This is a genomic window from Pedobacter sp. UYP1 (assembly GCF_040547305.1).
Lineage (GTDB): Bacteria > Bacteroidota > Bacteroidia > Sphingobacteriales > Sphingobacteriaceae > Pedobacter.
In genome coordinates this window covers 57,672-288,357 of record NZ_JBEPPL010000003.1, presented here as the reverse complement: position 1 = coordinate 288,357, position 230,686 = coordinate 57,672, and the positions used below count along the sequence as shown (strand labels likewise).

Annotated in this window: 203 protein-coding genes, 1 tRNA gene, 1 pseudogene and 1 riboswitch (2 of these 206 only partly in view); of the genes and pseudogenes, 137 read left to right on the top strand and 68 right to left on the bottom strand. The window is 39.1% G+C overall.

The features are described from left to right. On the bottom strand, nucleotides 1-448 hold the 5' end (the start) of the coding sequence (gene queA / locus ABIB30_RS09085) for a tRNA preQ1(34) S-adenosylmethionine ribosyltransferase-isomerase QueA (RefSeq protein WP_354301257.1). It extends 602 nt beyond the left edge of the window; only the first 448 of its 1,050 coding nucleotides appear in the window; its start codon is at nucleotides 446-448; its stop codon lies beyond the left edge, outside the window. Between the two features lie 229 nt (nucleotides 449-677). Here queA and ABIB30_RS09080 point away from each other — a divergent pair, with 229 nt between their 5' ends. Beyond that, on the top strand, nucleotides 678-1,922 hold the full coding sequence (locus ABIB30_RS09080; RefSeq protein ID WP_354301254.1) for an ABC transporter permease: 1,245 nt from the start codon (nucleotides 678-680) through the stop codon (nucleotides 1,920-1,922). A gap of 185 nt (nucleotides 1,923-2,107) precedes the next feature. On the opposite strand, the gene ABIB30_RS09075 is transcribed toward ABIB30_RS09080, so the two are convergent. Next, nucleotides 2,108-3,310, bottom strand: a complete 1,203-nt coding sequence (locus ABIB30_RS09075; protein ID WP_354301252.1) for an MFS transporter — start codon at nucleotides 3,308-3,310, stop codon at nucleotides 2,108-2,110. A 400-nt stretch (nucleotides 3,311-3,710) separates the two neighbouring features. On the opposite strand from ABIB30_RS09075, the gene ABIB30_RS09070 reads away from it, so the two are divergent. The 3 genes from ABIB30_RS09070 to ABIB30_RS09060 are packed head-to-tail and all read left to right on the top strand — an operon-like array spanning nucleotide 3,711 to nucleotide 4,994. Continuing rightward, nucleotides 3,711-4,142 carry a hypothetical protein gene (locus ABIB30_RS09070; protein WP_354301250.1) on the top strand — a complete coding sequence of 144 codons (432 nt, stop codon included), beginning with the start codon at nucleotides 3,711-3,713 and terminating at the stop codon, nucleotides 4,140-4,142. After that, nucleotides 4,139-4,642 carry a nucleotidyltransferase gene (locus tag ABIB30_RS09065; RefSeq protein WP_354301248.1) on the top strand — a complete coding sequence of 168 codons (504 nt, stop codon included), beginning with the start codon at nucleotides 4,139-4,141 and terminating at the stop codon, nucleotides 4,640-4,642. The genes ABIB30_RS09070 and ABIB30_RS09065 overlap by 4 nt, the downstream gene beginning before the upstream one ends. Further along, nucleotides 4,632-4,994 (top strand): hypothetical protein, encoded by a 363-nt coding sequence (locus tag ABIB30_RS09060; RefSeq protein ID WP_354301246.1) that lies wholly within the window; start codon nucleotides 4,632-4,634, stop codon nucleotides 4,992-4,994. The genes ABIB30_RS09065 and ABIB30_RS09060 overlap by 11 nt, the downstream gene beginning before the upstream one ends. A gap of 348 nt (nucleotides 4,995-5,342) precedes the next feature. Here the strand turns inward: ABIB30_RS09060 and ABIB30_RS09055 are convergent, their stop codons facing one another. Further along, nucleotides 5,343-6,536 (bottom strand): pyridoxal phosphate-dependent aminotransferase, encoded by a 1,194-nt coding sequence (locus ABIB30_RS09055; protein ID WP_354301244.1) that lies wholly within the window; start codon nucleotides 6,534-6,536, stop codon nucleotides 5,343-5,345. A 177-nt stretch (nucleotides 6,537-6,713) separates the two neighbouring features. Between ABIB30_RS09055 and ABIB30_RS09050 the strand changes: the two genes are divergently transcribed. Together ABIB30_RS09050 and ABIB30_RS09045 are read left to right on the top strand one after the other, a co-directional pair. Then, on the top strand, nucleotides 6,714-7,691 hold the full coding sequence (locus ABIB30_RS09050) for a cation diffusion facilitator family transporter (protein WP_354301242.1): 978 nt from the start codon (nucleotides 6,714-6,716) through the stop codon (nucleotides 7,689-7,691). 153 nt (nucleotides 7,692-7,844) lie between these two features. Beyond that, nucleotides 7,845-8,294: an NUDIX domain-containing protein gene (locus ABIB30_RS09045; RefSeq protein WP_354301240.1), complete on the top strand. Its 450-nt coding sequence runs from the start codon at nucleotides 7,845-7,847 to the stop codon at nucleotides 8,292-8,294. Between the two features lie 170 nt (nucleotides 8,295-8,464). Here ABIB30_RS09045 and pdeM read toward each other — a convergent pair whose 3' ends face one another. Genes pdeM through ABIB30_RS09025 form a run of 4 tightly spaced genes read right to left on the bottom strand, consistent with a single transcriptional unit; the run spans nucleotide 8,465 to nucleotide 14,314 of the window. Then, nucleotides 8,465-9,112: a ligase-associated DNA damage response endonuclease PdeM gene (gene pdeM, locus ABIB30_RS09040; protein WP_354301238.1), complete on the bottom strand. Its 648-nt coding sequence runs from the start codon at nucleotides 9,110-9,112 to the stop codon at nucleotides 8,465-8,467. Further along, the gene (locus ABIB30_RS09035) at nucleotides 9,109-11,652 is read right to left on the bottom strand and encodes a ligase-associated DNA damage response DEXH box helicase (protein ID WP_354301236.1); all 2,544 of its coding nucleotides are present in this window, start codon (nucleotides 11,650-11,652) and stop codon (nucleotides 9,109-9,111) included. Before ABIB30_RS09035 ends, pdeM begins: the two co-directional genes overlap by 4 nt. Before the next feature lie 57 nt (nucleotides 11,653-11,709). Continuing rightward, nucleotides 11,710-13,302: an ATP-dependent DNA ligase gene (locus ABIB30_RS09030; protein ID WP_354301234.1), complete on the bottom strand. Its 1,593-nt coding sequence runs from the start codon at nucleotides 13,300-13,302 to the stop codon at nucleotides 11,710-11,712. Nucleotide 13,303: 1 nt separating this feature from the next. Continuing rightward, complete coding sequence (locus ABIB30_RS09025; RefSeq protein ID WP_354301232.1) at nucleotides 13,304-14,314, bottom strand: ligase-associated DNA damage response exonuclease; 1,011 nt, start codon at nucleotides 14,312-14,314, stop codon at nucleotides 13,304-13,306. A 184-nt stretch (nucleotides 14,315-14,498) separates the two neighbouring features. Between ABIB30_RS09025 and ABIB30_RS09020 the strand changes: the two genes are divergently transcribed. After that, nucleotides 14,499-15,275, top strand: a complete 777-nt coding sequence (locus tag ABIB30_RS09020) for an SDR family NAD(P)-dependent oxidoreductase (protein WP_354301230.1) — start codon at nucleotides 14,499-14,501, stop codon at nucleotides 15,273-15,275. 102 nt (nucleotides 15,276-15,377) lie between these two features. Here the strand turns inward: ABIB30_RS09020 and ABIB30_RS09015 are convergent, their stop codons facing one another. The 3 genes from ABIB30_RS09015 to ABIB30_RS09005 all read right to left on the bottom strand — a co-directional run bounded on the left by ABIB30_RS09015 (nucleotide 15,378) and on the right by ABIB30_RS09005 (nucleotide 19,279). Continuing rightward, nucleotides 15,378-17,561, bottom strand: coding sequence for a S9 family peptidase (locus ABIB30_RS09015; RefSeq protein WP_354301228.1), 2,184 nt, complete (start codon nucleotides 17,559-17,561; stop codon nucleotides 15,378-15,380). A gap of 247 nt (nucleotides 17,562-17,808) precedes the next feature. Further along, nucleotides 17,809-18,480 (bottom strand): DUF4412 domain-containing protein, encoded by a 672-nt coding sequence (locus tag ABIB30_RS09010; protein WP_354301226.1) that lies wholly within the window; start codon nucleotides 18,478-18,480, stop codon nucleotides 17,809-17,811. A 19-nt stretch (nucleotides 18,481-18,499) separates the two neighbouring features. Continuing rightward, nucleotides 18,500-19,279 (bottom strand): enoyl-CoA hydratase/isomerase family protein, encoded by a 780-nt coding sequence (locus tag ABIB30_RS09005; protein ID WP_354301224.1) that lies wholly within the window; start codon nucleotides 19,277-19,279, stop codon nucleotides 18,500-18,502. Between the two features lie 170 nt (nucleotides 19,280-19,449). Here ABIB30_RS09005 and ABIB30_RS09000 point away from each other — a divergent pair, with 170 nt between their 5' ends. Together ABIB30_RS09000 and ABIB30_RS08995 are read left to right on the top strand one after the other, a co-directional pair. Continuing rightward, complete coding sequence (locus tag ABIB30_RS09000) at nucleotides 19,450-19,788, top strand: hypothetical protein (protein WP_068396401.1); 339 nt, start codon at nucleotides 19,450-19,452, stop codon at nucleotides 19,786-19,788. Between the two features lie 8 nt (nucleotides 19,789-19,796). Further along, nucleotides 19,797-20,006: a hypothetical protein gene (locus ABIB30_RS08995; RefSeq protein ID WP_354301222.1), complete on the top strand. Its 210-nt coding sequence runs from the start codon at nucleotides 19,797-19,799 to the stop codon at nucleotides 20,004-20,006. Here ABIB30_RS08995 and ABIB30_RS08990 read toward each other — a convergent pair. From ABIB30_RS08990 to ABIB30_RS08980, 3 genes are read right to left on the bottom strand one after another with little or no spacing between them, the layout of a single operon-like run. Beyond that, the gene (locus tag ABIB30_RS08990; protein WP_354301220.1) at nucleotides 20,003-22,075 is read right to left on the bottom strand and encodes a ComEC/Rec2 family competence protein; all 2,073 of its coding nucleotides are present in this window, start codon (nucleotides 22,073-22,075) and stop codon (nucleotides 20,003-20,005) included. The genes ABIB30_RS08995 and ABIB30_RS08990 overlap by 4 nt on opposite strands. Next, nucleotides 22,076-24,160, bottom strand: a complete 2,085-nt coding sequence (locus ABIB30_RS08985) for a helix-hairpin-helix domain-containing protein (RefSeq protein WP_354301218.1) — start codon at nucleotides 24,158-24,160, stop codon at nucleotides 22,076-22,078. Nucleotides 24,161-24,208: 48 nt separating this feature from the next. Next, a complete protein-coding gene (locus ABIB30_RS08980; RefSeq protein WP_068396413.1) occupies nucleotides 24,209-24,544 on the bottom strand; it encodes a MerR family transcriptional regulator in 336 nt (111 codons plus the stop codon). Nucleotides 24,545-24,660: 116 nt separating this feature from the next. Here ABIB30_RS08980 and alaS point away from each other — a divergent pair, with 116 nt between their 5' ends. After that, nucleotides 24,661-27,360 carry an alanine--tRNA ligase gene (gene alaS / locus ABIB30_RS08975; protein WP_354301215.1) on the top strand — a complete coding sequence of 900 codons (2,700 nt, stop codon included), beginning with the start codon at nucleotides 24,661-24,663 and terminating at the stop codon, nucleotides 27,358-27,360. 67 nt (nucleotides 27,361-27,427) lie between these two features. Here alaS and ABIB30_RS08970 read toward each other — a convergent pair whose 3' ends face one another. From ABIB30_RS08970 to ABIB30_RS08950, 5 genes are all read right to left on the bottom strand, one after another. Then, nucleotides 27,428-28,021, bottom strand: coding sequence for a putative glycolipid-binding domain-containing protein (locus tag ABIB30_RS08970; protein ID WP_354301213.1), 594 nt, complete (start codon nucleotides 28,019-28,021; stop codon nucleotides 27,428-27,430). Between the two features lie 41 nt (nucleotides 28,022-28,062). Continuing rightward, the gene (locus tag ABIB30_RS08965; protein ID WP_354301211.1) at nucleotides 28,063-28,944 is read right to left on the bottom strand and encodes a hypothetical protein; all 882 of its coding nucleotides are present in this window, start codon (nucleotides 28,942-28,944) and stop codon (nucleotides 28,063-28,065) included. 22 nt (nucleotides 28,945-28,966) lie between these two features. After that, nucleotides 28,967-31,006 carry a heavy metal translocating P-type ATPase gene (locus ABIB30_RS08960; RefSeq protein ID WP_354301210.1) on the bottom strand — a complete coding sequence of 680 codons (2,040 nt, stop codon included), beginning with the start codon at nucleotides 31,004-31,006 and terminating at the stop codon, nucleotides 28,967-28,969. 97 nt (nucleotides 31,007-31,103) lie between these two features. Then, a complete protein-coding gene (locus ABIB30_RS08955; RefSeq protein ID WP_354301208.1) occupies nucleotides 31,104-31,523 on the bottom strand; it encodes a Fur family transcriptional regulator in 420 nt (139 codons plus the stop codon). A 116-nt stretch (nucleotides 31,524-31,639) separates the two neighbouring features. Further along, nucleotides 31,640-32,230, bottom strand: a complete 591-nt coding sequence (locus tag ABIB30_RS08950; RefSeq protein ID WP_354301206.1) for a hypothetical protein — start codon at nucleotides 32,228-32,230, stop codon at nucleotides 31,640-31,642. Nucleotides 32,231-32,373: 143 nt separating this feature from the next. Between ABIB30_RS08950 and gatB the strand changes: the two genes are divergently transcribed. The 11 genes from gatB to ABIB30_RS08895 all read left to right on the top strand — a co-directional run bounded on the left by gatB (nucleotide 32,374) and on the right by ABIB30_RS08895 (nucleotide 47,404). Beyond that, nucleotides 32,374-33,837, top strand: coding sequence for an Asp-tRNA(Asn)/Glu-tRNA(Gln) amidotransferase subunit GatB (gene gatB / locus ABIB30_RS08945; protein ID WP_354301204.1), 1,464 nt, complete (start codon nucleotides 32,374-32,376; stop codon nucleotides 33,835-33,837). 25 nt (nucleotides 33,838-33,862) lie between these two features. Further along, nucleotides 33,863-34,969: a redoxin domain-containing protein gene (locus ABIB30_RS08940; protein ID WP_354301202.1), complete on the top strand. Its 1,107-nt coding sequence runs from the start codon at nucleotides 33,863-33,865 to the stop codon at nucleotides 34,967-34,969. Between the two features lie 105 nt (nucleotides 34,970-35,074). Then, nucleotides 35,075-35,764: a response regulator transcription factor gene (locus ABIB30_RS08935; RefSeq protein ID WP_068396433.1), complete on the top strand. Its 690-nt coding sequence runs from the start codon at nucleotides 35,075-35,077 to the stop codon at nucleotides 35,762-35,764. 71 nt (nucleotides 35,765-35,835) lie between these two features. Continuing rightward, on the top strand, nucleotides 35,836-36,558 hold the full coding sequence (locus ABIB30_RS08930) for an RluA family pseudouridine synthase (protein WP_068396435.1): 723 nt from the start codon (nucleotides 35,836-35,838) through the stop codon (nucleotides 36,556-36,558). Nucleotides 36,559-36,569: 11 nt separating this feature from the next. Beyond that, on the top strand, nucleotides 36,570-38,360 hold the full coding sequence (locus ABIB30_RS08925) for a chloride channel protein (RefSeq protein WP_354301198.1): 1,791 nt from the start codon (nucleotides 36,570-36,572) through the stop codon (nucleotides 38,358-38,360). A gap of 225 nt (nucleotides 38,361-38,585) precedes the next feature. After that, nucleotides 38,586-39,257 (top strand): response regulator, encoded by a 672-nt coding sequence (locus ABIB30_RS08920; RefSeq protein WP_068396441.1) that lies wholly within the window; start codon nucleotides 38,586-38,588, stop codon nucleotides 39,255-39,257. 23 nt (nucleotides 39,258-39,280) lie between these two features. Then, nucleotides 39,281-40,636 carry a sensor histidine kinase gene (locus ABIB30_RS08915; protein WP_354301196.1) on the top strand — a complete coding sequence of 452 codons (1,356 nt, stop codon included), beginning with the start codon at nucleotides 39,281-39,283 and terminating at the stop codon, nucleotides 40,634-40,636. A 102-nt stretch (nucleotides 40,637-40,738) separates the two neighbouring features. Next, nucleotides 40,739-42,049, top strand: a complete 1,311-nt coding sequence (locus ABIB30_RS08910; RefSeq protein ID WP_354301194.1) for a TolC family protein — start codon at nucleotides 40,739-40,741, stop codon at nucleotides 42,047-42,049. Nucleotides 42,050-42,058: 9 nt separating this feature from the next. Continuing rightward, nucleotides 42,059-43,153: an efflux RND transporter periplasmic adaptor subunit gene (locus ABIB30_RS08905; RefSeq protein ID WP_354301192.1), complete on the top strand. Its 1,095-nt coding sequence runs from the start codon at nucleotides 42,059-42,061 to the stop codon at nucleotides 43,151-43,153. Nucleotides 43,154-43,185: 32 nt separating this feature from the next. Then, complete coding sequence (locus ABIB30_RS08900) at nucleotides 43,186-46,329, top strand: efflux RND transporter permease subunit (RefSeq protein WP_354301190.1); 3,144 nt, start codon at nucleotides 43,186-43,188, stop codon at nucleotides 46,327-46,329. A gap of 205 nt (nucleotides 46,330-46,534) precedes the next feature. After that, nucleotides 46,535-47,404, top strand: coding sequence for an EamA family transporter (locus ABIB30_RS08895; RefSeq protein WP_354301188.1), 870 nt, complete (start codon nucleotides 46,535-46,537; stop codon nucleotides 47,402-47,404). A gap of 105 nt (nucleotides 47,405-47,509) precedes the next feature. Here the strand turns inward: ABIB30_RS08895 and ABIB30_RS08890 are convergent, their stop codons facing one another. The 5 genes from ABIB30_RS08890 to ABIB30_RS08870 form a co-directional block, all read right to left on the bottom strand. After that, nucleotides 47,510-48,301, bottom strand: coding sequence for a M48 family metallopeptidase (locus tag ABIB30_RS08890; RefSeq protein ID WP_354301186.1), 792 nt, complete (start codon nucleotides 48,299-48,301; stop codon nucleotides 47,510-47,512). A gap of 98 nt (nucleotides 48,302-48,399) precedes the next feature. Beyond that, the gene (locus ABIB30_RS08885; RefSeq protein ID WP_354301184.1) at nucleotides 48,400-48,984 is read right to left on the bottom strand and encodes a hypothetical protein; all 585 of its coding nucleotides are present in this window, start codon (nucleotides 48,982-48,984) and stop codon (nucleotides 48,400-48,402) included. 90 nt (nucleotides 48,985-49,074) lie between these two features. Further along, nucleotides 49,075-50,226 (bottom strand): MFS transporter, encoded by a 1,152-nt coding sequence (locus ABIB30_RS08880; RefSeq protein WP_354301182.1) that lies wholly within the window; start codon nucleotides 50,224-50,226, stop codon nucleotides 49,075-49,077. A 70-nt stretch (nucleotides 50,227-50,296) separates the two neighbouring features. Continuing rightward, nucleotides 50,297-51,136: a hypothetical protein gene (locus ABIB30_RS08875; RefSeq protein WP_354301181.1), complete on the bottom strand. Its 840-nt coding sequence runs from the start codon at nucleotides 51,134-51,136 to the stop codon at nucleotides 50,297-50,299. 41 nt (nucleotides 51,137-51,177) lie between these two features. Then, complete coding sequence (locus ABIB30_RS08870) at nucleotides 51,178-51,816, bottom strand: TetR/AcrR family transcriptional regulator (protein ID WP_354301179.1); 639 nt, start codon at nucleotides 51,814-51,816, stop codon at nucleotides 51,178-51,180. Nucleotides 51,817-52,143: 327 nt separating this feature from the next. On the opposite strand from ABIB30_RS08870, the gene bla reads away from it, so the two are divergent. Beyond that, nucleotides 52,144-53,055, top strand: coding sequence for a class A beta-lactamase, subclass A2 (gene bla / locus ABIB30_RS08865; RefSeq protein WP_354301177.1), 912 nt, complete (start codon nucleotides 52,144-52,146; stop codon nucleotides 53,053-53,055). Between the two features lie 115 nt (nucleotides 53,056-53,170). Continuing rightward, the gene (locus ABIB30_RS08860) at nucleotides 53,171-54,868 is read left to right on the top strand and encodes an acetate--CoA ligase (RefSeq protein ID WP_354301175.1); all 1,698 of its coding nucleotides are present in this window, start codon (nucleotides 53,171-53,173) and stop codon (nucleotides 54,866-54,868) included. A 14-nt stretch (nucleotides 54,869-54,882) separates the two neighbouring features. On the opposite strand, the gene ABIB30_RS08855 is transcribed toward ABIB30_RS08860, so the two are convergent. Then, entirely contained in the window at nucleotides 54,883-55,911 is a 1,029-nt protein-coding gene (locus ABIB30_RS08855; protein WP_354301173.1) for a hypothetical protein, read from the bottom strand. 89 nt (nucleotides 55,912-56,000) lie between these two features. On the opposite strand from ABIB30_RS08855, the gene ABIB30_RS08850 reads away from it, so the two are divergent. Then, the gene (locus tag ABIB30_RS08850) at nucleotides 56,001-56,576 is read left to right on the top strand and encodes a TetR/AcrR family transcriptional regulator (RefSeq protein WP_354301171.1); all 576 of its coding nucleotides are present in this window, start codon (nucleotides 56,001-56,003) and stop codon (nucleotides 56,574-56,576) included. 62 nt (nucleotides 56,577-56,638) lie between these two features. Continuing rightward, nucleotides 56,639-57,784, top strand: a complete 1,146-nt coding sequence (locus tag ABIB30_RS08845) for an MFS transporter (RefSeq protein WP_354301169.1) — start codon at nucleotides 56,639-56,641, stop codon at nucleotides 57,782-57,784. A 68-nt stretch (nucleotides 57,785-57,852) separates the two neighbouring features. On the opposite strand, the gene ABIB30_RS08840 is transcribed toward ABIB30_RS08845, so the two are convergent. Then, nucleotides 57,853-58,779 (bottom strand): aminoglycoside phosphotransferase family protein, encoded by a 927-nt coding sequence (locus tag ABIB30_RS08840; RefSeq protein ID WP_354301168.1) that lies wholly within the window; start codon nucleotides 58,777-58,779, stop codon nucleotides 57,853-57,855. A gap of 3 nt (nucleotides 58,780-58,782) precedes the next feature. Further along, nucleotides 58,783-59,646, bottom strand: coding sequence for a LysR family transcriptional regulator (locus tag ABIB30_RS08835; protein ID WP_354301166.1), 864 nt, complete (start codon nucleotides 59,644-59,646; stop codon nucleotides 58,783-58,785). Nucleotides 59,647-59,855: 209 nt separating this feature from the next. Between ABIB30_RS08835 and ABIB30_RS08830 the strand changes: the two genes are divergently transcribed. Both ABIB30_RS08830 and ABIB30_RS08825 read left to right on the top strand, forming a co-directional pair. Further along, on the top strand, nucleotides 59,856-60,725 hold the full coding sequence (locus tag ABIB30_RS08830; protein ID WP_354301164.1) for an alpha/beta fold hydrolase: 870 nt from the start codon (nucleotides 59,856-59,858) through the stop codon (nucleotides 60,723-60,725). Between the two features lie 115 nt (nucleotides 60,726-60,840). After that, nucleotides 60,841-61,947, top strand: a complete 1,107-nt coding sequence (locus ABIB30_RS08825) for an acyltransferase (RefSeq protein ID WP_354301163.1) — start codon at nucleotides 60,841-60,843, stop codon at nucleotides 61,945-61,947. Between the two features lie 94 nt (nucleotides 61,948-62,041). Here ABIB30_RS08825 and ABIB30_RS08820 read toward each other — a convergent pair whose 3' ends face one another. Next, entirely contained in the window at nucleotides 62,042-62,884 is an 843-nt protein-coding gene (locus tag ABIB30_RS08820; RefSeq protein WP_354301161.1) for an SDR family NAD(P)-dependent oxidoreductase, read from the bottom strand. 132 nt (nucleotides 62,885-63,016) lie between these two features. On the opposite strand from ABIB30_RS08820, the gene ABIB30_RS08815 reads away from it, so the two are divergent. The 8 genes from ABIB30_RS08815 to ABIB30_RS08780 all read left to right on the top strand — a co-directional run bounded on the left by ABIB30_RS08815 (nucleotide 63,017) and on the right by ABIB30_RS08780 (nucleotide 75,213). Continuing rightward, nucleotides 63,017-63,568, top strand: a complete 552-nt coding sequence (locus tag ABIB30_RS08815; RefSeq protein WP_354301159.1) for an RNA polymerase sigma factor — start codon at nucleotides 63,017-63,019, stop codon at nucleotides 63,566-63,568. Between the two features lie 85 nt (nucleotides 63,569-63,653). Further along, the gene (locus ABIB30_RS08810; RefSeq protein WP_354301158.1) at nucleotides 63,654-64,784 is read left to right on the top strand and encodes a FecR family protein; all 1,131 of its coding nucleotides are present in this window, start codon (nucleotides 63,654-63,656) and stop codon (nucleotides 64,782-64,784) included. A 123-nt stretch (nucleotides 64,785-64,907) separates the two neighbouring features. Continuing rightward, entirely contained in the window at nucleotides 64,908-68,273 is a 3,366-nt protein-coding gene (locus tag ABIB30_RS08805) for a TonB-dependent receptor (RefSeq protein WP_354301156.1), read from the top strand. Nucleotides 68,274-68,283: 10 nt separating this feature from the next. Then, on the top strand, nucleotides 68,284-69,657 hold the full coding sequence (locus ABIB30_RS08800; RefSeq protein WP_354301154.1) for a RagB/SusD family nutrient uptake outer membrane protein: 1,374 nt from the start codon (nucleotides 68,284-68,286) through the stop codon (nucleotides 69,655-69,657). A gap of 90 nt (nucleotides 69,658-69,747) precedes the next feature. After that, nucleotides 69,748-70,776: an isoaspartyl peptidase/L-asparaginase family protein gene (locus ABIB30_RS08795; protein WP_354301152.1), complete on the top strand. Its 1,029-nt coding sequence runs from the start codon at nucleotides 69,748-69,750 to the stop codon at nucleotides 70,774-70,776. An 8-nt stretch (nucleotides 70,777-70,784) separates the two neighbouring features. After that, nucleotides 70,785-71,666 carry a cyanophycinase gene (locus tag ABIB30_RS08790; RefSeq protein WP_354301150.1) on the top strand — a complete coding sequence of 294 codons (882 nt, stop codon included), beginning with the start codon at nucleotides 70,785-70,787 and terminating at the stop codon, nucleotides 71,664-71,666. Between the two features lie 104 nt (nucleotides 71,667-71,770). Then, complete coding sequence (locus ABIB30_RS08785; protein ID WP_354301148.1) at nucleotides 71,771-72,313, top strand: GNAT family N-acetyltransferase; 543 nt, start codon at nucleotides 71,771-71,773, stop codon at nucleotides 72,311-72,313. A 338-nt stretch (nucleotides 72,314-72,651) separates the two neighbouring features. Further along, complete coding sequence (locus tag ABIB30_RS08780; RefSeq protein ID WP_354301146.1) at nucleotides 72,652-75,213, top strand: DUF5686 family protein; 2,562 nt, start codon at nucleotides 72,652-72,654, stop codon at nucleotides 75,211-75,213. Here the strand turns inward: ABIB30_RS08780 and ABIB30_RS08775 are convergent. Continuing rightward, a complete protein-coding gene (locus ABIB30_RS08775) occupies nucleotides 75,196-75,552 on the bottom strand; it encodes a winged helix-turn-helix transcriptional regulator (protein ID WP_354301145.1) in 357 nt (118 codons plus the stop codon). The two genes, ABIB30_RS08780 and ABIB30_RS08775, sit on opposite strands and share 18 nt — an antisense overlap. A gap of 91 nt (nucleotides 75,553-75,643) precedes the next feature. Here ABIB30_RS08775 and ABIB30_RS08770 point away from each other — a divergent pair, with 91 nt between their 5' ends. After that, on the top strand, nucleotides 75,644-76,102 hold the full coding sequence (locus tag ABIB30_RS08770; protein ID WP_354301143.1) for a VOC family protein: 459 nt from the start codon (nucleotides 75,644-75,646) through the stop codon (nucleotides 76,100-76,102). 19 nt (nucleotides 76,103-76,121) lie between these two features. On the opposite strand, the gene ABIB30_RS08765 is transcribed toward ABIB30_RS08770, so the two are convergent. Then, nucleotides 76,122-76,679: a peroxiredoxin gene (locus ABIB30_RS08765; protein ID WP_354301140.1), complete on the bottom strand. Its 558-nt coding sequence runs from the start codon at nucleotides 76,677-76,679 to the stop codon at nucleotides 76,122-76,124. A gap of 5 nt (nucleotides 76,680-76,684) precedes the next feature. Continuing rightward, a complete protein-coding gene (locus ABIB30_RS08760; RefSeq protein ID WP_354301138.1) occupies nucleotides 76,685-77,194 on the bottom strand; it encodes a GNAT family N-acetyltransferase in 510 nt (169 codons plus the stop codon). A gap of 111 nt (nucleotides 77,195-77,305) precedes the next feature. On the opposite strand from ABIB30_RS08760, the gene ABIB30_RS08755 reads away from it, so the two are divergent. Both ABIB30_RS08755 and ABIB30_RS08750 read left to right on the top strand, forming a co-directional pair. Then, on the top strand, nucleotides 77,306-78,739 hold the full coding sequence (locus tag ABIB30_RS08755; protein ID WP_354301136.1) for an aminotransferase-like domain-containing protein: 1,434 nt from the start codon (nucleotides 77,306-77,308) through the stop codon (nucleotides 78,737-78,739). 91 nt (nucleotides 78,740-78,830) lie between these two features. After that, nucleotides 78,831-79,076: a hypothetical protein gene (locus tag ABIB30_RS08750; RefSeq protein WP_354301134.1), complete on the top strand. Its 246-nt coding sequence runs from the start codon at nucleotides 78,831-78,833 to the stop codon at nucleotides 79,074-79,076. A gap of 51 nt (nucleotides 79,077-79,127) precedes the next feature. Here ABIB30_RS08750 and ABIB30_RS08745 read toward each other — a convergent pair whose 3' ends face one another. Further along, on the bottom strand, nucleotides 79,128-79,463 hold the full coding sequence (locus tag ABIB30_RS08745) for a winged helix-turn-helix transcriptional regulator (RefSeq protein ID WP_354301132.1): 336 nt from the start codon (nucleotides 79,461-79,463) through the stop codon (nucleotides 79,128-79,130). 103 nt (nucleotides 79,464-79,566) lie between these two features. Here ABIB30_RS08745 and ABIB30_RS08740 point away from each other — a divergent pair, with 103 nt between their 5' ends. From ABIB30_RS08740 to ABIB30_RS08730, 3 genes are all read left to right on the top strand, one after another. Next, nucleotides 79,567-80,550: a quinone oxidoreductase family protein gene (locus ABIB30_RS08740; protein ID WP_354301130.1), complete on the top strand. Its 984-nt coding sequence runs from the start codon at nucleotides 79,567-79,569 to the stop codon at nucleotides 80,548-80,550. Between the two features lie 70 nt (nucleotides 80,551-80,620). After that, a complete protein-coding gene (locus ABIB30_RS08735) occupies nucleotides 80,621-80,833 on the top strand; it encodes a helix-turn-helix domain-containing protein (RefSeq protein ID WP_354301128.1) in 213 nt (70 codons plus the stop codon). Continuing rightward, nucleotides 80,823-80,984 (top strand): HipA N-terminal domain-containing protein, encoded by a 162-nt coding sequence (locus ABIB30_RS08730; protein WP_354301126.1) that lies wholly within the window; start codon nucleotides 80,823-80,825, stop codon nucleotides 80,982-80,984. Before ABIB30_RS08735 ends, ABIB30_RS08730 begins: the two co-directional genes overlap by 11 nt. A gap of 302 nt (nucleotides 80,985-81,286) precedes the next feature. Here ABIB30_RS08730 and wrbA read toward each other — a convergent pair whose 3' ends face one another. Continuing rightward, a complete protein-coding gene (wrbA, locus tag ABIB30_RS08725) occupies nucleotides 81,287-82,495 on the bottom strand; it encodes an NAD(P)H:quinone oxidoreductase (protein WP_354301124.1) in 1,209 nt (402 codons plus the stop codon). Between the two features lie 88 nt (nucleotides 82,496-82,583). On the opposite strand from wrbA, the gene ABIB30_RS08720 reads away from it, so the two are divergent. Beyond that, on the top strand, nucleotides 82,584-83,366 hold the full coding sequence (locus ABIB30_RS08720) for an AraC family transcriptional regulator (protein WP_354301122.1): 783 nt from the start codon (nucleotides 82,584-82,586) through the stop codon (nucleotides 83,364-83,366). Here the strand turns inward: ABIB30_RS08720 and ABIB30_RS08715 are convergent. From ABIB30_RS08715 to ABIB30_RS08700, 4 genes are all read right to left on the bottom strand, one after another. Further along, the gene (locus ABIB30_RS08715) at nucleotides 83,323-83,706 is read right to left on the bottom strand and encodes a ribosomal maturation YjgA family protein (RefSeq protein ID WP_354301120.1); all 384 of its coding nucleotides are present in this window, start codon (nucleotides 83,704-83,706) and stop codon (nucleotides 83,323-83,325) included. The two genes, ABIB30_RS08720 and ABIB30_RS08715, sit on opposite strands and share 44 nt — an antisense overlap. A 116-nt stretch (nucleotides 83,707-83,822) precedes the next feature. Next, a complete protein-coding gene (gene creD, locus ABIB30_RS08710) occupies nucleotides 83,823-85,331 on the bottom strand; it encodes a cell envelope integrity protein CreD (protein ID WP_354301118.1) in 1,509 nt (502 codons plus the stop codon). A gap of 52 nt (nucleotides 85,332-85,383) precedes the next feature. Beyond that, on the bottom strand, nucleotides 85,384-85,686 hold the full coding sequence (locus ABIB30_RS08705; protein WP_354301116.1) for a winged helix-turn-helix domain-containing protein: 303 nt from the start codon (nucleotides 85,684-85,686) through the stop codon (nucleotides 85,384-85,386). Then, the gene (locus ABIB30_RS08700; protein WP_354301114.1) at nucleotides 85,683-86,303 is read right to left on the bottom strand and encodes a hypothetical protein; all 621 of its coding nucleotides are present in this window, start codon (nucleotides 86,301-86,303) and stop codon (nucleotides 85,683-85,685) included. Before ABIB30_RS08700 ends, ABIB30_RS08705 begins: the two co-directional genes overlap by 4 nt. A 394-nt stretch (nucleotides 86,304-86,697) precedes the next feature. Here ABIB30_RS08700 and ABIB30_RS08695 point away from each other — a divergent pair, with 394 nt between their 5' ends. Both ABIB30_RS08695 and ABIB30_RS08690 read left to right on the top strand, forming a co-directional pair. Then, nucleotides 86,698-89,655, top strand: a complete 2,958-nt coding sequence (locus ABIB30_RS08695; RefSeq protein ID WP_354301112.1) for a SusC/RagA family TonB-linked outer membrane protein — start codon at nucleotides 86,698-86,700, stop codon at nucleotides 89,653-89,655. An 18-nt stretch (nucleotides 89,656-89,673) separates the two neighbouring features. Next, nucleotides 89,674-91,026 carry a RagB/SusD family nutrient uptake outer membrane protein gene (locus ABIB30_RS08690; RefSeq protein WP_354301110.1) on the top strand — a complete coding sequence of 451 codons (1,353 nt, stop codon included), beginning with the start codon at nucleotides 89,674-89,676 and terminating at the stop codon, nucleotides 91,024-91,026. 70 nt (nucleotides 91,027-91,096) lie between these two features. On the opposite strand, the gene ABIB30_RS08685 is transcribed toward ABIB30_RS08690, so the two are convergent. Both ABIB30_RS08685 and ABIB30_RS08680 read right to left on the bottom strand, forming a co-directional pair. Then, the gene (locus tag ABIB30_RS08685; protein ID WP_354301108.1) at nucleotides 91,097-92,086 is read right to left on the bottom strand and encodes a Kelch repeat-containing protein; all 990 of its coding nucleotides are present in this window, start codon (nucleotides 92,084-92,086) and stop codon (nucleotides 91,097-91,099) included. A gap of 11 nt (nucleotides 92,087-92,097) precedes the next feature. Continuing rightward, nucleotides 92,098-93,450 (bottom strand): DUF4270 family protein, encoded by a 1,353-nt coding sequence (locus tag ABIB30_RS08680; RefSeq protein WP_354301106.1) that lies wholly within the window; start codon nucleotides 93,448-93,450, stop codon nucleotides 92,098-92,100. A gap of 138 nt (nucleotides 93,451-93,588) precedes the next feature. Between ABIB30_RS08680 and ABIB30_RS08675 the strand changes: the two genes are divergently transcribed. Together ABIB30_RS08675 and ABIB30_RS08670 are read left to right on the top strand one after the other, a co-directional pair. Then, complete coding sequence (locus ABIB30_RS08675) at nucleotides 93,589-95,022, top strand: sensor histidine kinase (protein WP_354301104.1); 1,434 nt, start codon at nucleotides 93,589-93,591, stop codon at nucleotides 95,020-95,022. Next, nucleotides 95,019-95,690, top strand: coding sequence for a response regulator transcription factor (locus tag ABIB30_RS08670; RefSeq protein ID WP_354301102.1), 672 nt, complete (start codon nucleotides 95,019-95,021; stop codon nucleotides 95,688-95,690). The genes ABIB30_RS08675 and ABIB30_RS08670 overlap by 4 nt, the downstream gene beginning before the upstream one ends. On the opposite strand, the gene ABIB30_RS08665 is transcribed toward ABIB30_RS08670, so the two are convergent. The 4 genes from ABIB30_RS08665 to ABIB30_RS08650 form a co-directional block, all read right to left on the bottom strand. Further along, a complete protein-coding gene (locus ABIB30_RS08665) occupies nucleotides 95,680-96,627 on the bottom strand; it encodes a nitrilase family protein (RefSeq protein WP_354301101.1) in 948 nt (315 codons plus the stop codon). The two genes, ABIB30_RS08670 and ABIB30_RS08665, sit on opposite strands and share 11 nt — an antisense overlap. Nucleotides 96,628-96,744: 117 nt before the next feature. After that, the gene (locus ABIB30_RS08660) at nucleotides 96,745-97,554 is read right to left on the bottom strand and encodes an AraC family transcriptional regulator (protein WP_354301099.1); all 810 of its coding nucleotides are present in this window, start codon (nucleotides 97,552-97,554) and stop codon (nucleotides 96,745-96,747) included. Between the two features lie 159 nt (nucleotides 97,555-97,713). Beyond that, the gene (locus ABIB30_RS08655; protein ID WP_354301097.1) at nucleotides 97,714-98,553 is read right to left on the bottom strand and encodes an alpha/beta hydrolase; all 840 of its coding nucleotides are present in this window, start codon (nucleotides 98,551-98,553) and stop codon (nucleotides 97,714-97,716) included. 138 nt (nucleotides 98,554-98,691) lie between these two features. Then, complete coding sequence (locus ABIB30_RS08650; RefSeq protein WP_354301094.1) at nucleotides 98,692-99,528, bottom strand: mechanosensitive ion channel family protein; 837 nt, start codon at nucleotides 99,526-99,528, stop codon at nucleotides 98,692-98,694. 174 nt (nucleotides 99,529-99,702) lie between these two features. On the opposite strand from ABIB30_RS08650, the gene ABIB30_RS08645 reads away from it, so the two are divergent. From ABIB30_RS08645 to ABIB30_RS08615, 7 genes are all read left to right on the top strand, one after another. Next, complete coding sequence (locus ABIB30_RS08645; protein ID WP_354301093.1) at nucleotides 99,703-100,647, top strand: NADP-dependent oxidoreductase; 945 nt, start codon at nucleotides 99,703-99,705, stop codon at nucleotides 100,645-100,647. A 189-nt stretch (nucleotides 100,648-100,836) separates the two neighbouring features. After that, nucleotides 100,837-101,112 (top strand): LytR/AlgR family response regulator transcription factor, encoded by a 276-nt coding sequence (locus tag ABIB30_RS08640; RefSeq protein WP_354301091.1) that lies wholly within the window; start codon nucleotides 100,837-100,839, stop codon nucleotides 101,110-101,112. Between the two features lie 88 nt (nucleotides 101,113-101,200). Then, a complete protein-coding gene (locus tag ABIB30_RS08635; protein WP_354301089.1) occupies nucleotides 101,201-102,247 on the top strand; it encodes an NAD(P)-dependent alcohol dehydrogenase in 1,047 nt (348 codons plus the stop codon). 101 nt (nucleotides 102,248-102,348) lie between these two features. Next, a complete protein-coding gene (gene metN / locus ABIB30_RS08630; RefSeq protein ID WP_354301088.1) occupies nucleotides 102,349-103,407 on the top strand; it encodes a methionine ABC transporter ATP-binding protein MetN in 1,059 nt (352 codons plus the stop codon). Then, nucleotides 103,400-104,056, top strand: coding sequence for a methionine ABC transporter permease MetI (locus ABIB30_RS08625; RefSeq protein WP_183866507.1), 657 nt, complete (start codon nucleotides 103,400-103,402; stop codon nucleotides 104,054-104,056). The genes metN and ABIB30_RS08625 overlap by 8 nt, the downstream gene beginning before the upstream one ends. Nucleotides 104,057-104,150: 94 nt before the next feature. Next, a complete protein-coding gene (gene metQ / locus ABIB30_RS08620) occupies nucleotides 104,151-104,969 on the top strand; it encodes a methionine ABC transporter substrate-binding lipoprotein MetQ (protein WP_354301086.1) in 819 nt (272 codons plus the stop codon). 78 nt (nucleotides 104,970-105,047) lie between these two features. Further along, on the top strand, nucleotides 105,048-105,173 hold the full coding sequence (locus ABIB30_RS08615) for a hypothetical protein (protein WP_354301084.1): 126 nt from the start codon (nucleotides 105,048-105,050) through the stop codon (nucleotides 105,171-105,173). A 1-nt stretch (nucleotide 105,174) separates the two neighbouring features. On the opposite strand, the gene ABIB30_RS08610 is transcribed toward ABIB30_RS08615, so the two are convergent. The 4 genes and pseudogenes from ABIB30_RS08610 to ABIB30_RS08595 all read right to left on the bottom strand — a co-directional run. After that, nucleotides 105,175-105,915 (bottom strand): siderophore-interacting protein, encoded by a 741-nt coding sequence (locus ABIB30_RS08610; RefSeq protein ID WP_354301082.1) that lies wholly within the window; start codon nucleotides 105,913-105,915, stop codon nucleotides 105,175-105,177. After that, nucleotides 105,912-106,499: a Crp/Fnr family transcriptional regulator gene (locus ABIB30_RS08605; protein WP_354301080.1), complete on the bottom strand. Its 588-nt coding sequence runs from the start codon at nucleotides 106,497-106,499 to the stop codon at nucleotides 105,912-105,914. The genes ABIB30_RS08610 and ABIB30_RS08605 overlap by 4 nt, the downstream gene beginning before the upstream one ends. A gap of 78 nt (nucleotides 106,500-106,577) precedes the next feature. Further along, entirely contained in the window at nucleotides 106,578-107,249 is a 672-nt protein-coding gene (gene ribB, locus ABIB30_RS08600; RefSeq protein WP_354301078.1) for a 3,4-dihydroxy-2-butanone-4-phosphate synthase, read from the bottom strand. A 113-nt stretch (nucleotides 107,250-107,362) separates the two neighbouring features. Beyond that, nucleotides 107,363-107,464 (bottom strand): annotated as a pseudogene (locus ABIB30_RS08595) (AraC family transcriptional regulator); the annotation flags it as partial. Between the two features lie 92 nt (nucleotides 107,465-107,556). Between ABIB30_RS08595 and ABIB30_RS08590 the strand changes: the two are divergent. The 15 genes from ABIB30_RS08590 to ABIB30_RS08520 all read left to right on the top strand — a co-directional run bounded on the left by ABIB30_RS08590 (nucleotide 107,557) and on the right by ABIB30_RS08520 (nucleotide 130,209). After that, complete coding sequence (locus ABIB30_RS08590) at nucleotides 107,557-108,543, top strand: amidohydrolase family protein (RefSeq protein ID WP_354301076.1); 987 nt, start codon at nucleotides 107,557-107,559, stop codon at nucleotides 108,541-108,543. A gap of 9 nt (nucleotides 108,544-108,552) precedes the next feature. Further along, nucleotides 108,553-109,407: an AraC family transcriptional regulator gene (locus ABIB30_RS08585; RefSeq protein WP_354301074.1), complete on the top strand. Its 855-nt coding sequence runs from the start codon at nucleotides 108,553-108,555 to the stop codon at nucleotides 109,405-109,407. A gap of 57 nt (nucleotides 109,408-109,464) precedes the next feature. Then, nucleotides 109,465-110,052, top strand: coding sequence for an imm11 family protein (locus tag ABIB30_RS08580; protein WP_354301072.1), 588 nt, complete (start codon nucleotides 109,465-109,467; stop codon nucleotides 110,050-110,052). Between the two features lie 273 nt (nucleotides 110,053-110,325). Further along, nucleotides 110,326-110,931 (top strand): RNA polymerase sigma factor, encoded by a 606-nt coding sequence (locus tag ABIB30_RS08575; RefSeq protein ID WP_354301070.1) that lies wholly within the window; start codon nucleotides 110,326-110,328, stop codon nucleotides 110,929-110,931. Nucleotides 110,932-110,975: 44 nt separating this feature from the next. Continuing rightward, entirely contained in the window at nucleotides 110,976-112,139 is a 1,164-nt protein-coding gene (locus tag ABIB30_RS08570) for a FecR family protein (RefSeq protein WP_354301068.1), read from the top strand. 218 nt (nucleotides 112,140-112,357) lie between these two features. Next, complete coding sequence (locus ABIB30_RS08565) at nucleotides 112,358-115,711, top strand: SusC/RagA family TonB-linked outer membrane protein (RefSeq protein WP_354301066.1); 3,354 nt, start codon at nucleotides 112,358-112,360, stop codon at nucleotides 115,709-115,711. Between the two features lie 25 nt (nucleotides 115,712-115,736). Then, a complete protein-coding gene (locus ABIB30_RS08560) occupies nucleotides 115,737-117,293 on the top strand; it encodes a SusD/RagB family nutrient-binding outer membrane lipoprotein (RefSeq protein ID WP_354301064.1) in 1,557 nt (518 codons plus the stop codon). Between the two features lie 302 nt (nucleotides 117,294-117,595). Further along, nucleotides 117,596-118,942 (top strand): serine/threonine protein kinase, encoded by a 1,347-nt coding sequence (locus ABIB30_RS08555; RefSeq protein ID WP_354301063.1) that lies wholly within the window; start codon nucleotides 117,596-117,598, stop codon nucleotides 118,940-118,942. A 39-nt stretch (nucleotides 118,943-118,981) separates the two neighbouring features. Next, nucleotides 118,982-119,929 (top strand): hypothetical protein, encoded by a 948-nt coding sequence (locus ABIB30_RS08550; protein WP_354301061.1) that lies wholly within the window; start codon nucleotides 118,982-118,984, stop codon nucleotides 119,927-119,929. Between the two features lie 95 nt (nucleotides 119,930-120,024). Next, on the top strand, nucleotides 120,025-121,476 hold the full coding sequence (locus ABIB30_RS08545; RefSeq protein WP_354301059.1) for a PP2C family protein-serine/threonine phosphatase: 1,452 nt from the start codon (nucleotides 120,025-120,027) through the stop codon (nucleotides 121,474-121,476). Nucleotides 121,477-121,478: 2 nt separating this feature from the next. Beyond that, a complete protein-coding gene (locus tag ABIB30_RS08540; RefSeq protein ID WP_354301057.1) occupies nucleotides 121,479-125,432 on the top strand; it encodes an FtsW/RodA/SpoVE family cell cycle protein in 3,954 nt (1,317 codons plus the stop codon). Nucleotides 125,433-125,442: 10 nt separating this feature from the next. Next, nucleotides 125,443-126,225, top strand: a complete 783-nt coding sequence (locus ABIB30_RS08535; RefSeq protein WP_354301055.1) for an FHA domain-containing protein — start codon at nucleotides 125,443-125,445, stop codon at nucleotides 126,223-126,225. A 97-nt stretch (nucleotides 126,226-126,322) separates the two neighbouring features. Beyond that, nucleotides 126,323-128,647, top strand: coding sequence for a TonB-dependent receptor (locus tag ABIB30_RS08530; protein ID WP_354301053.1), 2,325 nt, complete (start codon nucleotides 126,323-126,325; stop codon nucleotides 128,645-128,647). A 2-nt stretch (nucleotides 128,648-128,649) separates the two neighbouring features. Then, nucleotides 128,650-129,462 (top strand): DUF4249 domain-containing protein, encoded by an 813-nt coding sequence (locus ABIB30_RS08525; protein WP_354301051.1) that lies wholly within the window; start codon nucleotides 128,650-128,652, stop codon nucleotides 129,460-129,462. Between the two features lie 66 nt (nucleotides 129,463-129,528). Next, nucleotides 129,529-130,209 (top strand): hypothetical protein, encoded by a 681-nt coding sequence (locus ABIB30_RS08520; protein ID WP_354301049.1) that lies wholly within the window; start codon nucleotides 129,529-129,531, stop codon nucleotides 130,207-130,209. 309 nt (nucleotides 130,210-130,518) lie between these two features. Here the strand turns inward: ABIB30_RS08520 and ABIB30_RS08515 are convergent, their stop codons facing one another. Then, a complete protein-coding gene (locus tag ABIB30_RS08515) occupies nucleotides 130,519-133,902 on the bottom strand; it encodes a DEAD/DEAH box helicase (protein WP_354301047.1) in 3,384 nt (1,127 codons plus the stop codon). A 181-nt stretch (nucleotides 133,903-134,083) separates the two neighbouring features. On the opposite strand from ABIB30_RS08515, the gene ABIB30_RS08510 reads away from it, so the two are divergent. After that, nucleotides 134,084-134,154, top strand: a tRNA-Cys gene (locus tag ABIB30_RS08510). A 554-nt stretch (nucleotides 134,155-134,708) separates the two neighbouring features. Here ABIB30_RS08510 and ABIB30_RS08505 read toward each other — a convergent pair. Then, nucleotides 134,709-134,954 carry a hypothetical protein gene (locus ABIB30_RS08505; RefSeq protein ID WP_354301045.1) on the bottom strand — a complete coding sequence of 82 codons (246 nt, stop codon included), beginning with the start codon at nucleotides 134,952-134,954 and terminating at the stop codon, nucleotides 134,709-134,711. 884 nt (nucleotides 134,955-135,838) lie between these two features. Between ABIB30_RS08505 and ABIB30_RS08500 the strand changes: the two genes are divergently transcribed. The 5 genes from ABIB30_RS08500 (at nucleotide 135,839) to ABIB30_RS08480 (ending at nucleotide 142,481) form a co-directional block, all read left to right on the top strand. Continuing rightward, on the top strand, nucleotides 135,839-136,366 hold the full coding sequence (locus ABIB30_RS08500; protein ID WP_354301043.1) for an RNA polymerase sigma factor: 528 nt from the start codon (nucleotides 135,839-135,841) through the stop codon (nucleotides 136,364-136,366). Between the two features lie 125 nt (nucleotides 136,367-136,491). Next, nucleotides 136,492-137,220: a DUF1345 domain-containing protein gene (locus tag ABIB30_RS08495; protein ID WP_354301041.1), complete on the top strand. Its 729-nt coding sequence runs from the start codon at nucleotides 136,492-136,494 to the stop codon at nucleotides 137,218-137,220. A 76-nt stretch (nucleotides 137,221-137,296) separates the two neighbouring features. Then, a complete protein-coding gene (locus ABIB30_RS08490) occupies nucleotides 137,297-137,950 on the top strand; it encodes a DUF4142 domain-containing protein (protein ID WP_354301039.1) in 654 nt (217 codons plus the stop codon). Between the two features lie 381 nt (nucleotides 137,951-138,331). After that, complete coding sequence (locus ABIB30_RS08485) at nucleotides 138,332-141,664, top strand: TonB-dependent receptor (protein WP_354301038.1); 3,333 nt, start codon at nucleotides 138,332-138,334, stop codon at nucleotides 141,662-141,664. Nucleotides 141,665-141,851: 187 nt separating this feature from the next. Continuing rightward, a complete protein-coding gene (locus ABIB30_RS08480) occupies nucleotides 141,852-142,481 on the top strand; it encodes an HAD family hydrolase (RefSeq protein WP_354301036.1) in 630 nt (209 codons plus the stop codon). Here ABIB30_RS08480 and ABIB30_RS08475 read toward each other — a convergent pair whose 3' ends face one another. Beyond that, on the bottom strand, nucleotides 142,482-143,090 hold the full coding sequence (locus ABIB30_RS08475; protein ID WP_354301034.1) for a hypothetical protein: 609 nt from the start codon (nucleotides 143,088-143,090) through the stop codon (nucleotides 142,482-142,484). Nucleotides 143,091-143,425: 335 nt separating this feature from the next. Between ABIB30_RS08475 and ABIB30_RS08470 the strand changes: the two genes are divergently transcribed. Beyond that, the gene (locus ABIB30_RS08470; protein ID WP_354301032.1) at nucleotides 143,426-143,611 is read left to right on the top strand and encodes a hypothetical protein; all 186 of its coding nucleotides are present in this window, start codon (nucleotides 143,426-143,428) and stop codon (nucleotides 143,609-143,611) included. A gap of 160 nt (nucleotides 143,612-143,771) precedes the next feature. Then, the gene (locus ABIB30_RS08465) at nucleotides 143,772-143,996 is read left to right on the top strand and encodes a CDGSH iron-sulfur domain-containing protein (protein WP_068396593.1); all 225 of its coding nucleotides are present in this window, start codon (nucleotides 143,772-143,774) and stop codon (nucleotides 143,994-143,996) included. Nucleotides 143,997-144,054: 58 nt separating this feature from the next. On the opposite strand, the gene ABIB30_RS08460 is transcribed toward ABIB30_RS08465, so the two are convergent. Both ABIB30_RS08460 and ABIB30_RS08455 read right to left on the bottom strand, forming a co-directional pair. Beyond that, entirely contained in the window at nucleotides 144,055-144,831 is a 777-nt protein-coding gene (locus ABIB30_RS08460; RefSeq protein ID WP_354301030.1) for a 3-keto-disaccharide hydrolase, read from the bottom strand. Nucleotides 144,832-144,964: 133 nt separating this feature from the next. Next, nucleotides 144,965-146,860 (bottom strand): hybrid sensor histidine kinase/response regulator transcription factor, encoded by a 1,896-nt coding sequence (locus ABIB30_RS08455; protein WP_354301028.1) that lies wholly within the window; start codon nucleotides 146,858-146,860, stop codon nucleotides 144,965-144,967. 418 nt (nucleotides 146,861-147,278) lie between these two features. Between ABIB30_RS08455 and ABIB30_RS08450 the strand changes: the two genes are divergently transcribed. The 4 genes from ABIB30_RS08450 to ABIB30_RS08435 all read left to right on the top strand — a co-directional run bounded on the left by ABIB30_RS08450 (nucleotide 147,279) and on the right by ABIB30_RS08435 (nucleotide 153,746). Further along, a complete protein-coding gene (locus tag ABIB30_RS08450; protein ID WP_354301026.1) occupies nucleotides 147,279-150,344 on the top strand; it encodes a SusC/RagA family TonB-linked outer membrane protein in 3,066 nt (1,021 codons plus the stop codon). Between the two features lie 15 nt (nucleotides 150,345-150,359). Next, entirely contained in the window at nucleotides 150,360-151,871 is a 1,512-nt protein-coding gene (locus tag ABIB30_RS08445; protein WP_354301024.1) for a RagB/SusD family nutrient uptake outer membrane protein, read from the top strand. A gap of 170 nt (nucleotides 151,872-152,041) precedes the next feature. After that, nucleotides 152,042-152,233: a hypothetical protein gene (locus ABIB30_RS08440; protein ID WP_354301022.1), complete on the top strand. Its 192-nt coding sequence runs from the start codon at nucleotides 152,042-152,044 to the stop codon at nucleotides 152,231-152,233. A gap of 40 nt (nucleotides 152,234-152,273) precedes the next feature. Further along, nucleotides 152,274-153,746: a TPM domain-containing protein gene (locus tag ABIB30_RS08435; RefSeq protein ID WP_354301020.1), complete on the top strand. Its 1,473-nt coding sequence runs from the start codon at nucleotides 152,274-152,276 to the stop codon at nucleotides 153,744-153,746. A gap of 8 nt (nucleotides 153,747-153,754) precedes the next feature. Here the strand turns inward: ABIB30_RS08435 and ABIB30_RS08430 are convergent, their stop codons facing one another. The 3 genes from ABIB30_RS08430 to ABIB30_RS08420 all read right to left on the bottom strand — a co-directional run bounded on the left by ABIB30_RS08430 (nucleotide 153,755) and on the right by ABIB30_RS08420 (nucleotide 156,656). Next, a complete protein-coding gene (locus ABIB30_RS08430; RefSeq protein ID WP_354301017.1) occupies nucleotides 153,755-154,411 on the bottom strand; it encodes a response regulator in 657 nt (218 codons plus the stop codon). A gap of 178 nt (nucleotides 154,412-154,589) precedes the next feature. Further along, nucleotides 154,590-155,375 carry a sensor histidine kinase gene (locus ABIB30_RS08425; protein ID WP_354301015.1) on the bottom strand — a complete coding sequence of 262 codons (786 nt, stop codon included), beginning with the start codon at nucleotides 155,373-155,375 and terminating at the stop codon, nucleotides 154,590-154,592. Between the two features lie 624 nt (nucleotides 155,376-155,999). After that, entirely contained in the window at nucleotides 156,000-156,656 is a 657-nt protein-coding gene (locus tag ABIB30_RS08420; RefSeq protein WP_354301013.1) for a hypothetical protein, read from the bottom strand. A 172-nt stretch (nucleotides 156,657-156,828) separates the two neighbouring features. On the opposite strand from ABIB30_RS08420, the gene ABIB30_RS08415 reads away from it, so the two are divergent. The 3 genes from ABIB30_RS08415 (at nucleotide 156,829) to ABIB30_RS08405 (ending at nucleotide 158,918) form a co-directional block, all read left to right on the top strand. Beyond that, on the top strand, nucleotides 156,829-157,575 hold the full coding sequence (locus ABIB30_RS08415) for a hypothetical protein (RefSeq protein ID WP_354301011.1): 747 nt from the start codon (nucleotides 156,829-156,831) through the stop codon (nucleotides 157,573-157,575). A 184-nt stretch (nucleotides 157,576-157,759) separates the two neighbouring features. Continuing rightward, a complete protein-coding gene (locus ABIB30_RS08410) occupies nucleotides 157,760-158,557 on the top strand; it encodes a HipA family kinase (RefSeq protein ID WP_354301621.1) in 798 nt (265 codons plus the stop codon). Further along, entirely contained in the window at nucleotides 158,535-158,918 is a 384-nt protein-coding gene (locus ABIB30_RS08405) for a DUF3037 domain-containing protein (protein WP_354301010.1), read from the top strand. Before ABIB30_RS08410 ends, ABIB30_RS08405 begins: the two co-directional genes overlap by 23 nt. Before the next feature lie 60 nt (nucleotides 158,919-158,978). Here ABIB30_RS08405 and ABIB30_RS08400 read toward each other — a convergent pair whose 3' ends face one another. After that, nucleotides 158,979-161,483, bottom strand: coding sequence for a M1 family aminopeptidase (locus tag ABIB30_RS08400; RefSeq protein ID WP_354301008.1), 2,505 nt, complete (start codon nucleotides 161,481-161,483; stop codon nucleotides 158,979-158,981). A gap of 183 nt (nucleotides 161,484-161,666) precedes the next feature. Here ABIB30_RS08400 and sufB point away from each other — a divergent pair, with 183 nt between their 5' ends. The 8 genes from sufB (at nucleotide 161,667) to ABIB30_RS08360 (ending at nucleotide 171,083) form a co-directional block, all read left to right on the top strand. After that, nucleotides 161,667-163,112, top strand: coding sequence for a Fe-S cluster assembly protein SufB (sufB, locus tag ABIB30_RS08395; RefSeq protein WP_111632646.1), 1,446 nt, complete (start codon nucleotides 161,667-161,669; stop codon nucleotides 163,110-163,112). Between the two features lie 23 nt (nucleotides 163,113-163,135). Then, nucleotides 163,136-163,909 (top strand): Fe-S cluster assembly ATPase SufC, encoded by a 774-nt coding sequence (gene sufC, locus ABIB30_RS08390; RefSeq protein ID WP_354301006.1) that lies wholly within the window; start codon nucleotides 163,136-163,138, stop codon nucleotides 163,907-163,909. Between the two features lies 1 nt (nucleotide 163,910). After that, nucleotides 163,911-165,242 (top strand): Fe-S cluster assembly protein SufD, encoded by a 1,332-nt coding sequence (gene sufD, locus ABIB30_RS08385; RefSeq protein WP_354301004.1) that lies wholly within the window; start codon nucleotides 163,911-163,913, stop codon nucleotides 165,240-165,242. Between the two features lie 12 nt (nucleotides 165,243-165,254). Continuing rightward, a complete protein-coding gene (locus ABIB30_RS08380) occupies nucleotides 165,255-166,478 on the top strand; it encodes an aminotransferase class V-fold PLP-dependent enzyme (RefSeq protein WP_354301002.1) in 1,224 nt (407 codons plus the stop codon). Between the two features lie 9 nt (nucleotides 166,479-166,487). Then, complete coding sequence (locus ABIB30_RS08375; RefSeq protein ID WP_354301000.1) at nucleotides 166,488-166,907, top strand: SufE family protein; 420 nt, start codon at nucleotides 166,488-166,490, stop codon at nucleotides 166,905-166,907. A 9-nt stretch (nucleotides 166,908-166,916) separates the two neighbouring features. After that, nucleotides 166,917-167,231 carry an SUF system Fe-S cluster assembly protein gene (locus ABIB30_RS08370; RefSeq protein WP_232324691.1) on the top strand — a complete coding sequence of 105 codons (315 nt, stop codon included), beginning with the start codon at nucleotides 166,917-166,919 and terminating at the stop codon, nucleotides 167,229-167,231. Continuing rightward, nucleotides 167,231-167,869 carry a helix-turn-helix transcriptional regulator gene (locus ABIB30_RS08365; protein WP_354300998.1) on the top strand — a complete coding sequence of 213 codons (639 nt, stop codon included), beginning with the start codon at nucleotides 167,231-167,233 and terminating at the stop codon, nucleotides 167,867-167,869. Before ABIB30_RS08370 ends, ABIB30_RS08365 begins: the two co-directional genes overlap by 1 nt. Before the next feature lie 223 nt (nucleotides 167,870-168,092). Further along, a complete protein-coding gene (locus tag ABIB30_RS08360) occupies nucleotides 168,093-171,083 on the top strand; it encodes a lantibiotic dehydratase (protein WP_354300996.1) in 2,991 nt (996 codons plus the stop codon). Here the strand turns inward: ABIB30_RS08360 and ABIB30_RS08355 are convergent. Both ABIB30_RS08355 and ABIB30_RS08350 read right to left on the bottom strand, forming a co-directional pair. Beyond that, the gene (locus ABIB30_RS08355; RefSeq protein WP_068396649.1) at nucleotides 171,067-171,789 is read right to left on the bottom strand and encodes a LytR/AlgR family response regulator transcription factor; all 723 of its coding nucleotides are present in this window, start codon (nucleotides 171,787-171,789) and stop codon (nucleotides 171,067-171,069) included. The genes ABIB30_RS08360 and ABIB30_RS08355 overlap by 17 nt on opposite strands. 5 nt (nucleotides 171,790-171,794) lie before the next feature. Then, nucleotides 171,795-172,751: a sensor histidine kinase gene (locus ABIB30_RS08350; RefSeq protein ID WP_354300994.1), complete on the bottom strand. Its 957-nt coding sequence runs from the start codon at nucleotides 172,749-172,751 to the stop codon at nucleotides 171,795-171,797. 228 nt (nucleotides 172,752-172,979) lie between these two features. On the opposite strand from ABIB30_RS08350, the gene ABIB30_RS08345 reads away from it, so the two are divergent. From ABIB30_RS08345 to ABIB30_RS08335, 3 genes are all read left to right on the top strand, one after another. After that, entirely contained in the window at nucleotides 172,980-173,126 is a 147-nt protein-coding gene (locus tag ABIB30_RS08345) for a hypothetical protein (protein ID WP_354300991.1), read from the top strand. A 171-nt stretch (nucleotides 173,127-173,297) separates the two neighbouring features. After that, nucleotides 173,298-173,984 (top strand): lipid-binding SYLF domain-containing protein, encoded by a 687-nt coding sequence (locus tag ABIB30_RS08340; RefSeq protein WP_354300989.1) that lies wholly within the window; start codon nucleotides 173,298-173,300, stop codon nucleotides 173,982-173,984. 117 nt (nucleotides 173,985-174,101) lie between these two features. Further along, nucleotides 174,102-174,275: a DUF6496 domain-containing protein gene (locus ABIB30_RS08335; protein WP_354300987.1), complete on the top strand. Its 174-nt coding sequence runs from the start codon at nucleotides 174,102-174,104 to the stop codon at nucleotides 174,273-174,275. On the opposite strand, the gene ABIB30_RS08330 is transcribed toward ABIB30_RS08335, so the two are convergent. Then, nucleotides 174,276-175,154: an AraC family transcriptional regulator gene (locus ABIB30_RS08330; RefSeq protein ID WP_354300985.1), complete on the bottom strand. Its 879-nt coding sequence runs from the start codon at nucleotides 175,152-175,154 to the stop codon at nucleotides 174,276-174,278. A 145-nt stretch (nucleotides 175,155-175,299) separates the two neighbouring features. Here ABIB30_RS08330 and ABIB30_RS08325 point away from each other — a divergent pair, with 145 nt between their 5' ends. From ABIB30_RS08325 to ABIB30_RS08295, 7 genes are all read left to right on the top strand, one after another. After that, nucleotides 175,300-175,632 (top strand): L-rhamnose mutarotase, encoded by a 333-nt coding sequence (locus ABIB30_RS08325; protein ID WP_354300983.1) that lies wholly within the window; start codon nucleotides 175,300-175,302, stop codon nucleotides 175,630-175,632. A gap of 1 nt (nucleotide 175,633) precedes the next feature. Next, entirely contained in the window at nucleotides 175,634-177,298 is a 1,665-nt protein-coding gene (locus tag ABIB30_RS08320) for a UxaA family hydrolase (protein WP_354300981.1), read from the top strand. An 8-nt stretch (nucleotides 177,299-177,306) separates the two neighbouring features. After that, the gene (locus ABIB30_RS08315) at nucleotides 177,307-178,068 is read left to right on the top strand and encodes an SDR family NAD(P)-dependent oxidoreductase (protein ID WP_354300980.1); all 762 of its coding nucleotides are present in this window, start codon (nucleotides 177,307-177,309) and stop codon (nucleotides 178,066-178,068) included. An 8-nt stretch (nucleotides 178,069-178,076) separates the two neighbouring features. Further along, nucleotides 178,077-178,934 (top strand): fumarylacetoacetate hydrolase family protein, encoded by an 858-nt coding sequence (locus ABIB30_RS08310; RefSeq protein ID WP_354300978.1) that lies wholly within the window; start codon nucleotides 178,077-178,079, stop codon nucleotides 178,932-178,934. 19 nt (nucleotides 178,935-178,953) lie between these two features. Continuing rightward, nucleotides 178,954-179,739, top strand: coding sequence for an SDR family oxidoreductase (locus ABIB30_RS08305; RefSeq protein ID WP_354300976.1), 786 nt, complete (start codon nucleotides 178,954-178,956; stop codon nucleotides 179,737-179,739). Nucleotides 179,740-179,792: 53 nt separating this feature from the next. Next, the gene (locus tag ABIB30_RS08300) at nucleotides 179,793-180,161 is read left to right on the top strand and encodes a hypothetical protein (protein WP_354300974.1); all 369 of its coding nucleotides are present in this window, start codon (nucleotides 179,793-179,795) and stop codon (nucleotides 180,159-180,161) included. A gap of 169 nt (nucleotides 180,162-180,330) precedes the next feature. Beyond that, nucleotides 180,331-182,637, top strand: a complete 2,307-nt coding sequence (locus tag ABIB30_RS08295) for a TonB-dependent receptor domain-containing protein (RefSeq protein ID WP_354300972.1) — start codon at nucleotides 180,331-180,333, stop codon at nucleotides 182,635-182,637. Nucleotides 182,638-182,848: 211 nt separating this feature from the next. On the opposite strand, the gene ABIB30_RS08290 is transcribed toward ABIB30_RS08295, so the two are convergent. Continuing rightward, nucleotides 182,849-183,535 (bottom strand): DUF4397 domain-containing protein, encoded by a 687-nt coding sequence (locus tag ABIB30_RS08290; RefSeq protein ID WP_354300970.1) that lies wholly within the window; start codon nucleotides 183,533-183,535, stop codon nucleotides 182,849-182,851. Between the two features lie 374 nt (nucleotides 183,536-183,909). On the opposite strand from ABIB30_RS08290, the gene ABIB30_RS08285 reads away from it, so the two are divergent. After that, nucleotides 183,910-184,497, top strand: a complete 588-nt coding sequence (locus tag ABIB30_RS08285; RefSeq protein ID WP_354300968.1) for a DUF4136 domain-containing protein — start codon at nucleotides 183,910-183,912, stop codon at nucleotides 184,495-184,497. Nucleotides 184,498-184,508: 11 nt separating this feature from the next. On the opposite strand, the gene ABIB30_RS08280 is transcribed toward ABIB30_RS08285, so the two are convergent. After that, the gene (locus ABIB30_RS08280) at nucleotides 184,509-184,883 is read right to left on the bottom strand and encodes a VOC family protein (protein ID WP_354300966.1); all 375 of its coding nucleotides are present in this window, start codon (nucleotides 184,881-184,883) and stop codon (nucleotides 184,509-184,511) included. Nucleotides 184,884-185,273: 390 nt separating this feature from the next. On the opposite strand from ABIB30_RS08280, the gene ABIB30_RS08275 reads away from it, so the two are divergent. Beyond that, complete coding sequence (locus ABIB30_RS08275) at nucleotides 185,274-186,467, top strand: inositol-3-phosphate synthase (protein ID WP_354300964.1); 1,194 nt, start codon at nucleotides 185,274-185,276, stop codon at nucleotides 186,465-186,467. 74 nt (nucleotides 186,468-186,541) lie between these two features. Here ABIB30_RS08275 and ABIB30_RS08270 read toward each other — a convergent pair whose 3' ends face one another. The 5 genes from ABIB30_RS08270 to ABIB30_RS08250 form a co-directional block, all read right to left on the bottom strand. Further along, nucleotides 186,542-187,552 carry a PorP/SprF family type IX secretion system membrane protein gene (locus tag ABIB30_RS08270; protein ID WP_354300962.1) on the bottom strand — a complete coding sequence of 337 codons (1,011 nt, stop codon included), beginning with the start codon at nucleotides 187,550-187,552 and terminating at the stop codon, nucleotides 186,542-186,544. Between the two features lie 3 nt (nucleotides 187,553-187,555). Then, a complete protein-coding gene (locus ABIB30_RS08265; RefSeq protein ID WP_354300960.1) occupies nucleotides 187,556-189,451 on the bottom strand; it encodes a T9SS type B sorting domain-containing protein in 1,896 nt (631 codons plus the stop codon). 316 nt (nucleotides 189,452-189,767) lie between these two features. Continuing rightward, on the bottom strand, nucleotides 189,768-191,033 hold the full coding sequence (locus tag ABIB30_RS08260) for a peroxiredoxin family protein (protein WP_354300958.1): 1,266 nt from the start codon (nucleotides 191,031-191,033) through the stop codon (nucleotides 189,768-189,770). 68 nt (nucleotides 191,034-191,101) lie between these two features. Further along, entirely contained in the window at nucleotides 191,102-191,626 is a 525-nt protein-coding gene (locus ABIB30_RS08255) for a GNAT family N-acetyltransferase (protein WP_354300956.1), read from the bottom strand. Between the two features lie 115 nt (nucleotides 191,627-191,741). Next, on the bottom strand, nucleotides 191,742-193,232 hold the full coding sequence (locus ABIB30_RS08250; protein WP_354300954.1) for a glycoside hydrolase: 1,491 nt from the start codon (nucleotides 193,230-193,232) through the stop codon (nucleotides 191,742-191,744). A gap of 159 nt (nucleotides 193,233-193,391) precedes the next feature. Between ABIB30_RS08250 and ABIB30_RS08245 the strand changes: the two genes are divergently transcribed. The 8 genes from ABIB30_RS08245 (at nucleotide 193,392) to ABIB30_RS08210 (ending at nucleotide 203,066) form a co-directional block, all read left to right on the top strand. Continuing rightward, entirely contained in the window at nucleotides 193,392-194,870 is a 1,479-nt protein-coding gene (locus ABIB30_RS08245; protein ID WP_354300951.1) for a cobyric acid synthase, read from the top strand. Between the two features lie 4 nt (nucleotides 194,871-194,874). Further along, nucleotides 194,875-195,888, top strand: coding sequence for a pyridoxal phosphate-dependent aminotransferase (locus ABIB30_RS08240; protein ID WP_354300949.1), 1,014 nt, complete (start codon nucleotides 194,875-194,877; stop codon nucleotides 195,886-195,888). Next, the gene (cbiB, locus tag ABIB30_RS08235) at nucleotides 195,873-196,808 is read left to right on the top strand and encodes an adenosylcobinamide-phosphate synthase CbiB (RefSeq protein ID WP_354300947.1); all 936 of its coding nucleotides are present in this window, start codon (nucleotides 195,873-195,875) and stop codon (nucleotides 196,806-196,808) included. Before ABIB30_RS08240 ends, cbiB begins: the two co-directional genes overlap by 16 nt. Nucleotides 196,809-196,815: 7 nt before the next feature. Further along, nucleotides 196,816-197,352, top strand: coding sequence for an AAA family ATPase (locus tag ABIB30_RS08230; RefSeq protein WP_354300945.1), 537 nt, complete (start codon nucleotides 196,816-196,818; stop codon nucleotides 197,350-197,352). Nucleotides 197,353-197,397: 45 nt separating this feature from the next. After that, nucleotides 197,398-197,574, top strand: a riboswitch (cobalamin riboswitch). A 27-nt stretch (nucleotides 197,575-197,601) separates the two neighbouring features. Next, nucleotides 197,602-198,771: an ABC transporter substrate-binding protein gene (locus tag ABIB30_RS08225; protein WP_354300943.1), complete on the top strand. Its 1,170-nt coding sequence runs from the start codon at nucleotides 197,602-197,604 to the stop codon at nucleotides 198,769-198,771. Between the two features lie 12 nt (nucleotides 198,772-198,783). Beyond that, entirely contained in the window at nucleotides 198,784-199,812 is a 1,029-nt protein-coding gene (locus ABIB30_RS08220; protein WP_354300941.1) for an iron chelate uptake ABC transporter family permease subunit, read from the top strand. After that, nucleotides 199,812-200,819: an ABC transporter ATP-binding protein gene (locus tag ABIB30_RS08215; RefSeq protein ID WP_354300939.1), complete on the top strand. Its 1,008-nt coding sequence runs from the start codon at nucleotides 199,812-199,814 to the stop codon at nucleotides 200,817-200,819. The genes ABIB30_RS08220 and ABIB30_RS08215 overlap by 1 nt, the downstream gene beginning before the upstream one ends. 60 nt (nucleotides 200,820-200,879) lie before the next feature. After that, nucleotides 200,880-203,066, top strand: coding sequence for a TonB-dependent receptor (locus tag ABIB30_RS08210; protein ID WP_354300937.1), 2,187 nt, complete (start codon nucleotides 200,880-200,882; stop codon nucleotides 203,064-203,066). A gap of 180 nt (nucleotides 203,067-203,246) precedes the next feature. Here the strand turns inward: ABIB30_RS08210 and ABIB30_RS08205 are convergent, their stop codons facing one another. Then, the gene (locus tag ABIB30_RS08205) at nucleotides 203,247-203,390 is read right to left on the bottom strand and encodes a hypothetical protein (RefSeq protein WP_354300935.1); all 144 of its coding nucleotides are present in this window, start codon (nucleotides 203,388-203,390) and stop codon (nucleotides 203,247-203,249) included. A gap of 305 nt (nucleotides 203,391-203,695) precedes the next feature. On the opposite strand from ABIB30_RS08205, the gene ABIB30_RS08200 reads away from it, so the two are divergent. From ABIB30_RS08200 to ABIB30_RS08170, 7 genes are all read left to right on the top strand, one after another. Continuing rightward, nucleotides 203,696-204,289, top strand: coding sequence for a cob(I)yrinic acid a,c-diamide adenosyltransferase (locus tag ABIB30_RS08200; protein WP_354300933.1), 594 nt, complete (start codon nucleotides 203,696-203,698; stop codon nucleotides 204,287-204,289). A gap of 2 nt (nucleotides 204,290-204,291) precedes the next feature. Further along, a complete protein-coding gene (locus ABIB30_RS08195; RefSeq protein WP_354300931.1) occupies nucleotides 204,292-204,798 on the top strand; it encodes a bifunctional adenosylcobinamide kinase/adenosylcobinamide-phosphate guanylyltransferase in 507 nt (168 codons plus the stop codon). A 70-nt stretch (nucleotides 204,799-204,868) separates the two neighbouring features. Continuing rightward, nucleotides 204,869-205,873, top strand: coding sequence for a nicotinate-nucleotide--dimethylbenzimidazole phosphoribosyltransferase (gene cobT, locus ABIB30_RS08190; protein WP_354300929.1), 1,005 nt, complete (start codon nucleotides 204,869-204,871; stop codon nucleotides 205,871-205,873). Continuing rightward, nucleotides 205,873-206,670, top strand: a complete 798-nt coding sequence (locus tag ABIB30_RS08185) for an adenosylcobinamide-GDP ribazoletransferase (RefSeq protein WP_354300928.1) — start codon at nucleotides 205,873-205,875, stop codon at nucleotides 206,668-206,670. The genes cobT and ABIB30_RS08185 overlap by 1 nt, the downstream gene beginning before the upstream one ends. After that, nucleotides 206,655-207,176, top strand: a complete 522-nt coding sequence (gene cobC, locus ABIB30_RS08180) for an alpha-ribazole phosphatase family protein (protein WP_354300926.1) — start codon at nucleotides 206,655-206,657, stop codon at nucleotides 207,174-207,176. Before ABIB30_RS08185 ends, cobC begins: the two co-directional genes overlap by 16 nt. A gap of 111 nt (nucleotides 207,177-207,287) precedes the next feature. Beyond that, nucleotides 207,288-207,575 (top strand): hypothetical protein, encoded by a 288-nt coding sequence (locus ABIB30_RS08175; RefSeq protein WP_354300924.1) that lies wholly within the window; start codon nucleotides 207,288-207,290, stop codon nucleotides 207,573-207,575. A gap of 522 nt (nucleotides 207,576-208,097) precedes the next feature. Continuing rightward, a complete protein-coding gene (locus ABIB30_RS08170; protein WP_354300922.1) occupies nucleotides 208,098-208,910 on the top strand; it encodes a hypothetical protein in 813 nt (270 codons plus the stop codon). On the opposite strand, the gene ABIB30_RS08165 is transcribed toward ABIB30_RS08170, so the two are convergent. Then, nucleotides 208,897-210,117: a dicarboxylate/amino acid:cation symporter gene (locus ABIB30_RS08165; protein WP_354300920.1), complete on the bottom strand. Its 1,221-nt coding sequence runs from the start codon at nucleotides 210,115-210,117 to the stop codon at nucleotides 208,897-208,899. The genes ABIB30_RS08170 and ABIB30_RS08165 overlap by 14 nt on opposite strands. A 193-nt stretch (nucleotides 210,118-210,310) precedes the next feature. Here ABIB30_RS08165 and ABIB30_RS08160 point away from each other — a divergent pair, with 193 nt between their 5' ends. Then, nucleotides 210,311-211,729: a glycoside hydrolase family 125 protein gene (locus ABIB30_RS08160; RefSeq protein WP_354300919.1), complete on the top strand. Its 1,419-nt coding sequence runs from the start codon at nucleotides 210,311-210,313 to the stop codon at nucleotides 211,727-211,729. Nucleotides 211,730-211,873: 144 nt separating this feature from the next. Continuing rightward, the gene (locus ABIB30_RS08155) at nucleotides 211,874-212,023 is read left to right on the top strand and encodes a hypothetical protein (RefSeq protein WP_157287685.1); all 150 of its coding nucleotides are present in this window, start codon (nucleotides 211,874-211,876) and stop codon (nucleotides 212,021-212,023) included. A gap of 69 nt (nucleotides 212,024-212,092) precedes the next feature. Here the strand turns inward: ABIB30_RS08155 and ABIB30_RS08150 are convergent, their stop codons facing one another. Next, nucleotides 212,093-212,818: a DUF4397 domain-containing protein gene (locus tag ABIB30_RS08150; protein ID WP_354300916.1), complete on the bottom strand. Its 726-nt coding sequence runs from the start codon at nucleotides 212,816-212,818 to the stop codon at nucleotides 212,093-212,095. 281 nt (nucleotides 212,819-213,099) lie between these two features. Here ABIB30_RS08150 and ABIB30_RS08145 point away from each other — a divergent pair, with 281 nt between their 5' ends. The 17 genes from ABIB30_RS08145 to ABIB30_RS08065 form a co-directional block, all read left to right on the top strand. After that, nucleotides 213,100-213,660 carry an RNA polymerase sigma factor gene (locus tag ABIB30_RS08145; RefSeq protein WP_068396757.1) on the top strand — a complete coding sequence of 187 codons (561 nt, stop codon included), beginning with the start codon at nucleotides 213,100-213,102 and terminating at the stop codon, nucleotides 213,658-213,660. Beyond that, nucleotides 213,647-214,975 (top strand): hypothetical protein, encoded by a 1,329-nt coding sequence (locus ABIB30_RS08140; protein WP_354300914.1) that lies wholly within the window; start codon nucleotides 213,647-213,649, stop codon nucleotides 214,973-214,975. Before ABIB30_RS08145 ends, ABIB30_RS08140 begins: the two co-directional genes overlap by 14 nt. A 287-nt stretch (nucleotides 214,976-215,262) precedes the next feature. Beyond that, nucleotides 215,263-215,610, top strand: a complete 348-nt coding sequence (locus ABIB30_RS08135) for a helix-turn-helix domain-containing protein (protein ID WP_068396761.1) — start codon at nucleotides 215,263-215,265, stop codon at nucleotides 215,608-215,610. A 145-nt stretch (nucleotides 215,611-215,755) separates the two neighbouring features. Next, nucleotides 215,756-216,373, top strand: a complete 618-nt coding sequence (locus tag ABIB30_RS08130) for a TetR/AcrR family transcriptional regulator (RefSeq protein ID WP_354300911.1) — start codon at nucleotides 215,756-215,758, stop codon at nucleotides 216,371-216,373. A 267-nt stretch (nucleotides 216,374-216,640) separates the two neighbouring features. Further along, nucleotides 216,641-217,846 (top strand): serine palmitoyltransferase, encoded by a 1,206-nt coding sequence (spt, locus tag ABIB30_RS08125; RefSeq protein ID WP_354300909.1) that lies wholly within the window; start codon nucleotides 216,641-216,643, stop codon nucleotides 217,844-217,846. 3 nt (nucleotides 217,847-217,849) lie between these two features. After that, nucleotides 217,850-218,014, top strand: a complete 165-nt coding sequence (locus ABIB30_RS08120) for a hypothetical protein (protein WP_354300907.1) — start codon at nucleotides 217,850-217,852, stop codon at nucleotides 218,012-218,014. Further along, the gene (locus ABIB30_RS08115) at nucleotides 218,011-219,000 is read left to right on the top strand and encodes an NAD-dependent epimerase/dehydratase family protein (RefSeq protein WP_354300905.1); all 990 of its coding nucleotides are present in this window, start codon (nucleotides 218,011-218,013) and stop codon (nucleotides 218,998-219,000) included. Before ABIB30_RS08120 ends, ABIB30_RS08115 begins: the two co-directional genes overlap by 4 nt. A gap of 174 nt (nucleotides 219,001-219,174) precedes the next feature. Next, nucleotides 219,175-221,757 carry a DUF5686 and carboxypeptidase-like regulatory domain-containing protein gene (locus ABIB30_RS08110; RefSeq protein WP_354300903.1) on the top strand — a complete coding sequence of 861 codons (2,583 nt, stop codon included), beginning with the start codon at nucleotides 219,175-219,177 and terminating at the stop codon, nucleotides 221,755-221,757. 30 nt (nucleotides 221,758-221,787) lie between these two features. Then, entirely contained in the window at nucleotides 221,788-222,360 is a 573-nt protein-coding gene (locus ABIB30_RS08105; protein ID WP_354300900.1) for a DUF4833 domain-containing protein, read from the top strand. A 29-nt stretch (nucleotides 222,361-222,389) separates the two neighbouring features. Continuing rightward, on the top strand, nucleotides 222,390-223,019 hold the full coding sequence (locus ABIB30_RS08100; RefSeq protein ID WP_354300897.1) for a sterol desaturase family protein: 630 nt from the start codon (nucleotides 222,390-222,392) through the stop codon (nucleotides 223,017-223,019). A 236-nt stretch (nucleotides 223,020-223,255) separates the two neighbouring features. Continuing rightward, a complete protein-coding gene (locus ABIB30_RS08095; RefSeq protein ID WP_354300895.1) occupies nucleotides 223,256-225,631 on the top strand; it encodes an outer membrane beta-barrel protein in 2,376 nt (791 codons plus the stop codon). 160 nt (nucleotides 225,632-225,791) lie between these two features. Further along, a complete protein-coding gene (locus tag ABIB30_RS08090; RefSeq protein WP_354300893.1) occupies nucleotides 225,792-226,289 on the top strand; it encodes a hypothetical protein in 498 nt (165 codons plus the stop codon). Nucleotides 226,290-226,772: 483 nt separating this feature from the next. Continuing rightward, nucleotides 226,773-227,270, top strand: coding sequence for a hypothetical protein (locus tag ABIB30_RS08085; protein ID WP_354300891.1), 498 nt, complete (start codon nucleotides 226,773-226,775; stop codon nucleotides 227,268-227,270). Nucleotides 227,271-227,429: 159 nt separating this feature from the next. Then, nucleotides 227,430-228,335 carry a Vps62-related protein gene (locus ABIB30_RS08080; protein WP_354300889.1) on the top strand — a complete coding sequence of 302 codons (906 nt, stop codon included), beginning with the start codon at nucleotides 227,430-227,432 and terminating at the stop codon, nucleotides 228,333-228,335. A 222-nt stretch (nucleotides 228,336-228,557) separates the two neighbouring features. Continuing rightward, nucleotides 228,558-229,268: a nucleotidyltransferase family protein gene (locus ABIB30_RS08075; RefSeq protein ID WP_354300887.1), complete on the top strand. Its 711-nt coding sequence runs from the start codon at nucleotides 228,558-228,560 to the stop codon at nucleotides 229,266-229,268. Nucleotides 229,269-229,289: 21 nt separating this feature from the next. Continuing rightward, nucleotides 229,290-230,162, top strand: a complete 873-nt coding sequence (locus ABIB30_RS08070) for a hypothetical protein (protein ID WP_354300886.1) — start codon at nucleotides 229,290-229,292, stop codon at nucleotides 230,160-230,162. After that, nucleotides 230,149-230,686, top strand: partial view of a CDP-alcohol phosphatidyltransferase family protein gene (locus ABIB30_RS08065; protein ID WP_354300884.1) — the 5' portion only. 398 nt of this gene lie beyond the right edge of the window; the window shows 538 of its 936 coding nt (coding positions 1-538); it begins with the start codon at nucleotides 230,149-230,151; its stop codon lies beyond the right edge, outside the window. Before ABIB30_RS08070 ends, ABIB30_RS08065 begins: the two co-directional genes overlap by 14 nt.

Below are 230,686 nucleotides of genomic sequence, written 5' to 3'. Positions count from 1 at the left end.
TCTCAATGTTTTTTCTGAATTCTTCGTCAGTACCGTCGAATAAGAAACGGATAGTACGGCCACGTGAGGTTGTATTATCCACAACTTCTGCTACCAGTAAATCGTCATCACCAAAATAAAGTTTGTTTCCTACGCGGATTTTACGTGCCGGGTCTACTAAAACATCCCATAAACGTAATTCTTTATTCAGTTCACGTAGTAAAAATACTTCAATTGTCGCACCTGTTTTCTCTTTATTACCGTATAAACGTGCAGGAAAAACTTTGGTGTTATTCAAAATCATGACATCCTGATCATCAAAATACTCTAAAACATCTTTAAATATTTTATGTTCAATTTTACCGGTTTCTTTATGCAAAACCATTAAACGGGCTTCGTCCCTATGTTCTGAAGGATTATTGGCAACTAATGATTCAGGTAGATTAAACTTAAATTGAGATAACTTCATGTTTTTTATAAAATAATTAAGGCCGCAAATTTAAGAAATTTAATGCTCATTTGTGTATAAATATTTATTCTGATAAATTTATGTTTAAATTCATCGGAATAGTTATTGTTTTTTAACGTCGATGGCTTGGAAAGATTGTGTCTGGGCCTCAAACATCTTGTAAAGATTTTCTGATAATAAATTGAATTTCCTGTAACCTTTTACCCCTTTTTTAATCTAAAGTGTAATTATGATGATATTCAGACTTATAGGTGAAAGTTTCAGGTTTGCTGCCGATGCACTCCGTCAGAATAAACTTCGGACTATGCTCTCTTTGTTAGGGATCACAATCGGTATATTCACGATTATTGCCGTTTTTTCGGGGGTAGATACGCTGCGGAATAAGTTGCAGGAAAGTGTCGATAAATTAGGCTCAAACACGCTTTTTGTGCAGAAATGGCCATGGGGTTTTGGTGGTGATTATCCATGGTGGAAATATATAAACAGACCTGATCCGAGTATCAGGGATTATGAAGCTTTAAAAGAGCGGATGGGAAATGTGGATGGGATTTCTTTTGAAGCTTCCGCGAGTAACAGAACGATCAAGTATAGAAGCAGTTCTGTAAATGGGGTAACGTTGAACGCAGGAACACAGGATTATGATAAAACCTGGACGCTTGATTTTCAGGAAGGAAGATATTTTACCGAGAGTGAGGGTAAGTCTGGTGCTCCGGTTACTATTGTTGGTGCTGATGTGGCTTCAGGATTATTTAATGGTGAAGCTGCTGTTGGTAAACAGATTAAGGTAATGGGACGCAGATTGACGATTGTTGGGGTGTTCAAGAAGGAGGGAGAGGATATGATCGGAATGTCGCAGGATAAAAATGTATTGATTCCTTTGAATTTAGCACGGGGATTATTTGATGTACAGAATGGTAATTACGGCCCTCAGATTACAGTAAGAGGAAAAGCGGGTATCCCTTTAGAGGAAGTTGAAAGTGAGCTTGAGGGGGCTATGAGGTCTATTCACAGGACTAAACCTGGTGCTGAAGAAGATTTTGCACTAAACAAGACGACTATGATTTCTAATCAGCTGGATATGATGTTTAAAATGGTCAGGATAGCGGGTTGGGTGATTGGTGGATTTTCTATTTTAGTCGGTGGTTTCGGTATTGCAAATATCATGTTCGTTTCTGTAAAGGAAAGGACAAATATCATCGGGATACAGAAGTCGCTGGGCGCAAAGAATTACTTTATTTTATTGCAGTTTATGTTTGAAGCGGTTGCGCTTTGTGTTTTAGGAGGATTACTGGGGCTGTTTCTTGTGTATAGTTTAACGCTGGTGTTTACTTATGCGGTAAAGGTTGAAGTGGTTTTATATATGAAAAATGTGATTATGGGGATTGGTATTTCCGTGGTCATAGGCATGATATCTGGTTTTTGGCCGGCTTTCTCGGCTTCGAGGTTGGATCCGGTAGAGGCTATACGGTCTTAATTTTTTTCGGGAAGAATAAAAAATTGACGGATATCCTGTTTTGAATCCACCAGTTTAAGGAGGAAAGCAGGCGTAAAAACTGGATAAAGATCCTATTCAGGAAATACTGCATAGTTGGGCAGGGAGGTGAGTATGGTATAACTGCTTAAAAGGTCTTAAATTTTCTTTAATGTGCTGATCATTAGTTATATAATTATTCTTTTCTTTTGCTGGTAATGAATGAGTACTGCCATTACGAAACCAATAAATACAACTGTCATGCTAAAGGGGAAGATGTACAGCATTCCAAAATGACTGGCTACTGCGCCGACTAATGGGCCTGTAATTCCAAGAGACAAATCTATAAACAGGCCATAACCTCCCAATGCGGCACCTTTGTTAGAGGCTGGGACTAATTTAACGGCTTCTACGCCTAAAGCTGGAAAGATCAGGGAAAAGCCAAGTCCTGCAATTCCTGCGCCAACGAGTGCGAGGTGAGGAGTAGTTGCTAAAGATAGGATAAACAGACCTGCTGATTCCAAAGCCAGGCAGGCTATCGCCGTTTTCATTCCTCCATATTTTTCGATAGAATGGCCAAAGATAAGACGGCCAACTATAAATAGCAGACTGAAAACGGAAAGACATAAGACTGCGCCAGCCCAGTTCAGGGAAGCATAGTAAAGTGTGATGAAGGTAGAGATTGTACCGAATCCCAGGCCACCTAAGGCCAGGCAGATTCCATAGGGTGATACTGTTTTTAGTACTTTAAGAAAGGGCTGTCTGGGTTCTTTCTGGTCGCCTTTCATAGCTTGCTGGCTTCTGGCATAAAAAAATCCGGCTATTCCGACTATAATAATCAGTATACCGATACTACCAATGCCATAGGCGTTATGTAAGATTACACCCAATGGAGCTCCTACAGCAAGCGCTCCATAACTAGCGATGCCGTTAAAGGATATGGCTTTGCCAGTATGCTGATCGCCGACTGCAATTATTGCCCAGTTTACAGGACTAGCTCCAATCAGTCCTTCTCCAAAGCCGGTTACGAAACGGGTTAAGACCAGAATTCCTAAGCTTAGTGCCGGGATATCTTTGAAATGATAAGCTGCAAAGAGTAATATTCCACTGATGGCAAATCCACCCATACCAATTAAAACTGCTGGTTTTGGCCCTTTTTTATCCACGATATTTCCAGCATATCCGCGGAACAGGAAAGTAGTGACGTATTGCAGACTGATTACTATTCCTGCAATCATTGGACTGTAGCCTAATTGCTGGTGAATGAAAACTGGTAGTACTGCCAGAGACAGACCTATGGTGAAATATCCGAGAAATGTGAATGTAACGAATTTTGTGATTGTTAAGCGGACTTTTGATGAAGATGTGTCCGTGATTGTACCTGCTTGCATAACGTAAAATAATCCCTCTTAAATGTAATATACCCCTCAATGCTAAGACGAAGCGACAAAGCTAAAGAGATTTCATAGGAACATGGTATAAATTGGAAAGTTAAGACTGTATAATTACTTTAAGATGAAATTGAAGAGGACTTGAATTGTCAGCTTGAATAGCTACTTTTTTGTGCATTATTGCCTGCTTCAATTGTGTAAATGTCTTTTTAATCAGAATTTGCTCAAAATGATTCGATCTTAAAATGGCGGAGTGTACAAATCACATTAAATAATATAGAGTGAATCTGTTGGTTTTTAATGGTTTTTTGAGTGAATGGGTTAAGAATTGTAAGGAGTAATCAGGACAATTTTAGCTTCTTATGACTAATATTGTTATGATATTTGTTATATTTGATACATGGAAAGGCTAAGTGTTAAAGAAAAAAGAGTGGTTGTAGTTTTTTGGAAAAATAACACGGAGAATCCTTTTGAAGTGTTTTCTAATCTAAAAAACTTTTGTTTAAGCTATTCGCAGTTTAATTACAACACTATAAGTAATTATTTGAGTAAAGCTAAAGTTGCTTATGAAAATCAGGAAATACGGATAGAACGTAAAAATATTATTTTAAAACCTAAGCCTGCTCCTGAACCCCGAATTAGAAAAATAGTACCTGTATTAAGGAGGGTTATGATGAAAGATGCCAATGATGAACAAAATGACCTGAAATATTGGCTAAGCCGGCCGGTAAAAGAGCGTGCTGCCGCTGTTACCTACATCATTTCTCAATCGTTAACAAAGGGACAAAGAATGGATAAAACTAAGCTGTTAAAGAAAAGAATGTACGTATGACGTTAGCCGAAGATTTTGAAGATTTTGTTAAATTGTTAAACCAATACAATGTTGAATACATGGTTGTAGGAGGCTATGCATTGGCATTTCATGGTAAGCCTCGTCATACAGGTGACCTCGATATTTGGATTAATGTATCTGAAGAAAATGCAATTCGAATGCTCAAAGTTGTGAATGATTTTGGGTTACAATCTCTTGGCTTTCAGAAGGAAGATTTTTTAACTGAAGGGTTAATTAGTCAGATTGGATATCCACCATTACGCATTGATGTGCTGAATCTCATTGATGGAGTTAAGTTTAGTGAGGCGATATTAAATATGGAAAAGATAGAACTCGATAATGATCTTGTCATTAATTATATCGGCCTTAATGATCTCGTAAAAAATAAACAAGTTTCAGGTCGAAGACAAGACATCACCGATGTTAAGACATTACAAAAGTTAATGAAATCTAAGAAAAGTAGTTTTCCGGATACTGCCGATGAAGATTATGAAATTTGAAGATTATTATTGGCATGATTCAGAGATCAGGAATATTACTATCGATAGAACTAATCCAGGAAATAAGGACACTATAGTACTTGAGGTAGATTGGACCAATAAAGGGCTTGGGCAACTTGTTTTTGAAAATGTTTATTGGGCAAGTCTTAATATGAACTTTGGAATAGTTGCAGTTGAATGTATCGATTTCGCTTACGTAGCGGATCAGAATGATATTGCCTTAAATAATATTTACTCAAAATGGAATGGTTTGATTAATGATGTTAAGTTGTATTGTTATGTCATAAAGACTCTCTCTACTGAAAGTGAGATAAAAATCATTGCCAGCGACTTTAAAGTAATCTATTTATAGCTATCTGCTATACTGGTAAATTCAAAAATAACTCAAGGTAGATCTTTCCTGTAATAGAGGTAACGTTTAGCCAGGTACCACTAATTGCCATATACCTCTGCACTGGTGAAATTCCGGGCAGTATCTCCGTACAAAGGGACAATATATCTGCCTCGCTTTACTTTGCCATAATTGAGCTGGTTCACTATTAGAAACTGCTGAAGAAAATGCCATGTTGTTTTAAATGCAGGAAGATATTGATGGGATTGAAATATCAGGATACTGGAAGGTTGTTAAAATACGGAAAGCCAGTGATATTGATCACTGGCTTTCCGTATTTTAAATAAACTTATAATTCTAATTGATAAACTAACTCAATTTAGCTAACGCTTCTTTAATTCTTGATACCGCTTTTACCAATTGTTCTTCCGCTGCTGCGTAAGAAATACGGATACAGTCTTCGTTACCGAAAGCCTCACCTGTAACAGTTGATACATGTGCTTCGTTTAATAAATACAGACATAAGTCTTCAGCATTGGTAATCACTTTACCATCAAAGCTTTTTCCGAAGTATTCTTTCACTTCCGGGAAGAAATAGAAAGCGCCGTCCGGAAGGTTTACCTTAACACCCGGAACTTCTTTCAATAAGCCATAAACTAAGTCTCTGCGTTTTCTGAACTCATTTTTCATCTCAACTACACTGTCCAGGCTGCTTTGGTAAGCTGCAAGGGCTGCACGTTGTGAAATCGATGAAGTTCCTGAAGTAATCTGACCCTGTAATTTATCACAAGCATTAGCGATTTCAGTGTTGGAAGCCATATAACCTACTCTCCAGCCTGTCATTGCATAGGCTTTTGAGAAACCATTGATAATGATAACGCGGTCTTTGATCGCGTCAAAAGATGCAATCGAAGCATGTTTGTCTACAAAGTTGATATGTTCGTAAATCTCATCAGAGATGATATAGATATTCGGGTGTTTTTCAAATACAGCGGCAAGGCTGGCTAATTCTTCATGGCTGTAAACCGATCCTGTTGGATTACATGGTGAAGAAAACATGAAAAGTTTTGTATTAGGAGTAATAGCAGCTTCAAGCTGATCGGCAGTGATTTTGAAATCATTCTCTACTGTTGCATTGATGAAAACAGTTTCACCTTCTGCTAATTTGATCATTTCAGAGTACGAAACCCAGTAAGGAGTAGGTACAATTACTTCTTCTCCGGGGTTAACCAAACACATTACTGCATTAGCTAATGATTGTTTTGCGCCAGTTGATACTACAATCTGATCAAAAGTATAAGTTAATCCATTTTCATTCTTCAGCTTTTCAACAATTGCCTTCCGCAGTTCAGGGTAACCGGATACAGGAGTATAATAAGAATAGTTCTCATCGATTGCCTTTTTAGCGGCCTCCTTAACATGTTCTGGTGTAAAAAAGTCAGGCTCTCCGAAGCTTAAATTAATTACATCAATTCCTTTAGCGGTGAGTTCTCTCCCCAGCTTTGCCATTTTAATGGTCTGTGATTCTGATAGGTTATTGATTCTTTTCGATAAAAATGTCATGATTCGCTTATAAGAAAGCAAATATAAAAACCTGGAGCAATTTGGCACTAAAAAAAGTAACTTATAATATATAAATTATTGATTTTTTATTTAAAGGGGGGTCTTATTATCGATTTAATAATGAACCTATCCCTTATATGCTTATAGAATCGTATTTTTGAGGCTAAAATCAATCCTTTGCAGCCTAAAAAGAAAGCAATACTCGTTTCACTCTGTATTAGCGTTGTCCTGATGCTGGCCAAATTCTGTGCATACTTCATTACACATTCCAATGCGATTTTAACAGATGCTGCCGAAAGTATTGTCAATGTATTAGCCAGTAGTTTTGCTTTTTACAGTATTTATCTGGCTACCTTGCCTAAAGATGAAAATCATCCTTATGGTCACGGTAAGGTAGAGTTCTTTTCTGCTTTTGTAGAGGGGGTATTGATTGCAATCGCGGGATTAATTATCATTTTCAAATCCAGTTATGATCTTATAGTTCCAAGGGAAATTCATCAACTGCTGGATGGAGCAATCATTATCGGGATTACCGGGGTGATTAATCTGCTGGTTGGTTATTATTTGATCAATACGGGTAAAAAACACCGTTCGCTGACTTTGGAGGCTGATGGTAAACACCTGCTGACGGATGCAGTAACCAGTGGTGGCTTGGTCATAGGTATACTTTTAATCAAAGTCACGGAGATTTACTGGTTAGATAGCGTGATTTCTATTTTGCTTGGTTTCTATATTGTATATAGTGGGTACAAGCTAACCAGAAAATCTGTAGGTGGATTAATGGACGAAAGTAATGTGGAACTTGTTGAAACCATCGTAGGTATCTTGCAGAATAACAGGCATAATTCCTGGATTGATGTTCACAATTTAAGAGCGCAACAATATGGTTCAGACCTTCACATTGATTGTCATTTGACACTTCCTTATTATTATGATTTGAACCAGGTACATACTGAAATTTCATCAATTGATTATTTAATCAACGGAAATGCTGACAGGAGTACCGAACTTTTTATACATGCCGATCCTTGTTTACCAGAATGTTGTAATTATTGCAAGTTAAAAGATTGCCCGGTCAGACAAGAGGCATTTGCCGGAGAAATTGGCTGGAACGTAGAGAATGCGACAAAAAATAAAAAACATTTTAGCCAATAGGAAATGCTTTTATCATAGCATGGGTGAGATGTTTGTTTATATTTGTCCCCTTATTAGTTGCCTTTATGAAATATTTGCACCGTGAAAACTCCGTATTTTATTTGAGTTCAGGCAGCTGATTATATAAATATCAGCAAAACAAACATTTCAACCATGAGTTATTTTAATGTAAGAGTTTACGGTCTGTTAATCAATGCAGATAATCAATTATTGGTTAGCGACGAACAATCAGGGGGACGAAGCTTCAGCAAGTTTCCTGGTGGTGGATTAGAATATGGTGAAGGCCTTATTGATGCACTAAAACGTGAATTTATGGAAGAGTGTAATGCTGAAATAGAAGTCTTAAGCCATTTCTATACAACAGATTTTTACGAAAAGTCTTCTTTCAATGATAGCCAGATCATCAGTATCTATTACCTGGTTAGAGAGGTAGATGCCTTAACGATGAAGTTCAAAACAGAAGCTCTTGATTTTGATCCCGAAACTTTGCAATCCTTCCGATGGATTGATTTGAATGAGCTGAAAGAAAGTGATGTGACTTTTAAAACTGATAAAACGGTTGTTAAGATGTTACTTTCATTAATCGCTGAGTCTGCAGATTAAACTATAATATTTATACTGGTTTAATCAGGGGGTGACTTTCTGATTAAACCAGCATTAATTGGCGTGGTCAAACCAGCATTAATTGACGTAATTAAACCAAACATTTATTGGCGTAATTAAACCAATACTGCTTCTTGATCAAGCAGGTACGACTTTAGCAGGTAACAACGTTACTTTTCCTGATCGATCAGGATGACCCTTTCTGGTGTAATTGCATAAAATAAATCGCCCTTTTCTGCCTTAACTTTACTTAAACCCGTAAAGACACTGAAAGCAGGTAAGATTGCACAATTCTTCCCGAAATAGAAACAAGGCAACCTCATCAACTGGCGTGCTTTTCCATAGATCGTTACTCCCGGATGGATATGTCCTGTGATATTATAATAGTCATCACTGACCTCAGGCTGATCATGTATAAACCTGAAAGGTGCAGCTAATAATTCTTTTTGATAAGTTTCAATACCTAAACCTAAATAATCCTCAGGTTTTAACCGGTCATGGTTCCCTTTGATCAGGATGATTTTCAACAGCGGATATTGCAATCTCCACTGGCGGAAAAGCTCTGCTTCACTATTCATTTGATGATGAAACATATCACCAGTAATCAATAAACTATCAGGTGAAAATTCGGTAATCAGGGCTGTTAGTTTATTCAGGTCTGCTGTATTTAACGTGACTGGAATCTGGATACCTGCTTTTCTGAAATGAGCTCCTTTGCCCAGGTGCAGGTCGCTAATAATCAGCATCTTTTTGCTTGCCCAGTAAATTGCTCTTTGCTGGCTCAATACCAGCTCTTCTCCTTTAATATTAATGATCATTTTTTACTCCGTATGGTCTGCTTTTTATCTGCTTCAGCAGTCATTCTTGCTATCCGTTCCCCCAATTCCTCGGTACTCATATTCTCTCTCAAACTATCTACTTTTATTGGAAAACACAAAGGTGTATAACTTTCAGCTTTGACAATTATTACCTTACTGGCTTGTATCCTACGCAAAGCTGCGGCTAGCCTTGGCTCTTCAATCTGCTGATAAAATGCTTCATCATAGGCCTGTCGCAATAATAAGTTATGTTTGTCATAATCACTAAAGACATTGAAAAATAAAGAAGAAGAAGACTGCAAATGTTTGTTCGCAACATATTTACCAGGGTAACCCTGGAACACTAAACCCGAAATACAAGCGATGTCCCTGAATTTCCGCCTTGCCATTTCTGTCGCATTGATACTTGCAACAATATCTTCCCCCAAATTAGCCGGGCTGAAGAGCAGCTTGATGTTTTCCTCATCTAAAGGAATAGGCTGTTCACTAAGCAGCTCAAAGCCGTAGTCGTTCATTGCAATAGAAAAACTTATAGGCTTTACTTTACCCAGCCGGTAAGCTATCAATGCTGCCATGATCTCATGCACTTGTCTACCTTCGAAAGGATAAGCGAAAAAATGATAGCCATCCCTGGTTTTAATCAGTTCAATCAGAAACTCATCATCCTTGGGGACATGTGAAACCTTTGCCTGTCGTTCAAATAGGGGAAGAATAATATCAAGCTCTTCGTCCTGGTGTGTTTTATCGAGTGTCTCGTTATACTTTTTTCTTAAAATTGCACCAAGGTTAGCAGTTAAAGACATCCTTCCACCCATCCAGCTTGGCGTAATTGCACTTTTGAGTTTACTTTTACGCACCAGGACAGTCATTTCTTTAACCATAACAAATTCGAGCACCCTGCCTGCCAGGGTGAAGCTATTACCAGGTTTCATTTTAGCCATAAATGATTCTTCAAGCATACCCACATACCCGCCTGTCAGATATTTGACTTTGATCATCGCATCGCTGACAATGGTTCCGATATGTAAACGATGCCGCATTGCTACCTGTCTGCTTTTAACTTTCCATAAACCATCTTCTTTTTCTACTTTACTGAATTCAGTATAAGCGGTTAAGCTATCGCCCCCAGTAGTGATAAACTGCATCATCCAGTTCCACTCTGAAAGTTCCAGCTCTCTGAAAGCGAAGGTGTTTTTTACCTCTTTATATAATTTCTGATCATCAAATCCATCGCCAACAGCCAGCGTCACCATATATTGAATCAACGTATCAAAAGCCATAACTACAGGTTGCCGGCTTTCAATGTTCTGCGTTCTCGCTGCCTCTTTAATTGCTGCGGCTTCGACCAGTTCCAGTGCATGGGTAGGTAAAAAGTAAATTTTAGAAGTCTCAAAAGGAGAGTGGCCACTGCGTCCGGCACGTTGAAGGAACCGGGCAACCCCCTTGGGAGAACCAATTTGAACTACCGTATCTACAGGTTTAAAATCTACACCCAGATCGAGTGAAGAAGTGCTGATTACTGCTTTCAGTACTCCGGTATGAATAGCTTCTTCAATCCAGTTGCGCAATTCGTAATCTATTGATCCATGATGAATGGCGATTTGCCCTGCCAGGTTTTCATCAAGTTTCAGCAGGTTCTGATACCAGAGCTCAGCTTGTCCACGGGTATTGCAGAAAATTAAAGTGGTTTTGCTCTTTTCAATAATGGGCAATAATTTATGTGCCAGTTTATGGCCGAGATGCCCTGCCCAGGGCAACATGTCAATATGATCAGGCAGGATCGACTTAATTTGTATCTTTTTCTCTATATCAGCAACGACAGTTGTTTTTAAAATATCCTGGTCAGGAACCAGTACATCCAGCGCCTCTTCCATATTTCCTATCGTTGCGGAGATCCCCCAAACTCTCAACAGCCTTTCCGGATGTTTCTCTTTGACGAGGCCTTTAATTCTTGAGATGGCAAGTTCTGCCATTACCCCGCGCTTGCTGCCCAATAACTCATGCCACTCATCTGCGACTATGCATTGTAAATCTTCGAAATAACTCAAACTGTTTTTCTGCGCAAGTAACAGGTGCATACTTTCAGGCGTGATAATTAAAACTTCTGGCATTTGTTTTTTCTGCTTCAGCTTTTCATTTTGAGAAGTGTCGCCATTACGCACACCTACTTGCCAGTCAATTTCCAGTTCCAGACAAACTTCGCGCATGGCTCTTGCCAGATCTTTAGCTAAAGAACGCAATGGAGTAATCCAGATAAGTTTTAGTCCAGTGCTCTTCTTTCTTTTTTTTACCGCGCTTACTTTTATCGCACTCGCTTTTACTGCACTGGCTTTAACAGGTAACTGTGTATTCAATTCATCAATCACGACAGCCAGAAACAACGAGAATGTCTTTCCAAAACCGGTAGGTGCATTCACAAGACCACTGTAACCTTCTGCATAATATTGCCAGGCATCAGTTTGGAATTTAAAGGGCTTTTTTTTCTTGCCTTTTAACCATTTGATTACTTTTTTATAACCTGTACTCTTTTCCAGTATCATAATCTTGATTTTCGTACCTATATGCTATTGAGTTGTTCAAAGCATTACATAAGGTTCTTATAACGTTGAAGCTAACAATTGTCTTAAATCGTCCAGCGTATTAATTTCTGAAGCGTTTTTATCTTTCCGCCAGCGGGCGATACGCGGGAAACGTAAAGCCAGGCCTGCCTTATGTCTTTTGCTTTCAGCGATGCCTTCAAATGCAATTTCAAATACCAGTTCGGGTTTCACTGTTCTTACAGGGCCAAACTTCTCTATCGCATTTTTTCTGACAAAGCTATCTACTTGTTTAATTTCTATATCGGTTAAACCAGAGTAGGCTTTGGCAATCGTAATTAACTGCTCCCCATCTCTCACTGCAAAAGTATAATCGGTAAAGTGGTTTGCCCGGCGGCCACTTCCTTTTTGCGCGTAGATCATGACGGTATCAACAGTATATGGATTGATTTTCCATTTCCACCAATCACCACGCTTACGGCCGCTATGGTAAAGAGAATCCAGCTTTTTCAGCATAATACCTTCACTGTTATTCGCTCTTGATTCTTTTCTGATCTCTGCTAACTGCTCCCAATTGTCAAAATCAATAACAGGGGAGAGAATTGCAATATCCTTAATCTGGAGTGCAGCAATAACATCCACCAGAATCTTTCTTCTTGCCGATAAAGGGGATGTTCTGATATCCTGACCTTGAAATTCCAGAACGTCGTAACAGTAAAAGCCTATGGGCGCATCCTTTAATTGTGATTTGTGAATAGTTTTCCTGTTTAAACGTTGTTGCAAAATACTGAAAGCCTGTACATTTCCATCTTTAACAGAAAGGATTTCTCCGTCTATTACAGTTCCATCCGGCAGTTCATCTTTCAGAAAATGTAATTCCGGAAATTGATCAGTCACCAGTTCTTCTCCTCTGGACCAGATAAACAACTCACCATTGCGTTTAACAAGCTGACCACGGATCCCATCCCATTTCCACTCTGCCTGCCAGGCAATAGTTTCACCCAGGTTTTCTGGTGCGTTATCCAGCGCATAAGCCAGACAAAACGGGTATGGCCATGAATTGTCAGTGTTCACATGTGCACCATTGATCAGTTCCTGATAAGTGATTTCTGCAGGAGTCCATTTGCCCATGATACTGTGCATGATTTTATTGCTGTCAGTTTCACTCTGCTTGGCCAATGCATTCACGAGCATTTTATTAGATACCCCAATTCTGAAATTTCCGGAGATTAACTTATTAAAGATGAAACGCTCCCGGGTACCCAGACTATTCCATGCGTTCAGGATAAATTCTTTTTTTGCAGCATCATCCTTGTTACTGATCAAAGCAAGATCTGTAATCCATTCATGCAGTTTACGGTCTGTAATATGTTTAGCCGGAGGGAGTACCAGGGCAATTGTTTCACTCAAATCACCCACACTGTGATAGCTTTCTGCAAACAGCCAGGCTGGAATGTCGCTCAATTCTATAGCCCATTCTCTGATTAATGCTGTTGTAACAGGTCTGCGTGGCTTTTTGCCGGTAAACATAGCGATCACATAAGGCTTGTCCCTTTCATCGGCTGTGCTGAAATAGCTCACCAGTGCCGCGATCTTATCGTTGGTCTTATTGCTGGTTTCCAGCTGTTGTATCAATTCCGCGAACCTTTTCAAATTAAGCTTCTTTTAAGATTTCTTCTTCTTCCCCTTCATTTCCGTAACGCGTTGTTACTTCTTCTGCTTCTATCCCTATTTCATTGAGGTATCTGGAAAATGTAGATACAAATCCGTGCGTTACAAATACCTTTTCTGCTTCAGTAGCTTTAATAGCAGACAATAAACCTGGCCAGTCTGCATGATCACTTAATGCAAAGCCTGCATCAGCAGATTGCCATCTGCGGCCTGCTCTGACCTGCATCCATCCAGAACAAATTCCTGTCGAAGCACTCATTAAATTCTTCATCCATTTGCCGTCTGCAAGGGCAGGAGGGACGATTACGATTCCCTTTTGCAGTTCTTCTTTTTTGATATCCGGCGTAATTCTGATGGTTTGAGGAAGGTCAACACCAGCATTAATAAATCCTTCATTGAGGTTGGCGATGGACTGATGCACATAGATATTATGATCGCCTGCCAGGTTTTTAATTAAGCGTTGTGCTTTTCCTAAACTATAAGCAATCAGTACGCTTGTCTTTAATTGGTCATGGTTATCTGAAACCCAGTTTCTTATTTTTCCAAAGACTTCCTCTTGTGGCTGCCACTTATAAATAGGCAGGCCAAAAGTGCTTTCTGATACAAAGGTGTGGCATTTTACAGGCTCAAAAGCTGTGCTGATTCCATCATATTCTACTTTGTAATCTCCAGAAATTACGCAGATTTCACCTTTATACTCCAGTCTTATCTGGGAAGATCCAATCACATGTCCAGCAGGAAAAAGACTTAGCTTAACACCATTGATTGTGATTTCTTTATAATACGGTAAGGTCTGAACAGGTAAATCTGCACCCAGACGTTGTAACAAAACCGGTTTCGTGAGTTCATGGCATAAATATGCCTTATTGCCGAACTTTACGTGGTCTGCGTGTCCATGAGTCGTTACTGCCAGATCTACTGGTTGCCAGGGATCGATGTAAAAACCGCCCTGTTTACAGAATATGCCCTTATTAGTGAATGAAATCAGTGCCATTGGAGGTTACAACAAAAAGGTATCTGTAAAGTTTTATGCGAAGTGTTTAAGTTGCTTTAAAATAGCTTAACTGTCAGATACACTAAAACATATCCCGGTTTTTCTGGTTAGTTAAGTAGAGCTGATTCAAAATAAGTGATGGCTTATAATCAACAAAACAGATCGGAAATTATAAATATACAACATGAAGAAACTGGAAAACAAAACCGCATTGGTAACCGGATCGGATTCAGGAATCGGACGTGCAATTGCAATTGAATTCGCTAAAAACGGGGCAAATGTAGTGGTGTGTTATCATAGTAAGGAAGAAAGAGGACAGGAGGCATTGAAAGCCGTACAAGAACACGGCGGAAAGGCTTCGTTAATTGAGCTTGATGTAAGTAACGAGCAAGATGTGGAGACAAAGATGGAGGCTATGATTAAAGAATTTGGCGGAATTGATATTCTGGTCAACAATTCAGGTGTAAATGGTTCTGGAATTCCTATTGATGAGATGGATACAAAGACATTTGACCGGACGATCAAAACGAATTTATATGGAACATTTTTCTGTAGCAGGAAGTTCATTCAGCACCGCAAAGGGATTAGCAAGCCCGGTAAGATCATTAATATTTCTTCTGTTCATGAAGAAATCAACGCCCCTGGAAATGGTGATTATAATGCCTCTAAAGCTGGGATAAAAAACCTGATGCGGACCATTGCACTGGAAGTCGGTAAATTTGGCATCAACGTCAATAATATAGCGCCAGGAATGATTTTGACTGCGATGAATCAGAAAGCAGTGGATGACCCGAAGATCAGAGAAAAAGCCGAAGCGAATATTCCGCTGGGCAGAGCAGGAAGACCAGAAGAAATTGCTTATCTCGCTTTATTTTTAGCTTCTGAAGAAGCAAATTACGTGACAGGAAGTACTTATGTGATGGATGGGGGATTGATGATTAACATCGGACAGGGGGCCTGATAAATCTCCATAAAGCTAAAAGCCCCTTATTTGCATTGGCCCAATAAGTAACTAACTTTTTTGGAGCAATGCAATTAAGGGGCTTTCGTATTTAATACCCGGTTATTTACCTCCCGCAGGGCAGTAAGTTTGCAGGAACTTAGTATAAGTTTTAGAAAGATGTTCTCTTGTGCCATCACCTTCTGAAATCCCGTGTGTACGATTCGGATAGGACATCATTTGAAACATTTTCTGACTTTTAACAAGCTCATTGATCAGCATTTCTGCATTTTGATAATGTACGTTATCATCACCTGTACCATGTATATACAGTAAGTTTCCTTTTAAGTTGTGTGCATTGGTAACCGGCGACCCTTTAATATAGGCTTCTTTAGTTTTCAACGGCGAACCCATGTAACGTTCCTGGTAAATATTATCATAGGTAAGCTGATTGCCAACTGCTGCAATAGCAATACCTGTTTTGTAAATTTCAGGATATTGGAACATCAGGTTAAGAGTTGATGAACCGCCTCCGCTCCATCCCCATACCGCAACTCTGTCTTTGTCTACAAAAGGCCATTCTATAATCTTTTTTGCAGCCATAGCCTGGTCGCGGATATTTAAAACACCAATGTTTTTGTAGATAGACTTGCGGAATTCACGTCCTTTTGGTGCTGGTGCTCCTCTGTTTTCAATAGAAATGTAGATATAACCGTCCTGAGGCATGTTGCCAGCATATAAAAAGTTATAACTAACACCATAAGTATCCAATACAGTTTGTGCACCTGGTTCACCATAAACATAAAATACAACAGGATATTTCTTGGTTTGGTCAAAGTTATCTGGTTTTTTCATCCATCCGTCTAATTCCACACCATCTTCGGTTTTAATTTTGAAGAATTCTGTTTTGTTTTTCGGTGGGCGTACTCTTGCCATTTGATTGGTCAGACTTCCTTCCATGGTGAAAGGATTGCCTGTATCCATTTTCATCCATTCACTGATAGGTGCTATATTTGCACTCTGATAAGTATGTTTGGCAAAAACTCCATTAGGGGAAATATCATATTCATGTGTTCCAGGGAAAACAGAAGGAGTAACCTGGTCTAACTGACCTTTACCATCAAGCTTTGTTTTGTACAGGTATTTTTGCGTCGCATTGGTTGGCGAAGCAAGAAAGTAAAAGGTATTGTTTTTTTCGTCTACCAGGCTGCTTTCAATAACATCATAATTACCTTTAGTGATCAGCGTCTGTTTTTTGCCGTCTTTACTGATTCGGTAAAGATGACGCCAGCCGTCTTTTTCACTCGGCCAGATAAATTCTTTTCCATTGTTGATCCATTGCCACTCTGGAGCAGCATCAATCCAGGCTTTATCGGTTTCTGTATAAATGTTACTCACTGATCCGGATTGTGTGTTCGCTACAAATACACGACTCGTGTTTTGCTCTCTGTTGAGCTGTTGTAAAATCAGGTCGTTCGTATTCGGAACCCAATCCATTCTCGGGATATAATTCTGTACCGCATCTCCTGGTACTTTTACCCAGGTAGTTTGTGCAGTGCTGACATTGACCACACCAATTTTGCAAGAAGAAGGATCTTCTCCAACAATAGGATACTCTACTGGTACAGTATACGGGTAAATTGAATCCGTATTGTTGATCATAAGGAAGTTTTTGATCTTTTTTGCATCGATCTGCCAATAAGCGATAGAAGCTCCGTCGGGGCTCCATTTGAAGCCATCTCTGCAATCGAATTCTTCTTCATATACCCAGTCAAAAGTTCCATTGATCAGCCTGGCTGTACCATCTGTAGTTAATGCTTTACTTGTTCCGCTACCAATGTCTTCAACATAGATATTATGTCCGCTTACATAAGCAACTTTACGCGCGTCCGGAGATAGTTTGGCGAACATCAGAGAAGATGCCGGTTTGTCTTTTCCGATCTGCACCAGTTTATTGGTCGTTAAGTCGGCCAGCCAGTAATCTCCTCTGGTTTCATAACGCCATACTCTTTTACTGTTTGTATAAATCAGGGCTTTGGTTCCATCAGCAGAAAGTACGAAATCTTTAATTGGTAGTGGCTGATTCTGGCCTGATGGGGTAAGCAGCGCACTGCTGATTAAAGTTTTGGTTTCGCTTTTAGGCAAGGTAACTATTTCAATTCCTCCATATGAATTCTGGTAATAACCATTCCCATCTTTCGTCCAGTTAATCCCTTCTTTTTTATATTGGGCATTGGCTGCCGGAATAGCAAAGGATGTGATAAACAAGGCAATAGATAATTTTAAAATAATGAGTTTCCGCTCCATTTGATTTCGTGGTTTTAATTTATTTCAGCAATCAGGCTCTTGCAGAATTTTATAATGTATCCTGCTTTTTTTGCTGTTTTTTTGATCTTTCCTGCGCTTCAAATGTAATACATTGTTTGTTTCCTTTAAAGCACATTTGAAAACAATTGTGATTGCAACAGCACAGCAATTGTTTTCAAATAAAAAGGCCCTCTGGTCTGCATTTTTGAAATGCTTCTCAGAGGGCCTTTTAGATAGAGTTAAGCGCTTATTGGCCGCCCATTGCTCTTAAAGCATCCATCGTAGTTACTTCATAAGCCGAAGGAACGTCTAATGTGATCGGACCAACTTTGTCTTCAGTCAATGCTGTAATTGTTAAAACTGCTTTCACACCGTTTTGTACACGTGTAAATTTGATAGGTGTACCTTTTAATGCTTTGAATTCTTCACCAATAATTCCTTCAGGTAATTGAATATCATTTGTTGCCCAAAGTTCATAAGCAGTACCTTTATCGTCTTTGTAAGTGTATTTCTCTGTGCTATAGTTTCCTATTTTTAATTTTTCACCAGTCCCTTTGAAATCACTTAAAACAGGAGGTTTACCCATAGTCTGCTCAGTTTCTTCTTTGGTAGTTTTTACTGCGTATTGTTTCTGGATAGGAGGTATGTCAACCAATACCAATCCGTTTTTCTGAACACCATCGGAGATGATAGTAATTTTTGCAGGTCCTTGCTGCATTTCTATTTTTAACAGGTTTCCACTGAATTTTAATTTAGTCTCTGCAGGTAATTGTGAAGCCATAGACTGCTGTTCCGCAGTCAGCTCATAAGTAATACCATAGGTAAGTGTACCTTCATTTACTTTTTTCTGTGCATGTGCAATCACAGCTGTGCTGATTAATATTACAGCTAGTACACTTGTTTTAATCGACTTTAACATATTTTTTAGTTTTAATAGTTTACCATTTAATTTTTTCCTTGCTGAGAAATGAAGCAATCCCTTTTTTAAAGTCTTCACTTTCTCTAACTCTTGCATTAATTTGCACCGCTAAATTCAGGCTCTTTTCCAGTTCAGGATTCGTAGTCTGACCAATGAGTTGTTTAGTCACCATTAAAGCGTTTCCGGAGGCTTCATTGCAAAGCTTTTGCGCAAAATCCTGTACCTTCTGACTAATTTCATCTTTATTTGTTACATAAGTAATCAAATTATAGGCCAGTGCTTGCGCTGCAGAGAATAAATCGCCTGTCAGCAATATTTTTTTAGCAATTGTTTCGCTGGTTTTACGCATCAGAAAGCAGGAAACGATTGCAGGAACAAAGCCCAGTTTTACCTCTGTATAGCCGAAATTAGCCTCAGGAACAGCGAAAGTAACATCGCATACCGTTGCCAGGCCACATCCGCCAGCAATAGCATGCCCTTCAACCTGCGCAATAACCACCTTTGGTAAATAATAGATCGTTGTGAATAGTGTCTTTAGATTTTGACTGTCCTGAACATTCTCTTCATGAGTGTTGTTTTGTAATTGCTGTAGGTAAGCAAGGTCAGCACCAGCGCTGAAAACAGGGCCAATGGCCTTTAAAATGATCACTTTCACTTCTTCGTCATCAGATGCCTGCAATAAAGTCTCTGTCAAAGAACTAACCAGTTCCGGGCTAAAGGCATTGCGTTTATCTGGACGGTTCAGCGAAATCGTAGCAATACGGTCGGCTACTGTATATAATACCAGGGGTGATGTCATGTATAGTGTTATAGGATATGAGGCTTATTTTAGTCAAAAGTAAATAAAAAATAATGCAAAGAAATGGCATATTTCACATCCTGATAAATTGACCTGCTTCTTGTTATTTACTGCAAAAACTTTCAATTCTATTTGTTTTACTAAAAATATTAGCATAATTTTGTTGTGCTATGGAAAAAGAATTTAATAAACAATTGAACAACCACCTGAATCAATGGGTGCAAAACAGTCAGTCTTCAAGCTGGTCAATTACAGCCGGAGATTTCTTTAATGTCGATGAAGATAGTTCTGTAAAAGTTAACCTGAACAAGCTGAGTGAAGGATACAGGACGAAACAAATTGTCAATCAACCGGGTGATTATTGTAATGTTTTCTTACAAGCAATAGAGCCTTATCTGGTTCAGTTTTTAATTCAATTTGGTGTTAAATCTTATAAATTCAGATTTGTTTTTATTCTATTTGGCACTATAGCAAAGGATTACTTTGTGAGTACCACCAAAATGATATGAAAAAAACTATGATAGATTCATTCACTAATGAACAACAGCAAGCACATTTTATTGACGTCATTGTACTCATTAAAGAGGCGCTGCGTCAAAATTGCTGGATTTATGAACCACATACTGCAATGTGGTATACGCCAGAAGAATTTGGAGCTAAATATCAGGATAGTAATTTTGAACAGGGCTGGATTGAGCAGTTTAAAATTATGAATCCTGTAGGTTAGCGTAGACCTGGTTTTAAAACCAGTATTGATTTGCTAAAATTTATAGTATCTTTCTGGTAACGCTGCATACTATAATTCCTATTTGTTGCGTCTACCCATATTTCTTTGAAAGTGATGGCTGATCTCAGCTTATCCATTTTTAATTGTGGCTCCCCATGTACCCAGATCGCATCAAAAACAGGTTTCCCCTTGATGTCCCAATGGTTAAAAGCAGTATCCAGTAACAATACCCTGAAATTTCTGAAAAAAAGTTGATGTTCTCTGATCTGAAGAGTTTTTGAAGTCCAGGTTTCTTTCCATTTCAGACAGGTGATTTCACTGATTTTCAATTGATCCAGAGCAGGCTGTATGTGGAATTTAAATGCTGGATCGCCCGGCAGTAAATCAGTAATTAGTATAGCCTGATTGGAACTGATAAAAGCAACAGCATAATTTCTGTTTAAAGTAAAGGGAATGATTTTTTGTTGCCGCGCTGCGCTGAGCTCATCTTTGACAAGCATCACCTGAAAGCAGCCTGCAGTCAAAAGCGAAAGTGCTAAATAGTATTTGTTTTTTTGTTGCAAAGCCATGCAGCTAAGGAGCAGGAACAGGCAAAGTAAAAGGAGTTCAGGTTTCGTAAACCAGATCATATTGATGCTGGAGTAGGGGAGGGCTGCAATTTTTTCTAATCCACGGTTCATGAAAATAATCAACCATTCAAAAAGTGGCGCTATCCAATATAAGCGAAACAGTAAGAGCAGCATACCTATATACATCAAAAGTGTAACTGGAAGTACGATAAATAGATTACTGAGAATGAAGTAGACAGGAAACTGATGGAAATAATAACTGCTCAGCGGGAAGGTGAAAAGCTGTGCTGCAATGGAAAGGCTGATCAGGCTCCAGAGCTTTCTTAACCAAAGTGATTTGAAATGAATGAGCTGTTCGAGTTTTGGCTGCAGGTAAATTAAGCCGAGTACAGCCAGATAGGAGAGTTGGAAGCCTACATCCCAAAGTAAAAAAGGGTTGTAGAGCAATAGGCAGAAAGCTGAAAAATATAATACCTGATAGCTGTTTACCTGGTTCTGAACAGACTTAGCCAGGATGAAGATACTGAGCATAATTGCTGAGCGTAAAACTGAAGCAGAGCATCCTGTCAATACAGCATAGCCCCAGATCAGGATTAAAAGTAGCAGGACTTTGCTCCATTTTAGCCAGACTTTCCTATCCATCCAGCCAAGGGCCCGGTTAAGCACCAGATAAATAATCCCTACATGCATTCCTGAAACAGAGAGCGCGTGAATAGTTCCTGTTTTTGAATAGGCTGACAGGGTCTCTGCACTTAAATCTGCCCGGTAACCAAGAATTAACGTAGAAGCCACTGCAAAAGCATTGTCGTCTTTAATTAAACGCCTGTAAAGCGCTACCTGATTTTTCCGGAGTGCCTGTACAAAGCTGATCAAAGCGGGCCCTGTTTTAATTCTGGAAGCAATCAGTTCCTCTGGTTGAAGGAAAATTTGATGGTGGATATTTTGCATGGCCAGCCAGGAGCTGAAGTCAAATTCTGCTGGATTATATGGAGCGGCTATCACTTTATACCGGGCAGGGATATAATAGTTTTCTCCATACTGAAGTTGGACAGGGAAGGCTGAGTCGTAATGCAGGGCGACCAGTAAATAGCCTGATGTCTGCTGTTTTTGATGACCAGTATAGTTTGCCAGAACCCTTGCTTTAAATCTTAAAATTGAACCATGTTGCTGCGGCTCATCAGCTACCGATATCCTCAGGAAATCTGCCTGGTGATTAGAAAAGTTAGCCGGATTCTGAATCAGATTTGCATTGGAATACCAAAATAAGCCCAAGCTTAAAAAGAGTAAATTAATCAGGATTGCCAAAAATCCTTTATGATGATAAACTTTAAGTAATTTGTATAAAAATCTGATTATTAATGATAAAATAATTGTAAAAATTGCAAATATTAACACTGGCAAATTTAATTTGGTATTATCTGCTGCATGCAAAGCCCATATTCCTATGCAAAATGGAAGCAGGATTTTGCCGAAAATACTTATGTTTTGCCGAATTCGCATTTAGAACTGATAACGCAGTTGAAGCTTGATCTCAGACTTTTGATTGCCACTGATTTCTTCCAGTCCTGAACCTGTTTTCTCCATTCCCGGATACAGGTATGCTGCATATCTTCCCCATACCCTGAGTTGTCTGGATAAGTTATAACTCAGGTTAAAATAACACCTGATCCCTTCACCGCTATAAATACCAGAACCCGTGCCATGCAACACGTCATCTTCGTAAGCATAGATCCTGCTATTGTAAGATGGAGTATGAAAAAAAGCCAGTCTGAGATTCGCAGAAATTCTGGAAGACATAGGATGGTAAGCTACATCCTGATAAAATAAATATCCATACTCAGCATGAACATCCCCTTTTTGATACCGGGTCAGTTCAAAGCGATTTTGTAGTGTTATTTTCCTGTTGAGTGTAAGATTACCCTCCACTCTGCAGTTATCCTTCCTGAGGTCAGTTATCGGGTTCACAGGCTTGCCTGAACTCGCGTTCTGTTCGCTGTGTTTGGCTTGATAACTTAACAAGGCTTTAAACTTTTTATCTGGCTTAAAGGTAATTCGCCCGGTCAATTCATATCCTGAAGACGCTTCGTCAATTCTATATTTTGCCCATGGGAACCAAAAAATATCACCATAGGCAGATAAAGTCCATTTTTTAGTCAGATTAATGTGTAAACCAGTATAAATTCCTTTCTCGTTTGCAGCTGTACTTCCTTCTCCGGCGGCCTTGTTGTAAAAACTAACGTGTTCTTTCTCATAATTACGGAAAAGAACTATCGCAGAAATACGTGGCGACAAGCTGGCCATAGCGCCGGTGAGTACTGCGGTACCACCAGGTATGCTATGCGCCACTTCACTAAAAAAATAAATATTCCGGAATGTATAGTTGTAATGAATTCCGAGATTACTAAGTTCCCGGCCAGTGAAGTTATACTGCTTATAGCGTTGAGGGCCCGTTATAAAATCATGCTGATAACTGGAATGGTATGCCGTAATCCCCAGGTCCAAACTATTTTTGTTATAGGTTAAAGCCATCCCGTAAAGTAACAATCCCAGCTTTCCTTTATGCTTGTTTTCGGCTGTCGTACGGTGTAAACCACTAGTACTGATTGCTGATAACTGGTCATTCCCGTCAGTAGATTTTGTTAAGCTGGCATCTAGATTTCTAAGTGATATGAAACCTGTTAAGTCAATGCTTTTCAATAAACTATAAGTTACACCTGCACCTCTGAAAAATGAATACTCATTAGCAGAGGTATAAGGTTTAAGGCCGGTATCTTTTTTTGCGATACCTGCTACATCATCCCCTTTTCCAAAAGATGAACCAGACCAGAGGCTCAGGCCCTGGCCAAATTGCAGGCTGTAATCTCCAGCAACGATCTTTTTAAACCTTCCGGATTTATACAGGGCCAGGCTTCCTGAAATAAAGTCAAAACCACTTTTGCTGCTGCCGCTGAAAAAGCTTTCCCCAGCATCCTTTTTGGCTACGACGGAAATTGCAGCCTGATCATTCAGATGATAGCTATACTTCAGCAATAGTTTTTCAGGAGTACCCAGATATCTGCTGCCCGGAAGGTCAGTATAACCTTTTTGTTTTTCCAGCAGCCGCCCATATCTCAGGGTAAGCTCACTAAGCCCTTTGCCTGCTTTACTGAAATCAAGCGGTAATTCTTCCTTCACCGTCACAAATGGGAGTAGCCTGGTAATTGTGGTGACATCAAAACCAGCTATGGCCTGAAGTTCCAGAACATCCTTTAGTTTTCCGCTGAGCCGGATATGCGTGAAAAAGTTACTGAGCTGCAGTGAGGAAAGAAAGAATAGCTCTTTTAGCTGCTCCGGGCTGGTCCTGTTAAGGTCTAAAGGGTGTTTCAGGTAAAAGGAAAGCTGTTCAGTCAGCTCAGCAAGATCTTCTGCTGAAAAATTCTCTGAAAGCGTTGCGGTTATTTCTTTGATTTGCACCTCTTCCTGCGCATATGCAATGCTGAAGGGACAAAAAAGAACTATGGATAATAGTATTCCGTATCCCGGCAAAGAGGTTCTGATACTTTGCGACCCGGGACACTGGATGGATGAGCTAGCTGTCTTTGACATAATAACGCCAAAGTACTGCTGATTTAGTTAACTAAGTTAATTTAATAATTAAATTTCGTCGTTTAACTTTAATAAGAAGTCTTTTAATTTTTCCAGTGATGCAATGATCTTCTGGTTCTCCTTAACGTCTGCACTATTATTCTTTAAATGATCTTTTGCACCTTTCAGTGTAAAACCTTTATCATCTACCAGGTGGAAAATGATCTTCAGATTTTCAATATCCTCCGGAGTGAAAAGACGGTTTCCTTTCTTGTTTTTCTTAGGCTGGAGAACGTCAAATTCCTTCTCATAAAAGCGGATCTGTGAGGCGTTTACATTGAACATTTCCGTCACCTCACCCATCGTATAATACATTTTATTAATTTCCCGTTCCTTGTAAGGCATACTTCTATGTTGATATTTAGTGGTTTATAGCTTTTATGTAAAGCATTCAAATGTAAAGGGATTTTAGTAGAATACCGCAATAAAATTTTAATTTTGTTGGATAATTTCTACTACGAATGACAGCAAAAGAAATCAGACACGCATATTTAGCATTTTTTGAATCGAAACAACACAATATCGTTTCATCCGCACCTATCGTTGTAAAAAATGATCCTACACTGATGTTTACCAATGCAGGTATGAACCAGTTTAAAGACATCTTTTTGGGAGAGGCACCCGCCAGGTATCCAAGGGTAACCGATACACAACGTTGTTTACGGGTTTCCGGTAAACACAACGATCTGGAAGAAGTGGGTATAGATACCTATCACCACACCATGTTCGAGATGTTGGGCAACTGGAGTTTTGGTGACTACTTCAAGAAAGAGGCTATTGCCTGGAGCTGGGAATTATTGACAGAAGTTTATGGTATCCCTAAAGATAAATTATACGTTTCCATTTTTGAAGGAGATGAAAAAGAAGGTCTTCCAAGAGATACGGAAGCTTTCGAATTGTGGAAGCAATATGTTCCTGAAGACCGCATTGTTTTAGGAAATAAAAAAGACAATTTCTGGGAAATGGGAGACATGGGGCCTTGTGGTCCATGTTCGGAAATTCACGTGGATTGCCGTCCTGATCATGAACGTGCAGCAACCAGCGGGAAAGAATTGGTGAATGCTGATCACCCGCAAGTGATAGAGATCTGGAACAATGTATTTATGCAGTTCAACAGATTAAAAGATGGTTCATTACAGCCATTACCTGCACAACATGTAGATACAGGAATGGGTTTTGAGCGTCTGGTTCGCGTATTGCAGAATAAAGCTTCAAACTATGATACTGATGTTTTCCAGCCACTCATACAGTTCATCGCAAAAAAAGCTGGTATAGCTTATGGCACTGATGAAAAAACGGATATTGCGATGCGCGTTATGGCCGATCATATCCGTGCAATCTCATTTGTAATTGCAGACGGACAATTGCCGGCAAATAACAAAGCAGGGTATGTGATCCGCAGGATTTTAAGAAGAGCTGTACGTTACGCTTATACTTTCCTTGATTTAAAAGAGCCTTTTTTAAACCAATTGGTACCAGTTCTTGCCGAACAGTTTAAAGGTGTTTTTGAGGAGTTGGTCTTACAGCAGGACTTCGTTCAGAAAGTAGTTTTGGAAGAGGAGGTTTCTTTCTTAAGAACACTGGCTACAGGTATTCAGCGCTTTGAAAATTATACCGCTAAACAAGCAGATTTTCTGATGTCTGAAAATGCAATTGACCTGGAGAAATCTTTTGAAGATCCATGGGTTTACAGCATACTGAAAGACCAGATGGTGATTTCGGGTGATTTTGCTTTTGAATTGCAGGATACTTACGGATTTCCGATTGACCTGACTGAACTGATGGCCAGGGAGAAAAGATGGAGTGTGGATATGGAGGAATATCAGAAAAGCCTTCAGAAACAAAAAGCCAGATCAAGAGCGGCAACAGCAATTGATACAGGTGACTGGATTACTGTTCATGATGACCCTGAAACGGAATTTGTAGGATATGACTTCCTGGAGATTGAAACCAAAATATTAAAATACAGACAAGTAACTGCCAAAGGAAAAGAGCAGTACCAGATCGTATTGCAGAAAACTCCTTTTTATGGCGAAAGCGGGGGCCAGGTAGGTGATACCGGCCGTCTGGAAGACCATAGCCGGATGTTTTCTATTGAAATTACAGATACCAAAAAGGAAAATGGCGTAATCGTGCATTTCGCAGACTCTTTACCTGAAGATATAGATGGTCAGTTCTGGGCTGTCGTAGATGAAGATAAGCGCGTACAGACGAATAACAATCACTCTGCGACACATTTACTGCATGCCGCATTAAAGAGTGTCCTGGGCGATCATGTGAATCAAAAAGGATCTTTGGTGAATGCAGATTACCTGCGTTTCGATTTTTCTCATTTCACAAAGATTACTGAGGATGAATTAGCAGCTATTGAGCATATCGTCAACAAAAGGGTAAGAGATAATATAGCTTTGAAAGAGCAAAGACTTGTTCCTTACGAAGAAGCATTATCAAGTGGGGTAACTGCTTTATTTGGAGAGAAATACGGTGATTTTGTTCGTATCATTACTTTCGATGATAATTATTCGAAGGAATTATGCGGTGGTACACACGTTCAGGCAACTGGTCAGATTGGTTACTTTAAGATTATTTCTGAGAGTGCTGTAGCTGCAGGTGTAAGACGTATTGAAGCAATTACAGCCGATCGTGCAGAAGAGTATGTGATTAACCAGGATAAAGAAATAAACCAGTTAAAAACATTGCTTAAAGGAAATAAAGACCTGACTGCTGCGGTTACTGCTTTGATTGAAGAAAATAACAAACTTAAAAAAGAGGCTGAGAAAGCAGTTGTAGAGCGTTCAGGGAATCTTAAACATGAAATCGTTCACCATATGAAAACGATCAACGGCATCAATATGATAGCTGTTCATGTGGACCTTCCCAGTGCAGATGCAGTGAAGAACCTGGCTTTTTCAATTAAGGATATCGTAGATAACTTATACCTTGTTTTCACGACATTGATCGATGACAAACCAGGAATCAGTGTCATGTTATCTGATAATCTGGTTACGGATAAAAAACTCAATGCCTCGAATATGGTTAGGGAATTAGCTAAAGATATCCAGGGTGGAGGTGGAGGTCAGCCTTTCTACGCTACTGCCGGAGGAAAAAATAAAGATGGATTAGCTAAGGTGCTGGAAAAAGCGGCGACGCTGATTCAGTAATCAAGCAAATTATTCTAAATGAAAACGGGCTGTCTCTAAAGAAAAGAGCCGGCCCGTTTTTTAATAACTAGTAATTGCTCTCTACATGGGTACCTCTGAAAAACTTTGACGGATAAACCACAACCAGTCCTTGTTCGTCAACTGTGAGCAGTGCCTCATAGCCATTGTCAATATTCCGGTACTGATAACAGAAGCCGGTTAATGCGGTATAAGCCTGTAAATTTGGTCTGACGAGCTGTTTCAGAATATCAAAGTAGATCACTTTAATCTCTTGTTCTGTTTTTAGTTTTGAACCCAGTCTCCTGATGGGCAACGTGTTTGTAAATGGGGTTAGTGAAATGTCGATATCTATACAGCCTTTAAATTCTTCCAATGCTTTTCCATGATCATTCCAGTTACCTTTTCCATCACTTTCAAAGCTTAATTCGACTCTTTGATCATTAAACTGGCTTTTAATATCAAAAAATACGGTTTCCCATTTTTGATTGGTTCTGATGGTATAATCAAGGCGAAAAGGTTTTTCGCCGGAATCTCCAATAACCACAGCAGTGATTTCAGCGCCTTTTTCCTGGATAGTCACCACACAATTCTCTACCGATTTATAATGGTGACCCTCCCAAAGTAAGTTGATTTGTTTAGTTTCAGGTTGCAGCTGTTCCATACTACCTAAACAAGTAAATTAAAGAAGTGTTTTCTATAGCATTATTTTAAACTAAAAGCCGTTTTAGGTTTTAGAAACATTCTTCCATTTGCATCTTTGTTCCAGTCATAATGAGTTTCCGGCCACTTTTTTTTCTTGTCCAGCAATGGACTTTGATATTGATCTGCAGGAATACTATCTGTTTCAAATTTGCCGCTTGGATAATGGAATTGATAGATATAGTCAAAATGATCAGTCGAACTACCCTTTGCATTAAAAACTACGGTTTTTCCATCAGGTGACAGGATCGTAAAGTCTGCCTGCATTCTTTCTTTCGGATCTGGTCTTGGGATCAGGTATGCCTTTGCTGTTCGCTGATTAAAAAGATAATCGTTGTTGACCAATAGCAGATTACCGCCTATTTTAGCAATACCCATATAGATACTTTCGTCTCCTGAAGAGATTTGTTCTTTAACTGGACGCTCAATCCGGTAAACTTTTAAGCCATTTGGTTGCGCACAAAATACAAAAACGCGGCTGCTGATACGGGAAGGTCCAGGCATATCTGCAAGGAATGCTGTTTTTTGTGGGTTCAGATAATAGATCGTAGAAAAATCATATAAAGGTGTTTCATCTGACTGATAATCCTCAACCAAATTCTTCAGGTTAGGATTAAAGTGGATCGTCGTATCTTTGTAATTGATGATATTCCAGGACATACGTCCTTTGCGCCCAAATATACCCCCTATCAATTCATCTTTTTTATTGGTCAATGTTAGCCTCTTAAAGAGCTGCAATGTAGTTTTAGGAGGTGTATTCAGGTCAATATTTTCCTTAAATAATTCTGCCTGATAAACCCTGTCTTTTGGATGACTACAGGAAATTAAGCTAATGGTTAGCAGGCTTAATTTCCAAGTGTTTTTTATTCCCTGTAATCTTTTCATTTCAGGGATGAAGATAATTAAATTAAAGCTTCATTTTCTGAATTCTGACTGCATTTAAGATCGCCAGTAAAGCAACCCCTACATCTGCGATTACAGCTTCCCATAGGGTTGCAACTCCGCCTGCTCCTAAAATCAGTACGATTACTTTCACGCCCATGGCCAGTGCAATATTTTGCCAAACAATGTTTTTAGTCAGTCTTCCGATTTTAATTGCCGTAACAATTTTTGAAGGCATATCATTCTGAATCACAATATCCGCAGTTTCGATAGTTGCATCGCTTCCCAACCCACCCATGGCAATCCCTGCATCAGCTAAAGCTACAACCGGAGCATCATTAATTCCGTCCCCAACAAAAGCGATATGTCTGCCTTGTTGTTTCAGCGCTTCTACTTTTTCTACTTTGTTTTCTGGTAAGAGATCACCAAAAGCACGATCTATCCCTAATAATCTGCCAATTTTATTAACTACGGCTTGTTTATCGCCACTCAGCATCACCGTCTGGATTTTCATTTCATGCATTTCCTTTACGGCTTGTATGGCATCTTCTTTCAGCTCATCAGCAATTGTAATAAATCCCGCATAAACGCCATCAATGGCAACTACAACCACGGTATCTTCTTCCTGAGCTACTTCATTTGAATAAGCAATGTTAAACTGGTTCAGCAGCCTGATATTTCCAGCCAGTATTTGTTTGTTGTCAATCAAGCCTTTAAGCCCTTTTCCGGGTACTTCTTCCACTTCACCAATCTTTGTGCCTTGTAAAACATCACCCGCATGTAAAGTCACGGCAGTAGCAATAGGGTGGGTAGATTTACTTTCAATAGCTGCAGTTAAACGCAGTAATTCTTTTTCATCTCCATTCACAGCCTTTACACGCTGTACTTTGAAAACGCCTTTAGTCAATGTTCCGGTTTTATCCATCACTACGGTATTAATCGTAGTCATTACATCCAGGAAGTTTGATCCTTTGAATAAGATACCATTTTTAGAAGCCAGGCCTATTCCGCCAAAATAACCCAGTGGAATGGAAACAACTAAAGCACAAGGACAGCTAATGACTAAGAAAACAAGGCCGCGGTATAGCCATTGTGCAAATACATAATTAGTTACAAATAAATAGGGCAGGGCTACCACAAGCACTGCTAAGGCAAATACAATTGGAGTATAAACTTTAGCAAATCTGGAAATGAACAACTGGGTTTTAGATTTTCTGGCTGTTGCATCCTGTACCATTTCCAGAATCCTGTTCAGCTTACTATCTTTAAATAGCGACAATACTTTAACCTCAATTACGGTATTCAGGTTAATCATTCCGGCCAGTACGCTGTCACCTTTTGCTTTAGAATCTGGTTTACTTTCTCCAGTCATCGCAGAAGTATTGAATGTTCCTTTCGCAGAAACCAGTTCACCATCTAAAGCTACTTTTTCTCCGGCCCTGACCTGGATCAGTTCACCAATTTCAACATCAGCAGGTTTAACAGTGGTGATTTTTCCATCCCTGATTACATCTACGGTATCCGGACGAATATCTAATAATGCTTTAATACTGCGTTTTGCATTAGATACAGCTACATCCTGGAACCATTCTCCGATGGAATAAAATACCATTACTGCGACGCCTTCACTGTAAGATCCAATGGAGAACGCACCAATTGTGGCCACGCTCATCAGGAAAAATTCGTTGAAGAAATCCAGTCGCATTGCTTTTCTGAAAGCTAACTTCAATACGTTATATCCTGCCAGCAGGTAAGCGGCCCCGAAAATCAGCAGGGAAACCGGTTTGGCTGGTATGAATTTAAAACCATATTCCAGCGTTAACATCACTGCGAGTATCGCTAAGGAAGTTAATAAAGGAATCTGGCCTTTCCAGCCTGAACTTTCACCATCACCATGATCATGGTCGTGATCGTGGTCATGATCGTCATGGCTGTGGTCATCATGACTATGACCATCATGCGTATGTCCTTCGTGAGTGTGTGTATGTGGTTTGTGTGCTGCGGCAGGTTTTTTCTCTGCAATGGTAGCTGTATCACAGCAGGTATCTATATTTTTAGTGGCCATAATAGTATCTTAAGTCAAAGAGATTGATTAAGCTAAAGCTTTTTTTTGATTCTCTAAAACAAAGGTACTTTAAACTATAGCGCAATGGTATTGCAAACTATTGGACACATTTATTACAAACGCCTTTAACGATCAGGTTAACTTCTTCAGATTTAAAGCCGTCAGGTAAGGCAATTTGCGGGATATGGTGTTTAGGCAAACAAGAAGTTTCCCGGCAGGTATTACAGAAAAAGTGAACATGCAGATCGTGGTGATGTCCGGCTTCGCAATCATTTTCACAAAGTGCATATTTAGTCGCTCCAGAACCATCGTCAATGCTATGTACCAGCCCTTTTTCTTCAAACTTCTTGAGTGCACGGTACAAAGTTATGCGGTCTGAAGGGTCTAATCCTTTTTCAAGATCGGTCAGACTGATCGCTGAAGACTGCTTTAACAGAAAATCCAGTACCAGTAGCCGCATGGCAGTAGGGTTAATGTTTTTCTGGGTCAGCATTGCTTCTATGTTCTCAATCATCATTAATCAGGTTAATATAAAATGGTAAATAGCTTATAAAAAATAAAGTATCACAACCCAAAGGTCGTGATACTTTACAATAAGAGTTAATAATGTCAGTAATTTATTGGTAATATCTATTAGTTACGGCCACCTCTTCCATGTCCACCATGGTCGCCACCATGATTACCTCTGTCTCCACCGTGGTTACCTCTGTCTCCATGGTTACCTCTATTGCCGTTGTCATGTCTGTCGTTTCCTCTTCCCCAGCCATTTCCTCTGTCATGACCCCTTCCCCAGCCGTTATCTCTTCCTCTATTGTAATCTCTTCTGTCGTTGCGGTAATTATTTCTGACCACTACACGCGATGGTCTGCTGTAATAGTTGTTGCTTACATATTGCGTTCTGTAGTAGTTATGTCTTGTCCATGGATTAGCATAGTTATTAATCACAACTTTTCTGCCGCCATACAAATCATAACCTCTGTACCTGGAAGGAAGAGAACGCGCATGAATCCATCTGCTGCCACTTAAATAAACAAACTGGCGGGTTGGTACATAGTAATAACTATCTACATCTGGCAGGTAATAATAATCAACATGATCATACCCCCTGGGCCCCCATTGGGGCTGTGACCCAATATTTATACTTAAACTCACCTGGGCTTTCGCCGCTGGTGCAGCTGCAAGGGAAGCGATTCCAATCGCAGCAATTAAAAGTAATTTTCTCATAACGTTTCAAATTTGTGTGTGTATGTAAATTGTCAAAGTTTATGCCATGATTATAAATGCGTCCTAAACCCATGGTCATAAACTTATTTGGTTATATTTGTGAGACAGGAATTCACGACATTAGTTTAATTTATTGCCCTTAAATGAGTACGAAAACTGCTATTTCTCCCACAGCATTTGAATTGGTATCAGGCTTAGAGATTCACGTTCAGTTAAATACAAAATCGAAAATATTTTCTTCAGATAGCGCAGCTTTTGGTGCAAAACCGAATGCGCATATCTCTCCGGTTTCATTGGCTTTGCCTGGTGCATTGCCAAAAATGAATAAAGAAGTAGTTGGAAAAGCGATCAGAATGGGGCTGGCCCTGAACTGTACAATCAATCAGACCAATTACTTTGACCGTAAAAATTACTTCTATGCTGATCTGCCTAAAGGATATCAGATCACTCAGGATAACAAGCCGATTTGCCAGAATGGATATATCGACCTCGTTTTAAGTGATGGCACAGAAAAGCGTATCGGAATTAACAGGATCCACATGGAAGAGGATGCAGGTAAAAGCATGCATGACCAGGATGATCACTATTCTTTTGTTGATCTGAACAGGGCAGGAGTACCTTTAATAGAAATCGTAACCGAACCTGATATCCGCACTGCCGAAGAAGCTTCTGTATTGTTAACCGAAATGAGGAAGCTGGTGAGGCATCTTGACGTAGGAGACGGAAATATGGAAGAAGGAAGTTTCCGCTGTGACGCGAATATCTCGATCCGTGAAAATGGAACGGAAGAATTCGGTACCCGTTGCGAGGTGAAAAACCTGAACTCAATCCGCAATGTACGCAGAGCTATGGAGTTTGAATTTAACCGCCAGATCGAAGTGATCACAGCTGGAGGCGCAATTGTTCAAAGTACTTTAACTTTTGACGCTGATCATGGAACTACAGCGCCAATGCGCACTAAAGAAATGGCAAACGATTATCGTTATTTCCCTGATCCGGATCTTCCGCCTGTCGTGATCTCAGATGAATGGCTGGCTGCTTTGAAAGCAGGAATGCCTGCATTGCCCCGTGAAATTACAGCAAAACTGATGGCAGATTTCGGGCTGAATAATTCTGAAGCTTCGATATTCACTGAGGATAAAGAATTGCTGGACTATCTGAATGCTGCCTTAACTTTAGTAAAGAATCCTAAAAACCTGATTAACTGGCTCACTGGCCCGATCAGAGCTTTATTAAATGAACAGGATTTAACTATTACTACTTTTAAAATAAGTCCTGCACAGCTTGCTGCGGTCGTTAACCTGGTCGAAGAAAAGAAAATCACGCAGCAAATTGCTTTACAACAATTACTACCGGCCATTCAGTCGGTTAAGGATGCGGATGTTTCGGCACTCGCCTTAAAACTTAACCTATTGATTGTAGAGAATGCGGATGAACTGGATGGTTTTGCAGATCAGGTGCTTGAAAAATTCAAACCACAGGTTGCAGCTTATAAAACCGGTAAAAAAGGAGTTTTAGGCTTATTTGTCGGAGAGGTCATGAAAATGGCAAAAGGGAAAGCAGACCCCGCTAAAATTAATGAACTGTTATTAGAAAAATTAAAATAAGGATTAATCTATATAGTATATAAATATGAACAGAATAGCCACCCTTTTAATCGTGTGCGTTGCATTTGCCGCTTGTAATGACAAAAGCAAATTTGAGATCAGCGGGAAATTTGAACACGCTAAACCACAAGCAAAAGTTTATTTATATGGAATTAATAAAGCAAGCGAGACACCGCTCGATTCTACAGTATTATCCAATAAAGGAGAATTTAAATTCAACAGAAGCACGCCTGAAGTAGATTTCTTCAGAGTGAAGATTGACAACAGCGAATATATGCTGATCGCTAAAAACGGAGATGTCATCAAATTAGAGGCAGATCTTGAAGATAAAAATCTTGCTTATAAACTATCAGGAGCAGCGGAAGCTGATAAACTGGAGGAACTGAATAAGAACAAAAACCAGTATGTGGCGAAGCTTGCGGCTTTACAGGCACAATTTGAAGAAAATGTGGCGAATCAACCGCATAACAGAGACGCTATCGCAAATCAAATGAGACCCGCGCTGATTAAAGAAAATGAAGGATTGGTAAACTATATCCTGAAATTTGCCATGGACAATACGACTTCCCTTGCTGGATTCTATGCGATCAACTCTTTAAATCCAAGTGATTATGAGAAGGAAATGATCGCGTACTCAGAAAAAATCAAGAGTAATTTTAATAAAAATGAAGCAGTAACTGACTTTTTAGTGAGAATGGCTAAATTGAAATCTGTACAGATCGGACAGCTTGCACCAGATTTTACCATGAATACACTTGACGGAAAAACGGTTAAACTATCAGCTTTAAGAGGTAAATATGTTTTGCTTGATTTCTGGGCTTCCTGGTGTCAGCCTTGCAGACAGGAAAATCCAAATGTAGTAAAGGTCTATAATAAGTATAAAGACAGAAAATTCACTATTCTTGGTATATCCTTAGATAAAGACCCTGTAGCATGGAAACAAGCAGTAATTGCAGACGGATTAACATGGACGCATGCAAGTGAATTGAAAGATTTCGAGAGCCCTACAGTAAGAATGTACCAGGTAGAAGCAATTCCAAGTTCATTTATATTAGATCCAACAGGTAAGATTATTGCTAAAAACCTGAGAGCTGAAGAGCTTGATACGTTTTTAGAAAAGACTTTACGTTAACCCTAATTCAATGTTAAACTATCAGGTGTCATTAACAATTTGTTAACCTACCTTTAACCTGGTTATGCAAATGATTACTTAATTTCGTAACAAATATTTAAAGACATGAGCGCCGTAAAACAAAAGATACTGATAGTTGATGATGAACCTGATATCTTAGAGTTAGTTGAATATAACCTTAAAAAAGAAGGTTATCAGGTTTACCTGGCCAGCAACGGACAGGATGGGATTGCAGTTGCAAAAAAAGTGCACCCTGATCTGATCATTCTGGATATCATGATGCCTAAGATGGATGGGATTGAAGCCTGCCGTCTGATGCGTGCTATTCCTGAGTTCAAAAATACTTTCATGGTTTTTCTGACCGCAAGAAGTGAAGAGTACTCAGAAATTGCTGGTTTTAATGTCGGTGCAGATGATTATATCGCTAAACCAATTAAGCCACGTGCTTTAGTCAGCCGTATCAATGCCATATTGAGAAGAAATGTAAGTAATGATGAAGTTTCTGAGAACAAAGTTGAAATTGGCGATTTAGTGATCGACAGAGAGGCTTATCTTGTTTATCAGAGCGGACAAAAAGTAGTATTGGCAAAGAAAGAATTTGAATTGCTGTACCTGCTGGCTTCTAAACCTGGAAAAGTATATACAAGAGAGTCGATCCTTAAAAATATCTGGGAAGATTCGGTTGTAGTTACCAACCGGACTATAGATGTGCATATCCGTAAATTGAGAGAGAAATTAGGCGAAACTTACGTGGCAACTGTCAAAGGAGTAGGGTATAAATTCGAACTTTCTTAATCATTTACATTCTTATTTCAAATGGTAAAGGATGAAATTGTACTTTTGTACTGTTTTATAAATCCACACCATTGAAATATCCTTCATTTAAAGACCTCATTCTATTCGAAGACGATAACCATATCGTTGTAAATAAGCCGCCATTTGTTGCCTCATTAGACGAGCGTGGCGGCTCCGGCGAAGTTAATATACTTCGCCTTGCAAAACAGTATTCAGCTGATGCCCAGGTTTGTCACCGTTTAGACAAAGAAACATCAGGTGCAATTATCATTGCTAAAAATCCGGAAGCCTATCGTTCAGTCTCGATGCAATTCGAGAAGCGTAAAGTTCAAAAGACGTATCATGCCGTTGTTGACGGGTTGTTTACGTTTAAAGAGCTTTTCATTGACCTGCCTATCTTAAATGACGGAAACAGGAGCGTTACGATTGACCGTAAGGAAGGTAAACGTGCTGAAACCATTTTTAATTCTATTAAGTTTTACAGACATTATACTTTAGTAGAATGTAAGCCGATTACCGGCCGCATGCACCAGATCAGGATTCACCTGGCTACACAGCGTGCTGCAATTTGCGGAGATACTTTATATAAAGGTAAACCTGTATTTTTGTCCAGTATTAAAAAAGGGTACCGGATTGCAAAAGATGATGAAGAGCTTCCGATTATGAAGCGTTTCGCATTGCATGCCAAACATGTCATCTTTAAAGGCCTGGATGGGGAGGACATCGAAATTGATGCGCCATACCCAAAAGACTTTGCTACGCTGATTAAATTGTTAGATAAATTCGATTGCTAAACTCATAAGAAATGTACGTAAGATTGGTCAACTATCTTGACGCTGTAAATCAATACCGAAGGACAAAAATCTCCAACAGAAACTTCCTCGTTATAGCGGCCATGATAGTTGGCGTTTTGGCTGGACTTGCTGCGGCGCTCCTTAAAACGATTACCCATCATATTGAAGACTTTTTACAGGACGGTTTTCACTGGCAATATAAGTATTACCTGTTCCTGGTCTTTCCTTTTATAGGGATACTGCTTTCTGTGATGTATGTAAGGCGTTTTATCCGGAAAGGGAAATTCGAAACTGGTTTGACACCTTTGCTTTACACGATCTCCAGGAAATCAAGCAGGGTAGAACCCCATAATATCTATTCACAGATTATCACTGCGGCCTTAACAGTAGGCTTTGGTGGATCAACCGGGCTGGAAGCACCGATTGTAACCAGTGGTGCGGGTATAGGCTCTGTTGTAGGGCGCTTTTTAGGGCTCTCTTACCGCGAAACTACGATGCTGCTGGCATGTGGTGCAGCCGCAGGTATTGCGGGTGCATTCAATAGCCCTATTGCGGGAATTGTCTTTGCGATTGAGATCCTGTTACCTGAATTTACTATTCCGGCATTTATACCTTTGTTACTTTCTTCGGCTACAGCTGCAGTGGTGGCACGTTTCTTTTACAATGAACAATTGTTCTTTTTGGTTACTGAAGGATGGAAATTCAATTCGCTGGTCTGGTATGTTGTACTGGCTGTGCTGATTGGTCTGTTTTCGATGTATTTTACCAAAGCCAATTACTTTATCAAAGGCATGTTCTATAAGATCAAACATCCTTATCAAAAGGTTGCGGTTGGTGGTCTTGTATTGGGGGCAATGGTTTTTCTGTTTCCTACTTTGTACGGTGAGGGATATGTGACCATCAAAAATCTTTTAGGCGGCAATTATACAGCTGTCATTACAAATAGTATTTTTTCTGCTTATAGCAATATCCCTACAGTTGTTATTTTATTTACTGCGATTACGGTATTTGCAAAATCGGCAGCTACGCTGGTTACACTTGGTGCAGGAGGTAATGGGGGGATTTTCGCACCCAGTTTAATTATGGGTGGATTGATCGGCTTCCTGCTTGCTTTCACAATTAATACTTTAGGAATTGCCCATGTGAATGTTTCTAATTTTATCGTTGCAGGTATGGCTGCCTCGCTCAGTGCGATTATGCATGCACCGCTTACCGGGATATTCCTGATTGCAGAAATTACCGGTGGATACGTACTGATGGTGCCTTTAATGATTACCTCAGCTATTTCTTACCTGATCAACAGAAGTACAAATAAATACTCTATCTATACTAAACCTCTTGCTGAAAGTGGTGAGCTGATGTCTCATGAAGACAAAGACACGACAGTGCTGCATATGATGAAGTTAAAATACCTGGTAGAAAAAGATTACCTGGTGTTGAATGAGGAAGAAACTATTGCTGAAAAGCTGCCGGAAATCTTGCAGTCTAAACGAAATATTTTCCCGGTCATTGCAGCAGACAAGTCTTTCAAAGGTTTGATCTATGTAGAGGATGTATTGAAAAAAGCAATCAATAATCCGGCTAATCCGGATTTGACTGCGCATGACCTGATGCAAACAGCTCCTTCTATTGTATTCATCACAGATTCTATGAAAATAGTGCTTAAAAAGATGGAAAAAGAGAATGCATGGTTGTTGCCTGTTTTGAATGAACAGGAAGAATATATTGGTTTTGTTTCTAAAACTGCGGTGTTCAATAAATACCGCGCTTTATTGAGCCGCCAGGCCGATTATATGGAGTAAATTTGATTGGCTTCTGGATTTTTTCAGGAGCCACCTCATTTTTATCCCTCTATTTTAATGTTGTTTTAATCTCCAGAAGCTTCATTCTCAGAGCTATTCAATTCTTAATCCTTATTTTAGCTAATAAATTGATAATCAACATTAAAATCCTTTAATGTGGGTTAAAATCCTATGCGTTAGGGGTATCTTTGGGGCAATCAATATGCACTCATAATTAGAAGGAAAATGAATATTTTAATGATTGAAGACGAGCCCAAGGTTGCTGCATTTATTAAAAAGGGGCTGGAAGAACAATTAAATACCGTAACCGTTGCTTATGATGGAAATATGGGTTGTAAAATGGCCCTGGAGAACGATTATGAGCTGATTATATTAGATGTTATTCTTCCCTATCTGAATGGGATGGAAGTTTGTAAACAAATCAGGCAATTAAAAAAGGAAGTTCCTATTTTAATGCTTTCCGCTTTAAATACAGTAAGTGATAAGGTACAAGGATTAGAGAACGGTGCCGATGATTATTTAACTAAACCCTTTCACTTTGCAGAATTGCTGGCCCGGATTAAAGCTTTAGGCAGACGCCGCGATCAGGTTTTACCAGGAACTATTTTCAGGATTCATAACCTGGAAATGGATTGTTACAAAAAGACAGTCACCCGTAATGGTAAAAATATCATTTTATCCGCTAAAGAGTTTACCCTGCTGGAAGTGCTGATGGCTAATAAAGAACGGGTATTGTCCAGAGTTTATATTGCTGAAGCAGTTTGGGGAATATCATTCAACAGAGGTACTAACCTGATTGACGTTTACATTAACTACCTGCGGGCTAAAATTGATAAAGGTTTTGATCAGCAACTAATCCATACTGTGATTGGAATGGGTTATGTAATCAAAGGATAATTAATGAAGTAAAAGCCGTCCCGATGAAAGTTAAAAACAGACTGTCACTGCAATTTACCTTTATGTTTGCCATTTTACTTTTGGTGGTACTCACAGGTATTTATGTGCTGGTAGAACATAATCGCTTAAAGTCTTTTATGAATAAGCTCGATGAAAGAGCAGTAACCGTTGCGCAGTTTTATCTTGCCGAAGATAATTTATCAAAAGATATATTCCGCCAGGTTGCCAAAAAATTTCCTCAATCACTCACCCATGAATCTATCCGGGTTTACGATGACAAGTTTAATTCCAAATTTACCAGAGAGGATTCTATCAGCTGGAAACATGATTTCCTGTCACAGATCGTTAAAAAGAAATCTATTCATTTGCGGCAGGGAGAAACGCAGATTACAGGAATTTACTACCCGGATAACTCCGGTAATTTTATAGTCGTAGTTTCTGCAATTGATGACCGGGGCTTGCATGATATGGAGCAGCTCAGGCTGATCATGACTGCATTCTTTATCAGTTCTCTTTTTATTACTTTTTTCATCGGACGTATTTTTGCGCGCATTTCATTGCAGCCTATCGTTTCCATTACAGACAACCTAAAAAGAATCAGGGCCTCTAGCTTACACCACAGGTTAAGCGTTAATCAGGCTAAAACTGATGAAACAGATAATTTATCTTCTGCTATTAATCAATTGCTGGAACACCTGGAACAATCTTTTGAAAGTCAGAAGTCATTTGTTGCAAATGCTTCTCATGAATTGCGTACACCAATCACCTCTATATTAGGGGAGGCCGAAATCACTTTGATGAGAGAGCGCAGCCCTGAAGAGTATAAGCATGCTTTGCAAGAAATTGTAGGCAGTGTAGAAAGGTTAAACTATATCATCAATAGTTTAATGGAGCTCATGCAGACCAATTTAGATAACAAAGATTTTCAAAGTATAAGAATAGACGAACTGATCTGGGAAATTGCAGATGAATTAGCCTTTAAAACCAATACTGATCCGATTAAAATTATTTATGATCTGCCAACCGATCAGTCTAAAAGGACTTTACAGGGAAACAGGCAATTGTTATTTATTGCCATTAATAATATTCTTAAAAATGCGGTTAAATTCTCTGTGGGTCAGGAAGTCTTATGTACAGTAGGTTATAAAAACCAACAGATGGTCATTGCAATCAAAGATGTCGGCATTGGCATTAGTCCAGCAGATATTAAAAAGATATTCCAGCCCTTTTACCGTTCTGCCAATGCTTTGAATTTTTCGGGCTACGGCATTGGTCTTTCTTTAACCAATAATATTGTGAAGCAGCACAATGGTTCTATTCAGGTGGAATCAATTTTGGGCCAGGGTACTACTTTTTATGTTTACCTGCCTATAAATTAGGCCACATTAAAGCTTTCTAATGAACTTCTAATGCCCACGTAATGTGCCTTTAAGTAGCTCCTAATGCCTATACTATAGCTTTGTTTTTAAAATAATAAAGCTATGCAATTGAAATTTGTGCTCCCTGTATTGCTGGTAAATCTCTGTGGTTTTACCGGAATTGATTCAGTAATTGCAAGGGATGATGGCAAAAATGATACACGTGATTCCTTAAATATCACGATCAAACAGGCAGAAGACTTGTTTCTCAAAAACAACCTGAGTTTAATAGCTGGTCAATATAATATTGACGATGCCAGGGCACAAGTGATTACCGCCCGCTTGTTTGATAATCCGGAAGTATCCTATGAGAACATATTATACAATTCCGCAAACAAGAGGATACTGGATGTCAGTAAACAAACCGGGCAGCGTGCTGCAAGTATCTCCCAGCTTTTTCAAACTGCGGGTAAACGGAATAAGAATATCAAGTTGGCCAAAATGGGTGTACAGCAGGCGGAATTTCAGCTTTTTGATCTTTTGCGTACTCTTAAATATACTTTGAGAACTGATTTCTATAAAATTTACTATCAGGAGCAATCTGCAAAAGTATATGCCAAAGAGATCAGCTCTTTATCAAAAACACTGGTTGGATTTAAACAGCAATATGCCAAAGAGAATATTGCACTGAAAGAAGTATTAAGGATTCAATCTCAATTGTACACGCTTCAATCAGAGCTAAATGAACTGAAAGATGATATCGATGATGTACAAAGTGAATTTAAACTGCTAATCCGCACCAATGCTAACGTACACATTGTTCCTCAGCTTGAATTCAATCTGGATGGCAAAGATGTATTACAGCAAGTTACCTATAAAAAACTGCTCGACTCCGCTTATACCAACAGGTACGATTTAAAGCTATCACACTCGGTGATTGAATCCAGTAACCTTAACCTCCGGCTGCAAAAGTCAATGGCTATACCAGATGTGACCATGTCGATTACTTATGACCGCTTTGCAGGTTATACACCTAATTATACTGGTCTTGGAATCAGTATACCGCTTCCTCTTTTCAACCGGAACCAGGGAAATATCAGACAGGCAAAGGTAGCGATTGATATCAGCAAAAATGCTTTGGCACAACAGGAAGATCAACTGCAAAGTGATCTGGACAATAGTTATCAGGCTGCGGATAGATTGGAAAGGCTCTATAACAGCTTTGATCCCAAGTTTAAAGCAGACTTTACACATTTGATAGAAGAAGTTTATAAGAGCTATGAAAAACATAACATCAGCCTGCTTGAATTCCTGGATTTCTATGATTCCTATAAAACCAATGCGATCCAGCTGAACAATTTGCAGCTTAACCGCATCAGCTCTTTAGAACAGCTGAATTTCGTTACAGGTACTCCATTCTTTAATCAGCAATAACCTCTTTATATGCATACTTATAAAATATTTACGCTGGCAGCTGCATTTGGTACTGCCACTTTATTATTCTCGTCTTGCACACGTCATGATGCAGCCTCAAAACCTGAGGATAATAAATTCAAGGTCACCGATAGTTTATTGGGCAGTCTATTAGTGGATACTGTTCAGCAGGCCAGCGCAATTTCTCAGATTACCCTGACCGGGACGATAGAGCCTGATGAAAACAAGGTCGCTAAAATTTATCCTATGGTGAGCGGGATCACTGAAAATGTGAATGTCCTGCTGGGAGATGTGGTGAGCAAAGGGCAGACCTTGGCCAGTATGCACAGTGTGGAAGTTGCTGGCTACTCAAAAGACCTGATTAGTGCAGAAGCAGATTTGAGGGATACCAAAAGAACGCTGGAAGCTACAAAAGACTTGTATCAGAGTGGGCTGGCTTCGGGCAAGGATCTGGAACAGGCAAAATCAGACTATCAAAAGGCATCGGCAGAAAATAGCCGGGCACATTCAGTGATGTCGATCAATAAAAGTGATAAGCGTGGCTACCTGATCAAAGCGCCGATCAGTGGATATATTGTAGAGAAAAACATCACCAGCAATATGCAGGTAAGAGCTGACAATACCGAGAACCTGTTTACTATTGCTGATCTTTCTTCAGTTTATATCATCGTCAATATTTACGAATCCGATATCACAAGTGTACAAACGGGTTATCCGGTTCAGATTACTACACTGGCTTATCCGGGGAAAATTTTCACCGGGAAAATAGATAAAGTGTACAATATGATTGACAAGGACAATAAATTAATGCGTGCCCGCGTGAAAATCAGCAATCCGGGGAATTTACTGAAACCGCAAATGTTTGCCAATGTCGTGGTACAGGCAAAATCGGGAGAGAACCTGCCGATGATTAATACCCGTTCAATTGTACTGGATAATGACCGGAATTATGTGGTGGTTAAGGAAGGGAAATCGCAAGTACGTATACAGCCAATCACTGTTTCCAAACGTGTAGAAGACCGCGCTTATATCAGTGCAGGCTTAAAACCCGGTGATCAGATTATTGCGTCAAGACAGTTGTTCCTGTACGAATCTCTGAAATAACATGATCCGCTTAACCCGTTTAAATTCAAGCAATGAATAAAGTAATTAAATCAGTACTGGCTTTTTCTCTTAAGAACAAGTTCTTTATATTTTTCATGACGTTCCTGCTCCTGGTGGGAGGATACTTCAGTTTTAAAAGCATCGCAATAGATGCGTTTCCCGATGTAACGAATACTTCGCTGACCATTATTACCCAATGGCCCGGCCGCAGTGCGGAAGAAGTAGAGAAGTTTGTGACCCGGCCACTGGAAATAGCGATGAATCCGGCGCAGAAAAAAACATCGATCCGGTCTTCGTCTTTATTTGGACTTTCGGTAGTCAAAGTAACTTTTGAGGACAATGTGGAGTATGATTATGCGCGTCTACAATTAAATAATCACTTAGGCGATGCCGATTTACCAGAAGGCACGAAACCTGAGATTTCACCGCCTTACGGGCCAACAGGTGAGATTTTCAGATACACATTAACCAGCAGCAAGAAGTCTGTTAAGGAACTAAAAACACTAGAAGAATGGGTAGTGGAACGTGAAATACGGTCTGTGCCTGGTGTGGCGGATGTGAATAGTTTCGGCGGCCCGACTAAAGCTTATCAGATTACAATTGATCCTGAAAAAGCTGTGCAGTATGGTGTTACGCCGCTGGAAGTTTATGATGCTGTTTCTAAAAGTAATATTAATGTAGGTGGTGATGTGATTGAGCAAAGCGGACAAGCTTATGTAGTGCGGGGAATTGGTTTGCTGAATAATATCAATGAGATTAAAAACATCATTGTTGATAATGTGAAGGGGACACCCATCTTCGTGAAAAATATTGGTGAGGTTACAGAATCAAGTTTGCCACCTCTTGGACAGGTTGGCCGTGATGGTGACCCTGATGTAGTAGAGGGAATTGTGGTCATGCTGAAAGGTGGAAATACAAATGATGTGATTCAAAGCCTTAAAGCCAAGGTGGATGAACTGAACAATAGTATTTTGCCGGACGACGTTAAGATCAATGCTTTTTATGACCGGGAAGATCTGGTAGATTTTGCAACGCATACGGTGCTGCATAACATGGCCGAAGGGATCATTTTCGTGACGGTCATTGTATTCCTTTTTATGGCCGATTGGCGGACCACAATTATTGTGGCTATTGTGATCCCGCTGGCTTTACTTTTTGCATTTATTTGTCTCAAATTTAAAGGCATGTCTGCCAATTTACTCTCGATGGGGGCGATTGACTTTGGGATTATCATAGATGGGGCCGTCGTGATGATGGAAGGTATTTTTGTGGTACTGGATCATCGGGCAAAGAAAGAGGGGATGGAGAAATTCAACAAACTCAGTAAACTGGGGATGATCAAAGAAGCTTGTCTGATCAATGGTAAAGGTATATTCTTCGCAAAACTGATTATCATTATTGGTTTGCTGCCGATCTTCAGCTTTGAAAAGGTAGAAGGTAAAATGTTTTCTCCTTTAGCGTGGACATTAGGTTTCGCTTTATTAGGCGCACTAATTCTGACTTTTACTTTAGTACCGGTCATGGCCAGTGTCCTGTTGAACAAGAATGTTCGTGAAAAGCGCAATTTCTTTGTAGAATGGATCACGCGCAATTCCATGCGACTTTTCAATATTTGTTTTAAAGGCAGAAAAATAGCTTTTCCAATTTCCATTATCATTTTGGCGGTCAGTCTTTTTTGCTTTAAGTTTTTAGGGACAGAGTTTTTACCGCAACTCAATGAGGGAACTATTTATGTGAGGGCGACCGGGCCCTTGAGCACTTCGCTGGGTGAATCTGTGAAACTCGCTAATGATATGCGCAGAACCTTCAGAAGCTTTCCTGAAGTTAAGCAGGTTATTTCTCAAACAGGCCGTCCGGATGACGGAACAGATGCGACAGGGTTCTACAATCTGGAGTTTCATGTGGATCTTTACCCACAAGACCAGTGGAAAAGTAAAGAGAGTAAACCTGAATTGATCCAGCGGATGCAGGAAAAACTGAAGTTTTTTCCGGGGATTGATCTCAACTTCTCTCAGCCAATTTCTGATAACGTAGAGGAAGCTGTATCCGGTGTAAAGGGATCTATCGTTGTGAAGTTATTTGGCGATGATCTCAAATTTGTCGAAGAGAAAGAAGAGAAGATTTTCAAGATCATGAAGGATATTAAGGGAGTGGAGGATCTTGGTATTATGCGCAACCTCGGACAACCAGAATTGCGGATTGACCTGGATCAGGAAAAGATGGCTCTGTATGGGGTGACTACTGCAGATGCAGGTGCGGTCATTGAAACGGCTATCGGTGGAAAAGCGGCTACACAAATTTATGAAGGTGAACGTAAGTTTGACCTTCGGATCCGTTATCCTGAAAACTTCAGGAACAATGCGAATGCGATTGGCGATTTAAGGGTACCAACGCTTTCGGGGAATAAAGTTCCGCTGCGGGAAATTGCTAATATCAGGAAACTGGTTGGCCCGAGTTTGATTTACCGCGATAAGCATAAAAGATATGGTGCAATCAAGTTTTCTGTTCGTGGCCGGGATATGGGCAGTACCATTAAAGAGGCTCAGGACAAAGTGAATGCGCAGGTTAAACTGCCTAAAGGTTATCATATAGAGTGGGCAGGAGATTTTGAAAACCAGCAAAGGGCAACTCAGCGTTTAACACAGGTGGTGCCGATTAGTATATTGTTGATTTTCTTTGTCCTGTTTATTTTATTCGGAACGATCAAAGATTCATTACTCGTTTTAAATAATGTACCGTTTGCAATAGTAGGTGGGGTATTTGCGCTGCTGCTTACGGGGATAAACTTTAGTATTTCTTCTGGGATCGGTTTTATCGCTTTATTCGGGATCTGTGTCCAGAATGGGGTTATCCTGATCACCAAGTTTAAGTCAAATATTAAGGAAATGCGGCATAGTCATCCTGAATGGACGTTTATTGATGCGCTTAGAATTGGTGTGGAATCCCGGATCCGTCCGGTAGTGATGACCGCAATGATGGCAGCGATTGGATTATTACCAGCAGCAATGTCAACAGGTATCGGTTCCGAAACTTCTAAACCACTGGCCACAGTAGTGATCGGGGGATTGATTTCTGATACCTTATTTAACCTGTTTATATTCCCGATTGTATTTTATTGGGCTTACCGTAAAAAGGTAATGAAACAAGATAAACCTTACACTGCTATTGCTGAATAGCAAGAATTAAAGGAGGTTTGTTGCAGATCGTATTGTGGCTGGGGTTGAGAAGGGATTGGAAGGGCTAATGACCCTTCCAATCCCTTCTCAACCCCGGCCACTTCTATAGGTTAAAGCGTCCCGTTATTGTTGCAACTTTTCCTGCATTCTTAATTAGATCACTCTAATTTAATTGAGGAAAATAATAGCTAAATTTGCGGCGCAAATGAATAACAATAAATCTTTTACCTTACCACCAATTCCTGCCGTTCTTTTATCAATTGTCAGTGTACAGTGCGGAGCTGCAATCGCTAAAGGTCTGTTTCCTGTTTTAGGGGCGCAAAGTACGGCTTTAATCCGGATCGGCCTTTCGGCCGTTATCCTGATGGCTGTTAACCGGACAAATTTAACGAAGCTTACCGCCAGACAATGGAAAGCAGTTATTCCTTATGGAGTATCCCTGGGTTTAATGAATCTGATTTTCTATATGGCGATTGAGCGGATACCGCTTGGTTTAGGAGTGACGCTTGAATTCGTCGGGCCATTAATTGTAGCCATCTTCGGATCTAAACGTATCACTGATTATTTATGGATTTTACTGGCCGGAATAGGGATCGCGCTTATTGCCCCCTGGACTGGTAAAGGAGTTGATCTCATCGGTGTTTTATTAGCGTTGACCGCAGGAGGTTTCTGGGCAGGTTATATTGTGATGGGCGGAAAAATCTCCAAGATTATGAATGGGGGAGATGCAGTTACAGTAGGCATGTTATTCGCTACCCTGGTCGTTGCACCATTTGGAATTGGAAGTGGGGGACTGATGCACTTAACACCAACTCTTCTTTTAATGGGACTGGCATTGGCACTTTTGTCAAGCGCCATACCGTTTACACTTGAAATTAATGCGCTGCGGCAAATGCCTGCACGCACATTCAGTATCCTAATGAGCCTCGAGCCTGCTGTAGCGGCTTTGAATGGACTCATTTTATTACATGAATTTTTAACTTTTAATCAATGGCTGGCCGTTGGCTGCGTGATTATTGCCAGTGCAGGAGCAACCTTGACAACCAGGAAAGCCGTCGTACAAGAAAATGTATAAAAAAAGCCAGGTTTGATGCAATGTTCCCATAATTGTCTGACTTTTTGGGAGTATTGCATCAGGCCCGGCTTTTTCATAACAGCTTATTTTAACAGCTATGGTGTCTTATTTTGACAAACCATCTTTTTTAGCTTTTTCCAGGATTTTTGCTGCGCGTGAACCGCTATCAGGATGTGAACTTAACATCTTTTCAGTTTTACTTTTTTCAGCACCAGATGATTTTTCCATATCGGCGAATTTCTGAAATGCACTTGCTAAAGCAGTTACTTTATAATTGTGTTTTTTCATAAACTCATAAGAATAGTCATCAGCTTCACTTTCTTGTTTACGGTTATATTTACTATCCAAAAGTGCATTGGCAAAACTTCCCAGCTGACTTTGTGAAAGTGAATTCACTACACCTGATTGAGAAGATGCTGCATCTGATATAGCTTCTCTTTTATAAGCACTTCTTACTGCATCCCTGGTGTCCTTATTGGCAACGTGTCCAATTTCATGACCGATAATCCCTAATAATTCGTCATCACTCATGATATCCATTAGCGAAGAAAATACGCGTACACTACCGTCCGCGCAAGCAAAAGCATTGATGTCTTTTACTTTATATACTTTATAGTTTAGCTTAAGTCCGCCTTCATTTTCATGTTTTGAAAAGATCTTATTCAAGCGGACAGTATAAGGATCTTTAGCCGGGGCAACAGTATTATGCTCATCCATCCAGGTTACAGCTTCACCAGCAAGTTTTGCAGCATCAGCATCAGAGAAAGTTACTGCTTTTGCTCCCTTTTGTAATGCGCCCAGACCTTTACTGTTTAACTTAATTTGTGCTGAAGCAGAATGGATCCCAAGAGAAAGAGTTAAGCCCAGCAGAGCGAGAGGTAAGATAGTTTTATTCATTTTTTATTATTTAGTTATTTGTTACGTATGCATGAACAAATAATACGCAAGAATTGTTTGCCCGGTAAATAATAAATTATTCTTTCTGATTAATAGTGTTAATTCTTTTTTTTAAGGAACGTTGCCTGCTTCTTTTTTAAGTCCGGCGTATAGGCCTTGTTTACATATTCATCGTTAATATGCCTGTTTGCTTTATAATAGTCCTGAAGTATTTCTTCTCTGCTTAACAGGGAGAGCATATTCATAGCAATTGGCTCATGTTCATTCTTATTATATTTATCTCTGGAAAAGGCCATGGTAGAAAGTCCGGTAAAATAGATATTCCATTTTTCCTGTTCCAATGCACCGTATATCAGGTAAACATAATCCAGTTTCGCCAGCGTGTCCTTGTCCTGGACGAGTAATAGTAAATAACACTTGTCTTTTCTACTGTTAAAAAACACAGCATCATCTAACTTCCAGTTACTCTTTTTAAGCACCTGAATATCCTTCAGGTCTTCAGAAAGCCATTTCTTCAGGCTTTTATTCGCGGTGGCCTGTACATCATGGTAAATGTCGTTTTTCTTAAAAACATCAAGTTGTGCATCAAACAAAGATCTTCTGCGATCTGTATTAACACAAGCAAAGAGCCCTATAATTGAAATAAATATCAACAAGTACTTTTCTCTATGTTTATTCATCATCAGTCCTGTGTTTCCATGAATTATACCCTATCAAGGTAAGAATTTTAACATGAATTTTACAGAAATAAAGATTGTCAAAGCAGTAGAAATCTATTTTTGACGATAAGAAATACTCACCAGCAGCAACAGCCCGGCAATCACACAGAAAGCAACAGAAAGGGAGCTGTAATAAGCAATAAAACCAATCCCTGCCGGACCAGCCAATGAACCGGTATAACCTATAGTAGTTACCGCAGGTAAAGAGACCGAAGCAGGGACATCTTTTACTTTACCGGCTGCGCTGAATAGAACAGGGACAATGTTGGCAGCTCCCAAACCTACCAGTACAAAGCCTGCCAAGGAAAGCCATCCCCACGGACTGAATACGGCAACAAGGTATCCTGCTGCTGAAATAGCTGATCCAAATATGATTATTTTCTGAGGACTTACTTTGTCCACGAATTTATCACCCAGTAAGCGCATAGCCGTCATTGCAATTGAAAACGCGGCATAACCTGCTCCGGCAATAGCTGCATCAAAATTCTTGATATCTTTTAAGAATACAGCACTCCAGTCCAGGATTGATCCTTCGGCGAGAAAGACAATAAAGCACATTAAACCCAGGAAAATTACAGCGCTTCCCGGCCAGGAGAATTTTGTTTTTTCTGTAGTTGTTGATTCTTGGTCTGAGGATAAAAGAGTTTGATATTGACTGAGTGCGATCAGTAGCAGCAGGATCGAAATACTTCCTATCGCAACAATAGGCTGCAGGTCGAATTTGAGCATTCCACCCATAAATAGCGGCCCCAGGATTCCGCCCAGGCTAAACAGCCCATGAAAAGAAGACATGATATGCTTTGAATAATGACGTTCTATATTGATAGCCTGAGCATTCATAGCCACATCAATTGTTCCTATAGCAGCGCCAAAAATAAATAAGGTAAGCCCCATTGTTAATGGCGTATCCATGATAAGCAGCAAAGGAAGGATGATCGATAGGAGTATAATCGCGCTCAGAATAAGTTTTTTACTACCATGTTTTCGTATCAGAATTCCGGTAATTGGCATCATGAGTAAAGCACCGGCTCCCATTAGCAGCAGTAGTAATCCTAGGTTTGCATCATTAAACCCAAGACGTTCTTTAGCATAAGGAACTATTGGTGCCCAGCTGGCAACCCCCAATCCACACACTAAAAAAATCAGCATGGTTGATCTGCGTGCACTAAGAATGGTAGAAGAAGGTTTGGTGTTTGTTTGCAACATGGTGCAAAGTAAAGCAAATCTGCACAGTCATGTAGCATATAATCCGCCCCGAAGATATTTTGAGTTTTCCTTAATTAGTTAAAGGGTATAACTCTTTTGCTATTAATTTCAAGGCATGCAATGAATTAATTTCGGTGATGATGAACAACAATAAAGACATTTTAATAGGGTCTGTTGGTTTTTGGAAGCCGGGAATCTTAAAATGGGGCAATTGATTGTCATTGATTACTCCATGAAAATGTTCGTAAATTCCTATACTGTTTAAATTTAAAGTAGTGAGCAGTTTAAGGATTCTGTAATTATTAGTTTCATCATCCTGCCCCTGCAGATAAATTAGTAGTTCCCTTTGTACCTTCAACACATAAGTGTATACGGCAAAAGAAATTTCTTCATTTGGTTGCTGATCTTCAAACCTGAGGACGGTTAATAAATGGGTAACTATAGTGGTATTGATACCTCTTTCGAGTAAAGTTTTTTCTATAAAATGATGATTTATTTCCTCCTGGTACTGATGCTGTTCAATAAAGCTAAACGGAACTTTACCATCGGTTTTAAAGAAATTTTTCAGTTGTGTCTGCATAAATTGCAGGATACTTACCAGCGCATTATAGAGGCGCTGTAAAGTAAGTTCCCCATCATCATCTTCATTATCCTCATCATCCTGAATATTCAAGAAAGTATAGACTTGCTCGGTCATGGCCACAAGTTCATGCTGATGCTGATGGAAATATTTGGTAAAGAGTACCGCGTCTTTTTGCAGACTTGCGTCCTTAAATATCTGACAAATACGTACAGCCTCTATGGCTATATTTTCAATAGGATTACGCTGCTCAGTCATCCAGGCATCAAGCCCTTCACTTTCGTGTAAGGCATCAACCAGTGACTTGAATTCCTGCAGTTCATATTTCATGGTATTTCTAGCGTTTATTGAAAAATTGTGTTTTATTTTTTTTATTTTTCAGGGGCCTCATAAGCCCATTCAATAATATGACGTATCGTTTTTGTAATTTCTTCTCTTCCTTCAGTGCCGTTGATATCAATTCCGCAAATAGTGCCGCCATTAATCTTAGCTTGTAAAACAAGGTAATAGATGCCGGATACAAGCAATGCACTCACCGCTCTGAAATTCACTTCAGAATCTTTAAAATGAGGGTCAGTATGTTTGAGTAAGCTTGCACCAATATTTCCCCTGATATTGCATATACTAGCCATTAATGGGCTTTTAGAAGTCAATTCTTCTAAAATCATATGTTGCATAGCTTCTTCCTCATATAAAAATGTAAACTGGCGTTCCAGCATAGCAGATATAATTTCTTTTGCCTGATCAGGGGTTTTGATATCATTGAATTCCTGTAATTTGTCTGCAAATCCCAGCCAGTAATCTTTTTCCAGGATATAGGTTTCTACCAGCGTATTCCCATCTCCGAAATAACGATAAATGAGTTTTTTATCTACGCCAGCCTTATTTGCAATTTTATTTACGCCTAAACCTGAGTACCCCTTTTCTATAATAATTTCCCCTACGGCCTGAAGAAGTTTTCTCTTGGTCTGTTCTTTATTTCTATGTTTGACGTTGTCTTTACTTTCCATTGCCGGGATGTGAATGCTCCATTCTTAATTTTCAGTAATCATCAGCCAGGAACATAATGCAGGTCAGATTGGGGAAAATCTGCATAAAATTAGCTTTGGGTAAAATAATTTTCATTGTAGGTAGTTAATGATGTTTCCTAAAAGGCAATATAGTGGATATTTTATTCAAAAGTGGTGACTTAGTATTTTTTTTAATTTTCAGACATTTTATACTGAGGAAGTTAGCGTGAGCCGCGGTGATAAATGAAAAAACCTTGCTAAATTATGTGAATAAATTTTGTCAAAAGACGACATACGGTAAAGGTGAAATATCCGTTAATTTGTCATATGAAAGGATTTATTACATTAAAAAAAATGATTATTGCCGGGCTCTTACTGACTATTTCAGTAAATGGCTTCGCGCAAAAAAATGACCTGCGAAAAAGACTTCAGCACATTGTTAGTTCACATGCTGCAACTATTGGATTTTCATTAACAGATTTACAGAATGGAGATACAATTACAGTGAATGGAGCAAAACACTTGCCGATGCAAAGCGTTTACAAATTTCACCTGGCTTTAGCCATTTTAAATCAAGTAGACAAAGGTAAACTTCGGCTGGATCAAAAGATCCTGGTTAAAAAGAGTGACCTGCTGCCAGATACCTGGAGTCCGCTGAGAGATAAATATCCAAATGGGGAGGTTGAAATACCTTTGTCAGAAATTTTAAGCTATACAGTTTCGCAAAGTGATAACAATGGCTGCGACATCTTGTTCAGGTTAATGGGAGGACCGGCAAAGGTCAATCAATATATTCATAGTCTGGGCATCAAGCAGGTGTCTGTAGTGGCTACGGAAGAGCAAATGCACAAAGATGAAAATGTACAGTTCACCAACTGGACAACCCCTGTTGCTGCAACAGATTTGTTAAAGTTGTTTTATAGTCAAAAGATTCTTTCTAAAACTTCGCACGATTTCTTATGGAAAGTAATGACTGAAACAGTTACTGGCGCAAATAAACTCAAAGGTTTATTGCCTGCTGGTACTTCAGTTGCGCATAAAACAGGAAACTCTGGTGCAAATGCAGCTGGTTTAACTACAGCTACCAATGATATTGGTATAGTAACACTGCCGAATGGAAAACATTTTGCTGTTGCTGTATTTGTATCGATGACTAAAGAAGATGAAAAAGCAAGTGATTTAATCATTGCTGAACTGACGAAGGCTGGCTGGGACTATCTGACCGCAGGAAAACCTTAGATTTGAATAGATTCTGAAGGATTTTGGTTTAGGGCATGAATATATAGATTTAATTGCCCTAAACCTTTTATCTTTAATTTCTGATCGGTCTGCGGGCTGAGACCACTAAAAGGATATGGAAGCAACATTCAGAGAAGTACGTCAACTAATAGCAGGCAAACAATTCGGGGCACTGAAAGATATCATACTATACAAGCCGGAATTCTTTAACTGGGCTAATGATATTTTTGAAGGGATCCATGTCAAAGAACGACCTGCTGCAAATGCGTTGCTCTGGACAGACGGAAATATCGTTCATCGTTTCAGTTTTTTACAGCTAAGCAGGCAGGCCAACCAGCTGCTTAATTTTCTCAGGAAAAAGGGGGTACAGCAAAATGATGTCATTTTAACACAAATGTCCTTGCAGCCATTAACCTGGTTTAGCATACTGGCCACCATTAAGGGAGGTTTCCGGATGATCCCGGCGGCTAATATTTTAGGGGTTGCGGATATAAGTTACAGGTTTGATAAATTAATGCCCCAGGTGATCATTGCAGATGCAGACAATGCCGCTAAAATAGAAGAAGCGGAGAAATTAAGCAGGAAGAAGATCCTGGTTAAAATCATTGCCGAAGGACAAAGAGAGGGTTGGTATAACCTGGAAGATTTGCGGCAGGAAAAGGAAGAAGCTACCGGTGCAATAACTAAAGCAGACGATCCGCTGTTTCTGTTCTTTACTTCAGGTACAACGGGTATGCCCAAAGTAGTCATACACACACATCTAAGTTATCCTTTTGGGCATTTAACCACGAGTTCCTGGATTGGCCTGCAGGCAGATGATATCCATTACAACATCTCACAACCAGGCTGGGCAAAATTTGCCTGGAGCAGTTTTTTCGCACCCTGGAACATAGGGGCCTGTATTTTCGCCTTTCACCAAACCGGACGTTTCAACGCCAAAGAAACACTCGGCCTGATAGAAAAACATCAAATTACAACCTTTTGCGCGCCGCCTACGGTTTTGCGTATGCTTATTCAGGAAGATCTGAAGGCTTATCATTTCAACTTAAGGGAATGTGTGGCGGCGGGAGAACCATTAAATCCAGAAGTCATTGAAACCTGGAAAAATGGTACAGGCATACTGTTGCGGGATGGTTTCGGACAAACAGAGAGTACTTGTCTGGTTGCTAATTTACCCGGCCAGCCTGTGAAATCCGGCTCTATGGGGAAACCGACTTTCCTCTATGAAGTTGTAATAGCTGACGACCAGGGACTGGAGTTGCCAACGGGCGAAGAAGGAAGTATTTGTGTGAAAATGGACACAGGAAAACCGAATGGCATTTTTGATACTTATTTCGGTGATCCTGAAAAGAAAAATGAAGTCTTTAAACACGGCTTGTATTATACGGGAGATAAAGCCTATCAGGATGACCAGGGATATATCTGGTTTGTAGGCCGGGATGATGATGTGATCAAATCTTCAGATTACCGGATCGGGCCTTTCGAAGTAGAAAGTGTATTGCTGGAGCATGAAGGTGTCATGGAATCTGCAGTAGTGGGCAGTCCTCATTTACTTAAAGGGTTAGAAGTAAAAGCATTTGTGATTTTAAATGCGAACTATAAACCCAGCAAAGAGCTGGCAGATGAACTTTTTGCTTATTCCAGGAAAAAGTTGTCTCCATACAAGATGCCACGTATCATTGAATTTGTCACTGAGTTACCAAAAACGATCAGTGGAAAGATCAGAAGAATAGAGTTGAGAGCCATAGAGGCCGAACGCAAAGCAAAAGGCGTGATTACCGGACAGGAATATTTATATAATGTTAAACCTTAATCAGGGCTTAACACTCATTTTTTAATGAATGCAGCTTCACTAACAAGTGTATTAGCGAGTGCATAGAGCTTTGGAGAAATCTTAATTCTACCTGCTGCATCTTGTATTGTTTTCCTGAACAGGATAATCGAATTTGCGACACTACTGTTAGGATAATGTTTAATGATGGTTTCAAAATCCGTAACCACATCTGGTTCAATTTTGTTGGTTTCTGAATTTAAGGTTGGTGTATTTTCAAGACCAACTAACAGGTAGCTCATATAATCCCGGTATTTTTTTTCAGCTTCCTTCCGGTAATGACCCTCAGGATATTTTTTTAAATAAGATTCCCAGGAAAAAGCCCAGTCTCCAAGGGTCAGGCGGTCCACTGCCAATCCTGCATCATAATCAATTACAGGATTATTTTCGATCGTTTGCTGATCCCAATAGTGCTGATCGGCTTCTGTTAACCAGGATGCAAATAGATTTTTCCAGTAAGCAGGTTTAAGTTCAAAAGCAGGATCTTCTTCTTCGGCCTGCGTGATTTCAATCTGGTGAGCTGTGAGTTGTTGAAATAATGTTTTTTGAGGAGAATTTAATCTGGCAGGTAGTTCTTTGGCTATTCTGGTGCTATAATTCTTTGAATTTTCGCCTTCCAGATAGCTACTGTTTGAGCAGCTTTGATAAGTTGATAAGATTTGTTGTTGTTCCGGAGCTAAACGATTAATCATTGGGGTCAATGCTTTTTCCCATTGTGCTAATAATGCATACCGTTGTGCCATGTTTAATAGCGGAAGCTGCTGACGGATCGTTTTTTCCACCTCATTCATTGCTGCTATAGACGGCGATCTCAGGAACGAGCTGATTTTTAGATTAATTTGAGCTGTTTGTTCAGTAGCAGGTTCTGCTGATTTAACCGGTTCTTTTTTCAGTTCGGCAGCAGGAGACTGTAAAGTCTTTGCAAGTTGGACTGGTTCTTTTGTTGGTGAATGCAACAGGAATAAAATACCTGCGATCACTGCAACAATTACTGCTACAATTAATGAAATTCTGCCCTTACTCATTTATACATAATCTGCTGACCAAATGTAAATCAAAAATAATTGAATATAATTGTTGAATAATCATTCAACAATTATACCTTTGTAGCATTATGGCACGTAATAAAGAATTCGACGTCACTGAACGATTGGGAAAAGCAAAAGACCTTTTTTGGGAAAAGGGCTACAATGCTACTTCTATGCAAGACCTGGTTACTGCAATGGAGTTAAACCCTGGAAGTATTTACGGGACTTTTGGCGGTAAACACCAATTGTTTATCGAGAGCCTTAAGATGTATAGTAAAGAGAAGCTTGTGGAGTACGAAGACGCAGCAGCGAAATATGATTCTCCGCTAGGCTCTGTTAAAGCTATTATCCGGAAGGCTATAACGCGTTCATTTACGGAAAATAAAGCTTGTATGTCCGTAAAATGCTCCTTCGAAATGGCAAGTGCAGACGAGGAAACCCATGCTTTTCTGAAACAACAAACCGCTGAATTGATGTCTTTTCTTGAAAACTTATTAAGGTTGGGGCAGGCCAGCGGAGAGATAAATCCAGATAAAGATGCGAAAGCAATGGCGGCATTTATAGTTTCCAGCTTTGCGGGTTTCTGGCAGATGCAGGTGTTATTTAATGATAAGGATATGTCCTTCGCAATCAGTAATTTATTGATAGATAGTATCACTTAAAATTTTTTTGCTCAATTGTTGAGCGATCATTCAAAAATAAGTACAATAGAAATAAACAGAATATGAATAGAATTAAATATGTAGCTGCTTTAGGCATTTTTGGTATCATCACTACAGAATTTGGTGTAATTGGTATACTTCCTCAAATCGCGCAGCATTACCAGATTGGTATGGATCATGCGGGTTGGCTTTTAAGTGGCTTTGCTTTAGTCATTGCATTATTTGGTCCCTGGATCACTTTAGCAGCAGCCCGCTTCGACAGAAAAAAAATGATGGTATTAACGCTGTCGCTATTCATCATATCAAATGTGTTATCTGCTCTGGCACCTCCATTTGGATTACTTTTATTGGCGAGAGTATTACCTGCCTTTCTTCATCCTTTATATTTTTCGGCAGCTATTTATGCAGCGGTTACCAATGCGCCAGAAAAAGAGAAGCATAGTGCGACCGCAGTAATATTTGGAGGCGTAAGCATTGCAACGGTGCTTGGTGTTCCAGTGACCAGTTATTTAGCAAGTGTATTTACCTGGCAAACTGCTTTTGCCGCATTTGGTCTGGTTAACATTATTGCTATGACAGCTGTTATCTTATTTATTCCACCGATGCAGGCAAAACAGGAAGCCACTGTTGGTACACAAATGGGATTATTCAAAAACCGTGTTTTTCTCTTACAAGCTATTACAACCTCACTAATGATTGCTGGCATGTTTGCAGTATATGGCTACTTTGCAGAATTCATGGAAAAAATCAACTACTTAAATGGAGTTCAAATCAGTAAAATGCTGATGTTGTTTGGTGTTTTGGGGGTAGTTGGGAATTGGGTGGCAGGCAGGTTGCTGAGTAAAAGCCTGGTTGCTACTTTGGCATTTTTTCTACTGATGCTGAGCTTGATTTATACTTTGTTGTATTTCATCAATGGTTATACTATTTATACTGTTTTGCTGACCGCTCTATGGGGATTTATACACACAGGATGTTTTCTGATTGGCCAATCCTGGATTAGTTCAGCAGCAAAAGGAGCAGAGGAGTTTGCAAATAGTCTTGGTGTTGCTTTTACTAATTTAGGGATTGCGCTTGGAACTACTATTGGCGGTTGGGTAATTATCAATTTTGGTATTCAGTATACCGTTTGGGCAAGTATTGTATTGGTGGGAGCGGCATTAGTACTTACAGGTATCAGATTATTAAATACCTCTTCAGCAAAGTAAATTAATCAATAAAGCCTGTTTGATACTAATCCTATCAATTCTTATCAATGTCGAACAGGCTTTAAATTTTATAATAATTCTCTTTCAGCCCAGCGCGCTATATGGTGATAATCTTTTTCTTCCAGGCGTGCCGTATGAATATGGAGATGAAAGAGTGCATAATGAATCAGGTAGCATTCCAGTCGCTGGTCGAAATGAACAATTTCTATTTGTTGCGCTTCTATTTCTTCTTTCCAGGATGATAGATAGGAAATAGTTGTGTTTTCTGTATCCCAGGGCTCATTCATATGGATCAGGTCATACAGCTCATCACCCAGGAGCATCTCTCCCCAATCCAGTACAGCAGTTGGCTGGTGATCTGTATTTAATAACAAGTTATCATAGCCATAATCACCGTGCAGTATACTTTTTTCTTTTGGCAGATATTGAAACAGCTCTTGCATCCTGTTGTGCAGCCGGCTAAATAATACAGGATCAAGCCAACTGGTGCGGCCAAGATCTTGCCAACTCACCCGATATTTCTGATTAAACATGGAAGAAAGATATTCAGGCCAGGACCTCCAGCCCCCGTTTCCATGATGATCAGTAAATCCCCAGCCAGTTAGCTGTGAAGTATCTAGTTGATGAATATGGTAAAGTGGCTGAAGTATGGATGGAACAATTGCCGATGCGGTTTCGTGATCCAGCTTTGCAAGCAGTTTATCTGCAGTTAAGCCTTCACAGAAGACAGAGAGACAATAATGAAATTGCTGATTAAACTGGCCCGTTTCCAAAATCCGGGCTATTGGAACAGTTGTACTATTGAAGTTTTTATAGGCAAACTTATCTTTTAGAAAATCCTGAGGATGTGCACTGATCCGCATTACGAATTTGCCTTTTTCGCAACGAAATGAAAATGCCTGAGCCCACCAGCCTTCAGCCAGATGCTGAAGATGCGTTACGTTCTTAAATTTCTTAGACAGGAATATTGCTGCTTCCTCAAATTTTATATGCATAGCTTAATCGTGTGAATACATTTCCAGAAAGGCAGTTAACAACTTATCATTTATCCTTGTTTTTCTATGCACAAGGATAGTGGTAGAAGTTCCAAGTTCCTTCCCAATAGAAAAGGTCTTTAATCTTCTGTTTTGATAATATTGCTCAATTAATCCGGCAGGTAATATGGTGATGGCCAGATCAGCTTCAACAAAGTTTATAATGCCCTCCAAAGAATTAACTACTATACTTTTATAGTTTACAATTCCTTTAAAACTGAGCCATGATTCCAGTCTGGCTCTATAATTACATCCCTGATCGAATACTACTATTTTTACTTGTGTATCCTGAATAATCTCCTCAATCTTTTGGTACCTGATAGAAGTGACCATCACTAATTGTTCTTCTTTAATTGTTTGTTGTGCTAATTCAGGTATAGAAACAGGCGCTGCTACAAAAGCAGCATCCAACTTATAATTGAGTACATCCTGAATCAGATTTGAAGACATATCAGCTTTAAATTCAAGCTCAATTTCCGGATACATTTCATTAAATTTATTGATAATCTCCGGTGCTTTCAAGGCCATTGTCGTTTCGATACAGCCAATTTTAAGTTGACCAATTAATTGACCACTTTGAGATAATTCTCTTTTTGCCTCTTCTATTAACTGTCCAACCTGTTTAAAATAATGCATCAGCGTTTGGCCGGCAGCAGTCAATTCAACCTTTCTCGAAGTTCTGGTGAAAAGTGAAACTGCAAATTCATCCTCTAAACTTTTAATTCTCGCTGTCACATTAGACTGAACGGTAAACATCGCCTCAGCTGCCTTGGTAAAACTACCATTTGCTGCTACAGCTTCGAATATTTTGAAATCATTTGTATTCATTATGAATCACTAATTATGATTGTTTATATCTTTATTAATCGTTTTTAAAGATTAAATGTATGGATTACTTTTGAATTATAAAAATACATAGAAGAGTTATGATGATCGATAAACAATACTTAAAGCAGTTATTGGCTTGCTTAATCACCTTAGGGGCTAATCAAGTGTCAGGTCAGTCAAATACTCAGGTTAATTCAAAAAAAGAAATCATGAAAACAGAACAAATTCATTACCACAACATCAAAGTCAACGGATTAAATATATTTTACCGTGAAGCCGGATCAAAGGATGCTCCTGTAGTTTTACTATTACATGGCTATCCAACCTCGTCCTTTATGTTCAGAAACCTGATCCCTGAGCTGAGTGAAAAATATCATGTAATTGCACCGGATCTGCCAGGTTTTGGATATTCTGATGCACCAGCTCACGATCAGTTTGATTATACTTTTGATAACCTGACTAAAACTGTACAGGCATTAATTGATGAATTGGCTTTGAAACGCTTCGCTGTTTATGTCTTTGATTACGGGGCACCAGTAGGTTTCAGATTGATGCTTGCTAACCCTGAAAAAATTACTGGTGTTATTTCTCAAAATGGCAATGCTTATGAGGAAGGGTTGAGTAAGGGCTGGAATCCTATTCAGAAATACTGGCAAGATCCATCTGCTGAAAACCGGAACGACCTGAAAGAATTTGTGAGTTTGAAATCTACTAAATTTCAATACTTTGAAGGCATGAGTGATTCCTCATTGATCGCACCAGAAACATATACCTTAGATCAGCATTTTCTTGACCGGCCGGGTAATGTAGAAATACAGCTTGACCTATTGAAAGATTACCGCACAAACGTTGCCCTTTATCCAAAATTTCAAGCTTACTTCAGAAAGTATAAACCACAATTATTAGCTGTTTGGGGAAGTGAAGATCCTTATTTTTTACCAGCTGGAGCAGAAGGGTATAAAAAAGATAATCCAAACGCAGTAGTGAAATTTTATAAAACGGGTCATTTCGCGTTAGAAACCCATGTGAAGGAAATCAGCCAGGATATATTGAATTTTTTGGCGGGTTTACCTCAATAAATTATTAAGAAGTGCTGATGTGATTGACATCAGTGCTCCTTAAAGCTCAGGACTTTTTTAAAATTGCTGCCTCGTAGAATGAAAATACCAAAGCAGGTCTTAAAAATCAATATCTTTGGGTTCGCCGCTAAATAATGGCGGGCCGGAAATGAATACCAAGGTGAAGCAACCCAGAGAGCTCAATGTCGAATTGTTGAGGATAGTGCTGATGATTATGATTGTTTGTCATCACTTTTTGATGCGGGGGAGAGGACTTCATCTTTTATATACTTCAGAAAGCATACATATCAATCAGGACGCCTTGCAGGGCCTGTTCATTGATAGTTTTCTGATTATGACAGTCAACTGTTTTATATTTATCTCTGGTTATTATGGAATAAAATTCAGGGTAAAAACAATACTCAGCCTATTTATACAAGCAGTTACCTATAGTATTGGAATTGATATTGTATTTGGTTTATTTAACGGAGAAAGTCTGTCTTTTGATACTATACTGAACGGATTACTCTCTGTTCCCAATGGCCAGTGGTGGTTTATCACCACCTATTTCTTCCTATACCTATTAAGTCCTTTTCTTAACCTGGCTAGTAAGCACTTATCTAAATATCAGTTTTTATACATTTTAGGCGTGTTAACGCTCATTAACTTTATCATCGGTTTTACACTTAATCCTGATTCATTAGGCGTATTGAATGGATATTCTTTATTCAGCTTTATCTGCATTTACTTTTATGGACAGGCTTTCGGCCTTTATATCGACTTCAGAAAAGGAAAACTCTTCTATCTTACGGTATATGTGATTTGTTCACTTCTGATCTTTGGGATGTTTTTTACCAGTATGAAATATCTGAGTATAGGTCTGGCCTGGCGTGCATTTTTCTACAATAACCCGCTCGTGCTTATCTCTGCCATTTCTTTCTTCTTCTTATTTAAGAGTCTCAAAATATCTTATAGCAGGATTTCTTTCTTTTCTTCTTCGGTATTAGCTATTTATCTGATTCATGAACATCCCAGATCGGCCGATTTTCTAACTGATAATCTGAACCGGATTGCAACAACTTATGCGATCGGAAGTGTATACGTCACCCTGTTTATAATCGCTGTATTATTATTTGTATGCGGTACATTGATAGAAAAAGTACGTTCTGCATTTACTGAGCCATTTTTAAACTTCCTGATTGCGAAATTCAGGTTAGATCGCCTGGATGAAAAAATGAAGTAATCTTCAAATTGATCCAGGCATTTATCTATTGCAATCTGATACTCCCGCCAAACAGCCAGAATTGACGGGAGGGCCAGATTTATAACCGAAGCCATTAGAAGCCGGTTGAAGTAATCATCTCCTTTAGATTTTCAAGATCTCCTTTTACGGCATCCATTTTTGCATAAGCCAGGTCATAAGCATCCTGTCCTAAAAATAAATGAAGCGGAGGATTTTCTTCAGTTGCTACTTTAATAATTGCAGCAGCTGCTTTTTCAGGATCTCCTGCCTGGTTACCATCAATAAGGTGCTGATGCTGATTCTGACTTTCACGAACCTCTTTATAAGCTTCAATCTGCTGCTTAGGTACATTTAAAGAACCTGTAGAAAGAAAATTGGTGCGGAAATATCCTGGAGAAACAATCGTTGCATGGATCCCGAATGATTTAACTTCTGCAGCTAATGCTTCTGTGAAACCTTGTACTGCAAATTTTGTAGCGCAGTAAATTCCGAATCCAGGGAAATAACCTGTAAAACCACCAATAGAAGAGATATTAAAAATATGTCCCGATTGTTGCGCACGTAAATGCGGCATTACTTTACGGATCACATTTAAGGAACCAAATACATTGATGTCAAAATTTCCTCTTGCTTCTTCATCACTCAATTCTTCAAGGCTACCTGCAAGGCCGTATCCTGCATTGTTCACTACAAAGTCAATGCGGCCAAATTGGCTGATTGCTTTTTCTACCGCCTGTTCAACACTTTGCTCAACTCTAAGGTCAACGCTCAGTGGCAGGTAGTTTTCAGATGCCGTAGCACCTACACCTTCATTTAACTCTTCGATACTTCTGGAAGTTGCAGCTACCCGGTTTCCCTGTGCTAATAATTGTTTAATTAACGTAAGTCCTAACCCTTTGGAAGCCCCGGTCACGAACCACACTTTTTGATTTTTCATAATTTGTGTCTTTTTGTAAGACAAATGTACCTCGGATACCTTGGCAGGAGTTTGCACAATTCAACCCATTAATTGCGAAATTCAAACCGCGAAAATTTATTTAATCATAAATGCATATATTCAGTTCGATTTATGCTACCCACAGAACAGGATAAGAATTATTGGGAACAAATGCTGCTTGGGGACAAGAACGCCTTGTTTGGGTTATATAATAATCTGTATTTCCATCTCATCCGCTTTGGCTTAAAGATTAATCCTGACGATGAACTGGTCAAAGATTGCGTTAATCAGGTATTTCTTAATCTATGGGACAAAAGAACGCGGCTTAATCCGGTTGAAAACGTAAAATCTTATCTCATGACCTCTCTCAGAAGATGTATGCTGGACCAGCTGGCTTATATTGACCGTACCAATCTGGCAGTTAATAAAATGGGAAAAGGGGAGGCGGCAAACGAGTTATCCTACGAAGAGATCATGATTGGCATACAACAGGATGAAGAACTCAAAAATAAATTACGAGTTGCTATCGCACAACTTACGCCGAGACAATCAGAATTGATTCAGCTTAAATTCTTTGAAGGATTAAGCTATGAACAGATCGCAGAGCGGACTTCTCAAACCATAAAGACTGCCTACAATACCATTTATGATGCGATAAAAATACTGAGGAAGATCCTTAAATAAAGAAAACTGATTCTTTTTGAAAATAAATCTGCATTTCTCTTAGGAAAATTATGTCATTTTTCCGTCTATAAGATAAAACGGATATATGAAGCTTCCTGATAATGGTTTTTTAATAGAAGAATTGGTTTGTAATGACTCCTTTCAGCAATATTGTCTGGGAACAAGTCTGGAAAATCATATTTTATGGGAAGAGTGGATAAATAATATCCCTGAAAGAGCAGCGGACATAAAGCAGGCGAAAAATCTGGTGAATATTTTGACTATTAAACAAGGAAGCAGACTTGAACAAGTTAAAGCATTAAAAAACGGATTCAGACAACAGGAAATATTCGCACAATTATTGAATACAGTTCCGGATAGCAGCATTATAAATACCGATGAGACCAGAACAGTTAAAAGTATCATTTTAAAAACTAGTTTTTATAAATACATCAGCTTTGCTGCCGCGGCAGTAATTATCCTGGTTTCTCTTTATTTTATTCAGCAAAACTACTCAGTTTCAAAAAAATTCAAGGCTGAACACCCGCTTACGGCCTCAATTTTCTCTTCTGGCCGTTCTGTTAGAAAAACGGTGATTCTGATAGATGGAACAGTCATTACCCTTCATCAAAACAGTGAAATCAAACTGGCTGAAAACTTCAATCCCGCAAAAAGAGAGCTTTGGCTTAAAGGCGAAGCTTTCTTTGAAGTCAAACATGATGCAAAACATCCATTTATTGTACATACTCCTTTTAATGATATTAAAGTATTGGGAACGAGTTTTAATGTCAAAGCCTATCCAAATTCGGGTCTGATCGAAACCTCTTTGATTCATGGCAGTGTACAAGTTGAATCGAAAAGATATCCCGGATACCGGGTATTGCTGAAACCTGATGAAAAACTATCATTTCATAGTACCTCTGCTCATCAAGACGAAAATCTTAAAAATATCTTTAAAGTTTCTGCTCTTGAGCGCAATACGCCAGGCAATAAATCTGAAGAAATCCAATGGATTCATCACCCGATGCGTATTGACAATGAAACACTGGCTGCAATTGCAAAGAAATTACAGAACTGGTATGGTATCGAAATCTACATAGCTGATCCGGAAGTTGAGAATTACCGCTATTCCGGAGTCTTTGAAAATGAGAGTATTATGAAAACTCTCGAGGCGCTGCAAATGGCCTATCCATTTGCATTTAAAGCGGAACAAAACAGAATTATCCTGAGTAAATAAAACCTGCAATCACCAGCAAAACCTGCAATCACCAACAGAACCTGTAACCATCAACAGAACCTGTAACCACCAATAAAACCTAACCACCTACACAAATATATCAAACACCTAAAACTAACCAATATGAGAAAAACCTTACTCTTAGAAAGAGCCGGTAAGTATTTGATTAACAGCAGGACCTTGCTGTTCACCAAACTTACAGGCTTCATTTTACTGATGATGTGCATGCAGGTCTCGGCCACAGGCTTTGCACAACAGAAAATAACCATTAATGCAGATCATATCAGCATTAGAAATCTGCTGAAAACGATTGAACAGCAAACAGATTACCGGTTCGTTTATAGTGACCAGACCTTGTCAAAAGAAGAAAAAGCCTCATTAAATCTCCATATGGTTTCGCTCGACGAAGCGATGAAGTCTATTTTAAAGGAAACCAGGCTTACCTATATGCTGAAAGAAAACAATCTTGTGGTTATTTATCCGGCGGTAAAAACACAAAATGATCTGGTGATTTCTGGTCGTGTGGAAGATGAGGCAGGACTACCTTTACCTGGTGTATCCGTTAAATTAAGCGGATCAACCGTAGCGACTACAACAGATTCGAAAGGAAATTATTCAATCCGTGTACCTGATGCAGCTGCGATCCTTGAATTTTCTTACGTAGGCTATATTAAACAGACACTTTCGGCCAGCGTAAATCCAATCAACGTAATCTTGAAAAGTGATAACCGTAATTTACAGGAAGTTGTAGTTACAGGCTATACAAACTATAAACGTACCCAATCTGCAAGTGCGGCAACTTTAGTTACTGCAGAGAAAATTAACGATGTAGCAGGGCTGACCTTTGACCAGATTTTACAGGGGAGAGTAGCAGGAATGAGTGTAATTTCCAGTTCAGGACAACCAGGGCAAAGTGCTGCGGTGGTCATCCGTGGAGTTGGAAGCGTAAACGGATCTTCTGCGCCATTGTATATCATGGATGGAACGCCAATTGAGGCAAGTTTCTTCCAAACTATCAATTCAGCTGACATTGAGAATGTGACCGTATTAAAAGATGCCTCTGCCAAAGCACTCTATGGATCAAGAGGATCCAATGGTGTTATTGTGATCACTACTAAAAAAGGAAAAGCAGGTAAAATACAAGTACAGTATACTTCACAATATGGTTTTTCTAAACTAACGGACCCTAAATTCACCATGATGAATACCGCTCAGCGCTTATCATTTGAAGAAGGTGCAGGCCTTGACTTTGGGAGAGACCTTGGTCCGGGATGGACTTATTCTCCTAAAAACCCTGATTATATTTCCGGGACTCCAGCTTTCAGACAAGGTGCAGATCATATTTTAGATAGTATCAGAAATATCAATATTGACTGGAGGGATGAATTCTATCAGCAAAGCAAATTCCAGGAACAACAAGTGAGTGTGAGCGGTGGAAATGAGAATGTACGTTTTTATAACTCGCTGAATTATTATAAACAGGATGGGGTTGCTAAACGTACAGGGCTGGAAAGATATGCACTGAAAAGTAATCTTGATTTTAAATCGGATAAATTTTCGGGAAATGTAAACCTGAATATTGGCTATTCTAACCAGAGTTTTACTGAAGGAGAAGGGAGCAGCAGGGGTGGTACAGCGATGTCTGCAGTTTATTATGCGCTTCCTTATGAAAACCCTTATGCACCAGACGGTACTTTGATTCATCCAGGTAACCAGGATCAGTATTTTATTGCAGATCAGCGGGAAGGCAGCCAGGCATTAGAACGTTTATTTAATTCTTCCAGCAAAACCGATCAGTTAAAATCTATCATTGGTGTGGCTTTAGCCTATCAAATCCTACCAGAACTGAAGATTACGACCAGAGCGGGTATAGACTATAGAAATTCAACCGATCAGGCTTATATCAATCCGGATTCTTACTACGGATCAACCGATAACACCAATACGCTGGGTGGAAAAGGCAGATTTGATGAAGGCACCAGAAGGAATTTCAATATCATCTCTACAACAGGTTTGACTTATGCTAAAACCTTCAATGGAAAACATGATTTTGAAGCTTCTGCTTTTTATGAATACGTCTATAACAATTACAACTCTTTTGGTTTTACTGGCTTTGGATTAGACGGACGATTACCCGAAACACCCGCTGGAATTACCAATAGCGTAGATTATCTGCCTAATGTAGGTGGTTCAAAAACAAGCAGCGCTTTAGCGTCCTTTATGAGTGTGGCCAGGTATACTTATGATAGTAAATATACCCTGACCGGGAGTTACCGTTATGATGGGTCAACGAAAGTTGCTCCACAAAACAAGTGGCACGGCTTTTATTCCATAGGCGCTAACTGGAATGCTAAGAATGAAGATTTCCTGAAAAACAGTACGTTTATTTCAGCGTTGAGTTTCAGAATCAGTTATGGTACTTCAGCGAGCCCTTTTGGAACCGGGGACTTCTTATATCTGCCGGCTTATGGCGCAAATGTAACTTATGGAGGAAAACCAGGAGTTAGCCCGATTTCTGCTGGTAATCCCAACTTTGACTGGGAATATGTGAATGAATTCAATACAGGTTTTGAGCTGGCTTTATTTAAAAGTCAGCGATTACGGTTGTCAGCAGATTACTATAACAAGATCACCAATAATATGTTCATTGACCAGCCACCATCAGCAACCGCCGGTTTTCCACTGCTGAGTTTGAGTACTGGAAAGATGAGAAACAGGGGTGTCGAGTTTGATTTGAGTGGAGATATTATAAAAACCAGAGATTTTACCTGGACTGTTGGTGTAAATGCTGGCTACAATAAAAACGTAGTACTCCATGTAACCGACGTTGCGGATTCTTACCCTGATGGGGATACGAGAATCTTACAAGTTGGATTGCCGTATGGATCTTATTATGCACCGCAATGGGCAGGTGTGAATCCACAGACTGGTGAAGCACAATACTATAATCTGGATGGAAGCATTACGACAACTTATAATTCCAATACACAGAGTGTTGCGAAATCCGGGAGTTTATTTCCTTCATTCACAGGAGGTTTTAACACTAGTTTAAGCTGGAAAGGAATTACCGCAAGTGCATTGTTCTCTTTTGTATCTGGCGTTTCCCGTTGGAACAATGAAGATTTTTACAATGAGAATCAGCGCTATGCAACCAGTAACCAGTCTATCAGAATGCTGGATGACCGCTGGATGAAGCCTGGTGATGTGAAAACCTTGCAGCGTTTTGATATCCCGAGAAATTTTACTTCAAAAGATATCCAGGATGCTTCGTTTCTGAGGTTAAGAAATGTAAATATCAGTTATACTTTACCTAAAACGCTACTGGAAAAAATCAAGGTGTTCAGCAACTTAAAGGTTTTTGTACAAGGACAGAATTTAGTAACCTGGACCAAATGGAGAGGACTGGATCCTGAAAATAATGGTGTTGCGGGGCTTTTCCAGTATCCAAATGCAAGAACATATACCGCAGGAATTAGTGTTAACTTTTAAAATTACAGCCATGATTAATCCCATAAAATATACCCTGATACTCTCTCTGTTCATGTTCTTTTCTTCCTGCACCAAATTGGATTTAAAGCCTACAGATACTATAGATGCTGAAAAGGCTTACCGAAACCTGAATGATGTCAATTTAGGACTGATTGGAGTTTATGCACAACTCAATTATACTTTGATAGGCGTGAATGCTATCATTTCTGACGAAGTGATGCTGCCCACAGAAAATACAGTAAGTAATACAGATGCTCACCGGTGGCTTTATACTGCTGATAATGGATCTGTTACTGGTTCTTACAATGACTATTATGTTGCAATAGACAGGATAAACAGAGTTTTGGCGGGTTTGGATAAGCTCACTAGTAGTGAGAAGACAACTGCAGACCAGTATCGTGGAGAATTGCTTGCCTTAAGAGCTTTTTGTCACTTCGAATTACTCAGAATGTATGGTTCAGCCTATCAGAACGGAGCTCTTGGAGTTCCTTATATGAAAACCTCAGTAATCAGCTACCCGGCAAGAGATGCGTTTGAAGTAGTGGTAGCTGCCGCTAAAGCCGATCTTTTAGCAGCCAGATCATTGATCCCTTTATCTTTTGATGATAAAACAAGAGTTACCAGAATTGCGGTTTCAGCAATACAGGCAAGACTGGCATTATATGAGAAAAACTGGGCAGAAGCAATAACCTATTCTACTGAAGTAATCAATTCAATGCCGCTGGCCACAGCAGAACAATTTCCGGGCATATGGACTGATGCTGCAGATGATGAGGTGATATGGAAGCTAAAAAGGATGCCGGATGAAACAAGGACAGGTGAACTGTTCTTTCGTCAAACCGGAAGTATAGTTTTATATGCACCTTCCTTTAAATTGATCAATTCTTTTGATCACGAAAATGATATCCGTTATCAAGCCTATATCAAATTTGATAACACAAGAGGGTTGAAGAAATCTCAATACCTGGTTAACAAATATGCAGGTACAGCGCTTTCACCAGGGTTGGCAGATTTGAAAATGTTTCGCACAGGGGAGATGTATTTAATCAGGGCCGAAGCCGAAGCAGAAAGTACAGGTAATGCAACCGGAGATCTGAATACTTTGCGCGCTGCCAGAATAAAAGACTATACCGCAGTAAATTTTGCTGGTAAAGATGATTTGATTCTCGCAATTTATACCGAACGCTTTAAAGAATTAGCTTTTGAAGGTCATCGTTTCTTTGATTTGAAACGCAGAAACCTACCCGTAGAGAGATTACCCGAAGATGCCATAAATACCTCTGGAGCCATTAAATTGCTGCCTTCAAAAGCACAATATTCACTTCCGTTACCGGCATTGGAAATTTCCGTTAATAAAAATACTGTGCAAAATCCTAACTACTAATAAGTCTTTGAGTGGAGATCTTAAATTTTTCTCCACTCAAGAATTGTTATTATATTTCAAATCACCTTTAACCAAAATAAAAGAACCAAAATGATGAATAAGAACTTAAAAATAATAGCTGTCCTGCTGTGCTGTTTTGCAGCTAACCTGGCTTATGGACAAGAAAAATATGTAATGGTTATCCATGGAGGAGCAGGAACAATTACCAGGAAAAATATGAGCCCTGAAAAAGAAGCAGCTTATATTGCTGCATTAACCAAAGCATTACAGACAGGATATGAGGTATTGAAATCTGGGAAGACCAGTTTAGATGCGGTAGAGGCTACCATTCATATTATGGAAGATTCTCCATTATTTAATGCTGGAAAAGGTGCTGTATTTACCCATGACGGGAAAAATGAAATGGACGCTGCAATTATGGATGGAAAAACAATGATGGCAGGAGCTGTAGCAGGAGTAACTACAATTAAAAACCCTATCTCGGCGGCAAGGGCAGTAATGGAGAAATCCGAACACGTGATGATGGTTGGTCCTGGTGCAGAATCATTTGCGAAACAAGCTGGAATTGAAATCGTTGATCCTGAATATTTTTATACTAAAGAGCGTTGGGACGGCTTACAACAAGCGATAAAAGAGGACTCTACCAAGTCTGTTTTAGACCATGGCAATAAAAAATCAATGAAATTAGGAACCCTTAATCGTGATTATAAATTTGGTACTGTAGGCGCGGTTGCTTTAGATAAGAATGGAAATCTGGCAGCAGGTACTTCTACAGGCGGAATGACAAACAAAAAATATGGTCGTGTGGGTGATTCTCCAATTATTGGTGCAGGAACTTATGCAAATAATGCAACAGCTGGTATTTCATGTACAGGATGGGGTGAATTCTATATTCGCAATGTAGTGGCTCATGATATTTCGGCCATGATGGAGTATAAAAATATGTCTGTAGCAGATGCTTCCCGTGCGGCATTGGACAAAGTAGGGAAAATGGGCGGTGATGGTGGCCTGATTGCCCTGGATGCAAAAGGTAATGTGAGCATGCCTTTCAACACCGAAGGGATGTATAGAGGAACGGTTACAGAAAATGGTAAGATTGAAGTGTTAATTTATAAATAACGAGGATAATGACCTATAAAAATCACCTGCGTATTCATCATTTAATTTTCCTGGGTTTATTATTTGTGGTGAATTTATCATTTGCGCAATATAAAACCAAGCCAGGAGTTCCGGTTTTACCAAAAGGAAGCTTGTTTATTATAGGAGGCGGTGACCGTTCTCCTGAACTCATCAGCACGCTGATTAAAACAGCTAACCTCAGACCGAATGATTATATCGTAGTCTTACCTATGGCCACAGCCGAACCGGAAGCCTCATTTGAAGCAATTAAAAGCCAGTTGTCAGCAGCAGCTAAAAACAATATTTACAGTTTCAACTTTGCCGCAGAGAAAGTGCGTGATCAGTCCTGGCTTGATTCTCTGGCAGGGGCAAGACTGGTTTTTATTACCGGTGGAGATCAGAGCCGTTTCATGAAAGTAGTTCTAAATACTCCGGTTTATGGTGCAATTCATAAAGCCTATCAAAACGGAGCGACTATTGCAGGCACCAGTGCCGGGGCTGCAGTGATGAGCAAACATATGATTACAGGAAACCAGTTACTGGATACCAATTATAGGGAAACCTTCAATAAATTCAGAGCAGACAATATCGAGTTTGAAAGTGGAATGGGTTTATTGGATTCCGTAATTATCGATCAGCATTTTATAAAACGCAGTCGTTATAATCGTCTTTTATCTGCAATTACTGCTTATCCGGGGTATGATTGTATTGGAATTGACGAAGGAACAGCCATCATCGTACAAGGTAAGAACATTACTGTAGCCGGGGTGAGTCAGGTAATCCGGGTAGCTGATCCTGAAAAGATGAAGGTCCGGGAAAACCATCTGATTACTTTTGAGAATTTAAGATTTAGCGTTTACGGACCTGGAGATAAGTTTAAGCTGAAGTAGCTCAATCAAATCACACAGTCATTTTTTGGGAAATGGCTGTGTGATTCGAAAATACATTAACTTAAGGATGAAAAATATATTAACTTAAAGGTGCGAAATATAACATGAATATATTGGCTGAAACCAGTCGTTTAGTTTTACGGGAGTTCGTACGGTCTGATACTGATCGTATGTATGAACTATATACTGACCCTTTAGTTCTTCAGTATTTGGATGAAAAACCATTTAATGATATTAAACAGGCGGAGGAAGTTATTGAGTTTATCAGAAAGCAATACATTGATAATGGAACTGGGCGGCTTGCGGTGCTCAAAAAAGACACAAATGAATTTATAGGTTGGGCAGGATTAAAATATGTAACTGGAAGCTATAATAACCATAGTAACTACTATGAAGTAGGTTATCGGTTTATTCAGAGATATTGGGGCAAAGGTTATGCTACAGAAGCTGCCCAAGCTTCTCTTGACTTTGGTTTTAATGAATTAAAACTACATGAAATTTATGCCATGGCAGATTCTGGCAATGTAAGTTCAAGAATGGTGCTGGAAAAAATAGGGATGCATGATCTGGAGAAGTTTGATTTAGAAGGGCATGAACATGATTGGTTTAAAATTACCAGAACGCAATGGGAGAAATGGAAAACTTAGTGAATACCAATCCAAACTATCATTAACAAGTGGTTTTAGTTAAAATTTGTTAAATCTGTATTAACAAATGGCTTTTCATGCTAAACCGATCTTTCAAATACTATATTTGTAACAGGTTTGTTTCAGAACGCCTAACCATTTGACGCTCATCTTAATACTAATTAATGAATTCCATATCACTGTAATCAGCCTGCCTTTTCTAAAGGTTTATTAGCACAGTCCCAAATTATTTAATGATTCAATTTTTTTATGCATTGACATTATGTAAATAGTTTTTACATTGTGATTACAATCTACAAGAATTAAAACGCAGATCTCAGCTTTAACAATTTATTACTATGCAGGTTAAAGAACTCACCTTATTTTTATTTCATTTTCCTGGCAAAAAACAACAACTATGCATTGTAATCCTTGCATTAATGGTGACTGTTTTAGCCATCAACACTATATATGCGCAACAACCGGTGGTCATAACCGGAAAAATAACTGATGGACAAACCGGTGAGGCAATACCCTATGCCACTATCTTTGTAAAGCTTAAAAATGGAACAATTAAGGGCACTGCTTCCGATTTCGATGGATTATATCATTTAGCTATTCCTCATGATATTGCTAACGACTCTATCTATACGGCCTATGTCAGCTATTTGCCCGGCAAAAAACTGTTGCCTAAAGCTCCGCATACTATAGTTGATTTTCAATTAGCGGTTAATGGACGCATTTTAAATGGGGTTACAATCAGCCCTAAAACTTATGTGAACCCAGCCTGGGAAATCATGGATAACCTGGTTAAAAACAAACCCATCAATGATCAGAAGTATCTGAAAAGTTATCAATATCAAAGCTATAACCGTATTGAAATATCAGTCACTAATATCAGTGAGAAGATGAAGAAAAATAAGGTGATTAAACAGGTTTTGCCCTTGATGGAGAATCTGCAAAAGATTGCCGGGGAAGAAGGGACACCTATTTTACCCATATTTATGTCCGAAACTGTTTCTGATTATAAGTATACTACCAGCCCGGAACGCAAGACCGAAAATGTGCTGCGCACCAAAGTAAGCGGGGTAGGAATAGAAGATGAAACACTGATTTCTCAATTAGTTGGCTCTACATTTTTGCAGTATAACTTTTACAATAACTTTCTAAAACTCGCCAACAAAGATTTCATCTCGCCTACTAGTGACAACTGGAAAACGCATTATAATTATGAGTTGATTGATGCTTATGATAAAATAAATGGCAGAGAATGCTATAAAATTGAATTCAAGCCGAAAAGATCACATGATCTGGCTTTTGAAGGGGTGATGTGGATTACAAGAGATAGCTTCGCCTTATTCCAGATTGATTGTAAAGTTTCAAAAGATGCGAACCTGAATTTTTTAAACAAAATCAGGATACAGCAGGCGATGGTAAAAGCAGAAGGAACCACAGCATGGTTACCGGGACAAACCCGTATTGTCGTCAACGTAGGGACTACACAAAAGAAATTATCTGGTTTTATTGCCAAATTCTATTTATCCAATAAAAATATTGAAGTCAATAAAAACTATCCGGCTTCTGATTTTAAAGAGAGCCTGGTGATGAGTAAAGATGTCAATAAGAAAGATGATCAGTACTGGATAAAAAACCGGGCAGACTCCCTTACGGCTGCGGATAAGGCAGTCTATAAAATGATAGATACCGTTAAAAACCTGCCTTTGGTGAAAACCTATGCGGATATAGCTGGGATGTTAATCAACGGCTATTATAAAGTCGGTAAAATAAGTTTCGGCCCTTATCCTTACACTTACAGCTATAACGATTTGGAAGGAAATGTACTTAGAATAGGGGCAACTACCAATACTAATTTTAGTGATAAATTAATTCTAAGTGGTTTTTTAAGTTATGGATTCAGAGATGAACGCTTTAAATATAAAGCTGCTGTCGATTATATTTTTTCTCGTAAACCATGGGTACAAGCGGGTGTTTCCTTTCAGCATGATATCGGTCAGACAGGTTATCAATTTGAGAATTTCATTAATAAAACGAATAATGTATTTATGGCTTCTATCCGCAATGGCAGAGTGATCAGAAGAGGGCCATTTACTCAAAATATAAGTCAGGCTTACATTCAAACTGATATTACACCGACCATAAGAGGTAAACTGACTTTAGCTCACCGTACTTTTGACCCCTTATTTAATTTTCATTACCATGACCAGACAGACCAGCGGACTTATAACCGGTATGAGGTTTCTGAAATTACCTCAGAAGTACAATGGACACCAGGAAGACGTTTACTGGAATCTTCTAAAATCAACAAAAGATTAATTATTGGGAATGGAAACAGTAACCCGATATTAACCTTCAGATATATTAGGGGAACCAAAGCTTTATGTGGAGATTTCGACTACAACAAATTCTATTTTAACATTAGTCAGCGACCACGTATGGGTATTTTGGGAATAGGGGATTATTCGCTGACCGCAGGATATATTCCAAGTGCAATCCCTTATCCGTTACTTGAAAATCACCGTTACAGCTTCAATACAATGCGCTTTATGGAATTTACAAGTGACAGGTTCATCTCATTGAATTATACGCAACACATGGAAGGACTGATTACCAATAGTATCCCATTGTTGAAATCCTTAAATGTGCGTACTGTTGCCGTTCTAAATGTATTGCAAGGCAGTTTATCCGATAAAAACAATGAAGCCTTTTTAAGAGGGCGTACCAATTTGAACCGGAGTTTAAATAATGTGCCATACGTAGAGGTAGGTTATGGCGTAGAAAATATCTTTAAGATTATCCGCATTGATTTCTTACATCGCCTTACTCAAAAGGAACATTTAAGTGAGCCTGGATTAGAGCCTTCAAACTTTGCAATCAGGACAACCTTACAATTCCGCCTGTAAATTATTGATTTTACCCCAATCTGAAAGTGATTGGATTACCTGATCCATTGATTTCCCCAATGGTGATAATTCATAGGTATATAGTTTTTTTTTCAATATAGATTCCTGCTTAAGAATCAATCCGCTTTTTTCCAGTTCTTTTAATTGTAGCGCCAATACACGCTCAGTTATAGCAGGGAGCTCTCCTTTAAGCTCAGAAAATCGCTTACTACCTTCGCGCAATTTTACCAGTAATGTAAGTTTCCACCGGCCACTTAGTTGCGATAAAGTATACGCTGCATCGCATAACCCATGTAATTTTTGTGCATTGATATAATTGGTCGAAGTAATTTTTCTCATTTGATGAACAGGAAACCTGATCGCTTACAATTTTGTAAGTTCATTACTATAAGCGCTTCCGGCTGTAAATTTGAAGATAAATTCTTAAATTATGGCAACACTAAAAGATGATATCGGCCTGACAGGCTTACACCATATTGCAATCAGAGCAGAAAATTTTGAACAGACTGTTCAGTTTTACACCGAAGTCATGGGATATACCATTGGTCACACCTGGTCATTACCAGAGTTTAAACTTAAACAGGCGGCGATGCTCAAATCGCCTGATGGCTTAAGTTATCTTGAAATCTATGATAACCAAGCTGATATTCCCGCGCAGGGAAGGAAAAAACTAGCAAAGGAAGAATTCGTTCAAACGGCTTTACTGCATATTTGCCTGACCGTTAAGGATTCAAAAAAAGCCTATGAAATAGCTATTGCAGGTGGAGCAACAGCTTGTCTTGAACCGATGGTGCTGCATTTGGGCAATCCAGCTATTACGGTACGTAATTCATTGGTTTATAGTCCGAATGGAGAAGTTTTAGAATTCATGGAAAAGGCAGGGTTTTAAAGAGTGGATTAATCCACTCTTATCTTAAATATTCCAATACCTCTTCTGCATTTTTATCAGGAGGAAAAACAGGATAAAAATATTTGGTGATTATTCCGTCCTCAAAGATCAGGGTAACCCGTTTCAAATACTTAAGGTTACCTACCAGGTGAAGTGGTAGGTTTAAAGCTTTTGTAAATTCCAGGTTTTCATCGCTTAACAAATCAAAAGGAAGATGCAGCCTTTCTTTTGACTCCAGCTGATCTGTGGTTGATTGCGTGCTTATTCCATAAACCTTGGTATTCAATTGTCTCAATTCCTGATAATGATCGCGGAAGGAACAGGCTTGTGGTGTACAACCCCGGGCACCCGGAATCGCATCCCAGCCTTCAGGAAGCGGGACTTCTGCGGGCCCGGTCATCGGATAACAATAAATGACCAAACGGCCTTTCATCCCCGAAAGCGTTACTAATTCGCCATGCGTACTGCGCAACGATAGTTCAGGCATAGTTAATCCTAACAGATGACTACATGCTCCATCATCCTCAGGAACAGGCAAACCCGCAGGCAGGATCTCCAGATTCGTCTGATCGTTCATCTTGCTTAGTTTAGTTGAATTTCAAACAGACTAAAAGAACCGTGCTTATAATGCGCAGGTAAGCTGCTGACATCATCCAGTTGTGTAACACCCAGGTAGTTAAAGCCACAGCTGATATAGTAATTATTCAATTTATCATTACCACTTCCAGTATCCAGTCTGACAAAAGAACGTTGATTTTCCTTTGCATATAGAGTTGCCCAGGCAACAATATGTTTTACATATGAATTACCTCTTAATGAGGGGTTTGTAGCGATACGGTGGATGTAAACTGATGGATCTTTGTCTTTTTCTTTCCAGATGGCCGGATCATTAAGCGTAATGCAAAAAGTACAGGCGAGTTGTCCATCAACCATGATCTTATAATGCCTGTTTTCATCAATTTCTTTCTGAATAAGTGATCTTTCAAATCCTTGCCAGAATAAAAGACCTACTTTTTTCATATGTTCAGTTGCCTGGTCGTAAAGGCCGAATATGGCGTCAATGTCTTTAGTGGTGCTAGGTGTAATTTCCATAATGAATTTTCTGTATAACTACTTTCTTTATTAATTAAGGCAAAGTTAAGGTAAATATTACTATGAATGCAGATGCAGTTTTGTTATATTTGAGCATAGCAGTTGAGGATCATGCAAAATAAATTAGCCCAAAAGGATCATTTGTACCAACGGATAGCAAAGGCATTAGAACAGCAGATTAAAAATAATGTACTGGCTATTGGCGACAAACTTCCTTCACTCCGTGAATTTTGTAAACGCTATGGAACAAGTCAGACTACCGCTATAAAAGTCTACTACGAGCTAGAAAGTAAGGGGCTTATTGAAACCAGGCCAAAGTCAGGGTATTATATAAGCGGTTCTTTAAAGCGAATTCCAGCACTACCAAAAATCAGTGAACCCAACTCTGAAACCAGTCAGATCCAGATCGAAGACTTACTGGAAAAAGTTTACAATAATGCGGCTCCGATGCGTATTACATTGGCTCATGCTGTTGTGGCCGATGAACTGCTGCCCATAGCAAAGTTAAATAAAGGGATGATCCAGGCCATGCGGGAGTTAAAAGGCAGCGGTACTGCTTATGGAGAAATTCAAGGGAACGAGAAATTAAGAAAGCAAATTGCCCGGCATGCTTTCACAATACCAGACTTGAGCCATGAAAATATCATTACGACCAATGGTTGTATCAATGCTATTTCTTATGCAATGATGGCACTGGGCAAACCAGGGGATACTATTGCAGTGGAAAGTCCGGTATATTTTGGGGTTTTACAATTGGCCAGAAGCCTTGGCCTGAAAGTGATGGAACTACCTACACATCCGCAAACCGGGATCGAAATAGATGCCTTGAAAAAAGCGCTGGAAGCGAATAAAATTAACTTGTGTCTGCTGGTAAGTAATTTTAGCAATCCCTTAGGTAGTTTAATGCCTGATGAAAATAAAAAGGAAGTTGTGAGACTAATACAAAAACACAATGTGCCTTTAATAGAAGATGATATTTATGGAGATATTTACTTTGGGACCAACCGTCCTAACACCTGTAAAACTTATGATGAAAGTGGATTAGTACTCTGGTGCAGCTCCATTTCAAAAACGCTGGCGCCAGGTTATCGGGTAGGTTGGATATCACCTGGAAAATTTAAGTCAGAAATTCTGAGAATGAAACTTTTTCATGCAATTGCTTCTACAAATATTACGCAGGAAGTTATTGCAAACTTCCTGGAAACAGGGCGTTACGAACATCATTTGCGTAAGCTGAGAAATACATTGCATACCAATAGCCTGCAATACATCCGCGCTATTAATGATTATTTTCCCGAAGGAACAAAAGTGAGCAGACCGCAGGGAGGGATGGTTTTGTGGGTGGAGTTTGATCAAAAAATAGATACGATTCAGTTGTACGATCAGGCTGTCAAAAAAGGTGTTAGTATTGCGCCGGGCGGGCTGTTTACTTTACAAAATCAATTTGCTAATTGTATGCGTCTGAACTATGGGATGCCATGGAATGATCAGCTCGATAAAGGATTGAGGAATCTGGCTGATATCGCCACTGAACTGAATCGCTAAAATTATCCAAATGACAAAACTATGATATATAAAACATTTTAGTTTACGTTTATACTTAGTGAGGCTGACTAAATCAGGCTTCATTCAGCCTATGAATTTATTTAAGGTATATTTTTCTGAAGGTAAAGCGCATTCTCCAGAGCTTATGGAGATCAAAAATTTCCATGTAGATCGGATCTGTACAAAAGCCGGGGAGCTAAAATGGCTGATTGTCATGGCTGAAACTGAAGAGATGGCAATCAGGCAGGCTGAAAAAAGTTATGAAGCTATTGGTATTTCCAGATATAAATCCACTCATGGCTACCTGAAAGCCCATTGGCGAGACTCCGTTTCTTGAAAAACTATTCGCGCCTGGCAACCAGTATTAATTGATCGCAAATTACTAATTTTAAGTTATGCTCCATTCTTCCAGTGCATCTAATATAGGCAGCAGCAATTCACCTTTTTCAGTAAGCTCATAATCCACTCTGACAGGTACCCCTGGAATTATAGTTTTGGTAATCAATTTTGCGTTCTCTAATTCTTTGAGTTGACGACCTAGTGTCTGATCAGAAATATTGCCTAATACAGCTTTGAGTAAACTGAAGCGATTTGTTTTCTCTCCTATAAATATAATGATCAGTGCTTTCCATCTTCCTGAGATCAAGTCCATTGCTTCATTGACCTTACACGATCTGTGCAGAAATTCCTTATTTATTGCATTAGATGAATTCTCTTTTCTCATACGAACTTCTTTTTTTGTGAGTAACTCCCAATTTAGTGAGCATAGCAATCGCTTTAAGGGGTTATTTACCTTTACAAAAATACTTATAACAAAGATGAAAAAGATGAAAACAGTAGTATTAAAGGAATTTGGTGAGGTGAATAATTTTGAATTTGCAGAAGTTGACCTGCCTGTGATTAAAAGCGACGAAGTGCTGATACGAATCATGGCTACGGCTTTTAATCCGCTTGATTACCAGATGCGAAAAGGTCTTAGAGAAAAAGAACTGATGGTCGGTTCGATATTGGGCGTAGAATTCTCTGGAATTATTGCTCAGGCAGGGCAAGATGTGAAAGGTTTTAAAATAGGTGATCAGGTTATTGCCTGCTCCATACAAAAAGGATCGAATGGCAGCTATGCTGAATTTATAGCACTTTCTTTCCATGAGCTGGTGCATAAGCCTGAGAATATTGATTTTGAGATGGCAGCCTCCATACCAGTATCGGGAATGACTGCATGGTCATGTTACAATAGAATGAATTATAAAGCGGATGAGCGTATTTTTATTAATGGGGCCTCAGGAGGGGTAGGCCGTTTCCTGATTCTTTTGCTCAAACATTACAAAATAAACAATATTGTAGTTACGGCAGGAAATCCGGAGAGCATAAATACATTAAAAGAGTTGGGGATTTTAGAGACCAATATCATAGACTACAATAGCCCTGATTTTGAACAGCTTATATTGAAAGCTAATCAAGGGAAGGAATTTGATCATGTGGTAGATCTCGTAGGCGGAGAAATTTCCGAGACAACAGCACGGGTTCTGAAAATAAATGGTAATTATCTGGATGTTACCTTTTTTGGTACTCAGACTACACGGGAAATTTTATTCGACAAAGCAGCCAATATCTTAAATATCGCAGTATATGCGGAAATTGAAACTAATAAATTTCTTCGGATAATTACGGAATTAATAGCGGCTGATGAAATAACCGTTCCGAATGTAAATGTGGTTGGTAATTTAAGTGCTGAAACAGTTAGAAAAGCACATGATTTGATGGAGAGAAACCACACTCGTGGTAAAAAACTTGTGATGGTCAATAGCTAAAGAGATTAAATATCCCGAGCGTAATAGTTTGTCTTAAGGTTACTATAATAATACCCGTAAGGGTATTATTATGGAGTCAATTATTGCATTTATTAAAGAATCCAGAAAAAAGCACGGCCTTTCCCAAGAAGAATTGGCTTTTAAAGCTGGTGTTGGGTTACGATTTTTACGTGAACTGGAAAGGGGAAAAACGACTGTTCAGCTTGATAAAGTGAACAATGTGTTGAACATGTTTGGCAAACAAGTGGTCGTAATTGATAAAGAGCCGGGTCATGACGAATAAAGCAAAGATATTTTATAATGAGACGCTTGCCGGCTCTCTTGAGAAGAATGATAACGGCTATAGTTTCATCTATGATGAGGTTTATTTAAGAAGTAAAGATTCAAAACCTGTAAGTCAAACATTGCCTCTCATCGCTTATCCTTATTACTAGTCGTATTCTTTTCCCATTTTTTGACGGATGCAAGTTCACTTGGATTAAGTATGAAAGTTTTTACCAGGATCATACATAAGTTTACCGGTAAGCAGGTTGAAGTTTTTGATTTAATCGAGAGGTCCTTTTTATCGAAGGAATACAAAGCCCGGTATAAGAAGATATGGTTGGAACGGACTGCGAGACTGCATTAAGGATTTAACAACATTTCAAATAGAATGAAATTAAGAATTAGCAATGTGCAAGAAATGCACATTGCTAATTCTTACAAATCAGTAACACTTTTTAGCTACAGGAAAATATCACTCTAATTCAAAAACAGCCTGAATCTCTACAGCTGAATTCATCGGCAGTGAAGATGCACCAACAGTAGCCCTGGTGTGCATGCCTTTTTCTCCAAAGATCTTTACCAAAAGGTTAGAAGCTTCATTCATTAAAACTGCATGTTTCGTATAACCAGCTGAAGTGTAAAAATAACCAGTTAATTGTACTGCTTGCTTAACCTGATCCAGATCACCTCCTGTTGCTTCTTTTAAAACTGCCAGTACATTTAACAGCGTTTGCCTGGTCGCTAGTTTTGCCTGTTCTTCAGTAACTTCCTTTTCAATCAAACCCGGATGATCTACTTTCCCATTGTTTAATGCAATCTGATTAATGAAAACCTGTTTTCCTGAAATACGGTAAGGTTTATAATTTCCAACTGGTGCAGGTGCTTTTGGCAGAACGATATTCAGCTCCTTCAATTTAGCTTCTATCATGCTCGCTTTTTCGACGTCTTTTGATACTATCGCAGTCTGACCAGAATTTCCTCCTGTCAATTGATAACCTTTTGCCGCTTTAGCCAATGCATAACCTTGTAATCTGGCAATATGTAATTCCCCTTTCGAAGGTCTTACACTATTCGGGATACCTGCGAGGGAGGATGCACCGAAAGCAGTATTTCCCTGAGGAATAGTTTTATCTATTTCAGCTGTGCCCATAATTCCAGTAGGAACGATTATCATTCCATGGATAGCCAGGGTATTCCAGAAAGAAAGTATCGCAGCTTCTCTGCCTGCACCGCTACCCGCAGACATAAATACTGTCGAAGGTTTTCCTTCCAGCTTGCGCGAAGTCCAGATGCTAACTGACTGATCCAGGAAATAGCGCATATCAGCACTCATGTTTCCAAAATGGACAGCAGACCCGAATGCTATGGCATCATATTCAGGTAATTCATTTATATGCGCATAAGGAATGGCAGCGAAGGGCTGTTTTGCTTCATTATCTAATGGTTTTATTCTGGGTACTTGTTTTAATACTGCTTTTGCGCCTGGAAAATCTTCAATCCCAGCAGCGATTTCCTGAGCCATTTTGTAAGTCCCACCATTGACTGTATTGAACAGTACCAAAACCTTTAAAGTTGAATGTTCATCTTTCATTTTACTTTGTGCTTTTAAAAATGAGGCGCTAAACAAGCATAATAAGATCAGTAAGCTTGTTTTTATACGCATTGTATTTATTGAATTCATTTTGTGTTTATTAATTGATGACAAAAGTAGGGAAAGCCGGATGTCTTTAAATGTCTATATTTGCCAATAGCATGTTATAATACGACAAATGGAAAGATCAAGATTTTGCCACCTGACAGTTGACAGCGTTGAAAAGGAAGCCTATGTATGGCATGAAGCCGATTGGAAATTCTCTGACGAGTGGCATTCTCATCATATGGGACAACTCATTTTCGTGGAAAAAGGAGTGCAATATCTGCATACGCCTGAAAGAACGTACCTGCTGCCAACACACCATTGTGCATGGATACCACCCGGACTTTTACATAAAACTTCTGCACCAGTAAGCCCGGTATACCTGCGCTGTATTTTTTTGAGTAAAACTGCTGATCATCCTTTTTTTAAAGAACTCAATATCTTTCATACTCCTAAAGTGCTGAGAGAGATGATCCTTTTTACCGAACAATGGTCAAGACTTGAAGAGGAAGACCCACTGGAATTTGATTTCCTGAAAGCGCTGATTGGTATACTTCCTTTAACATTTGATACTTCTTTGCCGCTGGTTTTGCCCGTTCCACAAAATCCAAGAATTGCGAGTATGATCGACTATCTGACTGAAAATGTAGCTGAGGATATTAAAATACCAGAAGTTGCTGCTCAATTTAACCTTTCTGCACGTACGATGGAAAGATTATTTAAACAAGATATCGGGATTACTGTCGCCGGTTATATCAAGCTATACAAAATCATTAAGGCGGTAGAATTATTATCGGTTTCTGGCGAAAATGTGAAAAGTGCCGCGATCAAAGTCGGATACGATAGTGTCTCTACTTTCAGCAATACGTTTTTCAACGTACTGGGAGTGAGGCCTCAGGAGATGATTGCAGACTAAAAATAACAATTGCACCTAAAGTATAAGCAACCATATCTATCCAGCTGAAATGATTGCCTAAAATCAATGGAGCTATTTTTGACTGATCCAGTCCCAGATGATGGACGAGGTTAAAATATTGAGTTGCTTCGATCAAATAAGAGAAGGTTAAAACGCTGACGATTACCCGATTTGAAGGTGCTTTTACAAAGGCCTTAACCAGGCAAAACAGAAAGATCACAATGAGGAAATCTCCAGCATAGGGGCGGATAAATTGGTCATGTGCATATAAGGCAATCAAGGCTTCTGTCATAAATAATAAAACAGTAAGTCCAAAGTAATACTTGTTAAAACTAAACATATGGATTGGGGTTGAAGTTTAAAAAAATCAGAAGTTTAAAAAACCCGGAAAAGTCAGGAACCCTGGAAAGTCAGGAAACCTGGCCTTCCGGGATCCCTGACTTATAGGAGAATATCTTATTCTTGTTTTGTTGTTGGTATTATTTCTGCCTGTGAGGCCTTTGCTGTTCCTGTTTCCATAGTTGTTGTCGGATGTTCCATTTGTTCGGAATCTGAAATCTCTGCCAAAGGATTTCTGTTCCAGTCTATTTTAGCAGATAAATACATCAATGCAGCTACGATAATAAATAAGCCAACACTTCCGAATAACAAAGCCAGGTCCTGTAATTGGATGATCACGTAAACAAATCCGTAGAAAATAGTCAGGATCCCTACAAATATCATCGCAGGTTTCCTGTTCTTCAATAAAGCCGCGATAAAACTTCCAATCAGCGAAACCGTCGCAACCGAAGCAATCAGGTAAGCAAGGTTAAAACCAACACGCTCACTAAATGAGAGCAGTAATGTATAGTAAATAATCATAGCTGCACCAATCAGCACATATTGTAAAAGATGTACCTTTCTTTTGTTCAGCAATTCTGTGAAAAACAGGGAAATGAAAGTTAGCATAATAATTAGAATTGAATATTTACCCGAACGCATCGTCTTTTGATACTGATCAACAGGAAGAATGAACTGGACACCAAAAGAGCCATCTTTTAAAGGTGACTGTACTGAAATTTCCTGCATTGGATTTTCTTTGATTGCAGGAACGTTAACCAGGGTTGTATTTTCATTAATCCACTGCTGAGAGAATGGTCTGTTAAAATAGGGCATTTTCCAGGTTGCTGAAAATGCATTAGCCGATACATTGCGCTGTTCCGGAAGGTAACGTCCTGTAAATTTCGGATTACCCCAGCTTCCGTCAATTTTCACGGTTGTGCTCTTTCCAATATGGAGGAAACTAAGCTCATTACTACCTCTTAAATCCAGGTCGAAACTGAAATCCAATGCGGTGTTTTTACCAGCACTCAGATCAGGCTGGATAATCAGGTTATTCGTAAATAAAGAAAGTGTAGTGAAATCTGGCTCCACAGCATAATCTTTACCTGCTAATTTAATAACCGGATTGTTTTTTAAACCTTTCAGATCGCTTAACCCAATAGCTACCTTTGCCTTATCCCATTGAACCATATCGGGGTTAATACCAGACTTTCTCAATTCCATCGCACTGAATTTTCCATTTACCCTGATCTTTGAATTGTAAACCACTGCATCAAATATTCCGCGATGCAACAATTGCGGTTCTGCTTTCCCGGTAATATTTAAGGTCTCGGGCATGATGTAGATATTGGTTACCATTTCTTTTATAGTCACCTTTCCTGCGCTGTCCTTGTGGTTAACTGTGGTTTTGTAAGGAATGACTAAAATCGGGCCCTCCACCAATTGACTCCCGGACCACTTATCTGATATTTCATTGTTCACTTCTTGTTGTCTGGCCTGTCTTTCTACAATTAAATTCTGTACCAGGCTCGAAGGAATGAGCAGGAGTAAAGTTAAAACGCCTATAAGACATAACTTTACGATCACGGATTCCGAGAACCAAGTTCTGAATCCATTGTTTTGTTTTTCTTGTTGATAGTTCATATTGATGATTTGAAAGTACTTTGAAATTCAAAGTAGATAGATAAAAAAAAGGTTATTTCCTTTGTTGTTTGATTAAATTTTCAAGTGCTTCCAGGTGTTTTTTAAACGCAAGGATACCTTTTGCCGAAGCAGCATATTGTGTATTAGGTTTACGGCCGATGAAACTTTTGGTAACAGTAATGTATTCTTCCTTTTCCAACGCTTTGAGATGGGAGGCAAGATTACCGTCTGTTGCATTCAGCAGCTCTTTCAACGCATTGAAATCGTAATACGCATTAGCAACCAGTACGCTCATAATTTGCAGGCGTAACCGGTTTTCAAAAGCTTTATCGAAAGATTCCAGGGAAATTTTCACTGATTGTATTTAAAGTGCATGATTGAACCATAAAGAATATGCAGGATACCAAAACCAATAGTCCAGAAAACAATTCCGTAACCTGGGACCAGGGCCGCCACTAAACCCAGAATAATCTCACTAAATCCAAGCCATTTTACATCAGATAAGGTGTAATGGCTTGCAGCAATAAGGGCGAGACCATAAAAAATCAAGCAAGCAGAGGAAATAATTGCATATTCACCGCGGATCAGCAAGATCAGGATAAATAGTCCGCCTGTTACCAGGGGGATGGTCATGTTTACTAATAAGCGTTTACTTACCGGGTTCCAGAATTTTTCCCCTTTTTTACGCGCCTGACGGATAGTCAGCCAAATTCCCGTCACTAAAGAAAGCACTAAAACACAAGCAGCAATACTAGTCAATTGCCATAAAATCTGTGATTCACTGATGTAACTGTCTCTATATTGCAAAATACCCTGCGCATTATAGACTATTTTATAAGCTACAAATGCACCGATTAATGAATATATTCCAGCCATAATCCCTGATAAACCACTAAGGGAGATGAATTTGGAAGAACGTTCCATCAGGTTACGGATAGAACTCAGCTCTGAATAAATATCTTTTTCTTGCATTTTAAAAGAACTTTGAATTACAAAGTAAAACATAAAAATTTAATTCTGCAAGAATTATTTACGGATACGCTTGTTTTAATTAAGTCTATGGAATTAGTAGATTAATCAGTATGTTTGCCGGATAATTAAACATTGCGTTCAAATGACGTCACTAGCTATCCCTAATTTATTAAGCATGAAACCTGTTCAGTATCCTCCTCTTAACGCGGCTATTCGTTGTTGTCGCTAATCAACTATTTCTGCCCATAAGGGCTTGATCCACATTGTCTTTTAATGTTTTATTTCATCAGCGGTTATCCTGGCCGGAGGAATTCCTATGTCAAAAATTTCCTGATTAAATAAGGCCATGATAATGTTTTTTTATCCATAATAAATCAAACACACAAAATTGATCATGAAGTTAAAATTTACTAAAATTTTATTATTTTCCGTACTCTTATTATTTGTGCCACGGCTGCTATCCGCACAAAACCTCACCATTTCCGGACACGTAAAATCAATCAGTGACGGTCTGGGAATTCCTGGCGTTTCCGTTTCTCTAAAAGGGGGGAAGGGGATCGCTACCACTGATAGCAATGGAAATTATACCGTCAATGTCCCATCTTCTTCAGTTTTAATATTCCGGGCAATTGGTTATTTAGACCAGCAGGCGGCGGCTGTGAAAGACGGCCCGCTCAATATTCAGTTGACCGAAAGTATTTCTTCCTTAGAAGAAGTCGTGGTTTCCGGGCTGGCTTCCAGTATTAAAAGATCTAATCTGGCTAATGCTGTTACAACGATTTCCAGCAAAGAGCTGACCGGTACTACGCCTCCTCAAACCATTGATAAAGCTTTATATGGGAAAATTCCCGGAGCTAATATCAGAGCAAACAGTGGTGCGCCAGGCGGTGGGATCTCTGTTCAGTTACGCGGAATCAGCTCTTTACAAGGTGCCTCTCAGCCTCTTTATATCATTGATGGTGTGTATCTGAACAACAATACATTGAGAACCGGAAGAGGGTCACTTACGGGCGCAAGTCAGAGTGAAGATGATGGCGCAAACAGAATCGCTGACATTAATCCTGACGATGTAGAAAGTGTAGAAGTTCTGAAAGGCTCCTCAGCTTCTGCTATCTACGGAACCAGAGCTAATGCAGGAGTTATTATTATCACCACAAAAAAAGGTAAAGCAGGTAAAACAAGAGTGAGCCTGAGCCAGGACATTGGATTTTCTAAAATACAGCGCTATGTAGGTATTGCTTCCTGGAACGAAGATAAAATTAAGTCCTATTTTCCTGCTTCAGCACAACCTGCCGAATTGAAACGTTATCAGGATGCGGTGGCCAACAATGGGATAACAGCTTATGAAAAACTGATTTATGGAGAAACCCCGATACTGCTGAATAGTAATCTGAGTATATCAGGTGGTAACGAAAAAACTAAGTTTTATATCTCAGGAAATGTCGCAAAAGAGAATGGAATTATCAAATACACAGGCTTTGATAAGAAATCTATCCGGTTAAATCTTGACCATAAATTCGATGATTGGATCAATTTTTCATTGACTTCTAATTATCTGAATTCCAATAGTGATCGTGGTTTTACGGGGAATGAAAACTTGTCCGGAACTAGTTTAGGTTATATTATTGGCTATACGCCAAATTATTTTGATCCAAGACCAGTAAACGGCGTTTATCCGGATAATCCATATTCTGAAAATCAAAATCCGCTCGAACTGAGAGATAAGGCCATTAATAATTCTAAAATCAACCGCTTTATTCAATCGGCTAACTTGAATGTTTATTTACTGCAAAAGAAAGATGTAAATCTGAAATTAGCTTTGCAAGGTGGAGTAGACTACCTGGGCAGCCGTTCCAAACAATATTTTCCAGACAATATTCAATCTCAAAAAAGTCTGGCTAATCCGGGTGATATCGTATTAGGGAATGAAACTGATATCAATGCAAATGTTCAGGCCTTTTTAATCTATGGGCAACAAGTTAATAAAGTGCATTTCAATACGCAGGTCGGTGCAGTCTTTTTACAGACACAAGCCAACTCGATTCTGAACAGAGGCAGAGGGCTTGTAGCCGGACAACAAAATCTTTCGCAAGCTGCCATCCAATCTCTGCTTCAGCAAAGAGACCAGACTGTTAAAGATTTTGGTACCGTTGCACAAGAAGAAATCAATTATGAAGATAAAGTAATCACTACTTTGGGAGTCCGTTTTGATAAATCCACACTGAACGGCAATGCGAATAAGTTTTATGCCTTCCCTAAGGCTTCCGTAGCTGTAAATCTGACCAAATTTGAGTTCTGGAAATTCCCGGTCATTAGTCAGTTGAAATTGCGGACTGCTTATGGACAAACTGGTGGCGTTCCGGGTTTTGGTGATATCTACTCTTCACTTAACCCTGTTGTTATTGGCGGGAATGTGGGCTCAGTAGTTTCTGCTTCAGCAGGAAATCCGGATATCAAACCAGAACGTGCTGGAGAGCTGGAATTAGGAGCTGATATTGGCTTTTTAAGTGACCGTATTGTGCTGGAAGGTACTTATTATAACAAAAAAGTAACTGATCTGATCCAGACCTTGACACTTGCAGGCTCAGGCGGGATCACCACTAAAAAAGTGAATGCTGCAGATCTGGTGAATCATGGGGTAGAGTTTGCCTTAAGTGGTACACCATTCTCCAGTAAAAACTTCACCTGGACAAGCCGCTTACTCTTTTGGAAAAATACCAGTAAGCTCACTAAGCTCGATGTGCCTTCTTATACCACAGGAGTTTATGGACCAAGTTATGGCACCTACCTGATTAAAGAAGGATATTCTCCAACTACAATCATTGGTGTTCCAAAACTGGCTAATGGAGACTATACTGTATATGGTAATTCTCAGGCCGATTTTCAGACTTCCTGGACCAATACAATTTCCTTTTTGAATGGATTTACCTTCTCTTCACTAATCGACTGGAAAAAAGGAGGGGATATCATGAATATCACTTTATATAATACTGATAACGGTGGAACTTCTGCCGACTGGAATGAAGATTATAACCACAATGGAATTTCAAATGGGAAAGACAGACAAGGTACCGGAGCAGGGGTTTATGTTCAGGATGCTGGTTATGTCCGTTTAAGAGAAGTCGCATTGAGTTATAGCTTGCCACAAGTATTCACGCAGAGGGTCTTTAAAAATACGGTTCAAAATGTTCGTTTTGGAGTTTCAGCCAGCAATTTATTCCTGATTACTAAATATAAAGGATACGATCCTGAAGTTTCAAGTTTTGGAACCAATGCTATTAATACAGGAACAGACTTGTTCAATTATCCTTCGTCAAAAAGGTTTTTATTTAACGTAAGAGTAGAATTTTAAGCTCAAAAAAATATTCAGATGAAAAATCAATCAATTATTACTTATATCACGTTTGGCTTTGTTTTATTTGTTGCGTCCTGCAAACTTGATAACATTCCGGACCCAAATAACCCATCTATTGTTAGTGTGACTGACAATGCAAATAGCGCACAATTACAAAATCTGGTTTCTGGACTGGAATCCAGGAGTGCAGATTATGTGATCGCTGCTCAAAATGCTTTTGGTACTTTCGCAAGAGACGTCTGGTACTTTAATTCCAATGATTCCAGGAACGTGCAGTTCTGGCTCGGCTTAGGTGGAAGAAAGCCGGATGGAGATTTCTTTGGCGTATCCAGTATTTATGTGAGCCCTTATCAAGCTATTAAGCAAGCCGATGTACTGATCCGTGCTGTAAATAATACTCCGGCAATTACAGCGGAACAAAAATTATCCTATACCGGATTTGCTAAAACTATCCAGGGTTATCAATACCTCGTGCCGGCAAATTCACAATATAAAAATGGAATCAGGATAGATGTTTCCAATGAAATGAAACCAGGTCCTTTTGTTTCTTATGAAGAAGCCTTAAAAGCAATTCAGTCTATTTTATCGGATGGTTATACTGATTTAATAAAAGCAGGGACGACCTTACCCTTTAAACTGACTGCCGGTTATGCCCCTTTCAGCTCGCCCGCCGGACTGGCAAAAGTTAACCGGGCATTGGCAGCGAGGACTGCGATTTATCAAAAAGACTGGCAAGGCGCATTAGACGCGCTGAAACTATCCTTTTTCAACCTTTCTGGTGATCTGGATCTGGGGCCTGCTCATGTTTACGGAGCTCCGCCAGAACCGTTTAACCCATTTTATTATGTATTGAATGCCAATGTAAGTAATTTACCTGTTGTACATCCATCTTTTGTGAAAGATGCTTTGCCGGGTGATTCCAGAATTACAAGGAAGATTTTTGTGAGGACTACCCCATTGATTAATACGGTGGGAACTATTCCGTTGTCCAGTTTATATCAGGATAAACGCTGGACATCAAATACTTCGCCTGTTCCTTATATCAGGAATGAAGAATTGATCTTGATTTATGCAGAAGCTTCAGCTCAGTTGGGCCGTTTCGATGATGCGGTCACAGCAATCAACAGAATCAGGACTTCAGCTAATCTTGCAGTTTATAGTGGCGAGAAGAACCTGGACGCATTAATTACTGAAATCTTATTTCAAAGAAGATATTCTCTATGGTTTGAGCCTGCTGGACATCGTTGGTTTGATTTAAGAAGATATAACCGATTGAATGAAATCAATATTACATTGGATGGAGGAAGCGTATTTACACAATTAGAAAGACCTTCGAGTGAAGTGAACTGGGATACTTACAACAAATAAATAAATTGAAAAAACTGACCGCCTTATTGGATGGCGGTCAGTTAATTAATCTATTAAATAATACTTTTTATTATTTGTTAGGGGTGAATATCCAAAGGTCATCGAAGTGACTTCCGTTTTTGCCAATGGTCACGTAACCCTTGTCTGCGATACCGAAACCAACTGCTGCTTCACGTGCAACCCCTCCAAAATCCTGGTGTTGTTCCCAATAATCTATCGATGGATCATAAGCCCAGGTTGTTCCGGTTATTCCGCTGGTTATTCCTCCGGTAATATAAGCCTTCTGGCCAATGGTAAAGGTCGCAGCAGATCTGCGTCTCAGATCATATTGATACTTTTTATTACTTTCAATTTTATCATCTCTATAGATATCATTCTTTTTTGTCCAGACATCATTGGCTGTATTGTAACTCCATAGATCTGACAGGTTTGCGCCGTTATTGGAACCACTGCCGATATAAGTAAGATCCCCGATTGTAAAAGTAAAAGCATAAGCCCTTTTTGTACCTGGTAAACTTGTTACCTGCGTCCAGCTGTCTGAGGCGGGGTTATAGCTGTAAAAATCTTTAAGATCACCATTAATTGAAGTTCCTGATCCAACATATCCTTTGCCACTGCCTGAAAAGGCAATTGCGCCATACCGTGCGTCACCCGGAAAATCTGCAATCTTTTTCCACTGTTTGGTTTCTGGCGTAAACTGATAGAAATCTTTGAAAGAATTAGTTCCATCTGTACCAGTTCCTACATACCCTTTACCACCTACACTAAATCCGACCGCATAATTCCTGGCATCACCTGGAAAACCAGTATCACCAATTTTAAACCAGTTTGTTAATTTAGGATCATACATCCAAAGGTCATTCAACCGTTTATCACCATTAAACCCTCCGGCTACATAAGCTTTTCCATCTATAATAAAACTCGCTGCCGCGCTGCGGGGAGAGCCTTCAAAATCCGATCCTTTTACCCATTCTTTAGGGTCTTCATTTTTGTCCTTCTTACAACTTCCCAATAATAAAATGGCGATCATAAAGGAAGCTGATAATAGTTTTTTAATCATTTTTTTAGAATTTAATATTTAGTGTATGTAATTATAAGCTTGATGGACAAGGCAGTTTCACTGGTAGAGAGCTGTGCCCTGTTTAATGAACCCAATAGCTGATCTGCCGGAACACTGAGCATTAAAGAGTTAGTCTTATAAGTTCCTTTTTTTAACTGGTCAGTATACTGTGTGAGCAGAAATTTGTATTTTCCTGTTGAGCCTACATCATTACCAGGCTCAAATGCTGCAATTTGATCCCCTTCTTTGTAATTGTTCGGCAACACCATTTTTGGGACATTGGCCGAATTTGCTACCCAGAGCAGGAGTGAAGGCGGTGCTTTGAAAATTGAATAATAGGTAGGCTTTGTTTCAATCAGTAACTCTACTTTGTTCACCACTTTTTTGCTTTCATTCAGGAAATTTACCAGTGTCGGGAATTTGAGTTTAGTTACTAAACCAGTACCTCCCTGTAAAAAAAGTTGCTGACCCGTACGTTCTGAACTGATTTCACGGTTGGTACGGCTCAGTGCACTGAGTTTGGTCTGGCTTCTGTCAGTATCAAAATGATTAAATTGATAATCTGTGAATTTTCCTGAGAAGGTTACCCTGCCTTTTTTGGAAAAGCCTGCCGCATCGAAGTAGTTGTAACCCAGGTACATTTTAACCTGGTCTGCTTTAAACCCGGTGATGCTATTGCCTTGGGTGGTTTTAAAAACCATTCCTTTGAAATATTTAAGAAATTCTTCTTCACTCGCAAAACGAGGATCTTTTTTAGTCATTAAATCCAGAAACTCTCTTCCCAGTGCTTCATTCAGCGTAATGATCACACTGTCTCCACTAGCAGGCTTTACCTGTAAGTCGAGATTTCCAATTGGGGCAGCATCGTGTTTGAAGGTCGTGGTACTATATAAAGCCTGTCCTTTTACATAAACGGGTACTTCTTCATTTTCTACCGGTCCGGGGATTTTACGCAAAATCATGTCTTCTGTCATCCGGTGGACAGCATATTTCTGGGGAGCGAGGGTATCACCAGAGAAGTACTTATTATACTTTAATACAATGGTAAACGTGTCGAAAGCAGCACCTTTTGGAATAAGAGCATCAGTTAACGCAGGAGGGGTAAGTTGCAGATAAGAGGAGGCCTTTAATTTTCCGAAATCCTTATCGTCTGTTTGGCCAATCAGTATCAACTTTTGATTTGAAGTAGGTACAGAATCCAGCAGGAAAGTTGAAGCCTTCACTGTAACGGTATCTACGGTTTCCACATGGATCTCCTCTTGATTTCCCGGGCTGATATGTTCTCCCTTTTTACAGGCGGCAATAAGGAGGGGAAAAACAATTGCCAGGCAGGTTAACCTGTAAATAGTAGCGGTATTTCTCATATTTTAACTAAAATTATTTGGTCAAATATGAGTTGGAATAGTGTTAATGAAAGTTACAATATGTTAAAATACGTTAAGTGATACGATTACTTAACAGATGAAAATTACATTTGCTGGCATGAGAAAAGCTAGCGGACTATGACTAACCGAATTAAATATATCTTAGGCTTCATGACATTTTGTATCCTTGGGGTGATACTTACACAAGGGGTCTGGTTGTACAAAGATTATACTTATTATAGCGGACAACCTCTTTTTTCTACAGACTTTGATGTGTTTATGCCTGCTGATGCCCCTTCGGTACTTACAAATGCTAAATCTATTATTGCTTATTCAACTACCATCAATGCGTCTGACAGTCAGGATTTTGCCCGCAGGACTGCAAGATTACCGGCTATTGTTGCCTACCCGGCAACTATAGCAATGAAGGTTGTGCCAAGATATTATCCAAAAATGGATAGTATGACTACTTTAAGCCCCAGGATTGCTGTTACAGCACCCGGATCTACACATGCTTCTTTCCAAAGAACTTCCAGTGGCCTCCGTGCTGCTTTACAAAGAGGACCCGGAACTGCGCCTGCTGCTTTTCAAAGCACATCAATAGCTACAAGTGATGTGCTTCAAACCATACCTGCGGCTACTACTCTTGATTTGCAGGCAGTACCAAGAGCTGCGACTGTTGAGCTCAAAAGACCTGATGGGAATTACGAAGTTACCGAACAGGGTAAAGCGGAAGTTTACCAGGCAGTTCCTTATAAAGCACCTTTATTCTATGTGCTGCAAAAGATGAAATGGCAATTTGGGGCCTCAATTTTACTGATCTTGTTTACCACCTCTTGTTTTATTTATATGCTGATCACCATTTTTATGCAAAGAAAACTATCAGTTGTAAAAAATGATATGATCAATAACATGACCCATGAATTGAAAACGCCTTTGTCAACGGTTTCTGTTGCCATTGAAGCAATGAGAAATTATGAAGTGCTCGAAGATAAAGACAAAACCAGCTTGTATTTAAATGTCTCAAAAAATGAGTTAGATCATCTTTCCAGGCTAATAGAGATGATCCTGGAACTTTCAGTTTTTGAACACCATAAAATGGTTTTATTTAAAGAGCAGATCAATGTGAATCATTTGATAGAAGAAATTATTAAAAAATATTCTTTAGCAGATGATCCGGCTAGTATAGAATTATATGCTGACAATTTTCCCGAAATTCTTGCCGACCCTATTCATCTTGGAAATGCAGTGAGAAATCTCATTGATAATGCGATTAAATATTCCCTGACCAGGCCCAAAATAACCATCAGAAGTTATCTGACTAAAAAGGGATGGGCGCTGACGGTGAGTGATCAGGGGATTGGCATTCCTGAAGTCTATCAGAAAAGTGTTTTTGATCAGTTCTTCAGAGTACCAGATAAAAGATTGCAGCGTATTAAAGGATTTGGCTTAGGCCTGGCTTATGTTAAACAAGTCGCTGAACAACATCAGGGTACGATTTCACTTTACAGCCGGGAAGGCAATGGCTGTATTTTTACTATTTTAATTCCTGTTAAACTTTTAAAAACATGACCGATATATTATTCGTAGAAGATGAAATAGATCTGGCTCAGATTGTTTCAGACTGTTTACAATTCAAAGGGTATGGTGTAACTCATTACACGAATGGCGCAGATGCCTATCAGCACTTTACAAAGTCCAGACCAGATATTGTTGTTCTAGATGTCATGGTTCCTGAACTGGATGGTTTTGATCTTGCCAGGAAAATCCGGGAAATAGATGACCAGGTTCCCATCATATTTGTAACTGCCCGGGTTCAGACTGCCGATGTGCTAAAAGGATTTGGAATTGGCGGAAGTGATTATATGAAAAAACCTTATAGTATAGAGGAATTGATTGTAAGAATGGAAGTACAGCTAAAGCGGTTGGAAAAGAATAGTACAAGTCTGTATACTATCGGAGCTTATCAATTTGATACCGTGTATAGTAAACTCTCTAGCAATGGGAAAGAAAAAAAGATATCGTACCGGGAATCTGAACTATTGAGAATGCTGGTTGAGCATCAAAACCAGATCGTAAAAAGAGCTGATATCTTATCTGAATTATGGGAGTATGAAAGCTTTTTTACCGGAAGAAGCCTGGACGTTTTTATTTCCAGGCTTCGTTCTTATCTTAAATCAGACCCCAATATAGAGATAGTGAATATCAGAGGGGTAGGCTATATGCTGGTTATTCACTAAGCCAGACTACTTTTTGTTCTGATTGATGTGGGCTTCCGATAATATCTTTGTAAAGCTCGGGTCTTCTGGCCTGGATATAACGATGCCCCCCTGCTTGAATTAATTTTTCAGGGGTAAGCACCGCTATTACATAATCATCACCTAAAGTTTTGCATTCGGTAAGAACATCTCCGAAAGGATCAATAATCATGGAACATCCATTTTTTAATTGGTCATCATCCATCCCGATCGGGTTAGCGAACACTGTATAAATTGCATTATCGTAAGCTCTGGCCGGTAGCCATTTCATTAACCAGTCGCGGCCTTTCATCCCTTCAAACTCCAGGCGGAGTGAGGTTGGATCATTTTCTCTATTTTCCCAGAGTGCCGGATCTACAAACCCTGCTCCAGGTCTGGTAGAAGGCGTACACATGGTCACATGCGGCATAAAAATAATATCTGCACCTAAAAGCCTGGTTGCTCTTACGTTTTCAATAATGTTATTGTCATAGCAAATCAAAATTCCGCACTTCCAGCCGTAAAGCTCAAAAACGCAGTATTCATCGCCTGGTGTAAGGAAAGAATTTATAAAAGGATGTAGTTTTCTAAACTTGGCAACCAACCCATTTTTGTCAACGCACACATAGGCTTTAAATAAATTATCGGCTTCATCTTTCTCAAAAAGACCAGCCAGAACGGTAATATTATGTTTGGTTGCTATTGCTGTAAGCGCTAAAATACTTTCTCCCGAAGGAATAAGTTCTGCCAGCTCAAGCATTTGTATTTTAGAAAGATTTCTGGCAAAAGTATAACCGGTTATCGAACATTCATGAAAAGCAATGACCTGTGCACCATCTTTAGAAGCCTTCCCGGCCAGATCATCTATAACCGACAGGTTGTAGTATTTATCTCCACTTTTGTGCTCAAATTGTGCTGTAGCAATTTTAAGGTTTTCCATCTTTATCTGTTTTAGACAAAGGTATCGGGTAGGGGTTCCAGAAAAATGTACAAATCCGACAAGTGATAAATTAGCCAGGTGACCAGATTAATCAGCTTTATAATCCGGTTTATGGGGCTAATAACTCAGAAAATTGATAGCCAGCGGATCAGCAATACTGCTATATTGACCGGGCGTTAACCCTGTATGTTTCTTGAATTCACGTATTAAATGTGGCTGATCGTAATATCCGGCCTCATGCCCTAATGCAGTCAGGTTTTCCTGAATTGGTTTATCTCTGAGTTGTTTCAGAAATACATGCAGTTTTACAATGGTACTGAATCTTTTTGGACTGATCCCGATATTGGTTATAAAGGCTCTTTCCAGTGTTCTTTCATGGTAGCCAGTAAAAGCGGCTAATTTACTGACCGGAAGTAAACCTTTATTTTGAGTAATAAAGTTAAGGGAAGCTAAGATTAATGGCTGATCAGGAAGCTGCCTGCTAGCCATTAGTTTTCTGAAAAAGTCTTCAGCCAAAGTAATTTTACTGGTAATTGCAGTGCTGTCGGACAGTTTTTCATAAAGTGCTGCACCCTTGGCCCCAAAGAGGTCTTCAGCATTTATACGTTGATTTTTAAGTTCCTGAGAAGGAACACCCAGCATTTGACTCAGCCCATGAGGATGAAAAACAATAATCATTAAAGAAGTTTCTCCCTGGCAGTATAAATCCTGAAAAGAATCCAGCTGACCGTAAATAAAGGAATCCGGAAGTTCAACAGGTATACCCGGGCCGGCAAAATGTGAAATCAGCGGGTTCTTGAAAGAAAATACCATTCCAGTATTTCCGTCAGAAAACAAACGCAGTTTTTTCACCTCTTCACTTTTTGTAGTTAAAAAGAGATAATGCTTAAGCGTTGCTGACAAATCTATGGAAGGCGATACCTGCATTTATTGGCTTGTTGCTGTGTTTATTGACTTATTGCTGTATTTATAACGTAAGCAAGAGGTCTTTGTTGTCGATCATCAGGTCTTTATCATAGCCGGGTCCAGGCTTCTCCAGCAATTGAATAGATTTAACATCTTTTCTCTCATCCTTATAACAGCTGATTATTTTTTGGCATTCAGCACTTCAAATGCTTTATAAACACTGTGGTGCAAAATAGTCAGGTGGTTTTCTGCCGGCATAGGGTTAAAGGTAATCTGGAAACTCTGGTCTGCCGATTTTTTTAAGACCCCTGCAAAGTTGGCTGCATCATTTTCCATAACTTTACCTTCTGTACCTACAGAAACATATACTTTGATGTTTTTAGCTGAACCTGATTTTAATAACTCAGGTGCTTTTGCAAGCAGAGATTCATTATCCCACCATAAGCTTGGACTGATAATTATATAGTTATTGAAAAGCTCAGGTTTTTTTAGCAAAACTTCTGTCGCAAACAAACCACCTAAAGATTGACCAATAATTGTTTTTGTGTCATTGGTTCTGTATTTCAGCTGAATGTATGGTTGTAAATCCTTTTCCATAAAGGCCATGAATTTTTCTGATTTTCCTGTCGTTGGGAAATCTTTTAAATCCTGCTGAACAGTAGTAGGGAAGGTGAAATCTCTTTTTCTGTCAATATTTGCGATACCCACAACAATCGATTTAGGCATGGCCTGTATCATCGTACAGTATTGAACAAGGCCTGCAATATGGATAAAATCTTCATTGGCAGACCCATCCAGAAGATAAATAACCGGGTATGTCGCTTTAGTATCCTGATCATAACCTTCAGGTAAGTAGATATTTAAAATTCTTTTTTCTGCTAATTGAGCGGATTGAATTTCATCAGTTATCCCTAATGAGAAGGGTTTTGTTGAAGTCTGTATGCTGGCAGTTTTATTCTGGCTTTTGGAAACGTTACCGAATAGGGCTATAAATAATAAAAGGAAAGTTAAATGCTTCATGGCGTAAAGCTACTACTTTTAAATACGATTAAAAAAAATGAAGGCCAGAGAATAAACGGGAAAACCCGCATTTCTGCGGTTATTTCGCAGGAATGCGGGTTTCTAATTTGAGGTTTGCTGGTTATCTTCCAGGCAGTACTAATCTGTTAAATCCGTACTGGCTGGTATAATATGTATTTCCCGTTGCGGATAAGGAATACCAATGTTATGTTGATCCAATGCCTCTTTTAGTAATTGAAAATTACGGTGATAAGTTGGCCAGAAATCGCCATTGGCAGACCATGATCTGATTGTCAGGTTAACCGCGTTATCTCCCAGTGAAGAGACCAGAACAACCGGAGCAGGGTCTTTTAAAATCAATGGGTCATTGGTCAATACATTCAGGATAACTTTTCTTGCGGTATCAATATTGGCATTGTAAGATATTCCGATACTATATTCTTGCATCCTGTTTATATTATCTGAAACATTATTGATAACTGCATTGGCCAGCGGGCCGTTTGGTGCATAAATCGTAGTCCCGTTGCCTGCTTTTAAAGTAGTATAAAGGATATCAATTTTTAGTACCGTACCACTTACGTTGTTGCTGGATGAAATAAAGTGACCTACTTTAAAAGGCTTGAACAACAAGATTAATACCCCACCCGCGAAATTCGAAAGACTCCCCTGAAGGGCCAGACCTACAGCCAGACCAGAAGCGGCTAAAATTGCTACAAAAGATGACGTCTCTATTCCAAGGGTTGATGCAACTGTAACCAATAAAAGGATATAAAGAATGACTTTTAAAATACTGATTAAAAAGTTAGAGAGTGAAAGGTCAATTTTTCCTTTATTCAAGTGATTATTTAAAAACCTGACTAAAAATTTGATGAGCCAGAATCCTATCAATAATGTAATCAGTGCTAAGAAAAGGGTGGGGAGTTTGCTGATAAATGTATCTAACAAACGTTCTAAGTTGAGTTCTATTCTATCCATATGTTGTTTATTTATAGCTGTAAAGCAATTATTGCAGATTGTTTTAAATTTAACATTTATGGTGCCATGTTTTTTTCCACATCACAATAAATTGCCTGTTTTTGAACTTATGGCACGATATATATGGCTTAATAAAAAACAAAACATCTACCCGTAAAAAAACAATTCATCGCTATGAAAGCAGTTGTAGTCAAAGCATTTAAGGATGCTCCGGAATTAATAGAAACTTTAAAGCCAGTTGTAAAACCAGGATATATCCTGATTAAATTGAAAGCAGCAGGGCTTAATCCAATGGATTGGCGTATTGCCGATGGGATGCTCGATGGAAAAATGGCGCATATATTTCCAATGATATTAGGTGCAGATGGCGCCGGCGTAGTTGAAGAGGTTGGTGAAGGTGCCGATCGCTTCAAAGTTGGAGATAAAGTATATGGGCAGATGATGCATAAACCGGTAGGAGAAGGAACTTATGCAGAATATATTGCAGTACCTGAAAAAGCTATTGTAGCTAAAATGCCTCCAGGCTTATCTTTTGAGCAGGCAGCTGCATTTCCAATAGCTGGTATGACCGCTTTTCAACTGATCAGAGAACTCGGTCTGGTCAAAGAAAAAACCTTATTGATTGTCGGTGCTACAGGTGGAGTCGGTACATTTGCTACCGTATTTGCAGCTTTAAACGGAATTAAGGTTTTGGCAACAGCCAGAGGCGATGAGGCAGAAAGAAGCATTAAAAAAGCAGGTGCTGCAGCTACGTTTGACTATTCACTAGGCAATCTCGGCGCACAAGTCAAAGCTGCTTATCCTGATGGAATAGATGCTTTGATAGACCTGGCAAGTAATCCGGAAGAATTTGATCAGCTTACGCTACTGGTTAAACCAGCGGGTATTGCTTTGACAACCATCGGATCAGCTGATGAAGAAGTTCTAAAAGCAAGAAATATCCGCGGAGGTAATTTTGAAGTCAAAGGCAGTGTCGCTTTGCTGGAAGGTGTAAGTGAAATGATCGAAGCCGGTCAGATTGAGATTCCTGTTCAAACGATTCCTTTAAGCGCAGCTCCAGAGGCGATTGCTAAAAGCCGGACAGGAAAAGCATTAGGCAAAACGGTTATTGTAATTTAACTATGGTACTTATTTAAGCGTTCCTGCTGAACCCATTTTTACTGAGCTCCGGAGGTTATAAATGTAAACTCCGGGGTTTATTTTCCTGAAATTCATTTTCACTTTTTGCAATCACTAAAGTACAGGCTGCGTTTCCTATGGTGTTGGTAATAGAACGGGCCTCATTAAAAATCTTTCAACTCTGATTATATGATTCAGCGGATGCGTCTGGCCGATATCCTATGGGTAGAAGGGTTTGGAGAATATATCAAACTGGTAGGCAGGTTTAAGAATTTTACCTTATTGCAAAGGATGACGGAGTTCGCTGAACAGTATGCTTATCTGGGTTTTATCAGAATTCATAAGTCTTATCTAGTACTTGCGCAGGATATCGAATCTTATTCTTCCAGTACGGTAAAGTTAAAATTAGGGCATGAATTGCCAATTGGCAGGGTTTATAAGCAGAATGTGCAGCCTGGCGGCTAATTCTCTTGAAGCGAACAAAAAAATAATGAACAAAATGGCGGTAACTTTTGTCTTTATATTTGTTATAACACTAAATAATTGAAAAACGATGAAAGCAGTAAAATCCTATGCAGCGCAGAGCGCTGATAAACCACTTGCTCCCTATCAGTTAGACCGTCGTGAGCCAGGAGCTGATGATGTAGAGATCAAAATTTTATACTGTGGTGTATGCCATTCAGATATACATACCGCCAGAAACGAATGGGGTGGATCAATGTACCCTGTAGTTCCAGGACACGAAATTGTTGGAAAAGTAACAAAAGTCGGAGACCAGGTGACCCGTTTTAAAGTGGGAGATACTGTTGGCGTAGGCTGTTTTGTAGACTCTTGTGGGCATTGCAGAAACTGCGAAGAAGACAATGAGCAATATTGTGAAAATGGACATTCACAAACCTATAACTCACTATTACAGGATAAAAAAACAATTACTTATGGTGGGTATTCCAGCCATATTGTAGTGACACAGAAATTTGTACTGAGTGTGTCTGATAAATTACCTCTTGAAAAAGTAGCCCCGTTATTGTGTGCAGGAATCACTACTTACTCGCCATTGAAACACTGGAATGTTAAAAAAGGAGATAAACTGGCGGTTGTTGGTTTAGGTGGATTAGGACATATGGCTGTGAAAATTGCTGCTTCAATGGGAGCAGAAGTAACCGTATTGAGCCGTTCTAAAAGCAAAGAAAAAGACGCACAGCAATTAGGAGCACATCATTTCGAAATCACTACGGAAAAAGAAACGATGGAAAAACTGGCTAACAGTTTTGATTATATCATTGATACCGTGTCAGCAGAACATGATTACAATGAGTATCTGGCATTATTACGCACCAATGGGGTAATGGTCTTGTTAGGTGTACCACCTAAACCTTCTGATGTGCAGGCGTTTCAATTGATTGGTGGCCGCCGTAGTCTGGTAGGCTCATTGGTAGGAGGAATTAAAGAAACTCAGGAGATGCTGGATTACTGTGCGGAGCATAATATCACTTCGGATGTAGAAATGATCAATATAGATCAGATCAACGAAGCCTATGAGCGTACACTTGCCGGAGATGTTCATTATCGTTTTGTAATTGATATGGCTTCTTTGAATTAGGAAACCATAATTTTAATAATAGATATAAAAAAAGGCACTTTTAGAGTGCCTTTTTTTATATCTCCCTGATAGTTAAAGTCTATAAATATAATAGACTATTGATGATTATTATTACTTTTGCGCCGAACATGATTGTATTAAAAAATATAACTAAACAATTTCATCAAAAAAACAGGGAGATTACGGCTTTGTCGGACGTCTCTCTGACCGTACCCAAAGGTAAAATCTATGGGGTGATCGGGGCATCGGGTGCGGGAAAAAGCACCTTGATCCGCTGTGTGAATTTGTTGGAAAGACCAACATCAGGTGAGGTTATCGTAGATGGACTGAACCTGATTGATTTATCGCCAGCAGCACTGGCTAAAGAAAGAAGACAGATCGGTATGATCTTTCAGCATTTCAATTTATTATCATCCAGAACGGTTTCTGAAAACATTGCATTTCCTTTAGAGCTGGATAAGGTTCCTAAAGATCAGATCCAAAAAAGAGTTGCTGAATTGCTGGCGCTGGTTGGGCTTGAAGATAAAGGAAAAGACTATCCTGCTAATTTATCTGGTGGACAGAAACAAAGGGTTGCCATTGCCAGAACGCTGGCGAGTAATCCAAAAGTGTTGTTATGCGATGAGGCTACAAGTGCTTTAGATCCGGCAACAACAAAATCTATTCTTACCTTATTAAAAGATATCAATAAAAGGCTGAACATTACTATTTTACTGATTACCCACGAAATGGATGTGGTGAAAAGTATTTGTGATGAGGTTGCGGTCATCAGTGCGGGTAAATTAATTGAGCAAGGAACTGTCAGTGAAATTTTTGCCCATCCTAAAGCAGAACTTACCCGTGAATTTATCGCTTCATCTTTGAAAATAAATATCCCGGAAACCTATCTGGAAAGACTGAGTTCTACGCTGACTGCAGATAAAAAGCCATTATTAAAGCTTGAATTTACCGGACAGTCTGTAGATGATCCTGTACTTTCAGAAGTGAGCAGGTTATTCAACCTGAATAACAATATTATTTACGCACAAATTGAATATGCCGGAGGTGTTAAATTTGGCGCTATGGTAATTGAAGTTTCCGGTGCACAGCAAGACAGCCTGAAGGCAATAGCATATTATGAAGAAAAACAAATCAAAGTGGAGGTTTTAGGGTATGTCTGATGCGATGATTTTAATGATGTTCAAAGGGACATGGGAGACTATAGTGATGACCTTTGTCTCGGGTTTTTTCGGTTTTGTGATCGGATTACCAACCGGAGTGATGCTTTATCTGACCAGAAAAGGTCAGGTGCTGGAAAACAGAACGCTGAATAATATTGTATCAGTTTTCGTCAATGTTTTCCGCTCTATTCCGTTTATTATTCTGATTGTATGGATGATTCCTTTTACCCGGATGCTGGTTGGAACTTCTATCGGTATTGAAGCTGCTTTAGTTCCTTTAAGTATCGGAGCAGCACCTTTTATTGCCAGAATGGTAGAAAATAGTTTAATCGAAGTGCCGGGTGGACTGGTTGAGGCGGCAAGGGCGATGGGGGCAACTCCTTTTCAGATCGTTTGTAAAGTATTATTGCCAGAAGCATTGCCTTCCCTGATTAATACGGCTTCCATTACTTTAATCACACTTGTTGGTTATTCGGCTATGGGTGGAGCAGTTGGTGCAGGAGGATTGGGACAGATCGGTTATCAATATGGCTATGTAGGTTATGATGTACTGGTAATGAACACGGTGTTGATCGTACTGGTTGCTTTAGTTTTCGCGATCCAGTTTACCGGAGATTTTCTTGCTAAACGTGTAGACCACAGAAAATAAAAGCTTTTACGCTAAAAATAAATAAGACGGACCAGGTTTGCTCCTGAGGTCAATTAAAAATATAAATACTGCGAACAACAACAAATATTTACTGATGAAAATGAAAATCAATTTACTGGCAGCTGTGGCTGTAATCGCTTCAGTATCCTTATTCAGCTGCGGCGGAGGTGCTAAAAAGAATGACCCGAACCATATTAAAGTAGGGGTAGAATCAGGGCCGGAATTTGCAGTTGCTGAAGCTGCTCAGAAAGTTGCCAAAGAGAAATTTGGCTTAGAAGTAGAATTGGTACAATTCAACGATTTCGTGATGCCTAATGAAGCACTTAGCCAGGGTGATTTAGATGTGAATGTGTTCCAGAACAAACCTTATCTGGATGTACAGACTAAACAACGTGGTTATAAATTTGTGATCCAGGGCAATACTTTTGTTTTCCCATTAGCTGGTTATTCTAAAAAAATTAAGAAAATTGAAGAGTTAAAGGAAGGCAATACGATTATCATTCCTAATGATCCGACAAACGGTGGCCGTGCTTTACTTCTTTTACAAAAATCAGGCTTACTGAAATTAAAAGATGGTGTTGGCTTATTACCTACTGTAAATGATATTATAGAAAATCCTAAAAAGATAAAGATCCTTGAATTGGAAGCTCCGCAATTGCCAAGAGCACTGGATGACCAAAATGTAACTATCGCTGTGATCAATAATACTTTTGCGACTTCTGTAGGCTTAATTGCAGACCGTGACGGACTAATTGTAGAAGATAAGAAATCACCTTATGTAAATATCATTGTATCCAGAGAAGATAACAAAGATGAAGAGAAGATCAAGAAATTTGTAAAGGCTTTTCAATCTGATGAAGTGGCGGAAGCTGCTGCTAAAATATTCAAAGGTGGTGCTGTTAAGGGCTGGTAAAAACTAGTTATCTCCAAAAACGATATAAGTATCAGGCAAAGTCAGTTGAACGAGTTGTGCATCCAAAGAAGAAAAACTGTGGTCCTTAAAGATGGGCTGGTCAAAGAAGAAGGTACACACCAAAAACTATTGGCGGTTAATGGTTTGTACCATCAGCTATGGGAGATTCAACAAAAACTGGGAGGCTGGAAAATCAAAAGCTAAGCTAGCTTTCACTGACTCCTGCTGTCCAGTAGACTGTTGCCTTTAATTCAGTTTTGTCTAGTTGTAGTTCGTTTTTCGCATAAGAGCGGATGTTTTTAACTGCGTTAGCTTCAGCAGCAGCCCACAGTAACCTGGTTTCAAAGCCGGGAGCAGGAAACTCAGTGGCTTTAACTGCATCAAAAAGTAGGGTTGATTCTGCGGCAGGTATGCCTTTTCTGGTTAACCACAGAATCTGGACGGCAGAACGGGTATGGATTGTAAAAATATCTGCACTACTGTCTGCTTCTAAAAAGGCGAATCCTCTGGTACTTTCTGGTAAGGCCTCCAGAATAGCTGCAATAGCTGGAATAGCAGTTTCATCGCCTGCTAAAAGATACCAGCTGGCAGGATTAAATCCTCTGCCTGGTTTCATACCTATGCCAAGTTCGTCTCCGATTTTAGCTTTCATCGCCCAGGCGCTTCCAGGGCCATTGTCTCCGTGAAGAAGGAATTCAATTTCCAGTTCGCCTGTTGCTATATCCAGGTTTCTGATGGTATAGGTCCTCCTGATCGGTTCCTGCTCCTGTTGCGGAATAAATATTTTAAGGTTAACACCAGGTTCCATATCAATTGCAGTTTTGAAGATTTCATCCTGAAAAGTGAAACATCTCAAATGCGGGGTAATATCTTTGATGGCAGTAACTTTTGTAGTGGTCCGTATAATTTGCTTCTGTGGCGCTTGTTCTTGTTCTGCTGGATTCATTGTTTATTGTTTAATAATTTGTGTTTAAGGCGGCTCAGCGCTTCCTGAGAAATGCCTAAGTAATTGGCAACCATTCGATTGGAAAGACGTTGCAAGATGGTGGGATGTTCAGCAATTAACGACTGATATCTCGCTGTAGCATCCATGGTAATAAAACTCATCAGCCTTTTGGTATTGGTTACGTATGCACCTTCAAGGTAACTCCTGTAAAATTTCTCCCATTCAGGGATCTGATCCAGCAGGGTGTAAAAATCTTCTCTTGCGATATACAATACCTCTGTTTTTTCCAGTGCCTGAATATTTTCCTGTGAGGGCTGCTGACTAATAAATCCGGTTAGACCAGTGGCGAAATTGTTTTCAAAAGCCAGGTAACGGGTAGCTTCAGCGCCATCTGCTTGCAGAAAATAAATTCGCAGACAGCCACTCTTTACAAAATACATCCTTTTAGAGGATTCTCCTTCAGCGAGTAAAACCTCTTCTTTGCCTACTTGCTGTTCTTTGAAATAGGAAAGGACAGTATCCAGATTAGGTTGACTAATGGTTATTCTCTTTAAAATACAGTCGGACAGGGCTTGTTTGTACATCGTTATGGATTAGATATACTTTCAAAAGTCGCAACTTTTAACTGATTTATGTTGAATTCTCCATATTCTTTAAACAGGTTAATATAAAATGGCTTGTTTTTCAGGTTGTAATTCCCGTTGGCTGCGGTATTGGGCTATATCTTCAATTGAAACGACTGTAAACTCATGAGAAATGGCAAATTCACTGATTTCTCTCAAGCGGGACATAGTACCGTCGGCATTCGTAAGTTCACAGAGTACTGCTGCTGGGCTTAGTCCGGAAAGGTGCATCAAATCTACACTACCTTCGGTATGGCCGCGCCTGCCAAATACACCTGCTTTATTGGCGATTAAAGGGAATACATGGCCTGGTCTGGATAAGCCTTCTGGTAAGGCGCCGGGCTTGCTGGCGGTTTGAATGGTATGTAATCTGTCTGCTGCGGATACGCCTGTAGTGACTCCGGTGGCAGCTTCAATAGAAACTGTAAAGGCGGTTTGATAGCGGCTTGTATTGTTATTGACCATTGGGGCAAGGTCAAGTGAACCGGCTTTTTCAGGAGTGAGGCATAGACAGACTATTCCACTACAAGAGCGGATCATCAGGGCCATATCCTGAACAGACATCTTTTCTGCTGCGAAAATTAAGTCGCCTTCATTTTCCCGGTTTTCATCGTCAACTAGTAAAATACCTTTTCCTGCTTGTAAATAATTGATTGCTTTGTTTACTCTTTCTATATGATCGTTACCAAAATAGGTTAAATAGCTATTCATGACTGTAATTTGTTTGGATCAAATTTCAGGTCTGTTCGGGTGCGAAACATTGATGTAGATCAAAAAAAGAGGTTAATTTGAAGGTATTGATATTGATTTTTATCTGATCAATGCTAATTGAAAGATTTTCTAAATGCTAATGGCGAGAAACTGGTTTTTGCTTTAAATAGCCTGTTAAATGATTGCGGATGTTCAAACCCTAAAGCATAAGCAACCATTAATAGGCCTGAATAGTGCTGTAATTGCCATCGATAGTACATTGTAACCTGAATATTTAATATCTTCCTTTGTCTATAATCTAAAGTATATGAGAATAGTTACACTTGAGGAACACATTTCTTTCCCGGAAATGTCAGACCAGATACCAAAAGATGCTTTGGGCAATTTTGGTCAGTCAGAAGTCATGCAACGTCTGGCTCCAAAACTAGCAGATATTACTCAGGACCGTTTGCGTTCAATGGACGACAACGGAATTACCATGCAGGTACTATCTGTGGACAGTTCCGGAGCTAATCTGCTAAATTCACAAGCAGGGCCGGCTTTTGCCACACAATACAATAACCTGATTGCAGCAAGAATTGCAGGCTTTGAGGATCGGTTTACAGCTTTTGCCCATTTGCCAATGACAGCGCCTGTTGCCGCTGCAGATGAGCTGGAGCGGGCAGTAACTGAACATCATTTTCGTGGTGCAATGATCCGGGGACTTACACAAGATCAATTTTTAGATCAGCCGCAATTTGCGCCGATATTTGAACGGGCTGAGCAACTTGATGTTCCGATTTATTTGCATCCAGGCCTGCCTCCAAAAGGAATCGCTGATATTTATTATAGCGGATTACCCAATCATTCAGGTATGGCAGAAGCACTGGCATGTTATGGTTGGGGATGGCACTCAGAAACAGCATTACATGTTTTACGCCTGCTATTTTCAGGTATTTTCGATCAGTATCCTAAGTTAAAACTGATTATTGGCCATATGGGAGAAATGCTGCCCATGATGATGGCAAGGTCTGAGAAAGCATTCAAACCCGGAAATGGAGGCGCCAATCAGCGTTCGCTTACCGATACTTTTCATCAGCAGGTTCACATCACTACCAGTGGCTTTTTTACGCAGCCACCCTTAAGAATTGCTTTAGATACTTTTGGGATTGATAATATCATGTTTTCTATCGATTATCCGTTTAGTACAAATGAAATGGGGATTGAATTTTTGAAGGCGATTGACCTTCCACAGGAGCAGGTAGCGAAAATTGCGCATGGTAATGCAGATAAATTATTGAAATTAACGCCGTAATTTACAGGGATGAAAAGTATTCCGGTAGATCAGTTACAACACAAGACCAGTGCAGGTGTGCAGGTCAAGGTTTTCCTGTCGGATGATAAACAGCAAAATAATGCACAAGTTGCCCACCGGGATGATCATTATATTTTTTTTCTGCTGACAAAAGGCTCAGGAACTGTAAAGGTCGATTTGCAAAATATAATGGTAACCGCGGGGCAACTATATTATATATTACCTTCGCAAATACACTACCGGATCAAAGCTAACCAGGCTGAAGGATGGTTTCTTGCAGTAGATACCGCATTAATTGCTGCGGATTTCAAAGCTGTTTTTGAGCAGGGGCAAAATTTACAAGTTCCTTGCGATTTGACGGATTACGAATTAAAGCAGTATGCAAGTCTGCTCCGGGTTTTGCGAAATGAGTTTATTGAACGTACAGATGATAAATATTATTTGCCGGTTATTCATACCCTTGTCCAATCATTTTTGGCAATGGCAGCGAGTACTTATGATGGTTTGAAACCGATCGCAAATAAACATACCCGGTCAGCGGAACTTGCCCGTCAGTTTAAAGACTTATTAGCGGCACATAGCCATACCATTAAGAATCCGTCAGCTTATGCTTCAAAGCTTAATGTTTCATCAGGTTATTTAAATGAAGCTATAAAGAAAGTTACTGGTTCAACAGTAAGTTATTGGATTCAGCAGGAAATTTTCAGTGAGGCCAAACGCTTGCTGTATCATACGAATGCAGATATCAAACAGATCGCCCAGGAATTAGGGTATATGGATTACTCTTATTTTAGCCGTTCGTTTCGTAAAGTATCAGGGTTATCCCCTTTACAATTCAGGGCACTCAACCGGAAGTCTTTTTAAACGATTTCCATTTGTGCCAGCTATTCGATAAGTTTAGATTTTCAGATCATCCCGTTCATGAGATATTTTAAACTAAACCCAAACGTTACCAGTAAAAAATGGAAAGGAATTTTAAACCTTGGTGAGCTGCGTCACAAAAATAAGGAGCTGGATGAGGTTGAACTTGCTGAACAAAAACAAGAGATCATATTAACTCCATTGCATTATGAAGTGCTGATTGCCGGGGAAATTTCTCCTGTAAATACAATAGGAGCTGACTTTCTGGTGTTTGATGAAGCAATTCCTGGACTTGAAACGCTGCATACCTACGGAGTGCAGTACGTGCCTTTGCTGAACAAAGAGCTAAAACATCGGTATATATTGATGCATGTTTTTAATCATATTGATTGTGTGGATTGGACTTTGTCTGCTTATGAGCCCTGGCCAAAAGAGAAGGAAGTAAAAGACTGGCAGAATCCCAGAGGCAAATTCTTTTTTAAGCCTGTGCTGATTCAGGAAAAAATCCCCGGACAACTGCATGTATTCCGTTTAAAAGAATGGGGTGGTGCATTTAATATCATTGTTTCTGAGGAATTTAAGCAAGCTGTATTATCCCTTAGTTTTGATCACTCATTTCTGGAATTTCATCCGCTATCTGTTCATTAGGTGAACAAGAGCAGTGAATATCCTGCCTGATCATGAACACAAACGTTTGCGTAATCTTTTTTTATTTTTCCTCTTTCTACAGCCCTTAAATATCTATACATTAGGTATAAATCAGGTCTTTGTATGAACGGTATCTGAGGTGCGAATTTTATTGATAAGTTAATATTCAATTAATCGCAGGAACCTACTTTTGCGGTTTAAAATTAGTCCGCAGGCACTTACCATTTAAATAAGAGAAGATTAAAATGTCAGTTACTTTAAGCCATTCTGGAGATGACTAAACCGTTTAAAAGTGATTTTTTTTATCTTCTTGCCTTAGACAGAAATAAGGCATTCGAAAAACTATTTGAAGAATTCTGGCAGCCTTTGTATCGAAAGGCTTATAGTAAGGTGCAGTCTGAAGATCTGGCAAAGGATTTGGTTCAGGAAGTTTTTATTGCCTTTTGGGATAACCTGGATAGCTTAACAGCTGATTATAATATTCCGGCTTATCTGCATGGTATTTTACGGAATAAGACGCTTAAGGTTTTTGAAAAAGATGCAGTGCGTTTAAAGTATGCTTTAGAAAGCTGTCCTGTAGATTTTCCGGTAGAATTTTGTGCACATGAAATGCTTTTGGGAAAAGAACTCCAATTAATTATTGAGAGTGAAGTGAACCGGATGCCTTCTCGAATGAAAGAAATTTACGCGCTAAAGAAGGATGATGATTTCTCTATTAAGCAGATTGCAGATGAATTAGGCCTCTCAGAACAGACGATTAAGAATCAATTGCAAAATGCATATAATCGTTTAAGATCGAAATTAAGAGAGTATAATCCTAACCTGGTCGGATTATCTGTTGTTTTAATAAAAATCCTATTTTATTTTAAATCCTTATAGTACTTTCTTGTTCCTGAACGGATATATAAGAAACAAAGCTTATTTTGGACCCGGAACAATTTAGAATACTGATTGCAAAATATAACAGCAATACAGCAACAGCAGCAGAAAGAGCGCTGGTGGAGAACTGGTATGACCAAGCTGGTGGCAACGAATTTTTACCGGAAACAGGTGATTTGAAGGAAGAGCTTTATAGCGGGATAAAAAAGCACATAGTGGCTAATCAGCCGGTTCGGACATCTTTAGAAACAATTCAGCCCGCTTCAAAAAAAGACAGGAAATTATACACTTGGATTAGCTCGGCTGCAGTTTTGTGCATCGTGTTCAGCATTGCTGTTCTTTATTTGAAACCAGTAAACCGCATTCATAAGAGTTTAGCTTCTTCTAAAGCAATCAAACAAATCTCGCCAGGAACAAATAAAGCGATCTTAACTTTAGCTGATGGAAGCAAAATCAGCCTTTCTGATGCTGGAAATGGTCAGCTCGCTAAACAGGCTGGGGTAAGCGTGACGAAAACGAAAAATGGTGGGTTGATTTATCGGGTGATTGGTGATGATCTGGCAACCGCTAAATACAATACAATTTCTACACCACGGGGCGGGCAATATCAACTGCTGCTTGCTGATGGTACAAAAATCTGGCTGAATGCCAATTCTTCTTTAACATTTCCTACTGCATTTCCCGGAGCTACACGTAAAGTTAAACTTACAGGTGAAGCTTATTTTGAAGTGGCAAAAGATAAATCAAAGGCTTTTTTTGTAGAAACAGCACAAACACAGGTCAGGGTGTTGGGAACACATTTCAATATTATGGCTTATGCAGATGAAAGTTCTCAGCAAACTACTTTGCTCGAAGGCGCTGTTGAATTGAGTAAAGGAACCGAAAAATCAGTATTAAAACCTGGACAGCAAGCAAGGACTACAGGTTCTTCGTGGCAGATTAGTGTGCGGGACCTTGAAAATGCGGCAGAAGCAATTGCCTGGAAAAATGGGTATTTCCAATTTGAAAAATCTGATCTCCATTCTTTGATGCGGCAAATTTCAAGATGGTATGCGACAGACGTGGTTTATGAAGGGGTTATGCCTAAAAAAGAGTATTCAGGTAAGATTCCAAGAAGCGTAAATGTAAAAACATTACTAGAGATGCTTGCATATTCTGGTATTCACTGCCATATAGAAAACAATAAAATTGTAGTTAGTCAGCGCTAAAAAAATTACCAATTCAAATAATAAATGAACCTCTTTTAAACCCGGCTATATGAAATAGGATTACTCTGAATCTTCTTTAAAACGGTTGACCTATAAAAAACGGGAAGTGTTCGAACCACTCCCCGCTAAATATCGGGTTCAACTCCTTATGGGCCAAAGGCCCATATCCGTAAAAAAATTATCTAAGCAATAATGATTTAAAAACCCAAGCGCAATTTATGAATTTTAGTGCATTCTTCAAGACTGTACCACGAATACAGTTCAAATCTTCTCAATTCTTATTAGTGATGAAACTATTTGTAATCCTGCTGTTTACAGGCCTGATGCAGGTCCATGCCAATGTTTACAGCCAAAAAATCACACTCAGGCAAAAAAATGTTTCTATTGAAACTGTCTTGAAAGCAATAGAAAAACAAAGCGATTATCTGTTTTTATACGATAATCTGGAAGTTGCCGGAGCTGCCAGAGTTTCTATTGACATTACTCAGGGAACAATTGAGCAGGTTTTGCAAGCTTGTCTGAAAAATCAGTCTTTAACGTACAAGATTTTTCAAAAAAATATTGTCCTCAAAAAGAGTATCCCTGCAATTGAAAATGTGATTTCAGATCCTGTCAAAGGAAAAGTACTGGACGAAAATGGCGTGCCAATTACTGGCGCAAGTGTTTTAATCAAAGGAACCAAAGTAGGGGCAATGACTGATAATAATGGTAATTTTAGCCTCAATGCGCCAAAAGGAGCCACGCTTGTCATTTCTTTTATTGGTTTTGGTGCGCAGGAGATCGTTGTGGGCAATGCACAGCAATATACGATTTCGCTAAAGCCGGAAGAGAACAAATTGACTGAGGTGGTGGTTACCGCTTTAGGGATCAAACGTTCTGAAAAATCGCTGGGTTATGCGGTCCAGAAAGTATCCGGTAAAGAGTTACAAACTGTTAAAGGTGTTGATATCGGAACTTCTTTAACTGGTAGAGTGGCAGGTTTAGTCGTGAAAAATTCTACGGAGTTTAACGCCAGGCCAACGCTTGAACTTCGGGGAGAGGCTGCTATTTTAGTGGTTGACGGTGTGGATTATGACAATTTAACCCTGCGGGATATTCCTACGGACGATATCGAAAGTATAGATATTTTGAAAGGCCCTACGGCTTCTGCATTATATGGTGCCAGAGCTAAAGGTGGGGTATACTTGATTACGACCAAAAAAGGAGCAGCTGGGAAGGGTTTTTCTGTGGATGTGAACAGCAATACGATGTTTCAGCTGGGCTACCTTGCAATTCCTGAAGTGCAGAGTTCTTATGCGCGTGGGGATAACGGCAACTTAAACAATGATTATGTATGGGGGCCTAAGCTGGATATTGGTAAAACAGGAAGAGACTGGAATCCTGTCACTAAACAGTTTGAAGACAATATGCCTTTGCGTTCGGTAGGTAAAGATAATCTGAAGAATTTTACCCGTACAGGGATTATTGCCAATAACAATATCACAATAGCACAAACTGGTGAAAATGGAAGTTTCAAAATTGGTTTGAATCATGTTTACAATAAGGGACAGTTTCCAAACCAGACTTTAAATATGATCAATTTAACCTCTGGTGGTGAAATTAAGATCAATGATAAGTTTAAGATAGAAAGTCATTTTGGTTTAAGCCGCCGTACAGCGCCCCAGGTGTGGGGAGGTGGTTACCAAAATCAAGGATATTTATATCAATTGGTGATGTGGACGGGTACTGAATATGATATCCGGGATTATAAGGATTACTGGAAAGTACCTAATCAGACCCAAAACTGGATGTATACGAACTGGTATGACAATCCTTATTTGATTGCGAATGAGAAACTTGATGCGATTCAGGAGAATACTGTAAATGCAAGTCTGACTGCAAATTATAAAATCACATCAGATTTGAATTTGATGCTCCGCCTGGGTTATGACAATTACAGTAACCGCGAAACGATGCGTAATCCTACGGCAAATATTTACTCTACCCGCGGAGGATGGGATGCCAAAGGAATGTATAGTATCAATAATACAAAAGGCTATAGTACGAGTAATGACTTAATCTTATCTTATAATAAAAGAGTGAACAAGTTCTCTTTTGAAACACTTGCCGGTGGGAACTTCTTCCATAAAGAGGATGAAGGTTTATATGCGGTAACTAAGAACGGATTGATTTCACCAACTTATTTTTCTTTGAATGGCTCGATTGAACCTCCGCGTGTAACGCCTTATTTTTCACCCAAAGAGTCCAGCAGTTTATATGCAAGGGCTGCGGTAGGCTGGAATGATGCTGTGTTTTTAGATTTTACGGGACGTAATGACTGGATCTCAACACAACCAAAGGCCACCGGTTCTTATTTATATCCTTCGGTAGGTTCAAGTGTGGTGATTTCACAGCTGGCCAAATTACCTGAAGTGATCGATATGTTTAAAATCAGGGGGTCTTTTGCAGTCTTTAAAACACCAGCAGGCATTTTTGAAACCAATACAGTATACAAGACTAACAGTGCTGCATGGGGTAATTTAAATAGTGCAAGTTATCCGTATAAGTTATCCGGAGCGAACGATATTCTGCCAAGTTCTCAGCGTACCTGGGAGATCGGTGCTGCGGCATACCTGTTTAAAAAACGTTTACATTTTGATGTGGCTTATTTCAATAAGTACTATTATAACCAGCAGACGAATGCAAAGTTGCCGGCTACTTCTGGATTTGCCACTACTTTGGTGAATACGCAGGAAACTTTTACGCGCCGCGGACTGGAAATTACAATGGATGGTTCTGTGTTGAAGGGCCGGAACTTTGAATGGTATTCTACGGTTAACTGGGCAAATCAACACCGGTATTATGATCAGCTGGATCCAGTTTATTCAAAAGATAACCAATGGGTGAAAAAGGGGCAGCGTTTAGATACGTATACAGCTGAATACTGGCTGACAGATCCTTCGGGCAATGTGATCAACAATAATGGGATTCCGGTGAGCAGTGATTATGATAAAAAATATGGATATAGTGAGCCTGATTTCAGCTTCGGTTTCATCAATAATTTTACCTATAAAAACTGGATGCTGGGTGTCAATATTGATGGCAGGATTGGTGGATTAATGTACAATTATATTTATGATAAAATGTGGGATTCGGGTACGAATCCGGAATCTGATAATCAGTACCGCTATGATCAGGTAGTCAATGGATTGAATAATTATGTGGGCAAAGGTGTGAAAGTTGTCTCCGGGGCGGCTACTTATGATAAGTATGGAAACATAACCAGTGATACCCGTAAATATGCGCCAAATGATGTGCAGGTAGGTTATCAGGATTTTGCACAGAATTACAGGGGCGGTGATATGGGGATACAAAGTGCTTCTTTTATCAAACTCCGGGAAGTTTCTCTGGGGTACAAAGTGCCGGCTTCTTTTACCCGTAAACTGGGGGTTAAATCGGCGTCTTTAGCATTAACCGGACAGAATTTGTTCCTATGGACTAAATTCAAATATTCGGATCCTGACGTCAATAAAGAAGATCTGAATTCACCTTCTATGCGAATGGTTGGATTTAATTTAAGAGTAGGATTTTAATTAGCATTTTTTAAAGAAAGATAGCATGAAGATTTTAAAATATATGATATTATTTGCCGGTTTAGCAGTTGTTGCCGGTGGTTGCCAGAAGTACGAAGAGATCAATACCAATCCGAACGCGACGACCCAGGTCAATTCGTCTATGTTGGCTACAACCTTGATTTTGAACATTACCAGGAATTCAATCAGCACGCAGAAGTCCTTTATGCAACCTTTTTTGCTGGGTAAATACCTGACCTGGGGTGAGGGACAGGAAAGTTATCAATATAATAAATTAGGCAGAACTGATTTTGATTCTGTGAAGGTGTTAAGGAATATCCCGCCAATGCTTAAATATGCAACGAGTGATGGATTGAGAAAATCGTATGAAGGATTAGGGCATTTTATCAGTGCTTATCAGTTTTTCATCAATACGATGCAGGTTGGCGATATGCCATATTCGGAGGCAAACAAAGGGGAGTCTGATCGTATTTTACAACCCAAATATGATACACAAAAGGCAGTTTTTCTGGGGATATTGAAAGAGTTGGATCAGGCAAATGAGTTGTTTGCAGCTGGTGCCAATTTTGAGGGTGATCCGGTTTATGGCGGCAAAACGGATAGCTGGCGCAGACTGGCCAATAGCTTTGAGCTTCATGTACTGCTGAATTTATATAAAAAGACAGGTGACGCGGACCTGAAAGTTATAGCGCGCTTTAAAGATATTGTGGCTAACCGTCCGCTAATGCGTGATTATAAAGATAATTTTGCTTTGGCTTATACAGGAATGGCTGGTCAGAATTATCCTTGGTCTGATGTTCCTGCGGGATCTGGAAATCCTTTTGTGAAATCAAATTATACGATGCTAACAAATGTATTGATTGATCCTTTGAAGGTTTTGAAAGACAGGAGGTTGTTTTATTTTGCAAAGCCTTCTGCTGTGAAAGTTGCAGCTGGTTTAACGCAATCAGATTACAATGCTTATGTAGGTGTCGAGCCTTCAAATGCTTTTACTACACTACAAACAACCAGAGGAAGCAAGGATTATTCTGATTTAAATAACAGGTATCCTCAGCTGGTAAATGCCGAGCCAGTTAGTGTTTTCAGCTATTGGGATTTACAGTTTGTTTTGGCAGAAGCGACTGTAAGGGGCTGGATTAGCGGTACTGCTGCGCAGACTTATTATGCTGCGGGAATTACCAATTCCATGAAGTTTGTTGCTGTGAATACACCGGATCTTGCAGATTATCATCATAATATGAAAATGGACGATGCTTATATTAATGCATATCCTGCTTCGGCAGAGGTGGTTTTAAGTGGTTCAGATCAGCAGCAGATTGGGCAGATTATCACGCAGAAGTACCTGGCTAATTTCTTACAGGGAAGCAAATTTATCGCCTGGTTTGAAAACCGGAGAACGGGATACCCGGTTTTTAAACTCAATGCTTCAACGAGTTTAAATATTCCTTCTTCTAATTTTCCGGTTCGCTGGTTTTATCCTTCGGCAGAGCTGGATTATAATGCGGCGAATGTGACCGCGGCCATTGCGAGTCAGTACAATGGAAGTGATGATAATAACCAGCTGATGTGGATCTTGAAATAATCCGCTCTGGATCTTGAAATAATTGAATGAAGGAGTCTGTATCATTAATTTAATTCGGTTTTAAGAAACAGAATTAAATTTTGTAGATTCCTAAGTGAATTTTAAAAACAATAAAAAACGCCAATCTTCAACTTGAAGAATGGCGTTTTTTATTGTTAATTTAGAGAAGCTCGAAATTTTATTTTGCGGCTAAATTGCAAAAATGACTTATGATACAGCCTCTTTTTTTTGTTCCTGATTTTAAATAAACATTGGAACTAAAATTGTAGTAATTTTACCACACACAGAGTTGAATTAGCTAAATGAGTAAAGTATTTACGATTACTGAGGGGCTGGAAAACATGGGCGCATTGCGTACCGGAGGCCAGGGTTCAGTTTACAAGGGGAGAAGATTTGGTCCAATTATAACGGCAGTGAAATTATTGCCAACACCGGTTCATACAGAAAGTACAGAAGATAAAAACTTCAGGAGTTTCCAGAATGAGGTGGAGAAATTGAAAAAGGTAAATGAGGAGCCTAATCCTAATATAGTTAAGATCTTAAATTCAGGAATTACAGAAAGCGGGTCATTTCCATTTATAGAAATGGAGTTTATTGATGGACCTGATCTGGAAGAGTTACTGAAAGAGCCTCATGATAAAATATTCCCGGTCAAGGAAGTGATTAAGGTGGCCGATCATCTGGCAAATGCTTTAGCGCATTGTCATAAGGTGACGGTAAAGCATGGGGATATCAAGAGTAATAATGTTAAATTTAATATCCATACGGGCAATTATGTCTTGCTGGATTTTGGTTTATCGGCGATGTCTGATGAGCAGCGCAGAACGAGTATCCGCCATGCGGGTGCGATCGAATTCATGGCTCCTGAGCAGAGTGAGGGGCAAATGTTGCTGGAAACAGATATTTACAGCTACGGCATAATTCTATATGAGTTATTGGCCGGGCAGGTTCCTTTTCCTTTAGTAGATAATGGGCAAAAGTCAAGGAATGATGTCCTGGTTGGCCATTTAGAGTCGCCAGTTCCTGACTTGCTGACTTTAAGGCAACAGAATTTACCTGAAGACTGGTCTGAGGAGAAAAAAGCACATGAAATGCAGGTTCCGGCCTGGTTGCTGTCTGTGATTAGTAAGTGTTTGGAGAAAGCACCTTCGGCCAGGTATAAAAGTGGAATGGCCTTACAGTATGCGATTGTCCACAGCAGTATTGCTGATGCAGGCAGTACGTTCGTTGATGCGCCAGGTACTGCTTTATTGCAAATGGAGAATGAAAGGTTACAAACTTTGCTGAGGCATTATCAGGAAGCACAGGAGGAAAAGCCTGTTGTTCGTGATGCTGGTATAATTGCGATCTCTAAGCCTGTATTTTATGTTTTATCGGCAGGAGTGGTTTTCATGATTGCCCTGCTGAGTTACTTTCTATTATTTAAAGAACCTGTCAAACCTGTTAAGAAGGAGCTTCCGGTGAAAACAACGACAACTCCGGTTACTACAAATCCAGCTGAAGAAGATAAAGGTTATGCCTGGGATAAGGAGCGGGATTCTTTAAAAGATAGTGGAAATACGGAAACGCAGCCGGTACAGTTGAAGCCTGTTCCACAAGCTCCGCGTGATACCACAACGATGAATCTGGATACTACGCTTCATTTCTAAAATTGGATTCCAGGGGTTTCCTACATAAAAAAGAATAACATGGCAGAAAAATCAACTTTCTGGAAAAAGACAGGTCTTCAGGACTGGTTTCTTCCGACAGAAAAAAGTAAAGCTAAAAAAGTAGTCAAAGGTTTAACACCTGACGAAGTTTATAAATATATACTGGATAAGTTCAAAGAGTCTATTACTCAGCTTTCTTTTGCGAACCGGGTAGTTTTTTATCATGAATACATTATTTGTTTCAATGAGGAGGATTATAAAGAGTTTCTGGATCATAAACAGGGCTTATTCGGAATCATTGTACACGAGTCGGTGAACCAGTTTTATGAAGTTTTAAAGGAATACCGCAAAGCTGGTAAAACGGTAGAGCCTTCGAGTTCTAAATGGGTTTTCAGATTGGCTTCTCACCCGGATTATGAGCGTGGGGATAAAGGGTTCATTGGAAAATTATTGCCTGGAAGTACTAAAAAAGAGGAGAATTTAAGAGTCACCTTTATTCCAAGGCAAACGGGAATTGCAGAAACGCTTGATGTGAACCAGGATATTTTAAATGGCTTCACCTATTATAGTGAGGGTTATTATGAATTGCCTTATGCAATGGATCTGGAAAATGCTAAATTGGTTAAGGGGAAGTCTGATAAGGTTCTTGCGCGTTTTGAAACGATTATGCCAGATCAGAATTTCAGGGGTAAAAAGCTGGAATACCTGATGACCACGCAAGAGATATTGGTCTCTGGTAAGGATGAAGAGCGAAAGGAGCCTTATATTTTTAGTATTCCTTCAGATTGGGTGAATACGCCTCATTTAAGTATCCGGTATGCAGAGAGTGAGGGTAAGTTTTACCTGGCATCTTTTGGAGAGAAAACAATGGTGAACGAGGTAGAGGTATACCGGAGTTCGGTAGATGCTCCGGATTGGGTAGCACTGCCTTTTAATTCAAAGATACTGCTGAACGGTATTATCGGGATCAACATTTTTAAGCCTTAGATCCGGATGGGGAATTATTTATCAATTGGATTGCTTGCTGTAGGCGTTTTATTGCTGTTATGGCATTTTACAGATATTAAAAAATCACAGAAATAATGGCGGATCGTCTATTTGGAATTACTGACGCGGGCAGGGTAAGAGAGAATAATGAAGATGAATTCATTACCCAGGAGGTCATGCAAAATAAGTTCATGATTGCAGGTGTGATTGATGGCGTAGGTGGATATGCCGGTGGTGAAATTGCGGCTGCGTTAACTAAAGAAGTTATTTTAAGGGAGCTGGAAACGATTGAACCAGATCTGATCAGTCAGCTGAGCAGAGTTTTTTACCTGGCTAATGAACAGATTGCTACGCATAAACAAGGTGACCTGGAATTGATGGATATGGCATGTGTAGCAACACTTGCAGTGATAGACAGACAGAATAATCTGTTATATTATGTGCATGTGGGGGATACCAGGTTATATTTATTTCGTGATCATTCGCTGATTAAGATCTCACATGATCAGTCTTTTGTGGGTTTTCTGGAAGATTCCGGCAGGCTCACTGAAGAAGCGGCTATGCAGCATCCTAAGAGAAATCAAATTAACCAGGCTTTAGGACTCACGAGTCGTGAGGGGATGACGGATGCTTATTTTGAAACCGGTTCTTCTCCTTTTTTACCGGACGATTTGATTTTGCTTTGCAGTGACGGGTTAACGGATATGGTAGATGCGGCATTGATTACTGCGGTATTGAACGGCCCGGAAACGCTTGCGGTAAAGGCAGCACGTTTAGTGGAGGAAGCAAATCTGGCAGGTGGTAAGGACAATGTAACGGTGGTACTGGCAAAAAATGATAAAGTCCGGGCGTCTTACGAATTTCCAAAGCCGGAGGTGGTTAAACCGGTAGCGGTCAGTGCTGTTGCCGCTGCACCTCATGTCGTTACTGAGTCTTTTAAAGAAACTGTTAAAGCTACGCCTGAACAAATTATAGTTCAACACAAAAGTGGAAAAGGATTGATTCTATTGCTTTCTGCTTTATGTTTGTTGTTTTTAGGGACAACAATCTGGTTGTTTTTATACCATACTGCTGAAGGGACAAAATTGGAGCAGCCGGGAACAGTTTTGGTTACGCCTATCAAACCGGGATTAAATCCTCAGGAAAAAAAGATCAGCGACATGCTCTTAAGTTTAAAGGGGGATACGCTATTGCTTGCGGATACAGTATTTAAAGTGCCTGTTCATTTGAGCCAGGCGCTGACTATAGACAGGGATACGCTTATTCTGAAAACTAAAGGGAATATCGTTTTTCAAAGTGACTCGGCTTATAAGGGGCCTGCATTGATTCTTTCTCCAAAATGTAAGTATGTAAAGATCGATCAGCTGGTGCTGGAGAATTTTGAAACGGGTGTCGTGTCTTATAACAATGCGCTGGACTTGAAAAATATACGATTTAATAAAGTTAATTATCCTGTACAAGTGAGGTTTGTTTTTCCAGACCAGTTTTATGTAAATGGCAGGTTGTCAAAGCGGAATTATGCAGCTGATTCGCTGGCTAAGAAATAGATATGGATAAGAGAGAGACTGAAGCTAAAGGAAGAGGACAGGAACGTTTGTTTTTAGGGCTGATCGCAATTTTAATGGTGGTGCTGTTCGTCAGGTTATTCGGTGTATTGCAGGGACGGATAAAGGATGTTGACCAGCGCCTGAAAGATGGAACGGTGGTGAATTTGAATGCACCTGAGCCTGCTAAAGCTGTTAAAGGATTACTAACCAGAGGATATTATCTGGAGGATCCGCTTGATATAGAAGTTGTGAGTAGTTCTATTGCTGCACAAGAGGCGAAGGGTTTGTCTTTTACCAATGTCGGTGATCTGAATAAAAGAAGGTTTAATGTGCTGGCTGATGATGCTTATCGCAGCGGTGGATCTGCTTTTAAGAAAAGAGTGGCTGTGTCGAGATCATTACTAGGTTTTACAGGGGAAGATGAAGCGCGCTTTGCACAGGAAAAAAATAATGCACCTGCAATGTCTGCGGTTAAGGCTTTAGGCATGGGTAGTGGGGTGATTAAGGGCAGGGTAGAACATAAAGGGGATGCGGTAGCTGGTGTTCTGGTGAGGCTGTCTACTGTTCTTCCTTCGGATAGTATAGAGGCGAAATCATTTAAGGCTTATGCACGTACTGATGCTTCTGGTCAGTATTCTTTCACGCAATTACCGGAAGGAAAAGCTTATGAGGTTATTCCTTTAAAACCAGGTGCTGAATTTGGACAGGTTAAGGGTGTACAGGAGCTCAATGGTTCAAAGCAACTTAATTTTAGTGAAATGCCACATATGGTCAGATTGCTTTCTTCGCGTGAGTTTATGCTGCTGAAAAATGACGGGGCTTTAATTGTACGGACGCCTGAGCAGTTTAAAGTTGGATATTGGTGCGTTGCGGGTGGTTTTTTACTAGCTTTTGTACTGATACATTTGCTGTTGTCTTTTAAATTTCCGGGGTCCGATCAATTGATCTTGCCGCTTTTAATGTTATTGACTGGTTTGTCTTTTCTGACTTTGCTGAGTTTGCAGGATCCGGTAAGAGATCGTTTCCTGGCGGTTGATTCTTTAGGGTTCTTGTATTTTGGTGTTGTTGGTTTAGGTGTGCTATTATTTTTGAATATCAAACGCTTTACGGCTGATTCTGGTTTATACCGTTTACTGATTTTCAAAGACCGTTCTGCAGCTAATGGGTGGCCCTGGATTGCATTGGCAATCGCACTTTTAGGCGGTACCTTATTATTTGGTGGGGGGCCTGAGGGGAGCGGTGTAAAAGTGAATTTGTTAGGTGTGCAGCCGAGTGAGGTAGTTAAATATATTGTGGTCTTATTTTTAGCTGGTTTCTTTGCGCAGAGTGAGCAGTTCATTGCTACGTATTCGAGCTGGAAAAAACGCTGGTCATTTTTCTCTTTTGCATTGGCAGCAATCTTATTTACGCTGTTCTTGTTTTTATTGTTAGGTGATCTTGGCCCGGCAATCGTAATCTGTTTCACTTTTATCCTGCTTTTTTCCTTTTCAAGAGGTGACTTTATGGAGATGGCGGCATTTGTGCTGCTGTATGTATTGGTGGCCTGGTTTGTAGGGAATGTATGGCTGGACGCGCTAATTACTTTTGCTGTTTTAGTGTTATACCATTCGTTGAAACGCAAATCTATGAGCGAGTCGGCGGTGATGGCGCTGATCGTGATTACAGCCTTCTTAACGATTGATAAAATTCCTTATCTGGATAAAATTGTCCCTGGGCCGGTAGCGAGATTGGCTGATAGAAAAGCAATCTGGCAGGATGCGTGGAATAATGAAGTTTATGGGGGAGATCAGGTTGCAAATGGCCTTTGGGGTATTGCTACTGGTGGAATTACCGGACAGGGTACAGGTGAGGGCTTTGCGAAAACTATACCTGAAGCGCATACGGATATGATTCTTCCTGCGATTGGGGAAGAGTTTGGCTGGACTGGGATTACCTGTGTCTTCATCTTATTTTTAATCTATTTGCATCGTTCGATCATTATTGGCCGGCGAACGGGTACCCCATTCTTGTTTTACATTTGTGCGGGCATCGGTATTTGTACTTTTATTCAGTTTTTACTGATTGCTGGTGGGTCGATTGGTGCGTTACCTTTATCTGGAGTATCGCTCCCGTTTGAGAGTTATGGTGGGTCTTCTCTGGTCATTAACCTGGTGGCTGCAGGTTTTTTACTGTCAGCTTCTTCGGTAAGGGGAACAGCTGTGCAGATGAAATATTTGACCGGGCAGCAGGATAAAAACCTGGTTCCGGCCTTATTAGCGGCTTGTGTGGCTATTTTATTGTTAATGGTCAATGTTTCCCGTTATAGTTTTAACACACCTGCATGGGTAGTTAAGCCTGCTCTGGTGGCTGATAAAAGTGGAAGCCGGATGTTCAGTTATAATCCCAGGATAGGGATATTAATGAAAAAACTGGAAGCGGGAACTATATATGACCGGTCGGGTCTGACTTTAGCAACGAGTGATCCTGAATTGGTTAAAAAGCAAATGCAGGAATTACGGGAGGCTGGTGCGGTTGATTACAAACTGGATTCTGCCAGACATAAAAGGGTGACGCGTTACTATCCTTTTGAGGAACAAATGTTCTTTTGGACTGGCGATGCAAATACTGGAGTGTTTAGTGGCGGAATCAATGGCTATTTTGCGGAGTATGAGCATGCGGCGGAGTTAAGAGGTTTTAAAATGCCTTTGACAAGTTATACCATGATTGCTTCCCGTTATAAGGAGGATCGTTTTTTGCCCAGAGGGCCAAAGGAGATGACAGTGCTTAAAAAGGATTATTCGGCATTGACTTCTTTGTTGGTTTCTGGTTTAGACAGTGCAGAGATTCAGACTTTTAAAAAGCGCAACAGGGAGGTCAGGTTGAGTGTGGATGCGAGTTTACAGACGCATTTGCAGGCTGGTTTAGCAAATGATCCTAAGCTGAGTAAGAACCGGGTTTCTGTCGTAGTTATGTCTTCTAATACAGGAGATGTACTGGCTTCGGCGGCTTTTCCTTTGCCTCCGGTTAAGAATTGGGAGCAGTTGACGATGAGTCTTCCGGATCAGAATAAGCTGGATTCCTGGACAACTACAGCTGACCCGGGTTTCGCAATTGCAACTCAGCCAGGTTCTACTGCCAAGTTGTTGACCGCTATGGCTGGTTTTAATAAATTAGGTTTGGCTGCCGCGCAGCAAACTTATTTGGTTAAAGCAAATGAAAGAATCCGTATACGTGGTGCTGAGCCGGATGAAACAGGGCAGATTGATATGGAACAGGCTATTGTGAAATCAAATAATGTTTATTTTATCAAATTGGCAAATCAGCAGCATTTGCAGGAGCAAATGGGAGAGTTGTATTTGAAAACGGGTATGTTTTTGCATGGGGTTGGCGGTTATTATTATGGCCGGAAATCTGTGAATGAGGAACAGGAGCAGCGCTGGCTTGATTTATGGCGTAAAACTGAATTCAGCAGCGCTTATAATCCGGATAATATTTACAGAAACCGGGCAACGGGTATTTCTGGTATGGCCTGGGGGCAAGGAGAATTGATTTCTACACCTGCTGCTATGGCACGTTTAGGTTCTGCTATTGCGAATGGAGGGGTTTTAGTGCCTAACCGTTATGTCTTGAAGTTGGCAGATTCGACTATCAAGCAAAGAGATGGTGTGGTATTAGCTAAGGATCCGGGAGCAGCAGCTTTGTTAAAACAGTATATGATTGAGCAGAGTGCACGTAAGGCTGGGGTATTCGGGATCGCTGTGGCAGGTAAAACGGGTACTCCTGAGCGGATTATTAAAAAGAAGAAGGTTAACGATGGCTGGTATGTGTTTTTTGCGCCTAAAGCTGCTGAACCGGGTTATACGGTAGTTTGTATCCGGGTAGAGTCGGCAAGAGGCTCTTCGGAGGCTGTGAGGGTTGCGGCCGAAACTGTAATTCCTTTGCTGGTACGCAAGGGATATATGAAAAGTATAAATTAATTATATAAAGATGTTTGATTTTTTCAAGAAAAATAAAGGCAATACGCCTTTAGATGCGAAGGGTTTAAGGGATGAGATTTTGCAGTTTATTAAAGAAGAATTGCAGCAGCTGGATGGTGGGGAGGGAAAGTATTTAAAAGCATTAACGCTTTTTGTACGGGTGAAAGCTGAAGAGTTGTTTAGTTATGAAACTGCTTTGTATAGTGCTGCTCCTGAAAAGTTTCAGGAGGAAGTACAACGTATTGCTGATAATTTTGCTTTGGATCTTCCTGAAGGATGGAAGTTAACAGTACTTTACGTGGATGAGTTTCCGGAAGGTGTGATTCTGCGTGCACAGCTTAAGGTGGGGTTAGTGTTGAAGGGTTCTGGTTCACCTGTTGTGGCTGAAAGTGCTTTAACTGCAAGTTTAAAGGTGATTACCGGCCGGGCCGAACAGGAAGTCTATGTGATTGAGGCGGGAACTGGACGGGTTAATATAGGCAGGGAAAGTAGTGTGCAGGGAAGTGATGGGAGTTTCAGAATCAATACGATCGCTTTTCCGGCAGAGGCTCAGGAGAGTAATAAATATATCAGCAGGCAGCATGCGCATCTGGAATGGGATCAGCAACAAGCTTGTTTTAAGTTATATGCGGATGAAGGTGGAGTTCCTCCGGGCAATAAAACTAAAGTAAGAGCAGCGAAAGATGAGACTACGCATAAGTTAAATTCAACGCAAATTGGTTATACTTTAAAACAAGGAGATCAAGTCATTTTAGCTGATGTAGCGGTGCTTGAGTTCACTATATCATCTTGATATTTAACAAATAAGAAATATTTATTTGCAGATTTAACAAATTCTGCGTGCAATTTTATTTAGTTTAGCGCATATTTCCAGAAACCGTTTAAATTAAATGACTATAAAAGCACTGTACCTTATACCTTTGCTGATTTTTCTAACTATTTTTGAGATCAGCGCGCAAACGAAACATACCATAAGTGGTTATGTGAAAGACGCCCAGACGGGTGAGCAATTAATTGGAACGACAATCAAGGTGGAGGGAGCCACCAGCGTCTCTACAACTTCCAATGAATACGGTTTTTTCTCCCTGACCACGCAAAGCGGGCCTTATAAATTACTGATTGGCTCTGTAGGATATATTTTAGATACCAGAACAATCAATCTGGAAAAAAATATACAGCTTAAAATTTCTTTAGTTCCTCAGGATAACAACCTTTCTGAGGTCGTGATCTCTGCAGCGCCAAAGGATGAGCATGTGCGCTCTGCAAAAATGGGAGTTGAAAAACTCAGCATGAAAGAGATTGACCGAGTTCCTGTTCTTTTCGGGGAACGTGACCTGATCAAAGTTGTACAGCTTTTACCAGGGGTGAAATCGGCGGGTGAGGGAAACAGTGGCTTCTTTGTGAGAGGTGGTGCTGCGGATCAGAACTTGATTTTACTGGACGAGGCTATTGTTTATAATCCTTCCCATTTACTGGGTTTCTTTTCTACTTTTAATTCTGATGCGATTAAGGATGTAACCTTATATAAGGGGAATACGCCTGCGCAGTATGGTGGACGTTTGTCTTCGGTGATGGATGTAAAGATGAATGAGGGAAATAACCAGAAGCTGAGTGTGAATGGGGGAATTGGGATTATTGCTTCAAGGCTGACTGTTGAGGGACCTATTGTGAAGGATAAGGGGTCTTTTTTAATTAGTGCCAGACGTACTTATGTAGATGCTTTTTTAAAGGCGAGCAGTGATACGGTGATCAAAAAGAGTGCTTTGTACTTTTATGATTTAAACCTGAAGGCCAATTACCAGTTTGGGGAGAATGATAAGGTTTTCTTATCTGGTTATCTTGGTCAGGATAAGTTAGGTCTTGGTGGTTTATTCGGCCTGGATTGGGGAAATAAAACGGCTACTTTAAGGTGGAATCACCAGTTCAGTCCGAAGTTGTTTTCTAATACTTCATTGATCTATAGTGATTACCGTTATAATATTGATTTGACTAATTCTTCTTCATTCAATGGAAAGATCACTTCTCAGATTAAGGATTGGAATTTAAAAGAGGAGTTCAGTTTCTATCCGAATACAAATAATACGTGGAAGTTTGGGATAAATTCTATTTATCATACGATTAAACCTGGTGAGTATAGTGGTGATTTTACTTTGGAGAGTCAGCCTTATACTCATAGTTGGGAAAATGCTGCTTATGCAAGTAACGAGTGGAAGGCTTCTGATCGCTTAAAGGTTGAGTATGGTGTACGTGTAAGTGCTTTCTCTGTTTTAGGCGGAGACAATAATTTTTATACGCTGAATCCAGCTGGTGCAATTGTAGATACGCTTCATTATGGTAAGGGTAAAATTGTAAAGACTTATTTAAATGTGGAGCCGAGGTTTTCTGCAGCGTACCAGCTGAATGCTGTGTCTTCTTTCAAGGCTGCTTATGCGAGAAATACGCAGTCTCTCCACCAGTTGTCAAATTCTGCAACGAGCAGTCCGACTGATAAATGGGTAGCAACGAATAACATTATCAAACCGGAGACTTCTGATCAGGTTTCTCTGGGTTATTTCCGTAATCTGAAGGACAATGCTTTTGAGTTTAGTGCAGAAACTTATTATAAGGTGATGAATAATCAGGTGGATTACCGGGATGGAGCGAATGTGAGAAGTAATGATCCGATTGAGCCTCAGCTGTTGTTTGGTAAGGGCAGGGCTTATGGGATTGAGTTGTTGCTTCGTAAAAAGACGGGGCGTTTGACGGGCTGGATTGGTTATACTTTATCGCGTTCAGAAAAAATGATTGATGGCATTAATGATGGGGATTGGTATGCTGCCAGACAAGACAGGACGCATGATCTTTCTGTTGTGGGAATGTACGAAGTAAATAAAAAGTGGTCACTTTCGGCAACTTTTGTTTACTATACGGGCAACGCGGTTTCTTTCCCGAGTGGTAAATATTATTCGGATAACCAGGTGGTTTTCTTGTATACGCAGCGTAATGCTTATCGGATGCCTGCTTATCACAGGTTAGATCTGAGTGCTACTTGCAAGTTAAAGGAGCGTAAAAATTTCTCTTCTGAACTGGCTTTTGGGTTGTATAATGCTTATGGGCGTGAAAATGCTTATGCGATTACTTTCCGTGATAATCCTGATGATCGTTCTCGCACGCAGGCTGTACAGACTTCTTTGTTCAGGTTCGTTCCTTCTTTTTCTTACAACTTTAAATTTTAAAAATGATGAGACGCAGTATTAGTGTTTTCTGTTTATTGATATTACCGTTCATTTTCAGTGCTTGCGAAAAAGTGATTGATGTGAAGCTGGATGGTTCGGCTATTCAAATTGTGATTGAGGGTGAGGTTACTGCAAATTCGGGGCCTTATCAGGTGAGTGTTTCGGAGACGAAGGATTTTAGTGGTGATAATAATTTTGTGGGCCGCAATGATGCGGTGGTCGAAATTAAGGATGTAACCACTGGGGTGAATGAAACTTTAACGAATAAGAGTGCTGGTGTTTATGCAACGAGTGCGTTGCAGGGGGTAGCCGGACATACTTATCAGATGACTGTAAAGTTGAGTGGCAAGACTTATGTAGCGACTTCTACGATTCCTTTGAAGGCGGTTAAGGTGGATAAGCTTTATGCGAAGCATTTTGAGCTTGATAATGACAAGATTTTTATGGTGCCGGTTTTTACTGATCCGGTGGGTAAGGGAAATTACTACAGAATCAGACAGTGGGTAAATAGTGTGTTGGTGAAGGGTTCTTTTGTACGTAATGATGATGCGATGGATGGCAGGACTTTCGATAATGATCTTTATTATGAAACGGATAAGAAGTTTGGTAATCCGCTAATTAATAATGGGGATTTAATGCGGGTGGAGTTGCAGTGTATTGATAAGGGGACTTATGATTATTACCGGACTTTAAATGCGACGATTGGTCAGGAGACTGATAATCCTGCGAATCCACTGAGCAATATTTCTGGTGGTGCTTTGGGGGTGTTTAATGCTTGTCAGTCTACGAATATAACTGCGATAGCTAAATTTTAATTGTAATTTCGCGGATCGGGCGGTTTGCCTGTTTTGTTGTTATCATTTATTTATTTTATTTGAAAAATGCATAAGTCTGAAGTTGAGCAGGTGTTAATCACAGTGAAGTCGGGTACGGAAGAGGCACTGAATATAAAAATTTACAAGAGTGGAATCCTGGCCCGCAGGGGTTGTGGTGGTTTGCCAGGGGTAAAGGTTTCGGGTATGAGCTTTACGGGTGATTCTACTTATTTTGATAGGTTAATGAGCAGTGTTTCTCAACAGGTGCTGGATGAGAATATAAATTATGAGGAGAAGATTGTAACGGGGTCGCTTGAGTATTTGGTGGCTTTTTACGGGGTGAGTAGTAATGGTGATGTGGGGGAGCGTGCGGAGTGGACGAAGTCTACGGGTTTAAGGTTTTTTATGGATGAGGGTACTAGTTTCAGACATAATTTACTGGGGTTTGTGGATGGGTTAGCTATTGAGGCTATGAAGTTGACGGATTCGTGGTATTTTGATATTATGATGTTGGGGTTGGATAAGATGAGGTCGTCTTCGCTTCCTGTGCAGACGCTTGCGAATGCGCCGAAGGGTGTGGAGGGGTTAACGCAGGATTTTCAGAGTTATTTTGAGCAGGTGAGTAAGAAGGGGTTGCCTGGTTTTGCAGAGGGAAAGGTTTATGTGAGTGAGGATGGGGGGGAGTATGGGTTGTCGTTTTCTGGTGAGGGGGAAAAAGGGTTGACGTATAAGTTTACTGCTATTTAGGTTTTTGAAATTATATATGTGTTTTCTGATTGGGGTTTCCCAAATGGGGTCTTTTTAAAAGGGAAAGGGTCTTTGTAAAAGGGAAATAATAAAAACCATATATGTGTTTTCCGACTGGTATTCCCCAAACGGGAATAAGGTCTGGAAAACACATATATGGTTTTTATTATTTCTCCAAACTGGCGACTGGGTTGTTTGTTGGATTGCGATCAGAATTGTTTATTGAAGTATCTGGTGCGAATACTCTTAGGATAGCTTCCAGGATTGTTATTGGTTTATGCATTGAATAGCTTCCAGGATTGCCAATGATTAACTAAATAGTTCGATAAGGTCAGCTTTTGATAGTGACTTTAAGAGGGAGGTATCGGTTTGTATGATATCGTTAACGAGCTCCTTTTTTGTTTCCTGAAGTTTCATGATTTTTTCTTCGATGGTGTCTGGACAGATTAATCTGATAGCAACCACATTTTTCTTTTGACCAATCCGGTAACAGCGGTCTATTGCCTGGTTTTCTACGGCTGGATTCCACCAGGGGTCTACGAGGTATACGTAGTCTGCCTGGGTAAGGTTGAGGCCGGTTCCGCCTGCTTTCAGGCTAATCAGGAAGACTCGTATGTTGTCGTTCTGCTGGAAGTTTTCTACTTTCTTTTCTCTGTTAGTTGTTTTTCCACTAAGGTATTCGAAAGGGATGTTTTTGTGCTCGAGTTCTTTTTTGATCAGGTCGAGCATGGTGACGAATTGCGAAAATACCAGGATTTTATGCTGGGGTGAGTGACTGTCTATTTCTTCCATCAGTGTCGTGATTTTAGAAGAGGTGGCACCGTGAAGCAGGTTGTCTTTGAGCAGGGCAGGGGAGTTACAGATCTGTCTGAGCTGGGTTAAGCCTTTGAGGATGTGTAGGGTGTGCTTCTCTGCGTGGTCGTCTTTTTCGGATAGCAGAAAGTCTTTGTATTCGTTTTTGCAGGCGTCGTAGGCATTTTTTTGAGTGGTTCCCATTTCACAGTAGATCACCATCTCGGTTTTGTCCGGGAGTTCTGAGGCTACTTCTTTTTTTGTTCTGCGCAGGATAAATGGACTTACTTTTTTCTTTAGGTTGGTAGCCGCACGGGTGTCTTTGAATTTATCTATTGGGGAGGAATAATGATCTCTAAAGTATTGTTTGCTGCCGAGTAATCCGGGACAGGCAAAGGAGAGTTGTCCGTAGAGGTCAAAGGTGTTGTTCTCGATCGGGGTACCAGTTATGGCAATTTTATTCCTGGATTGCAGCAGACGGACTGCGCTGTAACGCAGGGAGTCAGGGTTTTTGATGGTCTGGGATTCATCCAGAAAGATGTAGTTAAAGAGGTACTTTTTAAGCCAGCTGATGTCATAGAGCAGGGTTCCGTAAGAGGTTAGAATGATCTCGAAGTTGCTGAAGTCTTCGTGGTCCTTTATTCTATCTGCGCCGTATATGGTGTGGATTTTAAGGTCGGGGGCAAATTTTGCTATTTCTGCCTGCCAGTTAAAGATCAGGGTGGTGGGTACAACAATGAGGTTGGTGTTTTGAAGTCCTTTGTTGCGCTGGGAAAGTATGAATGCAATGATCTGGATGGTTTTTCCAAGTCCCATGTCATCTGCCAGGCAACCACCGAAGTTAAATTCATCGAGGAAGTTCAGCCAGTTCAGGCCTTCTTTCTGGTAGTCACGGAGTGTTGCGTTCAGGGCAGCTGGGATTTCTACTTTTCTGATGTTTTTAAAGTCAGCGATCTTAGCTTTGTAGGCTGATAGTTCGAGTTTTACTTCTGCTGATAGTACTTCGTCTTCGTAGAGGTCTGTGATTTCGGTGAAGTTTACTTTTGGGGTACGGATAGATTCGTCTACGACCTCTCCGGCATTGAAGTATTTGGTCAGCCGGTCAATCCATTCCTGAGGGAGCAGGCCCATGGTGCCGTCACCGAGTTTGACAAATTTGCTTTTGTTCCTGATTGATCTGTGCAGGTGTTTGAGCGGCACTTTCTGGTTGCCGAATGCAACTTCGAATGTGGTGTCAAACCAGTTGAGGCCACTGTTTACGGCTATGGTTATTTTCGCTTTGTTAGGGTTAACGTGATTGCCTTTCAATTGGTTAAAGCCTAATATGGTGATGTTTTGTTGGTGCCATTCTTCAAACGCGGCCAGGAACCATCCTTCGTCAAGGAAGCGTTTTTTATGCAGGTAAAAGCAGTCTTTGTCGAGTTGTTCTTCAAAGTGGGGGTGTTGCCGGGTCATGGAAGTGATGAATTGAAGCTCTTCATGTTCATCCCGGGTTACGGTAAATATATTGCCGGCATGGTCTGCGGCATGAATTTGCTTTCTGGACAGAACCGGAACTTCAACGTTTCCATATTTCATCACGGGGGTGATTAAAACGTAGTTTTCGGAGTCTGAGAGATAAATGATCTTTTCTGTAGACTGGTCAAAGTGGGTTTCTTTTAATTGTTCGTGGGTAGCAGGTTTCAGGTAAGAGTAATTGATATGAATTTTATTCTCCAGCTTAGAGAGGATGTCTTCTTTGAATTCTGCATATTTCGATTCATGGATCACCAGGTGATTATTATTCTGCCTGAAGAAGTCCACAACTCTCAGGAAATCTGGGTTTTCAATGAGGTATAGGGTGCCGTTGTAAAAGATAAAGTAGCTGAATTTTATGTGGAGTAGTTTTAAATCGTAGGCTTTGTTTTCTAAAATCAGTTCACCTGAAATGGTATAGAAGCCATTGGTGAGGTTAACTGCCAGACGAATGTCAAGTTGCAGGCTTTCGAGTTTGACTGGAATAATGGAGCTGATTGTCAGGTTAGGAGAGATCTTCGGGTCATGATAAAATACATCCAGGTAAAGAGGATTTTTGACCAGGGCTTTTAGTCCATTGATATCGGCTTCTGCCTGAGCGGTTTCATAATTCTGCTGGAATTTGGAAATAGCAGTATAGAATTTTAGTTCCTCAGGGTTTTCAGTGGCCCATATGTAATCCATTGCATTCAGTTGCTTCAGGGGGTTACGTATTTTTCCGGTCGCTGTTAGTGTGCATTCCAATAGGTCGGCCTGGAAATGGGAGTAGTAACGGTGTTGTTTTAAAACAAGAATTTTATTGGTGTCTTCTTCTGGGTTATGTTTTAGGAATGAAATCCCTGGTTTCGGTAACAGGAGCTCCTTGATAAGGTTATTATTCTCTTTTGTAATAGGAAGGAGGTCTTTGATCACCGGAATGATCCCGAATTTCTTATTTCCATATTCAAGGGTAAATAAATCATCAGGACTTTCATTCTCCAGGCCATAGGCGATTGCGAATGCTCTTATTTTTTCATGTCTGAGCTGCTGGTCAAAAAAGATCCTGAGTTCCGGGCGTTCTATCAGGTTAAAGAGTACCTGCATCTGATGTTCGCATAGCCGGTTTTTTGTGGTGGCACAACGGCAGGATAAAATCAGGTTGTTTTGATGAAGCCGCACGTCGACTTGCGGGAACTTAATGGCATGGCTATGATTTAGAAAAGAAGCATAGCCAATAGAAATATGCTGTGGGACGAGATCAAAATAACCCGGTGCTGTTGTATCGGCCTGGGCAGAACTGTGTTTTAATATAAAGACAGTATTGAAAAGGGCTGGTTTAAAATCAGTAATTATATAAGTGTCAGACGGGTTTTTAGCAGTTTCAAATTGGTTTGGGAAGTCGGCCATAGTGTAGTTGATAAAGATAAGGCTTTCCGCTGAATGCTTAAAATATGAGAAAGAATAAAAATATTTAAAATAAATTCTACTATTTAAGTAGACATTATTATATTTGCTGTCAGTAAGAGCGAATTGTAAGGATTTACAAAAGACAAAAAAGAAGATTTGTGTTGTTTTTCTCTGACAAAATAGTCATGTGGCCGAGTGGTGAGGTGTGGGTCTGCAAAACCCTTAACGGCGGTTCGAATCCGCCCATGACGTCAATTGCAATCTTAAGGATTGTGCACGGTACTTGATTTTGGTTAGATCTAAGTTTTGTTTTGTTGATACTCCAGGTTGGATGACCTGGAGTATCTTAGTTTATAGACAGGCCATATTAGGGATTTTGTCACTAAAGCAAATCTAGAACGGATTGGAAACTACCTCATGTTGTTGTTGGCGTAGGTCAATGACTTGTTGACGTAAAAATATTTTAAGATCAAAAACTCTTCCTTAGCTTTATACTTAAGCTCAGTTTAATAAAGGTTTGACTTTGTACTGTTTTAAACTAAGCCCTCAAATTGGTGTGTTTGATATACTAAAGGGGAATCTAGGTTCCCCTTTAGTTATTTATAGCATTTCCCACTTATCTCTCTTCTTTTTCTTCTGATATTCTCCTTTTCTATGCGAAGATTTAATTAAGATCAATTCATAAACTTGTGGATCAGGGATTAAATTTCAAGTTTTGGGTTTGATATTTTTTGAGTTCAAAGCAGCTGGTTACGCTTCTTTACTAAGCTAATTACTTCCTGATTTTATAGTTCAATTTATCCTTATTAAACGCCCTGATTACTTTGATAAGAGATCGGCCAACCCTTCAGCGGAATTCTCAGGGCGAGGAAAGATCCTGATTTTTCCAGTCTCGCTACTTTTACGAAAGTTCTCTGATGCCTTTCGGTTTCCATTGATTGTTTCATTATGCCCCTTACAGAACTTTTGAAACAACCTGTACTCCAAACTGCTGCTTTAAAAATGAAATCGCCCAGGATTCCCTTTAAAAATTTACCCGTTAAACTTCCCATAATAAATAAATGCCTTTCCACCAATGTAGGCTATTAGCGTTAAAGATTATCCTGATGCGTAAAAAATGTCCGTAATTGTCCGCAGCTGTCTGCAATTGTCCGCTTTGTCCGTGCGTTAGTCCAATGGAAAATTATAATTTCATTAATCTTCATCCGGTTATGATTGAGTTGTGCCTGAATAGAGCTCGGGGTGACACCAGGTTGTAAACGGGCTGTAAGCATGGCAGGTCTAGGTCATTTCAACTAGTTGTTTTGACTTAGACTTGCCATGCTCTCGCGTTACTTTAGCACTGCTCTTACCCTAACGACTACTCAGGCAGTACTCAGGCAGTACCCGGCCGGTATAGATTTATTATTTAGCTGTTTTGAATTTATTTACTAACAGCCCGGCCTTGTTTCCCCTGAGTCATTTCCATGCAAATTGAAAGCTTTTAGCACAACTTCCAGAGGCATAAGCACATCCGTGATCGCAAATACTTTCTGTTTAGCGTGTCCAAAATTTATGCTTAAAAAAGAGCCTGCTCCACAAGTCTATGACTTGGTCCTCTTTTTCTTCTGTTATTCTCTTTTTCTATGCGTAGATTTAATTATTGCGGTTTCTGAATAGATCGTATTTAGTCGTTTGAATTAATGAATTTTAGTTTAATGTAGGTATTGAGGTGTTTTTAATCCATTTGTCTAATTATTATCCGAATAATTTATACAAGTGTGTATGGTATTTGGGACATGTGTCTTTTGGTGTAAATAATATTACATATATAGGTGTATTAATTAGAATATAACTTCATATTTTGCCTATGTCAGTCAACTGTCAGCCAAATGTGCCAATAATTGGTATGCACTTTGTATTTATGTTTATATATAATCTGAAAAACATAAACAATATGAGTAGCAACGACTTTAATTTTCGACTTTACAGTTACAAGGATTCTTTACAATCATTTGCTATTTCTTTCACCAGGGATATGGAAGATGCGAATGATTTGGTACAAGATACCATGTTAAAAGCTATTAATTATTCCAACCATTTTAAGGAGGGAACAAATTTTAAAGCCTGGTTATATACCATAATGAAAAATACCTTCATTAATAATTACCGCAGAGCAACCAAAACTAATTCTATCATGACAGTGACAGATGAAATCACTTCAGATAAATTACATTTTAGTGCTTCGGTAAATGATAGTGATGGAAAGTTTGTCATGGAAGACATTTATAAAGCACTTTCTAAATTACAGCCGGAATATTATATCCCATTCCTTAAGTATTTTGAAGGTTTTAAATATCATGAGATTGCCGAACAGCTGGAAATTCCAATCGGTACTGTTAAAACAAGAATTCATATTGCGAGACAGTTACTTAAAAAAAGTTTAAAGATGCATAGCGATAGTTTTATGCGCAAAACTAATTAAGAATTAGTTGCTCAGATTTTAAAAGTCTCTTCAGGTATGATCAAATAAAAGCAGCAATATCCTTGCTGCTTTTATTTTTAATTTGACTACAATTGTGTAGTTAATTCAAATTATCTGTTATCTTCATGAATATAGCCCGGGTGGACGCTCACCATAAATTGTACTTATCATTAATTGTAGCATTGGTCGTTTTTGTTTTGTGCTATGGAAAGATGTCTGCCTCAACACAATTCATTTTAGTTTGGATTGGTTATGCTGTAACACAGTTAGGACTTTCGTGGGCAACTATTTTTACAGTACATCCCCTTGAAATGAAGAAGATTTCAAAGGTTCAGGATAATAACCGCACGCTTATTTTTATGTTCGTATTAGTGGCTGCGTTAATGAGTCTTTTTGTAGTGGTTCTTTTGTTAAAATCAACCCAGCATCTTACAGGATCTGCACTTACCTTACATATTTTATTATCAATAGCGGCCGTAATATGTGCATGGGCATTAGTGCATACTATATTTGTATTCAGATATGCGCATCTTTATTATGAATTTAAGAGTAAAAGCATAGCTAAATCTGCCAGGGGTGGGACTGTTGCAAAAAAATCTGATGCTGTAGAAAAGGAGGAAGATTCTTCTAAGTATAAGGAGGGATTGGAATTTCCTGAAGAGAAGACGCCTGATTATCTTGATTTTGCCTATTTCTCATTCGTAATCGGCATGACGTTCCAGGTTTCTGATGTGGAAATCAGCTCCAGAAGGATCCGCCGCCTGGCGCTAATGCATAGTTTAGTCTCTTTTGCTTTCAATACGGTCATCGTTGCTTTAAGTATTAATATTATTTCGGGGTTAATGACCAAATAGTCTTTTTATTTAAGAAAAACCATTTCATATAGCACTTGTTATTGGTGTTTAATGGTTGAAATAAAAAACTAACGGAATGAATTATAAAAAGACAATTATCCTGAGTGCTTGTACAGTAATTCTGCTACAGGCATGTAACCAGTCTGCTAAAACTGAAAGTCAAGGAACATCAACGTTATCCGCTGATACAGTTTTAAGTAAGTCTGTTGCTGGTGGACAGAAAAATAAGTCGGCAAAACTAAAGCCGGAAGAGTCTTTATTTATAGAGAAGGCCGCAATAGGTGGATTGATGGAAGTTGAAACTGGTAATCTGACGCTGCAAAAAACGAAAAATGATCAGGTAAAGGACTTCGCTAAACGAATGATTAAAGATCATACGCAGGCTAATAATGAACTTCAGACCCTGGCTTCGGGCATGGGAATCAAATTACCTGACGCATTACCTTCGGCAGAACAGGGGCACCTGGCTGGGATGAAGCAGATGATGGGGAATGAGTATGATCAGAATTATATGGACATGATGGTTAGTGATCACGCAAAAACCATAGATTTATTTAATGGTGCCAGCAGATTTGATCATGCTGAACTAAAATCTTTTGCGTTAAGATTGCTGCCTGTATTACAAGAGCATAATCGAACGGCTCTTGCACTGGACTCTTTGGTCAAGTTGAAAAAGCAAGGCCCCAAAGGTGATGATTTACCTAATGTAGATAAAAAACATAAAAACTAATTTTTTTATTCAGTTGAAAATCTCCGAAGCAACGCTCTGGAGATTTTTTTTGTTTAATGATTTTGATTGTTTTATTATGATCGTTTTAAGGGTGGTTTGTTAATTGGAACAGAATGTTTGATTAAGTTGATTTTTAATCAATTAATAGTTGATAAGATATAGTCATGCATTGTAAATTTTTTTTATGGTTAAAATTAAAGAAAACTTAATTTTAAGTACTTAACATGTTGTTAACCTTGACTTAATGCACGACATTTACCTTCGTGCTGCTTTTAATTCAGAAAGCTAAAACATTTAACCTAAAAAGAATTTGCACTGCTTTAGATTCATCTCTAATTCAGCACAGCCTTGTGCAGGTTTTAATCCAAACAAAACATCTATATGAAAAAAACTTTACGCTTATTATTAATGCTGCTGACCTTGGTCTGGGCTGGAAATTCTGCGCTTGCTCAGGGGGTCACAACTGCTTCCATTAATGGGGTAGTAACTGATGGGAAAGCGCCGGTACCAGGTGCAACTGTAGTATTGACACATGTACCGACCGGGACAGTTTATGCGGTTGAAACCCGTAGTAATGGACGCTATAATCTGATCAATGTTAAGATTGGCGGGCCATACACATTGAAAATATCTTATATTGGTTTTAAACAATATGTTCAGAATAATTTAACGCTTTCAATTGGACAGGATCAGGCTATCAATGTTAAAATGGATGATAGTTCTACAGATCTGAAAGAAGTAAAAGTAGTGGGCACACAAGGTAAAGTAATGAATTCTTCACGGACTGGTGCGCGGGAAACAATTACCCGTGCACAGATTGATGCTTTACCAACTATTAACAGGTCTTTAGCAGATTTTACTAAGTTGACTCCTTCTGCGAGTACAACAAGTGCAATGAGTTTTGGAGGAAGAAGCAGCACTTTTAATAATATTACTGTTGACGGTGCTTTGTTTAACAATTCTTTTGGTCTATCTGGTACGCTGGGTGGACAGGCAAATTCTCAGCCGATTTCTTTGGATGCAATTGATCAGATACAAGTTGATCTTGCTCCATATGATGTGCGTCAGGGTTTTTTTACTGGTGCTGGTGTAAATACGGTTATCAAATCGGGTACAAATGATATTAAAGGGTCTGTGTACTATTATGGTCGCGGAACTGGATTAACTGGTTATAAAGCAGGTACTTCTGAAGTGACTAAGGTTCCTTTTGATTACAATACCAGGGGATTAAGTATTGGTGGGCCGATTATTAAAAATAAACTATTCTTTTTTGTATCAGGTGAGCAGGAAAGAATCAGTAATCCGGGTACTACATTTATTGCTTCAAGGCCAGGTTTAAGTGGTGGAACAGTTTCAAAGGTGAGTGCATCAGTTTTAGATGATATCGCAAATACCCTTAAATCAAGATATGGGTATGATCCGGGAGCTTATGAAAATTATAGTTATAAAACACAGAGTGATAAAATTACAGTGAAGCTGGATTGGAATATTGATAAGAATAATACCTTAAGTGCAAAGTATTTTTATCTGAAGTCATCCAAAAATCAACCTCCGAATAGTGCAGGAGGAATTATAAATGATAAAGTCGGCGCTGGGTCAACACGTGGTGCTGGTCCTGGTTCGCTGCCATTTTTTGGAGCGGGCTATACGATCAATAATAATTTTAATATAGGAATGCTGGAACTGAATAGTAAGATCAGTAACACCGTCTCTAATAAATTAACTGTTGGCTATTCTGCTTTACGTGATTTCCGTGATCCTTTATCTTCCAAAAATGTACCAATGGTTGATATTGATAATGGAGTAACTGATGCTACAGGGAAAATTATTACTGCTCCAAGTGGGGTTTTAACAAGTTTTGGCTATGAGTTATATACTGCTGGTAATTTGTTGAGTTCAAATATTGGTCAGCTTTCAGATGACTTAACCATTTTTGCGGGTAAGCATGAAATTACATTGGGTACGAGTAACCAGTCGCAGAGTTTTGTAAATGGTTTTGCGCCTAATTATAATGGTTTATATACCTACAACTCTGCTTCCGATTTTATCAATAACCTTCCTGCTGCGTCTTATAATTACAGGAATGCTGCAAATGGTGGTGATTTGCCGTTGGTCCGTATTAAATCCTATAACTTTAGTTTATATGCACAGGACAAGTTCCGTGTAAGGGATAATTTTGTACTGACTTATGGTTTAAGAGCTGATTATAATTATTACCCGACCAAGCTTGACCCGAATCCAAATGCTGCTGCATTAACTTTTCAGCAGGGTATACAGGTTGATGTTTCTAAATTGCCTAAAAGCAGAATTCAATTGTCTCCACGTGTAGGTTTTAACTGGGATGTAAATGGTGATCATACGACTCAGGTTCGAGGAGGTACAGGATTGTTTGCTGGTTTAACTCCATTTGTATGGATTTCTAATCAAGCTTCAAACACAGGAACATTATTCAGTTCTGGTACTGTTAATGGCACTAAAACACCTAATGATCCACGTTTGATTTATAATCCGGACGTAAATGGCAATCGTCCTTCGAGTGCAGTTGCAGCGAATACTTCCTATGAGCTGGATGTGACAGATCCTAATTTGAAATATCCGAAAATCTGGAGAACTAACCTTGCGGTAGATCAGCAATTGCCATTTGGAATTATCGGTACTTTAGAAGGATCTTTTACGAAAGATATTAATGCTATTTACCATCAGAATCTGGTTCTTCCTGATAGTTATACTACTTTACCTGGTGTTGAAGGTCAGATCCGTTATACTTCTAACAACAGAACTTCTAACAATGGTGCACCTGTTAGTGCTGCTAATCCAAATATTTCAGGACTATATTATCTGACCAATACGAATAAAGGTTATTCTTATTTTGTAACTGCACAATTGCAGAAGAGCTTCCTGAATGGTTTTTATGCGAATATCGCCTATACACATACGGGGTCTAAAGACGTGAATGATGGAGGATCTACAGCAAGCATTATCTGGGCCGGCAGACCAACAACTGGTAATCCTAATGACCAGAGCCTATCGAACAGTACTTATGTAATGCCAAGCCGCTTTATTGCTTCGCTGGCTTACAGAAAGGAATATCATAAGAATTATGCAACTTCAATTGGTTTATTCTTTGAGGCCGCTAATAACGGTGCGGTTTCTTATATCACCAGTGGTGATCCAAATAATGATGGCGCAGCAAATGATTTGATGTTTGTTCCTAAAAATAAGGGTGATATTAATTTAGTTGCTGATTTTGCCGGTGATACCAGGACCCCTGATCAAATCTGGAATCAATTAAATTCATTCATCAGTCAGGACAAATATCTAAGCCAGCACAGAGGGGAATACACCAAAAGAAATGGTGTGATTTTACCATATTTTCAACGTGCTGATTTAAATATTACTCAGGATTTCTTTGTTAAATCTGGTAAATCGAGAAGTCAGAAAAATACAATCAGAGTTGAGTTTAATATCATCAACCTGGGTAATTTCTTAAACCGTAACTGGGGCTTATATGAAAACTCATTCAATGGATTTAATACGGGTTCTGTAGCGGTTCTTAAATATCAGGGTACTGATCCGGTTACAGGCAAGGCCAATTATTCGTTCCCTTACCTGGACAAGGATAACTTAATTCCGGTAACGAATTCTACGAAAGTGAATACGGACCAGGTTTCACGCTGGCAGGCACAAATCGGAGTAAGGTATATCTTCAATTAAGCATTTTTGTTTTTGATAAAAAACAGGCTATCGTCAAAAGATAGCCTGTTTTTTTATGCGTAACGCCCTGATTGCTGTACTGTAGCACTTAGCCCGAAAATACCCTGAGGTGTAAAATAAAAATACAGGGTTTTTGTAGGCAATTAGCTAAGTTTACCTGAGTAAAAGAACTTGTTAAACTTACTTTATGGAAACTTCAGAACCTAAGATACTTTTTTTTGATATCGGTGGCGTATTGCTAACCAATGGCTGGGGACATGATTCCCGCAAATTAGCTGCGGAAAGATTCGGACTCAATTATGATGAGCTAAATACACTGCACAATTATATTTTCAATGTTTTTGAAATCGGAAACATTACGCTCGATGAATATTTGGATACTGTTATTTTTAATCATCCAAGGGATTTTACCCGCGAAGATTTTAAAGAGTTTGTGTATTCAAGATCCAAAGAACTTCCTGGTTTATTACAATGGATGAAAGAATGGAAAAGAGATTGCGGTTTCCGTGTCATTTCTATTAATAATGAAGGTAAGGAGTTGAATACTTACAGGGTGAAGAAGTTTAAATTGCATGAGTGTTTTGATGCCTTTGTTTCTTCCTGTGATGTGAAGATGCGTAAACCAGATCCAAATATCTTTTTACTGGCTTTAGGGATTGCACAGGCCAGACCTGAGCAGTGTTACTATTTTGATGACAGAATATTTCAGGTGGAGACAGCAAAAAGCCTGGGGATGCATGCTTATCACCATACGAGCTTTGAAGAAACGAAAGAAATTCTGGAAAGAATAAAAAAAGAGATTTCCAAGCCTCAATAATTATTTAGCAGCAACAGTTTCTACAATACCTTTGACCAGGCTTTTCCATTGTGGATAGGATAGACCAATTTTCGCAGTCCAGCCAATAAGGGTATTTCTTATATTATCGGTCAGGTTTGAGGTGTCTGTATTAGGCACCTCATTTCTGCCATGTTCTTCTGCAGATACGGTTGTGCCTGATTGTTTAACCAGGAAAGTTGACGTCGCCTGCTGGCTGAAAAAATGCGCAATATCTGCATCTTTTTGTGTGGGGTTAGCTGCTGGTCTTGCCTGTAAAGTGATCACTGAGCATGGAGTTGTAATTTCTTCTTCGATTTTTTCGATGCGTACCCAGTCAAAGCCATCTCCGGTATGCGTTGCTGGTCCGGGAATATCAATCTTCAGATAATCACCTTCCTCGGCTTCCCTGATTACTTCATGGCCATTTTGATCTGTTAAAGTAAAAGTCGATAAAGGGACTTTACAGATTTCTGCCCAACACGACACATTTAATAACCTGTTTTTTGCAATCTGATAGAATGCTTTAGCTTCTTCTGGAGTAAGAAATTCAGTTTTTGCAGTGGTATCTAGTTGACTACCTTCTTGTTGCTTTGGAATTTGATTTTTCATCGTGTTTTTATCCTTTAACGGTTAAGCGATGAAAATGTTTAAGATTTTATTTGACGACCCAATAACCAACAGCCAGCCAGATCAGTCCTTTCACCAGAAAGAACAGGAATCCCCATATGCCGACTCTTCGAATCCATTTTAGGAAGATGTCCTTTTTTGAGTCCTTTTTCTCCTTGTTCATGATGATATAAAATTAAACAAAATCTTTAAAAAGAGTGATTGTAAAAATAAGTTTGACTCTTTTTTGTCATATAAACGATTTAGTGTAAAATTTATTTTTTTGAGTAAACTTTATGGCACAACCGTTGTTCATTAGTTGACAAATCACCATTATTATGAAAGATCAAATTAAAATTCAAAGTACGAGCGGCAAAATTAACGAGGGAGGTCTTTTTATTGGAGATCAATTGCAAAATCAAGGACATAGTGCACCAGTTTCCTTTAAAAACACCAGTAATATCAAGAGATCTTTGCCGTCAAGTATGCAAAAGAAAATCAATCCAAGACTTTTGATTTTGTAGCTATCGCTGTTTAAAATCTAAATATAGGTTCTCGCTAATCGGTGCGGAGAAAGGGAGTTTCAAACAGGGGCTCCTTTTTTATTGGATAATGTTTCTAAATAGAAATGATATTTCCGGCTTTCCATTCAGACTTCTACTTTTGTGGCAAACAAACAAATAGATGTCGAAGACAAAACTTACAATCAATAATAATGGGTCTGTAAAGATCGAAGGCGATTTTGAAATCGTTGACAGAAGTGGAAATGTGTATGGGCTGCAGGGCAGAGAAGTACTTTCAATTTGCCGTTGTGGACTGTCAAAAAATAAACCTTTCTGTGATGGTGCACATAACGGCCATTTTGAGCATGAGGCTATTGCATTTGATCTTCCTCCTAAGAAAGTTTAAGAAATTTAAAAAGCCGCTTTCATTAAATTGAAAGCGGCTTTTTTGTTAATGATTTGATTTAAAGTTCTCTGATCCAGATATTACGGTAGCTTACTGGTTCACTTTTGTCCCCATGGGCTTGTAATTTAACCGGTAGCGGACCGTGCGCTTTTTTATAAGATGCTTCACCAACGTATTGAGTTGGTCCTTTTAATTCAAAGTTATTCTGAACTAAGACACCATTATATAAGACAGTTACTTTTGCTGGTGTATTTACGGTACTGTCTGCTTTAAAGGTCGGTGCAGTCCAAATTACATCATAAGTTTGCCAATCTCCTGGTTTTAGGGAAGGGTTAACCAGTGGGGTAGTCTGTTTATAAATACTTCCTGCCATACCATTGGTATAAGTGTTATTGTCATATGAGTCCAGAATCTGAAGCTCATATCCTAAATCGCCTTTACCCATAGAAGCCAGAAAAAGACCGCTATTGCCGCGAAGTTGTCCTGTTCCTGTAACATTTTTTGGTACCTGCCACTCGATATGTAATTGATAATTACCAAAGGATTGTTTGGTTTCAATATTACCGGCTTTTTTATTAACGGTTAACTGGCCATTCGCCACTGTCCATTGTGCAGGTTGCGTCCGGTCATCAGTCATCACCCAGGAATCAAGGTTTTTGCCGTCAAATAAAACTACAGCATCAGAGGGAGCTGCATTTATTGTTTTCCCCGGAGTCACTTTCTTTGGTACGGGTGTGTAAAATTCTGTATCCTCATGTTTAGCTTGGGCATTTGCTGTTGCAAACCCTATTCCGGCGATCAGTGCTGAGGCAATAATTACTTTTTGTAGATACATGTTATAACGATTTAGTTTTCTTTTAAGGTTTATTTTTGATGGATCAATATAAGAAATTAATGCTGATTAGCTGTTTCATCACGAAGTTGTTGCTTGATAAATTTCACCTGTTTTTTATTTTCGGAAAACCTATTCAGGTATCCACACTTATTTGCTTTTTATAGGATGAGGGCGTGCAATTGTATTTTGATTTGAAGACTGTAGAAAAATAAGTGGGGGAGGAAAATCCAACCTGGTACGTGATTTCGGAAATAGAGAGGTCTTCATTGATCAAAAGATATTTAGCTTTTTTGAGCCTCCGGTTTAGAATATAATCATTGATTGTGCAATCCAGGAGTACTCTTGTTTTCCTGTATAGTTGAATTCTTGAGATTCCGAGGGCGCTGGCAATGTCGTCTACATTAAATTTATCATTAGCGATATTTTGTTCAATCACATTGGTGAAATCATGCATGAATTTCTTATCCGGCTTGCTTAATGAAGTTGTTTGTTGTGTTGCAGGGCTTTCATTCCCGAATTTTCTTTTGATTAATTTTCTATTCCAAAGCAGACTTTTTACGCTTTCTCTAAGTAGTATGAAATTGAAGGGCTTAGTCATATAAAGATCTGCCATTTGTTTAAGTTCACTGATTTTATGTGCTTCATCCCCATTTGCTGTTAATATGATAATGGGTATATGAGATGTTCTGTCGTCATTTTTTAGCGCAGGTGTGATTTGCAGCGTAGATTGCTCATTCAAAGTTATATCTGTAATAATAAGGTCTGGAATCATCTCATAGGCTAACTTTAGCCCTACAGAATTACTGCTTGCAGTCAATACTTCATATTCTTCTTTGAAACTGTTTTTTAAATAGTCAAGCAGCTCTTCATTCTCTTCAATAATGAGCAAAGTTTCTTCATTTAAGTAGCCATCTTGTTCAGAAAAGACTTGCTCTGGTAAGTTATCTGGCAGAATACCTACAGTATACTGGCTTAATTGATCGGTATTTACGGTGAAATCACTGCTTATAACTGATGTTTCAGGAATGTTGTACTGTTGTTTTAAAGGAAGTTTGATGTAGAATGTAGTTCCATATCCTTTTTTACTTTGAATATCTATAATACCCTGATGTAATTCAGTAATTTCTTTAGAGAGAGAAAGGCCAAGGCCAGAGCCAAAGAAATTACCTTTGTCTGCCTGATAAAATAGTTCAAATACGTGTCTGATCTCTTCTTCATTCATTCCATTACCTTTGTCTGATACGGCGATTTCTACGTTTTGGGCAGCCGGATCATTTTTTATCCTGATTTGAATTTTCCCATTTTCAGGACTAAACTTAATAGCGTTAGACAATAGATTAAATAACACCTTATCAAACATATTTTTGTCAAACCAGACCATAATTTCCTTATCAGAGCTGGATAGTTTTAATTCTATGTTTTTTCTTAAAGCAAGTGCTTTAAATGAAGAAATAATATCTCTGGAGAAGGCAACAAAATCCTGGCAGGTCAAATCAAGCTTCATTTTATCGTATTCTATTTTTCTGAAATCTGTAAGTTGATTGACCATCAACAATAAACGCTGTACATTTTTATGAATCAGATTCAATTGTTGTTTTGGGATATTCGGCGAATTTCTATGGTCAAGCATTTCGTCCAGCGGAAGGAGAATTAAAGTAAGTGGAACCCGGAATGCATTAGAAATATGTGTAAAGAAACTAAATTTTGCTTCTGCTGTTGCCTGCGTGGTTGTCGACAGGGCAATGAGTTCTTCCTGTTGTTTTAGGATTTCTTTGTTTTTTAATTCTAATTGTTTGTTTTTTATGTGGTTTTGGTAAAGTAAATAACAAGCGATACAAGCGAATATAGTTGTAACTATCAGCGCAGTTACCAGAAAGTTCAAACTGTCTTGTTGTATAAGCTGTATGGGTTCCTTAATCAGGGTAGTCTTATTTGTCATTTTTTCCGGAGAACATCCGGAAACGAAAGTGCTGGTCATCAGTATTGAAATCGTGATGAAAAGCATGCCTCTCTTTTGGTCTGCTTGCATAGGTTAGGGTAGGTAGTGATAAGCTGATAACAAGGTATATAATTTTTTTGTCATACTGTATTCAATACACTATGTCTGGTAATAATTTATGATTTTATCATTATTGTATTCGTCTCTACAATGTTACAATTTCTAAATATATTAATAAAAGCTTAAATATTTTAGCAGATATATTAATATTTTATTTTTGTAATGTGTTGTTTAATAGTATTTTGTGATTTGTTTGATGATAAATTGATTTTAGTTTTAATTGATACAGAATCAATAACATGAGAGCTTATTTACACATATATTGCTTTGACTAGCCGGTATAGAAAGGCTGGTAATATTGTGAAATCGAATTGTCCATTATCTAATTAAAAAACACATCAAAAAACAGAAAGCCTTTCTTATCAACTAATAACTAAACCAAATAATTATGAACGAGTTTTTACTACAAAAAAAGTGGTTTATCTTTTTAGATAAACCCAAATCTCAGCTGCTGCAAAGAACAATTTTCTGTTGTCTTGCTTTACTCAGCTTTAACTTCTCTTCGTATGCCCAATCCGTAGTTAAGGGTGTGGTGTCAGATAACGAAAAGAATACTTTAATCGGTGTGACCATCTCTGTTACTGGTACGAATGTAAGAGCAATGACAGGTGCTGATGGTAAGTACATAATCAATGTTCCTGCAACAGGAAAATCATTGACTTTCAGCTATGTTGGGCTTCAGTCACAAACAGTAGAGATCAATAACCGCACTACGGTTAACATTACTTTATCTTCAGGTACTGATCTGGATGCGGTTACTATCGTTGGTTATGGATCTGTAAAGAAAAGTGATTTAACCGGTGCTGCAACTACAATCTCTGCTAAAGATTTCAATAAAGGACCACTCATTGCTCCCGATCAACTGATTCAGGGTAAGGTTGCAGGTGTTCAGATGATTAACAATAGCGGACAACCAGGTGGTGCCTCTACAGTTAGAATCAGAGGAAATACAGCCGTAACTGGTTCTGGACAACCGTTATATATTGTTGATGGGGTTGCACTTGATGGAAGATCTGCCAGACCAACAGGTAATGGTGGAACAGCTACAGCTCCTGGAGACAATAAATTGGCTGCTTCTGGTACTTCATCGGCTGGAAATCCACTGAACTTTATTAATCCTGCTGACATCGAGTCGATGGAAATTTTAAAAGATGCATCAGCGACTGCGATTTATGGTTCGAGAGCTGCTTATGGTGTCGTTTTAATTACGACCAAGAGAGGTAAAAGTGGCGAAACAAAAATTGATGTAAGTGCATCCGCAGGAGTAAGTACGCTGGCAAGAAGCCTTAAGACATTGGATGGTGGTGAATTTCGTAATGCTTTAAATAAGTACGGCTTAACTGGTCTGGATTATGGCGATAATGTGGATGCAATGAAAGCGATCACCCGTACCGGTTATAACCAAAACTATTCTGTTGCAATTAGTGGTGGTAGTGATGGAAATGTTTTCCGTGCTTCTCTAGGTTATCAAAATCAGCAAGGTATTATCAGAAAGAGTGATTTCAAAAAATATAGCGGCGCGTTTAATGGAAACTTCAAGTTTCTGGAGAGCAAAAAATTAGGATTGGATGTCAATATGATCAGTAATCAATATATTGAAAATCTTCCCCCAATATCTACGGATGCAGGTTTTACAGGTAGTTTAATAGGACAAGCTTTATCCTGGAATCCTACCCGTTCGATGTATAATCCTGATGGATCATTATTCATCGATCAAACATCAACCACAATTAACCCGATGGTGATGTTAGCGGCTTCAAATGATAAGTCAAAAGTAACGACGGTTTTGGGAAGTGTCTCACCTTATTATAAAATCACGCCTTGGTTAGAGTTCAGAATGCTGGCGAGTATAAATTATAGTACTGGGATCAGAAGAGCTTCTACCCGTAGCTTTTTAAATCTGGAAGGAGTTAAACCAAATCTTCCATTTACTGGTGGGGTAGCTAGTTACTCCAATACAGAACTGATTACGCAGCAGTTTACCAATACTTTGAATTTTAACAAAGAAATTGCAAGCAAGCTTAATCTGAATGCAATTGTTGGTTATGAGTTTACCAACTACATTAATAAAGGGCAGAATATGACTGCAAAAGGATTTGGAGACGTAGATGTCGATTATACAGATATTTTCCACGCTGTTGCACCTGCAAACCGCACGGCGAATTCTTATTATGATCCGACTTATCAGTTGCAATCCTATTTTGCAAGGGCGATTTTTAATTATGATAATAAGTATTTATTAACTGCAACTTTCAGAGCAGATGGTTCCACTAAATTCGGTTCTGATAACCGTTATGGCTACTTCCCTTCATTTGCAGCAGCGTGGAATATTAAGAACGAAAGTTTCATGACCAATGTTGCCTGGCTAAACCAGTTGAAACTGAGAGTTGGATATGGTAAAACCGGTAACCAGGAGTTCCCGTCAGGATCTGCTCAACAACGTTATGATATTGTTTATTCAGGAACAAGTCAATCACTTGTGGGGGTAAATAATGAGAATAAAAAATTAAAATGGCAATCTGATAAACAAACGAATATTGGTGTTGATTTTGGCCTTTTTAACAATAAGATTACTGGATCAGTGGATTACTTTGATAAAACAACAACTGATCTTTTGTTTCCGCAAATTCCATTGCAGCCAGCGAATCCGGGCGTAACGGTAACCTGGATTAATTTACCGGGGCAAATCAAAAATAAAGGTATAGAGCTTACTTTAAACGCGAATATCATTGATAAAGAAGACGTTTCTTTCTCTGTAGGTGGTAATGCTACTTTTATTAAAAATAAAGTGCAAAACGTTGTCGGTATCATTAAAACAGGTACACTCAGCGGACAAGGATTGAGTGATGTTACGTTAGAGGTGATTCAGGACGGTTTGCCGCTGTTTGCCATGGTAACCAGAGAGTATAAAGGATTAAATGCTGCTGGTATATCTCAGTATACTGAAGACGGTTATAAATCTTATTATCTGGGTAATCCGAATCCAAATGTTATCCTTGGATTTAACTTGAATGCGAGATATAAAAAACTAACATTCGGCGCAAATTTCAATGGATCATTAGGTCAGAAGATTTACAACAATACAGCCAACTCAGTATTACCAATCTCTAATCTTGGAATCGGTAGAAATATTGCCTCTAATCTATTGAATTCTTCTATTCAGGAGTCTTTGGCAAATCCAATTGCGGCTTCTTCCAGATATATTGAAAATGGTAGTTATTTGAAATTGGCCAATGCTACAATCGGCTATTCAATCGGTAATCTTGGGAAAACAATCAAAGGAATGAACGTTTTTATCAATGGACAGAACTTATTTGTAATTACTAAATATACCGGTTTTGATCCTGAGGTAAATGTTGACAAAAGCTTAAATGGAGTGCCTTCAGCAGGCGTGGAATATATTCCTTATCCAACGTCAAGAACGTTCAATTTAGGTGTAAACTTTTCTCTTTAACTAATGATAACTCAAATGAAAAATAAATATATAATCGCTTTTATGGCATTGACGATATCCTTGTCGGGCTGTACAAAATTAGATGAGAAATTAAACGGACAAATTGGTAATGGCGGAATTAATAGCGGGAACGTTGCCGATTTGTTAAACGGAAGTTATAAGGCTATGCGTAACCCTTTTCAGGGGCCGTTCGGTTTTTGGGCACTGCAGGAATTTCCTTCAGATGAAGCTATTGTGCCCACCAGAGCAGGTGACTGGGATGATAATGGAGCCTGGCGTGCTTTACATTTACACCGCTGGGAAGCAGATCATACCCGTATTTCCAGTAGCTTCAGAGATTTGAATGGCGTGAGTTACGCCGCAACAAATGTCTTGTTATATAACCCTACACCAGTACAGGCTGCTGAAGCAAGATTTCTTCGTGCGTTTGCGCAATTTTCTATTCTGGATGGCTGGGGACAAGTTCCTTACCGTGAACCAGGGGATGATGTTAGCTTACCTTCAAAGGTTAGAAAAGCACCGGAAGAAATTGCTTACCTGATTGCAGAATTGACTGCAATTATACCTTCGCTTACTGATGGGCCTAACTATCTTGCAAATAAAGATGCGGCAAAGATGTTATTGATGAAGTGCTATTTGAATAAAGGAGCATTTTTAAACCGTGCGGTACCAACTTTTGACGCCGCTGAAATGGCAAAAGTAATCACGCTTGCTGATGAAATTATCAACTCTGGTAAATATCAGCTGGCGAAAAACTATTTTGATAATTTTGCGCCGAACAATGATGTGATTTCCAAGGAAAATGTATTCACATCCCAAAACATTGGTGGTTCTGATGCGGGTGGGGTGAGAGATATGTGGACAATGCCTTTGCATTATAATCAAAAGCCAAATGGTAACAATGGATTTTCAACTTTGTCTGATTTCTATAAGAAATTCGAGGCATCCGATCAACGTATTGGTGGTGCATATGCTGGAGTCACAAATGTTTCTGGTGTTAAAGTAGGCTTTTTGATCGGTCAGCAAGTAGATGAGAAGGGTGTATTAATTAAAGACAGACGTAATAATAACCTGATCTTCACGCCAGAAGTAAGTAATGTGGAAACTGACGCTAACCACCTGGAAGTTGCAGGTATCCGTGTTATCAAATATCCTATTGATTATATCTATGGTTCAACTGGAAAAGCAGACAATGACTGGGTATACTACAGATATTCGGATGTACTGCTGATGAAAGCTGAAGCACAGGTGAGAACGGGCTTAGCTGGTCCTGCCTTAACGGTGGTTAATGGATTAAGAACTGTCAGAGGGGCTACTGCTTTGGGAAGTTTAACACTGGATAATTTACTGGATGAACGTGGACGTGAGTTTTTCTGGGAAGGGGTAAGAAGACAAGATTTAATCCGTTTTGGTAAATTCTTAACGCCATGGCAAGAAAAACAAGTTGATGATCCGAGAAATCTGGTATTCCCTATACCAGATAATCAATTATCGAATCCAAATTATGTTCAGAATGCTGGATATTAATAGCAATTAATTCAATTGAAAAAAAAAGGTTAATCTGTGTAACGCAGATTAACCTTTTTTGCTTTTAAGGATACAGGAATCAAAATAAATAGAAAATAACAAGGACTTATTACTTCTTCAGAATTTAATAGATTTTTAATTACTTTAGCATAGAAAGAAATATGCTGGTAATGATCTTAAAATCAAGAAAACTCACACATACCTTAATTACGGCCTCATTATTAAGTATGAGCTTGTTTGCTAACGCTCAGAATCTGTCAAAAGTAAACCGGATCGGTAAGCTCAAATTTATCAAAGGAAATTCACCTGAATTATATGTAACTATTGGCGGAAGAAATAGAATGTCAGACTTCAATGATTAAAATGCAAAAGTACCGTATTCTGTTTTTTATCCTGTTTTTAATGCTTATCCAAGCTGGATATGCGCAAAACAAATATACAATTGCTCAGGTTCCTGATCCAAAAGCAAGTGGTAACGGTTATGTCAGTAATCCTGATATTATTTTAAGTCCTGCTGGTGTTGATTCTCTGAATAGAACAATTACCGATCTGGAGCAAAGAACAAAAGTTGAAATGGCTGTGGTAGTTGTCAGTGATTTTGACACAACTCAGGAGGAATATGATTTTGCATTACAACTCTTCAGAAAATGGGGAATAGGGAAAAGTAAAGCAAATAACGGACTTTTATTATTTATTGCTGTTGATCGCAGACAGTATCGCTTTATTACGGGATATGGTCTGGAAGGCTTGTTACCTGATGCAGCACTCAAAAGAATTGGAGACCATTTTTTAATTCCTGCTTTTAAAGAAGGAGATTACAGCAAAGGAGTGGTCAATGCTTTAACTACAATTGCTGCTTACCTGAATCAGCCCGGAAATCAAAAGGAACTCAGTCAATTATTACCTCCGGATTCTGGCCTGCGCAATACGTGGTTGTGGACGATTGCCAGTACAGTCCTGGTTATTGGTTTATTTACTGCTGTATTTCTTGGGATTAAGAAAAAGACTCCTGAGATTTCCAAGAGCAAAGCTGCGGCCAAAACTAATGCCTATGATAAAACTATTGGTTGTGGATGCGGAGGGTTATTTATGATTTTTGTAGCTGCTGGTTTTATTATCGGTTTTACGATTGGTTATAGCTGGGTCAAATCTTTGGATATGGCTATAATTCCTCTTGTGCTTTATATCGTTTTATCTATTATGCTTCTTGCCAGGTATATGAATGCCATCAGTGTCTTAAGAAAAACACATCAGGATGACCTGAATTTTAACCAGGCTGTGAAAGCGTTAAACCGATCTTCAATTTTCTACCTGGTTGCCTCTCCGCTAATTTTAATCGTGATGCTTGTCGAAGCTTACCGCAGAACGCAATCTGCCAGTCGTTTTAAACCACAACTGGATAGTCTGAATAGGGAGATGAGCAGAGTTGACAGAGACCAAACTGCTCATGCGAATACCTTTTTGACTAAAGGACAGCTAAAAGAAGAGCAATTAGAGGTCAATCATTATGATATTTGGCTGAGCAGTGACCAGGCTGAGCATAAAATAATTAATTATCCAGGGAGCAATTTTGCTGATTTTACTGTTTGTCCAACATGTAATTCCAAAACTTTAAGTAAAGAAAGGCTAGTCACGCTAAAAAAAGCAACTTACACTAAAGAAGGTGAAGGCAAGGAGGTTAAAATCTGTGAAAATTGCGGATATGAGGAATTTATCAAATCGGTTATTATTGCTGTACGGACCAGAAGTGATGATTCCCGTTCATCTGATTCAGGCAGCAGCAGTTCATCTTCCTCAAGCAGCAGCAGCAGCAGCAGCAGTAGTAGTTGGGGTGGTGGGAGCAGTGGTGGCGGCGGTGCTGGAGGAAGTTGGTAAGCAACCTGCTATAATTTGATCAGTTCATTGCGAAGTGCAAATAAAACAAGTCCTGTACGTGATTTTATCTCGAATTTCTGAAAAAGGGATTCCCGGTAATTATCTATCGTATGAGGGCTGAGGTTCATCTTGTCTGCAATTTCTTTATAAGTGAATTCAGAACAGCAATGTTCTAAAAACTTACGCTCATTTGCAGAAATTTCCTGCAGCAGATTTTTTGACGAACTATTATTTTCCTGTAAAGATCTGATTAATTTCCCTGAAACAAGGTTATTCATAAAGTAGCCATGTGCAGCTATAGTTTTGATAGCTGTAATCAGATCTGAGGTCCTGGACTCTTTTAACAGGTATCCTCCCGCACCACTTTTAAGCATTTCAATTATGGGTTTGTCATCATCATACATACTTAAGGCGAGGACCTTAATTTGAGGATGGTTACTGGAAAGCCACCTGGTAGCCTCATAGCCATCCATTTGAGGCATGTTAATATCCATGAGAATCACTTGAGGAAGCTGGTGCTGAGCAAGCATGCTGATCATTTCTACCCCATTGGAGGCATCAAACAGAATATTAATTTCATCTGATTCATCTAAAAGGCTAACCATCCCTTTTCTAAATAAAGTATGGTCATCAACAATTGCAATAGCTATTTTCTGTTCTTCCATTTTGAGCGCTCTTAAAAATCTATTGAGTAATGATCTTCATTAAACGGCCTAAATTTATAAATTAAAAGTGTTTTTTGTCTTTTTTTAATGAAACAATGCAGAATTCTTAGCTCATTAAATTATTATTTAATGACAACCTGAAAAATCGGGAGTAGTTAAATGTAAATTCTAAAGATATTTATTGATAGGGAATTGAAATGTGGATTTCAGTGCCGGCTCCTGTAGTGGAGTTAATCGTGAAATTCCCGTCCATCATCAATGTCCTTTTCTGAAGATTAGCCAGGCCTAAGCCATCGCTGGCTTTTAGTTTTTCCTCCAGGATGAAACCTTTTCCATTATCCTGTACAAAAAGAGATAAAACATCTTTAGTTTGATCGATGGTGATTTTTATCCTGGTAGCTTGCGCATGTTTAATAATATTGCTCAGGATTTCCTGGAACAGCCGGAACATAATTAACTCTTTGCTGGCATGTACTGAAATTGAATGCGTGGTATTGTCAGTGAACAGGATTTCGTAAGCCAGACCTTTTTTGAGCCAGTCCAGTTCATAAGCAATAGCGTGGCCAAGACTCTTTTTGATGAGTTCTTGTCCGTTCATTTTTTTTGAAAGCTGTCGCAGTTCTTTAATTGCACGATGCGTTAATTCCGCGGCAGTATTAATCTTCTCCTCTCTTAAATGATCTGCTTTAATAGAGCTTAACGTCATACTGGTCAGACTTAATAATTGTCCGATATTATCATGCAGATCAGCTGCGATAGTTTGCAGGATATGTTCCTGCACTTCTACCTGGCTCTTTAATAATTCCAGTTCAAATGCTTTCTTTAATACTTCTTTTTCTTCAAGATGCTTTGCTTTCTTTTTATTGTATAAAAAAATGTAAATAATCAGGAAAAGGGGGGCAATCAGGAAGATAAATGTGATTATGGCAATTAATAGAATTAATTCCTTTGACGATATCTGCATATAAAAGCGTAAGACCAACAACTATATAAAAGTACATTCAGAATATTAAAAGTAACATACCTTGTAGATAAACTCAGTGAATGGGCTTTTTCTTGCAAAAGATAGTCAAAAAACACGTTACATGCAGTGCTGCCGAAATAGAAAAACAGGACACCATTAACTATCCAGAAAGGAGGGTAGGTCTCCAGCTTTCTAAAATGTTCGTCTTTTAGAATCAGCACATAGTAATACAGGCTGGCAATAACGAAAACAACAGACATGAAAGCAGCTGTTTTATAAGCAAAATTACTAAAATGATTCGTAAACAATTCCAATAGGAAGACTAAAATAAACAAACCTAACCAGCTGTAAAGCTGGCTAGGTTTGTGGTGATATTTCCTGTACAAATGATAAAAAAAACAACTTATCATAGTACATTCAATCACCAGGAACCAAGTATAGAGAGCGTAATTTGGTTTATGTTCCAGGCGTAAGCTAATGCCAACCATTTCTACGAGACACACCATTAAAAGATAGAGCATAAAGGATCTCCAGTATACATTTTTATCTTTATATAAGCATATGACACTTATTAACAGGCAAATAAGTTCCGTAACAGTATTGACAGTGAAAAACGCGTGCATATTATTTCTTTGAGATATCAGTTTTTTGTAATGGGTCAAGCAAAGTTGCTCCTTCGAATTCGCAAGTTGCTGGCGGAGGACATAATTCACCTCTGTTTTCAGGAACGAAAGTCACAATAAAGCCTGGTTTTTCTGATTTTGCATTCTTTTGTGCCACACCTTCCTGGTTAACGATGTTTTCATAATAATCGAAATGCAATATTTCATCGCCAGTTTTAACAGGTTTGGTTGAAACCATGAGTAAGGTATTATATCCCCAATATTTTTTTTCAGGAATCAATGTTTTTCTGCCTACCAGGGTAGTATCATACTTTTTATTGTAAGTAATCATATAGAAACGTACACCATCTCCGTCTTCCTTCTCCAGCTTGTTCAGCATTTGCTGTAATCTTGTTTTACTGAACCAAACGCATCGTGTATCTGGTTTTTTAGGTTTACGTTCTCTCTCTTCCTCTTCAGTCGGGTCTACAAAACCTGCATGTGCAGCATAATTATTGACATATTCTCTTGCAGTTCGTACATCAACCAGAACCGAATCGGGTATAGTTGCGCCTTTTGAATTAGTAGTTGCTCCTTCGGCGGTCGTTTCTTTTTGTTTACAAGCAACAACACTGACCGCAATTAAAGCAGTAAATAGAATAGTAAATTTTAATTTCATAATCTGGGTGTTTTTTTATGCTAACCTAGGTAAAATATTTCTTACCGAAAACTGTCTTTTGCCTTTTAATAAAGCTAAAATGCTGAAACCGAAAAGCTGTTTTCACCCTGCCCTTTTTCAGTCATCAGCTGGATATTTGATTTAAATATTTGTTCTTAAACCATTACAAGTTATGTGTACGCAAGGCGTTATTCAACTCATCGGAAAGCCGGTCAATGAAAAGCAGGCAGCCGTTTCGTTCAATCTATTACCTGGTTCAGACCCGGGGACAATGGGTTGTTTTCTTTCTATTTGGGAAGGAACCCGGGTCCTTTCAGCTTCTGAAGCATTACAAACCAGGAAAATAATTAGCGGTGAGTTATTTGGAGAACACCTTTTTGACGCGCTTTCTATAGGTAAGAAGAATTATATGATTGGTTTGGGCATAGATAAAGGGAGAGAAACAGAAACAATTGTTGCCACTCTTTCTATAAGTATATCCGCTCTATTGAATCACCCACTGCCTGCTGTATGCAGTCATATAAGTGTGAATTCAGATAATATTGGAACAGATTTTCTGATTGCACATTTTGCCGGGCCGTGTTGTAATCAGATAAAAGCAAACAAAAAGTGGATTGCATTGTTCCAGGGAGAGTTTAATCCTGGTCTTTATGATGGAACAAATATGATCGCTACCAGTAAAGCTGCCCCTTACCAATATTCAGGAAGTATTATTATGAAAAATATACCAAAAGGACTGGCTCGTTTTGAGACCTATACCTTAATTTTTGGACAGGGACTGGATAAATTCGGTAATCTTGATTATAGTAAGTTGATCAGCAGCTGTACTTTTATTGTTTGGAGATCTAAAATTTATATTGGCGCCTCAGCCACCAGTCCCGTTTTGACCTCTTCACCTATTTTACTTCACGCAATATAAACTACTTATTATGGGCTTGGAAACATCTATTCGTTTTCTTCTGATCATATTCCTTCTGATTCCTCAGAATGTAGGTGCTGAAAAGCCTCATCCACACCCTATAAAAACTTTCCAGGTTTTTAAATGAGGTCATTGAAATAATTTACTTAAATTTCAAGCCTTCTCTATCCAGAGTTTTTTTATGATGAATACTAACGAACTTCAACTCAGAACCGTCAGTGTAACACGTTATGTTACACCGTTACGCGAAGGAGGATCTATGCCTGCTATTGCAGAGGCCGATGATGATTTTCTTTATGTCCTTAAATTCCGTGGCGCAGGGCAGGGAGTTAAGGCATTAATTGCAGAAATTATCGGGGGTGAAATTGCCCGTGCACTCGGATTCAGAGTGCCGGAAATTGTACTGGCTAATTTGGATGAGGCCTTTGGCCGGACAGAACCTGACGAAGAAATACAGGATTTGCTTAAAGCCAGTGTCGGCCTTAATCTTGCACTTCACTACCTTTCTGGTGCAATTACTTTTGACCCGGCAGTGACCAGTATCGATGCAAGATTAGCTTCTCAAATTGTATGGCTGGATTGTCTGCTGACCAATATGGACCGCACAGCCCGCAATACGAATATGCTGATCTGGCATAAGGAATTATGGCTGATCGATCATGGTGCTTCTCTTTATTTTCACCATTCCTGGCAAAACTGGGAAGAACAAGCACAGCGTCCCTTTATGCTAATCAAAGATCATGTATTGCTGCCATGGGCAACAGAACTGGACGAAGTAAATGCCGAATTCAGATCAATGATTACTAAAGAGCTGATCCATGCTATAGTTAACCTTATTCCAACAGAATGGCTATGTGAAGAGCAAACTTTCAGTTCGGCAGAGGAACACCGCAATGCCTACGCACGGTTTTTGGAATTGAGAATTGCTAAGTCAGAAATTTTCGTAAAAGAAGCACAAAATGCAAGACAGTCACTTATTTGAGTACGCGATAATCCGCGTTGTACCCAGGGTGGAACGTGATGAATTTATGAATGTAGGTGTTATTCTGTATTGTGCTAAACAGAAGTTTTTACAAGCAGAGATCCTGTTAAATAAAGAAAAACTGAGTGCTTTTTCTAAAAATACGGATATTAAAGAAATTGAAGACAACCTGCTGGCTTTAAAACAGATTTGTGCGGGCGGAAAAGAAAGTGGACCAATCGGTCAGCTTGATGCAGCCTCGCGATTCCGATGGCTTACTGCAATGCGGAGTACAGTGCTTCAAACTTCCAGGGTACATCCCGGATTTTGTAAGGATGCCAGTGAAAAAATAAAAGTGTTGCTTGAAGAACAAGTCCTTTAACTAAAAGCCCCCTTTAAAGATTTTGGTCTTTAAAGGGGGCTTGCATTTTTTGTAATCAGCTTATTTCTGATTATTAATTTGCTGTTCTGCTTCTCCAATAAGTTTTACAGAAGAACTATCATTTTGATCCTTACGTACTTTCTTAAGTTGATCAAGAACATTTAAAATAACCGGAGCTGCTCCCTGAGCTTTATATTTAACTCCTATTTCTTTTAACGCATTAATTCCTTGTTGCGCATATTCAGGACTTTTAACTCGGGCAGTCATGAAAGCGAAATCTTTAAGCATGTCAAACTTGGTTTGCGGATCACTTTCTTCAAAGTTTTTAAAGACAAAAGGCCATTCTGTATCACCACCATTTTTTGCATACACAGTAATAATAGCTTTTGTTAAATCCCCTTTGTTATCTTTTTCAAAAGCTTTAGCCATATTTAATGATTCGGCTGGTTTTAAATTTGCCATAGCAAACAAGGATGCTCCCTGTACTGCATAAGAATTGCTTTTTAAACCTCCTTCGAAAAGTGACAACTGTTGTGCCGCATCTTTAGTCGTACTGATTATTTTCAATGCCTGAGCTTTTGCAAGATTGTTATCATCATCCTTGGCTATTTTAAGGATAAAAGGTATTGCAGCATTGACAAGCGTTGTATTCTCCGGATTGATGCTGTTCATCGTTCTCATGCGTAATCCGTAATACTTATCCTGTAAAGCAGCCAGTAATATTTGCTGGGCTTCCGGAAGTGTTTGTTGTGCAGTAGCAGCATCTATCGCCTCCAGTCTGTCCATATACAAAGGCGCGTGCTGATACTGGAATAAAAATTCGGTGATATTCTTATGATCTGTCTTTTGACTTAACGTAATTTTATCCGCATCGATATTAACCAGTTTAGGTTGAGCAGGAACCTTAAAAGTCAAAGTATCCGACTTACTTCGCATCCAGATTTGGTGACACACTTTCTGAGCCCCATTGTATAAATCTACAGCCATAGGCAGCTGAAATGCTTTCCCTTCTTGTGTTTGATTCAAGTAAACAAATTGCGTTTTTGTTGCTTCATCCCATTTATACTTGATATCCAGTACAGGATGCCCAGCGCCATAATACCATTGATTGAAGAACCAGTTCAGGTCTTTTCCACTTGCTTCTTCCATAGCTAAACGCAGTTGCTGTGCTTCACCATTCTTAAAGGCATTGGTTTTCAGGTAAATGTTTAACCCTTTGAAAAATACGTCAGGAGTTAAAAAATGACGTAGCATATTCAGGATACGGCCACCCTTTTTGTAAGACACTGCATCAAACATGTCCATTGCATCGTGATAATGGAAACGGACAAGATCTTTCCTGGCATTTTCAGGATTCTCCAGGTAGGTTTGCATCGCCTCATTATTGTGTTCATCACCTGTATCCTGTCCATATTTATGCTCAGCCCATAAAGTTTCACTAAAATCTGCGAAAGACTCATTCACGGTAAGATTACTCCAGCTTTCGGCAGTCACATAATCCCCAAACCACTGATGAAACAGCTCATGAACAATGGTACTTCTTCCTTTATCATAATATCTGTCAGCCAGCTCGCGGGCAGTTCCCTGTACATAAGCACCATGGAGTGTAGCCGTTGTATTTTCCATGGCACCACTTACATAATCTCTGACCACAATCTGTGCATATTTATTCCATGGATAATCTACCCTTAAAGTTTTAGAATAGAATTCGATTGCTTCGGGAGTGAATCCAAATATATCTTTTGCATAAGGTGCATAAGCAGGTTCCAGGTAATAATTAACTTCTTTATCGCGCCATTTATCGCGGTAAATTTTAAAATCACCCACCGCCATCATGAATAAATAAGGAGAATGCGGGAGTTCCATTTTCCACGTATCTGTTCTTGTACCATCCGCATTTTTTTTCTGCGAAGCAAGTCTGCCGTTAGATAAGGTTACGTATTTACCAGGTACGGTCATACTGATTTCATCGGTGGTTTTCTGATTAGTCCTGTCAATAGTAGGAAACCAGGCTGAAGAGCTTTCCAGTTCACCCTGCGTCCAGATCTGTACTGGTTTACCTTTTTCTGTACTATCAGGATTGATAAAATAAAGTCCTTTGGCATCTGTTATTGCTGCACCAGCTTCGATTTTCAACTCATCCGGCTTTGCCGTATAATCAATATAAATGGTGTAGTTTTCTGTGTTCTGATATACTTTATCCAGTTTAATCGCCAGAGAAAGGTTGTCATAAGTATATTTAAGTGGAATATTTTTTCCATTTCTGACTACTGCAACGGTTTTGATATCCATGCCTTTTGCATCTAGTCTTAAACTATCGGTCGCATAAATATGAGGCTTGATGGTTACCCATTCTTTACCATATAAATGACGTTTCTTATAATCAAACCTGACATCCAGTTTAGTATGGATCAAATCATTGATCTTTTCCGCACTGCCTCTGTAAATCTTTAACAAAGGATCCTCAGGTTTTTGCTGCGCAAATGCTGGCATTGCAATCGCTGAGGCGATAAAAAACATCGTCTGTAAGACTGCGCGCTTATATGTTGTTGGTTTTATACTCATTTTAAAATCTTTAAAATATCCGCGTAAATCTAAGCGGAAAAACAAAATAATCACAATAAACTCATTTATTTGTAATAAACAAAGTAATTCCTTTGTTTATTACCCTTGTTGGCTATCTTTGTGGTCTGCTTTATCTCTCCAGCTATCCGAATGCTGCAGATAAAGTTCCTAAACTGAATAATAATGGAAAAAGATGATTTGATGCTCGAACAACTGGCAAACCGTGAATACGAATTTGGCTTTGTTACAGCGATTGATATGGATATTTCTGAAATCGGACTCAACGAAGATACAGTAAGGTTTATTTCTGCAAAAAAGAATGAACCCCAATGGCTACTCGATTGGCGCATGAAAGGTTTCAAAGCTTTCCAGAAGCAAGAAATGCCACAATGGCAAAACTTTAAGATGCCCGAAATTGACTTCCAGTCTATTTCTTATTATGCCGCTCCTAAACAACAAGCAAAGTACGCCTCATTGGATGAAGTAGATCCTGAATTGCTGCGTACCTTCGAGAAATTAGGTATTCCGATGTCAGAACAGAAACACCTGGCGGGCGTTGCTGTGGACGTTGTCTTTGACAGTGTCTCGGTAACTACTACTTATAAAAAACACCTGAATGAACTGGGAATTATTTTCTGCTCTATCAGTGATGCCGTTAAAGAACACCCTGAGCTGATACAGAAATACCTGGGTTCTGTAGTTCCGCATACAGACAATGTTTTTGCTTCATTAAACACTGCAGTGTTTTCGGATGGATCTTTTGTTTACATTCCTAAAGGAGTTAGATGTCCGATGGAACTCTCTACCTACTTCAGGATCAATGCTGAAAATACAGGACAGTTTGAACGGACATTGATTATTGCTGACGAAGATAGTTATGTAAGTTACCTTGAAGGCTGTACTGCTCCAATGCGTGATGAGAATCAACTGCATGCTGCTGTCGTAGAATTAATTGCGATGAAAGGTGCAGAGATCAAATATTCTACTGTTCAGAACTGGTATCCTGGAGATAAAGAAGGAAAAGGCGGGATCTTCAATTTTGTGACCAAGCGTGGAGCCTGTCGTGGAGAGCGTGCTAAAATTTCATGGACACAAGTAGAAACTGGCTCAGCAATTACCTGGAAATATCCAAGTATTCTATTGCAGGGTGATTATTCTTCAGGAGAGTTTTATTCTGTGGCAGTGACTAATAATATGCAGATCGCAGATACTGGTACAAAAATATATCACCTTGGAGCGCATACTAAAAGCAGAATTATCTCTAAAGGTATCTCGGCAGGAAAAGGACAGAATAGCTATCGTGGTTTAGTGCAAATGGGCCCTAAAGCAGCATATGCACGGAACTTTACACAATGTGACTCTTTATTGATTGGTGACCTTTGCGGTGCACACACTTTTCCATATATCGAATCTAAAAATAATACTGCTACCATAGAACATGAAGCTACGACCTCTAAAATTGGAGAAGATCAGGTGTTTTACCTGAATCAACGTGGAATTGATGCAGAACAAGCCATTGCGTTGATCGTTAATGGATACGCAAAAGATGTACTGAATCAATTGCCAATGGAATTTGCAGTAGAAGCTCAAAAATTACTTTCTCTTACACTCGAAGGCAGCGTAGGGTAGACCATAAAAAAATAAAGAATACTATGTTATCAATAAAAAATCTTCATGCGAATATTGAAGGAAAAGAAATATTAAAAGGAATTAATCTGGAGGTGAAAGCCGGTGAAGTACATGCGATCATGGGCCCTAACGGCTCGGGCAAAAGTTCATTGGCATCCGTATTGGCAGGTCGTGAAAACTACGAAATTACTGAGGGTGAAGTTTGGCTTGACGGTAAAAATCTGTTGGATATGAAACCTGAAGTACGTGCACGTGAAGGCGTTTTTCTTGCATTTCAATATCCTGTAGAAATTCCTGGAGTATCGAATATTAACTTCTTAAGAACTGCATTAAGCGAAATCAGAATTCACCGTAATCTTCCACCGCTTTCAGCTAAAGAATTCCTGAAGATGACGAAGGAAAAACAAGCTTTAGTAGAGTTTGAAGCAAAATTGGCCAACCGTTCTCTAAATCAAGGTTTTTCGGGTGGAGAGAAAAAAAGAAACGAAGTATTTCAACTCGCCATGCTGGAACCAAAATTATCAATTTTGGATGAAACAGATTCAGGACTGGACATTGATGCTTTACGTATTGTATCCAGTGGTATCAATAAATTACGTTCGGCGGATAATGCTTTTGTATTGATTACACACTATCAGCGCTTATTGGAATATATCGTACCAGATTTTGTACACGTATTGTACAACGGTCAGATTGTGCGTTCTGGTACAAAAGAACTGGCATTGGAACTTGAAGAAAAGGGATACGACTGGTTGAAAGAAGAATTCCATGGCAATGAATCAATAAATAAAATATAAGATGGTAAATCAGTTAACAGCTCCATTCTATAATCAATTGATCGCTGAGTTTGAAAATGCTCCAAAAGGTGAAAATACCAATGGCGATTTATCAAAATCAAGAGAAGATGCCTTTGAGCTATTTAAAGCTAAAGGTTTTCCAACATCAAAAGATGAGGACTGGAAATTCACTAATCTGACTCCGTTTCTTACTGATACTTTCTCTTTAACTATAGGGGACACAGATCAGCAAGAGGTTAAAAAAGCAATAATTTCAGCAACTATACCAGGGCTGGATGCCTGGTTACTGGTTTTACTGAATGGTAAAATCCAATTTGACTTATCAGTTTTACCGGAGGTGGATCAATTGATTGTTCTTCCGCTTGAAAGTGTGATCAATACAGAAAGCTATAAAAATTATATCACCTGTAAAGAGGCAGAAGGGAATAGAATGTATGCGTTAAATACTGCATTTTTTACAGACGGATACTTCCTTGAAGTACCAAAAAATGTAGTATTAGACAAACCTGTACAGATTATTCATCTTTACACCGCTTCAGAAAATATGCTTTTTCAGCCACGCCACTTAATTGTTGTGAACGAAAATGCAAAGGCAGAGCTAATTGATAGCGCGGTTTCCTTAGGAAATGCACAACGCGTATTGATGAACAGTGTAACACAGGTAACAGTAAAAGAAAATGCTAACCTGATCCAATATGTGATTCAGGATAATGCAGCAGAAGACAGGCTGATTAATTATAACCACATTACACAAGAACGTAATAGTCGTTATGATAACTTCATGTTCAATTTGCCAGGTGCAGAATTAATCAGGAATAACCTGGAAATTGTGCTGAATGGTACTGCAACAGAAACGCATTTATTAGGGTTATACTTGGTAGCAGGTCATCAATTAACGGATAACCATACAGCTATTCACCATCGTTTCCCACATTGTGATAGCAATGAGATTTATAAAGGAGTATTGTTAGATAAAGGTAAAGCTGTATTTAACGGGAAAGTATTTGTAGAGCGTCCGGCTCAGAAAACCAATGCTTTTCAGCAAAATAATAACCTTTTACTAAGTGATAAAGCACAAGTATTTGCTAAACCGCAATTAGAGATTTTTGCAGATGATGTGAAGTGTAGTCATGGCTGTACCGTAGGACAATTCGATCCTGAATCATTATTTTACCTGCGCTCAAGAGGTATTTCTGAAGAATCATCACGAAAATTACTGGTAGAAGCATTTATGTTTGATGTTACTCAAAAAATTGAGAATGAAGCAATAAAGGATTTTGTTCAATCTTTAATTTATAAAAAGATGGAAAATTCATTAGCAACAATCATTTAAAAGAGGGTGGAAATGGGCAAATCAATAGCAGAAAATATCAGAGAGGACTTTCCTATACTACAGACAAAAGTATATGGAAAAGACTTGGTTTATCTTGATAATGCAGCAACAACACAAAAACCCATAGCAGTTTTAGCTGCTGTAGAGGATTATTATAAAACTTGTAACAGCAATGTGCACCGCGGTGTACACTTGCTTAGTCAGCAGGCAACAGCTGCTTACGAAGAAGCCCGTCACAAGGTGAGCAAATTTATAAATGCTGCTTTTACTCACGAGGTTATCTTCACTAAAGGGACAACTGACGGGATTAATTTAGTCGCTTCCTCATTTGGGAAGAAATTCCTGCAAAAAGGAGATAGTATCCTGATTTCTGCAATGGAGCACCATTCGAATATCGTGCCCTGGCAAATGATTTGTGAAGAACGGGGAGCGACCTTGAAGGTTATTCCCATGGATGAAAATGGCGTATTGCTATTAGATACCCTACCTGAACTTTTAAAGGAAAGTGTAAAGCTGGTCTCCGTTACTTATGTGTCAAATTCTCTGGGAACAATTAATCCAATCAGGGAGATCATTAAACAAGCACATGCCAAAGATATACCTGTAATGATTGATGCTGCGCAGGCTATACAGCATTTACCAATAGATGTACAAGAACTGGATGTTGATTTTCTTGCTTTCTCAGGACATAAAATTTACGGGCCTACCGGGATTGGTGTACTTTATGGTAAACAAACGTGGCTGAATATGATCCCTCCTTACCAGGGAGGTGGAGATATGATCAAAACCGTAACTTTCGAAAAGACGATTTACAATGATTTGCCCTATAAATTTGAAGCAGGTACTCCTGATATTTCTGGAGCGATCGGATTGGGGGCAGCTGTAGATTACGTGAATTCTATTGGTCTTGATGCTATACAAGAGAAAGAGGATGAATTATTAAATTATGCGCTGCAGCAATTGTCCGGTTTAACGAACCTTAAGTTTATCGGTAAATCCGCGCAACGTGCAAGCGTAATTTCATTTTTAATTGATGGTGTGCATCCTTATGATCTGGGAGAATTACTCGATAAACAGGGAATTGCGATCCGTACAGGGCATCATTGTACTGAACCAATTATGGACTTTTTTGGTATACCTGGAACATGCAGGGCATCATTTGCCTTTTACAATACGCATACAGAAATAGATTTACTGGTCGCAGGAATCAAAAGAGCTGCTGCTATACTCATATAATTTTTACAGATGACAATTAACGAACAACAGGACGAAATTATAGAAGAGTTTGAGCTCTTTTCAGACTGGATGGATAAATATGAGAATATCATCGATATGGGGAAAGAACTTCCTTTAATTGATGCGCAATATAAAGTCCCGGAGAATCTGATTAAAGGATGTCAGTCCAGTGTTTGGTTGCATCCGGAATACGTATCCGGTAAAATATTATTTACGGCTGATAGTGATGCTATTATTACTAAAGGCTTGATCAGTATGATGGTCCGGGTTTTATCCGGACATACTCCACAGGAAATAATAGATGCAGATTTATATTTTATAAATACCATAGGCTTACAAAATCATTTGTCTCCAAACCGTTCCAACGGGCTGCTGTCCATGTTAAAACAAATGAAAATGTACGCTTTGGCTTTTAAATCACAGGATTAAAAAGATAATATGATGAACGAACCATTGTTAAGAGATAAAATTGAAGAGGCGTTGCATACCATTTATGATCCGGAGATACCAGTAAATATTTATGAACTGGGCCTGATCTATAAAATTGATATGCTGGAAGATAATAACGTACATATTTATATGACCCTGACTGCACCAGCCTGTCCTGCTGCCGGAGAAATCCTGGGAGAAGTGGAAACTAAGGTGAAAGCAGTAGAAGGCGTAAATGAGGTAGAAGTACGTCTTACTTTTGATCCGCCATGGGATAGAGATATGATGAGTGATGAAGCAAGATTAGAATTGGGCTGGTTGTAATGGAAGAAAGTAAAGTGCCATTTAGGGAAGGTGCCGTAAACCTGCTGAAAACCAGCGGGCCGCAATCTCTATTGTCGCTTGCGCGGGAATTTAAGGTAACAGTAGAGGGGGCACGTTTCCAAATGCTCAGGCTGGAAAAAGAAGGGTTGGTAACTTCAAGTAAAACCGTCACAGGAAGGGGCAGGCCACAACAACTATGGTCACTCACCAGTATGGGACAATCAAGATTTCCCGATACACATGCTGCATTAACAGTGAAGTTAATGGAAGTGATGAAAGAACTGCTGGGTGAAGGAGCAGTTTCACAGCTTATTACTGCCAACGGCGAAAAAGGGACTAATAAATATCTAAAAGAATTAGAGGGAGTCTCCGACCTCGAAAAAAGAATTAATAGTTTTGTCTCTATCCGGACAAAAGAGGGCTACATGGCCCAGGTAATCAAAGATGATGAAGGATTTATCTTTATTGAAAATCATTGTCCTATCGGTGCTGCAGCTCATGCGAATCCTGCAATATGCAGTGCAGAGTTTAAAACTTTACAAACCGTTATGGGTGAGAATGTACCTATCAAACGCATAGAGTATATTGTTGACGGAGGCAGAAGATGTGCCTACCGTATTTCTTCTGCTACATCCTGATTTCTACACGCTGACCTTTCTTTCATTAAACTCAATTATTTGTATTTTCTTAATTGGTAATTATTATATATTTGATTATCAGTTGATTAGTTGTGCCGTCCATTTTTTCATTTCAACTATCACATAAAAACTGTTCATAATTGTACAATAGATGCGGATTTTTTGATAAATTTCGAGCGTTTGGGGCTGCTCCCAATTTTGCCAAATATAATTATTGCTCAAAATGTCTGAATTTATCGTAGCTCCGTTTTTGCTCGTCCGGTCCCCAGCTTATAGCTATAAAAATTTTAACGGAGTTTTTCTTCAGCAACAATTAAAAACTGATTTCTTCAGAGCAAGTCTGTTTTTTGCGAGTCAGACGCTATATATTGAATTAAAGAAAAAGGATTTTGACTATGCTCAATTCAATGAACAAGTTAGGGCTACGCTGTGGAAATATCTGAACAGAATGTGTTTCAGACCATTGCCATATGGACTGTTCTCTTCTTTTTCAATTGCACAATGGACATCCGAAAATACTAATAATTTGTTCTTTAGTGGTAAAGGTGAGTTGACAGCTCTTCCGGATTTTGTATCTGTACTGGACTATATCAACGAATTAAACATAGCGGATTTGCCCACTATCAATTACTATACAAATAATTCAATGTATACGGCAGCTGGAGAATTGTATTTTGTCAGCGAAGCGTATTCTGAACAGGACAAACATGTTATTGTCCATTTAAAAGTTATCCCAGGTCTGAAGAAGTTGTTGAAATTTATAAGCCAGGGGCAGACCAAAGATGCTATTATAAATTATTTGATAGCACAATACGGTGAGGAGGCCGGTGCTGACAATTATTTTGATCATTTAGTTAATGGAGGGGTCATCGTTTCAGAACTCAGACCAAATGTTACGGGAACATTGTATAACGAACGTTGTGTTGATCTGCTGGAAAAATATACTCAGCTTGATCTGGATAAGATCAGTACATTCTCTATACCTGTTAATGATCAGGATAGTGTATTACCCGGATTGAATAAGCATATAGCAGAGGTGCTCACCAGGAATGAAAAAAGTGCACCATATAGCCTATATCAACGCGAAATTTCTGGTGGGCTAAGCAAGGAGATACATCCTGAATTTATTTCATTGATCAATAATCTGGACAAGCTAACTAAAGATAGGAATGAGGAACCAATGCTTGCCTTTAAAGCCTCCTTTATAAAAAAATATGAACGTCAGGAAGTTCCATTAATGGAAGTCATGGATCCGGGAGTTGGTCTTGGGTATGATAATCTCACTTCGGCTTTTGATAATCAGGATGATGAATTCGTAGCTGATTTACTGAGGAAAAATGAATCAAAAAGTACGATAAAATGGGGAGAAGCAGAAAGAATGCTCTTTGAAAAATGGGGTGATTTTTCAGGAACAGGATCAGGTAAAATCCTGCTCACACAAAAGGATATTGATCTATTGCCGGAAAGTAAATCAGTATTACCGCCTGGCATGTTTCTTTTATACAAGAATGTCGATCGGGAATTGTGGATAGATCAAATAGGGGGGATGTCCGGAATCGAGCCAGGAGCCCGATTTGGAATTACAAATTCGGAAATTGATAATCAGCTTCAGGAGATATGCGAACAAGAGATGTCCGTAAATCATGATTTTATATTTGCCGAAATTGCCTTTTCTCCAGCTAACAGAACTTCAAATATCAATCAGCGGGGGCATTTTTATCCCTACGAAATTCCTATACTTACGCATCCGACACGGTCATCAGCGCATACCATTAAATTGAATGATCTGGTTATTTCGATAAGTAATAATACTATTTTGTTAAGATCAATTAAGCTCAACAAATACATCATACCAAGACTTTCTTCAGCCTATAATGTTCAGCTCACTACTATTCCTGTATTCAGATTTTTGTGCGATTTGCAGTACCAGGGAATTAAGGCAAGTTTATCATTTTCTTTGAAAGACTTTTTTCCTGGTATGTCATTTTATCCACGCGTACAGCTCAACAATACTGTTATTTCTGCGGCAACATGGATATTAAATCAAGATAAAATAAATAAAATAATTGCACAGAATCAGTCTTTTTGGGAAGAATTGGCGCTACCTGTGTATTTCAGCTTGAATGAAATGGATAACTTTCTTGTATTTAACAAGAATAATAATGATGACCTTGAATTATTTAGAAAATGCATCAGAAATAAAGACTCGGTAACGCTGAAAGAATATGTTTTTCCTGATTGTGCAGATATACAAGATACAGAAAAGCGGCCTTACCTAAGCCAATATATAACCTGTGTAGTCAATCAGTCTAAATCATATGCTTTGCCTCAATCCAAATCCAATAGAATTGCAGCGCTTAAAAAATTAAAGGTTAAACGGACATTTTTTCCGGGTGATGAATGGCTATACCTTAAATTGTACGCGCATGATTCATTAATGGACAATATTTTAATGAATACAGTGTTCCCGGTTATTCAAAAATACAAGAAAAAAGATGCGGCGTTTAAGTGGTTTTTTATCAGATACAAGGACACCGGTCATCATATCAGATTACGGTTCTTTATCGATAGAGAATTGGCTCATAACTTATTACTGGAGCTCAATACACAGTTAAAACCACTATGTGATGCGGGCAAAGTGTCAGAGATTTCGCTGGATACTTATCAGAGAGAACTGGAGAGATATTCTGGCGAATTAATACAGGAAATTGAATCTTTATTTTATCACGATAGTGAATATATCCTGACTGCCTTTCAAATAGGTGGGGTAGACTTAAGGTCTAAATTATGCTTTGCAGTGCATTCTGCACTTTTGATTGTCAAGAATTTTATAAAGGATAAAGATCAGCGGTTTGAGTTCTTTAATCAAGTTCTTTCCGGCTTTTCAAATGAATTTAGTAACACCGATAAAATAACTGTTCGTAAACTGGATCTTAAATATCGGAATTTCCGGAAAGAGCTGATTGAAAGTGAACATTTGTCTGGCAGAGAAAATAACAGTATTTACCCGTATTTTAATCAAATGCTTAAAGCACTCAACGACAAAATATCACACAGGGCACCTGCAGATAAATATAATTTAATCGCAAGTCTGATCCATATGCATATGAACAGAATATTTGAAAGTAAGCCCAGAGAATATGAGTGCCTGACCTATCATTTTATGAATAAGCATCAGGCCTATCTCAATTATACGACTAACGATGAGTTTTAATAACGTTGCTATTTACCTTTTTTAAAAGCTGATCCTTAAAAGAAGAGCCAATAGGCAGGATCATCTTGTCAATCATTATTTTATTACCCTCCATCATTGTTACTTTGTCAATATTAATAATGTATGATTTATGAATTCTGATGAAATTATTAGTTGGTAATCCTGCTTCAATCTCCTTCATTGTGAGGTAGATAATGTGGTTGTTTTGAGGGGTGTGAATAACTATGTAGTTGTTTAACCCTTCAATATATTCCACATCATCATAATTAACTTTGAGCATTTTACCTTTGATTCCTGGATTAACGAAAAAATAACTTTCATTTTTAGGCAGGCTCTGTGGCCGCTGTCCTTCAATCTTATCAATAACTTTGGTTACTGATTTTAAGAATTTTTCAAAGGAAATAGGTTTTAGCAAAAAATCAGAAATATTTTTCTCAAATCCCTGTACTGCATAGCCTGCATGACCGGTTGTGAAAATAATGGCTGTATTCTTATAAATTAAATCTGCTACATCCAGACCAGACATTTCGGGCATATCGATGTCAAGGAAAGTGATATCTATATCTTTATTTTCATTAATATATTTAATAGCCTCCAGTGGATTTTGCGAGGTGGAAATGATTTCCAGCTGTGCACTGTCTGCAGCATATTTTTTTAGTGTTTCGATGGCATGAGATTCATCATCTATTATAAAACATTTATACATAAAGGTTATAAGGTTATTTGAAGCTTGAACGTATAATCATCTGCAGTTTCTACGATTTGGATTTCATGGGCATCCGGATAATATGCGTCAAGCCTTAGTTTTAAATTTTTAAGACCTATACCGTGGCTGTGAATAGGTTTTCTGGTTCTTATTTTTCTGTTGTTTATCGTAAATTCCAATTCATTGTTTTTAATTTCGAGATTGATTTTTACTGGGTATTCTGTATTTTTAAGGTCTGCATATTTAAAAATATTTTCAACTGGTGTTAATAAAATCAAGGGAAGTATCTGAAGGTTAGCCGTATTTCCCGTAATGGTGAAAGATAACTGTAAATTATGATCAAACCTAAATTGATTTAAGTCTATAAAAGAAGCTATCTGTTCTATTTCTTCTGAGAGGTCTACTTTTCCATTTTGCGGTATTTCAGTTAAAGCATACCGCATGATATCAGAAAGTAAAAGTATGGGTTTAGTTAATTGAGGGGCTGTCGTTATTGCAGAATTATGAAGGAAATTTAAGGTGTTGAACAGAAAATGAGGATTGATCTGTGATTTTAAATAAGCGACCTCAGAATCAATGAGCTTTTTCTCCAATTGCTGATGGTGGACCTGATCGAGTAGTTTGTTTTTCTCCAGGTCAGTGATTTCTTTGCGTTGCGTAATAATATTTAAAGCAAACCAGTATGCCGTACTTAGTCCGAAAATATAGATAAACCTATAGGCAATTCTGGCAATATAGTCTAAAGTCATCGTAAACGGTACAGCCGTTGAATTACCAATGGCAACAAAAAACCAGGTAATAGCGTATTTTAGTGCTAAATAAGCTATTAATTCCAGTAATATGAACAGTATACCAATATATGTAGGTTTTTTATAGACCAGCGGCCACACTAAATAGGTGTTAATGTAGAAAAAAATAATGTTCAGTGCATAAGCAAATATATAATCTGCAGGGGAAGACATTGGAATATGCAGCAGAAATATAAGGAGAAATTCATAAGCAATAAATAATGTCCATACAAAAATATGAGCACGGTAAAATTTGAAATTTTTTGAGCTAGATGAGAAAATCATTATTTCAAATATAAGAGATTATATGATTATTTACCTTGAGAATAAGCGTGTTCGTGTAATAACTTTTCTAATGTTAAAGGATACTCTTATCATTATCAAAAATCAAACGCTGTTATTATGAAAAAAATAAAATCGACTCTTTTGAAATTAGAATTGACACCAGTTTATCAAATCTGTTCAGTAAAGAAATCTCCAGACACTCAGTATCCCTATACTTCTACGCCCGAGACTATTGTCAGTATAACTATTGGTGGAAACTTTTAATTATAAGAACATACAATACATCTGCCTGTCCTGAATAATTAGTCAATAAAAAAGTACCAATGATTTTCATTATGATCATTGGTGCTTTTTTTTTGTGGCAACCTAATCTTGGCTCTGAATTTGATTAACTGTTTATAGTTAATAATGAATTCAAATCAAACCAGGTCTATTATGAAAACGATGAAATTATCGAAGTTGAAAATTGCGCTTTTTTTGTGTGCAGGCTTATTCTTAAGCGCTTCGGTTAATGCACAGGAAAAGGAAGAAAAGAAAGTAAAAGATGCAACAACCGTTCTTGCAGATTTTAGTAAGATGAAGGAATCGATCCCTTCAGAATTACTGGCTGTTACGCAAGGAATTATTGTCGTACCAAAACTGATTAACGCAGGTTTTGTAATCGGGGCAAAAAGAGGGAAGGGTGTTGCCATGGTTAAACGTGCTGACGGTACCTGGAGTAATCCTGTTTTTGTAACCATTACCGGAGGCAGTATTGGTGCACAGATTGGTGTTCAATCCGTAGACCTTGTTTTAGTTTTTAAACATAGCAATAGTCTGACCGATATTAAAAAGAGCAGTTTCACGCTTGGTGGTGACCTTTCTGTCGCTGCCGGTCCTGTGGGCAGAAATTCGACGGCAAATACAGATTATAAACTGGAAGCTGAGGTTTATTCCTATTCCCGCAGTAAAGGTCTTTTTGCTGGCATTTCGTTAAATGGGGCTTCTCTTGCTATAGATGCACCGTCGAACACTTCTTTTTATGGAAAAGCAATGACTGCCCATAAAATATTCGATGCAGCTGACAATTCTTCAGTCATCGTTAAAGAATTAAAATCGACTCTGACAAGTATGCAAAAATAATTATTGCACAGGATCAATGTCCTGAAATTCCCGGCTGCAGTATACAGTTGGGAATTTTTTTTAAACTAAAATCCGGGATATCGGTTATTATCATGTTTTAAATTAAACATTAAAATCATGGCTAAATATTCAAAAAAAGCAAGCGAGAAAGTTGAAGAAACTATGCATGAGATGAAAGAAGGTAAATTGAAATCAGGAAGCGGAGCAAAAGTGACCTCTAAAAAACAAGCAGTAGCCATCGGTCTTTCTGAAGCAAGAAAAGCAGGAGCGAAAGTGCCAAAGAAAAAATAACTAAGCTTGACGGTCGATTAAAAATTCACGCTGATAATTCAGTGGACTTTTGCCTGTAATAGACTTGAAATATTTATGAAAGCTGGCAAAGTTATAAAAGCCACTCTCATAACAAATCTGTTTCACGTTAATCTTGTTTTCAATTAACAACTTACAAGCATGACCTATTCTTATTTCATTAATGAATTGAGAATAGGTTTTTCTGGTTCTGGATTTGAAATATCTGCAAAAATAATTTACGCTCACATGTGCAATATCTGCGACCTCCTGTGTTTGAATTTTACGTTTAAAATTGGCTAAGGAGAATTCATAGATCGCATGTATCCTGTCATTTTCTGAATCTTCGAAATTGTGTTTAAAGCCTATTGAAGAAAGTAGTCTTGTTTTAGTACAAGTACCAATAGCAGTCAGCGCTTCCATCAGGAGGATAATTTTCTTTGAGCCCTCAGCTTGTAAAAGTTGTTCCAACAACTCACCAATGTTGTTTTTCATTGGTCCGCCAATCTGAATTCCTCTTCTTGCTTTTTCAAGTGTAGTTTTAATTAACTTGTTTTCTGGTAAATTGAGGAAAACATCTCCCCAGAAATTCTCATTGAAATGAATTACACGTACATCAGCACTCGTATTTACCTGCTCATCAAAATACACATCATCAAATCTCCAATAATGCGGTAGATGGGCACCGATTAAAATTACATCACCAGACCGGAAACGTTTAATACTATCTCCAATAAACTGGGTACCATTACCTTTTTTAAAATGAATCAATTCTACCTCGGTGTGATAATGCCAGCGGTTATTAATGTAAGGCACATTATCCTGCCTGGCATTGAAAGAATGAATTGGGTTCGGAGATGCTTTTAAAAGTTGAGGTTTCATTTTTTTGTTACAAATGATGGCTGATGAAAGGTAAATATGCCAAAATCATTTAATCTTTCGTTCAAATGATAAAATAAATAAAATCAAAAATACTTTCCTTTGAGTAAACAAAGATACCCACGCTCTAAAAATTGAAAATAGATAAATGAAGACATATTGTTTAACGCTTGATTTGATTAATGATCCGGAACTTATCCGGGAATACGAAAAATGTCATCAGAAAATATGGCCTGAAATCTATGCCAGTATTAAAAACTCAGGAATAAACAGGATGCAGATTTATCGTTTCTCCAACCGGCTTGTGATGCGGATGGAAGTGAATGATACTTTCAGCTTTGACTATAAAGCTGCACTTGATGCAGAAAATGAAAGCGTGCAGGAATGGGAAAAGCTGATGTGGAAATATCAGCAGGCCTTGCCAGGCGCCAGGCCTGGAGAAAAATGGATGTTAATGACTCAAATTTTTGAACTTGAATAATATGGCGTCTTTAGAAACAACTTACCTTATACAAATCCATCCATCAGACAATGTATTGGTCGCACTGGTTGATTTACCAGCAGGGTTTAAAGTAAAGTTTAATGCGCTGACTTTTGATATTATCGCACCGATAGCCGCCAAGCACAAATTTACCATGCATGATCTGTCTGAAGGGAACAGTATTTTCATGTATGGCGTGCTGGTGGGTAAAGCAAGCGAAGACATACCTGCCGGACACCCGATTACAGTAGATAACGTAAAACATGCTGCTGAGAGCTATCAATTGGGAGAAAGGAAAACCTGGTGGCAGCAACCAGATACTACAGCTTTCAAAGATAAAACCTTTATGGGATTTCACCGGAAAGATGGTTCCGTTGGTACGGCTAACTATTGGATTGTGATCCCGCTTGTATTTTGCGAAAACCGCAATGTAGAGGTTTTAAAAGAAGCGCTGACCGATAAATTGGGCTTTAAGAAGACTAAAAGCTATGAAAATGAAGTAGACGGACTGATCGCTTTATATAAAACAGGCAAGAGTATAGAAGATATTTTGCAGGCCGACCTGCAGCATACCGCTTCAGCAGCCCCGGGTAATAAACTGTTTCCAAACATAGATGGAATTAAATTTCTAAACCACGATATGGGCTGCGGTGGAACAAGGATGGATTCTGATGCACTTTGTGGTTTGCTGGCCGGATATATTACCCACCCTAATGTAGCGGGAGCAACCGTGCTGAGTTTGGGCTGTCAGCATGCACAAATTAGTATTCTGGAAGCGGAAATTAGCAAAAGAGATCCCAAATTCAGTAAACCACTGGTTATTCTGGAACAACAAAAATTAGGAACCGAAAGTAAACTCTTGCAAGAAGCACTCAAACAAACATTTACCGGTTTAATGCTGGCCAACCAGGAAGAAAGAACGCCCGCACCCTTATCTAAATTATGTATAGGCCTGGAATGTGGAGGATCTGATGGATTTTCAGGGATTTCTGCTAACCCGGCCCTTGGTCATCTTTCAGACTTACTGGTTACTTTGGGGGGAAGTGTTATCCTGGCTGAATTTCCAGAATTATGCGGGGTTGAACAAGAATTGAGTGACCGTTGCATAGATATACCTACCGCTAACCGGTTTATGGGGCTAATGAGCACTTACAATGCCCTGGCAGAAGCTACAGGGTCTGGATTTTATGCAAATCCTTCTCCCGGAAATATAAAAGATGGCTTAATTACAGACGCCATAAAATCTGCTGGTGCAGCAAAAAAAGGAGGTAATTCTCCTGTAACTGCAGTTTTGGATTACCCGGAGAAAGTGACAAAACCTGGCCTTAACTTATTGTGTACTCCAGGCAGTGATGTAGAAAGTACAACAGCTGAGGTAGCCTCAGGCGCAAATATTGTACTTTTCACCACAGGCTTGGGAACACCGACAGGAAACCCCATTGCACCAGTGATTAAACTCTCCACAAATACAGTTTTATTTAATAAGATGCCAGATATTATTGATATTAACTGTGGTACTATCATTGAAGGCACTGAAAGTATTGAACAGGCAGGAGCGCGTATCCTGCACTATGTCATTGAGGTGGCAAGCGGGCTTATCAAACCTAAAGCTGTAACCTTAGGGCAGGATGATTTTATTCCATGGAAAAGAGGTGTTTCATTATAATTTAATATATGTTTAGTTTAGAAGGAAAAATAGCCGTGGTTACCGGTGGTGGAAGTGGTATAGGAAAAGCTATCGCTATCCTGTTTGCCAAACAAGGTGCAATCGTACATATTATAGAACTCAATGCAGCAGCAGAGGAAACGGTCAGTGAAATCCAGAAAAATAAAGGTCAGGCCCACGGACATAGTTGTGATGTAAGTAACCAGAACCAGGTATTGGATATATTTAACCAGATTGGTTCAGTAGATATTCTGGTCAATAATGCTGGCATAGCACATATTGGGAAGGCAGGTACTACAAGCGAAGAAGATTTCGATAAGGTATTTGCTGTGAATGTGAAAGGAGCCTACAATGCTTTATTTGCAGCTATTCCCTTCTTAAAAGAGAGTAAAAGTCCGGTGATTTTGAATATGGCTTCTATTGCGGCTGCGGTAGGTATTACCGACAGATTTGCCTATTCCATGAGTAAAGGAGCGGTATACGCCATGACGATGTCTGTTGCAAGAGACTACCTCGAAGATGGTATTCGTTGTAATAGTATTTCTCCGGCAAGAGTTCATACGCCTTTTGTAGACGGCTTTATCTCAAAAAATTATGCAGGACAGGAAGAAGAAGTATTTGAAAAATTATCTAAAAGTCAGCCGATTGGAAGAATGGGCAAACCTGAAGAGATAGCTGCACTGGCCTTATATCTATGTGCAGAAGAATCTGGATTTATTACAGGAAATGATTATCCGATTGATGGAGGATTTATAAAACTTAACAACTAAAAATATTTATGAAATTAATAAGATGGGGCGATGCCGGCCGGGAAAAGACAGGTGTAATTATCAATGATAATAAATATGATACTTCTGCTTTCGGCACAGATTATAATGAAGATTTTTTTGAGGAAAACGGATTGGCAAGACTAGCTGAATTTGTCAAAGCTAACGCTGGTAAACTAGCGATTATCCCAGAATCAGAACGCTTAGGCTCACCAATTGCACGTCCGTCTAAAATTATATGTATAGGTTTAAACTACGCAGACCATGCGAAAGAAACCAATGCACCGCTGCCAGTTGAACCTATCATTTTTATGAAATCGACCACGGCATTAACAGGGCCAAATGATGCGATTATTGTACCTAAAAACTCAGTTAAAACAGATTGGGAAGTTGAACTTGCAGTGGTTATCGGTAAAAAAGCAAGTTATGTTGAAGAGGCTGAGGCCTTAGCTTATGTTGCAGGATATACCTTACACAATGATGTTTCGGAACGTGAATTTCAAATCGAAAGAGGCGGGACCTGGGACAAAGGAAAAGGTTGTAATACATTTGCTCCATTAGGCCCTTTCCTGGCTACTCCTGATGAATTAGGTGAGCTTAATAAATTACGGTTATGGCTAAAAGTAAATGGTAAAACCATGCAGGATGGCAATACCTCCAACTTTATTTTTTCTATTCCATTCGTAATTTCTTACGTAAGTCAGTTTATGACTTTACTTCCCGGAGATGTCATTTCTACAGGAACACCTGCCGGAGTTGGACTTGGATTTAATCCGCCAGTATATCTGAAAGCCGGTGATGTAGTAGAACTGGGCATTGATGGCCTTGGAACTTCCAGACAAGAAGTAAAAGCTTACGTTAAAAATTAATATCATTTAATCATTAATAATGGATCTGCAATTAAAAGATAAAATTGTCATCGTTACCGGCGGGGCAAAAGGGATTGGCGAAGGAATTGTTCGTCAATTGGCAAATGAAGGCGCTATACCTGTTATTATCGGAAGGAAAGAAGCTGATAACCTGAAACTCGTCAATGAAATTATTAGTGAAGGCCAACAAGCTTTCCAGGTAGTTGCAGAACTGACAGATCCGCTGATTGCAGCACAAACCATTCAGACGATTATCAATACTTTTGGCCGGATAGACGGTCTGATAAATAATGCCGGAGTGAATGATGGGGTAGGTCTGGAAAATGGGAACTATCAGGATTTTGTAGCCAGCCTGCATAAGAATGTAATCCACTATTACCTGATGGCCCATCATGCACTTCCTTATTTGAAAAAAAGCAAAGGTTCGATTGTAAATATTGGCTCAAAAGTAGCGGATACAGGTCAGGGAGGAACATCAGCCTATGCCGCATCAAATGGCGCAAGAAATGCGCTGACCAGAGAATGGGCTGTAGAATTATTACCTTACAGTATCCGCGTAAACGCTGTGATCGTAGCTGAGTGTTACACCCCTTTGTATCAAACCTGGATCAGCTCGCTGCCAGAACCTGAAAAGAAACTGAAAGATATTGCTGCTAAAATTCCATTTGAACAGCGCATGACCACTACAGAAGAGATCGCCAATACCGTTGTTTTTCTGCTCTCACCAAGATCAAGTCATACCACAGGACAGTTAGTTTACGTGGACGGAGGATATGTGCATCTTGACCGGTCCATCAGTTCCTGAGATATTTTGCAGCAGAAGCTGTGAACAGCCTGTAAGATTTCTATATTTGCAAAATGTTCAGAAGCATTCTCGTACATCTGCTGATTTTTACCACATTGACCGCTAACTTTAGCCAGGTCTTTGTGCAGGCAGGGTTTGAACTGAACGAGAACTATATCGTCTCCAAACTCTGTATTAACCGCGATAAGCCGCAAATGCACTGCAATGGTAAATGTTACCTGACGCGTAAATTAAAACAGGCAGAGCAAAAGGAAAAGAGCAGAGAACGTGAAACTCAAAGGAGTATGCACCAATTAGGTGTAGTCGTTGAAAAACTATTGTTTAATCCTTATACAACCCTGGTGATGCAGGAATATAAGGAAGAATTACCTTTTCGCCTGCCAGCATATGCTGCTGAAATCTTTCAGCCTCCCCGCATATAATTCTATTCTTATTGAACCAGAACCCGGATGATTTTTTAAAATCTTCAGGGAACAGGTATGACATCCCGGTCAGCATGTCCTTACGCTGTTTTGAAATTTAACTGTCAAATCAGCGTGAAGAAGCGGATTGATACGGGCAATATTTATATGAATTATAATTTATCAATTAATGAAACTTTTCAGATTAATGCTGCTATTGGCTTCTTTTGCCTTTTTTAAGCAAAACGTTCAGGCGCAAAACCAGCCCATAACAGGTAATATATATGACTCTCAAACCAGGCAGGCCCTTGCCGGTGTAAGTATCAAAACATCCGATAATAAACTACTGACCGTATCCGATAAAAATGGATACTTTAAAATTGAAAATACCACCCCGGATCAACATTACAAATTCATCCTTGTCGGTTTCAAACCACAGGAAGTTGATTATAGTAAAAAAGAAGGTAGCCTGAATATCCAGCTCGATGCCGATGAATCCAGCCTGAACGAAGTACGTGTAACCGGTTTTGCCGGAAACCGTACCAAAAAAGAAACTGCTGGTTCTATCGGAATGATTACCAGTGCAGACCTTAACCGCGGCAGCGGATTATCCTTTCAATCCGCCCTGAACTCTATTCCCGGAGTAAGAATGGATCAGAGCACACTCTCTGAAGCCAGGATTGCGATTCGTGGAAACGGCGTCAGATCCTCTTACGGATTAAGAAATATAAAAGTCTACCTGAATGATATTCCAGTTACAGAGGCCGACGGAACAACCCGTATTGAAGCCTTGGACGTGAACAGCATCGGCAGGGCCGAAGTGATCAAAGGTCCCGCATCAAGCATTTACGGTGCAGGAACAGGTGGCGTGATTAATTTCCAATTACAACGCTCACCCTATCAGGAGCAAAGTCTGGAAGCATCAGGCTTAGCAGGCAGCTACGGTTTACATCGGCTGGCAGCAACTTACCGTAACGGCGGAGACAAAATTAACAGCTATGTTTCTTACGGATGGCAGGAATATGACGGTTACAGAGACCACAGCAATGACATGCGCAGATTCTTATCCGGTAACTTTCAGCTTTTCCCAAGCAATAAACGAATCATCACGCTTTTACTGAACAGAACAACACAGTATTCGCAGATCCCCGGATCACTGACTGCTGACCAGGTGGCTGCAAACCCCCTGCAAGCCAATGCCAGTAACCTCGATAAGCAAGCCGGACGCTACCAAACCTGGACCAGGGTTGGCTTAGGACAGCAATATCAAATCAATGATCAATTGTCCAACAGCACCAGCGTTTTTACTTATTCCTACGATTTGAATCATCCCTTACCTTATGCCTACCTAAGGAATTACTATCAAAGTTACGGCGGAAGAACAAGCTTTACCTATAACCCCGGTTTCTCCCAATTACCAACTAAATTTATTGTAGGCGCAGAGTTTAACGAAGGCCTCACTAAAGGAACCCAATATGTCAATAACAAAGGTACCGAGGGCGCACTCAATGGAAATATAGATTACCGGAATACATTGTACTCTTTATTTTATCAATCGGAGACACAACTCGGAGCAAACACCCTGCTAACTTTGGGTTTAAGCTACAATAGCCTGAAATATGATGTCTCCAACTATTTGGTGCCAGCACAAAGCGGAATAAAAGATTTTAAACCTCAGGCTACTCCAAGAATTGCGATCAGTCATAATTTCTCTGATGCCCTGAGCTTACATGGAAGTGTAAGTACTGGTTTTTCTCCACCATCCAGCTCCGAAGTGAAAAATGTGGACGGCTCAATTAATCCAACCCTGCAAGCCGAAAAAGCAATAAATTATGAAATTAACGCCAAAGGTAATTTGCTGAATTCGCGATTAAGTTATGACCTTTCTGTCTTCAAAATGGACATGAAGGGGGAGTTAATCGGACAATCCGTACAACAGGGCATTACCATTTATAACAATGCAGGTAAAACAACACACAACGGAGCAGAACTAGCCTTATCCTGGCAAATTCTAAAAGCAGAAGATCACAAAGAGATAGCTAGCCTGAGACCTTTTGTTGCCTTAACCTATTCAGCTTTCAAGTTTAAGGATTATCAGATTCTGGATGCGAATAATGCCATAACCGCCTCTTACAATGGAAATGCACTGACTGGAATTTCACCCTGGGTAATCAGCGCTGGTCTTGACCTGGAAACTCGTTTTGGATTATACGGTTATCTGAATTATTACTACAATGATAAAATGCCATTAAATGATAAAAACACAGACTATAACCCATCATATCAGGTAGCTGGCCTTAAAGCAGGCTATAAGAAAAGGTTAGGAAAAGTATTCGAGATAAATGTTTACGGCGGTATTGATAACCTTTTCAACGAATCCTATAGCTCAATTCTATCATTAAATGCAATTGGCTACAGCGGTGCGCAGCCAGCCTACTTTAACCCTTCGCCTAAAAGAAACGGTTATGCAGGACTAAACCTGAAATATTTCTTCTAAAAACTGATTCTTCAAATCGGAAGAACTTTAACTAAAACAGGCTTTACTATTTCAAGACATTGGCCGCCCCTTCAGGCGGGCGCCGACTTGAAATAGTAAAGCCTGTTTTAATTTTAGACAAAAGGCAGTTCCCTTCCAGGAACTAATTTCCTCACACAATCAGTTTCTTCACAGCAACCACCTTTTGTTTTAATTAAACACAGAAAATAAACTATTCCTGTGTAATCTGGCGAACCGAAATTGAATTCGCAGTAGACCCTGTAATATAAACAGTATAAATTTTATTAGCAGCAAGCGCTGTTAAATCAAAGTTTCCCAAACTTGTAGACTGGCCGGCTGCAAAAACCTGAAGAGAAAGAACACCAGGGGTTATAGTAGCGAAATTTGTTGCTACGTCGCGGCCAAGATTTGCGGCCAGATTTTCACCAGATGAACGTCTGATGTCAATATTAGCCGGAGCCGCATCACTTAAATGTACAAACCTTACTTTAGCCTGGCCACTAACAGGTGCACTTCTGTCATCTTCAAAAATTTTAACTCTGGCAGCTTGTCCATCTCCCGCTAAAAAAACAGTATAATTAGAACCGTTTTTAATATCCGCTTTACCTGTTGCATAAGCTGTTGAAGAACCATCAGTTCTAAATTCCATAACCAGGTTATTACCAGAATTTGTGGAAATATAAGCCGATGCATTTGCAAAAGCTAATCCTCCATTTACAACTGCTGTATTTGCCAGGTAGAATCCTTGATTAGCAGAGGCAGGAGAAGCATTCACAACTTTAACATTGGCTGATCCCGAACTATCAACATCGTTTTTCTTACAAGAAGTTACAAATACAGCAAGAGATAAAATAGCGGTGCCCTTCAATAAGTTTTTTAATACTGATCTTGTTTTCATAAATTGATTTAATTAAATAGGTAATTATTTTTGAATAACATTGTTGTTACGACTGACCGTTTGCAACAATTAATCCGCAGCACTTGATTTCTTAATTGAAAATCAAAAATTTAAATATATCTAACAGTTAATCAATGTTTTATGGTGTTATTAAATAATATTTAAAACTTTTAGGAGTAATTTGAGATTTGCAAAAATAAGTGTACTAAATAATGTACACTGGAGCGATGCTGACACGTTTTTTGTATCCAGATGAAATCACCATGAACCCCTTACTAAATACACAACCGAATTAAACTTTCTGCCTCGCCACCTGTCTACCATTTATCAATATAATTATTGATACCGTGTGTTTAATATTAAATGATATGAACATGAAAAAGCTAGTTTTAATGCTGTTTATAACAGCCGTTGTATTTTCAGGATGTTCCTCCTACAACTATTACGCAGTGGCTCATAAACCACTCGACCCTGCAAAATATAAAACCTTCGCCTGGATACCCGAGGGAAAATCAAAATCAACCTCTATCTATGATAATGATGTAGCCACAGATAAGATTGTAGAATCGGCTAGTCAGGAAATGAAAAACAGAGGCTTTGCTCTGCAAAGTGATCATCCCGATTTATTACTCAGGTACACTGCAGTAGTGAATAAGGAAGTGAAAGATTATACCGACCCGGTTTATTATAATCCGCCATCCAGAATACTTCCACGTGTTTCCTATTACGGGGGCAGGAGAGTTTATTACTATTCATATTATAACCCATTGCCAATTTATGTCGGTGACCGGGAAAGAAGTATAAGAATTAAAGCTAATAGTATCATGATTGATATTATCGATCGTAAATCATCTAAAGTAATCTGGAGAGGCTGGGCAGAAGGAGAAGTCAATAATCCTGAAAAAGCAATCAATGAAATACCCGGTGTCATCAGCAATATTTTTAAAAAGCTGCCTCAATAAAAGAACTGGAATTAAGTCGTGGAGGTTAACCACCAGGTATTCCCAAAAGGATCCTGGATACCTCCACACCTTCCATAATCCATATCAGCTACTTCGGTAACTACAAAAGACCCATGGAAGATGGCCCGCTGAAATGTTTCATCCGCATCGCCCACGTAGATAAAAAAATTACCAACTGCTTTCCCATACTTATCTGCCGCTTCTGACAGCAGCAGTATACTATGTCCGACTTTAATTTCGGCAGATAAAACTGTTCTGTTATCACTTGCTATATTTAATGATTTTGTCTCTGCATTGAAAACAATTTTAGCGAATTCAATAAATTCTATTGCATTTTCGAGCATCAGATAGGGGAGAGTCGTATGTTGATCCTTGTAATTATTCATGGACGTAATTTTTTCGTTATACCTGCTGTTCTTAAATTGGCAAGATGATAAGTTTAACAAATAAGGTAACCAGCAGTTTTTTTATTCCTGTCAATACCCTGAAATCTTATTAATAACTTAATATACGTGTAAAAAAGATGAATTTAATGATATAGCTCATAAATGTATAAACACAAGAAACAGACAGCTTTTAGTCTTTTCATAAAAACTGACTATGTTCTTAAAGTTGTCAGAATGTAAAATTTAATCATCTTATGATAATTATCTCTATATTGCCCAAAACTATACTGGAAATAATAATCGGATTTCTATTTTTGCGGAGATTTAGATGGATGAATTCTGCCTTTAAGCTCTCCGTCTGATAAATTTAGAATAACCCAAGTTCAAACAATGCATAACCAAGGAAAGAAAATCAGAGTTGCAATTTTAGGCGTAGGTAATTGCGCCAGCTCATTAGTACAAGGCGTGGAATTTTACACTAAACATGCAGAAAAGACATCAGGATTGATGGCTAATGATATCGGTGGATATAAAGCAGCTAACATTGAATTCGTTTGCGGATTTGATGTAGATGAAAGAAAAATCGGTCACCCGTTAAAGGATGCCATTTTTGCTAAACCAAATTGTACGATCATATTAAATGCTGACATAGAATCAGAAGCTCCTATCTACAGATCACCAGTTATTGATGGAGTATCTCCACAAATGATTGCGTATCCTGAAGCTAACAGATTCGTCATCAAAGATGAATTAAAGAATACTGATATTTTGATTGATAGCGTAACCTACGATCAAGCTCAGGTAACTGCTTTACGTGCTGAAATTGTTGCGCAATTGCGTAAACACGAAGCCGAAGTATTAATCAACTACCTTCCTGTTGGCTCACAATTAGCTACAGAATTCTATGCAGAAATCTGTATTGAATTAGGTATTTCTTTAGTAAACTGTATTCCTGTATTTATTGCTTCAGATCCTGCATGGGAGCAAAGGTTTATAGATGCTGGTATCCCAATTATCGGAGATGACATGCGCAGTCAATTCGGCGCAAGTATTGTTTCTCAGATGCTTCAGGAGCTGGCTTTCGAAAGAGGTCACCATGTGAAGGCTCACATTCAGAGAAATGTTGGTGGAAATACAGATTTCCTTAACATGGAAGACAAAAATCGTCTGAAATCTAAAAAGATCTCTAAAGAAAACGTAATCCGTGCACAAAACGATATCAGAGGTATCTCTACAGAAGACAGTTTCCTTCACGCTGGCCCTTCAGAATATATCGCTTATTACGGAGACAATAAAGTGGCTAACTTCCGTCTGGAATTAGAAGGCTTTATGGGAGCACCTGTAATCTTCGATGCGCAACTCTCGGTTCAGGATTCTCCTAACTCTGCTGGTGTAGTTATCGATGCGATCAGATACGTTTATGTGGCTAGAGAATTAGGCCTGGTAGGTGCTCTTAGAGGACCATCAGCTTCTACTCAGAAAACTCCACCAGAGCAAATGATGTTTAGTGATGCAATCTACGAATGTCATGCATTGGCTAAACGTGAGTTAACAGCATCAACAAAAAAACAATTGAAAAAATAGCGCTTACAGCAATATAAAAAAACGGCTCAGACCTTAATGTCTGAGCCGTTTTTTTTAATATAGAAATTAGCAGCCTACCAGTTTCTTTGCGGACAAGTGACTTTATACCTGTTATTCAATAAAATGCCCAGTACGATTTCATGCGTACCATTACTTATCGAACCGAGCTCAGAAGTGGTAAAATCATAAGCATAACTCAACACCAGCAGCGAACTGATATTAAAACCTGCCATCGCAGATACCGCATCCTGCGGACGATAACTTCCTCCAATCCAAAACTTATCTTTAAATGCTACTTTAAAATTTATATCTGCGGACAAAGGGGCAGGCTGGACTTTTTTGAACATGATTGAAGGGGTTACCGAAATCTCCTCACTGAGAAAAAACTTATAACCGCCTGTGACAAATAGATGAGGTACCTGTTTTCCCTCAACTGCCGCCTGAGCATCAGAAAAATTAAGCGGTTTATTTAACAACTGCTGAACAGCTACACCTGCAAAAAAATCGGGCCCATATAACCAGATCCCTGCATCAAGATCGGGCTGTGTTCTGCTGTTAAAACCTGGAGTAATTGCAGGATCAATACTATTTTCAAGACTCAATTTTGAAATATCCAGTGACATTCTTGAAATTCCCGCGGCTACCCCCAGGCTCAGGTTTATTTTCGAACTCAATCCGAGATGGTAAGCATAAGAGGCCTTCAGGTCCAGCGTTTTAATAGGGCCTGTTTTATCCAGTGTCCCGGAAATACCAATTCCATGATGTGGCTCAGCAGCCATATAATTCTGCAGATAACTTCGTTCCATAGGATTTGCACCTTTCTCCGCAAAAGAATTTGAATTTCCATACAAATACTGTTTGCCCAAAGGCGCATGAATGGAAAAAAAAGAGGTGACCGGGCCATCGTTTATTCCAGTCCATTGTACCCTTGAACCTATCCTTACATCTGTATAATTTTCTATACCAGAAAGCGCAGGATTGAGCAGATAATTATTGAAAATATACTGGGTATACTGTGGCCGCTGCTGGCCATCACTAACCTTAAAAAGAAAAACACCAGTTAATATCAGGAATACTGTTTTCATAAATTACCTTAATACTGTTAAGGAGCCAGAGCGTGTTTTTTGCCCATCATGTAAATCAATCACATAATAATAGACCCCTACAGGCACATATTCTCCATTATATTTCCCATCCCAGCTTTTTCCATCACCAGTTCCGGAATAAATTCTTCCACCATATCTATTAAATACATATACTGTAGCAGCGGGGTAGCTATCCAGAGCAGCAATATCCCAGGTATCGTTGATACCATCTCCATTTGGCGTAATGGTATTCGGAATTACCAGTTTTTTCAGTACGCGGATAGCAACATCCTGCGTATTGCCCGGACAACCATTTTCTGACCAGGCAGTTAAAGTATAAGTGATATCATGCACGGGGCTGGCTACAGGATTCAATTTAGTTGGGTCGTCCAGGTAGTCAGCAGGTGTCCATAAGAACTTGACATGATCTCCCGATACCTGTCCCTCCAGACTAACCGTTTGTCCTTCAATGATTACCCGGTTGCGCCCTGCACTGGCCGTTATTTTCTTAAATACATCCAGCATGACGCTCGCTTGCTTTTCACAGCTGCCATTAGAAATTGTGACCGTATATAAAGTACTCTGCACAGGGGAGGCAACCGGATCAGCAATGTCTGTAGCCGACAACCCAGTTGCCGGAGCCCATTTATATTGTGTCCCTCCCGCAGCGTGAAGTACCACCGAAGCTCCCTCACAGATTGGTGCCGGAGCATCAACAAGAGGAATAGGAACTGGCAACATATTCACTTTGATTTTCGCAGAAGCAGTGCAAGTACCCAGTGTTGTGGTAACCTCATAATCGCCAGCGCGGTTAAGGGTTGCATTTTCGATGACGGGTGATTTTTCTGTAGAAGTGAAGTTATCCGGTCCTGTCCATAAATATGGGCCATCCACACCTGTCACGTCCAGCTGAATTGTATTTCCCTCGCAAACAGTTTGCTCAGACACAACCATAGGTTTTGGCGAAGGTTTTACATGAATATTAATTGGCAATGATGTAGTTCTGCAAGCCGGTGAACTAAAGTTTGTAGCTTCTGCAGCCATCAGGCGATATTGAAAATCACCAACCTGTAAAGATCCCGCAGTAAGGTTAAGCTGTATAGCGGTTTCCCCATTCAGATCTGACCACTGGTTGCCCACCATTTTTTGCCATTGATACTTTAAAGTTGGTGAACCTTCAACACTAGCAGACAATACAACTCCATTTCCTTCACAAATCGTCTTTTCCGTTTCGCTTGTATTGTCCGTTAACGGTGTAATTTTTGGTCCGCAGGCTCTAAAAGTAATGTCGTCCAGGGCAAGGTCATTTCCATCTCCACCCGGTCCATTGTTTGTAATTCTGATTTTAACTTTAGACGTATTACTGGTCCTGAACAAAAAACCATACTGTTTCCACGTAGATACAGGTGTTTCCGGAATATCTCCGGTAGTGTAGGTTCCTAATAGCTGATCATCCAATGTCAGTATGGCAAAAGTAAGGTTGGGTTTGTTACCTGAGTAAGTCAATAAATTGGTCACCCAGGTTGCGAACTCATAAGTAGTATTCGGACACAAATCTGTGTTAATGGCTGTTTCATAGAAAACACCCGGCTGATAGCTGGCATTGATCATCATCATATAACCATCCGGATCATCTGGCGTGTGATTAACCGTATTAAACCATGATCCCTGACCGATACGTTTCACAATGGTATAAGACCCATCACCAGGGGAAAGTGAAGCAGTGTATTGATAGTTTGTGCTTGAGCCTAAGGACGGACCAAAATTCCCCTTGCCTCTTCCAAAATCAATGGTCACAACCGGGTCACCGAAACTGCCCCTGCAAATCTGTGAAAATACTTTTTCGGGTAAAGTGACACTACAGTACAAAAGGACAATACATAAAATTTTATACTTCAATAATCTACAATATTGTACAACCTTCAAGTCTTTTTTTTCTAAATTCAGTTGAATCTAAGGATAAAATTCATCAATCTGTTTTAGATGTAATACACTCATTTGTAGTTTTTTATTAGATAAATCCTGAGTGCTGTCTCTCCTTTAATCAGGCTAAAACATTATAGTTTTGAGTATTCAACATAATTGTAGAATAATGAGGTTTTGCCAGATATTCCTCAGGGTGGTAAATAACTCCCTGGAGCTCTAAAAAAAATGGGACATGATGTTTTAAATCATGTCCCATTTTTTTAAAAAGGTTTGAAATTATTGAAATGAATTATTTTTCAAGCAACTCATTGATCTTTTTTTCAAAAGCTTCCTTATATCTTGTATAGTAGTCTCCGGTACCAGGGCCGTAAAAATCGGTTGTAATTTCCGTTACTTTTCCATTCTTATCAAGAATCAGTGTAGTTGGAAATACTTTGATGGCTGTGAGCTGCGGCAGTGTTTTCTCCGTGTGTAAAGAATCAGAAACCGTAGTAGGGGTGATCAGCAAAGGATAGTTCACATTAAATCTTTTTTGAAATTTGCGCACACTCGCAGCAGAACGTTTAAAGTCTGTAGTGTACTCGTAAGCAAGTCCGATAACTTCTACGCCTTTCTTGTTGTTCTTGTCGTAATATTCGCTTAGAAACGCTGTTTCGTCCATACAATTAGGACACCAGGATCCCATCAGCTGAATAATAACCACTTTGTTTTTAAATCTTTTATCCTTAATTGAAACCTGTTTTCCATCGATATCAGGAAAACTGAAATTTAAACTTCCATCCTCACCGTCCTTAAGCCTGGTTACCTGTTCAGCAGATAATGCTGCCTGCTCATCTTTTTTTGCAGTCCATACTTCTTTAGAAACCGGGCCACTATATAAATTACCATTTGTAATACTTCCTTTATTAATCTTTCCGGTGAATACCATCGCATGGATACCATCAAAAGTTGATATCTGGAGTGAATCTCCAGTAACTATTCCAGAAAGATAGCGATAATCGCCAGAAGGAGTGAGGATAGATCCGGTAACCTGATTGCCCTTTTGTACAAACTGTCCGATAGCTTCCCGCTCAGAATTATTACTTCTTGTAAAATCAATTTTCCATTTACCATTTACATTTTCAGTTGCATCCCCATGTACAGCAGGAAAGCGGTAAGCCTCTTTAGTTGTCGCAGTAAAAGGCATCACGATATCTTTTGATGTAGTTTTCCTGATCCATGTTCCCGAAAGACTGTCTTTTGAGATTATCTTTAACCTGAAAGCAGATTCAAAAACCGGCATATTAATAAATACAGAGTCCGCTACGATAGTTACATCGTCGGCAAGCATTTTCTCAGGCTCATTAACAATATAAAATACTGTTTTTCCTTTTTGCTGCTGAATATCAAGATTGAAAATGATCTTATTTCCATCATTTCTTAAAAGTGCTGCGCGCCAGGCCCCATGCTGAAGTGAAGTCTGTGCAGAAGCACCAACAGATAAAAGAGCAAATAAACCTATAGCAAGAGTCTTTTTATACATATGCGTAATTAATTTTTGATCGATTGTTATCATAATGGGGCGAATATACTATATGTAATTAAAATCTACTAACTCTGTAGAGTAACAATACCGTCAAATTATCAGGAGACCGGTTTGAGTTCCCACTGGTAGTAGCCTTCATGCGTTCCTTTCAAAGTAAACCCAAGGGCTTTTAAAACTTGTTGTGAACCTGTATTTTTGACTTCGCAACTTGCTGTGATGATTTGTAATTCAGGTTGTTGAAATGCCCATTCGATCAAGCCCTTCACGGCCTCGGTTGCATAACCTTTGCGCCTGGCACCGGCTATAATTCCATAGCCCACATCGGCTGCTCCGTTTAAATCCGGTAAACCTTTAAAACCTGTATCCCCAATAACAGTATGTGTTTGCTTTTCAATAATCATCCACGATTCAAAACCAGACGGAGAGGTTACCAGGTCAAGCTTATTTATAACTCTGGGCAATGTATCCAGCATATCAGCATCCGGCCATCCATAACCAGGACTTATATCTAAAGCATTTAAACCGCTAAAATCCTTGTTTAAAACCTGCTCACAAATGGAAAATGTAAAAGGAATTAAATAGAGTCTTTCTGTCGCTATCTCTTTAAAGAGCATTTTATTCATAGTTACAACACCTAACTTAATGATTATTCTTAGGATGGCTGCAACATTTTATTAAATCATTTTAGGTTTTATAGCTAAATAGCTCTAAAACCTAAAATGACAATTTGTTTTCGGGTTATCCTTTCGTACCTGTAAAAGTAATTACACCTGAAGCAGGAACTAGTACTTCGAAAATCCCATTCGCTTTAACAACAGTGGGTGCAGCGCTCTGCCATCTGACAGGGCTATCCGTAGTTTGATAAGAATTAAGCAATCCGGTACTAAAACCAGCTAACTGTATTTTACAAACCACGGCTTTCTGACCAGGATTGATCGCAACCAAACTGAACTTTCCAGATACAGGATCTTTATAAGCTGAAACTTTCAATGTTGAATTATTCTGCAGTTTCGCATCAAAACGAATATAACCAGGATGAATAGCCCTTGAAAATTGTCCCATAACCTCATAAGTTTTAGGAAACTCCAGGCTGCCATCGCTATTGGTGCCGATCAGAGACTCATTATTTTTAATAGCCAGCATACCCAACCAATACACAAAGGCATTGATATTACATTCTGCCAGAAACTTATGCATACTCGTCGCTAACTTAAGACCACCAGTAATTGTACCATCATAAGTACCCCCATCATCCGAGGTTTCAGTTAACCAGACTGGCTTGTTCCCTGTAGCGAAAGACCAGGGCTTCGGATCCTGATTGAGTCCGCGTTTACCAAAAATAAGATCTCCTATTTCTACATAACCATGTCCGGCTAAAATATCGACATTACTTTTATCCATTCCAGCAAGAAAAGAATTGGCTGTTCCCCAGGCTGCATTCTCCGAAGAAATGATTTTTGTTGTATTTAATCCGGCAGCATTTAAAGCAGGGCGGAGATTATTAGAAACAAATTCGCCCAAATGTTTTGAATCCCAATAAGAAGCATCCCAGTCCGAAAATATATTTTCAGGCTCATTGGTTGGTGAAATCGCATAAAAATTGATTCCTTCATTTTGATAAGCTTTAGTGAAGCCAGACAAATAACGCGCGAAATCCGTCGAACAGCATTTAAAATCAAGCCCATTGAAATTTTTGGCACTTTCACTACCAGGGTTAGTCTTCATATAAAGCGGAGGTGTCCAGGCGCTTGCAAATATAATTGGCAATTGGTAACGCTCTTTGACTTTTTTTAAAATCCATAACTGACCGATCTGCTCTTTCTCTTCTTCAGTCAGTTTTTGATAAGCAGGACTATTTACATCCATATCAATACTAGTTCCAGCAGGTTTGATCGTCACTACACCAGTCTGTTTATCAAAAGGATAACTACGGATAATTTTTCCGCGGATGATGGTCAGCTGCAGACCCGTTTGTCCCCATAGATGGTTCATAATACTATCACGTTTCGGAGATTCGAAAAAAGGAGTAATTCTACCCCCGAATGCACCAAATCCTTCTATCTTTTGATAGGTTTTATTCCAGGACAAAGTAATACCAGCGGTATCCTTGGAAATTTCTACCGCATCATTTTTTGCTGAACTGAGCTTTTGCTGCTGCAAGACATTTTCTTTTTTACAAGATAAAGCCAGTAAAACCGGCAGAATCATAATTAAAGTTGATCGTTTCATGGTTAAATTATTGTTTTTCAAGTATCAGTGATTGTTGTTAATTGAACATTAAGATAATGGAAAGGAATCAGATTTTACTTGAGGCAGAAGTTGAATTTGGTGGCTAATGTGCAGGAATTGCATTGTTAAGCTCTGATAAATTGCGTAAGCTTGCAAGTCATGGAAAATCAAAGGAAGCTCAGACCTGTCATGTTTGTTGGAACCTCATCTGATGTAGGTAAAAGTGTGATTACTGCCGGATTCTGCCGGATCTTTAAACAAGATGGCTATAAGCCTGCACCATTTAAAGCGCAAAATATGTCGCTTAACAGTTATGCTACTCCCGAAGGTTTGGAAATAGGCCGTGCACAAGCGGTGCAAGCAGAAGCTGCCGGGATTCCCTGTCATACCGATATGAATCCTGTGTTGCTTAAACCAACGAATGATCAAACTGCACAAGTGATCCTGAATGGGAAATCTATTGGAAATCAAAGTGCAAAAGAATACTTTTTATCAAATGATCGCGCAATACTCTTTGAAGAAGTTAAACTCGCCTATCAAAGACTGGCCTCCCGCTATTCACCCATCGTTATGGAAGGGGCGGGAAGTATCTCTGAACTGAACCTTAAAAAAAGAGATATTACCAATATGAGGATGGCTATAGCAGCTGGTGCGGCTACTTATCTGGTCACTGATATTGATAAGGGAGGTATTTTTGCCAGTCTTTATGGAACGATGCAACTGCTGGAGCCAGTAGAAAAAGCTTGTATTAAGGGGATTATCATTAATAAATTCAGAGGCGACCCGGATCTTTTCCAGGATGGGAAAAAGATGATAGAAGATTTATGCGGAGTTCCTGTCATCGGGATTATTCCCTACTTCAAGGATATCTTTATCGAAGAAGAAGATACCGTTTCTCTGAAACTCAAAAGAAATCAACCGGTGCCTGGTAAAGTCAATATTGCGGTGGTTTTGGTAAGCAGAATGTCTAATTTCACTGACTTCGACCGTTTAGATAAAGATAGCCGGATCAATCTTTATTATACCCACACCGCAGCAGGAGTCGCTCAGGCGGATATTGTTATCCTGCCTGGCAGTAAAAATACAATTGAAGATCTGATTGAACTCCGGGAAAATGGAATGGCAGAAGCGATTATCCAGGCACACCAAAACCAGCAGACAGTGATTGGTATCTGCGGAGGATATCAAATGATGGGTAAAACCATTCAAGATCCCGGGCAAATAGAATCTGCTGCAGGAGAAATTGAAGGCTTAGGTATTTTACCTGTCGAAACCCTTTTACGCGATGAAAAAACGACCAGGCAATGTAGTTTTACCTACCGTGATTTCTCTGAAAAATGTATTGGATATGAGATTCATATGGGAGAAACGAAAGTTAATGGAGTACCGCAACCTGTAGCACATTTGGAAGGAAAAGATACTGATGGTTATTTTTTATCAGAAAAATGCTGGGGTTCCTACCTGCATGGTATTCTGGATAACCAGATCGTCATCAATGATTTAGTTGCCCCATATACCGATTTGCAAGTACCATATGTAGATTACTTACAATTCCGAAGCGAACAATATGATAAATTAGCTGTCTTGTTAAGAGAAAACCTGGATATTGAACAGGTGTATCAGCATATAAAAGATTAATAAAATGTTTCAGGGACACGGAGACGATGGATATTTACATCAGCAAACATTAGCAGCAGATTTTAGTACGAATGTATGGCATGGGGGAGCACCAAAAGGCCTGAAAGAACATCTTTTTACGCAATGGGACAACGTACAGCGTTATCCTGAAGTACTGGCAGAAAGCCTTACTCAAAAGATAGCGTCTTTTTATGGCTTTAAATCTGGGAATATATTAGTCACCAATGGCAGTACCGAAAGTATCTACCTGGTTGCTCAGGCTTTTAAAAATAGAAAATCAACGGTAACCATTCCTGCTTTTGCAGAATATGAAGACGCTTGTAAACTATTCGGACTTCAACTGCATTTCCTGAATTGGGACGATTTGGAGACCGGGGTTTCCAGCGATACCGGATTGTTATTTATCTGCAACCCCAACAACCCTACCGGAGCAGTTTTTAAAGAACTGGAAACCTTAATCCATCAACATCCTGAGGTTCTGTTTGTTGTTGATGAAGCTTTTATTGAATTTACTTTATCGATTACCTCAGTGCTTGGTTTAATTGAAAAATACGAGAACCTGATCGTTTTACGCTCCATGACCAAAGCCTATGCTATTCCGGGTTTAAGGTTAGGTTATATCGCCGCCAATGCAGTGCTGATTGAGCGGTTGAGATCTTTTAAATTACCATGGGCGGTAAATGCAATGGCTATAGCAGCAGGTCATTTTATTTTCGATCATCTCCATACGATACAAATTCCCCTGCAGCAATTGTTAGCAGACCGGGATGAGTTTATAAAAAAACTGGAGGGCAGTCCGCTGAGAGTCTATCCCGGTCACACCCATTTTTTTCTGGCCACTACAAATCAGCATACCGGCGCGATATTAAAACAGTTTTTACTAAAAGAATTTAATATATTGATCCGTGATGCAGGGAATTTCAGAGGACTTACCGAAAAACATATCCGTATTGCCACTTTAAGTCAAAATGAAAATCAATTGCTGATTAATGCTTTAGCTGAATGGAAAACTATATAATCATTGTAATCCCCTTGCTTGCAGGTTATCTGCTGGATTTGCTCTTTGGCGATCCCGAAGGTTTACCTCATCCAATCCGGTTTTTTGGCAGTCTGATCAATTTAGGTGAAAAACACCTGAACAAAGGAAAATTCAGATTTCTTAGAGGAATGATTATGGTGCTGATTTTATGTTCCGGAACATTTTTAGTTTTTTATGGAGCGATCCATTTTATGCTAAGCCATAGTGTACCTGTATATTTTCTGTTTGCCACTGCCTTTGTCTATTACGCTCTGGCTAATAAAGGACTAATTACAGAAGGGAAACAAGTTTTTGATATTTTGAAATATAAAGGGCTCGAAGCCGGGCGGAAACGTTTATCCCGTATTGTAGGGCGCGACACCTCAAATCTGGACGAACAACAGATCCGTGTAGCCGTATTTGAAACTATGTCAGAAAACCTGAGCGACGGCGTAATTGCACCACTATTTTTCTACTTTATCGCTGGTATCCCTGGTATGCTTACTTATAAAATGATCAATACACTGGATTCCATGATCGGTTATCGGAATGAGAGGTATGAATATTTTGGAAAATTCGCAGCACGTCTGGATGACGTTGCCAACTTTATTCCGGCAAGAATAACAACTGTATTGATGCTGCTGGTAACTTTTAGTATGCGGGGCTGGCAATACGTGATGAAATATGGACATCAACATAAAAGCCCGAATGCTGGTTATCCTGAAGCGGCACTCGCCGGAATACTGGATGTTCAATTTGGAGGCCCGAATGTTTACCATGGGATTTTGGTTGATAAACCACTTATCGGTAGCAACAGCCGGGAAATTAAACACGAAGAATTCAAAATAGTGAGCAGTATCAATCAGGGTGTTTGCCTGCTCATGGTTTTGTCCATCAGTATTTATTTCTTTCAGCTCTAACCACTCCATGATCAGTCCAGTACAAAAATATATCATTAGCGGAGGGCCCGGCTCAGGGAAAACAACCTTGATTAACGGATTGCAGCAACAAGGTTATTTTTGTTCTGAAGAAATATCCAGAAAGATGATCATTCAGGAGAGCGCAAAAGGATCATTCTGTTTGCCCTGGATAGATATTTCCTGTTTTTCAGCTAAAGTTTTACGAGAAATGATTCTTTCCTGGAATCAGGCACCTGCAGATCGCATTGTTTTCTTTGACCGTGCTATTCCTGATATTATTGCTTACCTGGATGTAGCTGAGGTCGCTGTCCCGAAAGAATATTATACTGCTTTAGGGCTTTACCCTTACCACAAACAGGTTTTTATACTCCCGCCATGGGAAGCTATTTATGTGAATGACAGTGAGCGCTGGCAAACCTTTGAAGAGGCTGTACTCCTAAATGAAGCTATCAGGAAGGCATATATTGCCTGCGGATTTGAGCTGATTGATGTTCCCAAAAACTCACTGTCAGAGCGCATTGCATTTATCCTCGATTTTATCTAGGTTTGCAGTCTTAAGGCTGCATTTTAGGGAAGCATCTGTTTTAAGCTCATTAAGACTTGAACAAGTGCCTGTAAAATGCTTTAAGGGAATCCCGGCGTAAATCCGGAACAGTCTCCGCTGCTGTAAACCTCATTATTGAACTGCTGTTAATACCACTTTCGCAAAGAAGGGAAGGTTGCAGTTTGAGGAAGTCAGAAGACCTGCCTTATGAATAGTTATTAAATGCTTTCGGAAGAAAGGCTAAACTTTATGATGAAAAAAACAAATTATTCATCATTCAGAGGAATATTCCCCTGTCTGATCGTTTCTCTGTTGCTGATAACCTCTTGCAAACAGAACCAGTCTGGTCAAAAACATACCTCCGCAAAAACCGGCAGTGCAGCAATTAAATACGCCAAAGGCTTTAATATCGACTATTATGATGACTATAAACTGGTCAGTATTTATTCCGGTATGGGGGCACATGCAGATACTGTTCAATATGTTTTATTAGCGAAAGGGGCGAAGGCTCCTGAAGGCTATAAAAAAGCACAGCTGATACAAATCCCTGTCCAGAGCTTAATAGCGATGTCATCTATGCATATCGCATTAGCTGATTTTGCAGGTTCAGCAAATGCGATAACAGGTTTGGGGAGCTTGAAATATGTAAGTTCTGAAACCGTAAGAAAAAACATAACTGCGGGTAAAGTCAAAGAAGTAGGCATAGACGGAACCATGAACGATGAAATGCTGATCAGTATGAAACCGGGCCTGGTGATGGTGATGGGTAGCCCTGATGCTAAATTCAGTAAATACGAAACGCTGACCGGCGCGGGTGTACCCGTAATGCTCAACTCTGAATGGCTGGAAACTACACCGCTTGGCCGTGCAGAGTGGGTTAAATTAATGGCCGCATTGATGGATAAAGAAGACTACGTCAATACTAAATTTGAGGCAGTCGAGAAAGAATATAACCGCCTGGCAGCAATAGGAAAAAAGGCGGTGACCAAACCAACACTGGTTTGTGGTATGCCTTACAAAGGGACCTGGTATGTACCAGATGGTGACAGTTACATGGTTCAGTTTCTTAAGGATGCCGGTACAAATTATAAATGGGCGGATGTCCATGGAAAAGGTAGTTTGCCACTTAATTTTGAAACTGTTGCCCCAGTTGCTTTACAGGCAGATTTCTGGCTGAATGTGGGAACTGTAGATAGTAAAAATGATATCAAAGCAATAGACAGCCGTTATGCTGATTTTAAACCATTCAAAGAAAGTCACATTTTTAATTTTAATAAAAAGGTAAATGATATTGGTTCCAATGATTATTGGGAATCCGGAGCTGTTAATCCACAGCTAATCTTAAGCGACTTAATCAAGATCTTTCATCCCGAATTACTACCAGATTACCAGCTCGTTTATTACAAGCAATTGAATTAATTCCTTAAGAAATTGAACAAAATAAAAGTTTTAGTATTGCTGGCCATATTAGTGGTGGCATTCCTGCTTGATGTAGCCCTTGGTTCCGTCCACATCCCTTTAAAAGACGTGATCAAGGTCTTATTTACCCCAGATGCAGGAAATGATACCTGGGTTTATATCATTGAAAAAATCAGGTTGCCTAAAGCATTGACAGCCATTATTGTGGGCTGTGGCTTATCTGTAAGCGGTTTACAAATGCAAACACTTTTCCGCAATCCGCTAGCTGGGCCCTCAGTTTTAGGGATTACTGCCGGTGCCAGTTTAGGGGTGGCCCTGGTCATGCTTTCAGCCGGGAGTATTACCAGTTTATATACCATTAAAGAACTGGGTATTTCGGGAAGCTGGTTAATTATTGTGGCTTCCTCTTTAGGAGCAGCATTGATCATGATTCTGATCGTATCCATTTCCTCTTCTTTAAAAGATAATGTTATTGTATTGATTGTCGGCGTGATGATTGGGAATATCACACTTTCAGTAATTAGTATCTGGCAGTATTTTAGCTCACCTGAGCTGATTAAAGATTATTTGCTTTGGACATTTGGTTCTTTGGGCGGGGTAACTGGCGGGCAGCTGTTAATTCTGGCCGTTGTTGTTTTTGCTGGCTTATTCATCTCATTCTTGTCTTCTAAATTGCTGGATGCTTTATTACTGGGCGACAATTACGCCAAAAGTATGGGTTTAACTGTAAAGCGTGCGCGGATGCTGATTATCGGCAGTACAAGTATTTTAGCGGGAGGGATCACCGCCTTTTGCGGTCCAATCGGTTTTATAGGGATAGCTGTACCACATTTAGCAAGAGCTTTATTCAATACTTCAAGCCACCGTATTTTAATACCCGCTTGTTGTCTGATTGGAACGGTTTTAATGCTTATTTGTGATCTGGTTGCACAATTGCCAGGAAGTCAGACGGTTTTGCCAATCAATGTGATTACTGCACTGGTAGGATCACCTGTTGTGATCTGGATTATTGCAGGGCCTACTAAATTAAGAGGATTCTAATGGAAGCGCAAACCTCATTATTACATACCTCAGCATTAGCCATAGGTTACAAGGCAGGAAAAGGGAAGTCTAAAGTCATTGCCGGGCCTTTAAATTTAGAACTTCATGCCGGGCAGCTTGTTTGTTTGCTAGGCCCTAATGGTTGCGGTAAATCTACGCTGCTCAGAACTATTTCTGGATTACAACAGCCATTGAAAGGTGAAATTATACTGGACGGTGCGGCGCTGAACAAGCTTAAACCAGCACAAATTGCAAAGAAAATAAGCCTGGTACTCACTGATAATGTCAGAGCTGGTAACCTGGATGTTTATTCGCTCATTTCATTAGGGCGGTATCCCTACTCAGGTTGGCTAGGCATATTGACTGAACAAGACAAACTTATTATTGAACAGGCTATAAAAGCCACAGATACCGGAGCTTTTATAGGTAGAAAAATGGATAGCCTGAGTGACGGGGAGTGTCAGAAAGTGATGCTGGCCAGGGCAATGGCACAAGATACCCCGCTGATTATTTTAGATGAGCCTACCGCTCACCTTGATTTGCCCAGCCGGATACAACTGATGCGTTTATTGCATCAGCTCGCTAAAGAGACTAATAAAGCGATTTTACTTTCTACGCATGAACTTGATTTAGCACTACAGGTTGCTGACCAGATCTGGCTGATGAGCAATGGCGGACAGCTGGATGCCGGATTGCCAGAAGAACTGGTTTTAAACGGGGCTTTTCAACATGCATTTGAGAAAGATGGAATTGTCTTTGATGCGGCGAGCGGCACCTTTAATATTCATTATGCAGGGAAACGCGATATTAAAGTGACAGGAGAGGGCGTTGCTGCTTTCTGGACTAAAAAGGCTTTGGTCAGAAATGGCTTTAGTATATCCTCAGCGGCAGACCATACCCTGAAAGTTTCTATCAGCGGAGAAGGAGCGGATACGCTTTGGACGGTACTAAAGAACAATGAATCAGCTACCTATACTTCCTTGCCTGGATTTCTCCAGGCACTCTGATATTCCGGTACTCAAAGCTATTACAGCACATAACAACGCTTACACACCAATACTAATTATATGAATAAAAATTTACCTTTATCATTTAAAAACCTGCTTATAGGCACGGTTTTACTCAGCAGTTCTGCATTAGCGCAAGAAAAGAAAGCTGATTCCGTTAAGACTAATTCACTTGACGAAGTGGTAGTTACTTCTTCAAGGACGGAAATTAAAAGGCGTCATGTACCACAAAGTATGACGGTCATCAGTAAAGCAGTAATAGATATGACTTCTTCGCAGGAAGTAACGGATCTATTGAAAAAGAATTCTTCCATCAGTATTGTACAATACCCAGGCCTTTCTTCTGGTATTGGTATTCGTGGTTTCAGACCACAAACAAGCGGTTTAAATCAACGTTCTTTATTATTAGTTGACGGTCGTCCGGCAGGTACGGTAAGTATTGCTACGATTAATCCATCAGATATCGAACGTATTGAAGTACTTAAGGGTCCTGCTTCTGCCTTATATGGTTCATCGGCTATGGGTGGGGTAGTGAACATCATCACTAAAAAATCTTCTGGTGATATCCATGGGAATGTTTTTGCCGAGTACGGTTCTTATGAAACTACTAAATTAGGTGCCTCAGCAGGAGGTAATATCAGTAAGAAATTAGATTTTGATTTGTCTTTCCTGAATTATGACAGAGCTAAAAATATGAAATTAGGGAATGGTAATCTGTTCAGAAAGATGCTAGGTGCTAATTCTGCACTTTATAATTATACCACCGGGCCTGTTGAAATGGATGATAAACGTTCTGATGGATTGAGAAGAGATTATACAAAGTTGAACTACAATACAGGAAGTTTGAGATTAGGTTATCAGTTTGATGCTAACTGGAGACTCGATGTTCGTGGAGAACGCTTTGTAGCCAAAAATGTAGAATCTCCGAGTGATATACAATTTGGAAACGGACAGCCGAGTACAAAAGATATTGAACGTCATAATGAGGAGGCAACGCTTTCCGGTACTATCGATCAGCATCATTTAACCTTGAAAGGGTATACTTCACAAGAGAATAATCTGAACAATACCTTACTGACTGTTAACGGACTTGTGGCGCCTTATGCTTCTTATAAAAGCGTAACCAGCTGGAAAGGGATACAGGCTAAAGATGCCTACCAATTAGGAAATCATTCAGTGGTTTTTGGTCTGGATTATAGCAATGCTTCAACGAGCTCCCAATCTTTTAATTCTGATGGCTCTGAATCTGCTCCGTATTCTCCAAACTACAGCCTTTCTTCTGGCGCGGCTTATATTCAGGGGCAATTAAATTTTCTGGACAATAAATTAGTCATTAATCCAGGAGTACGTTTGGATCTGATTACTTATGATGTGAAGCAAACTCCATTGTTGACTACCTATGCTGGTGGAAAAAAAACAAATCCTTTCTTTAGTCCAAGTTTAGCCGCTCAATATTCGCTTAACAAGCTATTTACTGTTCATGCGACCACAGGCCGTGCTTTTGTAACACCAGATGCTTATAACGTAGCTGGTTATTCTGAAAAAGTTAAGGACGGTAAAGCAAGTGTGATCCAGGGAAATGCTGACCTGAAAAATGAGAATAGTATTTCATGGGATGCGGGTCTGAGATTCAATAAGTCTGAATGGGGACTGACTGCTGATTTCACTTATTACAATACTTATGTTAAAGATAGGATCACCACGCAGACCACCGTACCTGTGCCAGTTGAAACTACACCAAGTGGTTTCCCAATTAGCAGCCGTATGACTTATATCAATGCAAATAAAGCAAATATCAACGGTTTTGAGGCCGAGGTTGCGTGGGATTTCGGAACACTGGCAGCCAAAGACTATTCTTTAAAAGTTTTTGGTAATGCGACTAAATCATCCAAAGCTAAAGAGGTTACGATTGCAGCTAATGGTACTGAAACGACTAAGGACATTTATAATGTACCAAACTTTACCTCAAGCTATGGCTTTGAATTTAACAACCTGAAAGGACTTGATTTAAGATTAAGCGGAAGATACGTTGGTAAACGTAAGGATACTGATTTTAATGACCCTAAATTTCCAGAAATTGTTTATCCTGAATTTATGACAGCAGATTTTGCAGCCAGTTATACCTACAAGAAAAGACATACAGTTACTTTTCTGATGAATAACATTACAGACGAAAACTATTATGAAAAACGTGGATTTAACCTTGCAGGAAGGAACTTCTCTCTAAGGTATAACATCAGTTTCTAAAATAGCTTTAAAAAGGATACTATGGTTCACATAGTATCCTTTTTTGTATTTAAAGACGTTCTATTTCTTCTATGGAGAGTGCGGTAAACCCGGCAATTTTATCCGGATCAAAATTCTCTTCCTTCATTTTTCTTGCGATGGCCAGCGCAGTTTCATGTTTTCCTTTTTCAAGTCCTTGCGCTAAGCCTTGTTCCTTTCCTTTCCTTTTTCTATCCCTTCTCTCCTTCCTCTTCGTTCCGCAGATTTAAGCCGGCTGTAATCGTCGTCTTCCCGTTGTAAAACCGAGTCGTATACAAATTGTTGTTCTGGTGATAATTTCTCCATTTCGGCGATATTAAATATTTTTTCAAAAACACGTTTATCCAGATACTTAGGAATCTGATCCAGGCTGTGGGGATTGCAATCAGGAAAACCTCTTTCATCTTAACTTCCCAGTGCCGGTTACCCTTTCGCTTTTGGTGATGGATCAGCCGGCTAAGGAAATTGAATACCTGGATTTCCGCGCAAATGTTTGTTCAATTTGCAATAGCCGGGAACGAAGAATGCTTTCTAGATTTTATTTACTAAAATTGTGCTGCTGATCAGCTAAACAATTATCAGCATAGCTTTTCGCAACTAAAAACAAATTCATGAAGATATATACTAAAAAAGGGGATAAAGGAACTACCGGGCTTTTTGGTGGGAAACGCGTTGATAAAGATGATGTAAGGGTAGAATGTGTGGGGACTCTTGATGAGGTAAATTCTACTATTGGTATGCTGAGAGTAAAACTCGGTACTGCGCATGAGTGGCAAAGTAACCTGCACAAAATTCAGAAAGACCTGATGGATATGATGTCACATCTCGCACGCCCATCTGATGCGGCAAAAATCAATACCAATCCAATGCCTGCCGACGGCCCTGTTTTTTGTGAAACATGGATCGATGAGCTGGAAAATGCAATGACACATCCTTCGGATTATTTTATCCTGCCAGGCGGAAATGAGATCTCGGCACTTTGCCATATGGTCAGAACACAAATGAGAAGAGGAGAAAGAAGATTAGTCAGTTTAATCAAAACAGATGAAGTTGATGAAACAATCCCTGCTTATATCAATCGTTTGTCCGATTTGTTTTTCACGCTTTCGCGGGCTGAAATGGATAAGGCGGGTGTAGCAGAAGAGAAATGGCAACTTTTTCTTTATAAGAGGTTTAAGAATACTGATCCAGCTGTAAAACCATAAGGATGCTGATTTTTATCACAGGAGGAGTGAGAAGCGGTAAAAGTGCCTATGCACAAAAGCGGGTGAAAGAACTTTGTTCGTATCCGGTATATGTGGCGACTGCTAAAATATGGGATGATGATTTTCAGGAAAGGGTAAAACGTCATCAGGATGACCGTGGGCCGGAGTGGACAAATTTTGAAGCTTACCGGGAATTACATCTTCTACCCTTGCAGGGACGGCATGCAGTGATTGATTGTGTAACGTTATGGTTAACTAATTTCTTTATGGATCACAATAACGATATTGATCTTTCTCTGGCCGATTTTAAAAAAGAAATTGACCAGCTGCTTGAAATCCCCGGTACTTTCTTTATCATTTCGAATGAATTGGGTATGGGACTGCATGCAGATACGCCGGTAGGCCGTAAATTTGCTGACCTTCAGGGCTGGGCTAACCAATATGTGGCGGCAAAAGCAGATGAGGCTGTTTTTATGGTGTCAGGACTTCCGTTGTTTTTGAAGCAATAATCATTATATTAGAAACTGTTTAAATTTAAACGGGCCCTTAAAGCAAAGAATTGCCAATTGATAAGAATATATGATCACTGAAGATTTAAAAACATTAATAGATAATAAGACAAAACCTCCGGGGTCTTTGGGCGTACTGGAAGATCTCGCTTTACAAATAGGAGAAATATTAGGAACAACGAGCCCGCGGTTAACGCATCCTCACCTGGTTGTTTTTGCTGCAGATCATGGGATTGCTAAAGAAGGTGTCAGTGCTTTCCCCCAGGAAGTGACCCGGCAAATGGTGCTTAATTTTTTAAACGGCGGAGCTGCAATCAATGTTTTTTGTAAACAACATGATATTCGTCTGCAGGTAATAGATGCGGGAGTGAACTGTGATTTTGAAGATGGATTGCCATTGGGCGATGGCAAAATTGCCAAAGGAACCGCTTCGTTTTTACATGGCCCGGCAATGACTACTTTTCAGGCAGAACTTTGTTTATTAAAAGGTGAAGCTGTAGTTGCCGAAATCGTCGCAAAAGGATGTAATGTGATTGGTTTCGGAGAGATGGGGATAGGAAATACTTCCAGTGCTGCGGTACTGATGAGTTTACTGTGTGATTTGCCCCTCTCAGATTGTATTGGCAGAGGTACAGGATTAAATGACGAACAACTGCTTAAAAAGCAGCAGATTCTGGAACAAGCAGTTGCAAACTATAAAGGAGATCATGACATTTTCAAGTTGATGGCACATTTCGGCGGATTTGAACTGATGGAAATGACCGGAGCTATATTAGCTGCGGGAAAAAGAAAGATGGTGATCATGGTGGATGGGTTCATTGCAACAGCAGCCTATCTTTGTGCCTATCGTATAGATCAAAGTATCAAAAAAAATGCTGTTTTCTGTCATGAGTCAGAAGAAAAAGGACATCGTTTATTATTGGCATACCTGGAGGCAAAACCTTTGTTAAGTCTTCACCTTCGTTTAGGAGAGGGAACTGGCTGCGCTCTGGCTTATCCGCTGCTCAAAAGTGCAGTGAACTTTTTAAATGAAATGGCTAGTTTTCAAAGTGCGGCGATTTCCAATAAATCCTGATGAATCAAGAACTGAAACTTTTTTTTACAGCCTTATCTTTTTATTCCAGACTACCAGGACCAGCTTATGTACATCAGGATAATGCGCATAATTTACCAGATTCGATCCGGTATTTACCCGTTGTAGGCTGGATTATCGGGCTGTTTACAGCCGCTGTATTTGTTGGTGCAACTTACCTGTTTGGTGAAGCTGTTGCAATTTTACTGGCCATGGTCGCTTCCATTTTGCTAACCGGAGCTTTTCACGAGGATGGTTTTGCAGATGTATGTGATGGTTTTGGAGGTGGATGGGCAAAAGAGAAAATTCTGACCATCATGAAAGACAGCCGTCTGGGCACTTATGGTGTAGTTGGACTGATCTTGTTATTGGGACTTAAATTTGCTGCGCTAATACAGCTATTTACCGAAACCTTTATTGATGCAAATATGATGACCATAGCCGGGTTATTTATAGTCGCACATGCCCTAAGCAGATTTGCAGCTATCACATTGGTTTTTAACCATAATTATGCGCGTATAGAAGAAAGTAAAGCGAGTGGTGCTGTTGCTAAAGGAAAATTGATCAACCTGCTTATTGCTGGTGTTTTTACGCTGATTCCGCTGGTTGGGTTAACTGTTTATCTGGCGCAGCCTTTTTTGTTATTGACCGTAATTCCTGTTTTGCTTTTTAGTTTTTATCTGGGTGCTTATTTTAAGAAATGGATTGGTGGTTATACTGGCGACTGCCTTGGTGCTGTACAGCAGCTTACTGAAGTGACAGTTTACTTGTCTTATATTCTGATATGGAAGTTTATCTGATCCGGCATACCACCCCTTTAATTGCGAAAGGACTGATTTATGGCCGCATGAATGTTCCGCTTGCTGCAAGTTTTGAACAGGAGAAAGATTTGGTACTGCAGAGAATTCCAGCTGATCTGGATAAGGTGTATTCAAGTCCTTCTTTCAGGTGTCAGGTACTTGCTGCTGAAATTTCTGCAGCTTATGTGCAAAATGAAGCTTTATATGAATTAAATTTCGGAGACTGGGAAGGGGATACCTGGGATACGATTGATCGGGTGGAATGTAGTACCTGGATGGAAGATTTTGTGAATCTGGCACCACCTAATGGAGAGACTATGCTCCAGATGGAGCATCGGGTTTTATCATTTCTGGAGGAAATTTTACTGCAGCCTTTCCGGCAGGTCGGGATAGTGACTCATGGCGGGGTAATCCGCATCATTCTGGCACATTATCGTCAAATTGCTTTAAAAGATTCTTTTAGTTTGAAGATTGGAATGGGAGAAGTGTTTAGGGTTATCGTCTAAAGATAAAAAAAGACAGAAACTAATGTTCGGCTAAACTCTACGCCGGAACGGCTCGAGTTTCAGGCCTTCACATTTAGTCTCTGTCTTTTTTTTCTTTCTCCAAAACTGGTTGTGGGTTATTGGTTGGGAGAAAAGATTGGGTGCAGAAAGTTGGAGGAAGGATTGGTTGCAGAATGTTGGAGAAAAGATTGGGTGCAGAAAGTTGAAGGAAGGATTGGTTGCAGAAAGTTGGAGGAAGGATTGGGTGCAGAAAGTTGGAGGAAGGATTGGTTGCAGAATGTTGGAGGAAAAATTGGTTGCAGAATGTTGGAGGAAGGATTGGTTGCAGAAAGTTGGAGGAAGGATTGGGTGCAGAATGTTGGAGGAAAGATGGGTTGCAGAATGTTGGAGGAAAAATAGATTTTCATAGCTGCCGATTGATTAAGTCTATGTTCGGCAGGAATTGAATATAGTTTGAAGTGGGGTCTGAAAGGTGTTTGAATGATGTCTGAACAAGGTGTGGCTACCGTCCTTACTGGCAGAGACTTATGTGTAACCTGTTGCAGTCGTTTTTCATGTCGTAATCAGTTGTTTCTAGGCTTCTTTTTTGAGACAGCTGACCCTGGTTTGCCGATTAGTTTGTTCGTAAATTGCTTAGGCCATCCAGATTCATCAAAGGAGCTGCTAATACTTGCTGGTCCCATTCTTTAGCTCACCGATTACACGCTAATACTCAAAAGCGGTTCTCAAAAACAATGAAATTCTGAATGGCATTTTTTAAGCGGATTATTCGCTTGGTTATCTGGTTTTTAGTTCGTTTTAAAAAAGTAAAAACTGAGATATTGACACAATATGTACAATTAGCACCCTATTTATCTATATTTTGCTAAATTTGGGTTGCGCTTGAAGGATACACCGGACGGGTTAGCAATTTTATATTACATGGGATTATTCGATATTTTCAAAAAGACTGAGACAGCAAAGGAAACGGAAACTGGAAAAACGGTTAAAAGTGAGTCAGTTGCCGGTGCAGGAAAACAACAGGTACCTCAGGAGTATCTTGGAGATTTAGAAAAAACACAGATGCTCTCTGTACTTTTAGCGGTGCCAATGGAGCATAGGGATGAGGAATGGGTAGGCCGGTTTTTAGCTGATCTGCCGTTGGCCAGCTTACGTTGCGGAACGCCACAAATTATAGCCGGGCCTGATGGGTTCCCTTATTTTCAATTATTTGTTCCTGAGCCTGGTGAAGAATATCAGTCATTTTATATTGAAAGAATGATTACTGATTTCCTGCTGGAAAGAGGATATGGCGTGGTAATTAATCCTGGAGAAGGACAGCCGGACTGGGTGCTTTCTTATGGAGATCTTTTGAATTATCATCTCAATGGCAGTTTCTTTACGGCCGAAGACAGCCAGTTCAGTATAAGCAGTAATACAGAAGAAGTTGTGGCTGAGGGGGAAGAAATTATGGTCGGACAACCTGCGGAAACTATTCTTCCAACAGAAACAAGAAAACTTCTGAAAGATTTTTTTGAACTGAATGGTATCGAAGGGCCTAAAGTTTTGTTAATGGCCCGTACAGTAGGTGATGAATTAAAGCAGGATTTAGCTTTTAATATTACACCTGATCGTTTTGAGACAGAAACTCACTATAGAAATATGATGCAAACCGTTACCTGGTATCTGCCAAGACACTATTCTGTAATTGGTTTACATGATGACAACATTGAGAATGGCTTTATGCCTTTGTAGTCAGCCAATTTTTTCCTTCCGTAAAACGCGCAACTAACATGGCCGCTACGGTGTCGCCGGTAGAATTTAATAAGGTGGCCATCGGATCTACTAATGTTCCGATGATCATCGCCGGTGGTAATGCTTCAGGAGGAAAGCCATAAGCGGAAATGAATAATAATTCACCTACATAACCTCCATTTGGAATACCCCCTTCAACAATACTAACCAGCACAGTCATTCCTAAAGCTATGGTTATCGTTTCTATATTGTCGAAGCCTTTGCCAAACATGGCGAATACAACAGCCATTTTGATAATAGATGAAATACTTGATCCGTCTTTGTGCAGGGTTGCTCCAAGCGGGATTGTCACATTGGCTATATACGAGGGAATACCTATTTTGTCTGCAGCGTCTAAATTGGCAGGTATATTGGCAATACTGCTGCAGGTACCTATTGCGGTGGCCGATGGGATAATATTATTGTTCCAGTACTTTTTAATACCTTTCATACCTCCGGCCACGAAGGCGTAAAGGGTAAAGATAACTACAAAGTAAAAGGCTCCGGTTCCGTAATAGAGTCCGAGGGACCTGGCATAAGTCCCAAATAACTGGGGGCCAAAAACACCCACCTGGTAGGCGAAATAAGCTCCAAGGCCTAAGGGGGCCAGTTTCATGATAATAATAAATACATTTTTGAAAACTTCATTTCCCGCATTCAGGAAATTGGAAAAGGCCGCTCCATAGGAGCCAGAGCGTAAGGTTGCAAAGCCGGTCAGTACAGAGAATATAATCATTGCCAGCATACTTTTTCTGGATAACAATTCAAAGAATTCGCTGGTGGTCAATAGTTGTGTAATCTGGTCACCAAAAGGTTTTTTAACTATGGTTTCTGTGAGCGGGGTATTAGTCATGTGCTCATGAACGGGGAAAATCCTGACTGCCATGATGGTTAAAGAGGCTGAAATCAGGACGGTCGATAGAAATACCAACACCATCACTGCCATCATTTTACTGAGCTTATTAGTTTCCTTCAGGCCACCAATAGCTGATGAAATAGAAAAAAAAACCAGCGGGATTACAGCAGTAAATAAAAGATTAAGAAATATTTCTCCTATGGGTTTTAAGACTTTAACGCGGTCGCCAAATATTAATCCGGCCAAACTCCCGGCCATGATACCAGCTATCAGCCAGATTATCCCTTTATAACTTTTATAGAAGCTGTTCATAGTGCTAATATAGCTGTTATTGAGATGAAATAACTATTAAAATACTAGACATTATACTGTGCTTGCTCGTAATATAAATACAAAGAGGCACCGATATCTAAAAAAAATATATAATATTGGCAGCTTGTTTGATGCTTTTAACCTGGAAGCGCCTGAATTTTTACAGACGCGGAGTGAATTTGATAGATAATTAATGAAAAGAAGATCATTTGTACAGAAGGCAGGACTTTTAACTGCTGCCCTGGTATCGGGAAAAATGTTGTCATTTGCCGCTGATCCTGGGTTTCCAATTGTAAGAAAATCAATAGAGCTACGTCGTTTTACAAGCAGGGCGGTTGAAAATGCGATTACAGAGTTCACAGATAAGGTGAAAAATAAAGAGCTTGGCTGGTTATTCAATAATTGCTTTCCAAATGCGCTGGACAACCTGGTTACTTACAGTGAATTGAGCGGTAAGCCGGATACGTTTTTAAATACCGGAGATGTAGATGCCATGTGGCTGAGAGACAGCAGTGTCCATATGTGGACCTATTTGCCGTTTTTAAAACGGGATAAGGGCTTAAGGAATCTGGTTGGTGGGGTCATCAACAGACAGATGTCTTATATTCTTAAAGATCCATATGCCAGTTCTTTTTATAATGATCCGTTAAAGGTGGGATCTATGAAAGATGACCTGACTACAATGCTGCCGGGTGTGCACGAGCGTAAATGGGAACTTGATTCGCTGTGTTATCCTATCCGCTTGTCTTACAGATATTGGCAGCAGACTAAAGACACCAGTTTTTTTGATGCCAAATGGCAGGATGCAATTAAAACTATTCTGAAGACTTTTAAAGAACAGCAACGTAAGGAAAATTCCGGGCCTTATCATTTTCAGCGTACCACTTTATGGGCAACTGATAGTTTGCCAATGGAAGGTTTTGGTTATCCGGTAAAATCAGTCGGGCTAATTTGTTCTGCTTTCAGACCGAGTGAAGATGCGACGGTTTTTTCTTTCCTGGTTCCTTCAAATTTCTTCGCAGTAGTAAGTTTGCGTCAGGCTGCTGAATTATTCAGGGTGATTAAAGCCGATGAGTCATTGGCTAAGGAAATGGAAGCACTTGCACTGGAAGTGAGACTGGCCCTGCAAAAGTATGCCGTTATAGAGCATGCCACCTATGGTAAAGTCTATGCTTATGAAGTGAACGGAATGGGAAGTTATAACCTGATGGATGATGCAAATGTACCCAGTTTGCTTGCTTTACCTTACCTGGGTGCTTTATCTATGACGGATCCGGTATATCTGAATACAAGGAAAATGGTGCATTCTGATGATAATCCGTTTTTTTATAAAGGAAGTCTGGCCGAAGGGATAGGAAGCCCGCGTATTACCAAACATATGATCTGGCCAATGAGTATTGTTTCCAGAGGGTTGACCAGTACTGATGACGAAGAAATTAAGCTTTGTCTGAAAATGCTGCAGAAATGTCATGGAGACACAGGCGTGCTGCATGAGTCATTTGATCCGGATAATCCTAAACAGTTCACCGGCTCTCCTTACGCCAGGGCAAATAGTTTGTTTGCAGAGTTTTTATGGAAAACCTATCAGGAACGACCTTATTTATTGGTTTAGCTTATAGAGGTTCTATATTGTCATCGAAATGAAATTATGAAGAATGCTTAACATTAACTTAACATTAGGTTGGCATATTTGTAAATGTTCTTACCGATACTCGCTGCCACGTTTTACTTATTTACATTTATAGCTGCTTTTAAAATGGAAACTCCTTTAAAAGGGTTGCTATTTATTCTTGCTGTTGCAGGGATCAGTGCTATACTTTATCTTTTTATTCTGTTCCCAGGTATATCTGGTGTCGCGGTGGCATTGATGCTGGGTGCATTTATTTTACGTCAGGGAAGCCGGTAAAAAAAACCACCTGTGCCTAAGCTCAGATGGTTTTATATCACTATTGAATACTGTTGTATTTAGTTGTACTTAGAACCTGTGAAGGCTTGAAGTGATGCTTAATTGTTTCGCTGGAACTGTTGCTCCCAGTAAACCTTTAGCATAGATAGTGTAAAAGTTTCCGGCTATAATTTCCACATCTGCAAGGGTAGCAGCAACTGCTTTGGTAGTCGGATTAACCAATGATACTTTGTATTTAGCTGGCTTAAGGTTTTTAAACACTGTATATTCTTTGAAAGCTCTGTTTTTGAACGAAGTCGTATCGCCATCAATAACCAGGTCATAAGCTGGTGAATTTGAAGAAAGATTGATAAAACGTATTTTACCCTGACCAGCAGCTGGTGCAGTAAAGTCATCCTTAATCACAAGGAAAGCAGAGCTGTCAGCTTTGTTGATGGTCTGACTAGTGATGTAAAGCGAGTGATACTGGTTGGTAGCCAGGTCAAAATTAGCACGGTAAAAAGTTTCTACCGAACCTGCTTTTGCTAAAGCTCCTAATTGTTTTCCTGAAATCAGCGTAAAATAGTTATAAGTCTTTCCATAAGGTAAAGAAGCTGAGCTTACTTTTCTGTTGTTCAGAATAAAATCGATAGAATCATTAAGCGGTGAAGCATTTGTAATCGATAATGCTGAACGGTCCTGCTGGATAGGCGTATCTTTTTTACAAGCATTGAAAGAAAGAACAGCACCAGTAATTGCAGTAAGGACTAAAGTTCTTTTGATGTTTTTCGAAAATGAAGTAAGATTAAATTTCATGTCTTAAATGTTTTGATAAGATTTATTATGTGTTTTTGGAGGTAAAACGTAGCCGGATTAGAAAACGCTACAACGTTTTTGGATAAATATTGAAAATGGAAGAAAAAGCCGATATTTATAAATTTATTGAATGTTGCTGTAGCGTTATGCCGGCGAGCTACGTTTATGCTGTTAATCCGGTTCTGTTAAATTAATGGAGATGGTTGCAATCTGCGTTCAGGCAGGGAATAATATATATATTGAATTATTAGGTTTAGCGAAGCGTGGATAATAAAAATACAATGTTCCAGGAGATCATTGCGGGTCTTGGTGCGCGTGATGAGCGTATACAAGAACGTATTTATGTCCACTACTGGGGTTATCTGATGGGTATATCGACACGTTATTTTAAAGATAGAAACGCTGCTAAGGAGGTGGTAAATGATAGTTTTATGAAGGCATTTAAAACAATGTATGACTTCAGGCATGACCACAATCTAATAGATTTTCAAAAAACTTTTAAGGCCTGGCTGGCCAAAATAACGGTTCGTACTGCACTGGACAGAATCAGGGCCAGCAAATCTGTGCTGAGCTATGTAGATGAATATGAAGAAGGTACAGTGGGGTATGTGGAAGTAGAAGAGAAGCTTTTTGCTGAAGATATCCTGAAGCTCCTGCATGGGATTCCTGATTTACACCGTACTGTTTTTAATCTTTATGAGATTGAAGGTTTCAGTCATGATGAAATAGCTTCATTGTTAACGATCCCGGTCAGCTCGAGCCGGACTTATCTTACCCGGGCAAAGCAAAAGTTAAGGGAACTCTATAAAAAAAGCATTGAAATTACTGATGGAATATCCTAAGAAAGAACTGATAAAGGAGATTGCTGATCTTTTCGAAGATTATCAGGAAACCTATGTGCCGGGAGAATGGGAGTCATTTTCGAAGGTTAAAAAGAAGAAGTACCCGTTTGCTGCAAATTGGATCAGAATTGCAGCAGTATTTGTATTGATGGCATCTGTATTGCCTTTTGTATTTAATCAGTTACGCCAGGAAAAAACTGCGCAAGTAGTTGTAATAAAGAAGGTTATTACAGAGGTACAGGGGCAGGTTGTGCCAAAGGTAACGGAGAAAGTGGCTGCCGGAGCTGGCAGTAAGGCAGCAATATCTGCAGAAGACCTGGTTAACGCCGGCCAGTCACCAGCGGTTGTTCAATCTGCAGACAGGATGGCTTTGAACAGCAGAAGTCGTTCCGGTGTGTTTCTTCAGGAAGGTACTGGTGGTATAGTTTCTGAAATCAGGCATCAACAGGCTCCGGACACGGTTTCTTCCGGAAAAATACAGTCTTTGCAGTTACAGCAGGAATTAAGTTTGCAACAGCAAAAAAAGACGCAGGAATATGCGCATTATAAAGAAAGAGTTCAGGCCTTTCCGAAGACAGGTGCTCAAGATACGGCCAGCCGTACTCCTCATGAAAAATTAACAACGGCAGAATTCCTGCTGGCTGAATCAAAGAACGCAGGTAAAGTTTTGAAAACTAAAGAACAAAAAGGATCTGACTGGGATTTCGGATTACAGGTAATGCCAACTGCAACCAGTGACCGGATGAATATCGGGGGCGGGGTAACTACTGCTTACCGGCTTTCTGATAAGTTCTCGTTAAGCTCCGGAATTTCATATCTCCAGATGCAGGCTGCGGGAGAGGTTCCGGGACAAGGGAACAGTGGAGCAGGTATCAGTACATTTTCTGAGAAAAAACTGGTTGGTGTTGATGCGAATCTGAAAGCTATAGATATTCCAATTGCGCTGGTATATAAACTGAATAAGAATTTTTATACGAGTGCAGGTGTCTCTTTTTTCAGTGTACTTAGCGAAAAAAGAAACAATACTTTTGAGCAGACTGCTCAGGTAGATTTGAATGGCTATGATTTTCAGACTGGTGGCCCTTCAACTTTTAAGGCGGTATCCGTTGAACATGTAGAGGAACCTACTGTAGAAAGACATTTAAAGGGGAACAGTTATATCGGATATTTTAATTTTTCTGTTGGCCGTCAGCAAAATATCTTTAATAAATACAAAGTCCGCATCGAGCCGTTTGTTAAAATCCCGGTTGGTAAGCTTTCTTCAGAAGATTTAAATTTAACAAATAGTGGTATCAAATTTCAACTGTCATTTTGATAATTTTCGGAATTATCTATTTTATGGCCTGATGTTTGACGTGTTGCGCACAGTGCATTTGCCTGTCTGACTTTTCTAATTGTTAAAGCAATATGTTTTGCTTGTCAGTCAGTTCTTTTAAGAAATTCGCGAAAATCATCGTCTTTTTTCTGGGAAATGTATTTATTTATCATTATTTGTAATATACTATAATGTTTTAGCTTAAAAAATAACTTAATGATGTAAATATTATGTTAAATAATTTCTAATTTTATTTCAAAACAAACTCACGATTTAAATAATATACAATGAAAACACTGGGACAGAAATTCAAAATTCTCCGTCAAAAAAGAGGTCTTAACCAAAAAACTATGGCCGAGTTATTAAAAGTATCTATTCCTGCATACTCAAAATTGGAAACAGGCATTACTGATCCAAACTTTAGCAGGATTCATCAGATTGCAAAAGTACATGGTTTGGATATCAGACAATTATTGAATACTGGAGAGGACGATAAAAGCGAGGTAGGGGAAGAAAATGAGCGCTTAAAACAAAAAGTAATGGAACTTGAAACAAGTGTAATCCGTTTACAGAGCAAGCTGATTGATCTTTATGATAAAGAAGATCTTCGGGCTAAACCGGGGCAGTCTAAATAAGTATACAATCTTTTAGCCATTTATTAATTTAATATCATTATCATTTCAATGTCGGATTTGATATGGAAAGATTGCGGAATGAAATATTTACAATACTTTTGGACCATAATTGAATTTCGGTCTAATTATTTATTAGCAGTTTTGAATGGAAAAGGATGAGATTGTAATAGAGGAGATATTATCAGGAGCAAAGAAACTATTCGGCAAACATGGGTTGAAAAAAACAACCATGGAAGAGATAGCGACTGCGGCTGGTAAAGGAAAGAGTACGCTCTATTATTATTTTCCAAGTAAAATTGAGATTTTCGAGGCCGTTGTTGAAGATGAAATGAAAAATGTAGTGAAGCGGATCCGCGAAGCTGTCAACGTTTCATTAACGGCCAAAGAAAAACTAAAGGCTTATTTACAAGCACAAATCACCTCTATAATAGGTTTTCATAGCTTTAGAGAGGTATTGTTTGATGATGTTGTTGATAGCATGAGAATGCTGATTTGTATCAAATCCAGATATGAACAGATTCAGATAGATATGATTACGGAAATCCTCCTTGGAGGAAGCCAGTCTGGCGAATTTAAAGAAATGACATTGGAAAGAATGAATAAGATTTCTTTCGTAATGGTCACAGTTTTTCGTGGATTGCATTTCCCTTTATCCATAGAGCTTTCTGAGCAGCGGACACATGAATATTTTGATGAAATGATCGATATGCTAATTACAGGGATAGGTAAGGATGCTTTAAAAAAGAAGACAGAGAGCAATTAATCTGAAGAATATTACTTGTTTTAACGGGAAATATAAGGAAGATTTAAACAATAAAATAAGATATAAAAGGTGGGATTATTTATTTGACAATAATATTATAGACTAAAATACGGTTATGGTCTAAGAATAATTTACTTTTGTCTATCTTAAAATTAACATATTTTTAATATATTAGATCATGTTTCATTGCGGTATTTTTTGTATTAGGCTGTGTATGAATAAAATAAATTATGAATCTATCTGAAGTAAACATTATACAATTCAGGCATGCGTAAAAAATTGGGCGATAGGATTGCAGCATTTAAAGATGCAAATGCAATTAAGGAAAAAGGATTATACCCTTATTTCAGATCGATAGAGTCGGCACAAGACACTGAGGTCATCATTGAAGGGAAAAAAGTTTTGATGTTTGGGTCAAATTCTTATCTGGGGCTAACTAACCATCCGAAGATTAAAGAAGCTGCAAAACTTGCTGTTGATAAATACGGTACTGGTTGTGCCGGATCAAGGTTTCTGAACGGAACACTGGATATCCATCTGGAACTGGAAAGAAGATTAGCTGCGTATGTAGGTAAAGAGGCTGCTGTATTATTCAGTACTGGCTTCCAGGTTAACCTTGGGGTTATTTCCTGCTTACTGGAAAGAAACGATTACCTTATTCTGGACGAATATGACCATGCTTCTATCATTGACGGTAGCCGTCTGTCATTTTCCCGTACAATAAAGTATGCACACAATGATATGGACGATCTGCGTAAGAAATTAAGCAGATTACCTGAAGATTCTGCAAAACTGATTGTTGCAGATGGTATTTTCAGTATGGAAGGTGACATTGTTAAACTTCCTGAGATTGTACAGCTTGCAGATGAATTTGGAGCGAATATCATGATGGATGACGCACATAGTCTGGGCGTTATCGGCTTTAACGGCTCAGGGGTGGCTTCTCACTTTAATCTGACCAACGATGTAGATCTGATTATGGGGACTTTCAGTAAATCACTGGCTTCATTAGGCGGATTTATTGCAGGGACAGAAGAAACAATAGAGTATATTAAACACAGAGCACGTTCATTGATGTTCAGTGCAAGTATGCCACCATCTGCAGTTGCAAGTGTAATTGCTGCATTGGATATTATAGAGTCAGAACCAGAACGTATTGATAAACTTTGGGATAACACGAACTATGCAAAAAAACTACTTTTAGATGCGGGATTTGATATCGGTCATACTGATAGTCCAATCATACCTGTTTATATCAGGGATAACGATAAAACTTTCCTGATCACCAATATTTTGCACAGGAACGGGATATTTGTTAATCCTGTTGTTTCACCAGCTGTACCTTCGGATTCATCTCTGATCAGATTCTCTCTGATGGCTACACATACCTTTGCTCAGATTGAGGAAGCGGTAGACAAACTTTATGCTGCTTTTAAAGAGGTTCAGCTAACCCCGGTTAAGGTTAGTATCTAAGCTATGAAACAGAGCGTTGCCCGTAATGGCAAAAAGGATTTTAGTTATACTCCTGGGTTATTTGTAGTTCAGGAGTGTATGCTTAGCTTTTACAAGCCCTGTTTTGGGCAGCGGTCTGTTAAAAATGATCTTACTTCTTATTTGCAGTTATTTGAAAAAGCGATATGAAAAAGCGTGTATTGATAACTGGTGCAAGTGGTTTCGTTGGATACCACTTGATTGCTGCAGCCATTGCTTCTGATTTAGAAGTTTTTGCGGCCGTAAGACCAACTAGTCATATTAAACATCTTCAGGATTTTGATATACAATTTACGCATCCTGATTTCAGTGATATCGATTCACTTCAAAAAGAGTTAGCAGAAAAACAATACAGTTACATCATACATGCTTCTGGTATTACCAAGGCTAAAACCCAGGAAGAATACAATACCGTCAATGCAGTATATACTCAAAATCTTGCTTTAGCAGCAATTGCGGCAGATATTAACCTGGAGAAATTCATTTTTGTAAGCAGTCTTGCAGCGCTGGGTCCTTTAACAGATCTGGCTGGTCTGATTGAAGACAATTCTCCGGCTCATCCTGTCACTAATTATGGCGCAAGTAAACTACTGGCGGAACAATACCTTGCAGAAATCAAGGGATTACCGCTACTGGTTATACGTCCTACAGCAGTTTACGGACCCAGAGAAAAAGATATTTTTATTTTACTGCAAACTATAAATAAAGGACTGGAACCGCATATTGGTAGTTTTAAACAGCAGATCAGTTTCATCTACGTGAAAGATCTCGCCAGAATTATTGTAGAGGCACTATTCTCTGATGTAACAAACAAACAGTATAATGTGTCTGATGGTGGTATCTATGATAGATACGCCTTAGCAGAAGGGGTAAAGAAGGCATTGCAGAAAAAGACGTGGAAGTTTCACCTTCCTGTTCCGGCAGTTGCTGCACTGGCAGCACTTATGGAACGTATTTATAAAAATTCTGCGAATGCGCCTACACTGAATAAAGAAAAAATGAATGAGCTGACTGCCATCAACTGGGCATGCAGTATTGAAAGACTCCAAAAAGATTTTGGATTTAAACCTGTTTATAATCTGGAAAAAGGATTAGTAGAAACAGTAAATTGGTACAAGAATAATAAGTGGCTATAAATAGCTGCGTTAGTTAAATAGAAATATTTATAATATTAGTTTTAAATTGTTATTTGTTGATATGAAGGTGTTTGTGGAATATAAAATGGATCTTTTTTTTGCTCTAATTATTGACTTTTTTACTGCATTAGTCCGTCCGCAGGTATTTTTTTTGAAATTTGCTCTTATATAATTATGAAACCACACCTAAAAAAAATCATACTGATCTGTGCTTTGGTAATGCCATTTTTTGCATTTAAATCTGCGGCTCAGCAGACTGCACCCGCTTCTCGTACCGTGATCACAGGTACAGTGTCTGATGCAACGGATAAAGATCCGGTACCTTATGCCACAGTGCTGTTTAAAGGCACAGGGATCATCACTAAAACGGATGTGGATGGTAAGTATACCATTTCAACCAGTGAAGCTCATACACAGTTACAAATTAGCTATGTAGGTTATAAGACATCTTATGTGATTATTAAGCCAGGGGAAACACAAGTGGTTAATGTAAAGCTGCAGTCGGAATCTCAAAAATTGACGGAAGTGGTCATCAGTTCTAACAAAAGGCCTGCTTACAGAAATAAAAATAACCCTGCAGTGGAGCTGATCAGAAAAGTAATTGAAAATAAAGCTAAGAATCAGAATAAGAACTATGATCACGTAGAATATCAGCAATATGAGCAAATGCTGTTTTCTCTAAGTAATCTGTCTGAAAAATTCCAGAACAAACGTATTTTCAAAAACTATCAGTTCCTTTTTGAAAAACAGGATTCTACTAAGATTGGTGGTAAGTTAACGCTTCCGGTTTTTATGGAAGAAAAGGTTTCACAGATTTACCTGCAGAAGTCTCCGGATAAGAAAAAGACAATCATCACTGGTGATAAGCACGTGAATTATGATAGTAAATTTATTGACACCGAGGGTCTGAGTAAGTATTTCGAAAGAATGTATGCGGATATTAATATTTATGATAGTAATATTTCTATAGTGAGTAACCAGTTTTTGAGTCCGATTGCTGACTCAGCACCCACTTTCTATAAGTTTTTTATTACTGATACTATAAAAACACATAGTCCTCAGTTGATTGAGCTTTCTTTTATTCCAAGGAACAATTCGGATCTTTTGTTTGAAGGTAAGATCTACATCACAATGGACGGTAATTATGCGGTTCAGGATGCATTCCTGACGGTGAATAAAAATATCAATCTTAACTTCGTCAGAGCATTGGAAGCTAAGCTTGATTTTGATAAAAATCCGGATGGCAGATATCATTTGTCTAAGACAAATCTGATTATCGATTTTGGTATCAATAAGAATAAGGGCGGAGGTTTTACCGGGCAGCGTACGGTCAAGTTTAACAATTACAAGATCAATAACCCTCAACCGGACTCTGTTTACAGAGGTGCAGCTTTAGTGGTTAATGCACAGGCCGGATTACGTTCAGAACAGTTCTGGGATAGTCAGAGACAAAATGATACTTTAGTAGGTGCTAATCTGAAAATTTATAAGAATATTGATACTTTACAAACGATCCCATCCTTTAAAAGGACTATGGATATTGTAACCTTATTCTTTGCCGGTTATAAAGATTTTGGGCCATTTGAAATGGGACCAGTTAATACTTTTTATAGTTTCAACAGTGTAGAGGGTTTCCGTTTACGTCTGGGTGGCCGTACCACTCCTGCATTAAGTAAAAGAATCTATTTTGAAACTTATGGAGCTTATGGTTTTAAAGATGAAAAGTGGAAGTATTTCCTGAGTGGAACTTATTCTATAAACAATAAGTCAATTTATGCGTTCCCGCAGAACTTTGTTCGCGCAAGTTTCCAGAGGGACACCAAAATTCCGGGACAGGAACTTCAGTTTGTACAGGAAGATAACTTCTTGCTGTCCTTCAAACGCGGGGAAAATAATATGATGACTTATAATGATATTTATAAGATCGACTATACAAAGGAATTTGAAAACCATTTTTCTTATGGATTGAGTTTCCGTAAATGGACACAAAGACCAGCAGGATCATTAGGATTTAATAGCTTTAATGCGGACAATGTAATTACCCCTATTGATAAAATCAATACGACCGAGCTGACTGTAAATTTACGTTATGCGCCTTATGAGAAGTTTTACCAGGGAAAAGTATACAGAACACCAATTATTGATAAATACCCTATTTTCAATCTGCGCTATACTGCAGGCTTGAAAGGCGTATTGGGCGGTCAGTACAACTATCACAATTTCGTAGCCAGTATCGATAAGAGATTCTACCTGTCGCAATTCGGCTATACGGATGTGACTGTAGAGGGTGGATATATACTAGGAAAGGTTCCTTTCCCTTTATTGACTATTCACAGAGCCAACCAGACTTATGCTTATCAATTGATGTCCTACAATTTAATGAACTTCCTTGAATTTGTCAGTGATCACTATGCAAGTATCATGATCGATCATAATTTCAATGGGTTCTTCTTTAATAAAATACCGTTGCTTAAAAAATTGAAATTCAGAGAGCTGGTTTCATTCAAAGCATTGTATGGTGGATTGAGGAATGAAAATAATCCAAATATGAATCCATCACTGTTCCAGTTCCCTAAAAATGAGCAGGGTGTAGCGACCACTAACGCCTTAAGCAGTACACCTTATATTGAGGGAAGTGTAGGGGTAGGTAATATCTTTAAATTATTACGTGTGGATATGGTAAGAAGATTTAATTACCTGGATAATCCGGGTGTATCTGAATGGGGTATCCGGGCGAGAGTTAAGTTCGATTTTTAAAAAAAAAAGAAATAGTCAAATATATTTATCATGAAAGCATTATCGTTCCGTTTGTTTTTTCTGTCAGCAGCCATAGCTTTAGGTAGCTTTGCTACTGCTTTCTCACAAACTCAGGATCAAAGTAACCCTTCGCCGCTGAAGTTTCCGGTACCTAAAGGAATCAGCAATCAGCTGTTCTATTTGCAGCGTGATCCAAATACCAATACTATTATTTGTGAACTGAATGCAGATGCTAAAGGACAGGTCAATAAAGATGAGCCTATTCTTGTGTACTGGATTCGTTATGAAGAGAATGGCGAGAAAAAAGAATTAGGCTATGTTCAGCGCAAATTTGCCTACGGTATAGGAAGTAAAGCAATCGGTAAAGATCAGTATGAATTACGTTTTGTTTCCCATAAGAAATTACCTATGTACCTGGTGAAATCTGAGGAAGATAAAAAATATCATGTTTATGTGACAGTTAATAATAAGAAAATCCAAATAGAACGCATATTTTTGCGAATAGAAGGTGGATCGTTCTGGTTACCTAATGTGAAGTACGTCGAGATCAAAGGCATTAATACTTCAAACAACGCGGTTATTACTGAACGAATCAAAATTTAAAAAAAAATAATACTCTTAATTATATTGCCATGAAGAAAAATTTCATTTCGAATTCTTCTGATTCTATCAGAATGTTCAAAAGCGGATTTTTAGAGAGCTTATCAAAAGTTCATTTTTACGTGCCCCTGATTGTTTATATTCCGGTTATTGGTTACTTGTGCTGGCTTGCTTTTACTGAAGTACACATGAATTTCTTCAGCTTTATTGGATGGGGCGCGCTGGGATTATTTATCTGGACTATTGCTGAATATATTCTGCACCGTTATATTTTTCATTTTTACCCTAAATCGAATATAGGAAAGAGAATACATTTTATTTTTCATGGTGTTCATCATGATTATCCAAATGATGCCAAACGATTGGTAATGCCTCCGTCAGCGAGTATTCCTATGGCAGTGGGACTTTATTACTTGTTTTTATATCTGCTTCCTGCAGGAACTATATATGCCTTCTTTGCGGGCTTCTTAATTGGATACCTGGTTTATGATATGGCACATTATGCTTTGCATCATGCTAACTTTAAAAATCCTTTCTGGAAGAAATTGAAACAGCACCATATGCTGCATCATTATTCTGATTCAACTAAGGGTTACGGGGTGAGCTCAGCATTATGGGATAAAGTTTTAGGTTCAGATTTTGATAAAAAAGTGAATACTTAACGAGGTGGTTTAAAACCGGACTTACCTGAAAAAGCCCTCTGATATTTCTTGTCAGAGGGCTTTTTTTATGTATTTAAGCTTTGTTTTTGTGAATAAGTTTCTTTTGTTGTCATTTAATATAATTTTAATTGATGAAAATATATCTGTTGTTTAAAAGAATTTCATTTATGTATTCCTATATTGGACTTTTAGTTACCTGAATTCCTGTTTGATTTATGTTGAGATGGTGTTTTTCGATGTTCCTGCTTTTTTTGCTGCTGTTAACGGTCAGGTCAAATGCCCAGGTTTCTAAAACTGATTCAGGTAGTGTCAATTTAAAGGAAGTCAATATTGTCCGTAAGCGGCAGCCTGTTATCATTAAAAAAGATACTATTGAATATGATGCGGCATATTATGGGGTGGACTCCAGTTTAATGGTCGAAGAATTGCTTAAGCGTTTGCCCAATATGGAAATAGGGCAGGATGGTAGTTTAAGGCATGAAAATAAAGAAGTTTATAAATTAAGAGTGAATGGTAAAGACTTCTTTACCGGAAATGTAAAGGAGTTTATCCGCAGGCTCCCTGTGGGGATAGTTTCCAAGATCCAGCTAATCGAAGATTATGGTGACCATGCCGCTTTTACAGGAATCAGGACAAAGAGTCCGCAGAAGATGATAAATATCGTGACCAAAAACGGTATTAACAGCGGCAAATTCGGGGTTGCCGGAGTGAATGCGGGTAACAATTCAAAAGCTGGGCTGGATGCGGGTGGAAATTATTGGCTGGATGACAAACAGATTTCTTTAAACACGAATTTAAACTATGCAAAGAATTCGCTTGGCGTAGATAATTCAAGTAGTTTCAGTACGGTATATAATGATAAATTCAGTGATAAAGTTAAAATTACTTCAAATTACAGGTTTGATCAGCGAGGTAATAATTCCAGTAACAGTTCTTTTGTGAAAACTGTTACTCCATCGGGTGAGATTCTCAATTCCAGTACTGCTAAATCCGAAAATAAAACACGACAACACCTGGTTAATTCATCCCTGATTTATAATCCCGCCGAAGAAACAGAAATAAGAATTTCTCCATCTTTATCTTTTTCTGATTCGCATTTAAATATGGATAAAGTGAGTAGTCAAACAGGGATAATTAATCAGGATCTGAGTTCAAATAGCAGGTCAGCTCATCATTCCAGTTCTTATCAGGCCGATTTCTCTATCGATCATCGTTTTAAAAAGGAAGGAAGGTCTTTGTCTTTCCAGGGGTCGGTACAAAGAGATCAGGGGAAACAGGGAAGTGAAACATTGAATACGCTGCGGGATTATCTTTTTCCCGGGGATGCAGGAAGAGATTCGGTTATCAATTTATTGATTGATGAAAACTCAGTGGAGCATAAAAAGGCATTTAGTCTGGATTTTCGGGAACCTTTAAATGAACATAGCAGTTTACAGTTTAATTTTTCAACTGAAATATCAAATCTTAGCTCAAATTTCAAAACGGGGAAAATTGGTGTTGATCAAAGGATCATCAATTTAGACTCCATGAGTAATCGTAGTATGGTCTGGACAAATACTCAGCTTTATAGTTTGAGTTATAACTATTCCGGAGAAAGAATGGATTTTGTGGCTGGTGTAAATTTTAACCGGAACCTGCTGGAGAATCAACAAGAGAAAATAGCAGAGATGCTGTCCACTAAAGTTAATCAGGTTTATCCGGCAGCCAGTTTTAACTACTTATTTAACAGCAGGAATTCTGTTAAATTTACCTATACCGGGCAGGGGACACCTCCTTCTGTACTACAATTACAGCTCAATACGGATGATTCGGATATTCAAAACAGAATAGTCGGTAATCCGGCTTTAAAGCCTTCATTTAATCATACCAATGAGCTTGTTTTTCGAAATCAAGCTAAGAATGGCCGGTCTTTTCTGTTGTCTGTAAACTATACTATCAGAAGGAATATGATAAGTTTAGACAAAACACTTTTTACAGATTCTTCTGGTCTGATCAAACAGCAGACCAGCTATGTTAATTTAAATGGATCCTATTCAGTTGCACCAAACTACTCCTATACTATCCCATTGAAATTAGCAGGTTTACCGGCTCGCATAGCTGTCAATGGGCAAGTAGCCTACAACAATTTAGTTACACTTACTGATGGGCTGATTAACCGGAATAAAGTTCTTACAGTCTCTCAGTCTGTAAGCGGCAATATAGATGCACAGCAATTTAATATACAGGCATCTGCTATGTTTACTAATACTTCCAACCATTTTGCTATGTTTCCTGATCAAAATCTCAATATCCGGACATTCCAGTTTAACCTGTCCGGGGGAGTGTCCTTTAATCAGTATAAAGCATTTGCAAATGCCTTGAAAAGAGTTAATTCTGGTTATACAAATATTATGGCCGGAAATCCCCTGATCATTAACCTGGGCTTAGAGCGGAAGTTGTTTTCGAATAACAAGGGTACAGTCGGTCTGCAAATTTCTGATTTACTGAATCAAAATAATAATTCCATCAGATCCTTTGCGGGCAATTCAACAATTGATGAAAAATCAGTAATTATTACCCGTTATTTTATCTTTTCAATACATTATAGTTTGAATAAATTTGCTAAAAAGTAATTATTAAATGTTATTTATTTTGACTTTTGTATTTTTTATGTAAATATGAATTGCTTATTAAAGATTTAAATTTGATTTTAAGTTTGTGTTTTGTAATCTTAAGTTGTTTTTAAGGCTGGTCTTTAGGAATGTAAATTATTTTAAACTAAAATTATACCACATGAAAAAAATCTTATTTATTTTTGCCACAGTGATGTGCGTGACACTTTTTAGCCGTTCGGCTAAGGCTCAGGGTAATTACAGTATCGTACTTTTTGAACAAAATTATGAAACTGTAAGTGATCTTTATACCAGCGGAACCTTTGGTAGTGGCCCAACGGTCAGAAAGGATAAAAATTCTTATTACAATGCAGGGATAGGGTATCATGCTAATTTGAAAAAGTACAAGGTTTATGAATTTGTAACCAATTCTTCTTCTTTGAATGATAGAGCGAGATCCGCTAAAATTTATTCAGATGGTCCTGTTACATTTACGGTTTATGATAGTCCTGATGCTAAAACCAATGATGATTACACGGTTATCCGTGTTAAAACGGCTGCAAATGGCGTTTATATTTCTTCATTTGAGAACAATTATGAAGATGATAATTTAAAGGTTACTTATTATCGTAAAAATGGTCTGGATGGAAAAGTGTCTTCATTGATTATTACACAATAAAATAAGTATCCGGCTGGTTAATCTCCTGCCTGGAATAGTTCGGCTTAAGGCTGGACTATTCCAGGCAGGAGATTTTTTTTTGGCCTGGCTGTTTTCTAAGATTACGGTTGAAATTATCACTGATTTGAATGCTGTGTTTTAATTGATATTTTTTGCTGAAATATTTATTTAATATTAACTTCTGGTTATTAATAAAGATTTGCAAAATCTTTAAATACTATTTTTATTTGTACTTGGTTGTTTGTTCTGTTTTAGTCTTTTACGGGGTTTAATATGATTAATTGTGTTTTTTATATCATTTATGATTAATTTATTGTTAATTAATATTAAATAATGTGCTTTTAAGCTGAGTGAGATATGTTTTTATTATTTTTTGATATTATTTATTATAATTAATTGTTGTTTTACATTATTTAATGTAATTTTAAATTACTTAAAACATGTGTTTTATTGTTCAATATTTAATTACTAATAAAAAGAGAAATGAAAATTAAAAAATTATTATTCGTTGCTGTTGCTGTTGTTGGTGGTACTCTATTTAGTAAAGCTGCAAATGCACAGGCGTTTGCTGAAATCCAATTGTATGAAAACAATTTTGGTGATGTTTCTCACCCATGCGGGGTGTTTGGCTCTATTGCTGCAACTCAACCGGCAAATGCAAACAATCCTTATTATTCAATAGCGCTTGGTGGTATTGCTAACCTGAAGGATTTTCTGCTTCATCCTACTGCTTCATTTACTTCAATAAATGACAGAGCAAGATCTGGAAAGCTTTCCGGTACTGCAGGTAGAACTGTTACTGTTTATGATAGTCCTGATGGAAAAACAAATGACGATTATACTGTAATTCAATTCAAAACTACTGTGACTGGTTATTACCTGGATACTTTTGAGAAAAATTATGAAGATAGCAATGTGAAAGTTACTTACGTCCGTAAAAATGGTTTGGATGGAAAAGTTTCTGCTATCCGTATTCAATAGAAACAGGGATTGATTTCCTGGATATTTTAAAAATGGTTTTTCAGATAAAATTGAAAAACCATTTTTTTTGGCTGTATTATTCATTGTAGAGCCTCTAACTTAATCAAGCTATTAGCTATGAATCATGTCGGGTTCATTTGACAAAAAAAATAATAAATAATGAAAGTAAATATTTTAGTAGCCCTGTGCTTATTAGCCTGCGGATGCAAAAAGGGTGTAGAGCCTTCCAATACTTTAAAGTCTCAATCTGTTGCTGGTGTTACTGTAAACGGAGTTGATCCTTCAAAAATCAGGATCGTAGTCAGGCTGCATCCTTCAGAGAATTATTTTCCGATGGAGCCTCTCGATTTTATAAAAAAATCCCGCTTCAGACATGAAAGATCTGGTTCTGATGAGGGGTATAATAAAAACTCAAATAAATTTGTCAGAAATAATTCTCATAACAGTGAGTATTATGATATTCCCGTAAATGTTATTAATGGGTATGGGCTGGAAAGCAGTGGCAGAAACAGAAGGCCGAAAGATGACAATAAAGGAGATTATAATGTCTTCCTTGAACCTGATGATAATTTGCCTGGGGATCATGATCCTAATGCGAAAATTTCCTCTTTTCTTTATACGCCAGACAATATAAGATTACAATACTGGTTGTTTTATGGTTACAATTATTCTAATGTATCAGGGCTGAGTTTTTCTCATCAGGGAGATTGGGAAAGTGTTACATTGAATATTTTAAATGACAGTATTGAAGGCGCATGGCTGAGTGCCCATGGTGATGATAAGTATTATGATAAAAGTGCACTCGAAATCAGCACAACTGATGGTGTCCAGACCTTATATGTTTATAGTGCAAAGGGAACACATGCCATGTACAATCATCCGGGAAAGTATCATATTCTTAATTCAGACGATGCCTCGGCTGGCGGATACGAATGGTTGGTCACTACTAAAGTTTCTAATCTGGAAAGTCAGTCCTGGAAGGATTATGCTGGTGCATGGGGCGAAGTGGGAGAGCAGGCAGCTACTACCGGACCACTTGGTCCGTGGTTCAAAAAAATCAAATAAAATCTGTCTTATTATTGCCATAATATTTTCTTAACACTCCATAATCCTGACTATTTTACTAATTTCGTCTGTTAATTTAAATTTCAGCACTTTAAATTTTATTTAAAGTGCTGTTTTTGAATTGTATATATAGTAAATGAGAGATTCTTAATATTTGAATTTTTTCGGTTAAATTTACTTTATGCGTCTTAATTTGAAGAAATAAAAAATACGATAAGTTTTATGTTATATGCAATAATCGCTGCAGGAGAAGGCTCCCGCCTTTCCAATGAAGGCTACATAGGTTTAAAGCCTATGGTTAGAATCAATGGAGAAATGCTGATTGACCGGTTGATAAGAATTTTTATTAATAACGACGCGGAGGTAATCTATATTATAATTAATGAAAATTCTTCTGAATTAGCAGAATATTTAAAGAATTACGTCTCAGCGGTACCGCTTAAAATTATTACAAAAACCACGGAAAGTTCTTTACATAGTTTTCATGAATTGTTAGAAGAATTTAAAGATATAGAAGAAGTATGTCTGACTACAACTGATTCAGTTTTTGAAAAGGAAGAGTTCCAGCATTACATTGAAGATTTTAAAGCAAACAAAAACGATGATGGACTGTTAGCAGTTACGTCATTCATTGATGACGAAAGTCCATTGTATATTAATTTTGATAATAGCAATGTAATCAAACAAATTACTGACCATGCAACTCAGGAAAAATCATTTGTTTCTGGTGGGATTTATTGCCTGCGTAAAAAAGCACTTGATCTGGTTCCTGTAGCAATTAATAGCGGACTACACCGGATGAGGAATTTTCAAAGACTTTTAATACAAAATAACCTTGTGGTAAGAGCGCATAGTTTTAATAAAATTATGGATGTTGATCATGTTTCAGATATTGAGAAAGCTGAACACTTTTTAAGCGAGGTAGAAAGATAAGTGGACGAGAACATAAATAAAATGACCCTGCTAGGGGTTAAAAGGGGAAGCATATTTTCTCCTAACCATATAGGTAACGATGAGGCAATTTTTAATCTTACCCTTTCAGAACTGGAAAAACTGGGCTACCAGGTTACGGTTTGTTCTGAAAATGAATTTCTGACCATGCCAGAGGTGAAGGAAGAATTCATTTTTACAATGGCCAGAGAGAAGGATGTGATCTTAAAATTGCAAGTACTGGAAAGCGCTGGAAAAACTGTGATAAATTCTGGATTTGGTATTGAGAATTGTTTTAGAAATAATATGACAAATGCCCTGATCAAGGCAAATGTACCTTATCCTAAAAGTAAAATTACCTCAACTGACGAGCCTGCTGCAGATTTGTTTCAGGATTTACCCGGAGATGGTTTCTGGATTAAAAGAGGTGATTTCCATGCGATTCATAAAGAAGATGTGACTTATGTGGAATCAGAAGAACAGGGAAGATATATTTTAAAGGAATTTAGTCTGAGGGGAATACCTAATGCGCTGATTTCTCAGAATTTATTAGGTGACCTGGTTAAGTTTTATGGTATCAGGGGAAGTGAGTTTTTCTACCTGTTTTATCCATATGATCATAATCACCATAAATATGCTGAATATGAACAAACCAATGGAAAGACTTTCCATTATCCCTTTGATCAGGAGTTGTTGAAAACCGTAGCTAATACTGCTGCTGAAGCATTGAATATATTTGTTTATGGTGGTGATGCCATTGTGAGCAAAGATGGTACATTTCGTATCATTGACTTTAATGACTGGCCAAGCTTTGCACCATGCAGAGCACAGGCTGCGCCATATATCGCACAATGTCTGATAGAAAATTTTACATTAAAAGTTGATGAAAGAATTTAACCTGACTGAAGAACAGTCAAAAGTATCATTTGAGAATACACTGAAATCTAATGATACAGAAGAGAAAATAGATATATACTTTTACCGCCCTATTGGTTATCAGATTGCACTATTTTGTGCTAAGCTTAATATCACTCCAAATACTGTGACGATAATCAGTATCTTTTTTGGTGTAGGGGCGGGGATTATGTTCTATTTTCCAAGCTTATGGCTGAATGTGATTGGGATGGGCTTGTTAATATTTGCCAATTCTCTGGATAGTGCCGATGGGCAGCTGGCCAGGATTACAAACAATAAAAGTCGGTTGGGAAGGATTCTTGATGGTTTTGCCGGAGACTTTTGGTTTGCATCTATCCATATCGCGATTTGTTTGCGCCTTCAGAATGAGGGCTGGCCGGCCTGGATTTGGGTATTAGGAGTTGGAGCAGGGGTTTCCCATGTATTCCAGTCTGCTATGGCTGATTATTACCGTAATGTGCATTTGTTTTTTATCAAAGGGGTATCGGGCAGTGAGCTGGACAATA

Excerpts from the sequence above, each read along its gene's own strand:
- ABIB30_RS08255 (WP_354300956.1), bottom strand. The coding sequence starts at position 191,626 with ATGAATAAAATGCTCTTTAAAGAGATAGCGACAGAAAGACTCTATTTA.
- ABIB30_RS08685 (WP_354301108.1), bottom strand. The coding sequence starts at position 92,086 with ATGATTAAAAAACTATTATCAGCTTCCTTTATGATCGCCATTTTATTA.
- ABIB30_RS08485 (WP_354301038.1), top strand. The coding sequence starts at position 138,332 with ATGAAAAAAACTTTACGCTTATTATTAATGCTGCTGACCTTGGTCTGG.
- ABIB30_RS08830 (WP_354301164.1), top strand. The coding sequence starts at position 59,856 with ATGAAAACAGAACAAATTCATTACCACAACATCAAAGTCAACGGATTA.
- ABIB30_RS08820 (WP_354301161.1), bottom strand. The coding sequence starts at position 62,884 with ATGAAAAATCAAAAAGTGTGGTTCGTGACCGGGGCTTCCAAAGGGTTA.
- ABIB30_RS08490 (WP_354301039.1), top strand. The coding sequence starts at position 137,297 with ATGAATTATAAAAAGACAATTATCCTGAGTGCTTGTACAGTAATTCTG.
- ABIB30_RS08765 (WP_354301140.1), bottom strand. The coding sequence starts at position 76,679 with ATGAACGATCAGACGAATCTGGAGATCCTGCCTGCGGGTTTGCCTGTT.
- ABIB30_RS08580 (WP_354301072.1), top strand. The coding sequence starts at position 109,465 with ATGAGATATTTTAAACTAAACCCAAACGTTACCAGTAAAAAATGGAAA.
- ABIB30_RS08650 (WP_354301094.1), bottom strand. The coding sequence starts at position 99,528 with ATGGATAGAATAGAACTCAACTTAGAACGTTTGTTAGATACATTTATC.
- ABIB30_RS08315 (WP_354300980.1), top strand. The coding sequence starts at position 177,307 with ATGTTTAGTTTAGAAGGAAAAATAGCCGTGGTTACCGGTGGTGGAAGT.
- ABIB30_RS08610 (WP_354301082.1), bottom strand. The coding sequence starts at position 105,915 with ATGAATCCAGCAGAACAAGAACAAGCGCCACAGAAGCAAATTATACGG.
- ABIB30_RS08430 (WP_354301017.1), bottom strand. The coding sequence starts at position 154,411 with ATGGAAGAACAGAAAATAGCTATTGCAATTGTTGATGACCATACTTTA.
- sufD (WP_354301004.1), top strand. The coding sequence starts at position 163,911 with ATGGTAAATCAGTTAACAGCTCCATTCTATAATCAATTGATCGCTGAG.
- ABIB30_RS08425 (WP_354301015.1), bottom strand. The coding sequence starts at position 155,375 with ATGCAGATATCGTCAAAGGAATTAATTCTATTAATTGCCATAATCACA.
- ABIB30_RS08605 (WP_354301080.1), bottom strand. The coding sequence starts at position 106,499 with ATGTACAAACAAGCCCTGTCCGACTGTATTTTAAAGAGAATAACCATT.
- ABIB30_RS08280 (WP_354300966.1), bottom strand. The coding sequence starts at position 184,883 with ATGAATAATTACAAGGATCAACATACGACTCTCCCCTATCTGATGCTC.
- ABIB30_RS08245 (WP_354300951.1), top strand. The coding sequence starts at position 193,392 with ATGGAAAATCAAAGGAAGCTCAGACCTGTCATGTTTGTTGGAACCTCA.
- ABIB30_RS09015 (WP_354301228.1), bottom strand. The coding sequence starts at position 17,561 with ATGGAGCGGAAACTCATTATTTTAAAATTATCTATTGCCTTGTTTATC.
- ABIB30_RS08115 (WP_354300905.1), top strand. The coding sequence starts at position 218,011 with ATGAAAAAGCGTGTATTGATAACTGGTGCAAGTGGTTTCGTTGGATAC.
- ABIB30_RS08085 (WP_354300891.1), top strand. The coding sequence starts at position 226,773 with ATGAAAATTAAAAAATTATTATTCGTTGCTGTTGCTGTTGTTGGTGGT.
- ABIB30_RS08130 (WP_354300911.1), top strand. The coding sequence starts at position 215,756 with ATGGAAAAGGATGAGATTGTAATAGAGGAGATATTATCAGGAGCAAAG.
- ABIB30_RS08920 (WP_068396441.1), top strand. The coding sequence starts at position 38,586 with ATGAATATTTTAATGATTGAAGACGAGCCCAAGGTTGCTGCATTTATT.
- ABIB30_RS08250 (WP_354300954.1), bottom strand. The coding sequence starts at position 193,232 with ATGAAACGATCAACTTTAATTATGATTCTGCCGGTTTTACTGGCTTTA.
- ABIB30_RS08335 (WP_354300987.1), top strand. The coding sequence starts at position 174,102 with ATGGCTAAATATTCAAAAAAAGCAAGCGAGAAAGTTGAAGAAACTATG.
- ABIB30_RS08455 (WP_354301028.1), bottom strand. The coding sequence starts at position 146,860 with ATGCAAGCAGACCAAAAGAGAGGCATGCTTTTCATCACGATTTCAATA.
- ABIB30_RS08150 (WP_354300916.1), bottom strand. The coding sequence starts at position 212,818 with ATGAAATTTAATCTTACTTCATTTTCGAAAAACATCAAAAGAACTTTA.
- ABIB30_RS08275 (WP_354300964.1), top strand. The coding sequence starts at position 185,274 with ATGCATAACCAAGGAAAGAAAATCAGAGTTGCAATTTTAGGCGTAGGT.
- ABIB30_RS08635 (WP_354301089.1), top strand. The coding sequence starts at position 101,201 with ATGAAAGCAGTAAAATCCTATGCAGCGCAGAGCGCTGATAAACCACTT.
- ABIB30_RS08445 (WP_354301024.1), top strand. The coding sequence starts at position 150,360 with ATGAAAAATAAATATATAATCGCTTTTATGGCATTGACGATATCCTTG.
- ABIB30_RS08995 (WP_354301222.1), top strand. The coding sequence starts at position 19,797 with ATGATAGATTCATTCACTAATGAACAACAGCAAGCACATTTTATTGAC.
- ABIB30_RS08515 (WP_354301047.1), bottom strand. The coding sequence starts at position 133,902 with ATGGCCGACTTCCCAAACCAATTTGAAACTGCTAAAAACCCGTCTGAC.
- ABIB30_RS08320 (WP_354300981.1), top strand. The coding sequence starts at position 175,634 with ATGGCGTCTTTAGAAACAACTTACCTTATACAAATCCATCCATCAGAC.
- wrbA (WP_354301124.1), bottom strand. The coding sequence starts at position 82,495 with ATGAATTCAATAAATACAATGCGTATAAAAACAAGCTTACTGATCTTA.
- ABIB30_RS08940 (WP_354301202.1), top strand. The coding sequence starts at position 33,863 with ATGAACAGAATAGCCACCCTTTTAATCGTGTGCGTTGCATTTGCCGCT.
- ABIB30_RS08675 (WP_354301104.1), top strand. The coding sequence starts at position 93,589 with ATGACTAACCGAATTAAATATATCTTAGGCTTCATGACATTTTGTATC.
- ABIB30_RS08700 (WP_354301114.1), bottom strand. The coding sequence starts at position 86,303 with ATGCAAGAAAAAGATATTTATTCAGAGCTGAGTTCTATCCGTAACCTG.
- ABIB30_RS08805 (WP_354301156.1), top strand. The coding sequence starts at position 64,908 with ATGAGAAAAACCTTACTCTTAGAAAGAGCCGGTAAGTATTTGATTAAC.
- ABIB30_RS08760 (WP_354301138.1), bottom strand. The coding sequence starts at position 77,194 with ATGGAAATTACACCTAGCACCACTAAAGACATTGACGCCATATTCGGC.
- ABIB30_RS08555 (WP_354301063.1), top strand. The coding sequence starts at position 117,596 with ATGAGTAAAGTATTTACGATTACTGAGGGGCTGGAAAACATGGGCGCA.
- ABIB30_RS08400 (WP_354301008.1), bottom strand. The coding sequence starts at position 161,483 with ATGAGTATAAAACCAACAACATATAAGCGCGCAGTCTTACAGACGATG.
- ABIB30_RS09065 (WP_354301248.1), top strand. The coding sequence starts at position 4,139 with ATGACGTTAGCCGAAGATTTTGAAGATTTTGTTAAATTGTTAAACCAA.
- pdeM (WP_354301238.1), bottom strand. The coding sequence starts at position 9,112 with ATGATCATTAATATTAAAGGAGAAGAGCTGGTATTGAGCCAGCAAAGA.
- ABIB30_RS08795 (WP_354301152.1), top strand. The coding sequence starts at position 69,748 with ATGATGAATAAGAACTTAAAAATAATAGCTGTCCTGCTGTGCTGTTTT.
- ABIB30_RS08625 (WP_183866507.1), top strand. The coding sequence starts at position 103,400 with ATGTCTGATGCGATGATTTTAATGATGTTCAAAGGGACATGGGAGACT.
- ABIB30_RS08080 (WP_354300889.1), top strand. The coding sequence starts at position 227,430 with ATGAAAGTAAATATTTTAGTAGCCCTGTGCTTATTAGCCTGCGGATGC.
- ABIB30_RS09025 (WP_354301232.1), bottom strand. The coding sequence starts at position 14,314 with ATGGCACTGATTTCATTCACTAATAAGGGCATATTCTGTAAACAGGGC.
- ABIB30_RS08230 (WP_354300945.1), top strand. The coding sequence starts at position 196,816 with ATGATCAGTCCAGTACAAAAATATATCATTAGCGGAGGGCCCGGCTCA.
- ABIB30_RS08960 (WP_354301210.1), bottom strand. The coding sequence starts at position 31,006 with ATGGCCACTAAAAATATAGATACCTGCTGTGATACAGCTACCATTGCA.
- ABIB30_RS08895 (WP_354301188.1), top strand. The coding sequence starts at position 46,535 with ATGAATAACAATAAATCTTTTACCTTACCACCAATTCCTGCCGTTCTT.
- ABIB30_RS08910 (WP_354301194.1), top strand. The coding sequence starts at position 40,739 with ATGCAATTGAAATTTGTGCTCCCTGTATTGCTGGTAAATCTCTGTGGT.
- ABIB30_RS08775 (WP_354301145.1), bottom strand. The coding sequence starts at position 75,552 with ATGAGAAAAATTACTTCGACCAATTATATCAATGCACAAAAATTACAT.
- ABIB30_RS08990 (WP_354301220.1), bottom strand. The coding sequence starts at position 22,075 with ATGCGAATTCGGCAAAACATAAGTATTTTCGGCAAAATCCTGCTTCCA.
- ABIB30_RS08640 (WP_354301091.1), top strand. The coding sequence starts at position 100,837 with ATGATTCAGCGGATGCGTCTGGCCGATATCCTATGGGTAGAAGGGTTT.
- ABIB30_RS08575 (WP_354301070.1), top strand. The coding sequence starts at position 110,326 with ATGACTAAACCGTTTAAAAGTGATTTTTTTTATCTTCTTGCCTTAGAC.
- ABIB30_RS08380 (WP_354301002.1), top strand. The coding sequence starts at position 165,255 with ATGGGCAAATCAATAGCAGAAAATATCAGAGAGGACTTTCCTATACTA.
- ABIB30_RS08985 (WP_354301218.1), bottom strand. The coding sequence starts at position 24,160 with ATGTCAAAGACAGCTAGCTCATCCATCCAGTGTCCCGGGTCGCAAAGT.
- ABIB30_RS08715 (WP_354301120.1), bottom strand. The coding sequence starts at position 83,706 with ATGTTTAGTTTTAACAAGTATTACTTTGGACTTACTGTTTTATTATTT.
- ABIB30_RS09000 (WP_068396401.1), top strand. The coding sequence starts at position 19,450 with ATGGAAAAAGAATTTAATAAACAATTGAACAACCACCTGAATCAATGG.
- ABIB30_RS08240 (WP_354300949.1), top strand. The coding sequence starts at position 194,875 with ATGTTTCAGGGACACGGAGACGATGGATATTTACATCAGCAAACATTA.
- spt (WP_354300909.1), top strand. The coding sequence starts at position 216,641 with ATGCGTAAAAAATTGGGCGATAGGATTGCAGCATTTAAAGATGCAAAT.
- cobT (WP_354300929.1), top strand. The coding sequence starts at position 204,869 with ATGATCACTGAAGATTTAAAAACATTAATAGATAATAAGACAAAACCT.
- ABIB30_RS08195 (WP_354300931.1), top strand. The coding sequence starts at position 204,292 with ATGCTGATTTTTATCACAGGAGGAGTGAGAAGCGGTAAAAGTGCCTAT.
- ABIB30_RS08260 (WP_354300958.1), bottom strand. The coding sequence starts at position 191,033 with ATGATAACAATCGATCAAAAATTAATTACGCATATGTATAAAAAGACT.
- ABIB30_RS08545 (WP_354301059.1), top strand. The coding sequence starts at position 120,025 with ATGGCGGATCGTCTATTTGGAATTACTGACGCGGGCAGGGTAAGAGAG.
- ABIB30_RS08565 (WP_354301066.1), top strand. The coding sequence starts at position 112,358 with ATGAATTTTAGTGCATTCTTCAAGACTGTACCACGAATACAGTTCAAA.
- ABIB30_RS08855 (WP_354301173.1), bottom strand. The coding sequence starts at position 55,911 with ATGAGTAAGGGCAGAATTTCATTAATTGTAGCAGTAATTGTTGCAGTG.
- ABIB30_RS09060 (WP_354301246.1), top strand. The coding sequence starts at position 4,632 with ATGAAATTTGAAGATTATTATTGGCATGATTCAGAGATCAGGAATATT.
- ABIB30_RS08330 (WP_354300985.1), bottom strand. The coding sequence starts at position 175,154 with ATGAAACCTCAACTTTTAAAAGCATCTCCGAACCCAATTCATTCTTTC.
- ABIB30_RS08810 (WP_354301158.1), top strand. The coding sequence starts at position 63,654 with ATGAAGCTTCCTGATAATGGTTTTTTAATAGAAGAATTGGTTTGTAAT.
- ABIB30_RS08120 (WP_354300907.1), top strand. The coding sequence starts at position 217,850 with ATGAAACAGAGCGTTGCCCGTAATGGCAAAAAGGATTTTAGTTATACT.
- ABIB30_RS08980 (WP_068396413.1), bottom strand. The coding sequence starts at position 24,544 with ATGCCTTACAAGGAACGGGAAATTAATAAAATGTATTATACGATGGGT.
- ABIB30_RS08735 (WP_354301128.1), top strand. The coding sequence starts at position 80,621 with ATGGAGTCAATTATTGCATTTATTAAAGAATCCAGAAAAAAGCACGGC.
- ABIB30_RS08140 (WP_354300914.1), top strand. The coding sequence starts at position 213,647 with ATGGAATATCCTAAGAAAGAACTGATAAAGGAGATTGCTGATCTTTTC.
- ABIB30_RS08210 (WP_354300937.1), top strand. The coding sequence starts at position 200,880 with ATGAATAAAAATTTACCTTTATCATTTAAAAACCTGCTTATAGGCACG.
- ABIB30_RS08745 (WP_354301132.1), bottom strand. The coding sequence starts at position 79,463 with ATGAGAAAAGAGAATTCATCTAATGCAATAAATAAGGAATTTCTGCAC.
- ABIB30_RS08290 (WP_354300970.1), bottom strand. The coding sequence starts at position 183,535 with ATGAAAACAAGATCAGTATTAAAAAACTTATTGAAGGGCACCGCTATT.
- ABIB30_RS08530 (WP_354301053.1), top strand. The coding sequence starts at position 126,323 with ATGACTATAAAAGCACTGTACCTTATACCTTTGCTGATTTTTCTAACT.
- ABIB30_RS08780 (WP_354301146.1), top strand. The coding sequence starts at position 72,652 with ATGCAGGTTAAAGAACTCACCTTATTTTTATTTCATTTTCCTGGCAAA.
- ABIB30_RS08075 (WP_354300887.1), top strand. The coding sequence starts at position 228,558 with ATGTTATATGCAATAATCGCTGCAGGAGAAGGCTCCCGCCTTTCCAAT.
- sufC (WP_354301006.1), top strand. The coding sequence starts at position 163,136 with ATGTTATCAATAAAAAATCTTCATGCGAATATTGAAGGAAAAGAAATA.
- ABIB30_RS08590 (WP_354301076.1), top strand. The coding sequence starts at position 107,557 with ATGAGAATAGTTACACTTGAGGAACACATTTCTTTCCCGGAAATGTCA.
- ABIB30_RS08165 (WP_354300920.1), bottom strand. The coding sequence starts at position 210,117 with ATGAACAGCTTCTATAAAAGTTATAAAGGGATAATCTGGCTGATAGCT.
- ABIB30_RS08670 (WP_354301102.1), top strand. The coding sequence starts at position 95,019 with ATGACCGATATATTATTCGTAGAAGATGAAATAGATCTGGCTCAGATT.
- ABIB30_RS08500 (WP_354301043.1), top strand. The coding sequence starts at position 135,839 with ATGAGTAGCAACGACTTTAATTTTCGACTTTACAGTTACAAGGATTCT.
- ABIB30_RS08450 (WP_354301026.1), top strand. The coding sequence starts at position 147,279 with ATGAACGAGTTTTTACTACAAAAAAAGTGGTTTATCTTTTTAGATAAA.
- cobC (WP_354300926.1), top strand. The coding sequence starts at position 206,655 with ATGGAAGTTTATCTGATCCGGCATACCACCCCTTTAATTGCGAAAGGA.
- ABIB30_RS08770 (WP_354301143.1), top strand. The coding sequence starts at position 75,644 with ATGGCAACACTAAAAGATGATATCGGCCTGACAGGCTTACACCATATT.
- ABIB30_RS08420 (WP_354301013.1), bottom strand. The coding sequence starts at position 156,656 with ATGAAATTAAAATTTACTATTCTATTTACTGCTTTAATTGCGGTCAGT.
- ABIB30_RS08225 (WP_354300943.1), top strand. The coding sequence starts at position 197,602 with ATGATGAAAAAAACAAATTATTCATCATTCAGAGGAATATTCCCCTGT.
- creD (WP_354301118.1), bottom strand. The coding sequence starts at position 85,331 with ATGAACTATCAACAAGAAAAACAAAACAATGGATTCAGAACTTGGTTC.
- ribB (WP_354301078.1), bottom strand. The coding sequence starts at position 107,249 with ATGAATAGCTATTTAACCTATTTTGGTAACGATCATATAGAAAGAGTA.
- gatB (WP_354301204.1), top strand. The coding sequence starts at position 32,374 with ATGAGTACGAAAACTGCTATTTCTCCCACAGCATTTGAATTGGTATCA.
- ABIB30_RS09070 (WP_354301250.1), top strand. The coding sequence starts at position 3,711 with ATGGAAAGGCTAAGTGTTAAAGAAAAAAGAGTGGTTGTAGTTTTTTGG.
- ABIB30_RS08405 (WP_354301010.1), top strand. The coding sequence starts at position 158,535 with ATGCAAGACAGTCACTTATTTGAGTACGCGATAATCCGCGTTGTACCC.
- ABIB30_RS08170 (WP_354300922.1), top strand. The coding sequence starts at position 208,098 with ATGGGATTATTCGATATTTTCAAAAAGACTGAGACAGCAAAGGAAACG.
- ABIB30_RS08110 (WP_354300903.1), top strand. The coding sequence starts at position 219,175 with ATGAAACCACACCTAAAAAAAATCATACTGATCTGTGCTTTGGTAATG.
- metQ (WP_354301086.1), top strand. The coding sequence starts at position 104,151 with ATGAAAATGAAAATCAATTTACTGGCAGCTGTGGCTGTAATCGCTTCA.
- ABIB30_RS08875 (WP_354301181.1), bottom strand. The coding sequence starts at position 51,136 with ATGAAATATGAACTGCAGGAATTCAAGTCACTGGTTGATGCCTTACAC.
- ABIB30_RS09005 (WP_354301224.1), bottom strand. The coding sequence starts at position 19,279 with ATGACATCACCCCTGGTATTATATACAGTAGCCGACCGTATTGCTACG.
- ABIB30_RS08480 (WP_354301036.1), top strand. The coding sequence starts at position 141,852 with ATGGAAACTTCAGAACCTAAGATACTTTTTTTTGATATCGGTGGCGTA.
- ABIB30_RS08520 (WP_354301049.1), top strand. The coding sequence starts at position 129,529 with ATGCATAAGTCTGAAGTTGAGCAGGTGTTAATCACAGTGAAGTCGGGT.
- ABIB30_RS08755 (WP_354301136.1), top strand. The coding sequence starts at position 77,306 with ATGCAAAATAAATTAGCCCAAAAGGATCATTTGTACCAACGGATAGCA.
- ABIB30_RS08285 (WP_354300968.1), top strand. The coding sequence starts at position 183,910 with ATGAAAAAGCTAGTTTTAATGCTGTTTATAACAGCCGTTGTATTTTCA.
- ABIB30_RS08690 (WP_354301110.1), top strand. The coding sequence starts at position 89,674 with ATGAAAAATCAATCAATTATTACTTATATCACGTTTGGCTTTGTTTTA.
- ABIB30_RS08720 (WP_354301122.1), top strand. The coding sequence starts at position 82,584 with ATGGAAAGATCAAGATTTTGCCACCTGACAGTTGACAGCGTTGAAAAG.
- ABIB30_RS08965 (WP_354301211.1), bottom strand. The coding sequence starts at position 28,944 with ATGAAAAGATTACAGGGAATAAAAAACACTTGGAAATTAAGCCTGCTA.
- ABIB30_RS08785 (WP_354301148.1), top strand. The coding sequence starts at position 71,771 with ATGAATATATTGGCTGAAACCAGTCGTTTAGTTTTACGGGAGTTCGTA.
- ABIB30_RS08295 (WP_354300972.1), top strand. The coding sequence starts at position 180,331 with ATGAAACTTTTCAGATTAATGCTGCTATTGGCTTCTTTTGCCTTTTTT.
- ABIB30_RS08410 (WP_354301621.1), top strand. The coding sequence starts at position 157,760 with ATGAATACTAACGAACTTCAACTCAGAACCGTCAGTGTAACACGTTAT.
- ABIB30_RS08185 (WP_354300928.1), top strand. The coding sequence starts at position 205,873 with ATGAATCAAGAACTGAAACTTTTTTTTACAGCCTTATCTTTTTATTCC.
- ABIB30_RS08200 (WP_354300933.1), top strand. The coding sequence starts at position 203,696 with ATGAAGATATATACTAAAAAAGGGGATAAAGGAACTACCGGGCTTTTT.
- ABIB30_RS08305 (WP_354300976.1), top strand. The coding sequence starts at position 178,954 with ATGGATCTGCAATTAAAAGATAAAATTGTCATCGTTACCGGCGGGGCA.
- ABIB30_RS08310 (WP_354300978.1), top strand. The coding sequence starts at position 178,077 with ATGAAATTAATAAGATGGGGCGATGCCGGCCGGGAAAAGACAGGTGTA.
- ABIB30_RS08840 (WP_354301168.1), bottom strand. The coding sequence starts at position 58,779 with ATGCATATAAAATTTGAGGAAGCAGCAATATTCCTGTCTAAGAAATTT.
- ABIB30_RS08845 (WP_354301169.1), top strand. The coding sequence starts at position 56,639 with ATGAATAGAATTAAATATGTAGCTGCTTTAGGCATTTTTGGTATCATC.
- ABIB30_RS09035 (WP_354301236.1), bottom strand. The coding sequence starts at position 11,652 with ATGATACTGGAAAAGAGTACAGGTTATAAAAAAGTAATCAAATGGTTA.
- ABIB30_RS08095 (WP_354300895.1), top strand. The coding sequence starts at position 223,256 with ATGTTCCTGCTTTTTTTGCTGCTGTTAACGGTCAGGTCAAATGCCCAG.
- ABIB30_RS08885 (WP_354301184.1), bottom strand. The coding sequence starts at position 48,984 with ATGATGAATAAACATAGAGAAAAGTACTTGTTGATATTTATTTCAATT.
- ABIB30_RS08360 (WP_354300996.1), top strand. The coding sequence starts at position 168,093 with ATGTCTGAATTTATCGTAGCTCCGTTTTTGCTCGTCCGGTCCCCAGCT.
- ABIB30_RS08790 (WP_354301150.1), top strand. The coding sequence starts at position 70,785 with ATGACCTATAAAAATCACCTGCGTATTCATCATTTAATTTTCCTGGGT.
- ABIB30_RS08880 (WP_354301182.1), bottom strand. The coding sequence starts at position 50,226 with ATGTTGCAAACAAACACCAAACCTTCTTCTACCATTCTTAGTGCACGC.
- ABIB30_RS08955 (WP_354301208.1), bottom strand. The coding sequence starts at position 31,523 with ATGATGATTGAGAACATAGAAGCAATGCTGACCCAGAAAAACATTAAC.
- cbiB (WP_354300947.1), top strand. The coding sequence starts at position 195,873 with ATGGAAAACTATATAATCATTGTAATCCCCTTGCTTGCAGGTTATCTG.
- ABIB30_RS08835 (WP_354301166.1), bottom strand. The coding sequence starts at position 59,646 with ATGAATACAAATGATTTCAAAATATTCGAAGCTGTAGCAGCAAATGGT.
- ABIB30_RS08905 (WP_354301192.1), top strand. The coding sequence starts at position 42,059 with ATGCATACTTATAAAATATTTACGCTGGCAGCTGCATTTGGTACTGCC.
- ABIB30_RS08100 (WP_354300897.1), top strand. The coding sequence starts at position 222,390 with ATGAAGAAAAATTTCATTTCGAATTCTTCTGATTCTATCAGAATGTTC.
- ABIB30_RS08655 (WP_354301097.1), bottom strand. The coding sequence starts at position 98,553 with ATGAAGCATTTAACTTTCCTTTTATTATTTATAGCCCTATTCGGTAAC.
- ABIB30_RS08645 (WP_354301093.1), top strand. The coding sequence starts at position 99,703 with ATGAAAGCAGTTGTAGTCAAAGCATTTAAGGATGCTCCGGAATTAATA.
- alaS (WP_354301215.1), top strand. The coding sequence starts at position 24,661 with ATGACAGCAAAAGAAATCAGACACGCATATTTAGCATTTTTTGAATCG.
- ABIB30_RS09010 (WP_354301226.1), bottom strand. The coding sequence starts at position 18,480 with ATGTTAAAGTCGATTAAAACAAGTGTACTAGCTGTAATATTAATCAGC.
- ABIB30_RS08375 (WP_354301000.1), top strand. The coding sequence starts at position 166,488 with ATGACAATTAACGAACAACAGGACGAAATTATAGAAGAGTTTGAGCTC.
- ABIB30_RS08300 (WP_354300974.1), top strand. The coding sequence starts at position 179,793 with ATGTTCAGAAGCATTCTCGTACATCTGCTGATTTTTACCACATTGACC.
- metN (WP_354301088.1), top strand. The coding sequence starts at position 102,349 with ATGATTATTATTACTTTTGCGCCGAACATGATTGTATTAAAAAATATA.
- ABIB30_RS08475 (WP_354301034.1), bottom strand. The coding sequence starts at position 143,090 with ATGAAAAATCAAATTCCAAAGCAACAAGAAGGTAGTCAACTAGATACC.
- ABIB30_RS08270 (WP_354300962.1), bottom strand. The coding sequence starts at position 187,552 with ATGAAAACAGTATTCCTGATATTAACTGGTGTTTTTCTTTTTAAGGTT.
- ABIB30_RS08730 (WP_354301126.1), top strand. The coding sequence starts at position 80,823 with ATGACGAATAAAGCAAAGATATTTTATAATGAGACGCTTGCCGGCTCT.
- ABIB30_RS08415 (WP_354301011.1), top strand. The coding sequence starts at position 156,829 with ATGTGTACGCAAGGCGTTATTCAACTCATCGGAAAGCCGGTCAATGAA.
- ABIB30_RS08090 (WP_354300893.1), top strand. The coding sequence starts at position 225,792 with ATGAAAAAAATCTTATTTATTTTTGCCACAGTGATGTGCGTGACACTT.
- ABIB30_RS08800 (WP_354301154.1), top strand. The coding sequence starts at position 68,284 with ATGATTAATCCCATAAAATATACCCTGATACTCTCTCTGTTCATGTTC.
- ABIB30_RS08900 (WP_354301190.1), top strand. The coding sequence starts at position 43,186 with ATGAATAAAGTAATTAAATCAGTACTGGCTTTTTCTCTTAAGAACAAG.
- ABIB30_RS08070 (WP_354300886.1), top strand. The coding sequence starts at position 229,290 with ATGACCCTGCTAGGGGTTAAAAGGGGAAGCATATTTTCTCCTAACCAT.
- ABIB30_RS08495 (WP_354301041.1), top strand. The coding sequence starts at position 136,492 with ATGAATATAGCCCGGGTGGACGCTCACCATAAATTGTACTTATCATTA.
- ABIB30_RS08205 (WP_354300935.1), bottom strand. The coding sequence starts at position 203,390 with ATGGAGAAATTATCACCAGAACAACAATTTGTATACGACTCGGTTTTA.
- ABIB30_RS08470 (WP_354301032.1), top strand. The coding sequence starts at position 143,426 with ATGAAAGATCAAATTAAAATTCAAAGTACGAGCGGCAAAATTAACGAG.
- ABIB30_RS08535 (WP_354301055.1), top strand. The coding sequence starts at position 125,443 with ATGTTTGATTTTTTCAAGAAAAATAAAGGCAATACGCCTTTAGATGCG.
- ABIB30_RS08355 (WP_068396649.1), bottom strand. The coding sequence starts at position 171,789 with ATGTATAAATGTTTTATAATAGATGATGAATCTCATGCCATCGAAACA.
- ABIB30_RS08750 (WP_354301134.1), top strand. The coding sequence starts at position 78,831 with ATGAATTTATTTAAGGTATATTTTTCTGAAGGTAAAGCGCATTCTCCA.
- ABIB30_RS08950 (WP_354301206.1), bottom strand. The coding sequence starts at position 32,230 with ATGAGAAAATTACTTTTAATTGCTGCGATTGGAATCGCTTCCCTTGCA.
- ABIB30_RS09020 (WP_354301230.1), top strand. The coding sequence starts at position 14,499 with ATGAAGAAACTGGAAAACAAAACCGCATTGGTAACCGGATCGGATTCA.
- ABIB30_RS08215 (WP_354300939.1), top strand. The coding sequence starts at position 199,812 with ATGGAAGCGCAAACCTCATTATTACATACCTCAGCATTAGCCATAGGT.
- ABIB30_RS08435 (WP_354301020.1), top strand. The coding sequence starts at position 152,274 with ATGCTTATCCAAGCTGGATATGCGCAAAACAAATATACAATTGCTCAG.
- ABIB30_RS09080 (WP_354301254.1), top strand. The coding sequence starts at position 678 with ATGATGATATTCAGACTTATAGGTGAAAGTTTCAGGTTTGCTGCCGAT.
- ABIB30_RS08925 (WP_354301198.1), top strand. The coding sequence starts at position 36,570 with ATGTACGTAAGATTGGTCAACTATCTTGACGCTGTAAATCAATACCGA.
- ABIB30_RS08890 (WP_354301186.1), bottom strand. The coding sequence starts at position 48,301 with ATGAATAAAACTATCTTACCTCTCGCTCTGCTGGGCTTAACTCTTTCT.
- ABIB30_RS08585 (WP_354301074.1), top strand. The coding sequence starts at position 108,553 with ATGAAAAGTATTCCGGTAGATCAGTTACAACACAAGACCAGTGCAGGT.
- ABIB30_RS08135 (WP_068396761.1), top strand. The coding sequence starts at position 215,263 with ATGAAAACACTGGGACAGAAATTCAAAATTCTCCGTCAAAAAAGAGGT.
- ABIB30_RS08665 (WP_354301101.1), bottom strand. The coding sequence starts at position 96,627 with ATGGAAAACCTTAAAATTGCTACAGCACAATTTGAGCACAAAAGTGGA.
- ABIB30_RS08850 (WP_354301171.1), top strand. The coding sequence starts at position 56,001 with ATGGCACGTAATAAAGAATTCGACGTCACTGAACGATTGGGAAAAGCA.
- ABIB30_RS09075 (WP_354301252.1), bottom strand. The coding sequence starts at position 3,310 with ATGCAAGCAGGTACAATCACGGACACATCTTCATCAAAAGTCCGCTTA.
- ABIB30_RS08365 (WP_354300998.1), top strand. The coding sequence starts at position 167,231 with ATGGAAGAAAGTAAAGTGCCATTTAGGGAAGGTGCCGTAAACCTGCTG.
- ABIB30_RS08325 (WP_354300983.1), top strand. The coding sequence starts at position 175,300 with ATGAAGACATATTGTTTAACGCTTGATTTGATTAATGATCCGGAACTT.
- bla (WP_354301177.1), top strand. The coding sequence starts at position 52,144 with ATGAAAGGATTTATTACATTAAAAAAAATGATTATTGCCGGGCTCTTA.
- ABIB30_RS08465 (WP_068396593.1), top strand. The coding sequence starts at position 143,772 with ATGTCGAAGACAAAACTTACAATCAATAATAATGGGTCTGTAAAGATC.
- ABIB30_RS08145 (WP_068396757.1), top strand. The coding sequence starts at position 213,100 with ATGTTCCAGGAGATCATTGCGGGTCTTGGTGCGCGTGATGAGCGTATA.
- ABIB30_RS08340 (WP_354300989.1), top strand. The coding sequence starts at position 173,298 with ATGAAAACGATGAAATTATCGAAGTTGAAAATTGCGCTTTTTTTGTGT.
- ABIB30_RS08440 (WP_354301022.1), top strand. The coding sequence starts at position 152,042 with ATGATCTTAAAATCAAGAAAACTCACACATACCTTAATTACGGCCTCA.
- ABIB30_RS08460 (WP_354301030.1), bottom strand. The coding sequence starts at position 144,831 with ATGTATCTACAAAAAGTAATTATTGCCTCAGCACTGATCGCCGGAATA.
- ABIB30_RS08540 (WP_354301057.1), top strand. The coding sequence starts at position 121,479 with ATGGATAAGAGAGAGACTGAAGCTAAAGGAAGAGGACAGGAACGTTTG.
- ABIB30_RS08915 (WP_354301196.1), top strand. The coding sequence starts at position 39,281 with ATGAAAGTTAAAAACAGACTGTCACTGCAATTTACCTTTATGTTTGCC.
- ABIB30_RS08935 (WP_068396433.1), top strand. The coding sequence starts at position 35,075 with ATGAGCGCCGTAAAACAAAAGATACTGATAGTTGATGATGAACCTGAT.
- ABIB30_RS08525 (WP_354301051.1), top strand. The coding sequence starts at position 128,650 with ATGATGAGACGCAGTATTAGTGTTTTCTGTTTATTGATATTACCGTTC.
- ABIB30_RS08660 (WP_354301099.1), bottom strand. The coding sequence starts at position 97,554 with ATGCAGGTATCGCCTTCCATAGATTTGTCAGCAACGCTTAAGCATTAT.
- ABIB30_RS08815 (WP_354301159.1), top strand. The coding sequence starts at position 63,017 with ATGCTACCCACAGAACAGGATAAGAATTATTGGGAACAAATGCTGCTT.
- ABIB30_RS08680 (WP_354301106.1), bottom strand. The coding sequence starts at position 93,450 with ATGAGAAATACCGCTACTATTTACAGGTTAACCTGCCTGGCAATTGTT.
- ABIB30_RS08560 (WP_354301064.1), top strand. The coding sequence starts at position 115,737 with ATGAAGATTTTAAAATATATGATATTATTTGCCGGTTTAGCAGTTGTT.
- ABIB30_RS08550 (WP_354301061.1), top strand. The coding sequence starts at position 118,982 with ATGGCAGAAAAATCAACTTTCTGGAAAAAGACAGGTCTTCAGGACTGG.
- ABIB30_RS08860 (WP_354301175.1), top strand. The coding sequence starts at position 53,171 with ATGGAAGCAACATTCAGAGAAGTACGTCAACTAATAGCAGGCAAACAA.
- sufB (WP_111632646.1), top strand. The coding sequence starts at position 161,667 with ATGGAAAAAGATGATTTGATGCTCGAACAACTGGCAAACCGTGAATAC.
- ABIB30_RS08970 (WP_354301213.1), bottom strand. The coding sequence starts at position 28,021 with ATGGAACAGCTGCAACCTGAAACTAAACAAATCAACTTACTTTGGGAG.
- ABIB30_RS09055 (WP_354301244.1), bottom strand. The coding sequence starts at position 6,536 with ATGACATTTTTATCGAAAAGAATCAATAACCTATCAGAATCACAGACC.
- ABIB30_RS08740 (WP_354301130.1), top strand. The coding sequence starts at position 79,567 with ATGAAAACAGTAGTATTAAAGGAATTTGGTGAGGTGAATAATTTTGAA.
- ABIB30_RS08160 (WP_354300919.1), top strand. The coding sequence starts at position 210,311 with ATGAAAAGAAGATCATTTGTACAGAAGGCAGGACTTTTAACTGCTGCC.
- ABIB30_RS08155 (WP_157287685.1), top strand. The coding sequence starts at position 211,874 with ATGGAAACTCCTTTAAAAGGGTTGCTATTTATTCTTGCTGTTGCAGGG.
- ABIB30_RS08870 (WP_354301179.1), bottom strand. The coding sequence starts at position 51,816 with ATGGAAAGTAAAGACAACGTCAAACATAGAAATAAAGAACAGACCAAG.
- ABIB30_RS08105 (WP_354300900.1), top strand. The coding sequence starts at position 221,788 with ATGAAAGCATTATCGTTCCGTTTGTTTTTTCTGTCAGCAGCCATAGCT.
- ABIB30_RS08350 (WP_354300994.1), bottom strand. The coding sequence starts at position 172,751 with ATGTCTTCCCCTGCAGATTATATATTTGCTTATGCACTGAACATTATT.
- ABIB30_RS08695 (WP_354301112.1), top strand. The coding sequence starts at position 86,698 with ATGAAGTTAAAATTTACTAAAATTTTATTATTTTCCGTACTCTTATTA.
- ABIB30_RS08345 (WP_354300991.1), top strand. The coding sequence starts at position 172,980 with ATGAAAAAAATAAAATCGACTCTTTTGAAATTAGAATTGACACCAGTT.
- ABIB30_RS09045 (WP_354301240.1), top strand. The coding sequence starts at position 7,845 with ATGAGTTATTTTAATGTAAGAGTTTACGGTCTGTTAATCAATGCAGAT.
- ABIB30_RS08370 (WP_232324691.1), top strand. The coding sequence starts at position 166,917 with ATGATGAACGAACCATTGTTAAGAGATAAAATTGAAGAGGCGTTGCAT.
- ABIB30_RS08505 (WP_354301045.1), bottom strand. The coding sequence starts at position 134,954 with ATGGGAAGTTTAACGGGTAAATTTTTAAAGGGAATCCTGGGCGATTTC.